The sequence below is a fragment of the Geodermatophilus saharensis genome, assembly GCF_900188205.1.
Taxonomy (GTDB): domain Bacteria; phylum Actinomycetota; class Actinomycetes; order Mycobacteriales; family Geodermatophilaceae; genus Geodermatophilus; species Geodermatophilus saharensis.
In genome coordinates, this window is the sequence record NZ_FZOH01000001.1 from 261,509 (window position 1) to 492,194 (window position 230,686).

The following is a 230,686-nucleotide window of genomic DNA, read 5'->3' on the forward strand; positions in this document are numbered from 1 at the left end:
CGCCGGGCAGGACGAGGCGCTGCTCGACATCTACCGCAAGCTGCGGCCGGGCGAGCCGCCGACGCGGGAGAGCGCCCAGGCGCTGCTGGAGAACCTCTTCTTCAACCCCAAGCGCTACGACCTGGCCAAGGTCGGCCGCTACAAGGTCAACAAGAAGCTGGGCGTCGAGGTGCCGCAGGCCACCCTGACGCTGACCGAGGACGACATCGTCGCCACCATCGAGTACGTCGTGCGGCTGCACGCCGGCGAGCCCGACCACGGCGTCGACGACATCGACCACTTCGGCAACCGCCGGCTGCGCACCGTCGGTGAGCTGATCCAGAACCAGATCCGGGTCGGCCTCTCCCGCATGGAGCGCGTCGTCCGCGAGCGGATGACCACCCAGGACGTCGAGGCGATCACGCCGCAGACCCTGATCAACATCCGGCCGGTCGTCGCCTCCATCAAGGAGTTCTTCGGCACCAGCCAGCTGTCGCAGTTCATGGACCAGACCAACCCGCTCGCGGGCCTGACCCACAAGCGCCGCCTGTCGGCGCTGGGCCCGGGTGGTCTGTCCCGTGAGCGGGCCGGCATGGAGGTCCGCGACGTGCACCCGAGCCACTACGGCCGGATGTGCCCGATCGAGACCCCCGAGGGTCCGAACATCGGCCTGATCGGCTCGCTGTCGGCCTACGGCCGCGTCAACGCCTTCGGCTTCATCGAGACCCCCTACCGGCGGGTCGAGAACGGCGTCGTCACCGACCAGATCGAGTACCTGACCGCCGACGAGGAGGACCGCTTCGTCGTCGCCCAGGCCAACTCGCCGCTGGACGCGCAGGGCCGCTTCGCCGAGGACCGCGTCCTGGTGCGCACCAAGGGCGGTGAGGTCGACTACCTGGCCCCCGAGAGCGTCGACTACATGGACGTCTCGCCGCGGCAGATGACCTCGGTCGCGACGGCGATGATCCCGTTCCTCGAGCACGACGACGCCAACCGCGCGCTCATGGGCGCGAACATGCAGCGTCAGGCCGTCCCGCTGCTGCGCAGCGAGGCGCCGCTGGTCGGTACCGGCATGGAGCTGCGTGCCGCCGTCGACGCCGGCGACGTCGTGGTCGCGGAGAAGGCCGGTGTGGTCGAGGACTCCACCGCCGACTACGTCACCGTCATGGCCGACGACGGGACCCGGCAGACCTACCGGCTGCTGAAGTTCCGCCGCTCCAACCAGGGCACCTCGATCAACCAGACCCCCGTCGTCGACGAGGGGCAGCGGGTCGAGGTCGGCCAGGTCATCGCCGACGGGCCGTGCACCGACCAGGGTGAGATGGCGCTGGGCAAGAACCTGCTCGTCGCCTTCATGCCGTGGGAGGGCCACAACTACGAGGACGCGATCATCCTGTCGCAGCGCCTCGTGCAGGACGACGTCCTGTCCTCGATCCACATCGAGGAGTTCGAGGTCGACGCCCGCGACACCAAGCTCGGTGCCGAGGAGATCACCCGGGACATCCCGAACGTCTCCGAGGAGGTCCTCGCCGACCTCGACGAGCGCGGCATCATCCGCATCGGTGCCGAGGTCGTCCCCGGCGACATCCTCGTCGGCAAGGTGACGCCGAAGGGCGAGACCGAGCTGACCCCCGAGGAGCGGCTGCTGCGCGCGATCTTCGGCGAGAAGGCGCGCGAGGTCCGCGACACGTCGCTGAAGGTCAAGCACGGTGAGTCCGGCAAGGTCATCGGCGTCCGCGTGTTCTCGCGCGAGGACGGCGACGAGCTGCCCGCCGGCGTCAACGAGCTGATCCGGGTCTACGTCGCCCAGATGCGCAAGATCTCCGACGGCGACAAGCTCGCCGGCCGCCACGGCAACAAGGGCGTCATCGCGAAGATCCTGCCGCAGGAGGACATGCCCTTCCTCGAGGACGGCACCCCGGTCGACATCGTGCTCAACCCGCTGGGCGTGCCCGGCCGGATGAACGTCGGCCAGGTGCTGGAGACCCACCTCGGGTGGATCGCCAAGCAGGGCTGGAACGTCGAGGGCACCCCGGAGTGGGCCGCCAACCTGCCGGAGGCCGCCAAGTCGGCCGCCCCGGGGACGCGGACCGCGACGCCGGTGTTCGACGGCGCCCGCGAGGAGGAGATCATCGGGCTGCTCGGCTCGACGACCCCGAACCGCGACGGCGACCGGATGGTCCAGGAGACCGGCAAGGCGCGGCTGTTCGACGGCCGCTCCGGTGAGCCGTTCCCCGAGCCGATCTCGGTGGGCTACGTCTACATCCTGAAGCTGCTGCACCTGGTCGACGACAAGATCCACGCCCGGTCGACCGGCCCCTACTCGATGATCACCCAGCAGCCGCTGGGTGGTAAGGCGCAGTTCGGCGGCCAGCGCTTCGGTGAGATGGAGTGCTGGGCGATGCAGGCCTACGGCGCGGCCTACGCCCTGCAGGAGCTGCTGACCATCAAGTCCGACGACATCCTCGGCCGCGTCAAGGTCTACGAGGCCATCGTCAAGGGCGAGAACATCCCCGAGCCGGGCATCCCCGAGTCGTTCAAGGTGTTGCTCAAGGAGCTGCAGTCGCTGTGCCTCAACGTGGAGGTGCTGTCCGGCGACGGGCAGGCGATCGAGCTGCGCGACACCGACGACGAGGTGTTCCGGGCCGCGGAGGAGTTGGGCATCGACCTCTCCCGCCGCGAGCCCTCGTCCGTCGAGGACGTCTGATCCGCTGCCGGCCGGCCCTGACCACCGGGGCCGGCCGGCCCCCCACTTCGCCAGAAGAAGAGAACTAGCCCCGGGAAAGGGGTCCACTCAGTGCTCGACGTCAACTTCTTCGACGAGCTCCGCATCGGTCTGGCCACCGGCGACGACATCCGCCAGTGGTCGCACGGTGAGGTGAAGAAGCCCGAGACCATCAACTACCGGACCCTGCGTCCGGAGAAGGACGGTCTCTTCTGCGAGAAGATCTTCGGTCCCACCCGGGACTGGGAGTGCTACTGCGGCAAGTACAAGCGCGTCCGCTTCAAGGGCATCATCTGCGAGCGCTGCGGCGTCGAGGTGACCCGCGCCAAGGTGCGGCGTGAGCGGATGGGCCACATCGAGCTGGCCGCGCCGGTCACCCACATCTGGTTCTTCAAGGGCGTCCCCTCGCGCCTGGGCTACCTGCTCGACCTGGCGCCCAAGGACCTCGAGAAGATCATCTACTTCGCCGCCTACCTGATCACCTCGGTCGACGACGAGGCGCGCCACCGCGACCTCCCGACCATCGAGGCCGAGATCAGCGCGGAGAAGCACAACCTCGAGAGCCGGCGCGACGCCGACGTCGAGGCACGCCAGCAGAAGCTCGAGGCCGACCTGGCCGAGCTCGAGGCGGAGGGCGCCAAGTCCGACGTCCGCCGCAAGGTGCGCGAGGGCGGCGAGCGCGAGATGCGCCAGCTGCGCGACCGCGCCCAGCGGGAGATCGACCGCCTCGAGGAGGTGCTCGACACCTTCCGCAAGCTCGAGGTCAAGCAGCTCATCGCCGACGAGGGCCTCTACCGCGAGCTGCGCGACCGCTTCGGTGAGTACTTCGAGGGCGGCATGGGTGCCGCGGCCCTGCAGAAGCTGCTGGCCGACTTCGACCTCGACGCCGAGGCCGCCTCGTTGCGCGACACCATCCGCAACGGCAAGGGCCAGCGCAAGCTGCGTGCCCTCAAGCGGCTCAAGGTCGTCGCGGCGTTCCAGCAGACGCGCAACTCGCCGATGGGCATGGTGCTCGACTGCGTACCGGTCATCCCGCCGGACCTGCGCCCGATGGTGCAGCTCGACGGTGGCCGCTTCGCCACCAGCGACATGAACGACCTGTACCGCCGGGTCATCAACCGCAACAACCGGCTCAAGCGGCTGCTCGACCTCGGCGCGCCCGAGATCATCGTGAACAACGAGAAGCGGATGCTGCAGGAGTCCGTGGACGCGCTGTTCGACAACGGCCGCCGCGGCCGGCCGGTCACCGGCCCGGGCAACCGTCCCCTGAAGTCCCTGAGTGACCTGCTCAAGGGCAAGCAGGGCCGGTTCCGGCAGAACCTGCTCGGCAAGCGCGTCGACTACTCCGGCCGCTCGGTCATCGTCGTCGGCCCGCAGCTGAAGCTGCACCAGTGCGGCCTGCCCAAGCAGATGGCGCTGGAGCTGTTCAAGCCCTTCGTCATGAAGCGGCTGGTCGACCTCAACCACGCGCAGAACATCAAGTCCGCCAAGCGCATGGTCGAGCGCGCCCGTCCCGTCGTCTGGGACGTGCTCGAGGAGGTCATCACCGAGCACCCGGTCCTGCTGAACCGGGCGCCGACGCTGCACCGCCTGGGCATCCAGGCCTTCGAGCCGCAGCTGGTCGAGGGCAAGGCCATCCAGATCCACCCGCTGGTCTGCACGGCCTTCAACGCCGACTTCGACGGTGACCAGATGGCGGTGCACCTGCCGCTGTCGGCCGAGGCGCAGGCCGAGGCCCGCATCCTCATGCTGTCGAGCAACAACATCCTGAGCCCGGCCGACGGTCGCCCGATCACCGCGCCGACCCAGGACATGGTGCTGGGCCTGTACCACCTGACCACCCTGGTGCCGAGCCGGTACGAGGCCGACGGTGGGCGTCCGGCGGCCTTCGGGTCGACGGCCGAGGCGATCATGGCGTTCGACAAGGGCGCCCTGGGCCTGCAGGAGCGGGCGCTCATCCGCCTCGACGAGGTGTTCGGCGTCGACAACGGCAAGGTCAACCCCGCGTGGGAGCAGCCGGCCGACTGGGCGCCGGGTGCGCCGGCGCTGGTCGAGACCAGCCTGGGTCGCGTGCTGTTCAACGAGGCCCTGCCCGAGGACTACCGCTTCGTCAACTACCAGGTGCCGAAGAAGGAGCTCGGGGCGATCGTCAACGACCTCGCCGAGCGCTACCCCAAGGTGCAGGTCGCGGCGACGCTGGACGCCCTCAAGTCGGCCGGTTTCCGCTGGGCCACCCGCTCGGGCGTCACGATCGCCATCGACGACGTCGTCACGCCGCCGGCCAAGCAGGAGATCCTCGACCGGCACGAGAACGAGGCCCGGCAGATCGAGCGGCAGTACGAGCGCGGTGTCATCACCGACGCCGAGCGCCGCGGCGAGCTGATCGAGATCTGGACCCGCGCGCGGGCCGAGGTCAGCCAGGCCATGGTGGACAACTTCCCGACCACCAACCCGGTCTGGGTCATGGTCAACTCGGGCGCCCGGGGCAACATGATGCAGATCAGCCAGATCGCCGGCATGCGCGGTCTGGTGGCCAACCCGAAGGGCGAGATCATCCCGCGGCCGATCAAGGCCAACTTCCGGGAGGGTCTGTCGGTGCTGGAGTACTTCATCTCCACGCACGGTGCGCGCAAGGGTCTGGCCGACACCGCCCTGCGGACCGCGGACTCCGGGTACCTCACCCGGCGGCTGGTCGACGTCTCCCAGGACGTCATCATCCGCGAGGAGGACTGCGGCACCGAGCGCGGCGTCATCATGCCGATCGCCACGGTGGTCGGCGGGGTCCTCACCCGGGACGCGCACGTCGAGACCAGCGTCTACGCCCGCTCCCTGGCCGCCGACGTGGTCGCCGAGGACGGCACGCTGGTCGCGCAGGCCGGTCAGGACCTGGGCGACGTGCTCATCGGTGCGCTGGTCGACGCCGGTGTCGCCGAGGTCAAGGTCCGCTGCGTGCTGACCTGCGAGTCCCTGCTGGGCACCTGCGCGACCTGCTACGGCCGGTCGCTGGCCACCGGCAAGCTCGTCGACGTCGGCGAGGCGGTCGGCATCATCGCCGCCCAGTCGATCGGTGAGCCCGGCACCCAGCTGACGATGCGCACCTTCCACACCGGTGGTGTCGCGGGTGAGGACATCACCCACGGTCTGCCGCGTGTGGTGGAGCTCTTCGAGGCCCGCGTCCCCAAGGGCAAGGCCCCGATCGCCGAGCTGGCCGGCTCCGTCCGGATCGAGGACGGCGAGCAGTTCCGCAAGCTGACCATCACCCCGGACGACGGCTCCGACGAGGTCGTCTACGACAAGCTGTCGCGCCGGTCGCGGCTGCGGGTCGAGGACGGCGCCCACGTCGAGGTCGGCGAGCAGCTCACCGAGGGTGCGGTGGACCCGCACGAGGTGCTGCGGATCATGGGCCCGCGCGAGGTGCAGCTGCACCTGGTCCGCGAGGTCCAGGAGGTCTACCGCAGCCAGGGCGTGTCGATCCACGACAAGCACATCGAGGTGATCATCCGCCAGATGCTCAAGCGGGTGACCATCATCGACTCGGGCGCGACGGAGTTCCTCCCCGGTGCGCTGGTCGAGCGGACGCTGTTCGAGACCGAGAACCGCCGCGTCGTCGCCGAGGGCGGCGAGCCGGCCTCGGCCCGTCCGGTGCTCATGGGCATCACCAAGGCCTCGCTCGCGACCGAGTCGTGGCTGTCGGCCGCCTCCTTCCAGGAGACGACCAAGGTGCTCACCGATGCCGCGATCCAGGGCAAGAGCGACAGCCTGCTCGGGCTCAAGGAGAACGTGATCATCGGCAAGCTGATCCCGGCGGGTACGGGCATCAGCCGCTACCGGAACATCACGGTCGAGCCGACCGAGGAGGCCCGCGCCGCCGTCTACACGATGGCCGGGTACGACGACGGGCAGTACTACAGCCCCGACGTCTTCGGTGCCGGCTCCGGTGAGGCCGTGCGCCTCGAGGAGTACGACTGGCGGGGCTGATCCCCGGTAGCACGTGAGGAGGGCCCCCAGGTCGACGACCTGGGGGCCCTTCCGCGTCCGGTGGGGGGGCGGCACGACCGGGTGACCCGATCGTGCCGCGTCCTGGCTCACCGTGGGAGGTGGGCCAGGACGCGCTCAGGTGAGCCCGGACGACGACGGCGTCACGTGACGCAGTGTGCGCCTCACCGGTCGGCCAGCCGCCGCATGGTCTCCACGGTGCGCAGCCGGCCCTCACGGCTGTCGTCGAGCGGCTGGAGCGCGATGGTGGTGACTCCGGCCTCGGCGTAGGCGGCGACCCGCTCGGCCACGTAGGACTCCGGCCCGATGAGCGACACGTTCCGGACGAACTCCTCCGGCAGTGCGGCCGCGGCCTCGTCCTTGCGCCCGGACAGGTAGAGGTCCTGCACCGTCTCCGCGGCGTCGTCGTACCCGTAGCGCCGGGCCAGGTCGTTGTAGAAGTTCTTGCCCTTGGCCCCCATGCCGCCGACGTAGAGCGCCAGGTGGGGGCGCACCGCGTCGTGCAGGTGGTCGACGTCCTCGCCGATCGCGACCGGGACGCCGCAGATGACCTGCAGTTCACCGAGCTCGGGGTCGCGCTTGGCCTTCCCGGCCCGCAGGGCGTCGCCCCAGACGTCGTCGGCACGCTCGGGCATGAACCAGATCGGCTCCCACACCTCGGCGATCTCGGCGGCGAGTTCGACGTTCCTGGGCCCCAGCGCGGCCAGCATGACCGGGATCCGCTCGCGGACCGGGGTGTTGATCAGCTTGAGCGGCTTGCCCAGGCCGGTGCCCTGGTCGGCCGGCAGAGGGACGGTGTACTTCGGGCCCTCGTGCACCAGCCGGTCGCGCCGCCACACCTGGCGGCAGATCTCCACGACCTCCCGGGTGCGCTGCAGCGGGGCGTCGTAGGGGACGCCGTGCCACCCCTCGATCACCTGCGGGCCCGAGGCGCCCAGACCGAGGGTGAAGCGGCCCCCGGAGACGAAGTCCAGGCCGGCCGCGGTCATCGCCGTCAGCGCCGGCGTGCGGCTGTAGATCGGCAGGATCGCGCTCATCAGCTCGACGCGCTCGGTGACGGCGGCCAGGTACCCGAGCTGGCTCACGGCGTCGAAGGTGTAGACCTCCGCGCACATCGCGAGGTCGAGCCCGGCGGCCTCCAGGTCGACGATCTCCGCCGCCGTCTCCTGGAACCCCCCGGCGTAACTGGCCTGGATGCCGATGCGCACCTGCACTCCTCTGGTCGGCGGCGCCCGCGTCGGCGCCACCGGCGACCGTAGCGGGTGCCCCCGGCCGGTTCCCCGGGCTCGGGGCGGCTCAGGCGGTGCGGCTGCGCAGCGGGCGGATGGCGCCCACGACCTCGGTCACCACCCGGACGCCGTCGACGTCGCGGGGCACCCGGCCGGCCGCGTCCGCGTCGGCGACGTCGACCTTGACGACGTACCCGCTGTCGCGCCGGGCCAGGCCGATGCCGACGACGCCGGGCTGGGCGGACAACTGGGTGGCCAGGGCGCTCTTGGCGGCGCGGGCGGCGGCACGGTCGGTCACGAGGACTCCTCGCTGACGCCCGCCGGCCGGGAGCCAGGGGCGAGGAAGGCCCCGGGCGGACGGGCGGGCTCGGTCACCTCCCCATGGTGCCTCGTCCCCGTCCGGAGCGACATCCCCCTGACCTGGGGACTTCGCTCAGGAGGCGACCCACTCCGCCCCGAGCGCCGCCAGCACGGTCGACAGCGGGTTGGCGAAGGTCAGCCCGGCGCCGGTGCTCCCGCCCCGGGTGCTCCCCGCGAACAGCAGGGCCAGGGGCGCGCGGTCGCTGCTGCGCCAGATCACCGACCCGCTGTCGCCGCCGGCGGAGAACGCCCCCGACAGTCCCTCGATCTCGATCTGGTCGTCGAAGAGGTGCACGCCGTCGTCGTACTGGACGGCGACCCCGTCGACCTCCACCGCCGTGATCCGCCCGCGCGTGTGCCCGGTGGTGCGGCCGACCTTCTCCACCTCCTCGTCGGGCTCGAGGTCGACCCCGTCGGGCACCGTGGCGCCGAGCGGGCCGCCCGGGACGTCGCCCGGGTCGGCATCGACCCCGTCGTCGACCGTGGCCGCCGCGGCGTCGACCCGGTTGGCGCGGTCGGTCAGGCGCACCGCAGCAGCCAGCGTGGCCACCCGGTCGGCGGGCGTGCCGCCGTCGGCGGGGCCCGGCTGCAGCACCGCGTCGCCGACCGTGCCGGCGCCGCCGGCGGCCAGCACGTGGTTGTTCGACAGCACGGCGAGCCGGCCGCCGAGCCGGACGAAGCCGCCCAGCGTTCCGGCGCTGACCGCCGGGTGCGCCACCGACAGCCCGGGGACCAGCGGCCTGGTGCGCCGCTGCAGCTGCGCGGGGGAGCGGGCCGGCTGCGGCAGTATCGGCCCGGTCACCCGGACGTCGACCTCGGCGCGGACGGCGTCCTCGAGGCCGGAGAGCAGCACCCGCGCGTCGGCCTCCGCCGCCACCCGGATGGCCAGGCGGGCCCGGCCGGGGGAGACCGGGGCCAGCCCGATCGCCGGCCGGGTCCACAGCCGGCCGCCGAGGTCGCTCGCGGTGACCAGGGGGAAGCCCTCGGCCAGCCGCGCGGTGAGGCGCGCCTTGAGCTCGCGCGCCGAGTCGATGAGCACGGAGACCTCCGTTGCGGTGAGTGGCTCTGCTGCGACCGACCGTAGGGGGCACCACTGACAGTCGCGTGTCCCCGCGGCCCGCGGCGAGCCCGTCGAGCCCCCTGCCGCCGGCGTCGCGGCCCTGGCGGAGCGCCCTCGCCGCGGTACAGTGCTCGCCACCCCGGGCCGGCGGACCAGCCGGGCGCGGCCGCCGGAAATACCCGGGGAGCCCGCGCCGCTGTACCCGTCGAGTCGGTCCGGACGTGAGGTTGGCCTCGCCCGCTGGGCGCCCGGGACCCGGCTTTGACCGCCTCCCGGACCGCGGGTATCGTGGTCAGCCGTGCCCAGGGTGCCCTGGGCCTGCTCCCGTTCGCGGTGCGCCTGGGTGTCCGGAGGTCCGTCCTCCTGGCCGCGGGTCCGCCCCGGAGGGCCGCCCCGCGGGGCGGCGCCCGGAGGTGGCGGCGCCGAGTCGCGGGGGGCGACCCGTCCGGTTCGACCACCGGCCGGTCCTGGGGTCGGCGACACGCCCGACCGCGGGGACCGGTGAGTGGCCCACGACCAGGGTGGACACCCCAGCAGGACCGGCACCGGAGACACGACAGCAGCACCGTCCACAGCACGACCCAGCGCAGGTAGGAGATCCAGGCCACCCATGCCCACGATCAACCAGCTGGTCCGCAAGGGCCGCGAGGACAAGGTCGAGAAGACCAAGACCCCGGCGTTGAAGGGCTCCCCTCAGCGTCGTGGCGTGTGCACCCGCGTGTACACGACGACGCCGAAGAAGCCGAACTCGGCGCTGCGCAAGGTCGCTCGCGTCCGCCTCACCAGTGGCATCGAGGTGACCGCGTACATCCCGGGCGTCGGCCACAACCTGCAGGAGCACTCGATGGTGCTCGTGCGCGGCGGCCGCGTGAAGGACCTCCCGGGTGTGCGCTACAAGATCATCCGCGGCTCGCTGGACACCCAGGGCGTCCGCAACCGCAAGCAGGCTCGCAGCCGGTACGGCGCGAAGAAGGAGAAGAGCTGACATGCCGCGCAAGGGCCCCGCGCCGCGCCGTCCGCTGGCCGCCGACCCGGTCTACCAGTCGCCGCTGGTCACCCAGCTGGTGAACAAGGTCCTGGTCGACGGCAAGCGCTCGGTCGCCGAGTCGATCGTCTACGGCGCCCTCGAGGGCTGCCGCGCCAAGACCGACACCGACCCGGTGGTCACGCTCAAGCGGGCGCTGGACAACGTCAAGCCGGCCCTCGAGGTCCGCAGCCGCCGCGTCGGTGGTGCGACCTACCAGGTCCCGGTCGAGGTCCGCGCCTCCCGCAGCACCACCCTGGGCCTGCGCTGGCTGATCCAGTACAGCCGCGCGCGCCGCGAGAAGACGATGACCGAGCGCCTCATGAACGAGCTGCTCGACGCCAGCAACGGCCTCGGTGCCGCGGTCAAGCGCCGCGAGGACACCCACAAGATGGCCGAGTCGAACAAGGCCTTCGCGCACTACCGCTGGTAGTCGCACCCCTGCTGGTGACACACCCCGTCCACCAGCACCCGCCGGCGGGAGCGCCGGGCCACCCCCGGACGACCCGCACGCGGACCAGAGACAAAGAGGAGTGAGGAATGGCCGACAACAAGGCCCAGCTCGCCAAGACCCGCAACATCGGGATCATGGCGCACATCGACGCGGGCAAGACCACGACGACCGAGCGCATCCTCTTCTACACCGGCATCAACTACAAGATCGGTGAGGTCCACGACGGCGCGGCCACGATGGACTGGATGGAGCAGGAGCAGGAGCGCGGCATCACCATCACGTCGGCCGCGACGAAGTGCACCTGGAACGGCCACGACATCAACATCATCGACACCCCGGGGCACGTCGACTTCACCGTCGAGGTGGAGCGGTCCCTGCGCGTGCTCGACGGTGCGGTGGCCGTGTACGACGGTGTCGCCGGCGTGGAGCCGCAGACCGAGCAGGTCTGGCGGCAGGCCGAGAAGTACGGCGTCCCGCGGATGTGCTTCGTCAACAAGCTCGACCGCACCGGTGCCAACTTCTTCCGCTGCGTCGACATGATGGTCGAGCGGCTCGGTGCCAACCCCGCCGTGCTGCAGCTGCCCATCGGTGCCGAGGCCGACTTCATCGGCGTCGTCGACCTGGTCGAGATGCGCGCGCTCACCTGGCGCGGTGAGACCAAGATGGGCGAGGACTACGCCGTCGAGGAGATCCCCGCCGAGCTCGCCGACCAGGCCGCCGAGTACCGCGAGAAGCTCCTCGAGGCCGTCGCCGAGACCGACGACGCGCTCATGGAGTCCTACCTCGGCGGCGAGGAGATCACCGTCGAGCAGCTGAAGGCCTCCATCCGCAAGGCGACCATCAACGCCCAGATCAACCCGGTGCTCACCGGCACGGCGTTCAAGAACAAGGGCGTGCAGCCCCTGCTCGACGCCGTCGTCGACTACCTGCCCAGCCCGCTGGACATCGAGTCGATCGTCGGCACCGCCCTCGACGGCGAGACCGAGGTCCTGCGGCACGCCGACGAGGACGAGCCGTTCTCGGCGCTGGCCTTCAAGATCCAGACCGACCAGCACCTCGGCAAGCTCACCTACATCCGGGTCTACTCCGGTCGGCTCAACTCCGGCTCCCCGGTGCTCAACAGCACCAAGGACCGCAAGGAGCGGATCGGCAAGATCTACCAGATGCACGCCAACAAGCGCGAGGAGCGCGAGGGCGTGGGTGCCGGCCAGATCGTCGCCGTCGTCGGCCTCAAGCAGACGACCACCGGGGACACCCTCAGCGACCCGCAGAACCCGGTGATCCTGGAGTCGATGACCTTCCCGGCGCCGGTCATCTCGGTGGCCATCGAGCCGAAGACCAAGGGGGACCAGGAGAAGCTGGGCACGGCCATCCAGAAGCTGGCCGAGGAGGACCCGACCTTCCAGGTCAAGCTCGACGAGGAGACCGGCCAGACGGTCATCTCCGGCATGGGCGAGCTGCACCTGGAGATCCTGGTCGACCGCATGCGGCGCGAGTTCCGCGTCGAGGCCAACGTCGGCAAGCCGCAGGTGGCCTACCGCGAGACCATCCGCAAGGCGGTCGAGAAGGTCGACTACACCCACAAGAAGCAGACGGGTGGTTCCGGCCAGTTCGCGAAGGTGCAGGTCACCCTGGAGCCGCTCGAGGTCTCCGGCGACGGCCCGACCTACGAGTTCGTCAACGCCGTCACCGGTGGTCGCATCCCGCGGGAGTACATCCCGTCGGTCGACCAGGGCATGCAGGACGCCATGCAGTACGGCATCCTCGCCGGCTACCCGGTCGTGGGCGTCAAGGCGACCCTGATCGACGGCCAGTACCACGAGGTCGACTCCTCGGAGATGGCCTTCAAGATCGCCGGCTCGATGGTCTTCAAGGAGGCCGCGCGCAAGGCCAGCCCGGCCCTGCTCGAGCCGATGATGGCCGTCGAGGTCGTCACGCCCGAGGACTACATGGGTGACGTCATCGGCGACCTGAACTCCCGGCGCGGGATGATCCAGGCGATGGAGGAGCGCTCCGGCGCCCGCGTCGTCCGGGCCCTGGTCCCGCTCTCGGAGATGTTCGGCTACGTGGGCGACCTGCGCAGCCGCACCCAGGGGCGGGCGAGCTACACCATGGTGTTCGACTCGTACGCCGAGGTCCCGCAGAACGTGGCCAAGGAGATCATCGCCAAGGCCACCGGCGAGTGACCGCCGGGCGGGGTGCGCCCCCGCCCGGCCCCCCTGCAAGCCCACCCCAGCGTCAGCACGACTGCGACACCACGAGGAGAGGAACCCAGTGGCCAAGGCCAAGTTCGAGCGGACCAAGCCGCACGTCAACATCGGCACCATCGGGCACATCGACCACGGCAAGACCACGCTGACCGCGGCGATCACCAAGGTCCTGCACGACAAGTACCCGGACCTCAACGAGGCGTCGGCCTTCGACCAGATCGACAAGGCGCCCGAGGAGAAGGCCCGCGGCATCACGATCTCGATCGCCCACGTCGAGTACCAGACCGAGAACCGGCACTACGCCCACGTCGACTGCCCCGGGCACGCCGACTACATCAAGAACATGATCACCGGTGCGGCGCAGATGGACGGCGCCATCCTGGTGGTCGCGGCCACCGACGGCCCGATGCCGCAGACCAAGGAGCACGTCCTCCTGGCCCGCCAGGTCGGCGTCCCCTACATCGTCGTGGCGCTCAACAAGGCCGACATGGTCGACGACGAGGAGATCCTCGAGCTCGTCGAGCTGGAGGTCCGCGAGCTCCTCAGCGAGTACGAGTTCCCGGGCGACGACGTCCCCGTGGTCCGCGTCTCGGCGCTCAAGGCCCTCGAGGGCGACGCCGAGTGGGGCGACAAGCTCATGGAGCTCATGAACGCCGTCGACACGGCGATCCCCGAGCCGCAGCGTGAGATCGACAAGCCGTTCCTCATGCCGGTCGAGGACGTCTTCACCATCACCGGCCGCGGCACCGTCGTGACCGGTCGCGTGGAGCGCGGCATCGTCAAGGTGTCGGAGGAGGTCGAGATCGTCGGCATCCGCCCGAACTCGACCAAGACCACCGTCACCGGCGTCGAGATGTTCCGCAAGCTGCTCGACCAGGGCCAGGCCGGCGACAACGTCGGTCTGCTCCTGCGCGGCATCAAGCGCGAGGACGTGGAGCGCGGCCAGGTCGTCGTGAAGCCCGGCTCGATCACCCCGCACACCAACTTCGAGGGCTCGGTCTACATCCTCTCGAAGGACGAGGGTGGCCGTCACACGCCGTTCTTCAACAACTACCGTCCGCAGTTCTACTTCCGGACGACCGACGTCACCGGCGTCGTGACCCTGCCGGCCGGCACCGAGATGGTCATGCCGGGCGACAACACCGAGATGACGGTCGAGCTGATCCAGCCGATCGCCATGGAGGAGGGCCTGCGGTTCGCCATCCGTGAGGGTGGCCGCACCGTCGGCGCCGGTCGCGTCACGAAGATCATCAAGTAGCACCCCGACGGGCGGCGGCCGGTTGCCGGCCGCCGCCCGTCCTCGGGTGGTCGCTCGTGCACCTGTGTGCACCACCACCCCTCCCGCTGGGGCCAGACCGGATGACGTCCGGACGCACCCGGCGTTCCCCAGCCAGCAGAACAGCGATCGGCAGGAGCGAGAGACAGCGATGGCGGGACAGAAGATCCGCATCAGGCTGAAGGCCTACGACCACGAGGCGATCGACGCCTCGGCGCGGCGCATCGTGGACACGGTCACGAAGACCGGAGCGCGCGTCGTCGGCCCGGTGCCGCTGCCGACCGAGAAGAACGTGTACTGCGTCATCCGGTCGCCGCACAAGTACAAGGACTCGCGCGAGCACTTCGAGATGCGCACGCACAAGCGGCTCATCGACATCCTCGACCCGACGCCGAAGACGGTCGACGCGCTCATGCGCATCGACCTGCCGGCCTCGGTCGACGTCAACATCCAGTAAGGGACCGAGACCAGTCATGGCGAGTACGTTCCGCGGGCTCCTCGGCGAGAAGCTGGGGATGACCCAGGTCTTCGACGAGAACAACCGCATCGTGCCGGTGACCGTCGTCAAGGCGGGCCCCAACGTAGTGACGCAGGTGCGCACCCCCGAGGTCGACGGCTACTCGGCCGTCCAGCTCGGCTTCGGCGAGATCGACCCCCGCAAGGTGAACAAGCCCGAGGGCGGCCACTTCGCGAAGGCCGGCGTCACGCCGCGCCGCCACCTCGTGGAGCTGCGCACGGAGGACGCCGCGCAGTACACGGTCGGCCAGGAGCTGACCGCCGAGGTGTTCGAGGGCGTCGCCAAGGTCGACGTCATCGGCACCAGCAAGGGCAAGGGCACCGCCGGTGTCATGAAGCGTCACGGCTTCCGGGGCCTGGGTGCCGCGCACGGCACGCAGCGCAAGCACCGGTCGCCGGGCTCCATCGGTGGCGCCTCGACCCCCGGCCGCGTCTTCAAGGGCCTGCGCATGGCCGGCCGCATGGGCGCGGTCAAGACCACCACGCTCTCGCTCGTCGTCCACAAGGTCGACGCCGAGCGCGGCCTGATCCTGATCAAGGGTGCCGTCCCCGGCCCGAAGGGTGGGCTCGTGCTCGTCCGCTCGGCCGTCAAGGGCGGTCCCGTGGGGAGTGACAACCAGTGACCCGCTCGACCGTGACCGAGGGCGCGCGCGCCGACCGCCAGGTCGACGTCCGCACGCCGGCGGGGGAGACCGCCGGCAGCGTGACGCTGCCCGGCGACCTCTTCGACGCGTCGGCCAACGTCTCGCTGCTGCACCAGGTGGTGGTGGCCCAGCTCGCCGCCGCCCGCCAGGGCACGCACGCGACCAAGACGCGTGGCGACGTCAGCGGCGGTGGCGTCAAGCCCTACCGCCAGAAGGGCACCGGCCGCGCCCGTCAGGGCTCGATCCGTGCCCCGCAGTTCGCCGGCGGTGGCACCGTCCACGGCCCGCAGCCCCGCGACTACTCGCAGCGCACGCCCAAGAAGATGAAGGCCGCCGCCCTGCGCGGTGCCCTCTCCGACCGGGCGCGCGAGGGCCGCGTGCACGTCGTCACCACCTTCGTCGACGGGGACGCCCCCAAGACCAAGGCCGCGCTCGCGACGCTCGACGCCGTGAGCACCGCCAAGCGGGTGCTGGTCGTCCTCGACCGCGACGACGCCCTCAACTGGGTGAGCCTGCGCAACGAGCCGCGCGTGCACCTGATCGAGGCCGGCCAGCTCAACACCTACGACGTGCTGGTCAGCGACGAGGTCGTCTTCACCGAGACCGCGCTCGCCGAGTTCGTGGCCGGCCCGCACGGCGGTGACCGCGTCTCCCTGGCCAAGCCGGACCTGACGACGCCGGACATCCCCGGCGCCATCCCGTCCGTGCAGCCGGCCCCCGGTCAGGGCACCACCGACCTGGACATCGCCGCCGACGCCGCTGACGACGCCGACGTCGTGACCGACACCGAGGAGACCAAGTGAGCGTCCGCGACCCCCGGGACGTCCTGCTGTCGCCGGTCATCTCGGAGAAGAGCTACGGGCTGCTGGACGACAACCAGTACACGTTCGTGGTCCTCCCCGAGGCGAACAAGACGCAGATCAAGATCGCCGTCGAGCAGGTCTTCAACGTGAAGGTCCTGTCCGTCAACACGATCAACCGCCAGGGCAAGCGCAAGCGCAGCCGCGGGGCACGCATGGGCAAGCGCAAGGACACCAAGCGCGCCATCGTCTCCGTCGCCCCCGGCGACCGCATCGAGATCTTCGGTGGTCCCGGCGCCTAGGCGCCCGGGCCGTACGGACCAGAGACAGAGGAACTGAGTCAGCAATGGCTATCCGCAAGTACAAGCCGACGACGCCGGGCCGCCGCGGCTCCAGCGTCGCCGACTTCGCCGAGGTCACCCGCGACCATCCCGAGAAGTCGCTGGTCCGGCCGCTGCACGGCCGCGGTGGGCGCAACGTCCACGGGAAGGTGACCGCTCGCCACCAGGGCGGCGGCCACAAGCGCGCCTACCGCCTGATCGACTTCCGCCGGGCGGACAAGGACGGCGTGCCGGCCAAGGTCGCGCACATCGAGTACGACCCGAACCGCACCTCGCGGATCGCGCTCCTGCACTTCGCCGACGGCGAGAAGCGCTACATCATCGCGCCGGCGCGGCTCAAGCAGGGCGACACGGTGGAGTGCGGCCCCTCGGCCGACATCAAGCCCGGCAACAACCTGCCGCTGCGCAACATCCCGGTCGGCACGGTGGTGCACGCCATCGAGCTGCGTCCCGGTGGCGGCGCCAAGATCGCCCGCTCGGCCGGCACCAGCGTCCAGCTGGTCGCCCGTGAGGGCCGCTTCGCCCAGCTGCGCATGCCGTCGGGCGAGATCCGCAACGTCGACGTGCGCTGCCGGGCCACCGTCGGCGAGGTCGGCAACGCCGAGCAGTCGAACATCAACTGGGGCAAGGCCGGCCGCATGCGGTGGAAGGGCAAGCGCCCGACCGTCCGCGGTGTCGCCATGAACCCCGTGGACCACCCGCACGGTGGTGGTGAGGGCAAGACCTCCGGTGGTCGCCACCCGGTGAACCCGAAGGGCAAGCCCGAGGGCCGCACGCGCAAGCGCAAGGCCAGCGACGCCCTGATCGTGCGCCGTCGCCGCACCAACAAGAAGCGCTGAGCGGGTAGAGGAGTCCGACAGACATGCCACGCAGCCTGAAGAAGGGCCCGTTCGTCGACGACCACCTGCTCAAGAAGGTGGACGCACAGAACGAGAAGGGCACCAAGACGGTCATCCGGACCTGGTCGCGGCGCTCGACGATCATCCCGGACATGCTCGGCCACACCATCGCCGTGCACGACGGGCGCAAGCACGTGCCGGTGTTCGTGACCGAGGCGATGGTCGGGCACAAGCTCGGCGAGTTCGCCCCCACCCGGACCTTCCGGGGCCACGTGAAGGACGACCGCCGGTCCCGGCGGGGCTGAGCACGGTCCCGGGAGAGAGAGACACGAGATGACTTCCCAGCTGGGAGAGGAGACGCAGGTCGCGCGGGCCACCGCCCGCTTCGTCCGCGTCACCCCGATGAAGGCACGCCGGGTGGTGGACCTCATCCGCTACCTGCCCACCGACGAGGCCCTGGCGCTGCTGCGGTTCGCCCCGCAGTCCGCCAGCGAGCCGGTGGCCAAGGTCGTCGCCAGCGCCGTCGCCAACGCCGAGCACAACCTGCGGCTGGACCCGGCCGCGCTCGTCGTCAGCGCCGCGTTCGTCGACGAGGGCCCCACGCTCAAGCGGATCCGTCCGCGGGCGCAGGGCCGGGCCTACCGCATCAACAAGCGGACCAGCCACATCACCGTCGAGGTGAGCGAGGTCGGCTCCAGCGCCGAGCTCGCCGGCAAGTCCCGCACCGCCCGCCGCCGCACCGGCCAGTCCGGCCCCGCCGTGCAGCAGACCGGCCAGCAGCAGGGCACGCAGCAGCGCGCCAACACGAGGGGAGGGACCCGCTAGTGGGTCAGAAGGTCAACCCGCACGGGTTCCGCCTGGGCATCACCACCGACTACAAGTCCCGGTGGTACGCCGACAAGCTCTACAAGGACTACGTCAAGGAAGACGTGGCCATCCGCAAGCTCATGACCAAGGGCATGGAGCGCGCCGGCATCTCCAAGGTGGAGATCGAGCGCACCCGTGACCGGGTCCGCGTCGACATCCACACCGCCCGGCCGGGCATCGTCATCGGCCGCCGCGGCGCAGAGGCCGACCGCATCCGCGGCGAGCTGGAGAAGCTGACCGGCAAGCAGGTGCAGCTCAACATCCTCGAGGTCAAGAACCCCGAGGCCGACGCCCAGCTGGTGGCGCAGGCCGTGGCCGAGCAGCTGTCGAGCCGGGTGAGCTTCCGCCGCGCGATGCGCAAGGCCATGCAGTCGGCCCAGCGCAGCCCGCAGGTCAAGGGCATCCGGGTGCAGTGCTCCGGCCGCCTCGGCGGCACCGAGATGAGCCGGTCGGAGTTCTACCGCGAGGGGCGCGTGCCGCTGCACACCCTGCGCGCGAACATCGACTACGGCCTGTACGAGGCCCGCACCACCTTCGGCCGCATCGGCGTCAAGGTGTGGATCTACAAGGGCGACGTCAGCGGCTCGCGTGCCGAGCGGGAGGCCCTCGAGGCCCTGGCCGCGCGGCAGCAGCGCCGGGAGCGCCCGCAGCGCCCCCGCCGGTCGGGCTCCAGCGGCACGACCGCCGGTGGCACCGAGGCCGGCCGTGCCGCGGCCGAGTCCTCCGGGGCGCCGGCGACCGGCCCGGACACCGCCGACAGCACCGTGGCCGCGACCTCCGGTGAGGTCGCGCCCGAGACGACCGTCGCCGAGGTCGCGGGTCCCGAGGGCACCGCGGCGGCCGAGGCGACCGCCACCGACACCCAGACGGAGGGCTGACACGTGCTGATCCCCCGGCGCGTCAAGCACCGCAAGCAGCACCACCCCGACCGTTCCGGCCGGGCCAAGGGCGGCACGCAGATCAACTTCGGCGAGTACGCCATCCAGGCCCTCGAGCCGGCGTACGTCACCAACCGGCAGATCGAGTCGGCCCGTATCGCCATGACGCGGCACATCCGCCGTGGCGGCAAGGTGTGGATCTCGATCTACCCGGACCGTCCGCTCACCAAGAAGCCGGCCGAGACCCGCATGGGTTCCGGCAAGGGCTCGCCCGAGTGGTGGGTCGCCAACGTCAAGCCCGGCCGGGTGCTCTTCGAGCTCTCCGGCGTGGCCGAGCCGGTGGCCCGCGAGGCCATGCGCCGCGCCATCCACAAGCTGCCCATGAAGTGCCGCTTCATCACGCGTGAAGGAGAGGTGTGATGGCCGCCGGTCTGACCGCTCCGGAGCTGCGCGAGCTCTCGGCCGACGAGCTCGCCACGCGGCTGCGTGAGCACAAGGAAGAGCTGTTCAACCTGAGGTTCCAGGTGGCCACCGGCCAGCTGGACAACAACCGGCGGCTGCAGACCGTCCGCCGCGACATCGCCCGGATCTACACGATCATGCGCGAGCGCGAGCTGGGTCTCTCGGCCGCCCCGAACGAGGGTGTGGCATGAGCGAGCCCGACAACACCGCCGTCGCCAGCGGCCCCGGCCTGGCCGGCCGCGGGTACCGCAAGGTCCGCGAGGGCCTCGTGGTCAGCGACAAGATGGACAAGACCATCGTCGTCGAGGTCGAGGACCGCGTGAAGCACGGCCTCTACGGCAAGGTCATCCGCCGGACCAGCAAGCTGAAGGCCCACGACGAGCAGGGGGTCGCCGGCATCGGCGACCGCGTGCAGATCATGGAGACCCGGCCGCTGTCGGCCACCAAGCGGTGGCGGCTGGTCGAGGTCGTCGAGAAGGCCAAGTAGGAGGTCCGGGCGTCCCCGTCCTGTGACGGACGGCCCCTCGTGGGACGTCCGGGGACCGGGTACCCTGGACGACTGGCGCCCCTCCGGGTGAGCGCCACATCCCGGTACCCGTGTCGGACGCACCGGCAGCCATCCGCTGCCGGTGCGTCCGCACGTGGGAACCGGACAGCCGGTTCACCGTTCCGGCCCGGCTGTCACCACCGAGATTGGGAGTAGCACGTGATCCAGCAGGAGTCGCGGCTGCGAGTCGCCGACAACACGGGTGCGAAGGAGATCCTCTGCATCCGGGTGCTCGGCGGCTCCGGGCGACGCTACGCGGGCATCGGTGACGTCATCGTGGCGACGGTCAAGGACGCGCTGCCGGGTGCCGGCGTCAAGCGCGGCGACGTCGTCAAGGCCGTCGTGGTCCGCACCGCCAAGGAGCGTCGGCGTCCCGACGGCTCCTACATCCGCTTCGACGAGAACGCCGCGGTGATCATCCGCGACAGCGGCGACCCGCGCGGCACCCGCATCTTCGGCCCCGTGGGCCGCGAGCTGCGCGACAAGCGCTTCATGCGGATCATCTCGCTGGCCCCGGAGGTGCTCTGACCATGGCCGCCACCAAGAAGACCGACACCAAGAAGAAGGCCCCGTCCATGAAGGTCAAGAAGGGCGACACGGTCGTCGTCCTGGCCGGCAAGGACAAGGGCGCGCGGGGCCGGGTGATCGCCGCCTACCCCCAGCTGCAGAAGGTCCTCGTCGAGGGCGTCGGCCGCATCAAGAAGCACACCCGCATCAGCTCCAACCAGCGGGGCGCCCAGCAGGGCGGGATCGTGACCCAGGAGGCTCCCATCCACGTGAGCAACGTGATGGTGATCGACTCCGAGGGGACGCCGACCCGGGTCGGCCACCGCAAGGACGAGGACGGCCGCACCATCCGGGTGTCGCGGCGGACCGGTAAGGACCTCTGACGATGACTGCACCCACCCGCGAGCTCCCGCGCCTGCTGGCGCACTACCGCGAGTCGATCGTGCCGGCCCTCCAGCAGGAGTTCGGCTACGGCAACGTCATGCAGATCCCGCGGCTGACGAAGATCGTCGTCAACATGGGCGTCGGCGAGGCCACCCGCGACGCCAAGCTCATGGACGGCGCGGTGCGCGACCTGACCGCCATCACCGGCCAGCGGCCGGCCGTGGTCCGCGCCCGCAAGTCGATCGCCCAGTTCAAGCTGCGCGAGGGCATGCCCATCGGCGCCAAGGTCACCCTCCGCGGCGACCGCATGTGGGAGTTCCTCGACCGGCTCCTGGCGCTGGCCCTGCCCCGCATCCGCGACTTCCGTGGCCTGAACGCCAAGCAGTTCGACGGGCACGGCAACTACACCTTCGGTCTGACCGAGCAGTCGATGTTCCGCGAGATCGACGTCGACAAGATCGACCGTCCGCGCGGCATGGACATCACGCTGGTCACCACCGCGACCAACGACGAGGAGGGTCGCGAGCTGCTGCGCCTCCTGGGCTTCCCGTTCGCCGGCCAGCCCGTCGTCACCACCATCCGCTGAGCCGGGCCGAGGAGACAGACAGATGGCCAAGAAGGCGCTGATCAACAAGGCGGCCCGCAAGCCCAAGTTCGCGGTCCGCGGTTACACCCGCTGCCAGCGGTGCGGTCGTCCGCACTCGGTCTTCCGCAAGTTCGGCCTGTGCCGGATCTGCCTGCGGGAGATGGCCCACGCCGGCGAGCTGCCGGGTGTGAGCAAGTCCAGCTGGTGAAGTCGAAGGACCCCGTCCAGAGGCTCACCCCTCGCGAGCTCGGGGTGAGCCTCTGGACGGGGCCGACGATGGCCTGACAGCGGGCCGTTCCAGCACCGCACCACCCACTGATCGCCGAGAGGCCCACGCGAGGGACGCGTGCGGAACCGCGGCGAGAGAGGCACGACACCCATGACGATGACCGACCCGATCGCGGACATGCTCACGCGGCTGCGCAACGCGAACACGGCCTACCACGACTCGGCGCGCATGCCGTCGTCGAAGCTCAAGACGCACATCGCCGAGATCCTCCAGCAGGAGGGCTACATCGCCGGCTGGCGCGTCGACGAGGTCGAGCAGGACGGCGCCACCCGCAAGGAGCTGGTGGTCGACCTGAAGTACGGCCCCAACCGCGAGCGCAGCATCGCCGGCGTGCGCCGGGTGTCCAAGCCGGGCCTGCGGGTCTACGCGAAGTCGAACGCCCTGCCGAAGGTGCTCGGCGGCCTCGGGGTGGCCATCATCTCCACCTCCACCGGGCTGCTGACCGACCGGCAGGCGACCAAGAAGGGCGTGGGCGGGGAAGTCCTCGCCTACGTCTGGTAAGAGGAGCGAGCGAGATGTCACGGATCGGACGACTGCCGATTCCGGTGCCGAGCGGCGTGGACGTCGCCATCGACGGGCAGACGGTCAACGTCACGGGCCCCAAGGGCACCCTGTCCCACACCGTCGCCGCGCCGATCACCGTCGCCCGCGGCGAGGACGGCGTCCTGGCCGTCACGCGCCCCGACGACCAGCGCGAGAGCAAGGCCCTGCACGGCCTGTCCCGCACCCTGATCGCCAACATGATCACCGGCGTCACCGAGGGCTACACCAAGACCCTCGAGATCGTCGGCGTGGGCTACCGCGTGCAGGCCCGGGGGGCCGACCTCGAGTTCGCCCTCGGCTACAGCCACCCGGTCCCCGTGCGGGCGCCGGAGGGCATCAGCTTCACGGTCGAGTCGCCCACGCGCCTGCGCGTCACCGGCATCGACAAGCAGCAGGTCGGCCAGGTGGCCGCCAACATCCGCAAGCTGCGCCGGCCTGACCCGTACAAGGGCAAGGGCGTCCGCTACCAGGGCGAGGTCGTCAAGCGCAAGGTCGGGAAGACGGGTAAGTGATGGCACAGACCAGTTCACAGAGCGGGGCGAAGGTGGCCCGGGTGCACGCGCCCGTCGGCACCGACATCAGCACGCGCCGCCGCGTCTCGCGGCTGCGCCGCCACAACCGGCTGCGCAAGCGGGTCGGCGGCACCGCCGAGCGTCCGCGCATGGTGGTCAACCGCAGCTCGCGGCACATCCACGTGCAGGTCGTCGACGACACCGTCGGCCGTACCCTGGTGAGTGCCTCGACGCTGGACGCCAGCCTGCGCAGCGCCGAGGGCGACAAGTCCGCCCTGGCCCGCCGGGTCGGCGCCCTGGTCGCCGAGCGCGCCCAGGCCGCGGGCATCACCAAGGTCGTCTTCGACCGCGGCGGCAACCGCTACCAGGGCCGCATCGCCGCGCTCGCCGACGGTGCACGTGAGGGCGGGCTGGACTTCTGATGAGCAGCCTGACCCGGAAGGCGGCCGGTGACCCGGCCGACGAGCAGATCGAGAGGGACGTCTGATGCCAGGACCACAGCGACGCGGCGGCGGCGCCGGCGGCGGCAACGACCGCCGCGACCGTCGTGACGGCGGGCGGGGGCCCGGCGGCGCACCCGCCGAGAAGAGCAACTACATCGAGCGCGTGGTGGCCATCAACCGCGTCTCGAAGGTCGTCAAGGGCGGCCGGCGCTTCAGCTTCACCGCGCTGGTGATCGTCGGAGACGGCGACGGCACCGTGGGTGTCGGCTACGGCAAGGCCAAGGAGGTGCCCGCGGCGATCGCCAAGGGCGTCGAGGAGGCCAAGAAGCACTTCTACAAGGTGCCGCGGATCGCCAGCACCATCCCGCACCCCGTGCAGGGTGAGGCGGCGGCCGGCGTCGTGCTGCTCAAGCCGGCCAGCCCCGGTACCGGCGTCATCGCCGGTGGCCCGGTGCGCGCCGTCCTGGAGTGCGCCGGCATCCACGACGTGCTCTCCAAGAGCCTCGGCTCGTCGAACCCGATCAACATCGTGCACGCCACCATGCAGGCGCTGAAGGACCTCGTCCGCCCCGAGGAGATCGCCGCCCGTCGCGGGCTGCCCCTCGAGGACGTCGCCCCGGCCGCCATGCTGCGGGCGCGTGCGGGCCAGGGGGTCTGACATGGCGCAGCTGAAGGTCACCCAGGTCCGGTCGGCGATCGGCACGAAGCCCAACCAGCGGCAGACGCTGCGCTCCCTGGGCCTCAAGCGGATCAACGACACGGTCGTGCAGGAGGACCGTCCCGAGATCCGCGGGATGGTCGCCGCGGTGACGCACCTCGTCGCCGTCGAAGAGATCTGAGCAGGGACCCCTCATGACCATCAAGATCCACCACCTGCGTCCGGCCCCGGGCGCCCACACCCCCAAGACGCGCGTCGGCCGTGGTGAGGGCTCCAAGGGCAAGACCGCCGGTCGCGGCACCAAGGGCACCGGCGCGCGCGGCAACACCTCCGCGCGCTTCGAGGGCGGCCAGACGCCGCTGCACATGCGGCTGCCCAAGATGTCCGGCTTCAAGAACCCGAACAAGGTCGTGTTCCAGGTCGTCAACCTCGACCGGATCGCCGCCCTGTTCCCCCAGGGCGGGCACGTCGACCCCGACACGCTCGCCGACGCCGGCGCGGTCCGCCGCGGCCAGCCGGTGAAGGTCCTCGGCACCGGTGACCTGGGCGGCGTCCAGGTCACCGTGCACGCGCACGGCTTCTCCGCCTCCGCCGCGGAGAAGATCGCCGCCGCCGGGGGCAGCACCACCCGCATCTGAACGACGGACGACCCCCGGGGCCGCACCACCAGCCCCGGGGGTCGTCTGCTGTTCCCCGCCCGTCCCCCCGACGGGCCGGCCGCCGCCTCGCTGCAGCGCCCCCGCCGCGGACTCCCGCGTGGTGGGGCGCAGGGCGGTCCTCCGTCGTTGCTAACCTCGTCCGACCGATAAGGGGAGGGCACGTGCTGCAGGCGTTCGCCGCGGCGTTCCGGACGCCAGACCTCCGGCGAAAGTTGCTGTTCTCCCTGGCGATCATCGCCGTGTACCGGCTCGGTGCCGCCGTCCCGGGACCCGGGGTCTCGGTGGAGGCGATCAACAGCTGTCTCGAGCAGGCGCAGGCCGGCAGTCAGCGCGACGTCTACTCGCTGGTGAACCTGTTCTCCGGTGGGGCGCTGCTGCGGCTGTCGATCTTCGCGCTCGGGATCATGCCGTACATCACCGCCAGCATCATCGTGCAGCTGCTGGTGGTGGTCATCCCGCGGTTCGAGCAGCTGAAGAAGGAAGGGCAGTCGGGACAGCAGAAGCTGACCCAGTACACCCGCTACCTCACGATCGCCCTGGCGGTGCTGCAGAGCACCGGCATCATCGCGCTGGCCCGCAGCGGCCAGCTGTTCCCGGGCTGCCAGCAGGAGATCATCCCGTCGGAGAGCATCTGGACGACGGTCGTCCTGGTGATCGCGCTGACCGCCGGCACCGCCGTCATCATGTGGCTCGGCGAGCTGCTGACCGAGAAGGGGATCGGCAACGGCATGTCCGTGCTGATCTTCACGTCGATCGCGGCGCGCATCCCGGCCGAGGGCGGCTCGATCCTGCAGACCCGCGGCGGCGTCGTCTTCGCCGTCGTCTGCGCGTTCGCCCTGCTGATCATCGGCGCGGTCGTCTACGTCGAACAGGCGCAACGGCGCATCCCGGTCCAGTACGCCAAGCGCATGGTCGGCCGCCGGATGTACGGCGGGACGTCGACCTACCTGCCGCTGAAGGTCAACCAGGCCGGCGTCATCCCGGTCATCTTCGCCTCGTCGCTGCTCTACCTGCCGCAGCTGATCACCCAGCTGCAGGGTGACGAGACCGGCCCGGTGCGCCAGTTCTTCGAGAACTACGTCATCGACCAGAGCAACGCGGTGCACGTGGCCCTGTACTTCGGCCTGATCGTGTTCTTCACGTACTTCTACGTGTCGATCACCTTCAACCCCGAGGAGCGGGCCGACGACATGAAGCGCTACGGCGGCTTCATCCCCGGCATCCGCCCCGGCCGGCCCACGGCCGAGTACCTGCAGTACGTGCTGTCCCGGATCACCCTGCCCGGGTCGATCTACCTCGGTATCGTCGCGGTGCTGCCCAACTTCTTCCTGTCGATCACCCAGCAGGGGGCCAACCAGAACTTCCCGTTCGGCGGGACGGCAGTGCTGATCATGGTGGGAGTGGGCTTGGAGACGGTCAAGCAGATCGAGACGCAGCTCAACCAGCGCAACTACGAAGGGTTCCTGAAGTAGTGCGCATCGTGCTGCTCGGCCCCCCGGGAGCCGGCAAGGGGACCCAGGCGCAGATCATCGCCGGCGAGCTCGGCGTGCCGGCGATCTCCACCGGGGACATCTTCCGCGCCAACGTCAGCGGCCAGACCGAGCTGGGGCTCGAGGCCAAGGTCTACATGGACGCCGGCGACCTCGTCCCCGACGAGATCACCGTCGCGATGGTCAAGGACCGGCTGGCCGAGCCCGACGCCAAGGCCGGGTTCCTGCTCGACGGCTTCCCCCGCACCATCGCCCAGGCCGAGCAGCTCCGCGGTTCGCTCGACGAGCTCGGCCACCACCTCGACCGCGTCGTCGAGCTCGTCGTCGAGGAGGAGGAGCTGGTCCGCCGGCTCTCCGGGCGGCGGATGCTGGTCGGCGGGGAGTGGGTGCAGCGCGACGACGACCGGCCCGAGACCGTCCGGCACCGGCTGGAGGTCTACCGGGAACAGACCGCACCGCTGTCGGGGTTCTACGACGGCGAGGGGCTGCTGTCGCGCATCGACGCGATCGGCACCGTCGAGGAGGTCACCGCGCGCGTGCTGACCGCCCTCGGGCAGCCCGGACGGTCTGACCACAGCTGAGGGGCGGCGCCGCGCATGTCGGCCGGGATCCTGACCCGCCTCCCGCTGCTGGCGAAGTGGAGTGGACGCATGATCCAGATCAAGACGCCGCAGGAGATCGAGCTGATGCGCGGCGCCGGCCTCGTCGTCGCGAGGGCGATCGGCGCCGTGCGCGCCGCCGTCCGGCCGGGCGTGACCACCGGTGAGCTCGACGCCATCGCCGAGGACGCCATCCGGTCGGCCGGGGCGGTCCCGTCGTTCCTGGGCTACCACGGGTTCACCGGCAGCATCTGCGCCTCGATCAACGACGAGGTCGTGCACGGCATCCCCGACCCGCAGCGGGTCCTCGCCGAGGGCGACAACATCTCCATCGACTGCGGCGCCATCCTCGACGGCTGGCACGGCGACTCCGCCGTCACCGTGACGGTCGGCCCGCCGTCGGCCGAGGACGCCGCGCTCATCGCCGTCACCGAGCGGAGCATGTGGGCGGGCCTGGCCCGGGCGGTCGCCGGCGGCCGGCTCACCGACATCAGCGCCGCCGTCGAGCAGGCGATCACCGCGGAGTCGCACCCCTACGGCATCGTCGACCACTACGGCGGCCACGGGATCGGCACCGAGATGCACCAGGACCCGCACGTCCTCAACTACGGCCGGCCCGGCCGCGGCCCCCGGCTGGTGCCCGGGCTCGCGCTGGCCATCGAGCCGATGGTGACCGTGGGCGACCCCGCGACCGTCGAGCTCGACGACGGCTGGACCGTGGTGACCAAGGACGGGTCGCGGGCCGCGCACTTCGAGCACACCGTCGCCATCACTCCCGAGGGACCCTGGGTCCTGACGGCGGAGGACGGCGGCGTCGCCGGGCTGTCCCCCTTCGGGATCACCCCCCGCACGTGACGGGGACGGGCCCTGGCCCGGGTCCGTCGTGTGACGAGGGCCGGGTTGGAGCGGTCCGTCGCAGCGGGGTACAGTGAACGACGGCGTTCGCGCCGCTCTGTCGTCGTGCTGTGGCCGCACGGCGCGGGGCGCCCTCGCGAGAGCGCCTGCACCACCTGGTCTGCAACCACCGCGCGCGACCTGCCGGCCCCGGCGTGGTCGCACGCGACTCCAGCACCACACCACCAGCACCACCGAGTCAGGGAGGCCGTGTCGGGCATGGCGAAGAAGGACGGGGCCATCGAGGTCGAGGGTCGCGTCGTCGAGCCGCTGCCCAACGCGATGTTCCGGGTCGAGCTGCAGAACGGGCACCGGGTGCTCGCCCACATCAGCGGCAAGATGCGCCAGCACTACATCCGCATCCTGCCGGAGGACCGCGTCGTCGTGGAGCTCTCGCCCTACGACCTGACACGCGGTCGCATCGTCTACCGCTACAAGTGACCGCCGCCGACGCGGGGCACCTCCCGGTGCCGTGCGGGCGGCCATCGATCGACAGGAATGAGGGGCGGCACAGGTGAAGGTCCAGCCGTCGGTGAAGAAGATCTGCGACAAGTGCAAGGTGATCCGCCGGCACGGCCGGGTCATGGTCATCTGCGACAACGCCCGCCACAAGCAGCGGCAGGGCTGAGGGAGTACCTGAGACATGGCACGACTGGCCGGCGTCGACCTGCCCCGCGAGAAGCGGATGGAGATCGCGCTCACCTACATCTACGGGATCGGCAAGGCGCACGCCAAGGAGACCCTGGCGGCGACCGGCGTCAGCCCGGACCTGCGCGTCAAGGACCTCGGCGACGAGGACCTGCTGAAGCTGCGCGACTACATCGACGAGCACTTCCGCGTCGAGGGTGACCTCCGCCGCGAGGTGGCCGCGGACATCCGCCGCAAGATCGAGATCGGCGCCTACCAGGGTCTGCGGCACCGCCGCGGCCTGCCGGTGCACGGTCAGCGCACCCGCACCAACGCGCGCTCGAGCAAGGGCCCGCGCAAGACCATCGCCGGCAAGAAGAAGGCCGGCAAGAAGTAAGGCCGTCAGCGCGCCGTCGCAGCGACCCGTGAGGGCGGGAGCGACGGCGCGCGACGTGCTGCACCTGGCCACTGATCAGAAGGAAACCGGAGAGAGATGCCTCCCAGGGCTCGTGCCGCGGCCGGCGCCAAGAAGGTCCGCCGCAAGGAGAAGAAGAACGTCGCCCACGGCGCCGCGCACATCAAGAGCACGTTCAACAACACGATCGTGTCGATCACCGACCCGACCGGCAACGTGATCAGCTGGGCCTCCGCCGGCCACGTCGGCTTCAAGGGCTCGCGCAAGTCGACGCCCTTCGCCGCCCAGATGGCCGCAGAGAACGCCGCGCGCAAGGCCCAGGAGCACGGCATGCGCAAGGTCGACGTCTTCGTGAAGGGCCCCGGCTCCGGCCGTGAGACGGCGATCCGCTCGCTGCAGGCCACCGGCCTCGAGGTCGGCCAGATCCAGGACGTGACCCCGCAGCCGCACAACGGCTGCCGCCCCAAGAAGCGCCGCCGGGTCTGACCGGCCACTGACGAGACGAACGAGGAGTACCTGACGTGGCCCGTTACGCCGGAGCCGACTGCCGGATGTGCCGGCGCGAGAAGATGAAGCTGTTCCTCAAGGGCAGCAAGTGCGAGTCCCCGAAGTGCCCGATCGAGATCCGGCCCTACCCGCCGGGCGAGCACGGCCGGGGCCGCAGCAAGGACAGCGAGTACCTCCTGCAGCTGCGCGAGAAGCAGAAGGCCCGCCGCATCTACGGCGTCCTCGAGAAGCAGTTCCGCGGCTACTACGAGGAGGCCAACCGCAAGACGGGCAAGACCGGTGAGGTCCTGCTGCAGATCCTCGAGTCCCGCCTGGACAACGTCGTGTACCGGGCCGGCTGGGGCGAGAGCCGCGACATGGCCCGCCAGCTGGTCAAGCACGGCCACATCCGGGTCAACGGCCGCAAGGTCGACATCCCGTCCTACCGGGTCAGCGCGAACGACATCATCGAGGTCGCCGAGAAGTCGCGGCGGATGGTGCCCTTCGAGATCGCCCAGGCCCGTGCCGGCGAGCGGCCCGTGCCGCCGTGGCTAGAGGTCATCAGCGGGCAGCTGCGCGCCGTCGTCCACAGCGTCCCGGCCCGCCAGGTGATCGACACCCCGGTCCAGGAGCAGCTGATCGTCGAGCTCTACTCCAAGTAGGGGCTCGCAGCACCACAGCACCACCCGCACGACAGCACCACCCCGGCCCCGGCGGGCGGACCGATGTCCGCCGGGGCCTGCACCACCCCCCTCACGGCGTCATATGGCGGGCGCCGGAGGACCCGGAGGAGAACACCACCATGCTCATCGCACAGCGCCCCACGCTGACCGAGGAGACCCTCACCGAGCAGCGCTCGCGGTTCGTCATCGAGCCGCTGGAGCCCGGCTTCGGCTACACCCTCGGCAACTCCCTGCGCCGCACCCTCCTGTCGTCGATCCCCGGTGCTGCCGTGACCAGCATCCGGATCGAGGGCACCCTGCACGAGTTCACGACCGTGCCCGGGGTCAAGGAGGACGTCACCGAGATCATCCTCAACCTCAAGGGCCTGGTCGTCAGCTCCGACTCCGACGAGCCGGTCACCATGTACCTGCGCAAGCAGGGCCCCGGTGAGGTCACCGCCGCCGACATCGCGCCCCCGGCCGGTGTCGAGGTGCACAACCCCGAGCTGCACATCGCCACCCTCAACGGCAAGGGCCGGCTGGAGATCGAGCTGGTCGTCGAGCGCGGCCGCGGCTACGTGCCCGCCCCGCAGAACAAGCAGCCCGGCCAGGAGATCGGCCGCATCCCGGTCGACTCCATCTACTCGCCGGTCCTCAAGGTCACCTACGCCGTCGAGGCCACCCGCGTCGAGCAGCGCACCGACTTCGACCGGCTCGTCGTCGACGTCGAGACCAAGCCGTCGATCGCCCCGCGCGACGCCATCGCCTCCGCCGGCTCCACGCTGGTCGAGCTGTTCGGCCTGCTGCGCGAGCTGAACGTCGACGCCGAGGGCATCGAGGTCGGCCCGAGCCCGGCCGAGGCCGCCGACATCGCCAACTTCTCGATGCCGATCGAGGACATGGACCTCACCGTCCGGTCCTACAACTGCCTCAAGCGCGAGGGCGTGCACACCGTCGGCGAGCTGGTCACCCGCTCCGAGGCCGACCTGCTCGACATCCGCAACTTCGGGGCCAAGTCGATCGACGAGGTCAAGATGAAGCTGGCGGCCATGGGCCTCGCGCTCAAGGACAGCCCGCCCGGGTTCATCCCGACCTCCGTCGAGAGCTACGACGAGGGCTACGAGACCGACGCCTACCACGGCACCGGCGAGTACGGCACCGAGTACGGGCAGGTCCAGTACGACGACGGCTCCTACCAGGAGACCGAGCAGCTCTGACGCTGCACCGGCCGGGCGGTGGGGTACTCCACCGCCCGGCCGTGGGCTCCCCGGTCACCACACCGGACCCCGCCACACCGAGCACGAACGCACAGCACCACCTGGACGCAGCCGGCAGCGCCCGCCCGGCCGCCTGAGGAAGGACCGACATGCCCACCCCCACCAAGGGCCCCCGTCTCGGCGGGTCCCCCTCGCACGAGCGGCTGATGCTGGCCAACCTGGCCACCTCGCTGTTCGAGCACGGGCGGATCACCACCACCGAGGCCAAGGCCAAGCGGCTGCGTCCGTTCGCCGAGAAGCTGGTGACCTTCGCCAAGCGCGGTGACCTGCACGCGCGCCGTCAGGTCATGACGGTCATCCGGGACAAGGACGTCGTCCACCACCTGTTCGCCGAGATCGGCCCCCGCTTCGAGAACCGGCCGGGTGGCTACACCCGCATCACCAAGGTCGGCCCGCGCAAGGGCGACAACGCGCCCATGGCCGTCATCGAGCTGGTCGAGGCCCTGACCGTGGCGCAGCAGGCCGTCGGCGAGGCCGAGCGCGCCCGCGGCACCCGCTTCGCCTCCGGTGCCGGCGCGGCCGCCGCCTCCGGTGAGGTCACCGCCGACGCCATCGAGGCCGCCGACACCGACGCCACCGACGCCGCCCCCGCGGATGACCTCGCCGTCGCCGACGAGGTCGCGGCGACCGAGGCCGCCGAGGCCGACGCCACGACCGTCGAGGTCGACGCCACCGACGCCGACGCCACCGACGCCGACGCCACCGACGCCGACGCCACCGACGCCGACGCCACCGAGGCCGTGGCTGCCGACGCCGAGACCCCGGGCGACACCGAGACCCCGGGTGGCAGCGCGGCCCCCGGCGGCACCCGGTGACCAGCGCGGAGCGCCCCGGCGAGGGCGGCAACGCCGGCGCCGTCGGCGTCCCCGCCAGCGGCGGTGACCAGGGCGCGACGTTCACCGGCGAGACCACCGGCCCCGGCGGCGACACCTCGCCGGCCGTGACCGCCGGCGACGTCGACCCCGAGGCCCAGCAGGTCGTCACCGACGTGTTCAGCCCCGACGGCGACCGCCAGGACGACAGCGACGTCCGGCCCGAGCCGCAGCGGGAGAACGCCGCGGTCGTCGACGACCCCACGCTGTCGCCCGACGTCGCCCGCGCGGCCGCCGCGGAGATCGAGGCCGCCGAGCTGGGCGACGCGGCCACCTCCGGCACGCTCGCCCCGGGCGGCGAGTCCGCGCCCGACCCCCGGTGAGCGCTCGCTGAGCAGCCAGCACCTCCCGGACGAGCCCGCCACCGACACCGGTGGCGGGCTCGTCCGTCTCCGCCTCGACCTCGCCTACGACGGCACCGGCTTCTCCGGCTGGGCCCGCCAGCCCGGGCGGCGCACCGTGCAGGCCGAGCTCGAGGGCGGCCTGACGACCGTGCTGCGGACGCCGGTGCACCTGACCGTCGCCGGCCGCACCGACACCGGCGTGCACGCGACCGGGCAGGTGGCCCACGCCGACGTGCCGCAGGACGCGTGGGCCGCGCAGGGCGGACGGCTGGTCCGCCGGTTGCGGGGCGTCCTGCCGCCCGACGTCGCCGTCCGCGCCGTCACCGAGGCGCCGCCGGGCTTCGACGCCCGCTTCGCCGCGCTGGCCCGGCACTACGCCTACCGCCTCACCGACGCCGACGGCGGCCCGTCGCCGCTGCGCCGGGCCGACACGGTGGGCTGGCCGCGCCGGCTCGACGCCGGCGCCATGGACGCGGCCGCCGCGCTGCTGCTCGGCCGGCACGACTTCGCCGCCTTCTGCCGCCGTCGCGAGGGCGCGACCACCATCCGCACGCTGCTGGCGCTGGGCGTGGCCCGCGACGGCGACGTGGTGACCGTCGAGGCCTCCGCCGACGCGTTCTGCCACTCGATGGTGCGCAGCCTCGTGGGAGCGCTGCTGGCCGTCGGTGAGGGCCGCCGCGAGCCCGGCTGGCCGGCCGCCCTGCTGACCCGCGCCAGGCGCGCCGACGAGGTCGCCGTCGCCCCGCCCGGCGGGCTGACGCTGCTGCGCGTCGACTACCCGGCCGACGCCGACCTCGCGGCCCGCGTGCAGGTCACCCGCGCGCTGCGCAGCTGAGTCCCGGGCCGCCGGGTTCCGCGCAGCCGGGTCACGGCAGGGCCGCGACGGCCTCCTCGATCGGCGTCGAGCCACCGACGAGCTCGACGACCTCGTCGGTCTTCCCGGCGTCGAGCAGCGCCACCAGGACGGCGGCGACGTCGTCGCGCGGGACGTCACCGGGCTCGACGCCGTGGTCGAGGGTGACCCGCCCGGTGCCGGGGTCGTCGGTGAGCCGGCCCGGCCGCAGGATCACCGTGTCCAGCGCGGTGCGCGGCAGGATCACGTCCTCGGCGCGCAGCTTGGCCTGCAGGTAGGTGGCGAAGACGGGGTCCATGCCCCTCGGGGTCCCCTGCCGGGCCTGCTCGACGCCCATCGAGGACACCAGCAGGTAGCGGCGGACGCCGGCGCGCTCGGCGGCGTCGGCGAGGAGCACCGCGGCGGCGTGGTCGACGGTGTGCTTGCGCGCCGCGCCACTGCCCGGGCCGGCGCCCGCGGCGAAGACGACGGCGTCGGCTCCCCGGACCGCCTCGGCGACCTCGTCGACCGAGGCGGACTCCAGGTCGATGACGGCCGGGGTCACGCCGTCGGACTCCAGGTCGGCGGCGTGCTCGGGGTTGCGGACGATCCCGACCACGGTGTCCCCGCGGCCGCTCAGCAGCCGGCCGAGGCGGCGGGCGACCTGTCCGTGGGCACCGGCGATGGCGACGCGCATGGCGCCGTCCTATCACCCTCCGGCGGGCGCGGTCACCCCCAGCCCAGTTCGCCGGCGGCCGCGCGGGCGCGGGCGAGGTCGGCGGGGGTGTCGCAGTCGGTCCACGGCGGCGGCGTGCCGGGCCGCCGGCCGGGCCGGTGGCGGGTGACCGACAGGGCGGCCACCACCCGGCGCACCGGCACGGGACCCCGCGCGCCGGCCAGGGCGCGCCGCAGCGCCGCCGTCCGCCAGACGCCCAGCAGGTACTGGTCGCGGCCGGCGTCGTCGGCGACGAGGACGCCGTCGCCGGCGAGCAGCCCGCGCAGCTCCCGGACCAGCTCGGGGGTGACGAAGGGCAGGTCGCCGGCGAGGACCGCGACCACGTCGGTGTCGACGGCGGCCACGCCGGTGCGCATCGCGGCGACCGGGCCCCCGCCGGGCGGCTGCTCGCGCACCACGACGACCCCGTCGGGCACCGGCTGCGGCGGGCCGACGACGACGCGCGGGCCGGCGTCGGCGACGGCGTCGAGGACCGCGGCCAGCATCGTGCGGCCGCCGACCTGCAGCTGCGGCTTGGCCCGCCCGCCGAGCCGGGCCGCGCGGCCGCCGGCGAGCACCACCGCCGCGTAGGGCGGGAGCGGGTCCGGCGCGGTCACGGACCGACCGTAGGGGCCGGGCGTGGGTACCGTCGCTGTTCGTGGGACGAGTCACCAGCCGCACTCCCGTGTTGCGCATCCGGGGCCCCGTGCGCACCACCCGGCCCGACACGGTGGCCGCGGAGGAGCCGCTGGAGATCCGGCTGGACGGCGCGCCGCTGGCGGTCACCATGCGCACGCCCGGCGCCGACTTCGACCTGGTGCACGGTTTCCTCGCCACCGAGGGGGTCATCGGCGGGGTCGAGGACGTCGCCGGGCTGCGCTACTGCAACTCCGTCGACGACGAGGGCCGCAACACCTACAACGTCGTCGACGTCGACCTGGCCGCCGGCGTGCAGCCCCCGGTCACCGCGCTGGACCGCAACTTCCTCACCTCGAGCTCGTGCGGCGTCTGCGGCAAGGCGAGCATCGACGCGATCCGCACCCGCACCCGCCACGACGTCGCCGCCGACGCCACCCGGCTGGAGCTGGCGACCCTGCTGGCGATGCCCGACCGGCTGCGCGCGGCCCAGGAGGTCTTCAGCAGGACCGGCGGGCTGCACGCCGCCGGGCTGTTCACCGCCGACGGCGAGCTGGTGGCGCTGCGCGAGGACGTCGGGCGGCACAACGCGGTGGACAAGGTGGTCGGTGACGCGGTGCGCGCGGGCCGGCTGCCGCTGTCCGGTCACGTGCTGATGGTCAGCGGGCGGGCGAGCTTCGAGCTGACCCAGAAGGCGGCGATAGCCGGGATCCCGGTGCTGGCCGCGGTGTCGGCGCCGTCGTCGCTGGCGGTGGAGCTGGCCGCCGACGTCGGCATCACGCTGGTCGGCTTCCTGCGCGGCGACGGCTGCAACGTCTACACCCGCCCGGAGCGCCTCCTCCTGCCCGACGGGGCATAGGAAGCTCTCCGCACGTCTCCGAGCCCAGGACGTGGGGAGAGCTTCCTAGGCCTGGTGGTCGCCGCCGCGCAGCTGGGACACCACGTGGGGGAGGAGCGGCCCCAGCACCGCCAGCCCGTCGCGCACGCCGCCGGTCGAGCCGGGCAGGTTCACGACCAGCGTCCGCCCCGCGGTGCCGGCGACGCCGCGGGAGAGCACCGACGTCGGCACCTTCCCCTCCCCGTACCGGCGGACCGCCTCGGCCAGCCCCGGCGCGTCCCGCTCGAGCACCGCGCGGGTCGCCTCGGGCGTGACGTCGGTGGGGGACAGCCCGGTGCCGCCGGTGGTGAGGACGACGTCGGCCCCGGACGCGACCGCCTCGCGCAGGACGCCGACGAGCGCGTCGACGTCGTCGGGGCGCACGTGCGGCCCCTCGACGGTGAAGCCGAGCGCGCGCAGCCCCTCGGCCAGCACCTGCCCGCTGCGGTCGTCGTACACGCCGGCCGAGGCCCGGTTGGACGCGGTGACGACGACGGCCCGCGCGCCGTCGGGGAGGGTCACCGCCGCCACTCCCCGCTCTTGCCGCCGGACTTGGCCAGCAGCCGCACGTCGGTGATCGCCGCCCGCGGGTCCACGGCCTTGACCATGTCGATCACCGTGAGCCCGGCGACGGCGACCGAGGTCAGCGCCTCCATCTCCACGCCGGTGCGGTCGGCGGTGCGCGCGGTCGCGGTGATCTCGACGGCGTCGTCGGCGACGGTGACGTCCACCGTGACGCCGTGCAGCGCGATGGGGTGGCACAGCGGGACGAGGTCCGGCGTCCGCTTGGCCCCGGCGATGCCGGCGATCCGCGCGACGGCCACGGCGTCGCCCTTGGGCACGCCCTCCCCGCGCAGCAGCGCCACCACCTCGGGGCTGACCAGCACCCGCCCGGCGGCGGTCGCCTCGCGGGCGGTGACGGGCTTGGCGGAGACGTCGACCATGCGGGCGGCACCGGTCTCGTCGACGTGCGTCAGCCGGTCGCTCACTGCAGCGCTCCTTCGATCAGGACGACGTCGACCGGAGCGCCCGCGGGCAGCTCGGTGACGTCCTCGGGGACGACGACCAGGCAGTTGGCCCGGGCGAGGTGGGCGACCAGGTGCGAGCCGGGCCCGCCCACCTGGGAGACGCGGCCGGCGTCGTAGCGGCCCCGCAGGAACTGCCGCCGCCCGGCGGGGGAGCGCAGCGGCGCGGTGAGCTCCGCGGGCGCCCGCAGCCGGCCGGGGGCGGCGTGGCCGAGCGCCCGGCGGAGGGCCGGGCGGACGAAGACCTCGAAGGACACGAACGAGCTCACCGGGTTGCCCGGCAGCGTCACCACCGGGACGCCGTCGACGGTGCCCGCGCCCTGCGGGCCCCCGGGCTGCATGGCCACCTTGACGAACTCGACGGTGCCCAGCGTGCGGAAGGCGTCCTTGACCACCTCGTAGGCGCCGGCGCTCACCCCGCCGCTGGTGACCAGCAGGTCGGCGTCGGCCAGCTCGGCGCGCACGGTGGCGAGGAACTGGTCGACGTCGTCGGGGACGAAGTGCAGTCGCCGCGCGGTGCCGCCGGCGTCCTCGACCGCGGCGCACAACAGCAGCGAGTTGGACTCGTAGACCTGCCCGGGCAGCAGGGGCTCGCCCGGCTCCACCAGCTCGCTGCCGGTGGACAGCACCAGCACCCGCGGGCGGCGGCGCACCCACAGCGTCCGCGCCCCGACGGCGGCGGCCAGGCCGAGCTGCGCGGCCCCGAGCGGGCTCCCGGCCTCCAGCGCCACGGTGCCGGCGGTGATGTCCTCCCCGGCCCGGCGCAGGTGGGTGCCGGCAGTGGGCGCGTCGCGGATCTCGACGACGTCGGTGGCGGCGTCGGTCAGCTCGACGGGCACCACGACGTCGGCGCCCGGCGGCAGCAGTCCGCCGGTCATGATCCGCTGCACGGTGCCCGGGGCGAGCGGGAGCACACCGGTGCGGCCGGCCGGGATGTCGTCGGCGACGGGCAGCCGCACGGGGAGGGCCGCGACATCCGCGGACCGGGCGGCGTAGCCGTCCATCGCCGAGTTGTCGAACCCGGGCAGCGGGACGGCGGCGGGCACGTCGCGGGCGAGCACGCGCCGGTGCGCCGCGGCCACCGGCACCTCTTCCTCGCCGAGGGGCGCGAGCAGGGCGGCCACCACCGCCTGGTGTTCCTCGACCGTGCGCACCCGGTCATCCTGGCCGATGGCCGCGGACCCGGCTGGCGGGCCCGTCGGCCCGGGCCGCGTGTGCCCGCCGGTGGCGGGCATAGGAAGCTCTCCCCGGGTCCGCGCGCCGGAAGACGCGCGGAGAGCTTCCTGTGCCTGCACGAGAGGGGTGCCGACGTGGCCGAGTACGAGCGGATGCTGGCCGCCAACGAGGAGTGGGCGCAGCGCTTCCCGGGCGAGCTGCCCGTGGCGCCGGCGCGGAAGGTCGCCGTCGTCGCCTGCATGGACTCGCGGATGCCGCTGTTCCCCCTGCTGGGGCTCGCCGTGGGCGACGCGCACGTCATCCGCAACGCCGGCGGCGTCGTCACCGACGACACCATCCGGTCGCTGACGATCTCCCAGCACCTGCTGGGGACCCGGGAGATCGTCCTGGTCCACCACACCGACTGCGGCCTGCAGAAGACCGACGACGCCGCCTTCGCCGACCTGGTCGAGCAGGCCACCGGCGCCCGCCCGCCGTGGCCGGCCCGCACCTTCACCGACCCCGACGACGACGTCCGCGAGTCGATCCGGCTGCTGCGGGAGAGCCCGTTCCTGCTGTCGAAGGACGTCTGCGGCACCGTCTACGACGTCGCCACCGGGCAGCTCCGCCGGGTCGACTGAGCCCGGCTGGTATCGTCGTCGGCTGGTGCGCGGCCGCCGGCTGGTGCGCGCGTGCCGCTCCGTCTCCCGTGCTCGGTGAGGCGATCCCACCAGCCGCCCCGACGACGACGGAGGACACGAGCGCCGTGCGCACGTACTCACCCAAGCCCGGCGAGGTCGACCGGGTCTGGCACGTCATCGACGCCACCGACGTGGTGCTCGGTCGACTCGCCAGCCAGATCGCGACCCTGCTGCGCGGCAAGCACAAGCCCCAGTTCGCACCGCACGTGGACGTCGGCGACTTCGTCGTGGTCGTGAACGCCGGCAAGGTCGCCCTGACCGGCTCCAAGCGGGACCAGAAGACCGCCTACCGGCACTCCGGCTACCCGGGCGGCCTGCGGGCGATCAACGTCGGCGACCAGATCCGCACGCACCCCGACCGGGTCGTCGAGCGCGCCGTCAAGGGCATGCTGCCGCACAACAGCCTCGGCCGGCAGATGATCAAGAAGCTGAAGGTGTACGCGGGCCCCGAGCACCCGCACGCCGCCCAGCAGCCGAAGACCTTCGAGATCAAGCAGGTGGCCCAGTGACCACGCCCATGACGACCGTGACCGACGCCGAGGGGCGTCCCGTCCAGACCGTCGGCCGGCGCAAGGAGGCCGTCGTCCGCGTGCGGCTCGTGCCCGGCACCGGCCAGTTCCAGCTCAACGGCCGCACCCTCGAGCAGTACTTCCCGAACAAGGTCCACCAGCAGCTCGTCCGCGAGCCGCTGGTGACCCTCGAGAAGGCCGAGCAGTACGACGTCGTCGGCCTGCTCAAGGGCGGCGGCGTCACCGGCCAGGCCGGCGCGCTGCGCCTGGCCATCGCCCGCGCCCTCATCGAGGTCGAGGCCGACGACCGTCCCGCCCTGAAGAAGGCCGGCTTCCTCACCCGTGACGCGCGGGTCAAGGAGCGCAAGAAGTACGGCCTGAAGAAGGCCCGCAAGGCGCCTCAGTACTCGAAGCGCTGACCGGCACCGCCGTGGGTCGCCTCTTCGGGACCGACGGCGTCCGGGGTCGGGCCAACGCCGACCTCACGCCGGAGCTCGCCCTCTCGGTGGCCCGTGCGGCCGCCGGTGTGCTCGCCGACCGCGACGGGACCTCGCGTCCCGTCGCGGTCGTCGGCCGTGACCCCCGCGCCAGCGGGGAGATGCTCGAGGCCGCCGTGGTCGCGGGCCTGGCCAGCGCGGGCGCCGAGGTGCTCCGCGTGGGCGTGCTCCCGACCCCGGCCGTCGCCTTCCTCACCGCCGGGACCGGCGCCGACCTCGGCGTGATGATCTCGGCGAGTCACAACCCGATGCCCGACAACGGCATCAAGCTGTTCAGCCGCGGCGGCCACAAGCTGCCCGACGCGGTCGAGGCGGCGATCGAGTCGACGGTGCTCGCCGGCGACGCGGCCGGCCACCGGCCCGTCGGGGCCGAGATCGGGCGGGTCCGCGACCTGCCCGGCGGCGCCGCCGACTACGCCGCCCACCTGCTGGCCACGCTGCCCGCGCCCGTCTCGGGGCTGCGGCTGGTCGTCGACTGCGCGCACGGCTCGGCGGCGACCTGCGCACCGGACGTCTACCGCCGCGCCGGCGCCGACGTCACCGTCATCGGCGGCGAGCCCGACGGCCGCAACATCAACGACGGCGTCGGCTCGACCCACCTGGGCCCGCTGACGCAGGCCGTGCGGGAGACCGGCGCCGACCTCGGCATCGCCCACGACGGCGACGCCGACCGCTGCCTGGCCGTCACCGCCGCCGGCGAGGTCGTCGACGGCGACGCGATCCTCGCCGTCTGCGCGCTCGGCCTCAAGGAGCGCGGCGCGCTGGCGCAGGACACCGTCGTCGCCACCGTCATGAGCAACCTCGGCTTCCACCACGCCATGCGCGACGCCGGCATCGGGGTGCACACCACCGCCGTCGGCGACCGCTACGTGCTCGAGGCGCTGCGCGCCCGCGGGCTGTCCCTGGGCGGGGAGCAGAGCGGCCACCTGGTCTTCCTCGACCACGCCACCACCGGCGACGGCCTGCTCACCGGGCTGGCGCTGCTCTCGCGCATGTCGGTCACCGGGGCGCCGCTGGCCGAGCTCGCCGCGGTGGTGCAGCGGCTGCCGCAGACGCTGGTCAACGTGCCGGTCCGCGACCGCATCGCCGTCGTGGAGAGCGACACCGTCGCCGCCGCGGTCAACGCCGCCGAGGAGGAGCTCGGCGACGACGGCCGGGTGCTGCTGCGTCCCTCGGGCACCGAGCAGCTGGTGCGGGTGATGGTCGAGGCGCCCACCCAGGAGCACGCCGACGCCGTCGCCCGGCGCCTCGCCGAGGTCGTCGCCGCCGTCGGCTGACCCGTGGCGGCCGCCCCGGGTCGCCGCCGGTGCCCGGTGGGGTGGCTGGGGCGGCCGGTGCGTCTCACACCTCGGAGGGACGGATCGGTCCACCTCCGCCGGTACCCTCGGTGCACATGTGCGGCATCGTCGGCTACGTCGGCCCCAAGAACGCCCTGGACGTCGTCCTCGAGGGTCTGCGGCGGCTGGAGTACCGGGGGTACGACTCCGCGGGCGTGGCCGTCCGCGTGGGCGGCCCGGACTCCGGGGAGCTGGCCGCGGCCAAGAAGGCCGGCAAGCTCGCCAACCTCGAGAAGGTGCTGGCCGACGCGCCGCTGCCCGAGTCGACGATCGGCATCGGGCACACCCGGTGGGCCACGCACGGCGGCCCCACCGACCGCAACGCCCACCCGCACCTGTCCGCCGACGGCCGGGTGGCCGTGATCCACAACGGGATCATCGAGAACTTCGCCGCGCTGCGGGCCGAGTGCGAGGCGGCCGGCGTGGAGATGCGCTCGGAGACCGACACCGAGGTCGTGTCCCACCTGCTCGCCGCCGCCTACGATCGGCAGCCCGAGGGCCCCGGCCGGCTGGCCGAGGCGATGCGCGCGGTCAGCCGCCGGCTGGAGGGCGCCTTCACCCTGGTCGCCGCGCACGCCGACGAGCCCGACACGCTGGTCGCCTCCCGCCGCAACAGCCCGCTGGTCGTCGGCGTGGGCGACGGCGAGTACTTCCTCGGCTCCGACGTCGCCGCGTTCATCGCGCACACCCGCGAGGCCCGCGAGCTCGGCCAGGACCAGGTCGTCGAGATCGACCGCACCCGCGGGCTGACCGTCACCGACTTCGACGGCGCGCCCGCCGAGCCCACCGCCTACACCGTCGACTGGGACGCCGCGGCCGCCGAGAAGGGCGGTCACGACTGGTTCATGCTCAAGGAGATCGCCGAGCAGCCGCACGCCATCGCCGACACCCTCCTCGGCCGCCTCGGCGACGAGGGCGAGCTGGTCCTCGACGAGGTGCGGCTGTCCGACCAGGACCTGCGCGACGTCGACAAGGTCTTCGTCGTCTCCTGCGGCACCAGCTACCACGCCGGGCTGATCGCCAAGTACGCCATCGAGCACTGGACCCGCATCCCGGTCGAGGTCGAGGTGGCCAGCGAGTTCCGCTACCGCGACCCGGTGCTGGACCGCTCGACGCTGGTCGTCGTCATCAGCCAGTCCGGCGAGACGATGGACACCCTCATGGCGCTGCGCCACGCCAAGGACCAGAAGGCCCGGGTGCTGGCCATCTGCAACGTCAACGGCTCGACGATCCCGCGCGAGTCCGACGCCGTGCTGTACACGCACGCCGGCCCGGAGATCGCCGTCGCCTCGACCAAGAGCTTCCTGGCGCAGATCGTCGCCTGCTACCTCGTCGGGCTGTTCCTCGCCCAGGTGCGCGGCATCAAGTACGCCGACGAGGTCGCCGCGATCGTCCACGAGTTGCAGAAGCTGCCCGAGGCCGTCGAGCGGGTGCTCACCCAGATGGAGCCGGTCCGCGAGCTCGGCCGTTCGCTGGCCGACGCCGACACCATCCTGTTCCTCGGCCGGCACGTGGGCTTCCCGGTGGCCCTGGAGGGCGCGCTCAAGCTCAAGGAGCTCGCCTACATCCACGCCGAGGGCTTCGCCGCCGGGGAGCTCAAGCACGGGCCGATCGCGGTGATCGACGAGGGCACCCCCGTCGTGGTCATCGCGCCGTCGCCGCGGGGCCGCAGCCTGCTGCACGGCAAGGTGGTCTCCAACATCCAGGAGGTCCGGGCCCGCGGTGCCCGCACGATCGTGATCGCCGAGGAGGGCGACGAGGACGTCGTCCCCTACGCCGATCACCTCATCCGCGTGCCCCGGACGCCGACCCTGCTGGCCCCCGTGGTGACCACGGTGCCGCTGCAGATCCTCGCCTGCGAGATCGCCGACACCCGCGGCTTCGACGTCGACCAGCCGCGCAACCTGGCGAAGAGCGTCACCGTCGAGTGACGGGCCACCCTTCCTCCCACGCCTCGCAGGCTCGGCGCGGGACCCTGGAGGGTGGCCGTTCCGGCAGCACCCGTGGCGGCACGGCAGACTGACCGCGTGATCGTCGGGGTCGGGATCGACGTGGTCCCCGTGACCCGCTTCGCCGAGTCGCTGGTCCGCACCCCCGGGCTGCGCGACCGGCTGTTCACCGAGGCCGAGCAGACCACCCCGCGCGGGACCGAGCGCAGCGCCGAGTCGCTGGCCGCGCGGTTCGCCGCGAAGGAGGCGGTGGCCAAGACGCTCGGCGCGCCGGGCGCGCTGCGGTGGCACGACGTCGAGGTGACCGTCGGCGACCACGGCCGACCGCACCTGGAGGTCCGGGGCACGGTCGCCGCCCGGGCCGCGGAGCTGGGCATCACCCGCTGGCACCTGTCCCTCAGCCACGACGGCGGGATCGCCTCGGCGGTGGTCGTCGGCGAGGGGACCCCGTGATCGGCCTGTCCACCGTCGCCGAGGTGCGCGCCGCGGAGGACGTGCTGCTGGCCGCCACCCGCGAGGGCGCCCTCATGCAGCGCGCGGCCACCGGGCTGGCCACCGTCTGCCTGCGGCTGCTCGGCCGGGCCCACGGCACCCGGGCCACGCTGCTCGTCGGCGGCGGCAACAACGGCGGCGACGCGCTGTTCGCCGGCGCGCACCTGGCCGCCCGCGGCGCCCGCGTCACCGCCGTCCTCCTCGACCCCGCCCGCGCCCACCCCGCGGGCCTGGCCGCGCTGCGCCGCGCCGGCGGGCGGGTGGCCGGCCCGGACGGCGACGACGGGCTCGACCGCGCCGACCTGGTCCTCGACGGGATCGTGGGCATCGGCGGGCGCGGCGGGCTGCGTCCCGAGGCGGCGCGGCTGGCGCAGCGGGCCGCCACCGGACCGGGGCTGACGGTCGCCGTCGACGTCCCCAGCGGCGTCGACGCCGACACCGGCGCGGTCGGGGGCGCGGCGTTCCCCGCGCTGCACACGGTCACCTTCGGCGCGGTCAAGCCGGGGCTGGTCGTGGGGGAGGGGCGCGGGTACGCCGGCACCGTGCACCTGGTCGACATCGGCCTGGGCCCCCACCTGGCGCCCGCCCGCGCCCACCAGCTCACCGACGCCGACGTCGCCGTCCACCTGGAACCGCCCGGGCCGGGCGACGACAAGTACTCGCGCGGCGTGGTCGGCGTCGTCGCCGGCTCGGCGGCCTACCCCGGCGCCGGTGTGCTGTGCACCGGGGCGGCGCTGCGGACCCGCCCGGGCCTGGTCCGCCACGCCGGCCCCGCGGGCGACGCCGTGCGCACGGCCTGGCCGGAGGTGATCGTCACCGACGGCGGCCCCGGCGAGGCCGGCCGGGTGCAGGCGTGGGTGGTCGGCCCCGGCGCGGGCACCGACGACGCCGCCCGCCGCGTCCTCGCCGAGGTCCTCGCCACCGACCTGCCCGTGGTGGTCGACGCCGACGCGCTGACGCTGGCCGCCCGCGAGCCGGCGCTGGTCCGGGGCCGGGGTGCGCCCACCGTGCTCACCCCGCACGACCGCGAGTTCGCCCGCTTCGGCGAGCCGCCGGGCGCCGACCGGATCGGCAGCGCCCGGCGGCTGGCCGCCGACCTCGGCGCCGTCGTCCTGCTCAAGGGCGACGCCACCGTCGTCGCCGGCCCGGACGGGACCGCGTTCGTCAACGCCACCGGCACGTCGGACCTGGCCACCGCCGGCAGCGGCGACGTCCTGTCCGGGATCCTCGGCTCGCTGCTGGCCACCGGCGCGCCCGCCGCCGAGGCCGCCGCGGCCGCCGCCCACCTGCACGGCCGCGCCGGTCAGGTCGCGGCCGCCGCCGGGCCGATCGTGGCCGGTGACCTGGTGCGCCGACTCCCCGAGACGGTGGGCCGGGTGCGTGGCACCGGCCTGCCAGACTCGGAGGCGTGAACACACCCCGGGCCGAGGTGGTCGTCGACCTCGACGCGATCGCGGCGAACGCCGCCGCGCTGCGCGAGCGGGTCGGCCGGCCGCTCATGGCCGTGGTCAAGGCCGACGGCTACGGGCACGGCCTGGTCCCCGCCGCGCGCGCGGTGCTGGCGGGCGGCGCCGACCAGCTCGGCGTCGCGGTGCTCGAGGAGGCGCTGGCGCTGCGCGCGGCCGGGGTCAGCGCCCCGCTGCTGGCCTGGCTGCACACCCCCGGCACCGACTTCGCCCCGGCGCTGGCCGCCGACGTCGAGGTGTCGGTCAACGCCGAGTGGGGGCTGGCCGAGGTGGTCGACGCCGCCCGCGCCACCGGCCGCACCGCCCGGCTGCACCTGTTCGTCGACACCGGCCTGTCCCGCGAGGGCGCCACCGTGGCCGACTGGCCCGGCCTGGTCGCCGCGGCCGCCCGCGCGCAGGACGCCGGCGAGGTGGAGGTCGTGGGGCTGTGGAGCCACATGGCCTACGCCGACGCCCCCACCCACCCCACGATCGGCGCGCAGGTGCGGCTGTTCGACGAGGCGGTCGGCCTCGCCCGCGCCGCCGGGCTCGACGGCCGCCGGCACCTGGCCAACTCCGCGGCCACGGTGGCGCTGCCGGACACCTGGTACGACATGGTCCGCCCGGGGATCGCCCTCTACGGGCTCGACCCGCTCGGCGGCGACCCCGCCGTCCACGGCCTGCGGCCGGCGATGACGGTGCGGGCCCGCGTCGCGCTGACCAAGCGGGTGGCGGCCGGCGCCGGCGTCTCCTACGGCCACACCTACGCACCGGCCACCGACACCACCCTGGCGCTGGTGCCGGTCGGCTACGCCGACGGCGTCCCGCGGGCCGCCGGCAACCGCGCGCCGGTGCTCGCCGGCGGCGCCCAGCGCGTCATCGCCGGGCGGGTGTGCATGGACCAGTTCGTCCTCGACGTCGACGACGCCGCGGTGGCGCCGGGCGACGAGGTCGTCCTGTGGGGCCCCGGCGACGGCGGCGAGCCCACCGCGCAGCAGTGGGCCGACGCGCTCGACACCATCCACTACGAGCTGGTCACCCGGGTCGGCGGGCGCTTCACCCGCCGGTACGTCGGGTCGGCGGGAGCGGTCTGATGGCACGCGGCACCGGCGCGGCACGACCCGGGTTGGCCGGCGCACTGGAACGGCACCCGGCCGTGGGGGTCGCCGGCGCCGTCGTCGGTCTGGCGGCGGCCACCACCGCCGTCGGCGTCGCCGTGGCCCGCATCGCCACCCGCCGGGTGCGGGCGGAGCGGCTCGCGCCGGGCGGCGCGCTCCCCGAGGGCGCCAGCGACGCGCAGCTGCGCGAGGACGACCCGCTCGGCCCGGCCTCGCGGCAGGCCGACCGCACCGCGCTGGTCCAGGCCGACGACGGCGTGCTGCTCGCGGTGGAGGAGGTCGGCCCGCTCGACGCGCCGCTGACCGTCGTCTTCGTGCACGGCTACACGCTGTCGATGGCGTCGTGGACCTTCCAGCGGCGGGCGCTGGGCGCCGAGCTGGCCACCGCCAACGGCCACCGGCCCGCGGCCCGGCTGGTCTTCTACGACCACCGCGGCCACGGCGCCTCCTCGCGCGGGCCGGCGGAGAACTCCACCATCGAGCAGCTCGCGCGCGACCTGGCCACGGTGCTGGAGACGCGGGTGCCCACCGGGCCGGTCGTGCTCGTCGGCCACTCGATGGGCGGGATGACCGTCATGGGCCTGGCCGACCTCCACCCCGAGCTGTTCGGCACGAAGGTGGCCGGGGTGGCGCTGGTGTCGACGTCGAGCGGCAACCTCGCCGACCTCGACTTCGGCCTGCCCGAGTTCCTCACCCGGGTGCGGGCCGCGGTGCTCCCGGTGGCGGCCTGGACGATGCGCCGCCGGCCGGCCTTCGCCGAGCGCACCCGCCGGCTGGCAGCCGACGTCGTCTCGGCGGCCACCTGGTCGCTGTCGTTCGCCTCCACCGACGTCGACCCGCGGCTGGGCCGCTACGTCGACGCGATGATCGCCGGCACCCCGGTCGACGTGATCGCGGAGTTCTACCCGGCGCTGGCCGGCCTCGACGAGACCGGCGCCCTCGAGCCGCTGCGCCGGGTGCCCACGCTCGTGCTGACCGGCGACGCGGACTCGATGATCCCGCGGGCGCACAGCGACACCCTCGTCGAGCTGCTCGGCGGGGAGGGGTCGACGGTCGAGTACGTCGTCGTCCCCGATGCCGGGCACCTGGTGCCGCTGGAGAAGCCCGAGGAGGTCACCCGCGCGCTGGGCCGGCTGGTGCGCCGGGTGGCGGCCGAGACCGCGGGCCGCGTCTAGGGACGGCCGTCGGCGCCGCGGGCGAGCAGCCGGTCGCGGGTCCGCTGGGCGACGTCGCAGCCGTCGGCGTAGGAGAGCACCCACGGCGAGACCCCGCTGCCGGGCAGCACCGGCCGGCGCGGCGGCTCGAGCACCGCCGCGCGCAGCCCCGGGTCGGTCAGCCGCTCCCGGCCGTCGAGCGCGACGTGCAGCACCGGCCCGACGTCGGCCGCGCGGGCCCGCTCGAGCACCTGGCGTCCCGCCGCGGTCAGCCGGCCGAAGCGACCGAGCAGCCGCCGGCCGCGCAGCCACCCGGTGATGCCGGTGACCCGCTCGTCGGCCAGCGCCCGCCACCGCACCGTCTCCACCGAGCGGCGGCCCCGGCCGCCGACGGCGTCGAGGACGGCGGCCTCGACCGGGTGGCGCCGCCGCGGGTCGACCACCTGCAGCTCCCCGGGGGCGACGGCGCGGACCCGGCCGGTGACGACCAGCGACACCAGGGCCGTGTCGACCACCCGGTGCGGGCCGCCGGCGAGACAGGCGACGTCGTAGACGTCCGGCTGCTGCGTCATGGCGGCTCCTCCCGGCGCGGGGGCTCGCGCCAACGGTGACAGGACGCGGGCGGCCGCGGAAGCCCCCGGGCTCCGCCCACCGGCCCGCCGTAGGGTCGGGCCGTGGCCGCCCCCCGTCCGCCCCGGTCCGACGCCACCGCCGAGGAGGTCGCCCGCACCGCCGCCGCGGCCGCCGACTGGGCGGCGCTGGCCGCGGCCGCCACACCCTGCGTCGCCTGCCTCGAGCTGGCCGCCACCCGGCAGCACGTCGTGGTCGGCGACCCGCCGGCGCGCGGGCGGGCACGCTTCGCGCTGGTCGGCGAGGCACCCGGCGCGACCGAGGACACCACCGGCCGGCCCTTCGTCGGGAAGTCCGGGCAGCTGCTGGACGTGCTGCTGGCCGAGGCCGGGCTGGACCGCGCGGAGGCCGCCGTCCTCAACGTCGTGAAGTGCCGCCCGCCGGGCAACCGCACGCCGAAGACGCCGGAGGTCGCCCGCTGCAGCGGCTGGCTGCGCCGGCAGCTGGAGCTCCTCGACCCGCCGGTCGTGGTGGCCCTCGGGCTGTCGTCGGCGAAGTGGTTCCTCGGGCCGAGGACCGTGCTCGGCGAGGCCCGCGGCCGCCCCCACGACGTCGACGGCCGCGCCGTCTGGGCCACCTACCACCCGTCGGCGGCCATCCGCTTCGGCCCGAACGGGGCGCCGCGCGCCGGGCTGCTGGCCGACCTGACCTCGGTCGCGGCGAGCCTGCGGTGAGGCGCGAGCACGTCCTGCCCACGGTCGAGGACACCCGGGCGCTGGGCGCCGCGCTGGCCGCCGTCGTCCGGCCCGGTGACCTGGTGGTGCTCACCGGCCCGCTGGGCGCCGGCAAGACCGCGCTCACCCAGGGGCTGGGCGCCGCGCTGGGGGTCCCCGAGCCGGTCACCTCGCCCACGTTCGTCATCGCCCGGGTGCACCGGGGCGGGCGGCTGCCGCTGGTGCACGTCGACGCCTACCGCCTCGGCGGGGTCGCCGACGTCGACGACCTCGACCTCGACGCCTCGACCGAGGAGTCGGTGACCGTCGTCGAGTGGGGCGCCGGGCTGGTCGAGCAGCTCGCCGACGAGCACCTGGAGGTCCGTCTGGACCGCCGCGACGACGACGTCCGCACCGCCGTCCTCGTCCCGCGCGGGCCCCGCTGGGAGGCCCGGCTCGACGGCGACCGGTGAGCGCTGTCGACCGGCGGGAGACCGTCGTCTTCGACCTCGACGGCACGCTCGTCGCCGGGGACTCCTTCGGCGCCTTCCTCCGCTCCCTGCTGGTGGGCCACCCCCTGCGGCTGACGGCGGCGCTGCTGACCGCGCCGGTGTGGCTGCCGGCGCTCGGACTCCGTCCGGTGCGCCTGTCCGCGGAGCGCTGGCTCGTGTGGCTGGCCGCCGTGGGCCTCGACGCCGAGGCCTTCGCCGCGGCCGCCCGTTCCTTCGCCGGGGAGCACGCCGGCACGGCAGGTGGTCGCGCCGCCCTGGCCGGGGTCGCCCGGCTCCGCGAGCACCTCGACCGTGGCGACCGGGTCGTCGTGGCCACCGCCTGTCCCGTGCCGCTGGCGGTGGAGGTGTGCCGGGTCGTCGGGCTGGGCGACGTCCAGGTGGTCGCCTCCGACCTGCGCCGCACGCGCTGGGGCCTGCCGGCCCGCACGGTCCCCGCGCGAGGCGAGGGCAAGCTGCAGGCGCTGCGGGCCGCCGGGGTCCCGCTGCCGGTGGACCACGCCTATTCCGACAGCGCCTCGGACCTGCCGCTGCTGCGTGCCGCCCGCGTCCCGCACGTGGTGGACCCGACGCCGCGGGACCTGGCCCGACTGCGGCGAGAGCTCGGCGCGGACGTCGACCTGCTGCGGTGGGCCCACCCGCGGGCGTGAGGGCACGGCCGACGGTCGCCCCACCCGCCGGTCCCGAGGCCTGCGCCGGGGCGGCGCCCGACCGGCAGGACTAGCCTCGCGGCCGTGCTCCGGGTCGAGGTGCTGGCCCTGTCCGGTCCGGCGTTCAGCGCCCTGGCCGACGGCGACCTGGCGGCGGCGGACGCGGCGAGCCCGGTGCCGCTGCCGCCGGTCTTCGCCGACCCCGACTGGGCGCCGGTGTGGCGCTTGCGAGCCGCGCAGGCGGCCGCGGACCCGGCGGTGGCCGAGTGGGTGACCGGCGTCGTCTGGGACCCCGACCGGCGGCTGGCCGTCGGCCGCGCCGGGTTCCACGGCCCGCCCGACGAGCGCGGCACCGTCGAGATCGGCTACGCCGTGCTGCCGGAGCACCGGCGCCGCGGGTACGCGCGGGCCGCGCTCGCGGCGATGCTCGACCGCGCCCGCGCGGACCCGGCCGTGCGGGTGGTCCGGCTCTCGATCGCCCCGGACAACGTGGCGTCGCTCGCCGTGGCGCGGCCGTTCGGCTTCGTCGAGGTGGGCCAGGAGGTCGATCCCGACGACGGCCTCGAGATCGTCTACGAGCTGCCGGTCTAACCTCGACGGTCGTGCTCGTCCTCGCCCTCGACACCGCGACCCCCACGCTGGTCGCCGGGGTCGCCCGCCGCTCCGCCGCAGGGGACGCCGAGGTCCTCGCCGAGCGCGCCGTCCCCTCGGGCAACCGGCACGCCGAGCTGCTGGTCCCCACCGTGCGCGAGGTGCTCGCGGCGGCCGGCCTCGCCCTCGCCGACGTCGACGTCGTCGTCGCCGGCCTGGGACCCGGGCCGTTCACCGGGCTGCGGGTCGGGGTGGTCACCGCCGCGGCGCTCGCCGACGCGCGCGGCGTCCCGGCGGTCGGCGTCTGCTCGCTGGACGCCGTCGGCTCGGGAGCGCGCACGGTGGTCACCGACGCCCGGCGCCGGGAGGTGTACTGGGCCGCCTACGACGCCGAGGGCGCGCGGGTGGACGGGCCCGGCGTCGTCCGTCCCGAGGAGGCAGGCCTCACCGGTCCGCTGGTCGGCGACCCGCGGTTCGCCGAGCGCCTCGGCGCCCCGGTGGAACCGGCCGAGGTGACCACGGCCGGCCTGCTGCACGCCGCGGCCGGGCCGCTGGCCGACCCCTCCTCCGCCGGGCCGCTCGTGCCGCTCTACCTGCGCCGCCCCGACGCCGTCCCGCCCACGTCGTTCAAGCCGGTGACCACCGCGTGAGCGTGCGGCTGCGACCCATGCGGCTGGCCGACCTCGACGCCGTCCTGGCGCTGGAGGAGCAGCTCTTCGCGCCCGACACCTGGACCCGCGCGATGTACCGCGACGAGCTCGCCCGCACCGACACCCGCCACTACCTCGTCGCGGAGGACGACGGCGTCGTCGTCGGCTACGCGGGGCTGATCGCCTACGACGACGAGGCGCACGTCGCGACCATCGGCGTCGCCCGCGACCGGCAGGGGGAGGGCATCGGGGCGCTGCTGCTCGACGCCCTGCTCGCCGAGGCCGACCGCCGCAGTCCGCTCGTGCTGCTCGAGGTCCGCGCCGACAACGAGGTGGCGCAGGGGCTCTACCGGCGGCGCGGGTTCACCGAGATCGGCCGGCGCCCGCGCTACTACCAGCCGAGCAACACCGACGCCGTCGTGATGAAGAGGGAACTGCTGTGACCGAGCCGCTGGTGATCGGCTTCGAGACCTCCTGCGACGAGACCGGCGTGGGCGTCGTCCGGGGGCACACCCTGCTCGCCGACGCGCTGGCCACCTCCGTCGCCGAGCACGAGCGCTTCGGCGGCGTCGTGCCGGAGATCGCCTCCCGGGCGCACCTGGAGGCGATGGTCCCGACCGTGCACCGCGCGCTGGCCGAGGCCGGGGTGGCGCCGTCCGACGTCGACGCCGTCGCCGTCACCGCCGGGCCCGGGCTGACCGGCGCGCTGCTGGTCGGGCTGGCCGCGGCCAAGGCGTACGCGCTGGCGCTGGACAAGCCGCTCTACGGGGTGAACCACCTCGCCGCGCACGTCGCCGTCGACGAGCTGCAGCACGGCCGGCTCGCCGAGCCGTCGCTGGCGCTGCTGGTCTCCGGTGGGCACAGCTCGCTGCTCCTGGTGCCCGACCTCGCCCGCGAGGTCACCCCGCTGGGCCGCACGATCGACGACGCCGCCGGCGAGGCCTTCGACAAGGTCGCCCGGGTGCTCGGCATGCCCTTCCCCGGCGGCCCGCCGATCGACCGCGCGGCCCGCGAGGGCGACCCGGCCGCCATCGACTTCCCGCGCGGCCTCACCGGCCCCCGCGACGCGCCCTACGACGTCAGCTTCTCGGGGCTCAAGACCGCCGTCGCGCGCTGGGTCGAGGCCCGCCGCCGGGCCGGGGAGCCGGTGCCGGTGGCCGACGTGGCGGCGTCGTTCCAGGAGGCGGTGGCCGACGTGCTCACCGCCAAGGCGGTGCGCGCCTGCCGCGACCACGGCGTGGACCACCTCGTGCTCGGCGGGGGAGTGGCGGCCAACTCGCGGCTGCGGGCGCTGGCCGAGGAGCGCTGCGCCGCGGCCGGGATCGTGCTGCGGGTGCCCAGTCCGAGGCTGTGCACCGACAACGGGGCGATGGTCGCCGCGCTCGGCTCGCGGCTGGTCGCCGCCGGCGTCGCGCCGTCGGCGCCCGACCTGGGCGCCGACAGCAGCCTGCCGGTCGAGACGGTGAGCCGCTGACCGACGAACAGGAGCGGCCCCGTCCAGAGGCTCGCCCCGAGCGTGCGAGGGGTGAGGAGGACGGGGTCCTTCCTCACCCGCTGACGTCGCACACCAGTGCGGTGGGGGCACCGGCCACCCGGGTGACGACGACGGTGGCCGTCCCGGCACCCGGGCCGCGCAGCTGCCGGGCGAGGGTCTCCGGCTCGATCGCCGACCCGCGCTTCTTCACCACGACCCGGCCCACCCCGCGCGCCCGCAGCAGTGCGCGGAGCTTCTTGAGGTTGAACAGCAGCACCTCCCCGACCCGGTGGGAGGTGACCCAGGGGGAGTCGGCGGGCGCGCCGGAGGTCAGGTAGGCGATCGTCGGGTCGACCAGCGTCGCGCCGAGGTCGGCGGCCACCAGGGACACCAGGCCAGAGCGGATGACGGCGGGGTCGGGCTCGTGCAGCCAGCCGCCGACCGGTCCGGTGGCGGCCGGTCCCGGGTCGGCGTCCGCGGTCAGCTCGTGCACCGCGCCGTCGCGCACGACGGTCGCCCGCCGCCACACCGCCGAGACGCCGCGGCCCCACAGCAGCGCCTCGACGATCGAACCCCGCACCGACACCCACTCGGCCTCGATCCCCTCGGGCACCCGCCCGTGGTCGAGCCCGGGCGCCACCTTGACCACCGACCGCGGCACCCGCTCGAGCAGCGTCGCCACCGTCGACCACGGCGGCGACCAGCGGTCGGGGTCGAGCTGCCGGCGCCCGCCGGCCCGCCGGGCGGGGTCGAGGACGGCGGCGCCGCAGCCGGCCACCTCGCCGCCCCGGGCGGCGTCCACCAGCTCGACGACGTCGCCGGCCACCACCCACACGTCGTCGGCCACGCCGAGCGCCGCCGCGTTGGCGGCGGTCAGCTCCCGGGCCACCGGATCGCGGTCGACGGCCAGCACCCGCGCCCCGGCCCGGGCCAGCGCGACGGTGTCGGTGCCGGCCGCGCAGCCGAGGTCGGCCGCGGCGTCGGTGCCGTCGGCGAGCAACCGCGCGGCCCGGCGGGCGGCGAGCTCGGGCCGGCCGGCCTGCTCCAGGGTGTCGGCGGTGAGGAACAGCCGGTCGGCGTCGGTGCCGAACACCGGCCGGGCCCGCGCCCGCAGCCGGGCCAGCTCCCACGCCGGCCCGGCCAGCTCGGGGCCGACCTCGGCGCGCAGCCGGGCCACGCCGGCGAGGACGTCGACCCCCTCGGCCAGCAGCGCGGCGGCCCTGGCCGTGGCCGCCGCGCCCTCCGGCGTGCGGAGGCGGGCGAGGGCGTCGTCGGGCACCCGGCCAGCCTGCCCCAGGGCCGGGTCGCCCGGGCGGCGGACCCGGTTGAGTGGCTGGCACTCTCGTGGGTAGAGTGCCAATCGACACGGGCAGGCGCCTGACCCCCGCGACGGCAGGCCCGGCCCCCGTGCCACAGCATGTGAGACCACCAGCCGTCCGATCCCGAAGGGGGCGTCACCCCGTGACGACCGCTACCAAGGTCACCATCAAGCCGCTCGAGGACCGCGTCGTCGTCCAGGCCAACGAGGCCGAGACCACGACCGCCTCCGGCCTGGTCATCCCGGACACCGCCAAGGAGAAGCCGCAGGAGGGCACGGTCATCGCCGTGGGCCCCGGCCGCATCGACGACAACGGCAACCGCGTCCCGCTCGACGTCAACGTCGGCGACGTCGTCATCTACTCGAAGTACGGCGGCACCGAGGTCAAGTACGCCGGCGAGGAGTACCTGGTGCTCTCCGCCCGCGACCTGCTCGCCGTCGTCGAGAAGTAGTCGAAGGACCCCGTCGCCCCCACCGCTCGCGAGCCCGCGGCGGGGCCCTGCGACGGGGCCGTTCCAGCACGGCACCCGACCGCCCCGGCGACCCGAACACCGGGTCCCGGGGCGGTCGCCGTCTCACCCCGTAGCGATCTGATCGGAAGGGCCCCATGGCCAAGATCATCAAGTTCAACGAGGACGCCCGCCGCGCGCTCGAGCGCGGTGTCGACAAGCTCGCCGACGCCGTCAAGGTGACCCTCGGCCCGCGCGGGCGCAACGTCGTCCTCGACAAGAAGTTCGGCGCCCCGACCATCACCAACGACGGCGTCACCATCGCCCGCGAGGTCGAGCTCGAGGACCCCTACGAGAACCTCGGCGCGCAGCTGGCCAAGAACGTCGCCACCAAGACCAACGACGTCGCCGGCGACGGCACCACCACCGCCACGGTGCTGGCCCAGGCGCTGGTCAAGGAGGGCATGCGCAACGTCGCCGCCGGCGCCAACCCGATGGCGCTCGGCCGCGGCATGCGCGCCGCCGTCGACGCGGTCTCGGCCGCCCTCGACGAGGTCGCCATCCCGGTCGAGGAGCAGGACGCCATCGCCGGCGTCGCCACCGTCTCCGCCCAGGACGCCGAGGTCGGCGCGCTGATCGGCGAGGCGATGCAGAAGGTGGGCAAGGACGGTGTGATCACCGTCGAGGAGAGCACCACCATGTCGACCGACCTCGACGTCACCGAGGGCGTGCAGTTCGACAAGGGCTACCTCTCGCCCTACTTCATCACCGACCAGGAGGCGATGGAGGCCGTCCTCGAGGACGCGCTCGTCCTGCTCGTCCAGGGCAAGATCGGCGCGCTGGCCGACCTGCTGCCGCTGCTGGAGCAGGTGCTCGGCAACGGCGCCCGCCCGCTGCTGATCGTCGCCGAGGACGTCGAGGGCGAGGCGCTGTCCACCCTCGTCGTCAACTCCATCCGCAAGACGATCCGCGTGGTCGCGGTCAAGTCGCCCTACTTCGGTGACCGCCGCAAGGCCTTCATGACCGACCTCGCCATCGTCACCGGCGGCCAGGTGGTCAGCGAGGACGTCGGCCTCAAGCTCGACCAGGTCGGCCTCGAGGTGCTCGGCACCGCCCGGCGCGTGACCGTCACCAAGGACACCACCACGATCGTCGACGGCGGCGGCACGGCCGGCGCGATCGGCGACCGGGTCGCCCAGATCCGCCGCGAGATCGAGTCCACCGACTCCGACTGGGACCGCGAGAAGCTGCAGGAGCGGCTGGCCAAGCTGGCCGGCGGCATCGGCGTCATCCGCGTCGGCGCGGCCACCGAGGTCGAGCTCAAGGAGCGCAAGCACCGCATCGAGGACGCCATCGCCGCCACCCGCGCCGCGGTGGAGGAGGGCGTCGTCCCCGGCGGTGGCTCCGCGCTCGTGCACGCCGCCGCCGCGGTCGACGCGCTCGACCTCTCCGGCGACGAGCTGACCGGCGCCCGCTCGGTGCAGCGCGCGCTCGAGGCCCCGCTGGCCCGCATCGCCGACAACGCCGGCTTCGAGGGCCGCGTCGTCGTCAGCAAGGTCCGCGACCTCGGCGTGGGCCAGGGCTTCAACGCCGCCACCGGCGAGTACGGCGACCTGGCCGCCCAGGGTGTCATCGACCCGGTCAAGGTCACCAAGGCCGCGCTGGGCAACGCCGCGTCGATCGCGGCGATGGTGCTCACCACCGACTCCGCCGTCGTCGAGGCGCCGGAGGAGGAGCACGAGCACGCGGGGGCCGGGCACCACACCCACGGCCACTCGCACGGTCACGGTCACAGCCACTGATCCAGGCCCCCTGCCCCGCACCGCTCGCACGCTCGCGGCGGGTCCCTGCAGGGGGGCCACCGGAGCCGTCCCTGTCCCCCCGCTCGTGGGAGGACAGGGGCGGCACACGACGAGAGGGCCGGTCCAGCAGCTGCTGGACCGGCCCTCTCGTCGTCTGCCGGGGGTGGCTACACCCCGGCGGCGACGGCGGCGGGCTCCGCGGCGATCAGCCGGGCCCGCTCCTCCTCGCTCATGCCGCCCCACACGCCGTAGGGCTCGCGGACGGCGAGGGCGTGCTTGAGGCAGGCCTCGACGACGGGGCACTTGCCGCAGACGGCCTTCGCGGCGGCCTGCCGACGGGCCCGCGCGGGACCGCGCTCGCCGTCCGGGTGGAAGAACAGGGCCGTGCTCTCTCCACGGCAGGCACCGTGGAGCTGCCAGTCCCAGACCTCGGCCACGGGCGTCGGCAGTCGGCGGATGTCGGCCATCTGGTCCTCCTCGGCTCAGTGCGAGCCGGAGGGGGCGGTCCGGCTGCACGTGGGCCGGTGCCCGAGGGTCGGTGGCGTCAAACACGACCGGGATCGGCATTTTCCCGGCTGTCCTCTCCCTCCGCAGGGTGAGCACGGCTGTCCTGCGTCCCCACCGCCGGTCAAGGTGATCACCGGCCCCGCCGTTACGCGGGTCGAGTGACCCGGGCGACCGCCCGGCCGGGGGAGACGAGGAGCAACGCGTGATCGACGACAGGATGCGTGGGCCCGGGCACGGTGCCACGACCGTGTGGGTGTACGACGAGCGCCGCCGGGTCCGCGACGACGTCGCGGCCCGCCTGGTGGCCCTGCCGTTCGTGGGCCGGGTCGAGGTCGTCGGGGACGCCGTCGCGCTCGTGCAGCGGCTGGCCACCCGGCAGCCCGACGTGCTCCTGGTGGGCACGCAGCGCGCCGTCGACACCGGCCTGACCGTGGCCACCCAGGTGATCCGGACCCACCCGTCGGTCCCGGTCCTCGTGCTCGGCGCGCCCGACGACGCCGAGACCGTGCGGGCCGCGGTCGCGGTCGGCGCCCGGGGCTACCTGCGCTGGGACGCCGGCGCCCTGGAGATGGGCCTGGGCCTGTCCCGGGTGGGCCTGCGCGCCGACGGCCGCCCGCCGCACCCGGTGAGCGCGCCGGTGCCGCTGGCCTCGGTCGGCGCCCCCGCGCCGGCGTGGGCGACGCCCCTCAACGGCGCCGGGCCGCGCGCCGTGAGCTCGACGGTCCGCGAGACCGCGCCCCCGGTGGCGCTGTCGATGCGGGAGATGCAGGTCCTCACCGGCATGAGCCAGGGCAAGAGCAACGCCCAGATCGGCCGCGAGCTCTACCTCTCCGAGGACACCATCAAGACCCACGCCCGCCGGCTGTTCCGCAAGCTCGGCGCCAAGGACCGCGCCGAGGCGGTCGCGACGGGCTTCCGCCGCGGCATGATGAGCTGACCGGGACGAGAACGCAGCGAGGGGCCCCTCCGCACACCGGAGGGGCCCCTCGCTGCGTCCCGGCAGGTTCAGCCGCCGGGCTCCTCGCGCTCGGCCACCGCGGCCACCCCGTCGGCGTAGCCGCTGGCGTAGTCCCAGCTGACGTAGTCGTCGGGGTCGGGGTCGAAGGGCGGCTCGTGCCGGCCGGTCTGCCCCTCCTCGAGCAGCTGGCGCAGGTTGGCCTGCATGAGCGCCCAGTCGACGTGGTGTTCCTCGTCGCAGTCGGGGCAGTCGACGACGATGCCCTTGATGCCGGTGGGCTCGAGCAGCGTCCGGAAGACCTCGAGCTCGGCCAGGTCGTCGAGGACGCCGGCCCGTTCCTCCATGGTCAGCGGCGGCGGGTCCGACGGCGTGCGGCCGGAGTCCGGGGAGTCGTCGAAGGGACTCACGGTGCCTCCTCCCTCGTGCTGGCGGCGCTTCGCTTCCGCACGGGCGCGCGGGGCCCGCACGTCCGCAGGACACGGTAGCCGCCCCCGCCCCCGGTTCCCACGTCCAGCACCTCCCGGCGGCGTCCCGGCCCCGCGACGGCCCGGCCTACGATCGAGGACGGTTCCCGCGCACCCGGCGGGGGGCTGATCCGACCGAGAGGGTGGCGGCGACCATGCAGCCCGACGACCACGCACCTGACGGGCACCGCCCCGAGCTGCCGGCGGAGTTCGCCCCGCTCGGCCTGACCTACGACGACGTCCTGCTCATCCCCGGTGAGTCCGACGTCGTCCCCGCCGAGGTCGACACCAGCAGCCGGCTGACCCGCGGCATCCGGATCGCCGTCCCGCTGGTCTCCAGCGCGATGGACACCGTGACCGAGGCCCGGATGGCGATCGCCATGGCCCGCGTCGGCGGCGTCGGCGTGCTGCACCGCAACCTCGCCGCCGAGGAGCAGGCCGGCCAGGTCGACCTGGTGAAGCGCTCCGAGGCCGGCATGGTCACCAACCCGGTCACCTGCTCGCCGGACAACACCCTGGCCGAGGTCGACGCGCTGTCGGCCCGCTACCGCATCTCCGGCGCCCCGGTGGTCGACGACGACGGCGTGCTGGTCGGCATCGTCACCAACCGCGACATGCGCTTCGAGACCGACCACCACCGGCTGGTGCGCGACGTCATGACGCGGATGCCGCTGGTCACCGCCCCGGTGGGCGTCGACGCCGACACCGCGCTGCGGCTGCTGTCCCAGCACAAGATCGAGAAGCTGCCGATCGTCGACGACAGCGGCCGGCTGCGCGGCCTGATCACGGTCAAGGACTTCGTCAAGCGCGACCAGTACCCGAACGCCACCAAGGACGCCGACGGCCGGCTCGTCGTCGGCGCCGCGCTGGGCGTGGGCGAGGACGCCTTCAAGCGGGCCGGGCTGCTGGTCGACGCCGGGGTCGACGTGCTCGTCGTCGACACCGCCCACGGCCACCAGCGGGCGGTGCTCGACATGGTCGCCCGGGTGCGCGAGCAGTTCGGCGGCGACGGCGGCGTGCAGGTGGTCGGCGGCAACGTCGCCACCCGCGCCGGGGCGCAGGCGCTGGTCGACGCCGGGGTCGACGCGGTGAAGGTCGGCGTCGGACCGGGGTCGATCTGCACCACCCGTGTGGTCGCCGGCGTCGGCGTCCCCCAGCTCACCGCCGTCCACGAGGCGGCCCGGGCGTGCAAGCCGGCCGGCGTGCCGGTCATCGCCGACGGCGGCCTGCAGTACTCCGGCGACATCGCCAAGGCCCTGGTCGCCGGCGCCGACACGGTGATGATCGGCGGGCTGTTCGCCGGGGTCGAGGAGGCCCCGGGCGAGCTGGTGTTCATGAACGGCAAGCAGTTCAAGACCTACCGCGGGATGGGCTCGCTCGGCGCGATGCAGAAGCGCGGCAACCAGTCCTTCAGCCGCGACCGGTACTTCGCCGACGACGTCCTCTCCGACGACAAGCTCGTCCCCGAGGGCATCGAGGGCCAGGTCCCCTACCGCGGGGCGCTGGCCACCGTGGCCCACCAGCTCGTCGGCGGGCTGCGCGCGTCGATGGGCTACGCCGGTGCCGCCACGGTGGCCGACCTGCAGGAGCGCGGCCGGCTCATCCGGATCACCGCCGCCGGGCTGACCGAGAGCCACCCGCACGACATCCAGATGACCGTCGAGGCGCCGAACTACCGGGGGCGCTGACCATGCCCGCCCGCGACACCGTCGAGATCGGCATGAACCGGTTCGCCCGCCGGGGCTACGACCTCGACGAGATCTCGATCGTGCCCTCCCGCCGCACCCGCGACGTCGACGACGTCTCCACGGCCTGGCAGATCGACGCCTTCCGCTTCGAGATCCCGCTGGTCACCAGCCCGAGCGACGCCGTCGTCAGCCCGGCGACGGCGATCGCCGTCGGCCAGGCCGGCGGCCTCGGCGTGCTCAACGCCGAGGGGCTGTGGACCCGCTACGACGACCCGCTGCCGGTGTACCGGCAGCTGCGCGACGCCGCCGCCGAGGCGCCGCCGCCGGTGTCGCTGCTGCAGCAGGTCTACGCCGAGCCGGTCAAGCCCGACCTGGTCAGCGCCCGGGTCAAGGAGATGCGCGACGCCGGGGTGACCACCGCGGTGCGGGTCTCGCCGCAGCACACCGAGCAGCTGGCCCCCACCGTGCTCGCCGCCGGGGTCGACCTGCTGGTCATCCAGGGCACCATCGTCTCGGCCGAGCACGTGACCACCCAGGGCGCGGCGCTCAACCTCAAGTCGTTCATCGCCGACCTCGACGTCCCGGTGATCGTGGGTGGGGCGGCGAACTACACGACGGCGCTGCACCTCATGCGCACCGGCGCGGCCGGCGTGATCGTCGGCGTGGGCGCCGACAGCTTCTCCACCGGCGACGCCGTCATGGGCATCCGGGTGCCGCTGGCCAGCGCCATCGCCGACGCCGCGGCCGCCCGCCGCGACTACCTCGACGAGACCGGCGGCCGGTACGTGCACGTCATCGCCAACGGCCGGATCGAGACCAGCGGCGCGATCGCTCGGGCGCTGGCCTGCGGCGCCGACGCCGTGCAGCTCGGCGAGCCGCTGCGCGCGGCCCGTGAGGCCCCGGCCGCCGGCGTGTGGTGGGACTCCGTCGCCGCCCACCCGCGGCTGCCCCGCGGCGGCACCTCGGCGCCGGTGCCGGCCCGCGGGTCGCTGGAGCAGCTGCTGCTGGGGCCGGCCGAGACCGCCGACGGCCGCACCAACCTGTTCGGCGCGCTGCGCCGCACGATGGCCAAGACCGGCTACCGCGACCTGAAGGAGTTCCAGCGCGTGGACCTCGTCATCGGGGGTCGTGCCGACTGATGGACTTCCCGACCGTCCTCGTCGTCGACTTCGGCGCCCAGTACGCCCAGCTCATCGCCCGGCGCATCCGCGAGGCCGGCGTCTACTCCGAGATCGTCCCGTCGTCGGTACCCGTCGAGGAGATCCTGGAGCGGGGGCCTGCGGCGATCGTGCTCTCCGGCGGGCCCTCCAGCGTGTACGCCGACGGGGCGCCGCAGGTCGACCCCGCGCTGTTCGAGGGCGGCGTGCCGGCCTTCGGCATCTGCTACGGGTTCCAGGCGATGGCGCAGTCCCTCGGCGGCACCGTCGCGCACACCGGCGACCGCGAGTACGGCGGCACCCCGCTGACCGTCACCACCGGCGGCCGGCTCTTCGGCGACCTGCCGGTCGAGCAGTCGGTGTGGATGAGCCACGGCGACGCCGTCAGCCTCCCGCCGCCCGGGTTCACCGTCACCGCGACCTCCACCGGCGCGCCGGTGGCCGCGTTCGAGGACGTCGACCGCCGGCTGGCCGGGGTGCAGTTCCACCCGGAGGTGCGGCACACCGCGCACGGGCAGACGGTGCTCGAGCACTTCCTCTTCGACATCGCCGGCCTTGAGCCCACGTGGACGGCGGCCAACGTCGTCGAGGAGCAGGTCGAGCGGATCCGTGCACAGGTGGGCGACGGGCGGGCGCTGTGCGCGCTGTCGGGCGGCGTCGACTCCGCCGTCGCCGCGGCGCTGGTGCAGCGCGCGATCGGGAACCGGCTGACCTGCGTCTACGTCGACCACGGCCTCATGCGCCAGGGCGAGACCGAGCAGATCGAGCGGGACTTCGTCGCCGCCACCGGGGTGGACCTGCGGGTCGTCGACGCGCGGGAGCGGTTCCTCACCGCGCTGGCCGGGATCTCCGACCCGGAGGAGAAGCGCAAGACCATCGGCCGGGAGTTCATCCGGGTCTTCGAGCAGGCCGCCCTCGACGTCGTCGGCGACGCGCACGAGCACGGCGAGGGCGTCGACTTCCTCGTGCAGGGCACGCTCTACCCCGACGTCGTCGAGTCCGGCGGCGGCACCGGCACGGCCAACATCAAGAGCCACCACAACGTCGGCGGGCTGCCCGAGGACCTGCAGTTCACCCTCGTCGAGCCGCTGCGCACGCTGTTCAAGGACGAGGTGCGCGCGGTCGGCCTGGAACTCGGGCTGCCCGAGGCGATGGTGTGGCGCCAGCCGTTCCCCGGCCCGGGGCTGGGCATCCGCATCGTGGGCGAGGTGACCCAGGAGCGGCTCGACGTCCTGCGGCGGGCCGACGCGATCGTCCGCGCCGAGCTCACCGCGGCGAAGCTGGACCGGGAGATCTGGCAGTGCCCGGTCGTCCTGCTGGCCGACGTCCGGTCGGTCGGCGTCCAGGGTGACGGGCGCACCTACGGGCACCCGGTCGTGCTGCGGCCGGTGTCGAGCGAGGACGCGATGACCGCCGACTGGACCCGGCTGCCCTACGACGTCCTGGCCCGGATCTCGACGCGGATCACCAACGAGGTGGCCGAGGTCAACCGGGTCGTCCTCGACGTCACGAGCAAGCCCCCGGGCACCATCGAGTGGGAGTAGCGGCCCCGGGCCGCTGCCCTCCTCGCGTCGCCCGCCGGACACGACGCGTCACGCCACGCCCTGTGGTGCACGTCACATCGCGGACGGCGTGTCGCCGACCCCCACAGCCGTCGCACCTCCCGACCTAGCGTCCCGGCACCCGGGCCCACGAGCGGGCCCGGAGGGACACGGGGGTCGCCATGGACGGCTGGGCTGCACGCGCGCGGCGGACGGGACGCGGAGCGGGGGTCCTGGCCGCGGCCCTGCTCCTCGTGCTCTCCGCGTGTCTGGCAGTGGTCCTGCCGTCGGCGACGCCGGCGGCAGCGGCACCGCAACCGGGGTTCAGCGACACCACCGCGTTCAGCGGTCTGGTCAACCCGACCGCGGTCCGCTTCGCCCCCGACGGCCGGGTCTTCGTCGCCGAGAAGCGCGGCACCATCCAGATGTTCGACGGGGTGGGTGACACCAGCGCCACCCAGGTCGCCGACCTGCGCACCGAGGTCCACAACTTCTGGGACCGCGGGCTGCTCGGGCTGGCGATCGACCCGGGGTTCCCGACCCGGCCCTACCTCTACGCGCTCTACACCTTCGACGGGCCGATCGGCGGGACGGCACCGCGCTGGGGGACGGCGGGGGCCGACAGCGACCCCTGCCCGAGCCCGCCCGGCGCCACCAGCGACGGCTGCGTGGTGAGCGGCAAGCTGGTGAAGCTGACGCTCACCGGCACGACGACCACCAAGCAGGACCTGGTGCACGACTGGTGCCAGCAGTACCCCAGCCACAGCACCGGCGACCTCGTCTTCGGCCGCGACGGGGCGCTCTACGCCTCCGGCGGGGACGGCGCCAGCTTCGACTTCGCCGACTACGGCCAGGACGGCAGCCCGGTCAACCCCTGCGGCGACCCGCCGGGTGGCGTCGGCGGGGCCATGACGCCGCCGACCGCGGAGGGCGGCGCGCTGCGGTCCCAGGACCTGCGGACCCCGGCGGACCCGGTCTCGCTCGACGGCACGGTGATCCGCGTGTCCCCGGACACCGGCGCGGCCCTGCCGGACAACCCCAACGCGTCGGCGGCCGACCCCAACGCACGCCGGATCGTCGCCCACGGCCTGCGCAACCCCTTCCGCATGACCCAGCGCCCCGGCACCGACGAGCTGTGGATCGGCGACGTCGGGTGGGGGACCTTCGAGGAGATCGACCGCCTCGCGGCCCCGACCTCCGGGGTCAGCAACTTCGGCTGGCCCTGCTACGAGGGCAACGACCGCCAGCCCGCCTACGACGGGCTCGACCTCAAGGTGTGCGAGGACCTCTACGCCCAGGGGACGTCGGCCGTCACCGCGCCCTACTACCCGTACCGGCACGGTCAGCCGCTCAACGCCAACGACAACTGCAACGTGACCCGCGGCTCGTCGACCTCCGGCGTCTCGTTCCAGTTCTACGCGGGCGGCCCCTACCCGGCCGAGTACGACGGCGCGCTGTTCTTCTCCGACTACTCGCGCAACTGCATCTGGGTGATGACCAAGGGCACCGACGGCCTGCCCGACCGCCTGAAGGCGCGTCCGTTCATCACCGGCGCCGCCGGCCCCGTCGACCTCGAGCTCTCGCCGCAGGGTGAGCTCTTCTACGCCGACCTCAACGGCGGGACCATCCGGCGGGTGGTCTACGGCGGGACCACCCCGGGGCCGACGACCTGCCCGGCCGGGCAGTACCTGGCCGAGTACTTCGCGAACAAGACGCTCACGGGCACGCCGGCGGTCACCGCCTGCGAGGCCGCGCCGCTGGACCACGACTGGGGCACCGGTGCCCCGGCCGGCGTCGGCCCGGACAACTTCTCGGCCCGCTGGACCGGCACGTTCGACTTCGCGGCCGGCGACACCACCTTCACCGCCGTGAGCGACGACGGCATCCGGGTCGCGGTCGACGGCACCACGGTGATCGACCAGTGGCAGGACCAGCCGGCGACGACGTTCACCGGCGTCCGGCCGCTGACCGCCGGCGCCCACCAGGTGCGGGTCGAGTGGTTCGAGACCGGCGGCGCCGCGGTCGCCAAGCTGAACTGGTCCACGGCACCGGCGACCGGGAACCCGGTCCCGCAGATCAGCACCCCGGCGGCGGGGACGACCTGGCAGGTCGGCGAGACGATCACCTTCGCCGGATCGGCGACCGACGCCGCCGGCCAGCCGCTCCCGGCGAGCGCGCTGCGGTGGGAGATGGTGCTCAAGCACTGCCCCGCGGACTGCCACGACCACCCGCTGCAGACCTGGACGGGGGTGTCCGGCGCCTCCATCGCGGCACCGGACCACGAGTACCCCGCGTACCTGCAGCTGCGGCTCACCGCGACCGACGCGGCGGGGCGGACGGCCACGGTCACGCGGGACCTGCAGCCGCGCACCACCCAGGTCACCGTGGCCACGCAGCCCGCCGGCCTGCAGGCCACCCTCGGGACCAGGACGGCGGCCACCCCGTTCACCGCCACGCTCATCGTCGGCGCGACCACCAGCCTGTCCGCCCCGTCACCGCAGACGTCGGCGGGGGTGCTGCAGGAGTTCGCCTCCTGGTCCGACGGCGGGGCGCAGACCCACCAGGTCACCGTCGGGGCGACCGCGGTCACCTACACGGCGGCGTACCGGGCCACGTGCGCGCCCGGCCAGTACCGGGCGCAGTACTTCTCCAACCGCACCCTGTCGGGCACCCCGGTGTCGACCGGTTGCGAGGCGGCGCCGCTGGACCGCAACTGGGGGACCGGCGGGCCGCCGGGGGCCGGGCAGAACAACTTCTCGTCGCGCTGGACCGGCGTCTTCTCCTTCACCGCCGGTCCGCACACCTTCACCGCGACCGGTGACGAGGGGATCCGCGTGTACGTCGACGGGCAGCTGCGGATCGACCGCTGGGCGACCGGCGGCACCGGCTCGGCGACGCTCACCCTGACCGAGGGGACGCACGAGGTCCGGGTCGAGCACTACGAGAGGACGGGGCAGGCGTCGGCCCGGGTGACGTGGACCTGACCCGCCGCTGACGGACGAGGGCCCGGGGAGCCGTCGCTCCCCGGGCCCTCGTCCCGTCCCTCCCCGTCCGGGTCAGCGCCTGCGGCGCGCCTTGCGCAGCTCGCTCACCAGCAGGCCCACGCCGGCGCCCACCAGCAGCAGCCACAGCAGGCCGCCGTCGGCGAGGAAGCCCAGCGGGAGGGTCACCCCGGCGAGGAAGACCAGCGCCAGGACCGTGAAGACGGCGCCGGGGACCAGGGCCACCAGGTCGGGACGACGGCGGCGGGGCGGCTCCGGCACCTCCAGGGCGCTCGGGTGCTGCCAGGCGTCGGCGAGCGCGCGCTCCTGCCAGGCGGTGGGGGTGGTGGGGAACTCGCTGTAGTCAGGCACGGGACACCTCCAGGTCACCGGCTCCGTGGTGGATCGTCAGGACCAGCTCGGGCCGGCCGTCGCCGTCCTCCGCGCGGAAGTAGCCACCCTCACCGGTGGTCTCCCCGAACAGCTCCGCCTCACCGACGCCCTGCTCGAGGACGACCCGGACGTCGGCGTCCTCGGGCACCGTGATCTCCAGGTCGCCCAGGCCGTGGTCGACGCGGACCTCCTGACCGTCGAGGTCGTCGGCGTCGATCCCACCCAGGTCGATCTCCATGTTCCCGGCCCCCAGGTCGTAGACGGCGCGCATCTCCTCGACCGAGTCGGGGTGGTACTCGCGATCGCCGACCCCGCCGTGGCCGTCGGTCCAGGCCGACACCGACGAGGTGAACAGCAGCGCCAGGGTGAGCACCGAGCCGAGCGCGATCAGCCCGCCGCGCGGTGCCCGGCCCCGGCTGAAGGCCGAGGCGACCAGACCGAGCCCGACCACCAGCAGCGCCCCGGCGAGGAAGCCGCGCGGACCGAGGTCGAGGCCGGTGTAGCGGGTGACGAGCACCATCAGGCCGACGACGATCAGCAGCCCGGCGACGGTGATCCCGGCGACGGGGGAGCGCGGCCCCGGCGGCGCGGCGGGCGCGCCTGCCGCGGCGGGGTGGCGCGGGCCGGCCGGCATGAGCAGCCACAGCAGCAGGTAGACGGCGATGCCGGTGCCGCCGGCGAGGGTCAGGGCGACGAAGCCGACCCGCCACAGCAGCGGGTCGACGCCGCTGTACTCGGCCAGGCCGCCGGCGACACCGCCGACGACCTTGTCGGTGCGGCTGCGCCGCAGGGTCGGACGGGCGGCCGGTCCGGGCGGGGGTGGGCCGCCGACGAGCGGGGCCTCGGGAGGGAAGGGAGCGGTCATGGCACAGAGCGTGCCGACGCCGCGGCCCGCGGGACATCGGGGAAGGCCCCCATCCGACCCTGGTCCTGCCCGTCCGGGGTCCTCCCGGTACCGGGGAGGGTCCGCGTGGTGCGACGATCGTCATCGTGACCAGGACCGTGTCCACCCCCGTGGGGGAGCCGTCCGGTGCGACCGCCCCGGCCGCTCCGGCCACCCCGCCCGCCCCGCCCGCGCCGGTGCCGGCCGCGGCCCCCGCCGTCGCCGCCCCGTCCGGGCGGCCGCCGCTGGTGCGCCCCCGCTCGGGCCGGATGCTGGCCGGCGTCGCGGCGGGGACGGCGGCGCACCTGGGCGCCGACCCCCTCCTCGTGCGGGCGCTGTTCCTCGCGCTCGCCGTGACCGGCGTCGGTCTCGTCGTCTATCCGGTGCTGTGGTTCTTCATGCCGCTGGGCGAGACCGGCCAGGACGTGGCACCCCAGCCCAGCCGCCGGCAGACCGCCGCCATGGTGCTGCTCGGGCTCGGCGCGCTGGTGCTGGTCACCAACCTGGCCACCTGGGGCAGCAGCGAGCTCATCGGCCCGCTGCTGCTGGTCGCCGGCGGGCTGGCCGTCATCTGGCGGCAGCTCGACACCGACCGCACCCTCGCCCGGCCCGGCGTCCGCTGGGTGCTGGCCGGCGGGGCGCTGCTGGCCGCCATCGGCGTGGTGCTGCTGCTGGCCACCACCGGCCAGCTGGCCGCCGCCCGCAACGGCTTCGTCGCCACCGTGGTCATCCTCGTCGGCGTGGTGCTGGCCACCGCGCCGTTCTGGCGGCGCCTGCTCGACTCCCGCGAGGTGGAGCGCACCGCGCGCATCCGCTCGGAGGAGCGGGCCGCCGTCGCCGCCCACCTGCACGACTCGGTGCTGCAGACCCTCGCGCTCATCCAGCGGCACGCCGGCGACCAGCAGGCCGTGGCCCGGCTGGCCCGCAGCCAGGAGCGCGAGCTGCGCACCTGGCTCTACGAGCCGCGGACCGCGGCCGGCGGCACCTGGGCGGGCCTGGTGTCGGACATGGTCGCCGAGGTGGAGGGCGACCACGCGCTCACCGTCGACCCGGTCGTCGTCGGCGACGCCCCGGTCGACGACGCCCTCGCCGCGCTGGGCGCCGCCACCCGCGAGGCGCTGGTCAACGCGGCCAAGCACGCCGGCGTCTCCTCCGCCGACCTCTACACCGAGGTGACCCCGGCGCAGGTGTCGGTGTTCGTCCGCGACCGCGGCGCCGGGTTCGACCCCGCCACGGTGCCGGCCGACCGGCGCGGGCTGCGCGACTCGGTGACCTCCCGGGTGATCCGGCTCGGCGGGACGGCGACGGTCCGGTCCGCGCCGGGCGAGGGCACCGAGGTCGAGCTCGTGCTGCCGCGCGAGGACGCCGCGTGAGCGCACCGCAGCGCCCGTCGGTCTTCCTGGTCGACGACCACGCGATGGTCCGGGCGGGCGTGCGCCACGAGCTCGGCGACGCGGTGACCGTCGTCGGGGAGGCCGCCGACGCCGACTCGGCGATCGCCGGCATCCGCGCCGCCGTCCCCGACGTGGTCCTGCTCGACGTCCACCTGCCCGGCGGTGGGGGCCGCGCGGTGCTCGAGGCGCTGCGCGGCGAGCTGCCGGGGGTGCGGTGGCTGGCGCTGTCGGTGTCCGACGCCGCCGAGGACGTCATCGCGGTCATCCGCGCCGGCGCCCGCGGCTACGTCACCAAGACCATCTCCGGCCCCGAGCTGGTCGCCGCGGTGCAGCGGGTGGCCGAGGGCGACGTCGTCTTCAGCCCCCGGCTGGCCGGCTTCGTGCTCGACGCGTTCGCCGCGACCTCCCCGTCGGCGCAGCCGGAGGACCCGGCCACCGACCCCGGGCTGGACCTGCTCAGCGCCCGCGAGCGCGAGGTCATGCAGCTGCTGGCGCGCGGGTACACCTACCGGGAGATCGGGTCGCGCCTGTTCATCTCGGTGAAGACCGTCGAGTCGCACGCGTCGAACGTGCTGCGGAAGCTGCAGCTGTCCAACCGCAACGAGCTCACCCGCTGGGCGGCCACCAACCGGCTCCTCTGAGCCGCGGGAGGGTCAGCTGACCGTCCTCTCGCGGTGACCGACCGTGAGACCGGCGGGCGAGGCGTGTCCCGCGTCACACTCCGTCATCTGCGCTGGCGGGGAGGGCTCCCAGCGGTCTCCCAGGGACCTCCCAGACCGCCACCACCTCCGGCACCCGTCGGTGACGGCCCCTGTACCGCCCGTCCCGCCCGGGCCATCCTCACCCGCGTCCGAAACCGGAACGCGTCCGTCGGTCACTGGTGCCCGGCGGGCCGGACGAGAGGAAACGGCATGGGAGATCGGCGGACGGGGTCGGCGCGGACCGGCACGAGGGTCCTCGCCGCGGGAGCGGGCGGGCTGCTGGTGGCGCTCGCGCTGCCCGCGACCGCTGCGGTCGCGGCACCCGGCGGGGGCGGGCCCCACGGCGGCGGTGGGTGCGAGCACCGCAGCAACAACACCTACGACAAGCTCCTGGAGTGCATGACCCTGGAGGGGGTCATGGAGCACCTCCAGGCTCTCCAGGACATCGCCACGAAGAGCGACGACCCGGTGTACCCGGGGACCCGAGCCGCCGGGACCGAGGGATATGCGGCCAGTGTCGAGTACGTGTCGAGCCTGCTCGAGGACGCCGGGTACGAGGTGACGCTCGACCCGGTCGAGATCACCTTCAACTTCCCCGCCGAGCTCCGCCAGCTCACCCCCGTCGAGGCCGACTACGAGACCGGCGTGTTCACCGGCAGCGGCTCCGGCGAGGTGGAGGGCCAGGTCTACGCGATCGACATCAACCTGGAGACCGGCGAGGACGCGGTGTCGACCAGCGGCTGCGAGCCGGAGGACTTCGCCGGCTTCGACTGGAGCGGGACAGCCGACATCGCCCTCGTGCAGCGCGGCACCTGCTTCTTCGGGACGAAGGCCTACTACGCCGAGCAGGCCGGTGCCGAGGCCGTGGTCATCTTCAACCAGGGCAACACCCCGGAGCGCGAAGAGCTGATCGTCGCCGACGCCACGAGCGTCGACGAGCCGATCCCCGGGGCGCCCGGACCGGTCACCCACGGCATCCCGGTGGTCGGTGCGAGCTACGCCGACGGCGTCGCGCTGGCCGAGGAGGGCTCGACGGCGTACGTGAACGTCCTGCCCGCCGAGACGCGCACCGACTACAACGTGATCGCCGAGCTGCCGGGCAAGAACCCCGACAACGTCGTGATGGCCGGCGCGCACCTCGACAGCGTCACCGAGGGGCCGGGCATCAACGACGACGGCTCCGGCACCGCCGCGCTGCTCGAGACGGCGCTGCTCATGGCCAACTCGCACCCGCAGAACACGCTGCGGTTCGGCTTCTGGGCCGCCGAGGAGCAGGGGCTGGTCGGCTCGACGGACTACGTCGAGGGGCTGTCCCAGGCGGAGCAGGACCGCATCGCCCTCTACATGAACTACGACATGATCGGCTCGCCCAACTACATCTTCATGGTGTACGACGCCGACGAGTCGACGTTCCCGGCACCGGAGGGCGTCACCATCCCCGAGGGCTCCGAGGCCATCGAGGACGTGTACGAGTCGTACTACACGCTCGTGGGCGAGCCGTACGACGACACCGCGTTCGACGCCCGGAGCGACTACCAGGCCTTCATCGAGGCCGGCATCCCCGCGGGCGGCCTGTTCACCGGTGCCGAGGTGCTGAAGACCGAGGCGCAGGTGGCGATCTGGGGCGGCACGGCCGGGGAGCAGTTCGACCCGTGCTACCACGAGGCCTGCGACGACATCACCAACCTCGACGAGCACGCGCTGGAGGTCAACAGCGACCTGGTCGCCTTCGCGATGCTGACGTTCGCGTACTCCACGGAGAGCGTGAACGGCGTGCCGGGCAAGCGGGTCCCCGGCCGGCCCTTCGAGCTGCCGGCGCCCGCCGGCCCCGAGGGCACGTTCGCCGAGGAGGGCGGTGGGCTGGGCCACCAGCACGCCGCCTGACAGCCGAGGTGCGGGGCCGGTCCTCCGGGGCCGGCCCCGTTCCGCGTCCGGAGCCGGTCAGGCGGTGTGGACGACGTGGAACGCCTCGGCCAGGCGCCCCTCGGGCAGGCCGAAGCGGCGGGCGGTCTGCGCCATCCAGCCGGTGAGCCACCCCTCGAGGTCCTCGACGTGGGCGACCTGCGACACGTGGCTCTTCAGCGCGGCGAACTTCAGCTCCACGACGTCGGTGACGTCGACGGCGTGGTCGGCCCGCGGGCTCGCGCCCAGCCACACCTCCGCCACCGTCCACGCCTCCAGCCCCTCGTCGGCGAGCAGCTCCGGGAACGCGAAGGGGTTGCGGGCGTCGGGGTAGACCGCGCGCAGCGTCGACTCGCCCACGGTCATGTGGTCGGGGTGGCTGGCCCCGATCCGCTCGTAGAACCGCTCCGGCGAGCTGGTGAGCACCCGCTGCGGCCGCACCTGCCGGATCACCCGGGAGATGTCGCGGCGCAGGTCGAGGGTCAGCTCCAGCCGGCCGTCGGGGTAGCCGAGGAACCGGACGTCGGTGACGCCGACGGCGGCCGCGGCGGCGCGCTGCTCCTCCCGCCGCAGCGGGCCCATCCGGTCGCGGGGGGTGTCGTCGAACCCGCCGGCGTCGCCGTCGGTGACGATGCAGTAGGTGACCTCGGTGCCCGCGGCCGTCCAGGTGGCGACGGTCCCGGCGCTGCCGAAGTCGACGTCGTCGGGGTGGGCGAGGACGCACAGGGCGCGCTCGACGTGCTCGGCGGGCTTCCGGGGCGGGGGCGCGGTCACCCGGCGGAGCCTACTGAGCGGCCTCGGCCGCGCCTCACCTCCGCAGGCCGGCCAGTTTCTCGGGGTTGAGCACCACGAGGACCTGCTCGACCAGCCCGCCGGTGACCACCAGCGACACCGCCACGTAGGGCCCGGCGTCGGTCTCCGCGACCACGCCCGGGCGGCCGTTGACCTCCGCCAGGCCCATCCGCAGCCCCGGCAGCGACGCCCCCTCCCGGACGACCGCCGCGAGGAAGCGGGCGACCTTGTCCGCGCCGGTGATCGGCCGCAGCGCCGCCCGCGCCCGGCCGCCGCCGTCGGTCACCAGCACCGCGCCGGGGGCGAGGGCGGCCAGCAGTGCGTCGACGTCGCCACCGAGGCAGGCGGCCAGGAACCGCTCGGTCACCTCGCGGTGGGCCCGCGGATCGGCGTCGAAGCGCGGCCGGCGGGCCGCCACGTGCTCCCGGGCGCGGTGCCCGATCTGCCGGACCGCGGCCTCGGAGCGGCCGAGGGTGGCGGCGACCTCCGCGGCCGGCACGCCGAACACCTCGCGCAGCACGAAGACGGCGCGCTCGGCAGGGGACAGGCTCTCCAGGACGACGAGCAGCGCCAGCGACACCTCGTCGCCGAGCACGGCGTCGTCGGCCGGGTCGCCGCCGCGGCCGGTCAGCAGCGGCTCGGGCAGCCAGGGGCCGACGTAGGTCTCCCGCCGCGCGCGGGCGGAGCCGAGCCGGTCCAGGGCCAGCCGGGTGGTGACCTGCACCAGGTAGGCGCGGGGGTCGGCGACGTCGCCGCGGTCGGCAGCCGACCAGCGCAGCCAGGCGTCCTGCACGACGTCCTCGGCGTCGGCGACGCTGCCCAGCATCTGGTAGGCGACGGCGAACAGCAGCCGCCGGTGGGCGTCGAACGCCGGCAGCGGGTCGCTCACGCGCGGGCCGGGATCTCGCAGCGGTCGCTGAAGCCCTGGCTGTGCAGCCCCAGGGCGCTGTTGGCGCGCGACCGGCTGTTCTCCACGGCGACCATCGTCGTCAGCTCGACCAGGGCGGCGTCGTCGAGGTCGCGGCGCAGCGCGGCGACCATCTCGTCGGTGACGCCCATCGGCGTGGTGCTCATCGCCTCGGCGTACTCCACCACCCGGCGCTCGAGGTCGGTGAGCACGTCGCTGTCGCGCCAGGTGGGCACGGCGCGGAGCTTGGCGGGGTCGATGCCCTCCTGGACGGTGACCCAGTACCCGAAGTCCACGCACCAGGAGCAGCCGACCGTCACCGCCGCCGACATGACCGCGAGCGTCTTGAGGGTGGGGTCCAGCCGGTTCCACCGCGCCAGCGCCTGCTCGTGGCGCATCTGGGTGAGCAGCAGCCGCGGGTGGTGCCCCATGGCGGCCGCGGGGGTGAGCGTCGCGCCGAACCGGCGGCGGGAGTACGCGTCCACCGCGCGGGTGAGGAGGGTGCGCGGCGGGTCGAGCGGGATGCGGGCGGTGCGGGTCTCGGTCATGGCGGTGTCCTCTCCGTGGGGGTGTCCATGGAGACGACGCAGCCGCCCGCGACGTGACACCGGCGGCGGCGGGGCCACGGAGCTCCTCAGAGGCGGCCGCGGCCCTGGCGCAGCAGCAGCATCCCGAGCGCGGCGCCGTCGGGGCCCAGCGCGTCCTGGAAGCGGGCGAGCACCTGCTGCTCGCGCGACAGCGACAGCCGGGTGCCGCCGGTGGCGCGGCGCAGCTCGCCGATCTCCTGCGACACGGCCAGCCGGCGCTGCACGAGCCGGATCAGCTCGGCGTCACAGGCGTCGATCTCGTCCCGCAGCTCGGCGATGCGGTCGTCGGCGGGGGTGAGGGTGGCGCTCATCTCGGTCTCCTGGTGCGGCGGCGGGAGGCCGTGGGACCCCGAGAACGACAAACGCCCCGGGCTCCTCGGGCCCGGGGCGTTCGTTGCGGCGGCTGCTCAGCCGGCGGCGACGGACACCGGAACCCGGTGCCCGTAGGAAAAGCTGACGGTGGTGAGCAGCACGTCGGGGAGTGTGCCACAGCGCCGCCGGGACCCGCCACGGCGGACGGGATCGTCGCCCGCCCGAACTACAGTGGTGTGTCTATGAGCAGCGTGCAGCAGGCCCTCCCCGGAACCGCCGCGCTCCAGCGTTCCGCCCCCGGCTCGGCCGGCCGGGAACTGGACCGCATGCTGGCCGGGCTCAACGGCCCCCAGCGTCAGGCCGTCGTCCACGAGGGCGGTCCGCTGCTCATCGTCGCCGGCGCCGGGTCGGGCAAGACGCGGGTGCTCGCCCACCGCATCGCCTACCTGCTGGGCGCCCGGGGGGTGCAGCCCGGCGAGGTCCTGGCGATCACGTTCACCAACAAGGCCGCCGGCGAGATGAAGGAGCGGGTGGCCCAGCTGGTCGGCCCGCGCGCCCGCGCCATGTGGGTGTCGACGTTCCACTCCATGTGCGTGCGCATCCTGCGCGCCGAGGCGGCCAAGCTCGGCCTGAAGTCGTCGTTCACCATCTACGACCAGGGCGACTCCGTGCGGCTGATGACGATGGTCGCCCGCGACCTCGACCTCGACGCGAAGCGCTACCCCGGCCGCAGTCTCGCCGCGCAGGTGTCGAACCTGAAGAACGAGCTCGTCGACGAGGAGTCCTTCAGCCCGGAGACGGCGCCGGAGAAGGTGCTCAAGGAGGCCTACACGCTCTACCAGCGGCGGCTGCGGGAGGCGCACGCGCTGGACTTCGACGACCTGATCATGACCACGGTCAACCTGCTGCAGGCCTTCCCCGACGTCGCCGAGCACTACCGCCGCCGGTTCCGCCACGTGCTGGTCGACGAGTACCAGGACACCAACCACGCGCAGTACGTGCTCGTCCGGGAGCTGGTGGGCACGGGGGAGGGCCCCGTCCCGCCGGCGGAGCTGTGCGTCGTCGGTGACGCCGACCAGTCGATCTACGCCTTCCGCGGCGCCACGATCCGCAACATCGACGAGTTCGAGCGCGACTACCCGCAGGCCACGACGATCCTGCTCGAGCAGAACTACCGCTCCACGCAGCGGATCCTCAAGGCGGCCAACACCGTCATCGCCAAGAACACCGGCCGCCGCGCGAAGAACCTGTGGACCGACGCCGGTGACGGCGAGCTCATCGAGGGCTACGTCGCCGAGAACGAGCACGACGAGGCCGCGTGGGTCGCCGAGCAGATCGACGCGCTGGTCGACGCGGGGAAGGCCCGGCCCGCCGACATCGCCGTCTTCTACCGGACCAACAACGCCTCCCGGGTGTTCGAGGAGGTGTTCATCCGCGTCGGCATGCCCTACAAGGTCGTCGGCGGGGTGCGCTTCTACGAGCGCAAGGAGGTCCGCGACGCGCTGGCCTACCTGCGGGTGGTCGCCAACCCGGCCGACGTCGTCAGCCTGCGCCGGGTGATCAACACCCCCAAGCGCGGCATCGGCGACAAGGCGGAGTCCTGCATCGAACAGTTCGCCGACCGGGAGCGGATCGCGTTCGCCACCGCGCTGCGCCGGTGCCCGGAGATCACCACGCTGGCGCCGCGCTCGCTGAAGGCGCTGCAGGACTTCGTCGCGCTGCTGGAGGAGTTCGAGCGGCTGGTCGAGACCGGCTCGGGACCGGCCGCGCTGCTGGAGAGCATCCTCGACCGCACCGGCTACCTCGCCGAGCTGGAGGCGAGCAGCGACCCGCAGGACGAGGGGCGCGTCGACAACCTCAACGAGCTCATCTCGGTGGCCGCGGAGTTCGAGGCCACCAACCCCGGCGGCACGGTCACCGACTTCCTCGAGCAGGTGTCGCTGGTAGCCGACGCCGACCAGATCCCCGTCACCGGTGACGAGGCCGGCGTCGTCACGCTGATGACGCTGCACACGGCCAAGGGCCTGGAGTTCCCGGTCGTGTTCCTCACCGGCCTCGAGGACGGCGTCTTCCCCCACCTGCGGGCGCTCGGCGACCCGCGCGAGCTGGAGGAGGAGCGCCGGCTGGCCTACGTCGGCATCACCCGGGCCGAGCAGCGGCTGTTCCTCTCCCGCGCCACCGTGCGCACCAGCTGGGGGCAGCCGGCCTACAACCCGCCGTCGCGGTTCCTCGACGAGCTGCCCTCCGACGCGGTGCACTGGGCCCGCACCGACCCGACGCCGTCGCCGAGCACCGGCTCGTCGGCGCAGCAGCGGGTGGCGGCCACCGGGCTGTCCACGGGCGGGCTCCGCGGCGGCCGGGGCAACCGGGCGGTCATCGCCGTCGAGGTCGGCGACCGCGTCAGCCACGACGCGTTCGGGCTGGGCACGGTCGTCGAGGTCAACGGCGCCGGCGACAAGGCGCAGGCCACGGTCGACTTCGGCTCCGGCGGCACCAAGCGGCTCGTGCTGCGCTACGCCCCCCTCGTCAAGCTGTAGCGCGGGCTCTGCGGGCGTTCCTCGCGCTCTGCCGGTGCAGCAGCACCGGCAGAGCGGGAGGAACGCCCGCGATCCGACGGATCAGACCGTGACGCCGCGCTCGGCGAGGAACTCCTCGGGGTCGATCGGCCGGCCGGTCATGCCCCCGCGGTGGATCTCGTAGTGCAGGTGCGGGCCGGTGGACTGGCCCTCGTTGCCGACCTTCGCGATCTGGTCGCCGGCGTGCACGATGTCGCCGGCCGCGACGTCGTAGTAGCGCATGTGCCCGTAGACGTGCACGTTGCCGTCGGCGTCCTGGATGTAGACGGCGTTGCCGTAGCCGGAGGCACGGCCGGCCCGCAGCACGACCCCGTCGGTGGCCGCGAAGATCGGCGTGCCGAGCGGGGCGGCGAGGTCGATGCCGTAGTGCATCGAGCCCCAGCGCATGCAGAAGCAGGTGGTCATCCGGCCCGACGTCGGCAGCACCGTCTCCGGCTCGCGGGCGGCGCGGGAGGCGGCGAGCTCGGACAGCCGGACGGCGGCCTCGGCCTGGGTGATGCCCTGCCGGACGCCGGCGTCGTCCATGTCGCCGGTGAACCCGAGGTCGGCGGCGCCCAGCCCGTAGTCGGCGGCGCTGGCGGTGACGGGGCCGGCGGTGCTGCCGGTGAAGCCGGGGACGGCGGCCACGACCGCGCCGACGACCAGGGCCGCCAGCCACAGCGCGCCGCGGCGACCGGGCGGCCGCCGCACGGAGCGGCGTGCGGCGGCCCGGGAGGCGCCGGACCCGGGGGCTTCGGACCCGGGGGCTTCGGACCCGGGGGCTTCGGCCTCGGAGGTGGCCTCCGCAGCGGCGGGGGCGTCGGTCCCGGAGGCGGCCGGGGCGCGGCGGGTGGTCCGCGCCGGCAGGACGGCGGCCGGAGGCACCGGCGCCACCGGCCGCAGGCCGGGGATCCGGCCGGTCGCCTCGGGCTCGGCCGGCGCGCGGCCGGCCGCGGGCTCCACGAGCGCGGTCACCGAGATCCCCTTCGTCCACGCTCCCGGGGCCGCCGGGTGCAGCGGTCCGTCGGGGGAGCGACGGCGGTGGAGGCGCCCGGGAGGCGCCCGCCGGTGGGTACCGGCTCCGTGATCGGACCGTAACGTTGCGTCAGGTCGCGGCGGGGGAACCCGCCGCGCGTGTCGCCGAGTCGACCGACCGCGCGAGCAGGGCGGTCAGGCGACCGCCGCGGGCACCGGCGTCGGCGCGGCGGCCGGCCGCAGCCCGGCCAGGGTGGCCGCCACCTCGTCGACGACGCCGCGGTGGTGGGGCAGCGACATGTGCCCGATGCCCCGGGCGAGCACGTTGCGCGCCCGCAGGTCGGGGTGGTCGCACCGGCCGTTGCGGGTGGGCAGGACCAGCTGGTCGAGGTCGCTGTAGACGGCGGTCATGCGGGTGTCCCAGTCCGGCGCCGGCGCGGCGAGCTCCTGCAGCACCGGCGAGCCCGGCCGCAGCTGGCGGACCATCGGCGTCGGCAGCAGGTGCGCCAGCACCGACCCGCCGTGCGGGGTGCCCAGGGTGACCAGCGACTCCACGCGGCGGCCGCCGCCCTGCAGCTGGACGTAGTGCCGGGCGATGAGGCCGCCGAGGCTGTGGCCGACGACGTGCACGCGGTCGTGCCCGGTCCGGGCGCAGATCCGCTCGACGTGCTCGCCGAGGTCGCGGGCGCCCTGGGCGACGTCGCCCAGCAGCGGGCTGTAGTTCCAGGTGCAGACCTGCGCGAAGCCCCGGCGGCGCAGGCCGCGGCGCATGAGCGTGAACACCGAGCGGTTGTCGACCAGGCCGTGGACGAGCAGGACCGGGATGCGGGCGGCCAGCGGGTCGGCGGCGAACAGGGCACGCACGCCGGGCGGTTGCTCGCCGGGGCGGCAGCGCTCGTCGGGCCGCAGCACCTCGGTCCACGTGCCCAGCGGGTACATGAGCACGTGCGCGCCCACCCACGCCAGCTCGGTCAGCCCGCCGGTCACCGTCGCCGGCGTCGCGAGGGCTCGCAGCACGCCCCGTGACGTCCCCGGAGAGGGCGCCGCCGTGTGCGACTCTGGACAGGACCCCGGGCCGGCGGTCGTGTGCATGGACGTGCCCTCCCCGTTCGTCGGCCCGGAACGGGTGGGGTCCCGTCGGCGGCCGGAGCACTCCGCCGTGCTCCGTTCACAGGACGGTAATGCCCCCGTGTGGCGGCGGTCACACGGCGGGATGCCGCGTCTCGACGAGATCGACGCCGTTCTGTGACACATCTCGACGAAGTGGCGCTCCACACTGCTCGACGACGAAGGGGGACCCGTGGCCGGCCCGGACCGCACCACCCGGAACGACCGGTCCCGCGGCGCGACCGCGCGGCGCGCCACGGCCGGCGGTGACCGGCGACCCGCCGCCGCGGCCCGGCCCGACCGGCGCGGCGCGGGCGGCGTCGCCGCCGACGGCCGGGTCCCGTCCGCCCGGGGCCGGTCCGCCGGGCAGCCGGTCCCCGCCGACGGCCTCGTCGTCGGTGACGTCCCCCGCACCGCCCGGGTCGCCGGCGTCCTCCTCGTGCTCGCCGGCCTCGCCGGCCTGGCCGCGCTGTTCCCTCCCTACCTGGTCGTCGGCGACCGCGAGCTGACGCTCGGCGGGGGGCTCGGCGGGGTCCTCGTGGGCCTGGTCGTGCCGGTCACCTCGGTCGCCGTCGGAGCCGGTCTGGCCGCCGGCCGGGTACCGCGGTTCGGGCTGGCCTACGCCGGCGTCGGCGGCCCGCTGGCGCTGGGCGCGCTGCTCATCGAGGTGTACCGGGGCAGCTCCTCCACGGTGCGGCCCGGCGTCGAGGTGCTCGCCGGGGAGCGGGTGCTGACCAGCTCGGTGGAGACCGGCCCCGGCTGGTGGCTGGCGGTCGCCGCGCTCGGGCTGGCCGTGCTCGCCGGCACCTGCGCCGCCGCCGTGTGGAGCCGCACCGTCATGGAGGACCGCGGCGCCCTCGACCCCGTCCGGTCGGGGTTGGCCGGCGCGGCGGTGCTGCTCGGCGTCCTCACCGTGCTCTGCCTGGCGCTGCCCGCCGCCGACGTCCCCGACCGCCTCGTCGACGACCCGGCCACCGGCCTGGAGGTCGTCGTCGAGCAGCAGGGCCCGCAGGCGCTGCTCGAGCGGCCCGGGCTGGCGCTGCTCGGCGGGCTGCTGCTCGCCGGTGCGGTCGTCCTCGGGTCGGTGCTGTCCCCGTCGCTGCGGCCGCGGCTGGCCGCCGTCGGGGGGTTCCTCGCCGTCGCCGTGACCGTGCTCGCCGCGGGCCTGTCCGGCCTGCGCGACGCCGTCGCCTCCGACGAGCTGGAGTGGACCGTCCCCGGCGCCGGGCTGCTGGTCGCGGGCTCCGCCTACGCGCTGCTCACCGTGCTCGCCTGGCGGCTGCGCCGGACCGGCACTGGGTGACCGGGGCCGAGCGGCTGCGGGTGGTGGTCGCGGGGCCCGACGGGCCGGGCGACCCGCGCGCGGTCGCGCTGGCCCGGGCGCTGCGCGACGCCGGCGCCGAGGTGGTGCTGACCGGCGTCCCGGCCTCCGCCGGCCCGCTGGCCGCGACCGTCGTCCAGGAGGACGCCGACGCCGTCGGCCTGGCCGCGGCGCCTCCGGACCTGCTCGCCGACCTGCTCGACCGGCTGCGCGCCGCCGGCGCCGACGACGTCACCGCCTTCGTCCTCGGGGACCCCGGCGGCCTGCCCGCCGGTGTGCTGGGGTTCCCCGACGGCACCCCGCCCGACGACGTCGTCGCCGCGCTGCGGGGTGCCGGGACCGCCTGACCAGCGGCGTCGCCGCGGCGGCCGTGACCCGTCGCACCCCCTCCACCGCCGGTGCGGCAGGCCGGTCGGGCGGGGGCTACGGTGCCTGTCCGTGGATCTCTTCGAGTACCAGGCGCGTGACCTGCTGGCCTCGCACGGCGTACCCGTGCTGCCCGGCGGCGTGGCCGAGACACCCGACCAGGCCGAGGCGATCGCGCGGGAGATCGGCACCCGCGTCGTCGTCAAGGCGCAGGTGAAGACCGGCGGCCGCGGCAAGGCGGGCGGCGTCAAGCTCGCCGACGACGCCGACGAGGCCCGGGCCCGCGCCCAGGACATCCTCGGGCTGGACATCAAGGGGCACGTCACCCACCGCGTGATGGTCGCGCAGGCCAGCGACATCGCCGAGGAGTACTACTTCTCCTACCTCCTCGACCGCGCCAACCGGACCTTCCTGGCGATGGCCAGCGTCGAGGGCGGCATGGAGATCGAGCAGCTCGCCGTCGAGCGCCCCGAGGCACTGGCCCGCATCCCGGTCGACGCCACGGTCGGCGTGGACGCCGCGAAGGCCGCCGAGATCGTCGACGCCGCCGGCTTCGCCCCCGAGGTGCGCGACCAGGTCATCGCCATCGCCGTGCAGCTGTGGGAGGTGTTCAGCCAGGAGGACGCCACGCTCGTCGAGGTCAACCCGCTGGCCAAGGCGCCCGACGGCACGGTCCTCGCCCTCGACGCGAAGGTGACCCTCGACGAGAACGCCCGCTTCCGGCACCCGGGGCACGAGGCCCTCGAGGACACCGCCGCGGCCGACCCGCTCGAGGCCGCGGCCAAGGAGAAGGACCTCAACTACGTCAAGCTCGAGGGCGAGGTCGGCATCATCGGCAACGGCGCCGGCCTGGTGATGAGCACCCTCGACGTCGTCGCCTACGCCGGTGAGGAGTTCGGCGGGGTCAAGCCGGCCAACTTCCTCGACATCGGCGGCGGCGCCTCGGCCGAGGTGATGGCCAACGGGCTGCACATCATCCTGTCCGACCCGGCCGTGAAGAGCGTCTTCGTCAACGTCTTCGGCGGCATCACCGCGTGCGACGCGGTGGCCAACGGGATCGTGCACGCGCTGCAGCTGCTCGGCGACGAGGCGACCAAGCCGCTGGTCGTCCGGCTCGACGGCAACAACGTCGAGGAGGGCCGGCGGATCCTCGCCGACGCCGCCCACCCGCTGGTCACCCTGGTGGACACGATGGACGGCGCCGCGCGCCGGGCCGCCGAGCTCGCCGCCTAGTCCGTCCTCCTCCGAACAGGGACTCACGAGATGTCGATCTTCCTCAACGAGAACAGCAAGGTCATCGTCCAGGGCATGACCGGCTCGGAGGGGCGCAAGCACACCCAGCGCATGCTCGCCTCCGGCACCGCCATCGTCGGCGGCGTCAACCCGAAGAAGGCCGGCCAGAGCGTCGACTTCGACGGCGCCAGCGTGCCGGTGTTCGGCGGGGTCGCCGAGGCGATGAAGGAGACCGGCGCCGACGTCAGCGTCATCTTCGTGCCGCCGGCCGGCGCGAAGGCCGCCGTCATCGAGGCCGTCGACGCCCAGATCGGGCTCGCGGTGGTCATCACCGAGGGCATCCCGGTGCACGACTCGACCTCGTTCTGGGCGCACGCCCAGGGCGGGGCCACCCGCATCATCGGCCCGAACTGCCCCGGCCTGATCAGCCCCGGGCGCTCCAACGCCGGCATCATCCCGGCCAACATCACCAAGCAGGGCCGCATCGGCCTGGTCAGCAAGTCGGGCACGCTGACCTACCAGATGATGTACGAGCTGCGCGACATCGGGTTCTCCACCTGCGTCGGCATCGGCGGCGACCCGGTCATCGGCACCACGCACATCGACTGCCTGCAGGCCTTCCAGGACGACCCGGAGACCGAGGCGATCGTCATGATCGGCGAGATCGGCGGCGACGCCGAGGAGCGCGCGGCCGACTTCGTCGCGGCCAACGTCACCAAGCCCGTCGTCGGCTACGTCGCCGGGTTCACCGCCCCCGAGGGCAAGACGATGGGCCACGCCGGCGCGATCGTCTCCGGCTCGGCCGGCACCGCCCAGGCCAAGAAGGAGGCCCTCGAGGCCGCCGGGGTCAGGGTCGGCAAGACGCCGTCGGAGACCGCCCGCCTGATGCGGGAGATCGTCGGCGCCTGAGTCCGGCACGACCCGCCCGGGGGCGCCCGCCCGGTCCGCACGCCGGACCGCGCAGGCGCCCCCGACGCGTGGGGGCCCTGGTGCCGGTCGCGGCGGGGTCACGATCCGGCTCCCCGCGACCGGGCGGGGCGTGGCGAGGTTGCCGGGGGACGATGGCGGGGGAGAGCATCCGCGACGCCCTACCGACGTGCCGAGGAGAGTCCACCGATGACGTCCAGTCAGCCGCCCCAGCAGCCCGGGGACCCCGGGCAGCCGGGTCCGGGCGGTTCCCCGGGGTACGGGCAGCAGCCCCCGCCTCCCGGCGCGCCCCACGGGCAGCCGCCGTACGACCCGGCTGCGTACGGGCAGCAGCCGCACGGGCAGCCGGCGTACGGCCAGCCCCCGTACGGCCAGCCCCCGTACGGCCAGCCGTCGTACGTCCCCCCGTCCCCGTACGGCCAGCAGGCTCCCTACGGCCAGCAGGCTCCCTACGGTCAGCAGGCCCCCTACGGTCAGCAGGCCCCCTACGGTCAGCAGCCCTACGGCCAGCCGGCACCGGGGCCCTACGGCCAGGGTCCGGCGTACGGCTCCCCACCGCCGTTCGGTCAGGCACCCGGTCAGGGGCCACGTCCGACCGGGGCCGGGTTCGACCCCAAGCGCCTCAAGGTCGCCGACCTCGCCGTGGCGGCCGGGGCGCTGGCCTACCTCGTCCTCGCGCTCCTGCCGTGGATCGACCTCGGCGGCTACTACTTCTCCGACGAGTACGACGTGAACGGCTTCTCGTTCAGCGGGCTGGTCACCCTCGCCTTCGTCCTCCTCCTCGCCGCCGCCGCGTGGGCGCTGCTGCCGGCGGTCACCGACCTGCGGCTCGGTTTCCCGCGCAGCTGGATCACCGTCGGGCTCACCGGTCTGGCGCTCCTGCTCACGCTGATCGCCTGGATCCAGACGCTGTCCTGGGAGTTCAGCCTCGTCGGCCTGCTCGCCCTCCTCGTGGCCGCGGCCGTGGCCGCCTTCGCCGTCCTGCGGCTGCTGCCCGAGCTGCGGAACCGGCCGGCGCTGTCCGGCGGCCTGGCCGGCGCGGCGCAGTGGGCCAACCAGCAGGCGCCCGACCCCGGCCGGTCGGCGGGCTCCCCGGGCCGGTCGGCCGACCCCGGCCCGTACGGGCAGTACGGCCAGCCGGCGCAGCCGTGGGGTCAGCCGCAGCCGGGTCAGCCGCAGCCGGGTCAGTCCGGTCCCTACGGGCAGCCCGCCCCGCAGCACGGGCAGCCGCCCACCCCGCCGCCGGGCACCGACCCCGGCCGTCCCGGCGGTGCCACCGCCTCCGGTCACGGCGGGGGCTGACCCGGGCGCACCCGTTCCACCGAGGGCCGGCGGCAGCCGCCGCCGGCCCTCGGCGTCCTCCGGGTGTCGGTCCGGCGCGTGCGGCGGACAGACGGCGGCCGGGCTTGCGACAGTGGGGACGTGGTCTCCCTGCTGACACGCCTGCCCCTGCCCGGGCAGCGGGGGCCCGGTGCCCGCGCAGCCGGGTACCCGGTGGCCCTCGCCGCCGCGGCCACGGCCGCGGTGACCCTGCTCGGGCTGGCCGGGCTGGGCCTGGCGCTGATCGTCGTCCAGGCGCTCGACCCCACCGGGGGCCTGCCCGTCGGCGGCTCGGTGCGGGTGGCCGGTCAGCTGTGGCTGCTGGCCAACGGCGGCGGCCTGGAGCTGACCTCCGGCCCGCTGGTCCTCGCCCCGCTGCTGCTGACCCTCGCCGTCTCCGTCGGGCTGGCCCGCGCCGGCCGCGGCGTGGCCCGGGCGGTCGAGCCGCCGGGCGCAGGCGCCGCGGGGGTGGTCGTCGCCGCCGCGACCGCCGCCCACGTGCTGCTGGCCGTCCTGGTCGCGCTCGCCGTCGACGGGCCGGGGGCGCGCACCGACCTGCTGCGCTGCGCGGCCGGTGCCGCGGTCCTCGCCGGCCTCGCCGTCGGCTGGGGCGTGCTGCGCGAGAGCGGCCTGCTCGACGTCGTCCTCGACCGGCTGCCCGGGCCGGTGCGGCCGGCGCTGCCGGCCGTGCTGGCCGGGTTGCTCACCGCGGTCGGGCTGTGCTGCGCGGTCGTCGCCGTCGCCCTGGCCGCCGACACCACCGGGTACGCCGCCGTCGCCGGCGCCCTCGGCGGCTCGGGGGCCGGGATCCTGGGCCTGCTCGCCCTCGGCGCGCTGCTGCTGCCCAACGCGGCCGCCGCCGCGCTCGGGATGGCGGCCGGCCCCGGCTTCGCCATCGGCTCGGCGACCGTGGTCTCGGTGCACGGCGTCAGCCTCGGCCCGGTCCCCGCGCTGCCGCTGCTGGCCGCGCTGCCCGACACCCAGGCGGTGCCGCTCGTGGCCTTCGCCTCGCAGGCCGTCCCCGCCGTGGCGGGGCTGGTCACCGGGACCGTGCTCGGCCGCCGGATGACCGACGACGACGGCGGCTCGGTGTCGGCCGGCCTGTGGGGCGTGCTCGCCGGGGTGCTGCTCGGCGTCGCGTCCGGTCTCGTCGTCGCCGTCGCCGGCGGCTCGCTGGGCGACGGCGCGCTCGCCGACGTCGGCGCCCCGCCGGTGGCCACCGCGCTCGCCGTCGCCGCCCAGGCCGGCATCGCCGCCGCCGTCGCCGCGGCCGTCGCCCGCTGGCGCGCCTTCGAGTGAGGGCGGGCCCGGGCACTTCCGCGGAAGTGCACGCGTCCTCGCCGGGGGCGGCTCCTAGGATCGGCGACGTGCCGGCCGTCGTCCCTGCCGCGAGGGCGAGGCTCGTGGTGCTGCTGTCGGGCACCGGGTCGCTGTGCGCGTCGCTGCTGGACGCCGCCGACGACCCCGGCTACCCGGCCGAGGTGGTCGCCGTCGGCAGCGACCGCGACGCCGCCGGTCTGGCGCACGCCCGCCGGCGCGGCCTGCCGACGTTCACCGTGCGGCTGCGCGACTTCCCCGACCGGGGCGCGTGGGACGCCGCCCTCGCCGACGCCCTCGCCGCCCACCGCCCCGACTGGGTGGTCTCCGCGGGGTTCATGAGGATCGTCGGCCCCGCCGTCCTGGCCCGGTACGAGGGGCGGCTGCTCAACACCCACCCCGCGCTGCTGCCGGCCTTCCCCGGCGCGCACGCCGTCCGCGACGCGCTGGCGGCCGGCGTGGCGGTCACCGGCAGCACCGTGCACCTGGTCGACGCCGGCGTGGACACCGGCCCGGTGCTGGCCCAGCGGGAGGTCGCGGTGCTGCCCGGCGACGACGAGGGCCGCCTGCACGAACGGATCAAGGCCGTGGAGCGCACGCTCCTGGTGGAGACGGTGGCGCGACTCGTCACCGGGACGGAGGAGCCCCAGTGAGCGAGACCGACGACCGCGTCCCCGTCCGGCGCGCGCTGCTCGGCGTCTACGACAAGACCGGCGTCGAGGAGCTCGCCCGCGGCCTGGCCGACGCCGGGGTGGAGCTGGTCAGCACCGGCGCCACCGCGCGGCGCATCGCGGCGGCCGGCGTCCCGGTGACCCCGGTCGAGGAGGTCACCGGGTTCCCCGAGTGCCTCGACGGGCGGGTGAAGACGCTGCACCCGGCGGTGCACGCCGGCATCCTGGCCGACCGGCGCCGGCCCGAGCACGTGCGGCAGCTCGCCGAGCTGGGCATCGCGCCGTTCGACCTCGTCGTGGTCAACCTCTACCCGTTTCCGGAGACGGTGGCCTCGGGTGCGACGCCCGACGAGTGCGTCGAGCAGATCGACATCGGCGGCCCGGCGATGGTGCGCGCGGCGGCGAAGAACCACCCGTCGGTCGCCGTCGTCGTCGACCCGGCCCGCTACGGCGACGTGCTCGAGGCGGTGGCGGGCGGCGGTTTCTCCCTCGACCAGCGGCAGCGGCTGGCCGCCGCCGCGTTCCGGCACACCGCCGGCTACGACATCGCCGTCGCCTCGTGGATGGGCAACGTGCTCGCCCCGGACGACGACGGCAGCGGTTTCCCCGGCTGGCTGGCCGCGTCGTGGGAGCGGGCCGACGTGCTGCGCTACGGCGAGAACCCGCACCAGCGGGCGGCGCTCTACCGCGGCGGGCAGCCCGGGCTGGCGCACGCCGAGCAGCTGCACGGCAAGCAGATGTCCTACAACAACTACGTCGACACCGACGCCGCCTGGCGGGCCGCGCACGACCACAACGACCCGTGCGTCGCGATCGTCAAGCACGCCAACCCGTGCGGGATCGCCGTCGGCACCGACGTCGCCGCCGCCCACCGCAAGGCGCACGCCTGCGACCCGGTCTCGGCGTTCGGCGGGGTGATCGCGGCCAACCGCGAGGTCGACCTGGCGATGGCCGAGCAGGTCGCCGGCGTGTTCACCGAGGTCGTCGTCGCGCCGTCGTTCACCGCCGACGCCGTCGAGGTGCTGACGGCGAAGAAGAACATCCGGCTGCTGCGGCTGCCCGAGGCGGCGCAGCCGCAGGTCGAGATGCGGCCGGTCACCGGCGGGCTGCTCCTGCAGACCACCGACCGCATCGGCGGCGCCGGGGACGACCCCACCACCTGGACCCTCGCCGCCGGCGAGCCGCTGGACCCCGCGGGCCTCGACGACCTGGTGTTCGCCTGGCGCAGCGTCCGCGCGGTGAAGAGCAACGCGATCCTGCTGGCCCACGACAAGGCCACGGTGGGCGTCGGCATGGGGCAGGTGAACCGGGTGGACTCCGCCCGGCTGGCCGTCGCGCGGGCGGGGGAGCGGGCCGCCGGCTCGGTGGCCGCCTCCGACGCGTTCTTCCCCTTCGCCGACGGCCTGCAGGTGCTGCTCGACGCCGGGGTGCGCGCGGTGGTCCAGCCGGGCGGGTCGGTGCGCGACGAGGAGGTCGTGGCGGCGGCGCGCGCGGCCGGCGTCCCGCTGTACCTCACCGGCACCCGCCACTTCGCCCACTGATGGCGGGCACCCGCCCGCACGTCCGTCCCCCGGAGGCCGGCGCCGAGGTCGTCGACGCCGACCTCGCCCGGGTCGACTGGTGGGGGGCCGAGCTCGACGGCGTCACCTTCACCCACTGCCGGTTCGACGACGCCGACCTCACCGAGCTGGTCACCCGCCGCTGCGTGTTCGACTCCTGCGTGCTGACCGGGGTGCGGATGAGCGGTTCCCGGCACCGCGGCAGCGCGTTCCTGTCCTGCCGGTTCGACCGCGCCCGGCTCATCGACGTCGTCTGGGACGGCTGCAAGCTCACCGGCTCGCAGTTCCCGGGCGCCACGCTGCGGCCGCTGACCAGCGCCGACTCCGACTGGAGCTGGACGTCGCTGCGCGGGGTGGACCTCTCCGGCAGCGACCTGTCCGGTCAGCGGTTCCGCGAGGCCGACCTCACCGACGCCGACCTGCGCGAGTGCGACCTGACCGGCGCCGACCTCGACCGCGCCCGCGTGCAGGGCACGAGGCTGCGCGGCACCGACCTGCGGGGCGCGACCACCGAGGCCTGGCCGTGGCGGGCGGTCGACCTGACCGGCGTCCGGCTCGATCTGGTGCAGGCGGTGCAGGTAGCCGTCGCCCACGGGGCCCTCGTCGACGGCTGACCCCCTGCGCACGTCCGCGGAAGCGCCCGCCGGGTCCGGGCACGCCCGCGGAGGTGCACGGACCGGTCAGCGGTACTTCGGGCCGGTGAGCATCGCCTTCAGGGCGCCGAGCAGGCCGAGGACGCCGACGGCGCAGGCGAACCAGAACCCGAGCCGGAACGCCGACACGTCCCACTCCTCCGACGCCAGGGGCACCAGCACCGCGGCGATCGCCAGCCCGCTGACGGCCAGGGCCAGCACGCCGAGGAAGCGGTGCGTGCGGGCCGGCAGCCACATCAGGATGCCGAGCACGAACAGCACCCCGCCGCCGAGCACCACCGCCAGCGGCTGCCAGAAGCCGGTGTCGACCAGCGTGCCGAACCCGCTGCCGAGGTCGTCGAAGCCGCGGCGCACCAGGTCCCAGCCGATGTCGTTGTCCTCGGTGAGCCAGCGCAGCGCCAGGCTGACGGCGGCCGCGATACCGGCGAGGATGAGCAGCAGCCCGGCCAGCGAGGCGGGTCCGCGCACCGCCACCGGCTTGGTGGAGTAGCCCGGCTGCGTCGGCGGGGCCTGCCCCCAGCCCGGCTGGCCGTACCCGCCCGGCGCGGCCGCCGAGGCGCCCCCCACCGCGGGGATCCCCGGCGTCGTCTGCTCGCGCCAGTCGTCCGGCCGCCCCGCGGGCACCGCGCGGGTGGACGGGTCGCGCTCGGTCATCTGCACTCCAGACGGGTCGGCCGTGGGGGGCTCCTCGGCCGCAGCGTAGGGCCGGCGGGGCCCCTCCGGCGACGCCTCCGGCGACGCCTCCGGCGACGCCTCCGGCGACGCCTCCGGCACACTGTCGAGGTGCCCGCGACCATCCTCGACGGCAAGGCCACGGCAGCCACGATCCGCCAGGAGCTCACCGCCCGGGTCGCGGCCCTGACGGCGGCCGGGCACCGGCCGGGTCTGGGCACGCTGCTGGTCGGTGACGACCCGGGCAGCCGCTGGTACGTCAACGCCAAGCACTCCGACTGCGCGCAGGTCGGCATCGCCAGCATCCAGCGGGAGCTGCCGGCCACCGCCACGCTCGCCGACGTGCTCGCCGTCGTCGAGGAGCTCAACGCCGACCCCGCCTGCACCGGCTACATCGTCCAGCTGCCGCTGCCGCGCCAGGTCGACGAGTACACCGTCCTCGAGGCGATCGACCCCGCCAAGGACGCCGACGGCCTGCACCCGGTCAACCTCGGCCGGCTGGTCCTCAACGTGCCCGGGGCGCTGCCGTGCACGCCGGTCGGCATCGTCGAGCTGCTGCGCCGCTACGACGTCCCGATCGCCGGCGCCGAGGTCGTCGTCGTCGGCCGGGGGATCACCGTCGGCCGCCCGCTGGGGCTGCTGCTCACCCGCCGCACCGAGAACGCCACGGTGACCCTGTGCCACACCGGCACCCGCGACCTCGCCGGGCACCTGCGCCGCGCCGACGTCGTCGTCGCCGCGGCCGGCGTGCCGGGACTGGTCACCGCCGCCGTGGTCCGGCCCGGCGCCGCGGTGCTCGACGTCGGGGTCAGCCGGGTCGACGGGAAGATCGCCGGCGACGTCGCGAAGGACGTGGTCGAGGTCGCGGGGCACGTCGCCCCCAACCCGGGCGGGGTCGGGCCGATGACCCGGGCGATGCTGCTGCAGAACGTGGTCCTGGCCGCCGAGCGGGCCGCCGCGGCCGAGGCGCTCCGCGCCTGATGAGCCGCCCGCCGCTGTACACCCGCCGGCCGTTCCTGGCCGGCCTGCTGCGCCAGCTGCCGCTGTTCGCGGTGCTGGTGGTGGTCGCGGTGGGCCTCGGGATGGTGGCGCTGGAGCACTGGCGGCGGGGGCTGCTGGTCGTCGGGCTGGCCCTCGTCGCGGGCGGCGTGCTGCGGCTGGTCCTGCCCGTCCGCCGGGTGGGCTTCCTCGCGGTGCGCAGCCGGCCGGTCGACGTCGTCCTCATGGCCGGTGCCGGGGCCGCGGTGGCGGTGCTGAGCATCGTGGTGCCCGACAGCTGAGCTCCCGGCCCGCGGGCGCGGGGACCGGGGCGCCGGTCTAGGTTGACGGCCATGGCAGAGCAGCCCAGGAACGGCAAGGTCACCGTCGTCGGTGCCGGCTTCTACGGCTCCACCACCGCCCTGCGACTGGCGGAGTACGACGTCTTCGAGACCGTCGTGCTCACCGACATCGTGGAGGGCAAGCCCGAGGGTCTGGCCCTCGACATCAACCAGTCACGTCCCATCGAGGGCTTCGAGACGCGGGTGGTCGGCGTCGGCGGGGGGTCCTACGAGGGCACCGAGGGCTCCGACGTCGTGGTGATCACGGCCGGCCTGCCCCGCAAGCCGGGCATGAGCCGCATGGACCTCATCGAGACCAACGCGAAGATCGTCCGGCAGGTGGCCGAGAACGTCGCGCAGAGCTCACCGGACGCCGTCGTCATCGTGGTGTCCAACCCGCTCGACGAGATGACCGCCCTCGCGCAGCTCGCCACCGGCTTCCCGAAGGAGCGGGTGATGGGCCAGGCCGGGATGCTCGACACCGCCCGGTTCAGCAACAACGTCGCCGAGGAGCTCGGCGTCCCCGTCTCCTCGGTGCGGACGCTGACCCTCGGCTCGCACGGCGACACGATGGTGCCGGTGCCCTCGCGCTGCACCGTCGACGGCAAGCCGCTGGCCGACGTGCTGGCCGCCGACCGGATCGAGCACCTGGTGCAGCGCACCCGCAACGGCGGGGCCGAGGTCGTGGCCCTGCTCAAGACCGGCTCGGCCTACTACGCCCCGTCGGCGGCCGCGGCGCGCATGGCCCGCGCCGTCATGGAGGACTCCGGCGCGGTCATGCCGGTGTGCGCCTGGGTCGACGGCGAGTACGGGATCGCCGGTGTCTACCTCGGCGTGGAGGCCGAGATCGGGCGCCAGGGTGTGCGCCGCGTCGTCGAGGGGGACCTGACCGAGAGCGAGCTGGCCGGCCTGCGCGAGGCGGCCGAGGCCGTGCGCGCCAAGCAGGCCGACGTCGCCGAGCTGTGAGCGGCGCCGGCCGTCCGACTTCCGGCCCGACGGGCCGGAGCTGCAAGAGAGGGAATGTCTGACGTGAGCAAGATCAAGGTCGAGGGCACCGTCGTCGAGCTCGACGGCGACGAGATGACCCGGATCATCTGGCAGTTCATCAAGGACCAGCTGATCCTGCCGTACCTCGACGTCAACCTGGAGTACTACGACCTGGGCATCGAGCACCGCGACGCCACCGACGACCAGGTCACCGTCGACTCCGCCAACGCGATCAAGAAGCACGGCGTGGGCGTCAAGTGCGCCACCATCACCCCGGACGAGGCGCGGGTCGAGGAGTTCGGCCTGAAGAAGATGTGGCGGTCCCCGAACGGGACGATCCGCAACATCCTCGGCGGCGTCATCTTCCGCGAGCCGATCATCATGCAGAACGTGCCGCGGCTGGTGCCGGGCTGGACCAAGCCGATCATCGTCGGCCGTCACGCCTTCGGTGACCAGTACCGCGCCACCGACTTCCGCTTCCCCGGCGAGGGCACCCTGACGGTGACCTTCACGCCGAAGGACGGCTCCGCGCCGATCGAGCACGAGGTCTTCCAGGCGCCCGGCGCGGGCGTCGCGCTGGCGATGTACAACCTCGACGAGTCGATCCGCGACTTCGCCCGCGCCTCGATGAACTACGGCCTGCAGCGCGGTTACCCGGTGTACCTGTCGACGAAGAACACGATCCTCAAGGCCTACGACGGCCGCTTCAAGGACATCTTCGCCGAGGTCTTCGAGGCCGAGTTCAAGGACCGGTTCGAGCAGGCCGGGATCACCTACGAGCACCGGCTCATCGACGACATGGTCGCCGCGTCCCTCAAGTGGGAGGGCGGCTACGTCTGGGCGTGCAAGAACTACGACGGCGACGTCCAGTCCGACACCGTCGCCCAGGGTTTCGGCTCGCTCGGCCTCATGACGTCGGTGCTGATGACCCCCGACGGCCGCACCGTCGAGGCCGAGGCCGCCCACGGCACGGTGACCCGGCACTACCGCCAGCACCAGCAGGGCAAGGAGACCTCGACCAACCCCATCGCGTCGATCTTCGCCTGGACCCGGGGCCTGGCCCACCGCGGCAAGCTCGACGAGACCCCCGAGGTCACCCGGTTCGCCGAGACCCTCGAGAAGGTCTGCATCGACACCGTCGAAGGCGGTCAGATGACCAAGGACCTCGCGCTGCTGATCAGCAAGGACCAGCCGTGGCTGACCACCCAGGACTTCCTGGCGGCCATCGACACCAACCTGCAGAAGGCGATGGCCTGACGACGGCCTGACGCTCGCTGCGCCCGGCGGCCCCCTCACCTCCGCGGTGAGGGGGCCGCCGTGCGTCCGGGGGTGGTCGCCCTGCTGCGCGTCCGTGGTGATCACCTCGGGTGCAGCGGGGCCTCCCGGCCGTCGTCGGCCTGCCCGAGCCGAGGTGATCATGCCTGTGGACAGCCGGCGCAGCAGGCCGCCAGGGAGGGCAGGCTCCACCGGTGGCTGTCGCGCCCCGTCGTCCCCCGGTGCTCCACGGGCGGGTCTTCCGCGGCACGTGGGCGGTGGGGGCAGGGGTCCTCACGAAGGACGAGCTGCGCAGCACCGCCTGGCGCCGGCTGCGCCGCGACGTCTACGCCGACGCGACGCTGCCGGTCGATCACCTGGTCCTCGCGCGTGGGGTCGCCCTGGTGATGCCACGCTCGGCTGCGCTGGGCGGGCTCACCGCGGCGGTGCTCTGGGGTGCCGGCGGACTCGCGACGGCGGAGGACCCGGTCGAGGTGGTGGTGCCGCCCGGAACGCGGTGGAGCCCCGGTCCCGGTGTCGCCGTGCGCAGCGCCGATCTGGACGGGGCAGTCGTCCGGCGTGGGCCGTGGCTGCGGTGGACCGACCGCGTGCGGACGGCGGTCGACCTCGTCCGGCGTGACGGGACCGACGAGGCCGTCGTCCTGCTCGACCAGCTCGTCTGCGCGCGGGTCGTGGGCCTCGATGACGTGCGAGCCGCGGTGGAGGCGCTGCCCCGGTGCCGCGGCAGCGCACGTGCTCGCCGGGCCGCCGGGCTGGCCGACGGGCTCGCCGAGTCACCACCGGAGACCCGGCTGAGGCTGCTCCTGCACAGGTCGGGTCTGCCCCTCCCGGTGGCGCAGTTCGACGTCCGGTCCGGCGGGCGCTTCGTCGCACGGGTGGACTTCGCCTGGCCGGAGCGCCGGCTCGCGCTGGAGTACGACGGGGCCTGGCACGGTGCTCCCGACCAGCTGCCCAGGGACCGGCGTCGGCTCAACGGCCTCATGGCCGCCGACTGGCGGGTCCAGTTCGTGACCAGGGGCGACCTCCGCCGACCCGACGTCCTGCTCGCGGACCTGGCTCGCGCACTGGTCCGGTGAGGGTCACCTCGTCCTGGACGGGGTCACCGGGTCAGCGAGGCGCCCCGGGACCCGGGGTGATCACGGAGACGGGCGGTCAGGCGCCGAAGAGCTGGGTCCACCACGGGCCGCCGGGCCCGTCCGCGACGCCCACCCCGAGCGTGGACAGCGAGCAGTTCAGGATGTTCGCCCGGTGCCCGGCGCTGTTCATCCAGGCGTCCATGACGGCGGCGGGGTCGGGCTGGCCGTAGGCGATGTTCTCCGCCCGCGCGTGGGTGATCCCGGCGGCCTCGGCCCGGTCGAAGGGGGAGAGTCCCTCGGGCGTGGTGTGCGAGAAGTACCCGCGATCGCGCATGTCGGCGCTGTGGGCCCGGGCCACCGCGGCCAGCGCCGCGTCGGCCCGCACGGCTCCGCAGCCGGCCGCCGCACGGGCCTGGTTCACCAGCTCCAGCACCGCGGCCTCCGTCCCCGACGAGGCGGGGGCGGACGTCTGCGGCGCGGGGGCCGACCGGGCAGAGGCCGGCGCCTGGGTGGTGGTCCGCGCGGCCGACGGCGACCCCGCGGCCGACGAGCCCGCGGAGGACGACCCGGCCGACGACGCGGCGGACGACGACCCGCCCGACGACGACCCGGCCGACGACGACCCGGCCGACGGTGCCCCGGCGGACGAGGGCCCACCGGACGGGGCCTCCGCGGACGACGACCCGGCGGGCGACGACCCCGCGGACGACGACCCGGCGGAGGACGGGCTGCCCGCCGTGGACGACTCCTGCGTGGGGGAGTCGCCCCCGCTGGACGGGCCCGCTGCTGACGAGCCCTCGGTCGTGGCGTCCTCCGTCGGGGCGCCGGCGGCCGCGGACCCCTCCGGCGACCGCGCACCCGGCGCCGTCCCGTCGGCCGTGCCCTGCGGTGACGCACCGGTCGAGGGCCCGCTCCCGGTGGTCTCCGCAGCACCGGGCACCCCCGGCGCGACCGGCTCGCCGTCGACGCCCATCGTCACCACGCCGGTGCGCGGGCCTGGCTCGCCCGCCGCCGACGTCACCCCGGACTCGGCCGTCGACAGCGCACCCCGGCCGGCCGCCATCAGCGGGACGGCGAGGACGATGCCCCCGACCACCACGGCGACCAGCAGGACCGGCAGCACCCGGCGGCCGAGCAGGACCCGCAGCACGGGTGGCAGCGCCCGTCGCCGGGTGGCGGGACGGGCGGGCGGCGGCGGGGAAGACCGGCGATGGCGCACGGGGGAGTTACCTCACGAAGTCGACATATCGCTATCTGTGACTTCGGCGAGAGTAGCCGTAGCCGTGCGCCACCCGACAGGGTGACGTGGCGGAGGTCACACCCGCCCCTCCCGTGTCACCCGGCGACGGCTCCGGACCCGCCGCCGGGGAGCATGGGCACGCCCGCCCACCCGAGACGCGAGGAGCCCCGCGGTGAGCGACGTCTGGTTCAACGTCGTCATGGTCGTCGTCTTCGTCCTGGTCGGCGGCTTCTTCGCCGGTGCCGAGATCGCCCTGGTCTCCCTGCGGGAGTCGCAGGTCCGCGCACTGGCCGAGGCCGGCCGCCGCGGCCGGGCGGTGCAGCGGCTGCTCAGCGACCCCAACCGGTTCCTCTCCGCCGTCCAGGTCGGCGTCACGCTCGCGGGCTTCTTCTCCGCGGCCTTCGGCGCCAGCACGCTGTCCCAGCCGCTCGCCGAGTGGCTGACGGGGCTGGGTCTGCGGGCCGGGCTGGCCGACCCGCTGGCCTTCGTGGTGGTCACGATCCTGATCAGCTACCTGTCGCTGGTGGTGGGGGAGCTGACCCCCAAGCGGCTGGCGCTGCAGCGCGCCGAGGGCTTCGCGCTGCTGGTGGCCCGGCCGCTGAACACCATCGCGCGGCTCTCCCGCCCGGTCATCTGGCTGCTGTCGGCGTCGACCAACGTGCTCGTGCGGCTGCTCGGCGGCGACCCGAAGGCCAGCGGCGAGGCGATCAGCCAGGAGGAGCTGCGCGACCTCGTCGCCGCCCACGAGTCGCTGACCAGCGACGAGCGCAAGCTCATCGACGAGGTGTTCCGTGCCGGTGACCGGGAGGTGCGCGAGGTGATGACCCCGCGCACCGAGGTCGAGTTCCTCGACGCCTCGACCACGGTCAGCCGCGCCGCTCGGCAGGTCGCCGAGTCCGGCTGGTCGCGCTACCCGGTCACCGGCCGGGACCAGGACGACGTCGTCGGGTTCGTGCACGTGCGGGACCTGCTGCTGCCCACCCACCCCGCCGGGCGGGCGGCCACCGTGGGCGACCTGGCCCGCGAGGTCAAGCGGCTGCCGGGGACCGCGGGCGTGCTCACCGCCCTGTCGGAGATGCGCCGGGAGAACCAGCACCTGGCGATCGTGGTCGACGAGTACGGCGGCACCGACGGCATCGTGAGCCTCGAGGACCTCATCGAGGAGGTCATCGGCGAGATCTACGACGAGTACGACGACGAGGTCGCGCCCGAGGGCGAGGAACGGCCCGACGGCCCGCACGAGGTCGACGGGCTGCTCAACCTCGAGGACTTCGCCGAGGCCACGGGACTGCGGCTGCCCGAGGGGCCCTACGAGACGGTCGCCGGGTTCGTGCTCGCCGAGCTCGGCCGGATCCCCGAGGTCGGCGCGACCGTGGAGGCCGAGGGCCGCACGCTGACCGTCACCGAGCTCGACGGACGGCGGATCGCGCGCCTGTCGGTCAGCCGCGCCCCCGACCCCGCACCGGCCGCGGAGGACACCTCGGCCGGCTGACGGCCCTGCTGCAGGGCCCGCCGCGAGCTCGCGAGCGGTGAGGGGGGCAGCAGGGTCCTTCGGCTATGCCTCGTTGCGGGCCTGGGCGACCTCCCAGGCGTCGCGCACGATGCCGGTCAGGTCGGGGTGGCGCGGCGTCCAGCCCAGGTCGGCGCGGATGCGGTCGCTGGAGGCCACCAGCTGCGCCGGGTCGCCGGCCCGCCGCGCCCCGACCTCCACCGGCACCGGGTGCCCGGTGACCTCGCGGACGGCGTCGACCACCTGCTGAACCGAGAAGCCGGTGCCGTTGCCCAGGTTGTAGACCCGGTGCTCGCCCGGCTCCGGCGCGGTCAGCGCCAGCAGGTGCGCGTCGGCGAGGTCGGAGACGTGGATGTAGTCGCGGATGCAGGTGCCGTCGGGCGTCGGGTAGTCCTCGCCGTAGATCGTCATCGACTCGCGCCGACCGGCGGCCACCTGCAGCGCGATCGGGATGAGGTGGGTCTCGGTGGTGTGCCGCTCGCCCAGGCCGTGCGCGGCGCCGGCCACGTTGAAGTACCGCAGGCTGACCGCGGCGAAGTCGTACGCGGTGGCGTAGGAGGTGAGCATCGCGTCGACGGCGAGCTTCGTGGCGCCGTAGGTGTTGGTCGGCCTCGTGGGCGCGTCCTCGGGGATCGGCACCTGGTCGGGCTCGCCGTAGGTGGCCGCGGTGGAGGAGAACACGATCCGCCGGCAGTCGGCCGCCCGCATCGCCTCCAGCAGCGCCAGCGACCCGCCGACGTTGTGCTCCCAGTAGAGCTCCGGCCGCACCTGCGACTCGCCGACCAGGCTCTTCGCCGCGAAGTGCAGCACCGCCTCGGGGCGCACCTCGGCCAGCACCGGGGCGGACTCCTGCAGGCTCGCCTGCACGAACCGGGCGCCCTCCGGGACGGCGTCGGCGTGCCCGGTGGACAGGTCGTCGAGCACCGTGACCTCGTGGCCGCCCTCCAGGAGAGCGGCGGTGACTACGCTGCCGATGTAGCCGGCCCCACCGGCGACGAGAACGCGCATGGGGCCACCCTAGGAGCCCGCGCCCGGGAGCACCGGGCGCGCCGGAGGACTGACCCGTGGTGAGTGCACGTCCGGCCGTCCAGGCACTGCCGGCCTACAAGCCGGGACGCAACCCCGCCGACCTGGCGCGGGAGCTCGGTGTCGACCGTGCCGTCAAGCTGGCCAGCAACGAGGTCCCGTTCCCGCCGCTGCCCGCCGTCGTCCAGGCGCTGGCGACGACGGCGGCCGAGACCCACCGCTATCCCGACAACGGCGCCGCGGTCCTCACCGCGGAACTGTCGGCCCACTACGGCGTCGACCCCGCCCAGGTCGTCCCCGGCTGCGGGGCGGTGATGCTGTGCCAGCAGCTGGCCCAGTCGTTCAACGACCCCGGGACGGCGATCGCCTTCGCCTGGCGCTCGTTCGAGATGTACCCGCTGCTCGCCCAGGTGGCCGGGGCGCGCAGCACCCAGGTGCCGCTGGTGCCGTCGGTGCCCGGTGGCTCCGCCGACACCCACGACCTCGACGGCCTGGCCGCCGCGGTCGACGAGGACACCCGGCTGCTGTTCGTGTGCAACCCGAACAACCCCACCGGGACGGCGGTGCGCCGCGCGGCGCTCGAGCGCTTCCTCGACCGGGTGCCGGACACGGTGCTGGTCGTCCTCGACGAGGCCTACCGCGAGTTCGTCACCGACCCCGACGTCCCCGACGGGCTGGAGCTGATGCGCGGCCGGCCCAACGTGGCCGTGCTGCGGACCTTCTCCAAGGCGTGGGGTCTGGCCGGCCTGCGGGTCGGCTACCTCGTCGCCGAGGACCCCGCCGTCGCCGACGCCGTCCGCCGCACCCACGTGCCCTTCAGCGTCTCCACGATGGCGCAGGCGGCCGCCGTCGCTGCGCTGCGGAGCAGCGACGAGGTCGTCCGGCGGGTGGCCGCCGTCGTCGCCGAGCGCGACCGGCTCACCGCCGCGCTGCGCGACCGGGGGCTGGAGGTCCCCGACAGCCAGGCCAACTTCGTGTGGCTGCCGCTGGGCGAGCCGACCGCCGAGGTGGCCCGGGCGCTGGAGGGCCGCGGGGTCATCACCCGGCCCTTCGCCGGCGAGGGCCTGCGGGTCACCGTCGGCACGCCCGAGGAGGACGACGTGTTCCTGGCCGCGCTCGACGACGTCCTGCCCGGCGTGTCCGCTCCGGCGGCCGACGACGTGCGCAGCGGCGCGCCGGTCGGCTGAGCCGCGGCTGGTTTGATGGCCGTCGTGCCGCAGCACCCGACGTCACCGCCCCGTGTCCTCTCCGGCATCCAGCCGACAGCGGGCTCCTTCCACCTCGGCAACTACCTCGGCGCGCTGCGGCAGTGGGTCGCGCTGCAGGACACCGCCGAGGCGTTCTACTGCGTCGTCGACCTGCACGCGATCACCATGGACTGGGACCCCGAGGAGCTGCGGCGCAACAGCCTGGTCTCGGCCGCCCAGCTGCTGGCCCTCGGCGTCGACCCGCAGCGCAGCACGCTGTTCGTGCAGAGCCACGTCCCCGAGCACGTGCAGCTGTCGTGGGTGCTCGAGTGCGTGGCCCGCTTCGGCGAGGCCAGCCGGATGACGCAGTTCAAGGACAAGAGCCAGCGCGAGGGCACCGCCGGCTCCTCGGTCGGGCTGTTCACCTACCCGGTCCTGCAGGCCGCCGACATCCTCGTCTACCAGGCCGACGAGGTCCCGGTGGGCGAGGACCAGCGCCAGCACCTCGAGCTCACCCGCGACCTCGCCACCCGCTTCAACGGCCGCTTCGGCCGGACGTTCACCGTGCCCGCCGCGCGCATCCCGCAGGGTGCGGCGAAGATCCTCGACCTGCAGTCGCCGGAGAAGAAGATGAGCAAGAGCCTGCCGCCGGCCGGCTGCGTCTTCCTGCTCGACGACCCGAAGGTGACGGCGAAGAAGATCCGCTCGGCGGTCACCGACACCGGCCGCGAGGTGGTCGCCGACCCGGTGGCCAAGCCCGGGGTCACCAACCTGCTGGCCATCCACAGCGCGCTGTCGGGCACCCCGGTCGCCGAGCTGGAGGAGCACTTCGCCGGCCGCGGCTACGGCGACCTGAAGAAGGAGCTCGCCGAGGTCGTCACCGACTTCGTCGTCCCGGTGCGCGCCCGCACCCAGGAGCTCCTCGACGACCGCGCCGAGCTCGAGCGGTTGCTCGCCGCCGGCGCGGCCCGCGCCCGGGAGGTCGCCGGGCAGACGGTGCGCACCGTCTACGGGAAGGTCGGCTTCCTGCCACCCGCGGGAGCGGTGTCGTGAACGACGACACCTTCGTCCCGCGCAGCCGGACGGTGCCGCCGCGGTCGGCCGTCGTCGGCGTGCTGGTGCCGGTCCCCGAGCCGTGGGGGCAGCTGCTCGTCGACTGGCGGACGAAGGTCGGCGACGCGCAGGCCACGATGGTCCCGCCGCACGTGACGCTGCTGCCGCCCACCGAGGTGTCCTGGACCGACCGCCCGGCGATCAGCGAGCACCTGGCTCGGGTGGCCGCCGCCCACCCGCCGTTCGAGATGCACCTGTCGGGCACCGGCACGTTCACGCCGGTCAGCGACGTCGTCTTCGTCGCCGTCGCCAAGGGCATCGGCAACTGCGAGCTGCTGGCCTCCGACGTGCGCAGCGGGCCGCTGGCCCGGACCCTGTCCTTCCCCTACCACCCGCACGTCACCGTGGCCCACGACGTCCCGCAGGACATGCTCGACCTCGCCTACTCCGGCCTGGCCGACCTCTCCGCGGAGTTCCGCGTCGGCTCGTTCACCGAGTTCGAGCAGACGGAGGCCGGCACCTGGACCGTCGCCCGCGAGTACCCCCTCACCGGCCGGCCCTACCGCTCCTGACCTGCGGCCGGCGGGGCCCCGGCGCAGACTGGGCCCGGTGGGTGCAGCCAGGGACGACCGGTCGGGGCCGGGCGCACCCGCGCGCGTCGCCGGGACCGCCCGCGGGGTGTGGGGCCAGGTCGCCCGCCTCGGTCCCGGGGCCACCGCCCGGGTGGACCGGCTGCGCCGGCGGGCACCCTGGTTCGACCACCTGGCCCGGGCCGGCGGCCGCTACACCCGCACCCAGGGCGACCTCATGGCCGCGGGCGTCACCTACTTCGTCTTCCTCGGCCTGTTCCCGGTGCTGCTGCTGGTCGCCTCGGGCATCGCGCTGGTCCTGTCCGGCGACGCCCTGCTGCAGCAGGAGCTCTACGGCGCGATCCGCGAGGCGTTCCCCGGCTCGACCGGCGAGCAGATCGTCGGGGAGCTGCGCTCGGCGGTGGACGCGGCCGGCCTCACCGGCCTGATCGGCGCCGTGGGCGTGGTGTACGCCGGGCTGCGCGCCATGGACAAGCTCCGCATCGGCATGGAGCTCATCTGGAAGGGCCGCGCCGACGAGCCCGAGTTCTGGCGCGACAACCTGCAGGACCTCGTGGCCCTGGTGCTGCTCGGGGTGGTGGGGCTGGTCAGCCTCACGCTCACCGGCGTCGGCACGCGCGCCACGGCCTGGTTCCTGGACCTGCTGGGCCTGGAGGGTGTCCCCGGCCTCGGGGTGCTCACCAGCGTGCTGGGTCTGGCGCTGGCCCTCCTCACCGACGTGCTGGTCTTCCTCTGGCTGCTCCGGGTGGTCCCCTCGACCTCCTCCCCGCTGCGGCGGCTGCTGCCCGGCGCGCTCTTCGGGGCCGCCGGCCTCGAGGTGCTCAAGCTCGCCGGCACCCTCTACCTGTCGCTGATCGGCGGCAGCGTCACCGCCTCGGCGTTCGGCGGCGCGGTCGGCATCCTCGTGTGGATCAACCTGGTCGCCCGCTTCGCGTTCTTCACCGCGGCCTGGACGGCGAGCCTGCCGTCCCTCACCTCGGCGGCCTCCGCCGCCCCGGCCGGGCCGGTCCCCGTGCCGGCGGGGTCGGGCGCACGGCCCGCCGCACGCCGATGACCGTGGCGGCGACGACCGCGACGGCGGCCGCGCCCAGCGCCACGGCGCCGAGGGCCGGCGGGCCCTCGTCGGCCCTCGGGGCCGGTGCGGGAGGCCCGGCGGCCACCGCGCCCGGCGCGGTCGGCGTCGGGTCCGCCGTCGGCTCGGGGGCCGGGACGTCGGCCGCGGAGTCCACCAGCCGGCCGACGCCGCCCAGCGACGGCGGGACGGCGAAGCCCCAGTCGAGCAGCCGCGCGGCCTGGTCGGCCGCCCGCAGCGGCCGGCTCTCGGTGCCCACGACGCTGACCACCAGCCGCCGGCCGTCGCGCTCGGCGGCGGTGACGAAGGTGTGCCGGGCGGCGTCGGTGAAGCCGGTCTTGCCGCCCAGCCCGCCCGGGTAGTCCGCCAGCGGGTTCTCGTTCTGGATCTGGAACCCGGTCGAGCGGCCCTCCACGCCGGGCATCTCCGCGACCGGGGTCGTGAGGACCGCCGCGGTCGCCGGGTCGGCGACGAGCGCGCGGAAGAACAGCGCGAGGTCGTAGGGCGAGGAGGACTGCCCGGCGACGTCGAGCCCGGAGAGGGTCCCCACGACCGTGTCGAAGGCCCCCATCTCCAGCGCGCGGGCGTTCATCGCCGCCACGGTCGCCTCCGCGCCCCCGGCCGCGCGGGCCAGCGCGTTCGCCGCGTCGTTGCCCGACTGCATCACCAGCGCCTGGAACAGCAGCCAGACCGGGTAGCGGCCACCGGCCACCATGCCGACCCGGCTGCCCTCCACCGCCTCGTCCTCGACGGTCCCCTCGACGACCTGCGCCGGGTCCAGCCGGTGGAAGAGCGTCAGCACCGTCAGCGTCTTGAGGGTGCTCGCCGGGTAGTAGCGGCCGTGCGGGTCGCGGGCGGCCAGCACGTCGCCGGTGCCGGCGTCGGCCACCAGCCAGCCCGCGGCGGCCAGCCCGTCGGGCAGTGGCGGGGCCCCGTCGACGACGACCGTGCCGCGGGTGTCGAGACCCTCGCCGCCCACGGTGACGCCACCGGGCCCGTACCCCTGCGGGGGGCCGCCGGGCAGCGGCGCGGTGGGCGTCGGGGCGGCCGGGTCGACCGTGGGGCGCGGCGCGTCCGAGGCGGGCGCGGCCGCCGCCGGCGCCGTCCCGGCGCCCAGCCCGGTGCCCAGCCCGACGGCCAGCACCACCGCGCCCAGCAGCGCCCGCACCGGGCGCCGCGCACCCCCCAGCCGCCGCACGGCACGACGCTAGCCGCGGCGGCGGGCGCTGCCGAGGCCCGGGCGCGCCGGGCGGTGGCGCGGGGTCCGTCCGCCCGCCGCTTCGCAACGATCCCATTTCGGTCCGCCGCCGGGAGGGCGGTGTCGGCAGGGAGCGCGGTTAGCGTGCCCAGTCGACGCGTCCGGCGTCCCCGGCCGGGCCGGGGCTCCCGGGCGTGACCGACCAGGACCCACGGGAGCTCCCCTCCGTCCCTGCGGAGCTCCCCCCAGGAAGGAGTGCCCCTTGCGCCGAGCGCGGAAGACGAAGGTGGCGGCGCTGCTGCTCGCCGGCAGCATGGCCCTGGCCGCCTGTGCCAGCGACGAGTCCAGCAGCGGCGGCGGCAGCGGGAGCGGCGGCGGGGGCGGTGGCGGCAGCGACGAGCTGCGCATCGGCCTGGCGTTCGACACCGGTGGCCGCGGTGACCGGTCGTTCAACGACGCGGCGGTCGCCGGTGTCGAGGCCGCCATCGAGGAGCACGGCGGCGAGTTCCAGGACCTCAGCCCGAACGCCGACGCCTCCAACCGCGCCGACCTGCTGACCCAGCTGGCCGACGAGGGCTACAACCCGATCATCGCCGTCGGCTTCGCCTACGGCGAGGTCATCGGCGACGTCGTCGAGCAGTACCCGGACACGACGTTCGCCATCGTCGACTCCTCCGCCGAGGAGGTCGGTGCCGACAACCTCACCGGCCTGCTGTTCAGCGAGGAGCAGGGCTCCTTCCTGGCCGGCGTCGCCGCCGCGACCAAGTCCGAGACCGGCCACATCGGCTTCGTCGGCGGCGTCGAGACCCCGCTGATCCAGAAGTTCGAGGCCGGCTACGTGGCCGGTGCGCAGGCGGTCAACCCGCAGATCATCATCGACCGGCAGTACATCTCGCCGGCCGGTGACTTCTCCGGCTTCAACGCCCCCGACCGCGGCCTGCTCGTCGCCCAGGGCATGTACGAGGCCGGCGCCGACATCGTCTACCACGCGGCGGGCGGCTCGGGTCTGGGCGTCTTCCAGGCGGCCGCGGCGGCCGGCAAGCGCGCCATCGGCGTCGACTCCGACCAGTACAACACCGTCGACGACCCGGCCCTGCAGGCGGTCATCCTGACCTCGATGCTCAAGCGGGTCGACAACGCCGTCTCGGCCTTCATCGACTCCTACGTCGACGGCAGCGTCGAGGGCGGCAGCGACATCGTCTACGACCTCGCTGCCGAGGGTGTCGGCCTGTCCACCTCGGGCGGCTTCATCGACGACATCCAGGACACGATCGACGACTACCGGCAGCAGATCATCGACGGCGAGATCGAGGTCCCGACGACCCCGTGACGCCGGCCGGCCTCCGGGCCGGCTGACCGGAACGCACGACGGCGGGCCCGGGGGAGCACAGGCGCCCCCGGGCCCGCCGCCGTCCCGCCACCCGCTCCCCGACCGGCTCCGCGACCGGCCCCGAGCGGGACGAGGGGCACCCCTGCCCGGCGCCGGTACCGGGGAGGATGCTGTGCGGACGTCCGCCGGGGCCCGCGCCCCGGCGGACCGACGTCAGCAGTCGCCGGGGGACGCGGTCGATCCCGCGCCGCCGGTGCAGCAGAGTGGACGCGAGCCCGCGCACCCGCGGGCCGCAGCGACGCAGGAAGGGCCCACCATGGCCACAGCAGGCACCCCGGCGGGCACGCCGGCCGGCCTGAGCAAGGGCGCCCCCGGCGGCGGCGGCGACGGGACGGCCGTGCCGCTGGCCGTCGAGCTGCGCGGCATCACCAAGCGCTTCCCCGGCGTGGTCGCCAACAAGGACATCGAGCTGCGCGTCCGGCGCGGCGAGGTGCACGCCATCGTGGGCGAGAACGGCGCCGGCAAGTCGACGCTGATGAAGACCCTCTACGGCATGCACCGCCCCGACGAGGGCCAGATCCTGCTGCACGGGCGCGAGGTGCACTTCCGCAGCCCGGCAGACGCGATCGCCGCCGGGATCGGCATGGTCCACCAGCACTTCATGCTGGCCGACTACTTCACCGTCCTGGAGAACGTCGTCCTGGGCAGCGAGCCGACCAGGGGCGGCCGGCTCGACCGCGCCGAGGCCCGCCGCCGCATCCGGGAGATCTCCGACGCCTACGCCCTGGGCCTCGACCCCGACGTCCTGGTGGAGGACCTCGGCGTCGGCGACCGGCAGCGCGTCGAGATCGCCAAGGTCCTCTACCGCGGCGCCACCACGCTGATCCTCGACGAGCCGACCGCGGTGCTGGTGCCGCAGGAGGTCGACGAGCTGTTCGGCAACCTCGCCGAGCTCAAGCGCGAGGGCCTGACGGTCATCTTCATCTCGCACAAGCTCGACGAGGTGCGCAAGGTGGCCGACTCCATCACCGTCATCCGCCGCGGCACCACCGTCGGCACCGCCGACCCGAAGACGACGACGGCCCGCCAGCTCGCCGAGATGATGGTCGGCACCGAGCTGCCCTCGCCGGAGACCCGCACGTCCACGGTCCGCGAGACCCCGGTGCTGCAGCTGCGCGACGTCACCGTCGCCGCGCCCACCGGCCGCCCGCCGGTCGACGACGTCACCCTGACCGTCCGCGAGGGCGAGGTCGTGGGCATCGCCGGCGTCGAGGGCAACGGCCAGGCCGAGCTCGTCGACGCCGTCATGGGCCTGCGCTCCCTGGCCGCCGGGACCGTGCTGCTCGGCGGTGACGACATCACCGCCTGGAGCACCCGGGCCCGCCGCGAGGCCGGCCTCGGCTTCATCCCCGAGGACCGCCACCGGCAGGGCATGCTGCTCGACGCGCCGCTCTGGGAGAACCGGATCCTGGGCCACCAGACCCGCCCCCCGGCGGTGAAGGGCCCGTTCATCGACCGGCGCGGCGCGCGCAGCGACACCGCCCGGATCATGCAGGACTACGACGTCCGCGCGCCCGGCCCCGACACGCTGGCCGTGGCGCTGTCCGGCGGCAACCAGCAGAAGCTCATCGTCGGCCGCGAGATGAGCGCCCGGCCGCGGCTGCTGCTGGCCGCCCACCCGACCCGCGGCGTCGACGTCGGCGCGCAGGGTGCGATCTGGCGCCTGCTCGAGGAGGCGCGTGCGGAGGGGATGGGGATCCTGCTGATCTCGGCCGACCTCGACGAGCTCATCGGCCTGTCGGACACGCTGCACGTGATGCTGCGCGGGCGGCTGGTCGCCACCCTGGACCCGCGGTCGGTGACCCCTGAGGAGCTCGGCGGGTACATGACCGGGGCCCGGACGACGGCGGGTGCGGCGTGAACGTCCTCCGGAGGATCGGGCTGGCGCTGTTCGCCCCCGTCCTGGCCATCGTCGTCGCGGTCGTCATCTCCTCGGCCGTCATGGCCGCGCTGCAGGTCAACCCGTTCCGGGTGTTCGAGGTGATGTTCGACTTCGGCGAGACGCCCGCCCAGCAGACCACCGCGATCGTGGTGATCCTCAACCGCGCGGTGCCGCTGTTCCTCGCCGGCCTCGCCGTCTCCATCGCCTTCCGCATGGGGCTGTTCAACATCGGCGTCGAGGGCCAGTACCGGCTGGCCACCGTGCTCGCCGCCGGGGTGGGGGCTGCGGTCGCGCTGCCCGGGCCGCTGCACGTGCTGCTCATCGTGCTCGTGGCGATGGCCGTGGCCGCGCTCTGGGCCGGGCTCGTCGCGGTGCTCAAGGTGACCCGCGGCGTCAGCGAGGTCATCAGCTCGATCATGCTCAACGTCATCGCGCTGGGCATCGCGTCCTACCTGCTCACCGGCCCGCTGCGGGGGAGCCCCGAGGGCGCCTCGATCATCTCCACCGCCGAGATCCCCGAGTCGGGGTGGATGCCCAGCCTCAACGGCGTCTTCGGCGCCCTGGGCCTGGCCACCCCGCCGCGGCAGCTCTACGGCTTCCTGCTGGTGGCGGTCGTCGTCGGCGTGGTGATCGCGGTGCTGCTCAACCGCACCCGCTTCGGGTTCGACCTGCGGGCGGCCGGCCTGTCGCCGTCGGCGGCCAGCGCCAGCGGCGTCGACTCCCGGGGCATGGTCGTGAAGACCATGCTGCTGTCGGGCGCGGTGGCCGGGCTCATCGGCATGCCCGACCTGCTCGGCTCCACCCACGCCTACACCACCGACTTCACCTCCGGGCTGGGCTTCCTCGGCATCGCCGTGGCGCTGCTCGGCCGCAACAAGCCGGTCGGGATCGCGCTCGGTGCGCTGCTGTTCGCCTTCCTCGACCGGTCCCTGGTCCCGCTGCAGATCCAGGACTTCCCGGCGTCGGTGGTCACGATCATCCAGGGCACGATCGTGCTCGCCGTGGTGATCGCCAACGAGATCGCCCGGCGGGTGGCCCTCCGCGCCGCCGAGCGCGGGTCGGCCGTCCCCGCGATCGTCGCCGGCGACGGGAGCACCGGCCCGGGCCAGAGCGCCTCGGGTGCGGCCTCCACCGGCGGCGCCGCCGACGGCGGGGAGGGCACCGGCGCCGGCGTCAGCCGGACGGCCGGAGCCGGGCAGCGTTCCGACGAGCGGCAGGAGACCGGGGCATGAACGCACCCCACGAGAGCGCTCCGCCGGCGCTCCGCGCTTCCGCGGGGACCCCGGCATGAGCACCGTCGCGACCCCCTCCGGGACCCGGCCCAGCCGCGGCCGGCTGACCGACCTGTTCACCGGCGGCGGGCGGTCCCGCCGCGTGCTGTGGCTGCTGCTCGGCGTCGTGCTGCTGGTCTCGATCGTGCGCGTCATCAGCGGCGAGCAGCAGCTGACCAGCTCCTCGACGATGGCCGCGGCGCTGTTGCTGGCCGTGCCGATCGGGCTGGCGGCGCTCGGCGGCCTGTTCTCCGAGCGCGCCGGCGTGGTCAACATCGGCCTCGACGGGATGATGACCCTGGGCACCTGGGGTGCCGGGTTCGCCGGCTACCAGTGGGGCTGGGGCGCCGCCGTCGTCGGCGGGCTGCTCTTCGGCGCCCTCGGCGGGCTGCTGCACGCGGTGGCCACGGTGACCTTCGGCGTCGACCACGTCGTCTCCGGCGTGGCGATCAACATCCTCGCCGCCGGGTTCGTGCGATTCCTCTCCGAGGCGCTCTACAGCGACAACCCGGCCGGCGGTGGCGTCACCCAGTCGCCCCCGGTCGACGGCACACCGCCGACGTTCTCGGTCCCGGTGCTCTCCTCCGGCCCGGACCTGCTCGGGTCGCTGGAGCGGCAGGGCTGGTTCCTGGTCAGCGACGTCGCCGGCATCCTGCGCGGGCTGACCAGCGGCATCGGCCTGCTCACGCTCATCGCGGTGCTGCTGGTCCCGGCGAGCTACCTGCTGCTGTGGCGCACCGCCTTCGGGCTGCGGCTGCGCTCCTGCGGCGAGAACCCGGCCGCCGCCGACTCCCTCGGCGTCCCGGTCTACCGGCTCAAGTACGTCGCGGTGGTCATCTCCGGCGCGCTGGCCGGCCTGGGCGGGGTGTTCCTCGTCTTCATCGCCGGCATCTACCGGGAGGGCCAGGTCAACGGGCGCGGGTTCATCGGCCTCGCGGCGCTGATCTTCGGCAACTGGCGGCCCGGCGGGCTGGCCGCGGGCGCCGGGCTGTTCGGGTTCACCGACGCGCTCCAGCTGCGCAGCCGGGCGGCCGTCGTCGCGCTGTTCCTGCTGGTCGCGATCCTGCTCGCGGTGCTCGCCCTGGTGCAGGCGCGGCGCGGGAACCTGCTCACGGCGGGCATCGCGGCCGTCGTCGCCGTGGCCGCGCTGGTCGCCTTCCTCACGGTCGAGGAGCTGCCGCCGGGCCTGGTCTCGTTCACGCCGCACCTGACCACGCTGCTGGTCCTGTCGCTGGCGTCCCAACGGCTGCGGATGCCCAAGGCCGACGGACTGGTCTACCGGAGAGGGGAGCACTAGATGGGGGAGAGGACGGTGGGGGTGGACGGCTCGGTCGACTGGGACGCGCTGCGCGGCGCGGCCCGGGAGGCCATGACGCACGCCTACGCGCCCTACTCGCGGTTCCCCGTGGGCGTGGCCGGGCTGGTCGACGACGGCCGGATGGTCACCGGCTGCAACGTCGAGAACGCCAGCTACGGGCTGGGCCTGTGCGCCGAGTGCGGCATGGTCAGCGACCTCGCCCGCACCGGCGGCGGCCGGCTGGTCGCGGTGGCCTGCGTCGGCGGGGACGGGCAGCCGCTGATGCCCTGCGGGCGCTGCCGGCAGCTGCTGTGGGAGCACGGGGGAGCCGACATGCTCATCGAGACCGTGTCGCTGGGCATCGTGCCCATGAGCGAGGTGCTGCCCGACGCCTTCGGCCCCGAGGACCTGGTCGCCGCGGCCGAGCGGGGACAGGGCTGATGGCGGTCTTCGACGCGATCGACGTACTGCGGGTCAAGCGCGACGGCGACCGGCTCACGCCCGAGCAGATCCGCTGGGTGATCGGCGCCTACACCGACGGGACGATCCCCGACGAGCAGATGAGCGCGCTGCTCATGGCGGTGTTCTTCCGCGGCATGGACGGCGACGAGCTCGCCGTCTGGACGCAGGCGATGATCGACTCCGGCGAGCGCAAGGACCTGTCCTCCCTGGGCCGGCCCACCGCCGACAAGCACTCCACCGGCGGGGTCGGCGACAAGATCACCCTGCCGCTGGCGCCGCTGGTCGCCGCGTGCGGCGTGGCGGTGCCGCAGCTGTCCGGCCGCGGGCTGGGGCACACCGGCGGCACGCTGGACAAGCTCGAGTCGATCCCCGGCTGGCGCGCCGACGTGCACGAGGAGGCCTACCTCCGCCAGCTGGCCGAGGTGGGCGCGGTCATCTGCGCGGCCGGGCACGACCTCGCGCCGGCCGACAAGAAGCTCTACGCGCTGCGCGACGTCACCGCGACGGTCGAGTCCATCCCGCTGATCGCCAGCTCGATCATGAGCAAGAAGATCGCCGAGGGCGCCGACGCGCTGGTGCTCGACGTCAAGACCGGGTCGGGCGCGTTCATGAAGGACCCGGAGTCCTCCCGCGAGCTGGCCCGCACGATGGTCGGGCTGGGGGAGGCGGCGGGGGTCACCACGGTGGCCCTGGTGACGGCGATGGACCGGCCGCTGGGCCGCACCGCCGGCAACGCCGTCGAGGTGGCCGAGTCGGTGGAGGTGCTCGCCGGCGGCGGGCCGGCCGACGTCGTCGAGCTGACCCTCGCGCTGGCCCGGGAGATGCTCACCGGCGCCGGGCGCCCCGACGTCGACCCCGCCGACGCGCTGCGCGACGGCCGGGCGATGGACGTGTGGCGGCGGATGGTCACCGCGCAGGGCGGCGACCCCGACGCCCCGCTGCCGCAGCCGCTCGAGAAGCACGTGGTGACCGCCCCGGCCACGGGCACGCTGACCCGGCTCGACGCCTACGCCCTCGGCGTCGCCGCCTGGCGGCTGGGTGCCGGCCGCGCACGCAAGGAGGACCCGGTGTCGGCCGCGGCCGGCGTCACCTGGACGGCGGCGGTGGGGGAGCAGGTGACCGCGGGCCAGCCGCTGCTGGAGCTGCACACCGACGACCCCGCCCGCATCCCGCGGGCGCTGGCGGCGCTCGAGGGCGCCGTCGGCGTCGACACCGACGACGAGCCGCTCCCGCTGCTGCTCGACCGCATCTCGGCGTAGCGGCCCCTGTGTGCACTTCCGCGGAAGTGCACACAGGGGCGGTCGGCGCCGTCTCGCCACGGAGGAGGAGACTGGACCCCCGTGACGAGCACGTCCGCGCACGTCGTGGCCGACGACCGGCCGCACCCCGGTGACCCGCTCGACCCGGACGCCGCGATCTCCGTCCGCGGGCTGGTGAAGCGCTACGGCGACCGGGCCGCCGTCGACGGGCTGGACCTCGACATCCGGCGCGGGGAGATCTTCGCGCTGCTGGGTCCCAACGGCGCCGGCAAGACCACGACCGTCGAGATCCTCGAGGGCCACCGCTCGCGCGACGCCGGTGACGTGCGGGTGCTCGGCGTCGACCCGGCGCGCGGCGGTCGGCGGTGGCGGGCCGACCTCGGCATCGTGCTGCAGTCCGGCGGCGGGGACAGCCAGCTGTCGGTGCGCGAGCAGCTGCAGGCCCGCGCGTCCTACTACGCCGACCCGCGCGACCCCGCCGAGGTGCTCGAGCTCGTGGGGCTCACCGCGCAGGCCGACGCCCGCGGCCGCGCCCTCTCCGGCGGTCAGCGGCGCCGCTTCGACGTCGCGCTGGGCATCGTCGGCCGCCCGCGGCTGCTCTTCCTCGACGAGCCGACCACCGGCTTCGACCCGGAGGCGCGGCGGCAGTTCTGGGCGATGGTGCGCTCGCTGCGCGACCTGGGCACCACGATGCTGCTCACCACCCACTACCTCGACGAGGCCGAGACGCTCGCCGACCGGGTCGGGGTGCTCGCCCACGGCCGGCTGGCGGAGGTCGCCGTCCCCGCCGCCCTGGGCGGCCGCGGCACCGCGCCGGCCGTGGTCAGCTGGACCGAGGACGGCGTCCGGCGCACCGCCGAGACCACCACGCCCACCGCCTTCGTGCAGGACCTCGCCGCCCGCTTCCCCGGCGAGGTGCCCGACCTCGCGGTCGGCCGGCCGACCCTGGAGGACGTGTACCTGAAGATGATCGGGGACCGCGCATGACGACGGCCGCGCCGGAGCGCCCCGCGCTGCCCTCGCCGGGCCGGGTGTACCGCACCCGCGCCGGGGTGGAGCTCAAGGAGTTCTTCCGGCAGCGGGAGTCGGTGGTCTTCACCCTCGTCTTCCCCGTCGTGCTGCTGCTCGCCCTCGGCGCGGTGCTCGACTACGACCTCGGCTCGGGCGTGGACTTCCCGCAGTACTTCATGGCCGGGGTGATCACCGCCGGGGTGGTGGGCTCGAGCCTGCAGAACATGGCGATCCACATCGCCGGGGAGCGCTCCGACGGGACGCTGAAGAGCCTCGCCGGCACGCCGATGCCCAAGAGCGCCTACTTCTTGGGCAAGGTCGTGCAGGTCCTCGCGGTCACCGCGGCGACGGTCGCCCTGCTGCTGCTGGTGGGCGTCGCCGTGTACGGCATCGACCTGCCCTCGGGCGTGGACTGGCTCACCTTCGCGTGGGTGACGGTGCTGGGCGCGGCCGCCTGCACGCTGCTGGGCATCGCCGTCTCCTCACTGGCCCGCAACGGCCGGTCGGCGTCGGCCACGGTCACCCCGATCGCGCTCGTCCTGGAGTTCGTGTCCGGGGTGTTCCTGCCCTTCGAGCAGGTGCCCGGCTGGCTGCAGGACCTCGCGTCGGTGTTCCCGGTCAAGTGGCTGGCCCAGGGGCTGCGCTCGGTGTTCCTGCCCGACGCCCTCGCCGCCTCCGAGCCCGCAGGGTCCTGGGAGCTCGGCCGCGTGGCGCTGGTCCTCGCCGCCTGGTGCGTGGCCGGGCTGGTGCTGTGCGTCCTGACCTTCCGCTGGCAGGACCGCGGCACGAGATAGCGTCTGCCGGTGCCCGCACCGCTCGACGTCGACGCCGTCCGCCGCGCCCCCAAGGTCCTCCTCCACGACCACCTCGACGGCGGGCTGCGGCCGCAGACGGTGCTCGAGCTCGCCGAGGAGAGCGGCTACCGCGACCTGCCCGCGGGCGACGCCGAGGCACTGGGCACCTGGTTCCGCCAGGCCGCCGACTCCGGCTCGCTGGTCCGCTACCTGGAGACCTTCGCGCACACCGTCGGTGTGATGCAGCGGCCCGAGGCGGTGCGCCGGGTGGCCCGCGAGTGCGCCCTCGACCTCGCCGCCGACGGCGTCGTGCACGCCGAGGTCCGCATGGCGCCGGAGCTGCTCACCGCGGGCGGCACCCCGATCGAGGAGGCGGTCGAGGCGATCCTCGACGGCTTCGCCCAGGGCAGCGCCGAGGCCGCCGCGGCCGGCACCCCGATCTCGGTCGGCGCGCTGCTGTGCGCCATGCGGCAGGCCGACCGGTGGGAGGAGGTCGCCGGCCTGGTGGTCCGGTACCGCGACGCCGGCGTCGTCGGCTTCGACCTGGCCGGCCCGGAGATCGGCTTCCCGCCCGACCGGATCCCGGCGGCCATCGCGCTGCTGGACCGCGCCGGGGCGCACCGCACCGTCCACGCCGGGGAGGCGGCCGGGATCGACAGCATCCGCGCCGCGCTCGACGGCGCCCACGCCGAGCGCCTGGGCCACGGTGTCCGCATCGCCGACGAGGTGCCGGGGGAGGGGCCGCTGGGTCCGCTGGCGCGGCGGGTGCTCGACGAGCAGGTGCCGTTGGAGGTGGCGCCGTCGTCGAACGTGCAGACCGGCGCCTACCCGTCGATCGCCGCGCACCCGGTCGGCCGGCTGCACCGGCTCGGGTTCGCCGTCACGGTCAACACCGACAACCGGCTGATGAGCGGGGTGTCGGTCACCGGCGAGCTGGCCGACGTCGCCGCCGCGCACGGCTGGGGCTGGGACGACGTGCAGACCGTCACCGAGCGCGCCCTGGCCGCGGCCTTCCTCGACGACGCCGAGCGCGCCCGGCTGCTCGACGACGTCGTCCGTCCGGGGTTCGCCGCGCTGCGCGGGTGAGCACGGCCACCACCGGCTCGCGGAACGGCCGGGGGACCTGCGCTGTTACCGTGGGTGTGCCGGCACTCGCCGGACATCCTCCCGGACGGTCCGTCCGGGCATGAGCGCATCCGTGCAGATCCGCCGCGTCGACGACGCCCGCGATCGCCAGTGAGGACGCCGACGCCGGCGCCCGCGCACGCCACGGGACGCGCCCGAGCAGTATCGGAGTCCCACACCCGCATGTCCTCGTTCGACCTCGTCGACGCCGTCGACACCCAGAACGACTCCCCGAACCACCCCCAGAACACCTCCGAGCCGGCCGCCCCGGCCTCCGCTCCGCAGGGCCCCGGCTTCGCGGAGCTCGGCCTGCCCCAGCAGCTGGTGACGGCGCTGGAGCGGCGCGGCATCCACGCGCCGTTCGCCATCCAGGCCACCGTCCTGCCCGACGCCCTCGCCGGCCGCGACGTGCTCGGCAAGGCCGCCACCGGGTCGGGCAAGACCCTCGCCTTCGGCCTGCCGCTGCTCGCCCGCCTGGGCATCACCGCCCGCCGCGGCCCGCGCGCGCCGCGGGCGCTGGTCCTGGTGCCCACCCGCGAGCTCGCCCAGCAGGTCTCCGACGCGCTGGCGCCGCTCGGCCAGGCGGTCGGCGTCCAGTTCGCCACCGTCTACGGCGGCGCCTCGATGGGCCGTCAGATCTCGCAGCTGCGCCGCGGCGTCGACGTCGTCGTCGCCACCCCCGGCCGGCTGCAGGACCTCATCGCCCAGGGCGAGGCCACCCTCGCCGACGTCGAGGTCAGCGTCATCGACGAGGCCGACTTCATGTCCGACCTCGGCTTCCTGCCGGTCGTGCAGGAGCTGCTCGACCAGACCCGCCCCGACGCCCAGCGGCTGCTGTTCTCGGCGACCCTGGACGGCGAGGTCGACGCGCTGGTCCGCCGCTACCTGACCGACCCGGCGCGGCACGAGGTCAAGCGCCCCGGCGACGACGCCCCGCCCGCCGAGCACCTGGCCTACAGCGTCGCCTTCCGCGACAAGGTGCCGGTGACCCAGGAGCTGGCCGCGCGACCCGGCCGCACGATCGTCTTCGCCCGCACGCAGCTCGGCGTCGACCGGCTCACCGAGAACCTGCGGGCCGCAGGCGTCAAGGCCGAGGCCATCCACGGCGGCCTGCCGCAGTCGGCCCGTCGCCGGGCGCTGGAGGAGTTCACCGACGCCCGCAGCCCCGTCCTGGTGGCCACCGACGTCGCCGCCCGCGGCATCCACGTCGACGACGTCTCGCTGGTGCTGCACTACGACCCGCCGGCCGACCACAAGACCTACCTGCACCGCTCGGGCCGCACCGCCCGCGCCGGTGCCGCCGGTGTGGTGGTGTCCCTGCTGCTGCCCGACCAGGTGGGCCAGGCCAAGCGGCGGTTCCGCCAGGCGAAGGTCGACCCGCAGGTCAGCCGCGTCCGGCCGGGCGACGCCCCGATCGCCGAGCTCGTCGCCAGCGGCGTGCCGGTCGAGCCGGTGGAGCGGCCCGCCCGCGAGTCGCGGCGCCCGCACGGCGGCCCCGGTGGCCGACGTCCGCGCCGGGACGGCGACCGCCCGCGCCGGCCCTACGGCGAGGGGAGCCGGCGCGAGGGCGACCGCGGCCGGCGCGAGGGTGACCGCCCGCGCCGTCCCGCCGGTGACCGCGACCGTTTCCGCGGCCCCGGCGAGCGCGGCGGCCGCGCCGACCGTCCGGCCCCCGCGCGCGACTGAGCAAGGACCTCCTGGCCCCCCACCCCTCGCTCCGCTCGGGCCGGGACCCTGCCAGGAGGCCGTTCCAGTAGCTCACCAGCGGCCGGTCCCGGTTCCCGGGGCCGGCCGCTGGGCTGTGCTGCGCACGGTCGTGCTCTGCACACGGGTGTGTGCAGAGCACGACCGTGCCCAGCGGAGGTGGGTCCTGCGGACGCTCGTGCTCTGCCCCCACGAGCGGGGCAGGGCACGACCGAGCGGCGGAGGCGGTGGCTCCCCGGCGGTGCGCCGAGCCTGGCACGGGCTCGGCGCGCGACCGTCAGTCCCGGAACACCAGGGCGCCGCTGACCTGCGCGACGACCTCGTCCCACGCGGCCCGCAGCGGGCCGGCGTCCTCCGCGCGCAGCGGCGTGCCCGGCTCCCGCTCGCCGATCGCGACGGCGCGGCCCAGCGGCGCGGACGGCGCGAGCAGCTCCTCGACCCGGGACAGGCCGGCGTACTCGGCGACGTCGCGGACGCCCTCCACCGGCTGGGCGAGGACGCCGTGGTCGACCAGTCCCGCCGCGCCGCCGGAGACCTCGGCGAGGAGCTCCCCGAGCTCGGTGAGGTCGTAGCGGTCCTGCTCGGCCGGCAGGGGCAGGGTGTCGGTGTCGGCGACCTCGGGCCACGACGCGATCTCGGTGAGGTCGTGCTCCTCGTCGCCGGCGAGGAACCGGGCGAGGTCGGCGGGTGTGTCGAACAGCCACACCTCGCCGTCGCGGCCGAGGAAGCGGGCGACGTCCTCGACGTAGCAGCGCAGTGTCACCCCGGCGCCGTCGGGGACCACCAGCTCCACCGGGAGGATCCCGACGGCCTCCCAGAACTCCGCCGCGGCGGCCACCGCCGCCGGCGTCGCGGTGATCCGGCTCCCGCCGCGGATGGTGCTCACCCCCGCGGTCGCCGCCTCCGCCGGCGCGGCCGCCGTGGACCCGGCGGCGGGCCGGTCGCCCGAGCCGTCGGAGCCCGGCGCCACGGTCTCCTGCGAGCCGACCGTGCCGACCGCGGTGGCCCCCGCCGGCGCGCCGTCCCTGGTGTCGTCCGCGGTGTCGTCCTCGTCGTCGAGGTCCTCGTCGTCGGCGACCGAGGGGTAGGCGTCGAGCGTGGTGGTGCCGGCGCCGGTCCAGTCCAGGTGACCCGACAGCTCCTCGAGGACGTCCTCCCACAGGTCGTCGAGCGCCCCGCCGACGCCGCCCCAGGCGTCCTCGCCCGAGCGGCCGACGAACGCCTCGACGCCCAGGCCCAGCGAGCCGATCTCCGGGCGGGCGACCAGCTCGGCCAGCGCGGGGAACTCGGTCTCGTCGTCGTCGAGGTCGGCGGCGTCGGTGTCCGCGTCGTCGGTGTCGGTGTCGGGCTCGACGACCCGCGAGCCCACCGTCGGGGCGTCGTCGACGCCGCCGGTGTCGAGGCACTCGGCCAGGCGGGAGACGATGTCGACCGTGGCGGCCAGCTCCTCGACCGCCCACCGGTCGGGGTTCTCGGCGGCGATGTCGTAGACGCCGTCGAGGTCGTAGCGGTGGTCGTCGTCGGGCGTGAGGTCCGCCGCGCCCAGCCCCGCCACCACCGGCCAGACCGGGTGGTCGGCGAGGTCGTGGTCGGTGGCCGTGCGGCAGAACGCGGCGAGCGCGGCCGGGGTGGGGAACAGGTGCACCGTGGCGGTGTCCCCCTCGGAGGTGCCGAGGAAGGCCTGCCACTCCTCGCCGTCCTCCTCCCACGGCGGCGCCCACAGGGTGTAGCCGGTGCGGTCGTCGAGGATGAGCGCGATGGGGACGATGCTGGGCCTGGCCACGGAGCCCATCCTGCCCGGCGCGGGCCGGCACCGCGTCCGTGGGTCAGACGCCCTTCGGGTGCCACACCGTCTTGGTCTCGAGGAACCGCGTCATCCGCGACGTACCCGGGTCGGCGGTCCAGTCCGGCTCCTCGGCCGGCGGGCGCAGCACCCGTTTGATGCTGCCGGCGGCCAGCCGCTCGAGCTCCAGCGCCCGGTCGGCCGGCGCGCCGGTGAGGTCGACGGCGTCGACGTCGTCGTGCTCGGCCAGCCACGGGCCGATCTCGCCGGCGTCGCCGGTGAGCAGGTTGACCACGCCCCCGGGGACGTCGCTGGTGGCCAGCACCTCGCCGAGCGTCACCGCCGGCAGCGGGCGCCGGTGGGACGTCACGACGACGGCGGTGTTGCCGCCGGCGAGGACCGGCGCCAGCACGCTCACCAGGCCCAGCAGGGAGGACCGCTGCGGGGCCAGCACCGCGACGACGCCGGTGGGCTCGGGCAGCGAGAAGTCGAAGAACGGCCCGGCGACCGGGTTGGCGCTGCCGAGGACCGCGGCGAGCTTGTCGGTCCACCCGGCGTACCAGACCCAGCGGTCGATGGCGGCGTCGACGACGGCCCGCGCCCGCCCGGAGGACAGCCCCTCCCCGGCGGCGACCTCCTCGCAGAACTGCGCGTGCCGGCCCTCCATCACCTCGGCCACCCGGTAGAGCACCTGGCCGCGGTTGTAGGCGGTGGCCCGCGACCACCTCCCGAACGCGGCCCGCGCGGCGACGACGGCGTCGCGGGCGTCCTTGCGGGAGGCCCACGCGGCGTTGGCGAGGAACGCCCCCCGGGCGTCGGCGACCTCGTAGGTGCGGCCGGACTCCGAGCGGGGGAAGGCCCCGTTCACGTACAGCTTGTAGGTCTTGCGGACCGCCAGACGGTCGCTCACCGGGCGCTCTCCTTCAGGTACGCGGCCAGCCCGTGGCGGCCGCCCTCGCGGCCGTAGCCGGACTGCTTGTAGCCGCCGAAGGGCGACGTCGGGTCGAACTGGTTGAACGTGTTCGCCCACACCACGCCGGCGCGCAGCCGGTCGGCGATCGCGAGGATCCGCGAGCCCTTCTCCGTCCAGATGCCGGCCGACAGCCCGTAGGTGGTGTTGTTGGCCTTGGCCACCGCCTCGTCCGGGGTGCGGAAGGTGAGCACCGACAGGACGGGGCCGAACACCTCGTCGCGGGCGATCCGGTGGGCGGGGGAGACGTCGGTGAACACCGTCGGCGGGAACCAGAAGCCGCGGTCGGGCAGCTCGCAGGCCGGCTGCCAGCGGTGCGCGCCCTCGGCCTCGCCGATCTCGGACAGCTCCCGGATGCGGGCGAGCTGCTCGGCGGAGTTGATCGCCCCGATGTCGGTGTTCTTGTCCAGCGGGTCGCCCACCCGCAGCGTGCCGATCCGCCGCTGCAGCGAGGCGATGACCTCGTCGTGGACGGACTCCTGCACCAGCAGCCGGGAGCCGGCGCAGCAGACGTGACCCTGGTTGAAGAAGATGCCGCGCACGATGCCCTCGACGGCCTGGTCGATCGGGGCGTCGTCGAAGACGATGTTGGCCGCCTTGCCGCCGAGCTCGAGGGTCAGCGCCTTGCGGGTGCCGGCCACGGCGCGGGCGATCGAGCGGCCCACCTCGGTGGAGCCGGTGAAGGCGACCTTGTCGACGTCGTCGTGCTCGACGACGGCCCGGCCGGTCTCGCCGGCGCCGGTGACGACGTTGACCACGCCGGGCGGCAGGTCGGCCTGCCGGCACACCTCGGCGAACAGCAGCGCGCTCAGCGGGGTGGTCTCGGCCGGCTTGAGGACGACGGTGTTGCCGGTGGCCAGCGCGGGGGCGACCTTCCACGCCAGCATCAGCAGCGGGAAGTTCCACGGGATGACCTGGCCGGCCACGCCGTGCGGGCGCGGGTCGGGACCCAGCCCCGCGTAGGAGAGCTTGTCGGCCCAGCCCGCGTGGTAGAAGAAGTGCGCCGCGGCCAGGGGGACGTCGACGTCGCGGGACTCCCGGATCGGCTTGCCGTTGTCCAGCGACTCCAGCACGGCGAACTCGCGTGCCCGCTCCTGCAGGATGCGGGCGATCCGGAACAGGTACTTGCCGCGGTCGGCCGGGCGCATCGGCCCCCACACGCGGGTGTGGGCGCGGCGGGCGGCCTTCACGGCCCGGTCGACGTCGGCCTCGGTGCCCACCGCGATCTCGCTGAGCACCTCCTCGGTGGCCGGGTTGACCGTCTTCATCGGCTCGCCGGAGCCGTCGACGAACTCGCCGTCGACGAACAGGCCGTAGGACGGCGCGATGTCGACGATCGACCGGGACTCGGGAGCGGGGGCGTACTCGAAGAGGCTGGTCATCAGTCCACCGATACGTGGTCGGGGCCGGAGTAGTGGCCGGTGCGCAGCTTCTGCCGCTGCTGGAGCAGGTCGTTGAGGAGGCTGGAGGCGCCGAGGCGGAACCAGTCGGGGGACAGCCAGTCGGCGCCGACGGTCTCGTTGACCAGCACCAGGTGCTTGACGGCGTCCTTGGTGGTGCGGATCCCGCCGGCGGGCTTGACGCCGACCTGGGTGCCGGTGGCGGCGCGGAAGTCGCGGACCGCCTCGAGCATCACCAGGCAGACCGGCAGCGTGGCCGCGGGGGAGATCTTGCCGGTGGAGGTCTTGATGAAGTCCGCCCCGGCGAGCATCGCCAGCCACGAGGCGCGGCGGGCGTTGTCGTAGGTGACCAGCTCGCCGGTCTCGAGGATGACCTTCAGGTGGGCGTCCCCGCAGGCCTCCTTCACCGCGACGATCTCCTCGAAGACCTCGAGGTAGCGGCCGGACAGGAACGCGCCCCGGTCGATGACCATGTCGATCTCGTCGGCACCGTTGCCCACGGCGTCGCGGACGTCGGCGAGCTTGACCGCCCGGCTGGCCCGGCCGCTGGGGAAGGCGGTGGCGACGGCGGCGACGTGGATGCCGGTGCCGGCCAGGGCCTCCCGCGCGACGCCGGCGAGGTCGCCGTAGACGCAGACGGCGGCGACCGCCGGGCAGGAGGGGTCGTCGGGGTCGGGACGGCGGGCCTTGGCGGCCAGCGAGCGGACCCTGCCGGGGGTGTCGGCGCCCTCGAGCGTGGTCAGGTCGACCATCGCGATCGCGGTGTCGATCGCCCACGCCTTGGCGGTGGTCTTGATCGAGCGCGTGCCGAGCGTGGCGGCGCGCTGCTCGGCCCCCACCTGGTCGACACCGGGCAGGCCGTGCAGGAAGGCGCGGAGGGCGGCGTCCGAGCGGGTCACGTCGTCGAACGGCGCCGCGGGCCCCGGGCCGGGCCGGGTCCCGGCCGCCAGCGTCCCGGGGTCGAGCACGTGGGTCATGCCGCCATTCTCCCTGTCCCGCCGGCCGGCCCGGGAGCGCGGTCGCCCCGAGGGGGTGGCCGCTTCCCGGCCGGGGCGCGGGAGCCGACCGATACGGTGGCGCCCGTGCAGCTGACCGTCGTCGACCACCCGCTCGCCCGCGCCCGACTGTCGCGGATGCGCGACGAGCGGACCGACAACGCCGCCTTCCGTGCGGCGCTGCGCGAGCTGACGCAGATGCTGGTCTACGAGGCCACCCGCGACCTGCAGCTGGCCGAGGAGGAGATCACCACCCCCGTCACCACCACGACGGGCTACCGGCTGGCCGCGCCGCCGCTGATCGTGCCGGTGCTGCGGGCGGGCCTGGGCATGGCCGACACCGCGCACGGGATGCTGCCGGAGTCGCAGATGGGCTTCGTCGGCCTGGCGCGCAACGAGGTGACCTTCCGGCCCGAGGCCTACATGGCCTCGCTGCCGGAGTCGCTGGTCGGCCGGCACGTGTTCGTCCTCGACCCGATGCTGGCCACCGGCGGGTCGCTGGTCGCCTGCTGCACGCTGCTCACCGACCGCGGCGCCACGGAGATCACGGTGCTGTGCGCGCTGGCCGCCCCTGCCGGGCTGCAGCGGCTGGAGGACAGCGGGCTGCCGCTGCGGGTGTACACCGCCAGCGTCGACGAGGGGCTCAACGACAAGGCCTACATCGTCCCCGGCCTCGGCGACGCCGGCGACCGCCAGTTCGGCGCCGTCTGACCGTGCGTTTCGGGGTCCTGGGCACCGGTCACTGGGCCCGCACCGTGCACGCCGCGGCGATCGCCGCCCACCCGACCGCCGAGCTCGTCGGCGTCTGGGGGCGCGACGCGGGGAAGGCCGCCGCGGTCGGCGCGGAGTTCGACGTCCCGGGCACCGACGACCTCGCCGCGCTGCTGGCGCGGGTCGACGCGGTCGCCGTCGCCGTGCCGCCGGACGTGCAGGTGTCCCTCGCCGAGCAGGCCGCGGCCGCCGGTCGGCACCTGCTGCTGGAGAAGCCGATCGGCCTGTCGACCGCCGACGCCGACCGGGTGGTGACCGCGGTGGCGGCCGCCGGGGTGGCCTCGGTGGTGTTCTTCACCTTCCGCTTCCAGGCCGCGACGACGACGTGGCTGGCGCAGGCCGCCCGCACCCGGCTGGCCGGCGGCGCGGCGTCGTGGCTGTCGGCGCTGGCCGGGAGCCCGTTCGACTCCGCCTGGCGCCGGCAGCACGGGGCGCTGTGGGACATCGGGCCGCACGCGCTGTCGCTGCTGGTGCCGGCGCTGGGGCCGGTCGTGTCGGTGCAGGCCGGGGCGGGCGCCGGGGACACCGTGCACCTGGTCCTGCAGCACGCCACCCCCGGCGTGGCCTCGACGGTCACCCTGTCGCACACCGTGGCGCCGCTGGCGACGGGCATCGAGTTCTCGGTGCACGGCGACGCCGGCCGGCTGGTGCTGCTGCCCGACACCGAGAGCGCGGTGGAGTCGCTGTCGGCGGCGGTCGACGAGCTGACTGCGGCGGCCCTCACCGGCGGCACCCACCCGTGCGACGTCGGGTTCGGCCGTGAGGTGGTCCGCGTCCTCGAGACGGCCTCGCGCGCCCTGGCCTCCGGCTGCCGGGAGTCCGTGCCGGCCTGACGTCGCAGGTCGGCCTGCAGTCGCCCGCAAGGGCGGGGCAAGTGCCGGCCGCCAGAGTCGCTCCCGACGACACCCAGCGCCCCGGGACCGGGGCCGGACAGGGAGCAACGGACATGAGCGAGTACTCGTACCCCGGCCGCGGCGGCACCCGGACGCCGGATGCCGGCAGCTGGTACGTCCGCCGCGGGCGGATCGACCGGCGCACCTACTGGCTGCACTACGCGCTGCCGCTGTGGGCCGCGAGCGTCGCGGCCGTCTGGGCCGACATCGCCCTCGGGACCGCCTGGTACAGCGGGTCCTACGGCTACGACGGCTACTACTCCTACAGCGCCGAGGCCAGCTTCTCCGGCGGCCCGATCACGCTGCTGGTCTCGCTGCTGCTCTTCGCGCCCTCGATCAGCGCGGCGGTGACCCGGCTGCACGACACCGGGCGCTCGGGGTGGTTCCTGCTCTGGGGTCTGGTGCCCATCGCCGGCCCGATCGTGCTGTTCGTCGTCGTGGGCTGCCTCGCCGGCGACCCCGGCCGCAACCAGTACGACGGCGCCGTCCGGCCGGCCCGGCGGGAGCCGCAGCTCGCGACCTGGTGAACCCGGTTGACCCGGGCGCCGCGTCGAGAGCGCAGTCGTGGTCGCAGACCCGCGCGGACACGCCGCGGTGAGCGACCACGACCGCACACTCGGCGGGGCTCAGCAGCCGAGGGCGGCGGCCAGCTCCTCCAGCGAGCCGACCGACAGGTCGGCGTGCGGGTCGGTGGCCGGCGGCACGGGGTCCCCGCCGAACTCGGCGGGCCGGTGCACGTAGGCCGTCGCCAGCCCCCGGGCCCGCGCGGCGGCGAGGTCGTCGGTGTGCGCGGCGACCAGGCACACCCGCGACGGCGGCAGCGCGAGCAGCCGCGGCGCGGAGTCGTAGACCTGCGGGTCGGGCTTGTAGTGGCCGGCGACCTCGGCACCGAGCACCAGGTCCCACGGCAGCCCGCCCCGCCGCGCCAGGTCGACCAGCAGCCGCACGCCGCCGTTGGACAGCGGCGCGAGGACGAACCGCCGCCGCAGCCGGGTCAGCCCGGGCACCGCGTCGGGCCACGGGTCGAGCCGGTGCCAGGCCAGCACCAGCTCGCCGGCGACGTCGTCGGGCACGGGGCCCGCGCCGACCTCGGCCAGCGCCTCCGGCAGCGACTCGCGGTGCAGCGCGTCGAGGGGGACGAACGGCCGCTCGCCGCCGCGCACCCGCTGCATCGACGGCTCGTACCGCGCCCGCCAGGCGTCGGCGAAGGCGGCCGCGTCGACGCCGGGTCCCAGCAGCCGGGCCGCCTCGCGGGCCACGCCGGCGCGCCAGTCGACGACGGTGCCGAAGACGTCGAAGACCAGCGCGCCGACGTCCACCGCTACAGCCCCAGCGCGTGCGCCATCTCGCCGCGCAGCTGGTCGAGCTCGTCCTCGCCGCGGCCGCGGGCGGCGATCACGCCGGCGTCGTCGTGCACCGGGACGACGGTCTCCAGGTACGCCTTGAGCTTCGGCTCGGTGCCGCTGGGCCGCACGACGACCCGGACGCCGTCGCCGAGCAGCCGGACGGCGTCGACCGGCGGGTCCTCGTGCAGCAGGTCGGCGGCGGTGACCTCGCGCCCGAGCAGCCGCCGCGGCGGGTCGGCCCGCAGCCGGGCCATGGCGTCGCTGATCAGCGAGAGGTCCTCGACCCGCGCCGAGAGCTGGCCGGTGGCGAACAGCCCGTGCTCGATCGCGAGCTCGTCGAGCCGGTCGACGAGCGTGCGCCCGGTGGCCTTGAGCTCGGCGGTGAGCAGCGCGACGGCCAGGGCGGCGGAGATGCCGTCCTTGTCGCGGGCGACGTCGGGGGTGACCGCGTAGCCCAGGGCCTCCTCGTAGCCGAAGACCAGCGGCTCGGCGTCGGTGCCCGCGCGGATGATCCACTTGAACCCGGTCGGGGTCTCGGCGAACCGCACGCCGTGGGCCTGGGTCAGCGCGTGCAGCAGCGAGCCGCTGACCAGCGAGGCCGCGTACGTGCCGCGCACGCCGCGGCGCAGCAGCCAGTCACCGAGCAGCGCGCCGACCTCGTCGCCGGTGAGCTGCCGGCCGTCGCAGACCACCGAGCAGCGGTCGGCGTCGGGGTCCTGGGCGATCGCGACGGTGGCCCCGACGCGGGAGGACAGGTCCTGCAGCAGGTCGACCGCGCCGGGCTCCTCCGGGTTGGGGAAGGCCACCGTCGGGAACCCCGGGTCGGGGGCGTCCTGATCGGGCACGCTCACCAGGGGCGCGAACCCGGCGGCGGCGAACACCGCCCGCGTCGTGGCCGCGCCGACGCCGTGCATCGCGGTGTAGGCCACCGTGACCCCCTGCCGCACGATGGCCGGCACCTGCGCGGGGTCCAGCGCCCGCACCACCGCCGCCACGTAGTCGGCCTCCACGTCGTCGCCGAGGGTGACCCACTCGTCGGACGTCGGCACCTCCCGGGCCGGGCCGACCGCGGCGATGGCGGCCTCGATCTCCCGGTCGGCCGGCGGCACCAGCTGGGCGCCGTCGGCGAGGTAGACCTTGTAGCCGTTGTCCTCCGGCGGGTTGTGGCTGGCGGTGACCATGACGCCGGCCACGCAGCCTCGCGACCGGACCGCCGAGGACAGCACCGGCGTGGGCAGCGGCCGCGGCAGCACCTGCACGGCGAAACCGGCGGCGGCCAGCACCGCGGCGGTGACGCGCGCGAACTCGTCGGAGCGGCGCCGGGCGTCGAAGCCGACGACGACGCCGCCGCGGCCGAAGCCGGCGTCGGTGAGCCACGCGCCGAGCCCGGCGGCGGCCCGGGTGACGACGGCGGCGTTCATGCCGGCCGGCCCGGCGCGCAGCGGGCCGCGCAGGCCGGCGGTGCCGAAGGCCAGCGGCCCGGCGAAGCGGCGCTCGAGCTCGGCGGTGTCGCCGGCCGCGACGAGCGCCTCGATCTCGGCGCGGTCGCCGGGGTGGGGGTCGGCGGCGGCCCAGGCACGGGCCCGGTCGAGCAGCGCGTCGGCGGCGCTCACGACCGCGCCCCGGCGATCTCGGCGTCGAAGCGGGGGAGGGTGAACTCGCCGCCCACCCGCCGGTGCACGGGATCGGCCGGGTCCGGCTCGCCGTGCGCCGCCACCAGCGCCGCGGCGAACCCCTCGGCGTCGTCGGCCGGCTCGTAGCCCAGCGCGCGGGCGGCGGTCAGGTCCCACCAGCCGCGGGTGTTGGCCGACACGCCCCACACGACGCGGAAGCCGGGGGAGGGCGCGCTGAGCGCGGCGTGGACGAGGGAGACGGCGTCGCGCGGGGAGAGCCAGGTGGCCAGCGCCCGCAGGCTCGGGGGCTCGGGGGCCTGGGTGCCGATCCGCAGGCAGACGACATCGAGGCCGTACCGGTCGGCGTAGAGCGCGCCCAGCGCCTCCCCGGCCACCTTCGAGACGCCGTAGTAGGTGTCGGGCCGTGGCGGGGTGGCGTCCTCGCGCAGCGGACCCGACGCCGGCCGCTCGGTGAACCCGGTGGCGTGGTTGCTGCTGGCCAGCACCACCCGGCCCACGCCCGCGCGGCGCGCGGACTCCAGCACGCAGTAGGTGCCCTCGACGTTGGCGTGCGAGACCGCGGCCCAGGTGGACTCGGTGGAGACGCCGGCCAGGTGGACGACGGCGGCGGCCCCCCGCGCGGCGGCGGTCGTGGCGTCGAGGTCGGTGACGTCCGCGACGACGGTCTCCTCGCCCGCCCGCGGCGCGGCCACCTCGGCCGTGTCGAGGCTGCGCACCGCCCAGCCCCGCTCGGGCAACCCCGCGCGCAGCACCGTCCCGATCTGCCCCGCGGCGCCGGTCAGCAGGACCGGACCGGTCACGGCAGCCGCCCGGTCAGCTCCACCAGGTACTCGCCCAGCCGGCTGGCCGCGGCCTTGCCGGCGGCGAGCACCTCCTGGTGGTCGAGCTCCTCCCCGGTGACGCCGGCCGCCGCGTTGGTGACCAGGGACAGGCCCACCACGTCCATGCCCGCGGCGCGGGCGGCGATGGCCTCCAGAGCCGTGGACATGCCGACGAGGTCGGCGCCCAGGGTGCGCAGCATCCGGATCTCCGCCGGCGTCTCGTAGTGCGGGCCGGGCAGCGCCGCGTACACGCCCTCGGTCAGCTGCGGGTCCACGGAGCGGGCCAGCTCGCGCAGGCGCGCGGAGTACAGGTCGGTGAGGTCGACGAAGGTCGCGCCCACCAGCGGCGAGCGGGCGGTGAGGTTGAGGTGGTCGCTGATCAGCACCGCCTGGCCGACGCGGTGGTCGGGGGACAGGCCGCCGGCGGCGTTGGTGAGGACGACGGTGCGCACGCCGGCCGCAGCCGCGGTGCGCACCCCGTGCACGACCGGGTCGACGCCGCGGCCCTCGTAGAGGTGCGTGCGGCCGAGGAAGAGCAGTACCCGGCGGGAGCCGACGCGCACCGAGCGCACCTCGCCGCCGTGACCGACCGCGGTGGGGGCGGCGAACCCGGGCAGCTGGGCCATCTCGACGGACCCGACCGGGGTGCCGAAGGCCTCCGCCGCCGGAGCCCACCCCGATCCCATGACGACGGCGACGTCGTGCAGGCCACCGAGCGCGGACTGCAGGTCGTCGGCCGCGATGCGGGCGAGGAACGAGGGGTCGGGACCGGGAGCGCGATCGTTCACCCGGCGACGCTAACCCAGGACCCCGGCCCGTCCCGCGCCCGCGGCGGCGGTGGCCGCCCTGACCCGCCGACCCACCCGTCCCAGCCGTCCCCGGCCGCGTGTCGGCCCCGGACGGCGGGGCGGCGGCCCCCGACCATGGGCCGGTGCAGCGAGCGGTCATCGACGGCGTCCCGGTGTTCACCGCCGGCGGGCGGGAGCGGACCACGGCGGCGCTGGTCTTCGGCGTGGGCCTGCGCGACGAGACGTTCGCGACCATCGAGGTCACCCACCTCGTCGAGCACCTGGCGATGGCCGCGCTGCCCCGCACGCACCTGCGCTGCAACGCCGTCACCGACGTCGACAGCACCGCCTTCTTCGCCACCGGCCGGCCCCAGGCGGTCGGCGCCTTCCTGGAGGGCGTCTGCCGGGCGCTGGCCGACCTGCCCACCGACCGGCTGGCCGCGGAGGCCGGCGTCCTGCAGGCCGAGGGCTGCGGGTCGACGTCGTCCACCGTCAGCGCGCTGTGGGCCGCTCGCTACGGGCTCACCGGCCCGGGGCTGACGGTGTCGGCCGGGCCGGGGCCGCACCACCTGACCGAGGACGCCGTCCGTGCCCACGCCGCCCGCTGGTTCGTCCGCGGCAACGCCGCCCTGTGGTGCCACGGGCCGCTGCCGGCGGGGCTGCGGCTGCCGCTGCCGGCCGGACCGCGCCCGCCGCGCCGGCTGCCGGTGCCGCGCCCGCAGGACGGGCCGGTGTGGACCCGCACCGACGCCCCCGGCGTCGGCCTGCTGCTGGCCACCGACACCCCCGCCGACGCCGCCCTCGCCGTCGGCGTGCAGGTCGTCGGGGAGCGGCTGCGCGACCGTGCCCGCCACGGCCGCGGGCTCTCCTACCGCGTCGACTCGCTGACCCTCGACCTGGCCGCCGACCGGCGCGAGGTGGCGCTCGTCGTCGACGCCCGCGCCGGCCACGACGCCGAGGTCGCCGACCTGGTGTGGCGCACCTTCGCCGAGCTGTGCGCCGACGGCCCGACGCCGGAGGAGGTCGGCCACGCCGTCGCCGGGCTGGAGGCCGAGCTCGACGAGGAGGACGCCGCCGGCGCCGAGCTCGCCGACGCCGCCTACTGCGCGGCGACCGGGCTGCCGTTCCGCCCCGCCGCCGCGACGCTGGCCGCCTGGCGCGCGGTGACCCCCGCCGACGCCACGGCCGCGCTGCGCCGGGCGGAGCCGACCGCCGTCCTCGCCGTGCCCGACACCGCCTCCTGGGACGGCCCGGCCGGCGTGGCCCGCCGGCCGCTGTGCGGCACGCTGCCGGAGCTGCCCGAGGGCACGCTGTTCCGCCCGCCGCTGCACCGGCGGCTGCTCGACCCCGCCGCCCGGGTGGCGCTGGTCGTCTCCCGTGAGGGCCTGGCCCACCGCGACGCCGACGGCGACGTGCACGGCGTCCCGTGGTCGCGGGTCGAGGCGCTGGTGCCCACCGACGAGGGCCGGGGCCTCACCGTGGTCAGCCGCGACCTGTGCTGCGTGCACGTGCACCCCGACCGCTACGGCCCCCGGGCGGTCGCCGCGGTGCTGGAGCGGGCCCCGGCCGGCACCCTGCTCGGCCGGCCCGCGAGCGAGGCGCCGGAGTACGCCGCGGTGTGACAGGCCGCCCCACCGCCGCCGCCCGGGACGGTGGGGCGGCAGCTCGGGGACGGGGTCCGGCCCCGCCGTCACGGGGACGGCGGAGCCGGGTCCGGCCGGGCGGCCCGTGCTCAGGCCGACGGGGTGGCGCACGCCGGCTGGGACAGCAGGTACCGCTCGTAGGAGTCGGGGAACAGCTGCACACCGTCGGGGCCGGTGCCCGGCCAGTCGTCGACCTGGCCGAGCAGGGCGGAGCAGGTCGGGGTGCGGTCGTCCAGCGCGGCCGGGTCGGCCAGCGCCGTCGAGGCGGTCAGGGCGGTGACGGCGGCGACGGCGGCGACGGCGGTGGTGACGGTGGTGGTGACCACGGCGGTGCGGACGCGGGTGCGGGTCGGGCGGCGGGTGTTCACGGCGGTACCTCCGGGTGCGGCGCCGGGCGGGTCCCGGCGACGGGACCAGGGCAGCGGGAGGCGGTTGCGGGAGCGGCCGCGAGCGGTTGCGGTCCGGTTGCGGTGGACCGGCCGACCGGCGTGATCCTCCCTACACTCACCGGCGTGCAGATCCCGTTCGCCTCCTCGGCGCGCTCCAGCCTCGGCGTGGAGTGGGAGCTGCAGCTCGTCGACCGGCAGAGCCGGGAGCTCAGCGCGGGCGCGATCGAGGTCCTCGAGGAGATCCGGCCCGACGGCGAGGACGAGCACCCGAAGGCCAAGCACGAGCTGCTCCAGTCGACCGTGGAGGTCATCACCGGGGTCTGCACCACGGTCGGGGAGGCGAAGGCCGACCTCGCCGCCACGGTGGCCGAGGTCGCCGCCGCGGCCGACCGGCGCGGGCTGGGCCTGCTGTGCGCCGGCACCCACCCGTTCACCGACTGGCAGACCCAGTTGATCTCGCCCAAGGAGCGCTACCTGCAGCTGGTCGAGCGGATGCAGTGGCTGGCGCGGCGGCTGCAGATCTTCGGCGTCCACGTGCACGTCGGCGTCCGCTCGCCGGACAAGGCGATGCCGATCGTCACCGCGCTCACCCAGTACGTGCCGCACTTCCTGGCGCTGTCGGCGTCCTCGCCGTTCTGGGTCGGCTGCGACACCGGCCTGGCCTCCGCGCGCAGCAAGGTCTTCGAGGGCATGCCGACGGCGGGGCTGCCCATGCAGCTGCCCGACTGGCCCGGCTTCGAGCACTACATGGAGACGCTGATCACCACCGGCGCCATCGAGAGCGTCCGCGAGGTCTGGTGGGACATCCGCCCGCACCCGGGCTTCGGCACGGTGGAGCTGCGCATCTGCGACGGGCTGCCGACCCTCGAGGAGGTCGGCGTGGTCGCCGCGCTGTCGCAGTGCCTGGTCGAGCAGTTCGACGGCCAGCTCGACCGCGGCTACACCCTTCCCACCCCGCCGGAGTGGGTGCTGCGGGAGAACAAGTGGCGCGCCGCCCGCTACGGCCTGGACGCCGACGTCATCGTCGACGAGAAGGGCACGGTGCGGCCGGTGCGGCAGGCGCTGCTCGACCTCGCCGAGGACCTCGCGCCCACCGCGCGGCGGCTGGGCTGTGAGGGCGAGCTGGCCGGCGTCGAGCGGGTGCTCGCCGTCGGCGCCTCCTACCAGCGGCAGCGGGCGGCGGCGCTGGCGTCCGACGGCGACCTGCGCGCCGTCGTCGACGGGCTGCTCGCCGAGCTCCGCGACGGCCTGCCCGCCGCCGGCCCCGCCTCCGGTCCGGAGGGTCCCGTGCCCGGCCCGTCGGCGTGCGCCGGCGGGCACGCCGCATGACCCGCGACCCCGAGGAGCTGGCCGCAGGACTCGACGCCTGGGTGGCCGAGCGCCTGGACTCCCTCGTCGGCGTGCGCCGGCACCTGCACGCCCACCCGGAGCTGGCCTTCGCCGAGGTCGAGACGACGGCCTACCTGGAGCAGCGGCTGGTCGAGGCGGGACTGCTGCCGCGCCGGCTGCCCAGCGGCACGGGCTTGGTGGTCGAGGTCGGCTCGGGCGACCCGGCGGTGGTGCTGCGCGCCGACATCGACGCGCTGCCGCTGGCCGACCTCAAGGACGTCCCCTACGCCTCCACCCGCGAGGGCGCGTGCCACGCCTGCGGCCACGACGTGCACACCACCGTGCTGCTCGGTGCGGCGCTGGCGCTGAACGCGCTCGACGAGCTGCCCGGGACGGTCCGCTGCGTGTTCCAGCCCGCCGAGGAGACCGTGCCCGGTGGCGCCACCCACGTGGTGGCCGCCGGTGTCCTCGACGGCGCGTCGCGGGCCTTCGCGCTGCACTGCGACCCGGCGATCCCGGCCGGCACGGTGGGCCTGCGCACCGGCTCGATCACCGCCGCCTGCGACCGGGTCGACGTCACGCTCACCGGACCCGGCGGGCACACCGCGCGGCCGCAGCTGACCGTCGACCTCGTCGACGCCCTCGGCCGGCTGATCACCGACCTGCCCGGGCTGCTGTCGCGCCAGGTCGACCCGCGAGCCGGCTTCTCGCTGGTGTGGGGCGCGGTCAACGCCGGCGTCGCGCCCAACGCCATCCCGCAGCGCGGCACGCTGCGCGGCACCGTCCGGGTGCTCGACCGCGAGCAGTGGAAGAGCGCCGAGCCGCTGCTGCGCCGGCTCGTCGAGCAGGTCGTCGCCCCCACCGGCGCGCGGGTCGACGTCGAGTACGTGCCCGGGGTGCCGCCGGTGGTCAACGACCCGCGGACCGTGGCGCTGCTGCGCGCGGCGGCGCTGCAGACCGTCGGCGCGGACAACGTCCGCCTGTCGCCGCAGAGCATGGGCGGGGAGGACTTCGGCTGGTTCGCCGACGTCCTGCCGATCGCCCTGGCGCGGCTGGGGACGAACGGCGGCGGCGACCCGCTCGACCTGCACCGCGGCACCTTCGACGTCGACGAGCGCGCCATCGGCGTGGGTGTGCGGCTGCTGGTGCGCACCGCGCTGCACGCCCTGACCGCCGCGGCCGGCACGTCCGGGCACGCCGCCGGTGCACCCACCGCCGCCCACCCCGCGCGCCCGCGGCGTGGCGAGCGCCGGTAGAACGGTCCCCGACGAGGAGCCGACGCCGGGGGTCCGACGATGAACAGCCAGCAGACCGCGACACCCGGCGAGGACGAGGTCCCCGCCGAGCACGCCGTCCCCGACGAGCTGTCCCTGGCCGGCGGCTTCCCGCCCGCCGACCGCGACCGGTGGCGGGAGCTCGTCGCCGGGGTGCTGCGCAAGGGCGGCCGCGAGGACCTGCCCGACCCGGTCGAGGACGCCCTGCGGCGCACCGTGGCCACCGGGGTCACCGTCGCGCCCCTCTACGACGCCGACGACGCCGGTGACCTGCCGGCCGCCGTCGGCGTCCCGGGGCTGCCGCCCTTCGTCCGCGGCGCCCGCGCCGGCGCCGATCCCGACCGCGGCACGCCGGCCGGCTGGGACGTGCGGCAGCGGCACGCCCACCCCGACGTCGCCGTCACGCGGGAGGCGATCGCGGCCGACCTGGAGAACGGCGTCACCTCGCTGTGGCTGGTCCTCGGCGAGGGCGCCGTGCCGCCGGAGGCGCTGGGCGAGGTGCTCGCCGGCGTCTACCTCGACCTCGCGCCGGTCGCCGTCTCCGGCGTCGGGCCGGACGGGGGGCTGCGGGCCGCCGAGGCGCTGCTGGCGCTGACCGGCGACCGCACCGACCTCGCGCCGGGCGGCTCGCTGGGGCTCGACCCGCTCGGCGTGCACGCCGCCTCCGGCGAGGAGCAGGACCTCTCCGGGCTGGCCGGCCTGGCCCGGCGGACGCCGGCGGGCTGGCGCACCGTCGTCGTCGACGGCACGGTCTTCTCCGACGCCGGGGCCACCGCCGTCGAGGAGCTCGGCTGCGTGCTGGCCGCCGGGGTGGCCTACCTGCGGGCGCTGACCGACGGCGGGCTCGGCGTCGACGAGGCGTTCGGCCGGCTGGAGTTCCGCCTCACCGCGTCGGCCGACCAGTTCACGACGATCGCCGCGCTGCGCGCGGCCCGCCGGCTGTGGGACCGGGTCGGCGAGGTCAGCGGCGCCGCGCCCGCGGCCCGCGCCCAGCGCCAGCACGCGGTGACGTCGTCGGTGATGACGACGCGGCGCGACCCCTGGGTGAACATGCTGCGGACCACGGTGGCCTGCTTCGCCGCGGGCGTGGGCGGGGCCGACGCGGTCACCGTGCAGCCCTTCGACGCCGCGCTCGGCCTGCCCGACGCCTTCTCCCGCCGGATCGCCCGCAACACCCAGAGCCTGCTCGTCGAGGAGGGCCACCTCGCCCGCGTCCTCGACCCGGCCGGCGGCTCCTGGTACGTCGAGTCGCTCACCGAGGACCTCGCGCAGGCCGCGTGGGCCTGGTTCACCGAGGTCGAGCGGGCCGGCGGGCTGGTCGCGGCGCTGTCGTCGGGGCTGGTCCGCGACCGGCTGGCCGCGGCCTGGGACGCCCGCGCGCAGCGGCTGGCGACGCGCGCCGACGCGATCACCGGCGTCAGCGAGTTCCCCAACCTGGCCGAGAGGCTGCCCCAGCGGCAGCCGGCGGCCGACCTGCACCCCACCGGCGGGCTGCCCCGGGTGCGCGCCGCGCAGGAGTACGAGGAGCTGCGCGACCGCGCCGACGCCGCGCCCGACCGGCCGCGGGTGTACCTGGCCACCCTCGGCCCGGTCGCCCGGCACACCGCGCGGGCCGGGTTCGCCGGCAACCTGTTCCAGGCCGGCGGGGTCGAGACCCCGGCCGGCGACGGCGCCTCCGGTCTCGCCGACGCCGGCACGGCGGTGGCGTGCATCTGCGGCACCGACGGCGACTACGCCGAGTCGGCCGCCGCGCTGGCCGCCGAGCTGCGGGCCGCGGGAGCCGCGCACGTGTGGCTGGCCGGGAAGCCGTCCCCGGAGGTGGACGGCGTCGACGGGTACGTGTACGCCGGGTGCGACGCGCTCGACGTGCTGCGCACCGTCCACGCCCACCTGGGCCTCACCGACGGCCTTCATCGCGGTAATGGCACTGAGGAGGACGCATGAGTGCGATCCCCGACTTCGGTTCCGTCGAGCTGGGCCGCCCTGCGGCGGGCGCCGGCGACTGGGCGGAGGCGTTCCGGGCGACCACCGGTCGCGGCGTGGACGAGGCGACCTGGGAGACCCCCGAGGGCATCGCCGTCCCGCCGCTGGCCACCCCGGCCGACCTCGCCGGGCTGGACTTCCTGCGGACCTACCCCGGTCTGCCGCCGTTCCTGCGCGGGCCCTACCCGACGATGTACACCACGCAGCCGTGGACGATCCGCCAGTACGCGGGCTTCTCCACCGCCGCGGAGTCCAACGCGTTCTACCGGCGCAACCTGGCCGCCGGCCAGAAGGGCCTCTCCATCGCGTTCGACCTGGCCACCCACCGCGGCTACGACTCCGACCACCCGCGCGTGGTCGGCGACGTCGGCATGGCCGGGGTGGCGGTCGACTCGATCCTCGACGTGCGGCAGCTGTTCGACGGCATCCCGCTGGACCGGATGACCGTGTCGATGACCATGAACGGCGCGGTGCTGCCGGTGCTGGCGCTCTACGTGCTCGCCGCCGAGGAACAGGGCGTCGCCCCGAAGCAGCTGGCCGGGACCATCCAGAACGACATCCTCAAGGAGTTCATGGTCCGCAACACCTACATCTACCCGCCGAAGCCCTCGATGCAGATCGTCAGCGACATCTTCGCGTTCACCTCGCAGGAGATGCCGCGGTTCAACTCGATCTCGATCTCCGGCTACCACATGCAGGAGGCCGGGGCGACGGCCGACCTGGAGCTGGCGTACACGCTGGCCGACGGGGTGGAGTACGTGAAGGCCGGCCGGGACGCCGGCCTCGAGGTCGACGCGTTCGCGCCGCGGCTGAGCTTCTTCTGGGCGATCGGCATGAACTTCTTCATGGAGGTCGCGAAGCTGCGTGCCGCCCGGCTGCTGTGGGCGCGGCTGATGCGGGAGGCCGGCGCCCAGCAGGACAAGTCGCTGTCGCTGCGCACCCACTCGCAGACCTCGGGCTGGTCGCTGACCGCGCAGGACGTCTACAACAACGTCGTCCGCACCTGCCTGGAGGCCATGGCCGCCACCCAGGGGCACACCCAGTCGCTGCACACCAACGCCCTCGACGAGGCGCTCGCGCTGCCCAGCGACTTCTCCGCGCGGATCGCCCGCAACACCCAGCTGCTGCTGCAGCAGGAGTCGGGGACGACGCGGGTGGTCGACCCCTGGGGCGGGTCGGCGTACGTGGAGAAGCTGACCTACGACCTGGCCCGCCGCGCCTGGGCGCACATCGAGGAGGTCGCCGAGCACGGCGGGATGGCGCAGGCCATCGACGACGGCATCCCGAAGCTGCGCATCGAGGAGGCCGCGGCCCGCACCCAGGCCCGCATCGACTCCGGCCGCCAGCCGGTGATCGGCGTGAACAGGTACCGGGTCGAGGCCGACGAGGCCATCGAGGTGCTGCGCGTGGACAACGCGCAGGTGCTGGCCGAGCAGAAGGCGAAGCTGGAGCGGCTGCGCGCCGAGCGCGACCCGCGGGCGGTCGAGGAGGCGCTGCACCGGCTCACCGACGCCGCCCGCGCCGCCGCCGAGGGTCGCCGCGGGCGGGAGCTCGACGCCAACCTGCTCAAGCTCGCCGTCGACGCGGCGCGGGCGCAGGCCACCGTCGGGGAGATCTCCGACGCGCTGGAGCGGGTCTACGGGCGGCACGCCGGCCAGGTGCGCACCATCTCCGGCGTGTACCGCGACGAGGCAGGGGCGTCGGGCCCGGTGGAGGAGACCCGCCGCGCGGCGCAGGCGTTCGAGGAGGCCGAGGGGCGCCGGCCCCGGATCCTGGTCGCCAAGATGGGCCAGGACGGCCACGACCGCGGGCAGAAGGTCATCGCCACCGCGTTCGCCGACCTCGGCTTCGACGTCGACGTCGGCCCGCTGTTCCAGACGCCGGAGGAGGTCGCCCGGCAGGCGGTGGAGGCCGACGTGCACGTCGTCGGCGTCTCCTCGCTGGCCGCCGGCCACCTCACGCTGGTGCCGGCGCTCAAGCAGGCCCTCGCCGACCTCGGGGCCGACGACGTGCTGGTCGTGGTCGGCGGGGTCATCCCGCCCGACGACGTCCCGCGGCTGCGGGAGATGGGCGCCGCCGCGGTGTTCCCGCCCGGCACGGTCATCGCCGAGGCGGCGCAGGAGCTGCTGCGGACGCTGTCGCAGCGACTCGGCCACTGATGCCGGCACCGGACGTCCCGGCGCTGGTCGAGGGGGTGCTCGGCGGGGACCGCCGGTCGCTGGCGCGTGCGATCACGCTGGTCGAGTCCCGTCGCGCCGACCACCGCGAGCGCGCGCAGGAGCTGCTGGTCGAGCTGCTGCCGCACGCCGGGGGAGCGCGCCGCGTCGGCATCTCCGGCGTCCCCGGGGTGGGGAAGTCGACGTTCATCGACCAACTCGGCGTCGACCTGACCGCCCAGGGCCACCGGGTCGCGGTGCTCGCCGTCGACCCGTCGTCGGCGCGCTCGGGCGGGTCGATCCTCGGCGACAAGACCCGCATGTCGCGCCTGGCCGTCGACCCGCGCGCGTTCATCCGGCCGGCCCCGACCGCGGGCACGCTCGGCGGGGTCGCGCAGGCGACGCGGGAGTCGATGGTCGTCGTCGAGGCGGCCGGCCACGACGTGGTGCTGGTGGAGACCGTCGGCGTCGGGCAGTCGGAGGTCACCGTCGCCGAGATGGTCGACTCCTTCCTGTTCCTCACCCTCGCCCGCACCGGCGACCAGCTGCAGGGGATCAAGCGCGGCATCCTCGAGATCGCCGACGTCATCGCCGTCAACAAGGCCGACGGGCCGGCCGCCGCCGACGCCCGCAAGGCCGCCCGCGAGCTGGCCGGGGCGATCCGGATGCTGCGCGGGCACGACGAGGACTGGACCGTCCCCGTGCTCACCTGCGCCGGGCTGACCGGCGAGGGCCTGGCGCAGGTGTGGGCGAGGCTGGTCGAGCACCAGGACCGGGCGCGGGCGTCGGGCGCGTTCGACGAGCGGCGCCGCGCCCAGCAGGTGCGCTGGACCTGGCAGCTGGTGCGCGACGGCCTCGAGCACCGGCTGCGGTCGCACCCCGCCGTCCGGTCGCAGGCGCCGGAGCTGGAGGCGGCGGTGCTGGCCGGCGAGCTCACCCCGGCGCTGGCCGCCCAGCGGCTGCTGCAGGCCTTCCTCGCCGGGGAGACGCCGGCCTCCTGAGCGGGCGGTCTCAGGCGCCGGCGCGCTCGAACTCGGCGATCCACCCCCGGACGACGTCCTCGGGGTAGCCGCGGTGGAAGTGCCGCCGCCACGGGTAGGCCGGGCCCGAGCCGTCGCCCAGCGGGATCCGCTCGACCGCACCGCGGACCCTGCCCGGGACGCCGGCGCAGACCGCCGCGGCGGGGACGTCCTCGCGGACGAGGGCGTGCGCGGCGACCAGCGACCCCTCGCCGACCCGCACGCCGGGCAGCACCACCGCGGAGGTGGCGACGACGGCGAAGCGCTCGAGCGTCGCGCCGGCGTGGAACCCGTCGCTGGGCGGGTGCGGGTCGTTGGTGAGGACGACGTAGGGGAACACCCAGACGAACTCCTCCAGCGTCGACCCGCGGCCGAGGTGGACGTTGGAGTGCAGGCGCACGTGCCGCCCCAGGCGGGTGTCGCCCTGCAGGTCGCACAGCGTGCCGATCCGCAGGTCCTCGGCGGCCTCGACGCCCTCGCGGACGGTCACCCGGTGCCCGGTCTGCAGGCCCGGCCCGAACGTGGAGCCGGCGTAGACGACGCTGTGCGACCGGACCAGCGAGCCCGCGCCGATCCGCAGCGGCCCGGCGTCGCCGCCGGCGGCGGGGTGGCCGAGCTCGCAGTGCGAGCCGACCACGGTGCCCGCGCCGAGCTCGACGCCGGCGTGGACGATCGTGAACGGGCCGACCTGCACGCCGTCGCCGAGGCGGGCCTGCGGGTCGACCAGGGCGGTCGGGTGGATCACGCGGTGCTCCTCGTCGGTCCGTGCGGGGCGGGGGTCAGCGGGTCAGAGCAGCCGCAGGGCGTCGCAGACCCGGTCGACCTCGGCGTCGGTCAGCTCGGCGAAGCAGGGCAGGGTCAGCACCTGCCCGGCCGCCCGCTCGGTGACCGGCAGGGACACCCCGCCGGTCGTGCCCGCCAGCACCGGCTGGCGGTGGTCGGGCACCGGGTAGTGCACGTCGGTGCGGATCCCGGCCGCGGCCAGGGCGGCACGGTCGGCGTCCCGGTGCGGCGTCGTCATCACCGCCAGGTGGCCGACGTGGGCGGGGGAGGCGGCGTCGCGGCCGTGCACCATCCGCCGGGGGCCCTCGCCGAGCACCTCGGCGTAGCGGGCCACCACCTCGCGCCGCCGGGCGTTCCACCCGGCCAGGTGGGGGAGCCGGACCCGCAGCACGGCCGCCTGCAGCTCGTCGAGCCGGCTGTTGCGCCCGTGCGGCAGCGTGGCGGTGTACTTCGCGCTCCAGCCGTACTGGCGCAGGCTGCGCAGCCGCGCGGCCAGGTCCGCGTCGCCGGTGGTCACCGCGCCGCCGTCGCCGAGCGCGCCGAGGTTCTTGGTGGGGAAGAAGCTGAAGGCCGCGGCGTCGGCCAGCGACCCGGCCGGGCCGTCGGTACCGACCGCGCCCGCGGCCTGCGCGCAGTCCTCCACCAGCGCGACGCCCGCCGACCGGCACAGCTCCCGCAGCGGGCCGACGTCGGCGAGCCGGCCGTAGAGGTGGGTGACGGCGACGGCGCGGGTGCTGGGGGTGAGCACCGGCTCGACCGTGGCGGCCGTCAGCAGCAGCGTGGCGGGGTCGACGTCGGCGAAGCGGGGCACCAGCCCGGCCTTCAGCGCCGCCGTCGTGGTGTACATGCCGGCGTTGGCGGCGGTGACCACCTCGTCGCCGGGCCGGCAGCCCACGCCGATCAGGGCGAGCTCGAGCGCGTCGGTGCCGTTGCCGACGCCGACGCAGTGCCCGGCGCCCACGGCCGCGGCGAACTCGCGCTCGAACGCGTCGTGCTGCGGGCCCAGGACGTACCACCCGCTGGTCAGGACGTCGTCGATGGCCGACCGCAGAGCGGGCGCCAGGGCCGCGACGCCGCGGCCGAGGTCGTTGAGCGGCACCTCACCCATGTGCGTCCTCCTCCTGTCCGCCGGCCGGTCGGGGCGCCGACGTTAGGTGGTCGCCGGCCGCCGGCGGCGTGACGGACGCGGAGTGCCGGGGCGGCTGTGCGGGGTGTGTCGCACGAGCCGGGCGGGAGGGGCGCGTCCCCCGGGGCCGCGCTCCCGCCGTGCCTAGTGTCCGGGCGGTCGCGGTCCGTGGTCGGACCGGTCACATCCCCGACGTCCTGGAGACCCGATGTCCTTCACCGTCCACCCCGCCGGTCTGTGCGAGAGCGCGCACGTCGGTGCGGGGACCCGGGTGGCGGCCTTCGCGCACGTCCACGCCGGTGCCGTCGTCGGCGACCGGGTGACCCTGGGCAGCGGCGTGCGGGTGGGCGACGGCGTCCGCCTGGCCGACGACGTGTCCGTGGGCGCCAACGCCGTGCTCGCCGGGGAGGAGCCCGGCGCCGCGGAGACCGTGGTCGGTCCCGGCGCCTCCGTCGGCGCCGGGTCGACGGTGGTCCCCGGCGTCCGGATCGGCCGGCGTGCCCGCGTCGCCCCCGGCACCGTGGTGACCCGCGACGTCCCGCCCAACGCCGTCGTGGAGGGCAACCCCGCCCGCATCGTCGGGTACGTCGACGCCGGTCCCGACGTCGCGGACGCCGGGGAGGTGCGCATCGGCGCGCTGCCGGCCAGCCGGGTGCCGGGGGTCAACGTCCTGCGGATCACCCGCGCCGACGACCTGCGGGGCAGCCTCGTCGCGGCCGACTTCGACCAGGACCTCCCGTTCGTGCCGCGCCGCTTCTTCACCGTCTTCGGCGTCCCGTCCTCCGACGTCCGGGGAGCGCACGCGCACCGCCGCTGCCACCAGCTGCTGGTCTGCGTGCAGGGCAGCATCAACGCGGTCGTGGACAACGGCGTGCAGCGGCAGGAGTTCGTGCTCGACCGGCCCGACGTCGGCCTGCACATGGAGCCGATGACCTGGGGCACGCAGTACCGCTACTCCGCCGACGCGGTCCTGCTGGTCCTCGCCTCGGACCCCTACGACCCCGACGACTACATCCGCGACCACGACGAGTTCCTCGCCGAGGTCGGGCAGCCGGCGCCGGCCTGACCGGACGTCAGGGACCGGTGGAGCGGCAGTCGCGGGCGCGCAGCTCGGCGAGGTAGTCGGCCGGGGCGCCGGCGGCCTCGGCGGCGTCGGCGATCGCGCCCAGGTGCCGCGCCGAGGGCAGCCCGCCCTCGAACGCGTCGAGGGCGTAGACGTAGGCGACGACGTCACCGCCGAGGGTGTGCACCCGCAGGTTGAGCTTGCGGTAGAGGCCGCGGTCGGCGCCCTCCCAGGCGTCGAGCTCCCGCTCGTCGGCCGGGGTGAGGTCGTACAGCGCGACGAAGACGCCCGGCGCGTCGGCGTCGTCGGCCGGGACGAGGGTGGCCAGGGCGCCGTCCCAGCCGTACTCCTCGGCGCCGAAGGTGAGCCGCCAGCCGCGGATCCAGCCGGTGCCCACGTGCGGGGACGACGGGCAGCGGCGCAGCATCTGCTCGGGGTCCATGTTGGACCCGTACGCGGCGTAGAGACCCATCGCCGCCCGAGCCTACGGCCGGTGTGTCCCGCGCGACCCGTGAGCCTGCCGACGCGTGCCGCGCGGGCTGGGACGATGGGTGCGCACCCGTCCCCGACGCAGGAGACCCCATGACCCGCATCGTCATCATCGGCGGCGGCCCGGCCGGCTACGAGGCCGCGCTGGTGGCCGCCTCGCTCGGCGCGCAGGTCACCGTCGTCGAACGCGACGGCCTCGGCGGGGCCAGCGTGCTCTCCGACTGCGTGCCGTCGAAGACCCTCATCGCCGCCGCCGGCACGGTGACCTCGGTCCGCGACTCCACGGTCCTCGGCCTGCGCGGCGCCGACCTCGCCACCGTCGGCCTCGACCTCGCCACCGTCAACGCGCGGGTCAAGGGGCTGGCCGTCGCGCAGTCGGCCGACATCCACGCCCGACTGGTGTCCGAGGGCGTCCGCGTGCTGGCCGGGCAGGCCCGGCTCGCCGACGCCGCCCGCGGCCTGGTCGAGCACCGGGTCGAGGTCTGCGGGCGCGACGGCACGGTCGCCGAGACCCTCGAGTGCGACGTCGTGCTCATCGCCACCGGCGCCGACCCTCGCGTGCTGCCCGGCAGCGAGCCCGACGGGGAGCGGATCCTCGACTGGCGCCAGCTCTACGACCTCGCCGAGATGCCCGAGCACCTGGTGGTCGTCGGCTCCGGCGTCACCGGCGCGGAGTTCGCCTCCGGCTACCTGGAGGCCGGCGTCCCGGTCACGCTGGTCTCCTCCCGCGACCAGGTGCTGCCCGGCGAGGACGCCGACGCCGCCGACGTCATCGCCGAGGTCTTCCAGGCCCGCGGCGGGCGGATCGCGGAGCGCGGCCGGGCCGCGAGCGTCACCCGCACCGAGAAGGGCGTGCTCGTCGAGCTCACCGACGGGCGCACCGTGGAGGGCTCGCACGCGCTGATGACCGTGGGCACCGTGCCCAACACCGCCGGGCTGAACCTTGCGGCGACCGGCGTCGAGCTGCGCGAGTCCGGCCACGTCGTCGTCGACCGGGTCTCGCGCACCAACGTGCCGGGCATCTACGCCGCCGGCGACGTCACCGGCGTCTTCCAGCTGGCCAGCGTCGCGGCGATGCAGGGCCGCATCGCGATGTGGCACGCCCTCGGCGAGGCCGTGCACCCGATCCGGCTCAAGACCGTGTCGGCCAACGTGTTCACCCACCCCGAGATCGCCACGGTCGGCGTGCAGGAGAAGACCCTGCCCGAGGGGCACGACCTCGACGTCGTCTCGCTGCCCCTGGCCACCAACGCGCGGGCGAAGATGAGCGACCTGCACGCCGGCTTCGTCAAGCTCTTCGCCCGCAAGGCCACCGGCGTCGTCGTCGGCGGGGTCGTCGTGGCGCCGGGCGCCAGCGAGCTGATCCTGCCGATCACCCTCGCGGTGACCAAGGGCCTGACCGTGAGCGACCTGGCGCAGACCTTCGCCATCTACCCCTCGCTGTCGGGCTCGATCACCGAGGCCGGCCGGAGGCTGATGGGGGCCGACGCGCTGGCGTGACACCCGGGGCCCGTGGGGCGCCCGGGACGGGACGCGTGTGACGGCTGGCGCGGGCGGGACCGCGATGGTGCGCACGGGACACCGGCCCGCCGATGCCGGGAGGGATGCGCCCTCCCCGAGTCCTGTCGCGGTCCCTGGCCCTGGCCGGTGCCGTCCTCGCCCTGTGCGCCGGCCCGGGTGCCGTGGCACGGGCCGACGACGGTGGCGCGACGACCGTCGTCGGGGAGCTGGTGCGGGCCTGGCCGGAGACCTCGGCCGAGGGCCGGCACGCGGGGGAGGCCCACGACCAGCCGCTGACCTTCGTCGAGGGCAGCGACGGGTCCTCGGTGCGCGTCCCGGCCGGTGCCGTCACGGGCATCGACGACGGCGCGACCGTCGAGGTCACCGTCGGCGGCACCACCGACGACGAGGCCGGCGAGGACGGCTACGAGCCGGCCCACGAGGTCCTCGGCACGGAGGTGCTCGAGCCGGCGCGGCCGGTCCCCACCGTGCCGGCCGGCTCGGTCACCAACCAGGTCACCGTGGTGATGGTCGCCCCGGCCGGCGGCACCCCCGACGGCACCGCGCTGGCCGACGTCGTCGACACGGTCAACGGCGAGGTCGCCGACTTCTGGTCGGAGGAGACCGGCGGTGCGGTCACCGTCGGCGTCACCGCCGCGCACGACTGGATCACCACCGCGGCCGGCTGCACCGACCCCACGGCCCTGTGGGACGAGGCCGCGGCCAGCGCCGGGTTCCAGCCCGGGCCGGGCCGGCACCTGCTGCTCTACGTCACCAGCCGGCCGGAGGACCTGCCCGGCTGCTCGTACGCCCTCGGGCAGGTCGGCACCGGGACGGCGTCGGGCGGGCGGCTCTACGTCCGCGACGACCTCGCCTCGGTCATCGCCCACGAGCTCGGCCACAACTTCGGGCTGGGCCACTCCAGCGGCCTGCAGTGCGACACCGCCGTCGAGGCCGCCGCCGGCAGCTGCCGCACCGCCGCCTACCGCGACTTCTACGACGTCATGGGCGTCTCCTGGGACCGCATCGGCACCCTCACCGCCGCCCAGGCCGCCCGACTCGGCGTGCTGCCGGCCGCGGCCACGCAGACCGCCGGAGCCGGCACGACGACGGCGACCCTCGCCCCGCTCGGCGGGGGCACCGGCACCCGCGTGCTCCGGCTGACCGACGGCGCCGGCACCGACTACTGGCTCGAGTACCGCACCGCCGTCGGCCGCGACGACTGGCTGGCCCGCGACAACCGCTACCGGCTCGACAGCGGCGTCCTGCTGCACCGCTCCGGGGGGTTCCCCGACACCTCCCTGCTGCTCGACGGCAGCCCCTCGGCGGCCGACCGCTGGGACGACGACCTGCAGAGCGCGCTCGTGCCGGGCGTGCCGGTGGTCGTCGCCGGCGGGCAGTTCACCGTCACCGTCGACGCGCTCACCCCGGCCGGCGCCGCCGTCACCGTGGTGCGCGCGGCCGAGGCGACCCCCCCGGCGCCCGCCGCCGCGACCGCACCGGCGCCGGCGGAGCTGCCCGCCGGCGGGACGCCGTCCCCGGCCTCCTCGCCGCGCCCGGCGGCCACCGGGCCGTCGCCGGCCGGCGCGGCCGCTCCCACGCCCGCCCCGCCCCCGGCCGCCGTCCCCCCGGCTCCGGTCGAGGTCCACGCAGCGGCTCCCGCCGTGCCCGCCGCCGCGCCGGTCGAGGCCGCCGCGGCCCAGCCGGCCGGCAGCGCCTGGGCCACCCCGGCGCTGGCCGCCGGCGGCGTCCTCGGCGCGGGCGGCGCGGTGCTCGCCGGCCGCCGGCTGCGGGCGCGGCGGGGCTGAGCACTCCCTCCCGGGAGGGGTCCAGTTCCAGGCCGCACGCGCCGATGCAGAGGCGAGCGCCGCTCCCCGACGCCCCTGACCTGGAGTTCCCCGTGCCCCTCGCCCCCCGCCCGCTCGCGGCCGCGGTCCTCGTCGCCGTCACCGCACCGCTGCTGCTGGCCGCCCCGGCCGCGGCCGAGGAGCCGGCTCCGGGGGACACCGTCGTCGGCGAGCTCGTGCAGGCCTTCGCCGACCCCGAGCACGCGGGCCACACGCCCGACGCCCAGGCCGAGGACGCCGAGGACACGCTGCTGAGCTGGATCGACACCGGGGACGACGGCTCGGTCCGCGTCCCCACCGAGGACGTCGCCGACATCGAGGTGGGCGCGACCGTCGAGGTCACGGTGGGCCGCGAGGTCCGCGACGAGGCGACCGTCGAGCACGGGGTGGAACCCGCCCGCGACGTCGTCGCCGCCGAGGTCGTCGCCCCGGCCTCGCCTGCCGCGGCCACGGCTCCGCACACCAACGCGGTGACGGTGGTGATGGTGCAGCCGGGCGGAGCGCCGCGCGACGGCACCACGCTGGCCGAGGTCGTCGCTGCGGTCGACGGGCCGGTGCGGGACTTCTGGAGCGAGCAGAGCAACGGCGCGGTCACCGTCTCGGTGACGGGCGGCCGGGACTGGATCAGCACGACCGCGGACTGCCGCAGCCCCCTGGCCCTGTGGGAGGAGGTGGCCGGTGCCGTGAGCTGGGCCGGTGACCCGGGTAAGCACCTGCTGCTCTACGTCCCCGCGGACACCCCCTCCTGCGCCTACGGCCTGGGGACCATCGGCTCGGGCATCGGCGACGGCGGGCTGCTCTACGTGCAGGACACGTCCACCTCGGTGATCGCCCACGAGCTGGGCCACAACTTCGGTCTCGGCCACGCGTCGGCGGTGCAGTGCGACGCCTCCGCCGAGTCCGCTCCGTGCCGGACGGTGGAGTACTGGGACTGGTACGACGTCATGGGCATCTCCTGGGGGCCGGTCGGCTCCCTGAACGCCCCGCACGCCGCGCGGCTGGGGCTGCTGCCGTCCTCCGCACGGGTGTCCGTCGCGTCCACCGGGGCCGGCGGCACGTACACCCTGGCCCCGATGGGGAGCCGCAGCGGCACCCGCGCGCTCGCGCTGACGTCGGGGTCCACCCGCTACTGGGTCGAGTACCGCGCGCCCGTGGGCCGGGACGGCTGGCTGGGCGACCCGCAGGTCAGCTACGGCCTCGAACCCGGGGTGCTCGTGCACGTCGACGGGCCGGGACCGGACGGGAACACCTCGCTGCTGCTCGACGGCACCCCGTCGGGTCAGGCGGCCTGGGACGTCGACGACCAGACCGTGCTGCCGGCCGGCTCCCGGCTGACCCTCGGCGGGGGACTCACGGTCGGCGTCACGTCCACCTCCGGTTCGAGCGCGACGGTCCGGGTGCAGACGGCGGCCGGCGACCCCGTGTCCCCGATCCAGGATCGGTACCGCCAGCTGGGCGGGGCGGACGGGCCCCTGGGCGCACCCGTCTCCGACGAGCGGTGCGACCTCCCCGGCGGCGGCTGCACCCAGCGCTTCGTGGGGGGCGCGCTCTACTGGTCGTCGGCCACCGGCGTCCGCCGGCTGCGCGGCGCCATCCTCGACCGCTACGAGGCGCTCGGGGGTCCGGCGTCGCTGGGGTACCCGACCAGCGACGACACCCCCGACCGCGTGCCCGGCGTCTGGTACTCCAACTTCCAGCAGGGCGACGTCGTCTGGTCGCAGGCCACGGGGGCCCACGACGTGCGCGGCGCGATCCTGCAGCGGTGGCTGGCCACGGGCGCCTCCGGCGGCGGTCTCGGGCTGCCGGTGAGCGGGGACACCCGGATCCCGGGCGGGTACGTGGTGCACTTCCAGCGCGGGTCGATCTGGTGGTCGTCCCCGACCGGCGCCCACGACGTGCGCGGGGCGATCAACGAGAGGTACCGGGCCACCGGCGGGCCGTCCTACATGGGCTTCCCGGTGCGCGACGACAGCCCCGACCGGGTCCCCGGTGTCTGGTACTCCAACTTCCAGCAGGGCGACATCGTGTGGTCGGCCGGCACCGGTGCCCAGGTGGTGCGCGGCGCGATCCTGCAGCGCTGGATCGCCACGGGCGCCTCCGGCGGCGGGCTGGGCCTGCCGGTCACCAGCGACGCCGCGATCCCGGGCGGGTACGTGGTGCACTTCCAGCGCGGGTCAATCTGGTGGTCGTCCCCGACCGGCGCCCACGACGTGCGCGGGGCGATCAACGAGAGGTACCGGGCCACCGGCGGGCCGTCCTACATGGGCTTCCCGGTGCGCGACGACAGCCCCGACCGGGTCCCCGGTGTCTGGTACTCCAACTTCCAGCAGGGCGACATCGTGTGGTCGGCCGGCACCGGTGCCCAGGTGGTGCGCGGGGCCATCCTGCAGAACTGGGTGGCCTTCGGCGCCTCGGGTGGCCGGCTGGGGCTCCCGGTCACCAGTGACGCCGTCGCGCCCGGTGGTGCCGGGTACCTCGTGGCCTTCCAGCGCGGGACGGTCTACTGGTCACCGGCCACCGGCGCCCAGCGGGTGCTCGGCGCCCACGACACCGCCTACCGCGCCGAGGGCGGCACCACCTCGTGGCTGGGCTATCCGATCCTCGACACGGTCCCGGTCCTGCCGTCGGGAGGTGAGCGGACGACCTTCCAGTACGGCGTCGTCCAGACCCGCTCCGACGGCCGGCTCACGGTGAGCCGCACGACCTGAGAGAAGCCCCTAGTCCGCGTCGGCGATGGTGCAGAGGACGGCGCCGCTGGTCACGGTGGCGCCGACCTCGGCCGACAGCCCGCTGACCGTGCCGGCCTTGTGGGCGTTGATCGGCTGCTCCATCTTCATCGCCTCGAGGACGACGACGAGGTCGCCCTCGGCGACGGTGTCGCCGTCGGCGACCGCGACCTTGACGATCGTGCCCTGCATCGGCGAGGTGAGGGAGTCACCGGAGGCCGCCGCCCCGCCGTGACCCGAGCCCCGCTTCCGCGGCCGGGCCCCGCCGGTGGCGGCGCCCGGGGCCGGTCCGCCGCCGGCCGCCAGGCCCGCGGGCAGCGACACCTCCAGACGCCGCCCGCCGACCTCGACGACGACGGTCTGCCGCGGCTCGTCCTCGCCGCCCTCGGCCGGTGCGGCGGAGTACGGCGGGACCTGGTTGTCCCACTCGGTCTCGATCCAGCGGGTGTGCACCCGGAACGGCTCGCTGGTGAACGCCTCGTCGCGGACCACCGCCCGGTGGAACGGGACCACCGTGGGCATGCCCTCGACGACGAGCTCGTCCAGGGCGCGGCGGGCCCGCTGCAGCGCCTCGGTGCGGCTGGCGCCGGTGACGACCAGCTTGGCCAGCATCGAGTCGAACGCGCCGGCCACCTCGCCGCCGGTCTCGACGCCGGAGTCCCACCGCACACCGGGGCCCTGCGGGATCTCCAGCCGGGTGACCGGGCCGGGCGCGGGCATGAAGTTGCGGCCGGCGTCCTCGGCGTTGATCCGGAACTCGATGCTGTGCCCGCGCGGGGTGGGGTCCTCGGTGATCTCCAGCGGCAGGCCGTCGGCGATGCGGAACTGCTGGCGGACCAGGTCGATGCCGCTGGTCTCCTCGCTGACCGGGTGCTCGACCTGCAGGCGGGTGTTGACCTCGAGGAAGGAGATCGAGCCGTCGGCGCCCACGAGGTACTCGACGGTGCCGGCGCCGTGGTAGCCGGCCTCCCGGCAGATCGCCTTGGCCGAGGAGTGGATGCGGGCGCGCTGCTCGTCGGTGAGGAACGGCGCGGGGGCCTCCTCCACCAGCTTCTGGTTGCGGCGCTGCAGCGAGCAGTCACGGGTGCCGACCACGACGACGTTCCCGTGGGTGTCGGCCAGCACCTGCGCCTCGACGTGCCGCGGCTTGTCGAGGAACCGCTCGACGAAGCACTCGCCGCGCCCGAAGGCCGACACTGCCTCGCGGACGGCGGAGTCGAACAGGTGCGGGATCTCGTCGAGGGTGCGGGCCACCTTGAGCCCGCGCCCGCCGCCGCCGAACGCCGCCTTGATGGCGACCGGCAGCCCGTGCTCCTCGGCGAAGACCACGACCTCGTCGGCGTCCTGGACCGGGTCGGTGGTGCCCGGTACGAGGGGCGCACCCACCTTGGTCGCGATGTGGCGGGCCTGCACCTTGTCGCCGAGGGCGGTGATCGCCTCGGGGGAGGGGCCGATCCAGGTCAGCCCGGCGTCGATGACGGCCTGCGCGAAGTCGGCGTTCTCCGACAGGAACCCGTAGCCCGGGTGCACCGCGTCGGCGCCGGACCTCCTGGCGACGTCGATGATCTTGCCGATGACGAGGTACGAGTCGCCCGGCGTGGTGCCGCCCAGGGCGAAGGCCTCGTCGGCGGCGCGCACGTGCAGGGCGTCCCGGTCGGTGTCGGCGTACACCGCGACGCTGGTCAGCCCGGCGTCCCGGCAGGCGCGGGCCACGCGGACGGCGATCTCGCCGCGGTTGGCGATCAGGACCTTCTGCACCGGGCTCTCCCTCGTTGGTGGACCGGTCGGGACTGTAGTCAGGACGCCCGGGGCCGCTCCCGGGCGGGAGGAGCGGCTCAGCGCCGCCAGAGGGCGGTGATGGTCAGCCCCCGGCGGGAGAGCTGCTCGCGCAGCGCGGCCAGCGACAGCCCGACCACCGACGCCGGGTCGCCCTCCACGCGCCGCACGAACGGCGCGCCCAGCCCGTCGAGGGTGAAGGCGCCGGCGACCGCGAGCGGCTCGCCGGAGTCGAGGTAGGCGTCGATCTCCTCGGCGGTGGGGGAGGCGAAGTGCACGACGGTGGAGGTGACGACGACGTCGCGGCCCTCCACGCGGCCGCTCCGCACGTCGAGCAGCGCCTGCCCGGTGTGCAGCACGCCGGAGCGCCCGGCCATGCGCCGCCACCGGTCGCGGGCCTCGTGCGCGTCGGCGGGCTTGCCCATGGCCTCGCCGCGGAACTCCAGCAGGGAGTCGGCGCCGATGACCAGCGCGTCCTCGACCCGGCCGGCGACCACGGCGGCCTTGGCCGCGGCCAGCAGCGCCACCTGCTCGCCGACGCGCGGGGCGGTGATCGTGGACTCGTCCAGGTCGCTGACCACCACCTCGGGCGCGAGCCCCGCCTGGCGCAGCAGCCCCAGCCGGGCCGGCGAGGCGGAGGCCAGCACCAGCCTGCGGCTCATCCCGGCCGTCCCGCGGCGCGCCAGCCACCGGGGCCGGGCCGCAGGACCGGCCGGTGCAGGCCGGCGGGGGAGGCCCACGCCCCGACCGGGACCGGCCGCCGGCGCGGCGGCTCCCGCCGGGACAGCGCGGCGACGACGACGGTCAGCGCGGCGAGCTCCTCGTCGGTCGGCTCGCCCCGGACGACGCGCAACAACGGCTGCTCGCTCACAGCGGGATGTTCCCGTGCTTCTTCGGCGGCAGCGTCTCGCGCTTGTTGGCCAGCAGCCGCAGCGCCTTGGTCACCTGCACCCGGGTGTGCGACGGCAGGATCACCTGGTCGACGAAGCCGCGGTCGGCCGCGACGTAGGGCGACAGCAGTGCGTCCTCGTACTCGGTGATCAGCTCCGCGCGGCGGGCGTCGGGGTCGTCGGCGTCGGCGAGCTCGCGCCGGTAGAGGATGTTGACCGCGCCCTGCGCACCCATGACCGCCACCTGCGCCGTCGGCCAGGCCAGGTTGAGGTCGGCGCCGAGGTGCTTGGAGCCCATGACGTCGTAGGCGCCGCCGTAGGCCTTGCGGGTGATGACCGTGACCTTGGGGACGGTGGCCTCGGCGTAGGCGTAGATGAGCTTGGCGCCGCGGCGGATGATCCCCTCCCACTCCTGCGACGTCCCGGGGAGGAAGCCCGGGACGTCGACGAAGGTGAGCACCGGGACGTTGAACGCGTCGCAGGTGCGCACGAACCGCGCGGCCTTCTCGCTGGCGTCGATGTCCAGCGTGCCGGCGAACTGGGTGGGCTGGTTGGCCACCACGCCGACCGGTCGCCCCTCGACCCGGCCGAAGCCGACCAGGATGTTGGGCGCGAACAGCGCCTGCACCTCGAGGAACTCGCCGTCGTCGAGGACGTGCTCGATGACGGTGTGCATGTCGTAGGGCGTGTTCGGCGAGTCGGGGACGAACGTGTCGAGCTCGAGGTCGGCGTCGGTCACCGCGTCGGGCAGCGTGACGTCGACCGGGGCGACGTCGACGGCCGGCAGCGGGTCGAGGTTGTTGCTCGGCAGGTAGGACAGCAGCGCCTTGACGTAGTCGAGGGCGTCGGCCTCGTCCTCGGCCAGGTAGTGCGCCACCCCGGACTTGGTGTTGTGGGTGCGGGCGCCGCCGAGCTCCTCGAGCGTGACGTCCTCGCCGGTCACCGTCTTCACGACGTCGGGGCCGGTGATGAACATCTGGCTGGTCTGGTCGACCATCACGACGAAGTCGGTGAGCGCCGGGGAGTAGACGTGCCCGCCGGCCGCGGCGCCCATCACCAGGGAGATCTGCGGGACGACGCCGGAGGCGTGCACGTTGCGCCGGAAGATCTCGCCGTAGAGGCCGAGGGAGACCACGCCCTCCTGGATGCGCGCGCCGCCGCCCTCGTTGATGCCGATGACCGGGCAGCCGTTGCGGACGGCCAGGTCGAGGACCTTGACGATCTTCTCGCCGTAGACCTCGCCGAGGCTGCCGCCGAAGACGGTCACGTCCTGCGAGAAGACGCAGACCGGCCGGCCGTCGACCGTGCCGAACCCGGTGACGACGCCGTCGCCGAAGGGCCGCTTGGCGTCCATGCCGAAGGCGCTGGAGCGGTGCCGGGCGAACTCGTCGAGCTCGGTGAACGACCCCGGGTCCAGCAGCGCCTCGATGCGCTCGCGGGCGGTCATCTTCCCGGCCGCGTGCTGCTTCTCCACGGCGCGCTGCGAGCCCGCGTGGGTGGCCTCCTCGACCCGCCGCCCGAAGTCGGCCAGCTTCCCGGCGGTCGTGTGGACGTCGACGCCGCCGGGGACGGACTCCCCGGCGCTCTCCAGCTCAGCCGCAGTCACGGGGCCGTAGCGTAGGGGAGTGCCCGACGCGCCCTCTGCCCGCTGGTCGGAGCTGGACCGCCCGCCACTGGACCCGGTGGCGCTGCAGGCCGCCCTCGTCCGCGACAGCCGGCTGTGGCGCTCGCTGGAGGTGGCCGAGGAGGTCGGCTCGACCAACGCCGTCCTCGCCGCGCGCGCGACCGACGACGCACCCGAGGGCGCCGTCCTCGTCGCCGAGCACCAGTCCGCCGGCCGCGGCCGGCTCGACCGCACCTGGGTGTCCCCGCCGCGCGCCGGGATGACCGTCTCGGTGCTGCTGCGCCCCGACGTCCCGGCCGCCCGCCGCGCCTGGCTGCCGTTGCTCACCGGCGTCGCCCTGGCCGAGGCCGTCGGCGAGGTCTCCGGTGTCCGCACGTCGCTGAAGTGGCCCAACGACCTGCTCGCCGCCGACGGCCTCAAGCTCGCCGGCATCCTCGCCGAGGCCACCGGCGACGCCGTCGTCGTGGGGACCGGGCTCAACGTCACCACCCGCCGCGAGGAGCTGCCGCCCACCGGCACGTCGCTGGCGGTCGTCCTCGGCGCACCGGTCGACCGCGGCACGCTGCTGCTGGCCTACCTGCGCGGGCTGGAACGGCGCTACCTCGCCTGGACCGCCGCCCTCGGCGACCCCGTCGCCAGCGGCCTGGCCGGCGACTACCTCGCCTGGTCCTCCACGGTCGGCGCCGACGTCACCGTCACGCTGCCCGACGGGGCGGACCTGGCCGGTACCGCCACCGCCGTCGACTGGGACGGCCGGCTGGTGCTGCAGACCGCCGCCGGCACCGTGGAGCTGGCCAGCGGCGACGTGCAGCACGTGCGGACACGCCCGCCGGGAGCCTGACGCCCCGCCTCCGCTCGGTCATCCTGGCGGCGTGCCCTACCCCGACAAGCTGCTCGCCGACGACGAGGAGGTCGTCGCCCACCTGCACCCGCACTGGACGACGCTGTTCTGGCCGGTCGTCCGCTTCCTGCTGGTCGTCGGCGCCGCCTCCTACCTCGCCGCGCTGGTCCCCGCGGGCCGGCAGCAGGGCGTGCTGCGGATGGTGCTGCTCGCCGTCGCGCTGGTCGTGCTCGCCGTCGCCGTCGTCCGGCCGGTGCTGCGCTGGCGCACCACCCACGTCGTGCTGACCACCCACCGGGTGCTGGTCCGGGAGGGCGTGCTGACCCGGCGCGGCCGCGACGTCGCGCTCTCCCGGGTCACCGACGTCTCCTGCCGCCGGACGCTGTGGGAGCGGGTCGTGCGCTCGGGCACGGTCACCGTGGAGTCCGCCGGCGACGGGCCGCCGCTGGTGCTGCGCCGGCTGCCCGACAGCGACGGGGTGCAGGCGCTGCTCGCCCAGCTCGTCGACGACGCGGACCCGTTCGGCGCGGTCGCGTCCGAGCAGCACGCACCCGACGGGGGCGGGGACCCGTGGGGCGACGTCCCGTCCGACGACGGCGGCGCGGACGCGAGCCGGGCGGGCGGCCGGTCCCGGCGGTCGTCGCGGCGGGCCGCCCGGTACGACGTCTCGCGGTACTGACCCGTCTGCTTGTCGACACCTGCCGGACCGGCGCCGGTTCTTCGTCGTGTCGTCGACTCAACGTGACTGCCTCCTCCACCTACCGTGATCGGGCCGTGACATCGGACCGGTCCCTCCCAGGGACAGGACGGGGGAGCTCCCATGCACTCGACGCAGCGACCGACCCGGCGTGCGGAGATCCGCGCGCTCACCGGTCTGCGGCTCGTGGCCGCCCTCTGGGTCGTCGCCTACCACCTGGGCACGGGACTGCAGTCCTCGGTCGGTCCGGCCGTCGAGCCGCTGATGCCGGTCGTGCGGGCCGGCTGGCTGGGCGTGGACCTGTTCTTCGTGCTCAGCGGTTTCGTCATGGCGCTGACCTACCTCGACACGATGGGGCCGCGCTTCGGCTGGCGGCGGTCGGGGGTCTTCCTCTGGGCGCGCCTGGCCCGGGTGTGGCCGCTGTGGGTGCTGCTGACCCTGCTGTTCAGCGGGTGGCTGCTGATCAGCGACCGCGGCCTGGCCGGCCCGCCCGGACACCAGCGGGTGGTCGAGCCGCTGGCGCTGCTCGAGCAGCTGTTCATGGTGCAGATGTGGCACCGCGACGAGGTCTGGGGCTCCACCTTCGTGCTCGCCGGCTGGTCGCTGTCGGTGGAGATGCTCGCCTACGTCTGCTTCCCGCTCCTGGTGCTGGTGCTCTGGCGGCTGCGGCGGCTGCCCGTGACGCTGCTGGCCGCGGGCTCGGTCGCGGCCATGGTCCCGCTCGCGTACCTCGCCTACCGGACCGGCGCCGAGCCCGAGGCGCTGCCGTGGACGCTGCGGATCGCCGGTGCCTTCGTCAGCGGGGGTCTGGTGTGCCTGGCCGTGCGCCGGCTGGAGGGCTCGTCGGCCGCGCTGCGCTGGAGCCCGCTGGTCGCCGCCCTCGCCGTCGCCCACGTCGTGTTCGTGTGCCTGTGGGCCGCCACCCGTGCCCAGCACCAGCCCGGGCACTACGCCGGCGTCGCCACGATGCTGTTCCCCGTCCTCGTCGGCGCGCTGGCGCTGGCCCCGCGCGGGCTGGCCACCCTGCTGTCCGGCGACACCGCGGTGCTCGGCGGGCGCATCTCCTTCGCCCTCTACCTCGTGCACGGCTGCGTCTTCGAGATCGCCGACGACGTCGCCCACTGGGTCCGGCCGCTCAACCCCGGCACGCCGCTGTGGGCGCTGGTGCAGCCCGGCCTCGTGCTCGCCTCGCTGCTGCTGGCCTGGGTGCTGTTCCGGTTCGTCGAGGAGCCGGCCCGCGGCTGGATGCGCCGGATCGGACCCTCCTCCGGTGCCCGCCGCGGCGACCGGCCGGTCGCCGCGGCGGGCACCGGAGGAGGCACCGTGGCCCTGCCGCTGCAGCGCCCCGTGGCCCGGCCGGTGGCGGCACCGCCGCACCCGCACCGGCGTCCGGCGACCGCGCCGCGGGCGGCCGCCGTCCGCGCCGCGGCGGTCGCCGCCCGCGACCTGCGCCCGCCGCTGGCCGACCGCCGGTCGGCCGTGGGCGGCTGACCGCCCGCGGCCGGGTGTGACCGACCGGTCACGGCGAGCCTGGCCGGTTCTGTCGGTCCCCCGACCTACCTTGCGCACCCATGCGGCTGCTGCACACCTCCGACTGGCACATCGGGCGGTCGCTGCACGGCGCCGACCTGCTCGCCGAGCAGGAGGCGGTGCTCTCCGGCCTGGCCCGCGTCGTGGCCGCCGAGGGGGTCGACGCGGTCGTGGTCGCCGGTGACGTGTACGACCGCGCGGTGCCCTCGGCCGACGCCACCGCGGTGCTCGACCGCGTGCTCACCCGGCTGCGGGCGGCCGGGGCCACGGTGGTCCTCACCCCGGGCAACCACGACTCCGCGCGCCGGCTGAACTTCGCCGCCGGCCTGCTCGCGGCCTCGGGCGTGCACGTGCGCGCCACCGTGGCCGGCCTCGACGAGCCGGTGCTGCTCACCGACGCGCACAGCGACGTCGCCGTCTACGGGCTGCCGTACCTGGAGCCGGAGATCGCCCGGCACGAGATGGGGGTGCGGGACGCGCGCAGCCACGAGGGCGTCCTGCGGGCGGCGATGGACCGGGTGCGCGCCGACCTGTTCCTCCGCCCGGGCACCCGCTCGGTGGTGCTGGCGCACGCCTTCGTCGGCGGCGGCGTGGCCAGCGACAGCGAGCGCGACATCTGCGTCGGCGGCGTCGACCTGGTGCCGGCGTCGGTGTTCGACGGCGTCGACTACGTGGCGCTGGGCCACCTGCACCGGCCGCAGTCGCTGTCGGAGCGGCTGCGCTACAGCGGCTCGCCGCTGCCCTACTCCTTCGGTGAGGCCGGGCAGGACAAGCAGGCCTGGCTGGTCGACCTCGACGCCGGCGGGCTGGCCGGCGTCCGGGCGGTCCCGCTGCCGCTGCCCCGGGCGCTGACGGTGCTCACCGGCACCCTCGAGGAGCTGCTGGCCGACCCGGCGCACGCCGCGGCCGAGGAGGCCTTCGTCTCCGCGCGGCTCACCGACGCCGTCCGCCCGGCCGACCCGATGCGCCGGCTGCGCACCCGCTTCGCCCACTGCGTGCACCTGGAGTGGTCCGGCGGCGGGCCCACCGACGGGCGCAGCTACCAGGAGCGGCTGCGCGGCCGCGGCGACCTCGACGTCGCCGGGGAGTTCGTCGGCCACGTCCGCGGCGGGGTGGGCGCCACCGCCGCCGAGCGCGCCCTGCTGGCCCGCGCGCTGGGCGCCGCGGCCCGCGAGGAGCTCGCCCGGTGAGGCTGCACGCCCTCACCCTCACCGCCTTCGGGCCCTTCGCCGGCACCGAGACCGTCGACGTCGACGACGTCGCCCGCGACGGGCTGTTCCTGCTGTGGGGCCCGACCGGGGCGGGCAAGACCACCCTCCTCGACGCCGTCGTCTTCGCCCTCTACGGCGTCGTGCCCGGCGCCCGCGGGGAGGCCCGCCGGCTGCGCAGCGACCACGCCGACCCCGCCACCCGCACCGAGGTCAGCTGCGAGCTCACCCTGGCCGGTGAGCGGCTGCTGGTGCAGCGCCGCCCCGAGCAGACCCGGCCGAAGAAGCGCGGGGCCGGCGAGACCACCGAGCAGGCGCGGCTGTTCGTGCAGCGCTGGACCGGCGAGGCGTGGGAGCCGGTCAGCACCCGCATCGACGAGGGCTCGGAGTACCTGCGGGTGCGCCTGGGCCTGTCGGCCGAGCAGTTCTGCCAGGTCGTGCTGCTGCCCCAGGGCGACTTCGCCCGGTTCCTGCGGGCCGAGCCCGAGGAACGGGCCAAGCTGCTGCGCACGCTGTTCGACGTCGACCGCTTCGCCCGCGCCGAGGAGTGGCTGGCCGGGGAGCGCCGGGCCGCCGAGGAGGCGCTGCGCGCCGACCGGCACCGGGTCAGCACGCTGCTGCACCGGGTGGCCCAGATCGCCGACACCGAGGTGCCCGAGGACCTCGCCCCCGAGCTGGTCGGCGCCCGCCCGGGCGCCTCGGTCGGCGCCTGGGTGCAGCAGGTCCGCACCCGGGCGGCGGAGCGGCTGACGGCCGCGCGGGCCGCCGCGGGCGACGCCGCCGCGCGGAGCGCCCGGGCCGACGCCGAGCTCGCCGCCGCCCGCACGCTCGCCGACCGGCACACCCGGCGCGGCCGGGCCCGTGCCGCCCTCGAGGAGCTCACCGCCCGCGAGGGGCAGCTGGCGCCGCTGCGGGCCCGCGCCGACGCCGGCCGCCGCGCCGAGGTGCTCCGCGACGTGCTGGAGGCCGCCGACCACACCGCCGGCGCCGCCGCGGAGGCGGCCGCGGCCCGCGCGGCCGCCGAGGCCGCCTGGGCCGCCGCCGGCTCCGGCCGCGAGGCCACGGCGGAGACGGCGCGGGAGCTGCGCGACACCGCCGCGCACGCCCGTGCAGTGCTGCCCGAGGCCGGGCGCGCCCGCGAGCTCGCCGCCGACGCCGTCGCGCTGGCCCGGGAGGTGCAGCGGCTGACCGCCGCCTGCGCCGACGGGGGGCGCGCGGCCGAGGAGGAGCCGGCGCGGGTGACCGCGGCCCAGGCCCGCCTCGACGCCGCGCAGGCCGCCGCCGCGCGCCTGCCCGGCCTGGCCGCCGCGGAGGAGGCCGCCCGCACCGCGCTGGACGCCGCCACCCGCGCCGCCGCGCTCGCCGGCCGGCTCGACCGCGCGCGCACCGACGCCGACACCGCCCGGCTGGCCTGGCTGCAGAGCCGGGAGCGGCTGGTCGAGGTGCGCACCGCGCGGCTCGACGGCATGGCCGCCGAGCTCGCCGCCGGGCTGCGCGAGGGCGCCGACTGCCCGGTGTGCGGTTCGACCGAGCACCCGCGCCCCGCCGTCCCGGCCGGTGCGGCGGTCACCGCCGACGACGAGGAGCGGGCCCGCGCCGCCGTCGACGCCGCCGACGAGCGCCGCACCGCGGCCGCCGCCGTCGTGGAGCGCCAGGAGCGCGAGCTCGCCGTGCTGCGCGCCCGGGCCGGCGACGAGCCGGCCGAGGAGCTCGCCGCCCGCGCCGCGGCCACCCGGGCCGAGCTGCAGGAGGTGTCGGCGCTGGCCGGGGGCGTCGAGGCCGCCCGCCGCGCGCTGGCCGCGGCCGAGCAGCGCCGCGACGCGACGCTCGCGGCCCTGGCCGCCGACCGGGAGGCGCTGCAGCGGCGCACCGCCGAGCAGGCCGCCGCCGACCGGGCCGCCGCCGAGGCCACCGCCCGCGTCGACGCCGCCCGGGGGGAGGACGCCGACCTGCCCGCCCGCATCGCCCGGCTGACCGCGGCGGCGCAGCGCTGCGAGGCCGTCGTCGCCGCGGGAGCCGAGGAGGCCCGCGCCCTGGACGCGGCCGTCGCCGCACGCACCGCGGCCGGGGAGCGCGCCACGGCGGCCGGGTTCGCCGGCGCGGCCGCCGCCCGCGCCGCACTGCTGCCTCCCGGCGAGCTGGCCGCGCTCGACCGGCGGCTGCACGAGCACGACGCCGCCCGCTCGGTGCTGGCCGCCACGCTCGCCGACCCCGACCTGGCCGACCTCGGCGAGCGGCCCGACGTCGCGGGGCTGGAGGAGCGCTGCGCCGCGGTCACCGTCCGCCGCGAGGAGGCGGTGACCGCGCTGGACCAGGCCCGCCGCTGCGCCGCCGCGCTCGACGGGCTGGCCGGTGACGTCCTCGCCGCGGAGGAGGAGCTCGCCGAGCGCCGGGCCCGCGCCGACCAGGTCGGCGGGCTGGCCGACCTGGTGGGGGGCCGCGGCGCCAACGCGCTGCGGATGCGGCTGCAGTCGTTCGTGCTGGCCGCCCGGCTCGAGCAGGTGGCCGAGGTGGCCAGCCGCCGGCTGCAGGAGATGTCGCGAGGGCGCTACACCTTCCTGCACAGCGACGCCCTGGGCCGGCACGGCGCCCGCGGCGGCCTGGGCCTCGACGTGCTCGACGAGTACACCGGCACCCGCCGGCCCACCAAGACCCTCTCCGGCGGGGAGAGCTTCATGGCCTCCCTCGCGCTGGCGCTGGGGCTCGCCGACGTCGTCACGGCCGAGGCCGGCGGCGTGCAGATGGACACGCTCTTCGTCGACGAGGGCTTCGGCACCCTCGACGCCCAGGCGCTCGACGCGGTGATGACCGTGCTCGACGAGCTGCGCCGCGGCGGCCGCACGGTGGGCGTGATCAGCCACCTCGAGGAACTGCGCACCCGCATCCCCACGCGGCTGGAGGTGGTGGCCGGGCGGTCCGGCTCCCGCCTGGCCTCCTGACCGCCCGAGTGGGTCCCCCCGTGCCGGGGAGGGGCCGCGTGGGACACCGGTGACGCGCGGGGGACGTGGGACCACCCGTCCGGAGAGTCGAGACGTAGGTACCGGTAGTACCCGACCGGCCACCTAGCGTCACTGCCATGTCCCTCCCCGGAGCCGAGCCGGACCGCCCGGCCGGCGTCCGGGCGGACGCCTCGGGTCTGGCCCTGACCCCGGACGGGTCCGGGTGCCTGCCGGCCGTCGTCGAGGTCCTGCTCGAGGGCTACCGGACGGTGTCCTTCCGCACCGACGCCGGGACCTCCCGCGAGGACGGCAGCGTGGAGTTCGCCTGGCCCCCGGCGCTCGCCGAGCGTCTCTCGGGGCGGGCCACGGTCGTGGTCCGGGACGCCGCACGCGCGGACGTCCTCGCCTCCGGGGAGGCCCGCTTCGGCGCCGACCCCGCCCGGCTGGACCTGCGCGACGGACAGCGGCGCTGGCTGTCGGTCAACAAGTGGGGGCGCCTCGCCCCCGGCTTCGACGGGATCGACCCGGTGGCTCGCCGGGCTCTGCAGGACCGCCTGCTCGACCGCCTCGACGCCGTGCGTGGCGTGCTGGAGGAGGCCGGGCTGCGGCCGTTCGTCTGCTACGGGACGCTGCTCGGCGCCGTGCGCGACGGGGACCTCATCCCGCACGACGACGACGCCGACCTGGCCTACGTGTCCCGCCACGACCACCCCGCCGACGTCGTCCGGGAGAACCTCGCGCTCGAGCGGCTGCTGCGCGACCGCGGCTACCCGGTGGTCCGCCACAGCGGGGGCCACCTGCAGCTGGTCTTCGAGGACGGGGACGGCGGCCAGGACCACTACCTCGACGTCTTCACCGCCTTCGAGGTCGGGGACCGGACCTACCTCTGCTTCCAGGTCGGCGCCGACGGCCTGGACCTCCGCACGCTGTCGGAGGTCACCCTCCGCGGGCGGCGCCAGCCCGCCCCGGCGGCCGCCGAGCAGCTGCTGGCCGAGACCTACGGGCCGGGCTGGCGCACGCCGGACCCGTCGTTCACCTTCACCACTCCGCACGCCGTGCGGTCGCGACTACGGACATGGATCGGGGAGTTCAACATGGCCCGCGAGTACTGGCAGGACTTCTACTCCAGCACCGACGTCGGCCGGGTCCCGGCCGCGGAGTCGGACTTCGCCCGCTGGGTCGACGAGCGGCTGCCCGCCGGCGCCGCCGTCCTGGACGTGGGCACCGGCACGGCCCGCGACGCCCGCTTCTTCGCCCGGTCCGGGCGCACCGTGCACGCGGTCGACTACTCCGCGGCCGCGGTCGAGCGGGGTCGGGCCATGGCCGCCGCCGAGGGCTGGGACGCGGGCTTCGAGGTCGTCAACCTCGCCGACCTGCACCAGGTCGGCGGCCTGGCCGCGGGCCTGGACCCCTCCGCCGGCTGGCACCTCTACGCCCGCTTCCTCGTCCACGCCATCGACGACGAGGCGCGGGCCAACCTGTGGGTCCTCGCCTCGGCCGTCGCCCGCCGCGGCGGCGAGTGCTGGTTCGAGTTCCGCACGAACCGCGACGAGCAGGCCGAGCACGTGTTCGGCGAGCACTTCCGGCGCTACCTCGACCCCGCGCAGGTGGTCATCGAGGCCAAGGAGCGCGACCTGCAGGTGCTCGACGCGGTCGAGGGCCGGGGCCTGGCCGTCTACGGCGACGAGGACCCGTGGGTCGCCCGGCTGCGCCTGGGAGCGGTGTGATGCCGGCCCGCAGGCTGGCCGGCGCGGTGCTGCGCCGGGTCGCTCCCCGGACGGTGCGCGCCCTGGAGACGGTGCCCGTCCTCGAGCGGCGCCTCGGCGAGACCGAGGCCGCGCTCGCCGAGCTCCGCGAGCAGCTCGCGGTGCGCTCCCGGCAGGTCGAGGACCTGCAGCGGTGGCGGCACGAGGCCGAGGCGGGTCTGGACGAGTCGCGCCGGCTGTCGCTGCGCGTGGCCCAGATGACCGACCTGGTGTTCGACCGGCTGCTGACCTCCTCGGGCGGCGCCGCCGGGCGGTGAGCCCCGCCGGGGAGGTCAGCTCCCCGGGTCCTCGGGGCGCAGACCCGGTGCGAGCTCGTCGATGCGCTGCAGCAGGCGGTCGAGCCGGTCGCCGCACAGCGCGGTGATCCGGTCGATCGTCCGCGTCAGGTCGGCGACGTCGAGCGGGTGCTCGGCCACCCCGGCGTTCGACCAGACCGGGCGCATGCCGCCGGGCCCGTCGACGGCGTCCTCCCAGACGGTGTGCACCACGGCGGTGCGCACCGCGTACAGCTTGCGCACCTGGTGGGTCCACTCCAGGACGTCGTCGTCGAGCCGACGTCGTCGTTGAGCCGCCGGTCGCGCACCCGCAGCGGCATGAGGTTGCGGATGAGGCGCACGAGCGCGTCCAGCTCCAGCGGCAGCAGGTAGGGCGCGCTGACCCGGTCGGTGCCCGACAGGGCCGGGGCGAGCCGGGAGACCGCCCGCTCGGCCGTCGCCGCGGCCGCGACCAGCCGGCCGACCGTGGCGTCCCACGGCGGTGCCCGCACCGCCGTCACGCCGCGGCTCCCGCCGTCCGCGGGGGCCGCCGGTGCCGGGGGAGCGGTGCGCGCACGCGGTCGGTCTGCCGGGCCCGGGTGCCGCTGCCGGTCAGCGGGTGAGCACGCCGACGGCCGCGTCGGGGGCCACCGGCGCCGGTGCCGCCGGGAAGACCCACGCGCGGTAGGCGACGAAGCGGATCACCGTGCCGACCACGATCGAGAACACGTTGGTGGCCAGGAGCACCACCGAGCTCTCCTGGCCGAGGCCGTGGTGCACCAGCGCGACGATCCCCAGGCCGATCAGGAGGGTCACCGCGTTGACCGCCGCGAAGGCCAGGTACTCGCGGCGCAGTCCCGTCCGGGCCCGCGTGGAGAACGACCACCACCGGTGACCGGCGAACGCCGTCGACGTGGACACCACGGTCGAGACCAGCTTGGCGACCACCGCGTCGGCGCCGACGCCGGCGTACACCGCCTGGAACACCGCGAGGTCGACCACGAAGGAGGCGGCGCCGACGACGCCGAACGCCGACAGCTCCCGCACCAGGACCCGCCAGGAGCCGCGCACCCGGTCGGCGAGCGCTCCCCGCCCAGGTCCTCCCCCCGCCGTCGGCACGGCGACGATCGTACGGGCCCGGGCGTGCTGGCCCGGCGATCGGCGCGGTGGACGGGATACTCGGTCGCCGTGCGCACCAGCCCGCGGTCGACGCCCGTCCCCCGCCGCGGAGCGCGGTGGGCCGCCTGCCTGGCCGCGGTGGTCCTCGCCGGCGTGGTCGGCTGCGGCGACGGCGGCGCACCCGCGCCGGCCGGTCCTCCGGAGCCGGTCGGCTTCGCCGTCGTCGGGGACTCGATCACCGCCGGCCTGGACGCGCCGGTCGAGGGCACGCGGGTGCGCGGGACCGGCTCGTGGGTGCCGGCCGCCGAGGTGGCGCCGCTGGAGTTCCGCGGCGGCTGGGCCGTGCCCGGCGCCCGCACCGCCGACATGCGCGCGGGCGTGCGGCCGGTCGAGGCCGACGTGCTGGTCGTGCTCGCCGGGACCAACGACGTCCTGGGCGGGGTCCCCTGGGAGCGGACCCGGGAGGACCTGCTGGCGGCGGTGGGGGCCGCCGGGGTGGCGCAGGTGGTCCTGCTCGCCGTCCCGCCGCTCGACGTCGCCCCGCAGGCCCGCGAGGACCTCAACGCCCACCTGGCCGCGCTCGCCCGGGAGCGGGGCTGGACGTCGGTCGACCCGTGGACCGACGTCGCCACCGACCGCGGCACCTTCACCGCCGGCGCCTCGGCCGACGGCGTGCACCCGACCCAGCCGGTCGCCGACCTCGTCGGGACGCGGGTCCGGACGGCGCTGCTGGACCTGGCCGGGGACTGACCCCCGGGCCCTGTCCGGGCTAGCCTCCCCCTGCCATGGCCGACACCCCGCAGCCGACCGCTCCCGCCACCACCGACCCCCGCACCGGGCTGCCGGTCGTGGCGATGGTCGGCGGGGGTCAGCTGGCCCGGATGACCCACCAGGCCGCCATCGCCCTCGGCCAGTCGCTGCGGGTGCTGGCCACCGGCCCCGACGAGTCCGCGGCGCTGGTCGCCGCCGACGTCCGGCTGGGCGACCACCGCGACCTCGGCGCGCTGCGCGCCCTGGCCGACGGCGCCACCGTGGTCACCTTCGACCACGAGCACGTGCCGACCGAGCACCTGCGCGCCCTGGCCGCCGACGGCGTCCGCGTCGCCCCCGGCCCCGACGCGCTGGTGCACGCCCAGGACAAGCTGGTGCTGCGCCGGGCGCTGGACGCGGCGGGGGAGCCGCAGCCGCCGTGGGCCGAGGCGCACACGGTGCACGCGGTCGCCGCCTTCGCCGAGGAGGTCGGCTGGCCGGTGGTCCTCAAGACCCCGCGCGGGGGGTACGACGGCCGCGGCGTGTTCGTCGTCCACGGGCCCGACCAGGTGGCCGAGCTGCTCGAGCGGCACGGGACCCTGCTGGTCGAGGAGCGGGTGCCGCTGGTGCGCGAGCTCGCCGTGCTGGTGGCCCGCTCCCCGTTCGGGCAGGTCGCCGTCTGGCCGGTCGTGGAGACCGTCCAGCGCGACGGCGTCTGCGTCGAGGTGCTCGCCCCCGCCCCCGGCCTCGACGAGGCGACCGCACTGGCCGCGCAGGAACTCGCCGTGCGCGTCGCCGACCGGGTGGGCGTCGTCGGCGTCATGGCCGTCGAGCTGTTCCGGACCGCCGACGGCGTACTGGTCAACGAGCTGGCCATGCGCCCGCACAACTCCGGGCACTGGACGATCGAGGGAGCCCGCACCAGCCAGTTCGAGCAGCACCTGCGGGCCGTCCTCGACTACCCGCTGGGCTCGACGGCGATGGTCGCGCCGGCCGTGGTCATGGCCAACGTGCTCGGCGGGGCGGCCTCGGCGCCCGACTGGGACGGCCCCGGCCTCGACGAGCGGGTGCACCACCTGATGGCGCACTGGCCCGACGTCAAGCTGCACTGGTACGGCAAGGGTCAGCGCCCCGGCCGCAAGCTCGGCCACGTCACCGCGACCGGGCCCGACCTCGCCGCGGTCCGCGCCCGCGCCGTCGCCGCCGCCCGCTACCTCGCCGACGGCGTCGTCGACCCCGCCTTCGCCTTCCCCGAGGAGCACTGAGTGGGCGAGCCCGTCGCCCCCGCGCCCCGGGTGGGCGTCGTCATGGGCAGCGACTCCGACTGGCCGACCATGGAGCCGGCCGCGCAGGCCCTCGCCGAGTTCGGCGTCCCCTACGAGGTGCACGTGCTGTCCGCGCACCGCACGCCGCAGCGGATGCTCGACTACGCCACCAGCGCCGTCGGCCGCGGCCTGCGGGTCCTCGTCGCCGGGGCCGGGGGAGCGGCCCACCTGCCCGGCATGCTCGCCGCCGCCACCCCGCTGCCGGTCATCGGCGTGCCCCGCCCGCTGGACCGCCTCGACGGCCTCGACAGCCTGCTGTCGATCGTGCAGATGCCGGCGGGGGTGCCGGTCGCCACGGTGTCGATCGGCGGCGGCCGCAACGCCGGCCTGCTCGCCGTGCGGATCCTCGCCGCCGCCGACCCCCAGCTGCGGGCCGCGGTCCAGCGGTTCCAGGCCGACCTCGCCGAGACCGTGGTGGCCCGCGACGCCGCGCTGCGGGCCCGCCTCACCGGGCCGGGTGAGACGAGCCGGGGGACTGCTGGGACGTCCTAGCATCTACCCGTGAGCACGAGCGGGCTGTACCAGCTGACCGAGGAGCACGACGCGATCCGGGCCGCCGTCCGGGACATCGCCGAGCGGGAGATCGCGCCGTACGCGGCGGAGGTGGATGCGGAGTCGCGCTACCCGATCGAGGCGCAGAAGGCGCTGACGGCGGCCGGCTTCCACGCCACCCACATCCCGGAGCAGTACGGCGGCGAGGGCGCCGACGCGATCGCCACCTGCATCGTCATCGAGGAGGTCGCGCGGGTCGACGTCTCGGCCTCGCTCATCCCCGCGGTCAACAAGCTCGGCTCGATGCCGGTCGTCCTCTCGGCGTCGGAGGACCTCAAGCAGAGGGTGCTGGCCCCGATCGCCGCCGGCGACGCGATGATCAGCTACGGGCTGTCCGAGCGGGAGGCCGGCTCCGACGCCGCCTCGATGAAGACCCGCGCCCGCCGAGACGGCGACACCTGGGTGCTCAACGGCACCAAGGCCTGGATCACCAACGCCGGCGTCTCCGAGTGGTACACGGTCATGGCCGTCACCGACCCGGAGAAGCGGGCCAACGGCATCTCCGCCTTCGCCGTCCACCGCGACGACCCGGGCTTCGCCGTGGGCCCCAAGGAGCGGAAGATGGGCATCAAGGGCTCGCCCACCTGCGAGCTCTACTTCACCGACTGCACCATCCCGGCCGACCGGGTCATCGGCGAGCCCGGCACCGGCTTCAAGACCGCGCTGCGGACGCTGGACTTCACCCGCCCGACCATCGGCGCGCAGGCCGTCGGCATCGCCCAGGGCGCGCTCGACGCCGCCGTCGAGTACACCCGCGAGCGCAAGCAGTTCGGCCGGGCGGTCAGCGACTTCCAGGGCGTGCAGTTCATGCTCGCCGACATGGCCATGCAGATCGAGGCCGCCCGCCACCTGGTCTACGTCGCCGCCGCCCGCGGCGAGGCCGCCCACGACGGCGGCAAGGCCGACCCCGACCTCGGCCGGCTGTGCGCCGCGGCCAAGGCGTTCGCCTCCGACGTCGCCATGAAGGTCACCACCGACGCCGTCCAGCTCTTCGGCGGCGCCGGCTACACGCAGGACTTCCCGGTCGAGCGCATGATGCGCGACGCCAAGATCACCCAGATCTACGAGGGCACCAACCAGATCCAGCGCATGGTGATCGCGCGGAGTCTCCTGAGGTAGGACGTCGACCGGCGTCCTCGCAGGTCATGGCCATGCCAGGCCGCTGCGAGGGCGCCGGTCGCCGGTGCGGGAGTGGCGAGTCCCGTCGGATCGGCCTCGATCGTGCGGATCGGTGTCCATCAGAGGCTGGATCCGCAGCTTCCCCTCGGCCGGCAGTCGCTGCACCGCGTCCACGTGGGCCGCTGTGTCCGGTGCGGTCGTGTCGGCGGTCATGACAGGCCTCCTCCTCCCGGGCGGCGGCCCGGGGGACGTCGGCGCGTCGGGTCGACCTGGCCCGGCGCGGCGGCCGTGACGGAAGGTCGCTGGGCGGCCGCATCCGCAGCATGTGCACGACCGCTGTCGCGGTGCTGTCCGTTCCCTTGCTGGGTGGTGCTGTCAGCGCTGAGCCGCGACTCCGTCCAGTTCACCGGCGACGGCATCGGGCCGGGACGCGCCGGCGGTGGACTCCACGTCGAACTCCTGGTCACCGAGCTGCGCGCGAGCGCGGCGCTCGGCCCGTTCGGCGTCGGCCCGTTCCAGTCGCGATGCGGGGCGATGCCGCCTCTGCCGCCAGGCGGCCGCGGCGCCCACCAGGCCCTCCAGCGCGGCGGCGTGCCCGGGAGTGGTCTGCCACGCCCGGCGGTGGGAGATCCCGGCGCTGGTCAGGTCACCGTCGGCCTCGGCGAGGTGGCCCAGGCCGACCACAGCGGCGGCGGTCCACTCCGGCTCGGGCGCCCCCGGCCAGCAGCTGCTGCGCGAAGGTCAGCCGCTCCCGGGCGGTTGCGGCGGCACCGCGCTCGCGGGCCAGCAGCCCTTCGCCGACCGCGGCCCGCGGGTCGCCCTCGGCGCCGAGCCGGCGGGCGACCGCGTGGGACCCGGCGAACAGCTGCCCCGCCCGGTCGGCGTCGCCGAGCAGCAGGGTGACGTGCCCGGCGCCGGCGAGGGCGTACTGGACGGTGTTGGCCGGGCCGACGCCGCGGACGCTGGCGAGTGCCCCGTCGTACATCTCCAGGGCCTGCTCGAGGCGGCCGGCGCGGTGCAGGGCCATGCCGAGGAAGCCGCTCACCTGGTCGCCGTCGTCGGCGTCCCCGTGAGGGCCTGGGCAGCACCAGCGCCATCCGAGGCGAGATGCGCACCGGCGCACGCACGCGCGGGCTCGGCGGACCTGGTCAGCCCGGCCGGACGAATCCGTCTGCTGCTTGCGGAATGTACCCCGAGGGGGTATCACTTGTACCGGATACCGCTAGGGGGTACCCAGACGCGAGAGGAGAGGTGTCGTGACGAGCACCGAGTACACCGTCCGAGGGATGACCTGTGGGCACTGCGCCGGCGCGGTGACCGAGGAGGTCACCAGGATCCCGGGCGTCACCGACGTCGACGTCGACGTGGCCGGCGGTCGCGTCACCGTCCGCAGCAGCGGTCCCCTGCCCGACGACGCGGTGGCTGCCGCCGTCGACGAGGCGGGCTACGAGGTCGTCACCGGCTGACCGGCATCCCCGGCGGGGCGCCGGCTGCCCGGTGCCCCGCCTCCCGCTCCGTCCCACCTCACGAGGAGACCGACAGACATGGCCGGCTACAGCCACGACAAGGACGAGCACCTCAAGCGGCTGCGCCGCATCGAGGGCCAGATCCGCGGCCTGCAGCGCATGGTCGAGGACGACAAGTACTGCATCGACATCCTGACCCAGGTGTCGGCGGCGACCCGCGCCCTGCAGTCGTTCTCCCTCGGCCTGCTCGACGAGCACCTGGCCGGCTGCGTGGTCGACGCCGCGCAGAAGGGCGGCCCGGAGGCCGACGCGAAGGTCCGCGAGGCCTCCGAGGCGATCGCCCGCCTCGTCCGCTCCTGACCCGGAGGACCTGCGATGAACACCCCCGCCAAGCTCGGCGCCTACACGCTCGCGCTGGTCGCCGTCTTCGGCGCGGCCGCCGGCCTCGGTTCGGTGGTCGGCCCCGTCGGCGCGGCCGCCGACGACACCGCCGGCCACGACACCGCTCCCCACGGCGAGACGCCCGCGGAGTCCCCGATGGACACCAGCGCACAGGCATCCGCCGCCGGCACCCACCTGCCCGGTGGCCTGCAGGTCTCCGAGAACGGCTACACCCTCGACGCCGCCGGCTCCCTGCCGGCCGGCGCGGCCACCCCGGTGTCCTTCCGGGTCCTCGGCCCCGACGGGCAGCCGGTGACCGCCTACGACGCCGCCCACGACGAGGACCTGCACCTGATCGCCGTGCGCCGGGACCTCACCGGCTACCAGCACGTCCACCCCGGGCTGGCCCCCGACGGCACCTGGTCGATCCCGCTGGAGCTGACCGCCGGTGAGTGGCGGCTGTTCGCCGACTTCGACCCCGCCGGCCCCGACGAGCCGCTCGTCCTGGGCGCCGACGTCGCCGTCGCCGGTGACCACACCCCGCGGCCGCTGCCCGAGCCCTCGCCCACGGCCGAGGTCGACGGGTACACCGTCACCCTCGACGGCGAGCTGGTCCCGGGGCAGGAGTCGGAGCTGACCCTGTCGGTCAGCCGGGACGGGCAGCCGGTCACCGACCTGCAGCCCTACCTGGCCGCCTACGGGCACCTGGTCGCCCTGCGCGACGGCGACCTGGCCTACCTGCACGTGCACCCGGCCGGTGAGCCCGGTGACGGCACCACAGCGCCCGGCCCGGACGTCGCCTTCTCCGCCACCGCCCCCTCGGTCGGGGACTACCGGCTGTTCCTGGACTTCCGGCACGGCGACGTCGTGCGCACCGCCGAGTTCACCGTCCGCGCCGGCGACACCGTCGCGCCCGCCACCGGCACCGGCAGCACGGTGACCTCGGGCCCGGCCGACGGCGGCCACGTCGACGACGGGCACGGCCACGGCTGAGGCGACGCACGTCCGATCCCATCCCCAGCACCCCCGAAGGAAGAAGACGATGAGCTCCGCGACTGAGCGCACGACCCCACCGGCCGCGGCCGGCGGCGGCCAGGTCGAGCTGGTGATCGGCGGGATGACCTGCGCCTCCTGTGCGGCGCGCATCGAGAAGAAGCTCAACCGGCTCGAGGGCGTCACCGCCACGGTCAACTACGCCACCGAGAAGGCGAAGGTCGCTCTCACCGGCGACGTCACGCCCGCCGACCTCATCGCGACGGTGGAGAAGACCGGCTACACCGCGCAGCTGCCCGAACCACCGAAGGCCCAGACCGACGGCGAGCAGCCGGACGCCCCGGAGCGCGACGACCACGTCCGCAGCCTGCGGCAGCGGTTGCTGGTCTCCGCGGTCCTGACCGTCCCGGTCGTGGCGATGGCGATGGTCCCCGCGCTGCAGTTCACCTCCTGGCAGTGGGCCTCGCTCACGCTGGCTGCGCCGGTGGTGGTGTGGGGGGCCTGGCCGTTCCACCAGGCGGCCTGGACCAACCTGCGCCACGGCACGGCCACGATGGACACCCTCGTCTCGATGGGCACCCTCGCGGCGCTGGCCTGGTCGCTGTACGCGCTCTTCTGGGGCACCGCGGGCGAACCGGGCATGACCCACCCCTTCGAGCTGACCGTCGCCCGCACCGACGGGTCGGGGAACATCTACCTCGAGGCCGCCGCCGGGGTGACCACCTTCATCCTCGCGGGGCGCTACGTCGAGGCCCGCTCCAAGCGCCGCGCCGGAGCCGCCCTGCGCGCGCTGCTCGAGCTGGGCGCCAAGGAGGTCTCGGTGCTGCGCGGCGGCCGCGAACAGCGGATCCCCGTCGACGAGCTCGCCGTCGACGACTCCTTCGTCGTCCGCCCCGGCGAGAAGATCGCCACCGACGGGGTGGTCACCGAGGGCTCCTCGGCGGTGGACGCCGCGATGCTCACCGGCGAGTCCGTGCCGGTCGAGGTCGGCCCCGGCGACGCCGTCGTCGGCGCCACCGTCAACGCCGGCGGCCGGCTGGTCGTCCGCGCCACCCGCATCGGCACCGACACCCAGCTGGCGCAGATGGCCCGCCTGGTCGAGGACGCCCAGAACGGCAAGGCCGAGGTCCAGCGCCTGGCCGACCGCGTCTCGGGCGTCTTCGTCCCGATCGTCATCGCCCTGGCCGTCGGCACCCTCGGCTTCTGGCTGGGCACCGGCGGCGGGGCCGGCGCGGCGTTCACCGCCGCGGTCGCCGTCCTGATCATCGCATGCCCCTGCGCGCTCGGGTTGGCCACGCCGACCGCGCTGATGGCCGGCACCGGCCGCGGCGCGCAGCTGGGCATCCTGATCAAGGGCCCGGAGGTGCTGGAGAACACCCGCCGGGTCGACACCGTCGTGCTCGACAAGACCGGCACCGTCACCACCGGCCGGATGGCCCTGCTCGACGTCGTCGCCGCTCCCGGCGAGGACCGCGAGCAGGTGCTGCGGCTGGCCGGCGCCCTGGAGGACGCCTCCGAGCACCCGATCGCCCGGGCCATCGCGACCGGCGCCGCCGAGCAGGTCGGCACCCTGCCGCGCGTCGAGGACTTCACCAACGTGGAGGGCCTCGGCGTGCAGGGCGTCGTCGACGGGCACGCGGTGCTGGTCGGGCGCACCCGGCTGCTGGCCGAGTGGTCCCAGCCCCTCGGCGCCGACCTGGAGCGGGCGCAGGCCGCCGCCGAGGCCGAGGGCAGGACCGCCGTCGCCGTCGGCTGGGACGGCGCCGCCCGCGGCGTGCTCGTCGTCGCCGACGCCGTCAAGGACACCTCCGCCGAGGCCGTCGCGCAGCTCCGCGGCCTGGGCCTGACCCCGGTCCTGCTGACCGGCGACAACGCCACCGTCGCCCGCTCGGTCGCCACCACCGTCGGCATCGACGAGGTGATCGCGGAGGTCCTGCCCGCCGACAAGGTCGACGTCGTCAAGCGGCTGCAGGGAGAGGGCAGGGTCGTGGCGATGGTCGGCGACGGCGTCAACGACGCCGCCGCCCTCGCCCAGGCCGACCTCGGCCTGGCGATGGGCACCGGCACCGACGTCGCGATCGAGGCCAGTGACCTGACCCTGGTCCGCGGCGACCTGCGGGCCGCCGCCGACGCCATCCGGCTGTCGCGCAGGACGCTGGGCACCATCAAGGGCAACCTGTTCTGGGCGTTCGCCTACAACGTCGCCGCGCTGCCGCTGGCCGCCGCCGGGCTGCTCAACCCGATGCTGGCCGGCGCGGCGATGGCGTTCTCCTCGGTGTTCGTCGTCTCCAACAGCCTGCGACTGCGCCGCTTCCGCACCACCAACGGTGCGACAGCCGCCGGCGGGCGCCCGGACCCAGCCGCCGACGCCCTCGACGACGCACCCCGGCAGGCCACCGCGGCCGGCTGAGCGGCCGCGCCGACAGCCCACTCACCGCTGGATATCCGCCGGGCCTCGCAGGCCACAGCGGATGGGAGGAGAGGTCATGGCAGCGAACCAGACGACAGCCGTGCTGGAGGTCGCCGGCGTGCACTGGGCGTCGGAGAAGGCGACCGTCGAGCGCGTGCTCGGCCGCCGCTCCGGCGTCCTGCAGGTCGAGGCCAACCCGGTGAGCCAGACCGCGACGGTCACCTACGACCCGACACGGACGTCGGTGGCCGACCTCACCGCGTGGATCCGCGACTGCGGCTACCACTGCGCCGGGCAGTCGGTTCCGCAGCACGTCTGCGATCCAGCGGTCGAACCGCGGCTGCGCGGCACCCCCGGGCACCACGACGGCCACCGGCCGGAAGCCGACGCCGGGGGAGCGCCGCACGGGCACCACGGCGGCGAGGGAGAGGGACACGGCGGTTCCGCCGGGAGGACCTCCCACGAGGCGATGGGCCACGGCGGGCACCACGCCGGCACGTCCATGGACGACATGGCCCGCGACATGCGCAACCGCTTCCTGGTGGCTTCGTTGCTGTCGATCCCGATCCTGCTGTGGTCACCGATCGGCCGGGAGGTGCTCGGCTTCACCGCACCGGCGCCGTTCGGGCTCCGGGACGACGTCTTCTCGCTGGTCCTCTCGCTGCCGGTGGTCCTCTACAGCGCCTGGATCTTCTTCGACGGCGCCTGGCGGGCCCTGCGGGTCCGCACGCTGGACATGATGGTGCTGGTCGCCGTCGCGGTCGGGGCGGGCTGGCTCTACAGCCTGGCCATCACGCTGACCGGCGGCGGCGAGGTCTTCTACGAGGCCGCCACCGTGCTCACCGCCTTCGTGCTGCTCGGCCACTGGTTCGAGATGCGCGCCCGCGGCGGCGCCAACGACGCCATCCGCACCCTGCTCGAGCTCGCACCCCCGCGCGCGCTGGTGCTCCGGAACGGGCAGCCGGTCGAGGTCCCCACGGGCGAGGTCGTCGTCGGGGACCTGCTCCTGGTCCGCCCGGGCGGGAAGATCCCCGTCGACGGGAGGGTGGAGGACGGCGACTCCGAGGTCGACGAGTCGATGGTCACCGGCGAGAGCCTGCCGGTGCACAAGGCGCCCGGTGACGAGGTCATCGGCGCCTCGGTGAACACCACCGGCACGCTGCGGGTCCGGGCGACGAAGGTCGGCAGTGACACCGCCCTGGCGCAGATCGTCGCGCTGGTGCAGGAGGCGCAGAACTCGAAGGCGCCCGGCCAGCGCCTGGCCGACCGGGCCGCCTTCTGGCTGGTGCTCGTCGCACTCCTCGGCGGCGGCCTCACCCTGGCGGTGTGGCTGCTGGCCGGGGCGACGCTCGCCATGGCCATGCTGTTCGCGATCACCGTCGTCGTGATCACCTGCCCGGACGCCCTGGGGCTGGCCACGCCCACGGCGATCATGGTCGGCACCGGTCTCGGGGCCCGCCGCGGCGTGCTGTTCAAGAACGCCACCGCACTGGAGACCGCCGCGCGGATCGACACCGTGGTGATGGACAAGACCGGAACCCTGACGAAGGGGGAGCCGGAGGTCACCGACGTCGTCGTCGACGGCATGACCGCCGAGGACGTCCTGGCGCTGGCCGCCGCCGTCGAGCGGGAGTCCGAGCACCCGCTGGCCGCCGCCGTCACCCGGCACGCCGACGACCTCGGCGTGCCGGCGCTGACCGCCACCGGCTTCCGCAACGTCCCCGGTCACGGCGCCTCCGCGGAGGTCGCCGGACGCCGTGTGCTGGTCGGCAACGCCGCGCTGATGGCCGACGAGGGCGTCGACCTCGGCGCGCTGGGCGTGCGCCGCGAGGAGCTGGCCGGCAGCGGCCGGACCGCCGTCCTGGTCGCCGTCGACGGCCGCGCCACCGGCGTGATCGCGCTGGCCGACGCCCCGCGGGCGACCTCGGCGGCCGCCGTGGCCGCGCTGCAGCGGGCCGGCGTGGAGGTGGTCGTGCTCAGCGGCGACAACGAGGCCACCGCCCGGCGCATCGCCAGCCAACTGGGCATCGACACCGTCTTCGCCGACGTCCTGCCCGGTGACAAGGCCGCGGTGATCTCCGAGCTGCAGCGCGCCGGCAGGCGGGTCGCGATGGTCGGCGACGGCGTGAACGACGCACCCGCACTCGCAACCGCCGACCTGGGCATCGCCATCGGTGCCGGCACGGACGTGGCCATCGAGACCGCCGACGTCGTGCTCGTGCGATCCGACCCGCTGGACGTGCCCACCGCGCTGGCCATCGGCCGCGGCACGCTGCGCAAGATGCGGCAGAACCTCGGCTGGGCGATCGGCTACAACGCCGTCGCGCTGCCGATCGCCGCCGGTGTGTTCGAGCCGGCGTTCGGGCTGGTCCTGCGGCCGGAGATCGCCGCCCTCACGATGTCGGGCTCGTCAGTCCTCGTCGCGGTGAACGCGCTGCTGCTCGAGCGGCTGCGGCTGCCCGCCGCTCCGGCCGAGCCCGCGGCGACCCCCGTGCGGGAGCCGGTGACCCACTAGCCCGGTGCGACCACGACGGCGGGCTGTCCGGTGGGTCGCCGGGCAGCCCGCCCGGCCTCGAGCGTGACGAGGAGGAGCGGCGCGGCCGCGGCTCCTCCCGACGGGTCGAGATCGCCGTCGTCACCGACACCGGACCGGTCCGGTCGCTCGGCGGCCGGGCGACGTCCACCCCGCGGCCCTCCTGAACCTCGGACAGGCAGGCGTCGGCGGAGGCGGTGCACGCCTGGGCGCACTCCACGCACGCCTCGATGCCCGTGCGCAGCTCCACCCTGTCCACCCGCCCAGGTCCTCCGGGTAGGTGTCCAGCACCTGGGCGACGACCGTCATCGCGACCTCGTCTCGTCCGGCTGCCGGCTGCCCGGATGCCGCCTGCGACACGTCCCGGCTCCCGTGGGCCGCCCGGGATCCCCGCCGACCGCACCGAGTCGTCCACGCGCCGGCCGGCCGGCACCCGGACACCCGCCGGGGCGTGCCCGGCCGCAGGCCGGTCTGCGGCCGGGACGGTCGCACCGCCCCGCGTGCTCCCGGGGGCGGCAGCGCGGCGTCGGTAGCGGGCAGTGGTCAGGCCGACCTGCTGTTGCGCCACGCGGCGGTGCTCCGGGTCGCCCAGCCCATCCGGGTCGCGGCCTGCCCGGCGAGGCTCCGGACCGCGGACGTGGCCGGGTTCCCACCGACCTGGACGCCGATGCCGTGGGCGCCGTGCACCCCGTGGGGGTAGGGCGTCGAGGTCGTCTCGTCCTGCCACCGGCCGTCCGTGGTGCGGCAGCGAACCGTCAGCCGGTGGCGTCCCCGCGTGGCCTCCCAGGGCGCGGACCAGGGGCGCCAGGCATCCGGGCCGAGATCGACGCCCAGGGCGGCATCGGTCCAGGGACCGTCGTCGACCCGGAGCTGCACGCGGTCCACGCCCACGGTCGGCGCCCACGCGTAGCCGCGGACGGTGGTCCTGCCGGCCTCGACGCGGGAGTGGTCGGCTGGTGCGTCGATGCGGGAGGCCGGGTGCACCGGGTAGGTGCCGTCACGCCACCCGCGCCGTCCCCAGTACGACGGCGGCGGCTGCGCGGTGACGGTGATCCGCCGGAGCCACTTGAGGTTGCCGTCCTGACCGTGGCGGCCGGGGACGAGCAACCGGGCGGGGCTGCCGTGCTCCCGGGGCAGCGGCCGTCCGGCCATCCCGACGGCCAGGAACGCCCGCCGGGCCACGTCGAGGGGCAGCACGTTGGTGTAGCCGTCGACCGCCTCGGCGACGACCCAGCCGTCCTCGCCGGTGTGGCCGGCGCGGTCGAGCAGCTCTCCGACGCCGAGGCCGGTCCAGCGCGCGCAGCCCATCCGGCGGCCGCCGACCGGGTTGTGCACGCACACCATCAGCAGGTCGCGCTCGTCCAGGGGCAGCGCCAGCAGCTCGTGCAGGGAGAGGGCCAGGACCTCCGCCACCTCGCCGTCCACGACCAGTCGCCAGGCGTCCACGTCGACCCTCGGTTCGGGCACGGTCACGTCGATGACGGGCAGCTCGCCGGGCTCGGCGAGCAGCGGTGCCAGCCCCGGCTGCCGGGCGGCAGCGTCGGCGGGCGGGCGCGGCAGCGGCCGGGCAGGCGGGGGCAGCGTGATCCGGTCGCGCAGGCCCGCGGCGCGGCGGCGGGCGCGCCGGTCGGCGGCGACCACCGCGCCCGCCGCGACCGCCGCGGCGACCGGCACCACCGACGGGCGGACCCGCAGCGGCGCGACCGCGGTCGCGGCGACCAGGAGTCCGGCCGCGGCCGCGGCGGCGGTGTCCCGGGTCGACGCGTCGCCGCGGCGCAGGGCGAGGGAGCCGCCGAGGACGTGCGGGGCCGCGGCGGTGGCGGCGCCCAGCAGTGGCCGGCGACCGGCCAGCGCGCCACCGGCGGCCGCCGCGAGCCCGCCGGCACCGGCCGCCAGCACGGCCAGGCCCGGCTTGTCGGCCCGGCCGACGAGGGCGACCCCGCCGTCGACCAGCGCCGCGGGGGAGGCGTCGACCAGGCCGCGGGCCAGCCCCGACGACGGCGAGCGGCCGCGGCGCGTGGCCGAGGCGGTGATCTCGCCAGCAGCGGCCGCCAGCAGCCCGGCGAGCAGGCCGATTCGCGGGCGGGAGGTGCGCTGTGCGGTCATCGAGGGCTCCTCGGTCGGGGTGATCGGTGCCTCCTCGGGCGGGCCGGGGCCGACGCTAGGGACACGGAGGACGCGTCACGCCGGCGAAACCGCCGGGATCACCGACTCGCGACGGCCGGGTCCGGCCCGGCCCGCGCCCACCGGCGAGGTGTGACGGAGGGGTCCGGTCCCGCTCGGCAGCTCGTGCCCGCCGCGACACGCCGGGCGCGTGGCCGGTGTGACGTCCGGTGCGCGGTGCCGCCGCCTCCGGTTCCCCCCTGGCGCGCAGCGTGTTGACTGGGAGCCGTGGGTGCACCGAGCGCAGTGGCCGAGCGGACCGGACGGGGAGATCGTCCCGGGGGCCGGCCGTCGGGTGGCCGGGGACGGCTCCCGCGGCTGGAGCTCGGGCTGCTGGCCACGGCGCTGGTCGCGCTGATCTGCGCGGCGCTGATGCCGCTGGCGCCGGTGTCGGTCAGCACCCCGACGGTCTCCTGGCCGCAGGACCCGGCCGCCCCGGTCTCCACCGAGCTGCAGCTCACCGCCCAGCGGCCGGCCGCCCTCGACGTCCGCTTCAGCTGCGCGGCGCTGACCGCCGCCCGCGGCGCCGGTGACGGTGTCCTGCTGAGCACCGTGGTCCCCGGCCGGCTCGCCGAGGCCGAGGGCCTGCAGGTCCGCCTCGCCGCCGACGACACGCTGTCGGTCGTCAGCAACGGCACGGAGGTGTACCGCGGCGCCGTCGCGGGCGGGGACTGCGCCTACCGCCTGCGGATGGACCCCGGCGCGACCCGGCTGTCGGTCGACGGGCAGGCGCTGGCCGAGACCGGCGGCGCGCTGCCCGACGTCGACCTGCTGGCCACCTCCGTCACCGCGCTGCCCGGCGGCACCGCCGACGACCTCGGGGTGACCGTCGACGTCGACGACCAGTTCTCCACCAGCCCGACCCCGCTCAAGTGGGCGGTCGCCGCCGTCCTGCTGCTCGCCTCGCTGGCCTGCCTGGCGCTGCTCGCCGTGCGCGAGCGCCGGCGGCGCACCGGCGCGCGGGCGGCGGCCGGCCGTCGGTGGTGGCGGGCGGTGTCGGTGGTCGACCTCGCCGTGGCCGCCCTGCTGCTGCTGTGGCTGTTCATCGCCCCGCACACCGACGACGACGGCTACTACTCCGCGATGGCGCGCAACGCCGTCGAGAACGGGTACGTCGGCAACTACTTCCAGCTGCTCAACCAGGGCTATCCGCCCTTCAGCTGGTTCTACCAGCTGCTCGGCTACTGGGACCTGCTCGGCTCCTCGCCGGTGGTGCTGCGGATCCCCTCACTGGTGGCGGGGCTGGTCACCTACGGCGCCGCGCGCGCGATCGTGGAGTCGGTCGGCATCCCGCCGGCGCGGACCGCGGTGGGCCGGCTGGTCCGCCACGGCGTCGTCGCCCTGGTGTTCCTCACCGCCTGGCTGCCCTACAGCATGGGTGTGCGGCCGGAGTCGATCTCGGCGGTGTTCGCCGTCCTGACGCTCGGCGCGGTCGTGGTGGCCCGGCGGCGGGGGAGCCTGGCCTGGTACGCCGCCGCGCTGCTCGTCGCCGGGATCGGGGTGACCTGCCACCCGACCGGCATCGTCGCGCTGGCCCCGTGGCTGCTGAGCATCCCGGCGATGTGGCCGCTGGTCCGCTCCACGAGCCCCTGGCGGACGCTGGCCGTCGCCGCGGGCGTGGTGGCCCCGGCCGCCCTCGCGGCGGTGCCCGGCTTCCTCGACGGCTCGCTGCGCGACTTCACCTACTCCCAGGAGATCTACGCGCGGCTGTGGCCCCAGGAGAGCTGGTACCGCGAGTGGCTGCGCTGGTCGTTCCTCCTGGGCGACGGGCCGATGGGCTCCTACGCGAAGCGGGCCACCGTCCTCGTCGCGATGGTCGCCTTCCTCTGGTTCGCCGTGCTCCAGCTCTCCGCCGGCGGCCGTGCCCGGCGCGCGTTCCCGCCGCTGGTCGCGCTCACCGGCTGGTCGTTCGGCCTCTCGCTGCTGCTGTTGTGGCTGACCCCGAGCAAGTGGACCCACCACTTCGGCGCGCTGGCCGGGATGACCACCGTGTTCGTGGCCTGCGCGCTCCTCCAGGGCGCGCGCACGGTCGTGGCCGCGCAGCGTGGCCGGCGCAGCCTCGCGCCGGCCACCGTGCTGGCCGGGATCTCGCTGGTGCTCGTGTTCGCGCTGGCCATGCACGGGCCCAACAGCTGGGCGTACTCGTGGCTGCTGGGCATGCCGCACCGGCTGGTGCCGCCCTTCGCCGGGCCGGTGGCCTTCGACAGCCCGGCCGTCTGGCTCGTGGTCGTCGCCGTCGTCGGCGGCCTCGTGTGGTGGCGGCTGCCGCGCCGGCGGCGCAGCTGGGGCCGGGTGACGGCGCTGGCCTTCCCCGCGGCCGTGATGGTCTTCCTCGCCGTCACCCTGGCCTACCTGGTCGGCAGCTTCTCGCTGGCGACCGTGCGGACGTGGGACACCTACTCGCCGCAGGCCGACGCGCTGCAGGACCCGCTGGCCCGCGAGGGCGGCGCGCAGCACGCCATCCGCGCCGCCGACCCGCGGACGGCGACCGTGCTGCCGCTGCAGGAGGGGTCCGCGGCCACCGTGGCCGGGTTCACCGAGCAGGGCGGGTACCTGCCGTCGGCGCCGCCCACCGACACCGCCGACGACGGGCCGACGGTGTGGGGGAGCTACCCGGGGCCGGGGGCGGAGGCGAACACCGGGGAGCTGACCACCGGCTGGTACGCCCTGCCCGACGCCGCGCCCGACCTGCGGCTGCTGGTGGAGGCCTCCGGCCGGCCGGGCGGGGGCAACTCGCTCGCCGCCGAGTACGGGGAGCTCACCGGCGACGGCGGTGTCGCCGCGCTGGGCTCGCAGGTCCTCGACGACGGCGCCGACTCCCCGTTCTGGCGGCAGCTGACCCTGGTGCCCAGCCCCGGCGCCGACGTCGTCCGGCTGGTCGCGGTCGACCGCACCGACGGCCCCGGCGGCTGGCTGGCGCTCACCGCGCCGGTGCAGGCGCAGATGCGGCCGCTGACCGAGGTGGTCGGCGACGGCGACGTCACCGCGGTGGCCTGGCAGATGGCCTTCCAGTTCCCCGCCGCCGACCTCCCGGTCACCGTGTACGGGATCACCGAGCCCGTCGACTGGGTGTTCGCCTGGGGCGAGGGCCCGCTCGGCGGCCTCGACGACGCCGCCTTCGCCCGGCAGCGGGCCGGGCTGTGGCACCCCACGGTCCGCTCGTCGACGCTCACCCAGCTGGCCACCGACGTCCCCGGCCAGCCGGACCTGCGGACCTTCACCGCCTACCAGGTGCGCAACCCCTACGCCGACGCCGCCTACGACCTCGAGCGCGGCCGCACCGCGGTGTGGGGCTGGCAGGCGCCCTGACCGCGCGGGCGGGCGTCAGTCGAGCAGGCGGGTGACCGCCGCGAGCCGGGAGTCGCCGGCCATCGACGCCAGCCACGCCGACCAGCCCGGCCGCTCGCGCACCGCCGTCAGCGCCGCGCGGGCGGCGGCCCGGTCGCCGCGGCGGGAGGCGGCGAGCGCGGCGTAGAGGTCTCGCGCGCCCTCGGGGGCGAACAGCGCGAGGGTCTCGTAGTCGCGCTCGTCGTAGGCGCGCTGCAGGTTGCGCAGCATCCGCAGCTGCGCCACCGGGTCGCCGGAGTCGTCGACCCGCAGGTCCATCCGCACGCCGTCGTCCTCCTCCGACGCCGGCTGCCCGCTGACCACCAGCAGCGCCGCCGACTGCCGGCCGCGCAGGTCCCCGCCGGCGTCCTGGCCGGCGGTCAGCGCGGCGAGCAGCCGGTCGGCCAGCCCGCCGCCGCCGGCCCGGTAGGCCTCGGCCATCGCCGGCAGCACGTCCGGCGAGGTGAGCATGTTGCCCTGCACGCTCCACCCCTCGCCGAGCAGGTGACCGCTGACCGGGAACGAGCCGGGCCCGGTGTCGGCGGCGACGGCGCCGTCGGGCGCGAGGACGGCGATCTGCCGGTCGACGTCCTCGGCGGCGTGCGCGGCCCGGCGCACCAGGACCTCCGGCGCCGTTCCCTCCGCCAGCCCGCCCAGCAGCACCGACCCCAGCCCGCGCGGGCTGCGGGCCTGCACCGCGACGACCCCGACGCCGGGCCGGGCGCTGGGCACCGCCCGGCCGACGGCGAGGATGCAGGAGGAGACCGCGATGCCCATCTCCCCGGTGTCCGGGTCGCGGGCGACGACCGAGAACGTCACCGGGGGCCAGGGCTCAGACGGTCGCCGGCAGGGTCATGGTCGGGACGTCGCCGGGGACGGTCAGCGGGGCGCCGGTCTTCGCGACCACCTCGTCGGGGGTGACGCCGGGGGCGACCTCGCGCAGCACGAACCCGTCCACGGTGACGTCGACGACGGCGAGGTCGGTGACCACCCGGTCGACGCAGGCCTTGCCGGTCAGCGGCAGCGAGCACTCCTCGACCAGCTTCGGCGACCCGTCGCGGGCCACGTGCTCCATCATGATCACCACGCGCCGGGCGCCGTGGACGAGGTCCATCGCGCCGCCCATGCCGTTGACCATCTTCCCGGGGATGAGCCAGTTGGCGAGGTCGCCGCGGGGGTTGACCTGCATGGCGCCGAGGATGGCCAGGTCCAGGTGCTTGCCGCGGATCATGGCGAAGCTGGTGGCGGAGTCGAAGAAGCTCGCGCCGGGCAGGATCGTCACGGTCTCCTTGCCGGCGTTGATGAGGTCGGGGTCCTCCTCGCCCTCCACCGGGTAGGGGCCGACGCCGAGGACACCGTTCTCCGAGTGCAGCACCACGTGCACGCCGTCGGGGACGAAGTTCGGCACCAGCGTGGGCATACCGATGCCGAGGTTGACGTAGGCGCCGTCCTCGAGCTCCTGGGCGACGCGGGCGGCGAGCTGGTCGCGGGTCAGGGTCATCGGTTCTCCTCCGTCGCCTCTTCGCCACCGGCCGCCAGCGGGGCGGCGGACTGCTCGGCAGTGGTCGGGCGTGGGCGGGTGGTGCGCCGCTCGATCCTCTTGCCCTCCGGGCCGACGAGGACGACCCGGTCGACGAAGACGCCGGGCAGGTGGACGTGCTCGGGGCGGATCTCCCCGGGCTCGACGAGCTCCTCGACCTCGGCGATCGTGATCCGCCCGGCCGTGCCGGCCAGCGGGTTGAAGTTCATCGCCGACTCGTGGAAGACCAGGTTGCCGTGCCGGTCGCCGACGGCGGCCCGGACCAGGGCGAAGTCGGCGGTCAGCGCGGTCTCCAGCACGTACTCGACGCCGTCGAAGACCCGCGTCTCCTTCGGCGCGCTGGTCTCCACCACGGTGCCCTCGGCGTCGTAGCGCACCGGGATGCCGCCGTCGGCGACCATCGTGCCGACGCCGGTGGGGGTGTAGAAGGCGGGGATGCCGGCGCCCCCGGCGCGCAGCCGCTCGGCCAGCGTGCCCTGCGGGGTCAGCTCGACCTCCAGCTCACCGGAGAGGTACAGCCGCGCGAGCTCCTTGTTGCCGCCGACGAACGAGCTGATCGTGCGGCGGATGCGGCCGGCGTAGAGCAGCACGCCGAGCGCCTGGTCGTCGACGCCGCAGTTGTTGGAGATCGTCGTCAGGTCGCGGGTGCCCTGCTCCAGCAGCGCGTCGATCAGCCGGATCGGCACGCCGCACAGGCCGAACCCCCCGACGGCGAGGACGGCGCCGTCGGGGATGTCGGCCACCGCCTCGCGTGTGCTCGCGACGACCTTGTCCATCAGGCGACCCCACCCATCAGCTGACCACCGTCTCCTCCGGCGCGGCCGGCCGGCTCCCTCAGGCGGGCCGGCCCAGCTCGCGGATGCCCTCGATCCGGACGCCGAGCGTAGCGGTGACCCGCTCGGCCTCCGCCCGCGCGCGCAGGGCCGTCGGGTCGGTGTGTCGGCACAGCACGAGGGAGGCGCCGGCGGCCAGCGGCGCCAGCAGCCAGACGACCGGTCCGGCCTCCGCGGCGGTCGGCTCGTCGACCAGCAGCCGGTCCCCGGCGGCGACGCCCAGCCGCCCGGCGAGCTCGCCGGCGGCGTCGACCAGCCCGCCGAGGGTCAGCTCCAGGCCACCGGCGGTGAGGCCGGGGGAGGCCGGGTCCGGCGGCACGTACGGGGTGAAGACGTCGCTGCGCGCCCGCACCTCGACGGCGAAGTCGCGGGCCGGCCCGGCGTAGCCGGTCATGCCCAGGCCGAGCGGGTGCAGCGAGAGGCCGAGCAGCTCGGGCAGGTCCTGCTCCTCCAGCGGCGCGAGCCGGTCCTGGGCGGCCAGGACGACGTCGGCGGCGTCGAGGCGGCCGTCGTCCTCGGCGGCGGTGTCGAGCACCGCGGCGCCGCAGCTCCAGACGCCGAGCAGCACCGCGGCGGTCTGCCAGTGCACCGGCAGCACGACCGCGACCGTGCTGCCCGGGCCGACGTCGAACTCGTCCTGCAGCAGGTCGGCGGTCTTGGCCACCCAGTTGGCCAGCGTCGTGGCCGACAGCTCGACCCGCTCGCCGGTCGCGTCGTCGTAGGAGGTGACCAGGGGAGCGGAGGCGTCGCGCCGCAGGGCGAGGTCCAGGAGGTCCGACGGGGTGGAGGGTCGCGTGGTGGGCACGGGACGAGAGTGGCACTGTGACGAGACAGTCCGCCCCGCGCGTCGTGGGGCGGGGTGCTGCCCGCCGCCTACAGTCGGATCCCGATGACCGCGATCCCCATCGACAGCCTCGCCCGGCTGGACGCCTGGCTGCTGCGCGCGACCCGACGGCGGCTCGGCCACACCCCGGCCGTGCCCGTCGCCCAGACCCTGTCCCACTTCGGTGAGCACGCCCTCGGCTGGCTCGCCATCGGCGGGCTCGGCTGGCTCTCCGGCCGGCGCCGCGACGAGTGGGCCGCCGGCGCCGCCGGCGTCCTCGCCGCGCACGCGGCCGGCGTCGTCGTCAAGCGCGTCGTGCGGCGGGAGCGGCCGGCGTTCGCCGACATCCCCGCCTTGGTCGGCACGCCGAGCACGCTGTCGTTCCCGTCGGCGCACAGCTGCTCGACCGCCGCGGCGGCCGTCGGGTACGCGCCGCTGGTCGGCCGTCCGGTCATGGGCGCGCTGCTCGGCAGCATGCTCGTCTCGCGCGTCCTCCTGGGCGTGCACTACCCGAGCGACGTCACCGCGGGCGCCCTCCTCGGGGGCCTCGCGGCTCGGGTCACCCGGACCCTGGTACGCCGCCTGACAGAGGAGACACGGGCGTGAGCACACCCTCCAGCACCGACTCGGTCCGCGCCGAGCAGAAGGTCCCCGGGCCTCCCGCGGCGTCCCCGCAGGCCGGGCGGGAGGAGACCGTCGAGCTGGCGCCACGGCTGCCCGGCTTCCGCGGCGGCCTCCCGTGGGGCATGGTGCGCGCGCTGCGCCCGCGCCAGTGGGTCAAGAACGGGCTCGTGCTCGCCTCGCCCCTGGCGGCCGGCCGCATCTTCGAGCCCGAGGTCCTCGGCCCCACGGTCATCGCCTTCGTGGTGTTCTGCCTGGCCTCGTCGGGCATCTACATCATCAACGACCTCCGGGACATCGAGGAGGACCGCCGCCACCCGCGCAAGCGGTTCCGGCCGATCCCCGCCGGCGTCGTGCCCATCCCGCTGGCGATCGTCATGGCCGCGGTGCTGCTGGTCGTCGCGCTCGGCGGCGCGGTGCTGCTGACCCGCTGGCAGCTCGCCGGCGTCGTGGGCAGCTACGTGGTCATCTCGATCTGCTACTCGTTCTTCCTCAAGAACCAGCCGGTCATCGACCTCGCCGTCGTCGCGTCGGGCTTCCTGCTGCGCGGCGTGGCCGGCGGTGTGGCCGCGGGCATCGAGCTGTCGCAGTGGTTCCTGCTGGTGGCGGCCTTCGGGTCGCTGTTCATGGTCGCGGGCAAGCGGTACTCGGAGCTGGTGGTCATGGGCGACGCCGCGGCCACCCGCCGCACGCTCAAGGCCTACTCCGCCAGCTACCTGCGCTTCGTCTGGAGCCTCTCGGCCGGCGTGGCCTGCACCGCCTACAGCCTCTGGGCCTTCGAGATGGGCGAGACCCAGGAGGGCATCCCCTGGTCCACGGTCTCGATCGCGCCGTTCGTCCTCGGGATCCTGCGGTACGCCGTCGACGTCGACAAGGGTGCCGCCGGCGCCCCCGAGGAGATCGTCCTCGGCGACAAGGTGCTGCTCGTCCTCGGGCTGTTCTGGGCCGTCCTCGTCGGCGTGGGGGTCTTCACCCGCTGACCCGCCCGGGTCCCTCGCCGCGTGCCCCGTCCGGATCCCCGGGCGGGGCACGCGGTGTCTCGGGCCGCGGTCGCCATAAACCTGCTCGGGAGCGCGTCCGGGACAGGCGGAGTGGGCCGGCGCCGGCCGCGCCGCTCGGCGGGTGGGCACGACGCACGCCTCGGTGAACGGCCTCGCCACGCTGGTGTCCGCCGCCTCGTGGGCCGCCCGGCTCCCGGGGTCGTCACCGGCTCGGCGTCGCGCTCGCCCGTCTGGGCAGCGTGCCGCTGCTCGCGGGAGCCCTCCTGGGCGCTCACGTGCGCCGGCTCCGCCGACCCCGGCGGTCAGGCGCCGTCGACGGCTGATCGGAGGCTCGCCCGGAAGGCCCGGATCGCCGGGTGTCCGGCGGCGCCGCGGCGCACCCCGGTGAACAGGCGTCTGGTGGGTCGCCCGGGCAGGGGGACCAGTCTCAGGTCGGCCTCACGGTCGGTCCACAGCAGGTCCGGGAGCACCGCGAGCGCGTGACCGGTCTCGACCAGGTGGACGTGGAGCAGGTAGTCCGGGCTGTCGAACCGGACGTCGGGTTCGAAACCGGCGCCGCGGCACAGCGTGCGCGCCCACCGGCCCGGTGGCGAGTCGGCCGGGTCGAGGACCCACGGTGCGCCGGCCAGGTCTGCGAGTGCGGTGCCCGCGTCGCTCCACCTGCCGCTCCGGGGGAGGGCCAGCCGGATCTCGTCGAGCAGCAGGTCCTCCTCGTCGACGCCGGGCACCGCCACGCCGGGCTCTCCCGCGTACTCCTCGCCGAGGACGACGTCGAAGTCGTGGGTCAGCAGTCCGGCGAAGGCCTGCTCGGGCTCTCGCTGGGTCATCTCGACCCGCAGCCCGGGGTGCTGCTCGGCGAGACGGGTCAGCGCGGCCGGGATCAGGGTGAGCAGCACGCTCTGGAAGGAGGCGACGCGGAGGGTGCCCCCCACCTCGGTGAGCGACGCGGTCAGCTCCGCCTCGGCCCGTTCGAGCCGCTCGAGGACGGCATCGGTGTGCCGGACGAGGATGCGGGCCTGCTCGGTCAGCCGCACGCCGCGACCGACCCGCTCGAGCAGCTGCACGCCGGTCTCGGTCTCCAGCCGGGACAGCTGCTGGGAGATCGCCGAGGGGCTGTAGGACAGCGCCCGGGCGACCTCGGCCAGGGTGCCGCGCCGCTGCAGCTCCCGGAGCAGGCGCAGCCGGTGAACGTCGAGCACGCCGTCGCCCTTCAACCAGTAAGCACTGCTGATCAGTGTAGTGCTGAATCATCCGCTGGACCACGGAAGACGTGTCGTCGACGCTGGCGGGGTGCCCGACGTCGTCCCCGCCCCGTCCTCGTGAGCCCCCGCCGCACCGGCAGCGGTCCGGCCGTCCTGATGGTGCTGGGTTCCTGCGTCTCCCTGCAGGTGGGCGCCGCGAGTGCCGCGCAGCTGTTCCCCGCGATGGGCAGCGCGGGGGTCACCCTGCTGCGGCTGCTCGTGGCCGCGGCACTGCTGCTGGTCGTGACCCGCCCGCACCTCCACCGGTGGACCGGGCGGCAGTGGGCGGCGGTGACCGCGTTCGGGTTGTGCCTGGCCGGGATGAACGCCTCCTTCTACGCCGCCATCGCCCGCATCCCCCTGGGCACCGCCGTCACCATCGAGTTCCTCGGCCCGCTGGTGCTCGCCGCCGTGCTCTCCCGCCGGGTGCGCGACACGGCGTGGGTGCTGCTCGCCGCGGCCGGCGTCGTCCTGCTCGGACTGGCCGCGCACGCCGGTGCAGGTTCCGGGCTGGACCGGGTCGGAGTCGCCTTCGCGCTGCTGGCCGGGGTGTTCTGGGCCGGGTACATCCTGACCAGCGCCCGGGTGGGCGCCGCGGTACCCGGACAGGGCGGTCTCGCGGTCGCCCTCGCCGTGGGCTCCCTCGCCCTCGTCCCGGTCGGAGCCGCCGGTGCGGCGGCCGCGATCGGCCGGCCCGACCTGCTCCTGCTGGCGGCCGTCACCGGCCTGCTCGCCTCGGTGGTGCCCTACACGCTGGAGTTGTCCGCCCTGCGGCGGCTGACGCCCAGCGTCTTCGGCGTCCTGCTCAGCCTCGAGCCGGCCGTCGCCGCGCTGGCCGGCTGGGTGCTCCTGGCCCAGCCACTCGGAGCGCGCGAGGCCGCGGCCGTGGCACTGGTCGTGCTGGCCAGCATCGGGTCCACGATCTTCGCGCACCGGCCGGTCGGCGAGCCACCGGCGCCGCCTGCCGACCCCGGCCAGGCTCCCGCGGCGGTGGAGAGGCGGGCGCCGCAGCTGTCCTGAGCCGACGTCCCCGGGGCCGCCTCGCGGACGGGTGCCGGAGCCCGCCACACCCGGCCCGCTGCCCCCGGACGCCGACGGGCCCCTCCCCGCAGCAGTGGGGAGGGGCCCGTCGGCGTTCCGGGGGATCAGTTGATGCAGCTGGTGTCGGCCGCCGTCCGGGGCGCCTCGGCGGTGGCCTGGCCGGCCGGCGCCGGGGGCGTGGTCGGCCGGCCGACGCCGTTGAAGTCGCTGCCCAGGACCAGCTGCACGGTGCCGCTGTCGGCGTCCTCGCTGACCTCGACGTCGGCTCCGGGGACCTGCGCGGCGAGGGCGGCGGCCAGCGCCTCGTCCCCGGCGGCGTGCCGGATCACGGTCTGCGCGTAGTCGCTGCTGTCGGCGTTGCCGGTGCTGGTGACGACGAAGCCGGCGGCCTCGAGCTCGGTGCTGGCGTCGGCGGCCAGGCCGGGGGTGCCCGAGCCGTTGTAGACCTGCACCGAGACCTCCGACGGCGCCGCGGTCGCGGGGGTCTCGGGTGCGGGCGCCGCGGGGGCGTCCGGCTCGGCCGAGAGCTCGGCGAAGAACTCGTGCAGCGTGTCCTCGTCGGCCAGCCTCAGGATCGCGCGGTCCTGCTCGTCGCGGTCGTCGCCGACGACCGGCACGGTCTGGAAGTCGATGTCGCCGGGGGTCACCGACTGCATCTGCTGGGCCAGGTCGAGCAGCACCAGGTCGCGGTCGATGGTGAGCGACTCCGAGGCCGCCTGCACCAGCTCCCGCTGCGTGCCCAGGTCGAGCAGCACGTCCTCCGACAGCATCTTGCGCAGCACGCCGCCGATGAACACCTGCTGGCGCACGATGCGGTCGAGGTCGCCGCGGGGGAGACCGTGCCGCTGGCGGACGAAGGCCAGCGCCTCGGCCCCGGAGATCGTCTGCTCCCCGGCCGGGAACACCGCGCCGGAGAAGTCCGAGTCGTCGACGGCCTCGCACAGGTTCACCGTGACGCCCCCGACGACGCTGGTCAGGTCGAAGAAGCCGAGCAGGTCGACCTCGGCGTAGTGGTCGATCTGCAGGCCGGTGAGCTGGCTGATCGTCTGCACGAGCAGCTGCGCCCCGGCGGCCTGCTTGTCGGCCTCGGGGGCGGAGTCGTCGACCTCGGAGTAGCCGTAGGCGTAGGCGGCGTTGAGCTTGTCCATCCCGTAGCCCGGGATCTCCACGTAGGAGTCGCGCGGGAAGGAGACGAACGAGGCGCGCGACCCGTCGGCCGGCACGTGCACCAGGATCATCGTGTCGGTGTTGATCCCGGAGTCCGCGCCGGCGGTCAGTTCGGCCAGCTGCTCGGGGGTCAGGGCGGCGCGGCTGTCGTTGCCGACCAGCAGCAGGTTCATCGCCTCCGGGGCGTCCCCGGCGTCGGAGTTGCCGGCACTGGGGATCGCGTTGGTCCGGTTGACCGTGGCCTCGGCGACCCGGCCGAGGTACCAGCCCCAGCCGCTGCCGGCCAGCAGCAGCACCGACAGCACGGCGACCACCGCACGGACGACGACGGCGGCACGACCGCCGCGTCGCCCCGCTCCGCCGGCCGGGGCCGGGTCCCGGGGAGTGCGGTGCCCGGCGTCGGCCGGACTCTCCGGGGCCCGGGGGCGCGACGGGCGGCCGGCGCGCGGGTCCAGTCGGGCCGGGAGCTGCCGGCCTCCCGGGCCGCCGTGCTCGGTGCGGTCTCGGCTCACGCGACGAGGTTAGGTGCGCCGCGGACGCCCCCCGGTCCCGCGACACGGCGGAACGCTCCGTCCCACCCCGTCCCGCCCGTCTGGTCCCGGGTGCCCACCTGGCCACGCCCGCCCCTCCCCGTCACAGGCGTCACACCGGCGCGGCGGTGCGCCCGGGACGGGCCGGGCTCAAGCCGGGCGCCGGTCGTGACGATGTCGCAGGCGGGGGACCCGCCGTGGGCAGCCCCGTCGCCGTCCGCCACCCGGAGGTCTCGTTCCCGTGCGCCGTCTCGTCGTCGGGCTCCTCGCCTTCCTGGGCCTCACCGCCCTCGTCCTCGTGCTCCCCGTCTCCGCCGCGCCCGGGCCGGAGGCCGAGCCGGTGGCCACCTCCACCGCCGAGGTGCCGATGGGCTCGGTGGCCGAGCCGGCACCGCAGGCCGAGGTGCAGACCGGCACCACCGACCCCGTGGCGGGGGTCCCGGCGACGGCGCCCACGCTGACCGTCAGCCAGGTCGGCACCAAGTCGTTCTCGCTGGTCGGCGTCACCTGGCGGCTGGACCCCGCGGTCACCGACACCGTCGTGCAGGTCCGCGTCCAGGACGCCGGCGGCGCGTGGGGGGCGTGGACCGAGGTCACGGTGGAGGACGCCGAGCAGAACCGGGGGACGGCCACCGGCGACGAGGTCCGCGGCGGGACCGCGCCGCTGTGGACCGGCCCGAGCAGCGCCGTCGAGGCCGAGTTGGTGACCCGGTCCGGCGCGCAGCCCGGCGACGTCCGCCTCGAGCTGGTCGACCCGGGCACCAGTCCCGCCGACGGCGCGCTGCAGGCCGCCGACCTGGGCGACACCGCGCACGCCGCCACCGCGATGCCGCCGGTGTACTCCCGCGCGCAGTGGGGAGCCGACGAGTCGATCATGGGGTGGACGCCGCAGTACGCCCCCGCGATCAAGGCCGCGACGCTGCACCACACCGACACCAGCAACGGCTACACCGCCGACGACGTCCCGGGGATCATCCGGTCGATCTACGCCTACCACGCGCAGAGCCGCGGCTGGGGCGACATCGGCTACAACGTGCTGGTCGACCGGTTCGGCCGGCTGTGGGAGGGCCGGGCCGGCGGCCTGTCCCGCCCGGTGGTCGCGGCGCACGCCGGCGGCTTCAACAGCGGCACCCTCGGCGTCTCCATGATCGGCAACCACGCCACGACCGCGCCGACCCAGGCCGAGCTGGACTCCCTGGCCGCGATGATCGCCTGGAAGTTCTCCCTGCACGGCGTCGACCCGAGGGGAACGACCGTGCTGACCTCCGGCGGCGGCGGGACCGCCAAGTACGCGGCCGGGGTGAAGGTCACGCTGCCGACGGTCTTCGGGCACCGCGACGTCGGGAACACGACCTGCCCGGGCGAGGCCGGCTACGCCCGGCTGGGCGAGCTGCGCGACCTCGTCGCGGGCCGGCTGACCACGACGACGCAGTCGCCGATCGCCACCCGCTACTCCAGCGACGCCGGACTGCGGGCCTCCCTGGGCGGCCCGGTCGGCGCGGAGCAGTCGGCGGGCGGGGTCTCCTGGCAGGTCTACGAGCGCGGCCGGGTCTACGACTCGGCCGCCGGCGGGGTGCGCGTCGTCCGCGGGCCCCTCCTCGACACCTACCTGGCCTGGGGCGGCCCGGCGGTGCTGGGCGCCCCGCTGACCGACGACACGCCGACCGCCGACGGCCGCGGCTGGTACGTCGACGTCCAGGGCGGCTCGATCGTCTGGTCCGCCGGGACCGGCGCGCAGGTGGTGCGGGGCGACATCCTCCGGGAGTACCAGCGGGTGGGCGGCAGCGCCGGCCCGCTGGGCTTCCCGACCACCAGCGACGCGCGCACCCCGGACGGGCGCGGCTACGTCGTCCACTTCGAGGGCGGCGACGTCTGGTGGTCGCCGTCGACCGGCGCGCGCACCGTGGCCGGCCAGATCCTCGAGACCTGGCTGGCGCTGGGCGGCACGTCGGGGACGCTCGGCTTCCCCACGACCAGCGACGCCGCGACGCCGGAGGGGCGCGGGTACGTCGTGCGGTTCCAGGGCGGGGACGTGTGGTGGTCGGGCGCCACGGGCGCGCAGGTCGTGGCCGGCGACATCCTCGCCGAGTACCGGCGCACCGGCGGCAGCGCCGGGCCGCTGGGCTTCCCGACCACGAGCGACGCGCGCACGCCCGACGGGCGCGGGTTCGTCGTGCACTTCCAGGGCGGGGACGTGTGGTGGTCCCCGGCCACCGGGGCCCGCACCGTGGCGGGGCAGATCCTGCAGGCCTGGCTGGCCGCGGGGGGCAGCTCCGGGCCGCTCGGTTTCCCGACCAGCAGCGACGCGCGCACGACGGACGGGCGCGGGTACACGGTGTCCTTCCAGGGCGGGGCCGTGTGGTGGTCGGGTGCGACCGGCGCCCACGTGGTGGCCGGCGACATCCTCGCCGAGTACCGGCGCACCGGCGGCAGCGGCGGACCCCTCGGCTTCCCCACGACCAGCGACGCGCGCACGCCCGACGGGCGCGGCTACGTCGTGCACTTCCAGGGCGGGGACGTGTGGTGGTCCCCGGCCACCGGGGCGCACACCGTGGCCGGCGACATCCTGGCCCGCTGGCTCGGCACCGGCGGCACCTCCGGGCCGCTGGGCTTCCCCACGACCAGCGACGCGCGGACCGCCGACGGGCGCGGGTACGTCGTCCTCTTCCAGGGCGGAGGTGTCTGGTGGTCGCCGGCCACGGGCGCGCACGCGGTCGCCGGGGACATCCTGCGCACCTGGCAGGCCACCGGCGGCACCTCCGGGCCGCTGGGCTTCCCGACCACCAGCGACGCGCGCACGCCCGACGGGCGCGGCTACGTGGTCCGGTTCCAGGACGGCGACGTGTGGTGGTCGCCGGGCACCGGCGCCCAGGTCGTGCGCGGCGCCATCCTCGCCACCTACCGGGCCGCCGGGGGGTCCTCGGGGCCGCTGGGCTTCCCGACCACCAGCGACGCCCGCTCGCCCGAGGGGCGCGGCTACGTCGTGCACTTCCAGGGCGGGGACGTCTGGTGGTCCCCGGCCACCGGCGCGCAGGTCGTCGCCGGCCGGATCCTGGCGACCTGGCTGGCGACCGGCGGCCCGTCGGGGCCGCTGGGCTTCCCGACCACCAGCGACGCGCGCACCCCGGACGGGCGCGGCTACGTCGTCCTCTTCCAGGGCGGAGGTGTGTGGTGGTCGCCGGCCACGGGCGCGCGCGCGGTCACCGGGGCCCTCGCCACCGAGTACGCCGCCCGCGGCGGCAGCACGAGCGGCCTCGGCTTCCCGACCAGCTCCACCTACGCCGTCGCCGGGGGCCTGCGCAACGACTTCCAGGGCGGCGTGCTGACGCTGACGACCGCCACGGGGGCGGTGACCGTCGGGCCGCGGTGACCCGCGTCGGTCCCACGCTCGGGCCGTGACAGGCCGTAGTCTCCCGGTCACGAAGGCCGTGGACGCGCCGCCCGCCGGGCGCCGGGCGGCCGTCCTGACGCCGACGACCGGCTCTCCGCTCCGGTCCAGCAGGGAGACCCACCGTGTCCCGTACCCGATCCCGCCGACCGCTCCGGGTCGCCCTCGCACTGCTGGGGGTCGCCGCCGTCGCGCTCGCCGTGCTGTGGTGGCGGGCCGGTGGTGGCGCGGTCGCCGCGGACGACGCCCCGGCCGCCCCCCCGACGCCGACCTCGTCCTCCGCGCCGTCGTCTCCCTCGTCGTCTCCCTCGTCGTCGTCCGCGTCGTCCTCGTCACCGGCTGCGTCGTCCGCGCCGTCGTCGGCGGGTGGGTCCGGCACCCCCGCGGGCGGCACCGGCACGGCGCCCGCGACCGGGTCCACGACCGCGCCGGCCCCCGGCCAGGGCGGACCGGCCCCCGTCGGGGTCGCCGTCACCTGGTCCCAGTGGGACGACGCGAGCCGGTCGGTGCTCGCCGGCGGCATCGTCGGTGACGTCGTCGAGGCCGGCGGGCGCTGCACGCTCACCCTGAGCCGCGGCGGTGTCGTCCTGACCGGGGAGTCCGAGGCCGAGCCCGACGCCGCCTCGACCAGCTGCGGCGAGGTGGCCGTGTCGGGCGCGGCACTGACCGCGGGCCCGTGGGACGCCGTGCTGAGCTACGCCTCCGACCGCTCGGCCGGGGAGTCCGCGCCGTTCACGGTGGTGGTCCCGTGACCCGGCTGCTGCGGCCCCGGCTGACCGTCGTCGCGCTGCTGGTCCTCGGGCTGGCCGCCGCGCTGTCGCTCGTGGGGTCCTCCGCCCCGCCGGCGCTGCGCGAGTCGGCCGACCTGGGCAGGTTCGACCCGGGCAACATCATCGACGACACCGTCTTCTACGACTCGACGACCATGAACGCCGACCAGGTCCAGGCGTTCCTGGCCGCGAACGGCTCCGGGCTGGCCGGCCTGCGGTTCGACACGTGGACCCGCACCGGCGACGACTACTGCGGCGCGTACGCCGGCGCCGCCCAGGAGACCGCGGCGGCGGTGATCGCCAAGGTCGCCCGCGCCTGCGGCATCAACCCGCAGGTCCTCCTGGTGACGCTGCAGAAGGAGCAGGGGCTGGTCAAGGACGCCAGCATCTCCGCCGACCAGCTGCGCAAGGCCATGGGCTACGCCTGCCCGGACACCCCGGCCGGCTGCGACGCCACCTACAACGGCTTCTACAACCAGGTCTACATGGCCTCGCGGCAGTTCAAGCGCTACCAGGCGCTCCCCAACCGGTACGGGTACGTGGCCGGCCGGGTGAACACCATCCCGTACTTCCCGAACGACCCGACCTGCGGCTCGGCGCAGGTCTACATCGAGAACCAGGCGACCGCGGGGCTGTACAACTACACCCCCTACGTCCCGAACGCGGCCTCGCTGGCCGCGGGGTACAAGGCGTCGACCGACCGCTGCGCCTCCTACGGCAACCGGAACTTCTACAACTACTTCACCGACTGGTTCGGGTCGACGCAGACCTCCGGCGCAGCGGCGGTCACCGACAAGGCCCGCGCGCTGGCGGCGACCGGGCGCGGTCTCGGCGCCGCTCTCGGGGACGTCGCCTGCGACCTGCCCGGCGGCGGCTGCCGGCAGCGCTACGAGCTGGGCGACGTCTTCTGGTCGGCGATGACCGGCGCCCACGACGTCCGCGGCGAGATCCTGGCCAAGTACCTCGCCACCGGCGGCCCCACGTACATGGGCTACCCGGTCGGCGACGACCAGCGGGACACCCGGGTCGTGTCGACCGCGGTCTGGTACTCCAACTTCCAGTACGGCGACATCGTGTGGTCGCAGGCGACCAAGGCCCAGGTGGTCCGCGGCCCGATCCGCGACCACTGGCTCGCACTGGGCGCGTCCGCCGGTTCCCTGGGCCTGCCGACCAGCAGCGACGCGCCGGCCGGGGGCGGCGGCTTCGTCGTCGACTTCCAGGGCGGCTCGGTCTACTGGTCGGCGGCCACCGGCGCGCACGACGTCCGCGGCGCGATCCTGACGAAGTACCGCCAGGCCGGCGGCCCGGCCGCCCTGGGCTACCCCACGAGCAACGACAGCCGGGACCGGGCGGTCGCGTCCACGCCCGTCTACTACGTCAACTTCCAGGGCGGTGACGTCGTCTGGTCGGCCGCCACCGGCGCGCAGGTGGTGCGGGGGCCGATCCTGCAGCGCTGGATCGCCCTCGGCGCCTCCGCCGGACCGCTCGGCCTGCCCGTCACCAGTGACGCCGTCGCGCCCGGCGGCAAGGGCTACGTGGTCGACTTCCAGGGCGGCTCGGTGTACTGGTCGCCGGCCACCGGCGCGCACGACGTCCGCGGCGCGATCCTGGCCAGGTACCGGTCCTTCGGCGGGCCGCCCGTCCTGGGCTACCCGACCGGCGACGACAGCCCCGACCGCAACGCCCCCGGCGTCTGGTTCACGAACTTCCAGGGCGGCGACGTCGTGTGGTCGCAGGCCACCGGGGCGCAGGTCGTGCGCGGCGCGATCCGCGAGCACTGGCTCCGGCTCGGCGCCTCCGCCGGCACCCTCGGCCTGCCGGTCACCAGCGACGCGGTGGCCCCCGGCAACGGCGGCTACGTCGTGCACTTCCAGCGCGGGGCGGTCTACTGGTCCCCGGCCACCGGGGCGCACGCCGTCCAGGGGCCGATCGCGGTGAAGTACGCCGAGGTCGGCGGCCCGCTGTTCGTCGGCTACCCGGTCGGCGAGCAGGGCACCGACCGCGCCGCGCCCGGGGTGACCTACTCCAACTTCCAGGGCGGCGACATCGTCCACTCGCAGGCCACCGGCGCCCAGGTCGTGCGCGGCGCGATCCTCGCGCACTGGCTGTCGCTGGGGGCGTCGGCCGGGCCCCTCGGCCTGCCGGTCACCACCGACGCGCTGGCCCCGGGCAACGGCGGCTACGTCGTCGACTTCCAGCGGGGCTCGATCTACTGGTCGCCCGCGACCGGCGCCCACGACGTCCGGGGCGCCATCCTCGCGGCCTACCGCACGGCCGGTGGCCCGCCCTACCTGGGCTACCCGACCGGCGACGACAGCCGGGACCCGCGGGTGACCGCCACGCCGGTCTACTACAGCAACTTCCAGGGCGGCGACGTCGTCTGGTCGGCCGGGACCGGCGCGCAGGTCGTGCGCGGGGACATCCTGCGCAAGTGGCTGGAGCTCGGCGCCTCCTCGGGGCGGCTCGGGCTGCCGGTCACCAGCGAGGCCCTCATCCCCGGGGGGCAGGGGTTCGTGGTCGACTTCCAGCGCGGCTCGGTGTACTGGTCGGCGTCGACCGGTGCCCGGTGGGTCGCCTCGGCGATCAACGAGGAGTACGCGGCCCGCGGCGGCCCGGCCGGTGAGCTGGGGTACCCGAAGACCGACACCACGACGCTGCCCACCGGGCAGCAGCAGGTCGTCTTCCAGAACGGGACGCTGACGAGGTGAGGGCGGCGGGGCGGGCGGGAACCGTGTGACGAACGGGTCCCGGCCACGTCGCGCGCCCGCCGGTGGCCCCGCTGCGGCGCAGGTAGCGTGGATCCCCGTGGCACTCGCACAACCGGCCGGACGCACGCTCGCCGCCGCCGTCGCCGACCTGCGGCGCGGCTGGGAGCAGCGGTCCCTGTGGGGACACCTGGGCTGGCAGGACATCCGGCAGCGCTACCGGCGCTCGGTCCTCGGGCCGGTCTGGATCACCATCAGCATGGCGGTCACCGCCGTCGCCCTGGGTGTCCTCTACTCGGGCCTGTTCGACATCGACCTGGCGCTGTTCCTGCCGCACGTGCTCGTCGGCTTCATCGTCTGGGCCTTCATCAGCGGCTGCATCGCCGAGGGCTCGGAGGTGTTCATCGCCAACGAGGGCCTCATCAAGCACCTGCCCTCACCGCTGTCGGTGCACGTGTACCGGCTGGTGTGGCGGCAGACGCTGTTCTTCCTGCACAACCTGATCGTCTACCTGGTCATGCTGTTCATCTACCCGCAGGACCTGAAGTGGACGGCCATCGCGGTGGTCCCGGCCTTCGCCCTGCTGGCGCTCAACGGTGCGTGGGTGGCGCTGACCGTCGGCGTCATCACCACGCGGTTCCGCGACATCCTGCCGATCACCCAGAGCGTCGTGCAGTTGATGTTCTTCCTGACGCCGATCGTGTGGGTCTACGACGAGCTGGTGAACAGCCCCAACCCCGACGTCGCCGCGCGGGCCCGGCTGGCGGAGTTCAACCCCTTCCTGCACTTCGTCGAGATCGTCCGCCGTCCGCTGCTGGGCCAGGACCAGCTGTGGCGGCACTGGGCGGTCGTCCTCGTCATCACGGCGGTCGGCTGGGCGCTGACGATGCTCGTCCTGCGCCGCTACCGGTCCCGCGTCTCCTACTGGGTGTGAACGTGAGCAACGACAACCCGGCGAGCACCAGCGGTCCGGTCAGCATCGCGACCAAGGACGCCTGCGTCGACTTCCCCATCTTCGACGCCAAGAGCCGCTCGCTGAAGAAGACCGTCATGGGGCTGGTCGGCGGCAACATCGACAGCGGCAGCAAGGTGCCGGTGATCGAGGCGCTGCGCGACGTCACCGTCAACCTCGAGCACGGTGCGCGGGTGGGCCTGGTCGGCCACAACGGCGCCGGCAAGTCGACCCTGCTGCGGCTGCTGTCGGGCATCTACGAGCCCACCCGCGGCATCGCGGAGATCCGCGGCCGGGTGGCGCCGGTGTTCGACCTCGGCGTCGGCATGGACCCGGAGATCTCCGGGCTCGAGAACATCATGATCCGGGGCCTGTTCCTCGGCATGACCCGCAAGCAGATGCAGGAGCGGGTCGACGACATCGCCGACTTCACCGAGCTCGGCGACTTCCTGCACATGCCGCTGCGCACCTACTCCACGGGCATGCGGGTGCGGCTGGCGCTCGGCGTGGTCACCAGCATCGACCCCGAGATCCTGCTGCTCGACGAGGGGATCGGCGCGGTCGACGCCGCCTTCCTCGAGAAGTCCAAGCAGCGGCTGGTGCAGCTCGTGGAGCGCTCGGGGCTGCTCGTGTTCGCCTCGCACTCCGACGAGTTCCTCCGCGAGCTGTGCGACACGGCGATCTGGATGGAGCACGGCCGGATCCGGCAGCAGGGCGAGCTCGACGAGGTGCTGCGGGCCTACAAGGGCCTGCCGGCGTGACGGCGGCGGCTCCGGCGCCCGTCGGGACGGACGTGCCCGCGGCGGGGGAGCGGGTCGTGGCCGTCGTGGTCACCCGGCACCGGCGCGAGCTGCTGGCGCAGAGCCTGGCCGCGCTCGCGTCGCAGACGCGGCCGCTGGACCACGTCGTCGTCGTCGACAACGGCCCCGACCAGTCCGCCGCCGACGTCGTCGCGGCCAGCGGGCTGCCGGCCACCCACCTGCCCAGCGCGCGCAACCTCGGCGGCGCCGGCGGCTTCGCCTACGGCATGCTGCACGCCCTCGCCCTCGGCGCGGACTGGGTGTGGTGCGCCGACGACGACGGCCGCCCGGCCGACGCCGGCGTGCTGGCCACCCTGCTCGACGCCGCCCGGCGGCACGGGCTGGCCGAGGTCAGCCCGCTGGTCACCGACATGGCCGACCCCGACCGGCTGGCGTTCCCGCTGCGCCGCGGGCTGCGCTGGCGGCGACGCCGCAGCGACTTCGCCGGCGTGGACCTGCTGCCGCGGTACGCGTCGCTGTTCAACGGCGCGCTGTTCCGCGCCGGCACGCTCGACGTCGTCGGCGTCCCGGACTACCGGCTGTTCTTCCGCGGCGACGAGACCGAGATCCACCGGCGCATGCTGCGCGCGGGGCTCGCCTTCGGCACCTGCACCCGGGCGGCCTACCTGCACCCGGAGGGGACGACGGAGTTCGCGCCGATCCTCGGCGGGCGGCTGTCGGCCCAGTACCCGGCCGACGACGCCAAGCGGTACTACACCTACCGCAACCGCGGGTACCTGATGTCGCAGCCGGGCATGCGCTGGCTGCGCCCGCTGGAGACCGTCCGCTTCGGCTGGTTCTTCCTGGTGTCCCGCCGCGACCCCGTCGGCTGGCGGGAGTGGCGGCGGCTGACCCGCGCCGGGCGGCAGGAGCGGCTCACCCGCCGCTGAGTCCTGGCAGCCTGAGTCCTGGCAGCCTGGGTCCTGGCAGCCTGGGTCCTGGCAGCCCACCGACGACGAGAGGGCCCCGACCGGATCTCCGGTCGGGGCCCTCTCGTCACGTGCCCGGGGCTCACACGCGCTGGTAGCCCCACTCCTCGAAGGCCTGCGACCAGCTCTCCATCGACGTCAGCTCACCGGCCGCGGCCTGGTAGCGGCGCTGCAAGTCGGGGAACTCCGCCGCCATCCGGCGCAGCAGCTGCGCCGACGTCGCCGCCAGCCGGCGGAAGGTCGCCGGGTCGCGGCGCCGGAAGGTGACCCCGCGACCGTCGGCGGTCCCGACGGTGGCGCTGTCGAGCCGGGACAGCAGGAACCAGCGCGCGTCCTGGAAGGCCAGGTTCAGCTGGGGGGTCTCCAGGTTCTCCGGGTCGACCGGGCGGGCGTTGTGCACCAGCGCGCTGACCAGCGTCTTGCCGATCTGCAGCGGCTTGACCGGGATGCGGCGGAAGCGCATGGCCTTGGCCGTGGGCATCGACGGCAGCGGCAGGTCGGCCGAGGAGGACAGCACCTGGCCGTCGGCGTGCGTGGCGCGCACCCGACGGGCCTGGACCACCGACTCCGGCATGCCGCGGAAGAGCGCCTCCGGGCCGGCCAGGAAGTCGCGGTAGGCGAGGTGGTGCAGCTCGACGGTCGAGTACTGCAGGTTGATGAGGAACCGCAGGTCGGCCTTGAGCATCTCGCGGAACAGCTTGCCGCCGTGGCGGTGCGGCGAGTGCAGCGCCGCGGCGATGAGCCGGTTGCGGATGTGGAAGTAGGCCTGCCAGTCGCTGGCGTCGTCCTTGTCGCCCCAGGACAGGTGCCAGATGGCGGTGCCCGGCAGCGACGCGGTCGGGAAGCCGGCGGCGAAGGCGCGCAGGCCGTACTCGGCGTCGTCCCACTTGATGAACACCGGCAGCGGCATGCCGATCTCGTCGACGACGGTGCGGGGGATCAGGCACATCCACCAGCCGTTGTAGTCGACGTCGATGCGGCGGTGCAGGTCCGCCGACTCGCGCAGCGTCCGCTTGCCGAAGTCGTGGTGGTAGTAGGTGTGCGGCGCGTTCGTCCAGAAGAACGTCTCGCGGTCGACGATCTCACCCATGCTGTGCAGCACCGAGCGGTTCTGCAGGGCCAGCATCTGCCCGCCGACCAGCATCGGGCTCTTCGCGTAGGCGGCGAAGGCGCGCGCCCGCAGCAGGCTGTCGGGCTCGATCATGATGTCGTCGTCGAGCAGCACCACGTGCGTGGCGTCGCTGCGGGTGAACGCCTCGTGCATGGTGCGCGCGAAGCCGCCGCTGCCGCCGAGGTTGGGCTGCTCGACCACGTGCAGCCGCTCGCCCAGAGCGGCCTTGACCTCGTCGTAGCCCGCGGCGTCCTTGACGTGGTTGTTGCCCTGGTCGGCGATGGTGACCAGGGACAGCCGCTCGAGCACCGCGGGGTCCTCGACCAGCGCCCGGGCGGCGGCCAGCGCGTCGACGGGACGGTTGTAGGTGCAGATGCCGACGGCCAGCCGCGGCTCCTCGACCGGTGCCTGCGGGGCGTACCAGCCGGCCTCGCGGATCTGCGTCTCGCTCTCGGCGGTGACGTCGAACCAGTACCAGCCGCCGTCGATGAACGGCGCCAGGTCCAGCTCGAACTCGACGGTCCGCTCGTCGTCGCCCACGTGGGAGACGCCGGTGACGTGCATCGACTCGCCGTCGGCCTTGGAGCGGTGGACGTCGATGCGGCAGGTGCCGGACACGGTGACCCGCAGGACGATCGAGCCGAGCACGCTCCACCGGCGCCAGTAGCTGGCGGGGAAGGCGTTGAAGTACGTGGCGAAGGAGACCTCGGAGCCGGCCGCGATGAGGCCGGAGTGCCGGCCCTCCTGGACCACGCGGGTGCCCGCGTTCTCCTCGTCGAGGTAGAGGCTGCGGACCTTGAGCTGGTCGGCCGGCCGCGGCATGAGCACCCGCTGGACGAGGGTGACGGCCTTGTCCGGGGTGAGGTCGCTCTCCGCCGGCTCGCTGACGGCGTCCGGCTTGACCGGGGCGTCGGCGACCTGCGGCGTGGTCGTCGTCATGGGGAGTCAGTCCTCGCTGTCAGTCCTCGAGGCGGCCGTCGAGCGAGCCGCCCTCGTCGAAGAAGGGCCGGATGCGGTTGTCGAACATGCTCAGCGCCGACCCGATCGCCATGTGCATGTCCAGGTACTTGTAGGTGCCCAGCCGGCCGCCGAAGAGCACGCGCTTCTCCGCGGCCTCCTTCTTGGCCAGCTCCCGGTAGCGCTCGAGCTTGGCGCGGTCCTCGGGGGTGTTGATCGGGTAGTACGGCTCGTCACCGGTCTGGGCGAAGCGCGAGTACTCGCGGACGACGACGGTCTTGTCCGCCGGGTAGTCCCGCTCGGGGTGGAAGTGCCGGAACTCGTGGATCCGGGTGAAGGGCACGTCCTCGTCGGCGTAGTTCATGACCGAGGTGCCCTGGAAGTCCCCGATCGGCAGGACCTCGGTCTCGAAGTCCAGCGTGCGCCAGCCGAGCTCGCCGGCCTCGTAGTCGAAGTACTTGTCGATCGGCCCGGTGAACACTGTCGGCACGTCGGCGGGCAGCTCGTCGCGGACGTCGAACCAGTCCGTGGACAGCCGCACCTCGATGTTCGGGTGGTCGGCCATCTTCTCCAGCCACGCGGTGTAGCCGCCGACCGGCAGGCCCTCGTAGGTGTCGTTGAAGTACCGGTTGTCGAACGTGTAGCGCACCGGCAGGCGGGCGATGACCGCGGCGGGCAGCTCGGTGGGGTCGGTCTGCCACTGCTTCTTCGTGTACCCGCGGATGAACGCCTCGTAGAGCGGGCGGCCGATCAGGGAGATCGCCTTCTCCTCGAGGTTCTGCGCCTCGGCGGTGTCGATCTCGCCGGCCTGCTCGGCGACGAGCTCGCGCGCCTCGCCGGGGGAGAAGCTGCGCTCGAAGTACTGGCAGATCGTGGCCAGGTTGATCGGCAGGGAGTAGGTCTTGCCCTGGTAGATCGAGTAGACCTTGTGCTGGTACTTCGTGAAGTCGGTGAACTGGTTGACGTACTGCCAGACCCGCTCGTTGGACGTGTGGAACAGGTGGGCGCCGTAGCGGTGGATCTCGATGCCGGTCTCCGGCTCGGGCTCGGAGTAGGCGTTGCCCCCGATGTGGTCGCGTCGGTCGAGGACGAGCACGCGCTTGTCCAGCTGGCTGGCCACCCGCTCGGCGACGGTCAGCCCGAAGAAGCCGGAGCCGACGACGACGAGGTCAGGTCTCGCTGAGGTCACGCCTGGCGACTGTACCGGCGCGACCGGTGCCCCTCGGGCGCTCGCAGGGGTGTCCGGGAACTTCGTGACGGGACCGTCCCCCACGTCCCACCGGTCACACCGGGCCCCTGCCTCACCCGGCCCCGGCCGGGGGTGCCGGGCGGCCCGGCCCGCGCCTCTACAGTTCCCGGGTGTCCGGGAACAGCTCACCCGAGTCCCTGCGCGTGGTGGCGGTGACGTACTCACCCGGCGAGGCGCTGGAGGGGTTCGTCACCTCGCTGGCGAAGGCCACCACCCGCCCGGTCGAGGTCGTGCTGGCCGACAACGGCTCCACCGACGGCGTCCCCGAGCGGGTCGCGGCGGAGCACCCCCACGTCCGGCTGCTGCGCACGGGGGGCAACGTCGGCTACGGCGCCGCGGTGAACGCGGGCCTGGCCGGGGCGCCCGGCCGGCACGCGCTGGTGGCCAACCCCGACGTCCGCTTCGAGCCCGGCTCGGTCGACGAGCTGCTGGCCGTGGCCGCCCGCTGGCCCCGGGCGGCCACCGTGGGCCCGGCGATCCGCACCCCGGAGGGCGAGCTCTACCCCTCCGCCCGCGACCTGCCCCGGCTGTCCACCGGCGCGGGGCACGCGCTGCTGGGCTGGGCGTGGCCGGCCAACCCCTGGACGGCGCGCTACCGCCGCGAGCGGGAGGCCCCGCGCGAGCGCACCGCCGGGTGGCTGTCGGGCTCGTGCTTCCTCGTCGACCTCGAGGCGTTCCGCGCCGTCGGCGGCTTCGACCCGGGCTACTTCATGTACTTCGAGGACGTCGACCTCGCCGAGCGTCTCGGCCGCGCGGGCTGGCTGCACGTCTACGCGCCCACCGCCGTCGTCGTGCACGAGGGCGGGCACGCCACCCGCCGCGAGCCGCACCGCATGCAGCGGGTGCACCACACCAGCGCGCTGCGCTACCTGTCCGGGCAGTACCCCGGCCGCCGGTACGCCCCCCTGCGGGCGGCGCTGCGCGCCGGGCTGGGCGGCCGGATGCTGGTGTCCTACGTGAGCGGCCGGGTGGCGGCCGGGGCGCGGTTCCAGCGCCGGGCCGACGACGTCGGCCGGGTCGCGCGCGCCCGCGCACGACGGGGGGTGGGCGCGTGAGGCACGCCGTCGTCATGGCCGGCGGGTCCGGTACCCGGCTGTGGCCGCTGTCGCGGGCCGCCCGGCCCAAGCAGCTGCTCGACGTCGTCCAGGACGGGGACGGCTCCGGGGACGGGCGTGCGCACAGCCTGCTGGCCGAGGCCTTCGCCCGGCTGGAGACGCTGCTGCCGGCCGAGCGGATCTGGGTGTGCACCGCCGCGCGCTACGGCGGGCAGGTGCGCGCCGCGCTGCCGCGGCTGCGCCCCGACCGGCTGGTGCTCGAGCCGGTCGCCCGCGACACCGCCAACGCCGTCGGGCTGGCCGCCGCGCTGGTGGCCGAGGCCGACCCGGACGCCGAGCTCGCCGTCGTCAGCGCCGACCACGTGATCCGGCCGGTCGAGCGGTTCGCCGCCGCGCTGGGCACCGCCTACGACGCCCTCTCCGCGCGGCCGCGCGCGCTGGTCACCCTGGGCATCCGGCCCACCGCGCCGGCCACCGGCTTCGGCTACGTGCGCCGCGGCGCCGCCACCGAGGTACCCGGCGTCGCGGAGGCCGCCGCGTTCAAGGAGAAGCCCGACCGGGCGACCGCCGAGGGCTACCTCGCGTCGGGTGAGTACCTGTGGAACTCCGGCATGTTCGTGTGGCGGGCGCGCACGGTCCTCGACGCGCTCGCCGAGCACCTGCCGGCCTCCGCCGAGGGGCTTGCCCGGGTGGTGGCCGCGCCCGCCGGCTCGGCGCGCGACGCCGTGCTCGCGGAGGTGTTCCCGACGCTGCCGAAGACCAGCGTCGACTACGCCGTCCTCGAGCCCGCGGCCACCGAGCCCGGGCGGGTGCTGGTCGCCGACCTCGAGGCCGAGTGGCTCGACGTCGGCTCCTGGCCGGCGCTGGCGCAGACGCTGGCCACCGTCGAGGGCAACGCCGTCGGCGGCCTGGCGGTGACCCTCGACAGCGCGGGCAACATCGTCTTCAGCGACGACCCCGAGCACCTGGTCGCGCTGGTCGGGGTCCGCGACAGCGTCGTCGTCGCCACCGCCGACGTCACGATGGTCTGCCCGGTCTCCGACGCCGAGCGGGTCAAGCAGCTGCTCGCCGCCGTCGAGGAGCGATTCGGCCGCCGCTTCAGCTGACGCCGGCCCGGAGCGTGTGCGCCCACGCCGCAGGAACCGGCCGGGGGCGCGGCGCCGGCGCACACGCTCGGGGTCGGCACGGGCACCCGGCGCGGTGATCGTCGCCGGGCGTGGTGGGATGCGGGTCATGCAGAGCTTCGACGTCGCAGCTGTCGTGTCCGGCGGGGCCTCCGGCCTCGGGGAGGCCACCACCCGTGCGCTGGCCGCGCGCGGTGCCGCGGTGACCGTCCTCGACCTCAACGAGGAGCGCGGGAAGGCGCTGGCCGCCGAGCTGGGCGGGCACACGACGTTCGTCCGCACCGACGTCACCGACGAGTCGCAGGTGGCCGCCGCGGTCGAGGACGCCACCGGCAAGGACCGGCCGCTGCGGATCGCGGTCAACTGCGCGGGCATCGGCTGGGCGCAGCGGACCGTCGGCAAGGGCAACGTCGCCCACGACCTCGACCCGTTCGTCCGCACCGTCATGGTCAACCTGGTCGGCACCTTCAACGTGCTCCGCCTGGCGGCCGCGGCGATGGCCGCCACCGAGCCGGAGGAGGACGGCGAGCGCGGCGTCGTCGTCAACACCGCCTCGATCGCGGCCTTCGACGGGCAGATCGGCCAGGTCGCCTACAGCGCCTCCAAGGGCGGCATCGTCGGCATGACTCTGCCCGCCGCCCGCGACCTGTCCAGCGTCGGCGTGCGGGTGTGCACCATCGCGCCCGGCCTGGTCGACACCCCGCTGCTCGGCGGCCTGCCCGAGGAGGCGCGCACCGCGCTGGCCAACGGCATCCCGTTCCCCAAGCGGCTGGGCCGCCCGGAGGACTTCGCTCAGCTGGCGCTCGACATCGTCGAGCACGGCTACCTCAACGGCGAGGTCATCCGGATGGACGGCGCGCTGCGCATGGCCCCGCGCTGACCCCCGGCGCCCGCCGACCCGACCCGCACGGCTCCCTCTTCCCCGGAGACCCGCGTGACCACAGCCCTGCCGGCCCCGACCCCGCCGGCACCGCGCCCCGCGCCCGACGTCGTCGGCACCGAGGGTGCCGAGGGCGCCGACTTCGCCGACCGCTGGCGGCCGGACTGGCCGCTCGACCTGCGGGCGGTGCTGTACCCCCACCAGCGCAGCGCCGGCGACCCGGCGATGCAGTGGGACGGCGACGCCGTCTGGCGGACGACGACCACCCCGTGCGGGCCGGCGACGGTGCGGATCACCCACCGGGCCGGTGAGGTGCAGGTGCTGGCGTGGGGGCCGGGAGCGGAGGGGGCCGGCACGGCGGTGCCCGGCTGGCTCGGCGCCGACGACGACCCGGCGGGCTTCGACCCCGGCGGCCACCCGCTGCTGCGCGAGATCGCCCGCCGCACGCCCGACCTGCGGCTGAGCCGCACCGGCCGCACCTGGGACGCGCTGGTCCCCGCCGTCCTCGAGCAGAAGGTCACCGTGGTCGAGGCGCACCGCGTCTGGCGGGCGCTGCTGCGGCTGGCCGGCGACCCCGCGCCCGGGCCCGCCCCCGAGGGCATGCGGGTGCTGCCCTCACCCCGTCGGCTGCGCGAGGTCACCGACTGGGAGTGGCACCGCTGTGGCCTCGACGGCGCCCGCCGGCGGGCGCTGCTGCACGTCGCGTCGGTCGCCCACGCCCTCGAGCCCGACGCGGACTGCGACTCCCCGACCCTGCAGCGGAGGCTGCGCACCGTCCCGGGGATCGGGGTGTGGACGGCGGCGGAGGTCGTCCAGCGCACCCACGGCTGCCCCGACACCGTCAGCTACGGCGACTACCACCTCAAGAACCTGGTGGGCTGGTCGCTGGCCCGCCGGAAGACCGACGACGACGGGATGATGGTGCTGCTCGAGCCGTGGCGCGGGCACCGGCAGCGGGTGGTCCGGCTGCTGCGGGTCGGCGGGAGCATGCCGCCCCGGCGCGGCCCGCGGACGGCTCCGACCAACCACCGCCGCATCTGACGGAGGACCCCCTGCCTCCGGCCGCCCGCACGCTGGCGGCGGGTCCCTGCAGGGGGCCGACAGATCACCGGGGGAGTTGCGGTCTCCCTCGGGCGCCGTCCTCCCCGCGCAGCAGGCTCAGCGGCCGTCCTCCAGCAGGGCGAGCAGGTAGTCGCCGTAGCCGCTCTTGCCCAGCGGCTCCGCGGCGCGGCGCAGGCCGTCGTCGTCCAGCCAGCCCTGCCGCCAGGCGACCTCCTCGATGCAGCCGACCTTGAGGCCCTGCCGCTCCTCGACCACCGACACGAACTCCGTCGCCTGACGCAACGAGGCGAAGGTGCCGGTGTCGAGCCAGGCGGTGCCGCGGTCGAGGACGGTGACGGTCAGCCGCCCCTCGCGCAGGTAGTGCTCGTTGACGGCGGTGATCTCCAGCTCGCCGCGGGCGCTGGGCCGGATCGAGCGGGCCACGTCGACCACGCCGGCCTCGTAGAAGTACAGCCCCGGGACGGCGTAGGAGCTCTTCGGCCGGGCCGGCTTCTCCTCGATGGACAGCACCCGGCCGCCGCGGTCGAACTCGACGACGCCGTAGTCGGCCGGGTTGGCCACGTGGTAGGCGAAGACGTGCCCGCCGTCGGGGGCGGGCAGCCGGCCCAGCGCCGTCCCGAGCCCCGCGCCGTAGAAGATGTTGTCGCCCAGCACCAGGGCCACCGACTGGTCACCCAGGAAGTCCGCGCCGATGAGGAACGCCTGCGCCAGCCCCTCGGGCCGCTCCTGCACGGCGTACTCCAGGCGCATGCCCAGCCGGCTGCCGTCACCGAGCAGCGCGCGGAACGCCGCCTGGTCGCCCGGGGTGGTGATGACCAGCACCTCGCGGACCCCGGCCATCATCAGCGTGGACAGCGGGTAGTAGACCATCGGCTTGTCGTAGACCGGCATGAGCTGCTTGCTGACCGCCTGCGTGATCGGGAAGAGGCGGCTGCCGGTGCCCCCGGCCAGGATGATCCCCCGCATGGCCGCCGAACCTACCGACGGCGGGACGCTCAGACCCGGGGAGAACCCAGCCACAACCTCCCGACGAGGGAGGAGCCGCCGGGCGTGCCCACCGGCTCCCAGCGGGTCGTCCAGCCCTCGGCGTGCAGCTGGACGACGACCGCGCCGAGCAGCGCCCCGAGGTTGAGCGCGGCGGTGGTGGTGGCCCGCTCGGGCAGGTGCACGTCGACGACGCCGTCGCCCTCGCCGCCGTGCCGCAGCACCACCGGGAACTCCGGCAGCGCCGCGCTGGCCACCCGGAACGCCGCGGCCACCGCCTCGCGGTCGCCGTCGCGGGGCACCAGGTCGGCCGCCGGCCGGCGGCTGCCGACCAGGTCGCGGCTGCCGTAGGGGAACAGGTCGCCGGGCCCCAGCCGCACCAGCGCCCGCGCGCCGGGGTCGGCTCCGGGGGCGTCGTCGGGCGGCTCGAAGGCCAGCCCGCGGACGACCGCGACCGGGACGCCGTCGAGCTTGCCCTTGACCAGGTCGGCGGCCGAGGCCAGCTCGTCGACGACGGCGACCTGCGTGGTCTCCAGCCGGTTGCCGTGCGCGTCGACCGCGCCGCGGTGGTCGATCAGCGGGGGGAGGCCGGCCGACCCGACGGCGACGTCGGTCAGCCCCTCCCGCCAGGTGCGGCCGAAGGTGTCACTGACGACCACCGCCACGTCGACGCCGAGCAACTCCCGCAGCCGGCCGCGCAGCCGGCGCGCCGAGGCGTCGGCGTCCTCGGGCAGCAGCACCAGCGCGTCGCCGGGCACGTTGGAGGCGTCGATGCCGGCCGCGGCCACCACCCAGCCGTGCCGGGTCTCCACGATGCGCAGCGGCCCGCGGCGGGCGACCACGCGCACCGACTCGGCGTCGATGGCCCGCTGGCGGACGGCCTCGCGGTCGGCGCCCGGCGGCACCGGGACCACCCGGCCCTCGACCTTGGACACGACCTTGGAGGTGACGACGACGACGTCGCCGTCGGCCAGCCACGGGGCCGCCCCGGCCACCGCCCCGGCCAGGTCGTCGCCGGTGGTGAACTCGGGCAACCCGCGGACGGGGAGCACCCGCAGTCCGTCGACCGGCCCTCCTGCAGGGTCCCGCCGCGAACTCGCGAGCGGCGGGGGGCAGGAGGGTCCTTCCTCAGACACCCGCGGCGTCCAGCGCGGCGCGGGCCATCGCCGCGGTGGCCTCCGGGGAGCTCATCAGCAGCGGCACCGCCCGGACGTCGACGCCGGGCACCTGCGCGGGGTCGCCGGTGTGCACCAGCCAGGCGTCGAGCAGCCCGCCGTCGGACCGGGCCCCGTAGTGGCGGCCCACGCCCTCGGCGCTGACCTCCACGCCGAGCACCGGCAGGCAGCGGTCGGCCATCCCGCGCACCACGCCGCCGTCGACGACGGGGGAGACCCCCACGACGCGGCCGGGGGTGGCGCGCAGCGCGTCGCGCAGGCCCGGCACGCCGAGGATCGTGCCGATCGACACCACCGGGTTGGACGGCGCCAGCACGACGGCGTCGGCGCGGGCGAGCGCCTCGACCACCCCGGGCGCCGGGCGCGCCTGCTCGGCGCCGACCTGCACGAAGGCGTGCGGCTGCGGCTCGGCGCGGTGGCGCACCCACCACTCCTGGAAGTGGATCGCGCTGCGCCGACCGCTGCCGGGTTCGTCGACGACCACGTGGGTCTCCACCCGCTGGTCGCTCATCGGCAGCACGGTGACCCCCGGCTGCCAGCGAGCGGCCAGGGCGGCGGTGACGTCGGAGAGCGGGTAGCCGGCGTCGAGCATCCGCGTGCGGACCAGGTGGGTCGCGAGGTCGCGGTCGCCCAGCCCGAACCACGTGGGCTCGGCGCCGTAGGCGGCCAGCTCCTCCTTGACCGTCCAGGACTCCCCGGCCCGGCCCCAGCCGCGCTCGGGGTCGATGCCCCCGCCGAGGGTGTAGACGACGGTGTCGAGGTCCGGGCAGATCCGCAGGCCGTGCATCGTGACGTCGTCGCCGGTGTTGACCACCGCGGTGACCGACGCCGGCGGTGCCACCTCCCGGAGACCGGTGAGGAAACGGGCCCCGCCGACCCCTCCGGCGAGCACGACGATCTCCACGAAAGTCATCGTGCCCCATAGGCAGTTGTCCACTGTTCGACGGGCGTGTCGAGTACGTGCACGAGAACTGACGAACGACCCGTGACGGGTGTGGCTCCTGTGGTCAAGCGCTTACACCGGGCGCAGTTGACGCTCGGGCAACGACACGCGTGTAATTCCGGCGGTGTGAGGCGCGGGGGAGCGCCGGGACGGTCCCGGCGCCCGGCGCCCGGACGACAGCGAGAGGGGACGCATCGTCATGGCAGAGGTCTCGTGGCTGAGTGACTACATCGGCGCATCGGAACGGGCCGGCCGCAGCGCCGGCCCGGCCGACGAGGGGCTGATGGGCATGCTCGGCATGGGCCTGACCGACGACGTCGCCTCCTGGCAGGAGCGGGCGCTGTGCGCCGAGACCGACCCCGAGGCGTTCTTCCCGGAGAAGGGCGGCTCGACCCGCGAGGCGAAGAAGATCTGCACCGGCTGCGAGGTCAAGGCCGAGTGCCTGGAGTACGCCCTCGCCAACGACGAGCGGTTCGGCATCTGGGGCGGGCTCTCCGAGCGGGAGCGCCGCCGCCTGCGCCGCCGCGCGATCTGAGCCCGGCCCCGGCAGGGGCCGAACGGGACCGTCCGACACACCGCCGTGCGACACCCCCCGTCCACCACCGCAGCCCCCGACGGCACCGCCGTCGGGGGCTGCGGCGTCCCCGGGCCGGGGGATCCGGACGGCACGTGATCGGATGGAGGGGTGGGCCCCGGTCGCGGTGAGACGTCGGGGCGCGGCACCCGCGTCGTCCTGGGCCGGGCGCCGGTCGCGCGCGAGGTCCGGGCCGCGGTGCCGCTGGCCCGCGCCGTCCGGGCCCCGCTGACCGCGTCGGCACCCTGGCTGACCACCGTGCTGTCGGTGCAGTCGGCGCACCGCCGGCCGCGGCTGCTGCCCGCCGCAGTGGTGGTCGAGCCGCACCGGCCGGGCCCGCCCGACGCCCTCGCCCTGCTCGCCCTGGCCACCGCCGGGCCCGTGGTCACCGCCACCGTGCTCGGCGACGGCCTGCCCGTCCCCGGTGGCCGGCCCGCCGCCCGGCTGCCCGCCCGCGACGACGACGCCGCCGCGCTGCTCGCCGCCGGCCTGCTCGGGCTGCTCACCTCGCTGCGCCGGCCCTGGCGGCTGCGGCTGGCCGGGTTGCCGCTGGGCGACCCGACCGTGCGCGCACTGGGCCGGATGCGGCCCGACGCGGTGGTGGCCACCGCCCGCAGCCGGCGCCTCGTCGACGACCTCGGCACGCTGCCCGGCCGGCTGGTCCGCAGCCGGGACGCCCGGGCGGTCGACGCCGCGCTGCCGGCCCTGCTGGCCGGCGAGCGCGACCCCCGCGCCCGCGACCTGGTGCGCGCCGCCGCGCGGCTGCACGCCGCCGTCGGCCGCCTCGAGGTGGCCACGGTCACCGACGGCGGCCGGCTGCGCGCGGGCCTGCTCACCCTCCTCGACGGCGACCCCGCCGGCGGGGAGCGGCTGCCCTGGTGGGGGTGGGCCCCGTCCGGGGGGCTGCGGGAGGAGGCCGGCGCCCCGCTGGTCGGCGTCGCGGTGGCCGGCCGGGGCCGGGTGGTGCGCGCGGTGGCCGACCGCGTCGTGCCGCTGCTGCCGGTCAGCCCGCGACGCGCACGCGGCTGAGCAGCGGGTCGGGCAGCGACTCCGCCCGCTCCGTGCCGAGGAACATCGTCCCCTCCGCGGGCGCCTCGCCGTCCTCCAGCGGCGCGGCCGGGGCCACGGTCACGCTGAGGTCGTAGACGCGGCCGGTGTAGGCCGGCGGCGTGCCGGCCGGTCGGGTGTAGGTGGGGAACCGCCCGGCCACCCGCAGCGCGTCGCCGTTCCGGGTGACGCCCAGCGCCGGGGTCGGCAGGTCGGCGTGCTCGGTGCCGGTGGGCGTGCACCCGGCGCCGGCCGGGTCGTCGGGCGCCGTGGTGCCCAGGCAGTTCCAGGTGGGCAGCCGCACGTGCGCCAGGGCGGTGCCGTCCTCGCCGACGGTGACGCTCACCGCCGGGTAGGCGACGGTGACCCCGACCGCGCGGTGCTCCAGCACCAGCCCGCCGAAGGCCAGCCGGGCGCTCGTGCCGTCGTCGCCCAGCGGGACCGAGCGCGCCGCGAGCAGCCCGGCGCCCCGCTCGCCGGACAGCGGGTCGGCGGGCACCGGGGGCAGGTCGGGTGTGCGGGGCGCCGGCGCGGGCGCCGACGAGGGCGGGGGAGCGGCGGCCGGGGCGGCCGCGGGCGGGGATCCCCCCGCGCGGCCGGTGACCAGCGCGACGCCGGAGAGGACGGCGACCAGCGCCAGCGCCGCCGCGGCCAGCCCCGCGACCGCGCGGGTGACGGGCTCCTCCTCCGGCGCGGCGAGGGGCTCCGCCCGTGCCGGGGCCGGCCGGGCGGGCGTGCCCGGCGGCGCCTCGAGGAACCCGGGGAGGTCGTCGTGCGCCCAGCGCCGCGCGGCGGCGGGAGGCGGGACGTCGGGCGGGGAGGAGGGTGCCGCGCCCACCCGCGGCGGCGTGCGCGCCAGCAGCACCGCCACCGCGACCAGCGCCGGCAGCGCTGCGCCGAGCACCACCCAGGCGGCGATCGGCGCGGCGGGGTCCATCCCCCAGAGCATCGCAGGGCGCCTGCGTGCGGCACGGCCGGCGCCCTGACACGATCCTCGGGTGGCCGAGAGCGAGACGACGTCGTCCGGGATCCGCGACCGCGTGACCTCGCTGCTCACCGAGCTCGGCGTCACCCAGCCGGTGCTGTCGGTCGCCGACCTCACCGCGCGCCTCGGCGTGGTGCAGGGCGTGCTGGCCGACCGGGTCCTCGACCTCGCCGTCACCGAGAGCGGCCGCCGCCGGCTGCGCGCGGAACTGCGCGGCCGGCGCTGGGCCGAGGAGCGGAAGGTCGGCGTCCCGGAGGTGCTCGCCGCCGCCGAGGACGGCCGCTGGCTGCTGTCGCGCCGGGTCCACCCCGGGCCCTCCGGCGGGCAGCGGTGGACGGCGGCGGCGGTGGAGACGGCGGTGCGCATCGCGCCGCTGCCGGTCCCGCCGGGCCAGCCCTGGTCACCGCCCGCGGGTCCCGCGCTGCGCCGGGCGCGGTCGACGGTCGGCGACACCGGCCGGCTGCTGCGCGGCGGCCTGCGGCTGGGCGAGCTGCGCGCCGTCCGCGCCGCCGCGGCCCAACTGCCGCTGTCGGAGGTCGGTCACGGCGACTACCGCGCGGCCAACCTCGTCCTCGACGGCGACGCGCCCGAGGGCGAGCCGCGCCTGGTCGTCCTCGAGTGGTCCGGGGTGCGCGCCGCGCCCCGCCACCGCGACCTGCTGACGCTGTGGGCCACCACCCCCGGCGCGCAGGACCGGGCGCAGGTCGGCGAGGTCGTGCTCTCCCGCACCGCCGGCTGGGAGGAGCCCGACGTGGGCCTGCTGTGGCACGCGGTGGCCCTCGAGCAGCTGGTGGCCCGGCTGACCCGCGCCGACCGCGGCGACGGGCTCGACGTCGCCTTCGCCCGCGCCCGCCTCGACGAGGCGCGCCGGATGGCCGAGGAACTCGGCAGCCCGGTCGCGCGGTGATGGAACGGCCTCCTCGCAGGGGCCCGCGCCGAGCCTGCGAGCCGTGGGGGGCGAGGTGGTCCTTCCTTCAGGCGGTGGGGTCGATCTCCTCCGGGTCGCGGCCCAGCAGCACGGCCACCTGGTCGACGACGACGTCGCGCACCAGGTCGGCGAGGTCGTCGCGGTCGTGCGCCCGGATCTCCAGCGGCCGCCGGTAGACGACGATCCGCGCCGGCACGTCCCGGCCGTCCTCGCGGTGGGCGGGCAGCACCCGCGCCAGCGGCACCGTGGCGTCGTCGAGGACGTCGGGGTCGAGGACGACCTCGTCGGGGCTGGTGTGGTCGACCCACGGCACGTCCTCGACGGCGAACTCCACGCCGGCCAGCTCGCGCTCCCAGCGCCGCTCGATGTCCTCGACCGCGTCCAGGACGAGGTCGTCGAACTGCTCGGCGCGGCTGCGCGACAGCGGCACCTCGTCGGGGACCAGGCGTCCGCGCAGCCCCCGGCCGTGCCGGTCGCGGCGGGAGCGGGGCGGGCCGGCGGAGGGGCGCGGGGCGGGTCGGCTCATGGCGGGGCGAGCGTACGGCGCGCCGGACCGGACGGGCAGCGCGCGCGGCGGGCGGTCGGCGGCGCCCCCGGTCCCGCCTGCGGCGACCCGGTGGCGGGGCGCGCGGGGACGTCGGGTTGGATGGGAGAGGAGGGGCTGGCGAGCGGTGCGCCTGCTCGCCGCGGTCCCCGCACGCGGCTACTGTGCCTCGCGTGAGGAACCGGTGGTGAGGCAGTCACGTCGCTGCTCGCGCAGCGGCTGCGCGCAACCGGCGGCGGCGACCCTGACCTACGTCTACGCCGAGTCGACCGCCGTCGTCGGCCCGTTGGCCACGTTCTCCGAACCGCACAGCTACGACCTCTGCGAGTTCCACGCCGAGCGGCTCACCGTGCCGCGGGGCTGGGAGGTCGTCCGGCACGAGATCGACGTCGAGGACTCCGGCCCGACCGGGGACGACCTGCTCGCGCTGGCCGACGCCGTCCGGGAGGCGGCCCGCCCCGAGCCCCCGCGCGCCCCGGCCGACGACGGCCGCGGCACCCGCCGCGGCCACCTGCGGGTCCTGCCCGACCTGGACTGAGGAAGGACCCCGCTGCCCCCCACCGCTCGCACGCTCGCGGCGGGCCCCTGCAGCGGGCCGATAAGGTCCTCCGGGACCGGGGGCAGCACCCGGCCAGTCCAGGCGAGGGTGGGCAGTGGCAGGTCTGTCGTCGATCATCAAGGCCTACGACGTCCGGGGCGTGGTCCCCGACGAGTGGGACGAGGACGTCGCACGGCGCATCGGCGCCGCGTTCGCCGAGTTCGTGGTGACCGAGAGCGGCGCGACCGGCGTCGTCACCGCCCACGACATGCGCCCCTCCTCGGTCCCGCTCTCGCGGGCCTTCGCCGAGGGCGTCCTCTCCCGCGGCGTCGACGTCGTCGAGGCGGGGCTGGGCTCCACCGACCTGCTGTACTTCGCCGCCGGGTCCCTCGACGTGCCGGGCGCGATGTTCACCGCCAGCCACAACCCCGCGCAGTACAACGGCATCAAGCTCTGCCGCGCCGGCGCCGCCCCGATCGGGCAGGACTCGGGGCTGGCCGCCATCCGCGAGTGGGCCGAGCGGGACCGCTACGAGCGGGTGCCCGACCGCACCGCGACGACGACCCGGCGCGACCTGCTGCCCGCCTACGCCGCGCACCTGCGCTCGCTGGTCGACCTGTCGCACAGCCGGCCGCTGCGGGTCGTCGTCGACGCCGGCAACGGCATGGGCGGGCACACCGTGCCGGTGGTCCTCGACGGGCTGCCCCTCGACGTCGTCCCGCTGTACTTCGAGCTCGACGGCACCTTCCCCAACCACGAGGCCAACCCGCTGGACCCGGCCAACCTCGTCGACCTGCAGGACGCCGTCCGCCGCGAGGGTGCCGACATCGGCCTGGCCTTCGACGGCGACGCCGACCGCGTGTTCGTCGTCGACGAGCGCGGCGAGCCGGTCAGCCCCTCGGCGGTCACCGCGCTGGTCGCCGTCCGGGAGCTGGCCAAGGGCCGCGGGACCACGGTGATCCACAACCTGATCACCTCCCGCGCGGTGCCCGAGATCGTCCGCGAGCACGGCGGGCAGCCGGTGCGCACCCGCGTGGGGCACTCGTTCATCAAGGCCGAGATGGCCCGCACCGACGCCGTGTTCGGCGGCGAGCACTCCGCGCACTACTACTTCCGCGACTTCTGGCGCGCCGACACCGGGATGCTCGCCGCCATGCACGTGCTCGCCGCGCTCGGGGAGCAGGGCCGGCCGCTGTCGGAGCTGACCGCCGCCTACAGCCGCTACGCCGCCTCGGGGGAGATCAACTCCACCGTCGACGACGCCGCCGGGCGCACCGCCGCCGTCCGCGAGGCGTTCGAGGCCGACGGCGCGCGGTTCGACGAGCTCGACGGGCTGACCGTCGACCTCCCCGACGGCTCCTGGTTCAACCTGCGGGCGAGCAACACCGAGCCGCTGCTGCGGCTCAACGTCGAGGCGCCCGACCGGGCGCGGATGGAACGGCTGCGGGACCGAGTGCTGGAGATGGTGCGCGCATGACCGCTGCAGGCCCGCTCGGGCTGGACCCGGTGCTGCTGGGGATCCTCGCCTGCCCCGACACCCACCACAGCCCGCTCACCGTCGACGAGACGGCCGGCGAGCTGGTGTGCGCCACGTGCGGCCGCGCCTACCCGGTGCGCGACGGCATCCCGGTGCTGCTGCTCGACGAGGCGCGGCACCGGCCGGTGGGCGCCGAACGGCACCCCGACGGCGGACCGGCGACGCCGTGACCTCGCCCGAGCTGGCCGAGGAGGTCCTCGACGACCCCGAGGTGCTGCGCGCCCGCGACCCGCGCGGCCTGCTGCCGGCCGTCGCCGGTGCCGGCGCGCAGGTCCGCGAGACCTCGCGGCTGCTCGACGAGGCCGGGCTGGAGACGGTCACCGGGGGAGGCCGCCCGCGCGGGCTGGTGATCGTCGCCCGCCGCGAGGGGGCCGTGGCCGCGTCGGTGCTGCGCGCGCTGCTGGGCCCGTCGAGCCCGGTCACCGTCGACGTCGTCCCCGGGCCCGACCTGCCGGTGTGGACCGGCCCGACCGACGTCGCCGTCGTCGCCACCCGCACCGGCGCCGGCCGGTACGCGGTCACCCCCGCCTACGAGGCCGCCCGGCGCGGCGTGACCCTGCTCGGCATCGGCGCCGAGGACGCCCCGCTGCGGGCGGCCTGCTCGACGGCGCGGATGCCCTACGTGCCGCTGCCGCGCTCGCGGGTCCGGCACACCACCTTGTGGTCGCTGCTGACGCCGCTGCTGCGGCTGGCCACCGACCTCGGGCTGCTGCGGCCGGAGGTGGCCGACCCGGCGGCGATCGCCGAGGCCCTCGACGAGATCGCCGTCGAGTGCGGGCCGACGCAGGAGTCCTTCGTCAACCCGGCCAAGACCCTCGCCCTCGAGCTGCTCGACGCCTTCCCGGTGATCGCCGCCGAGGGGCCGCTGGCCGACACCGTCGCCGACCGCTTCGCCGACCAGCTCGCCACCCTCGCCGGCCTGCCCAGCAGCGGGTTCCGGCTGCCCGACCAGCGGGTGGCCGCCTGCGCCGTCCTGTCCGGGCCGCTGGCCGCCGGCGACCCCGACGACTTCTTCCGCGACCGCGCCGAGGACACCGGCCGGCGGCTGCGGCTGCTCACCGTCCGCGACACCGACGCCGCCCACCACGACGGCGCGGGGGAGCGCGAACCGCGCTCGGCGCAGGAGGCGATGGCGGAGGTGCTGCGCACCGCGGCCAGCGGCAACGTCCCGGTCAGCGGCCTGGCCGAGCACGGCGACCCCGACCGCCACGGCCGGCTGCCCCGCCTGGCGCGGCAGCTGGCGGTCGCCGACTTCAGCGCCGTCTACCTGGCCCTCGCCCTCGACCAGGAGCGGGCACTGCGCCGCTGAGCGCACCGGCGACCCCCGTCGCCGGGAGGTCCTCCGGACGTGCGCGTTCCGACCCGGCGCCTCCGGGTACTGGCACCCGGACCGCTCACCGACTGGAAGGACCTCCCGTGGCCGGTGGACTCGTGGCCCTGTTCGACGACGTGGCGCTCATCGCCCGCGCCGCCGCTGCCTCCATCGACGACGTCGGCGCCGCCGCCGGGCGGGCCGGCGTGAAGGCCGCCGGCGTCGTCGTCGACGACACCGCCGTCACACCGCAGTACGTGCGCGGGCTGTCCGCGGAGCGCGAGATCCCGATCATCCGGCGCATCGCCGTCGGGTCGCTGCGCAACAAGCTGCTGATCATCCTCCCGGCGATCCTGCTGCTCAGCGAGTTCCTGCCGTGGCTGCTCACCCCGATCCTCATGGTCGGTGGCGCCTACCTGTGCTACGAGGGCGCCGAGAAGATCTGGCACCGGCTCCGGGGCGGCCACGACCACGCCACCGTCGAGGAGGCGGCGCCGGACGAGGAGAGCCTCGTCCGCGGGGCGGTGCGGACCGACCTCATCCTGTCGGCGGAGATCATGGTGATCTCGCTCAACGAGGTGGCGAGCGAGGGGTTCTGGTCCCGCGCGGCCATCCTCGCGGTGGTCGGCGTGCTCATCACCGTCCTCGTCTACGGCGTCGTCGCGCTCATCGTGAAGATGGACGACGCGGGACTGCGCCTGTCGCGGTCGCAGCGCAAGGGCGTGGCCGGGCTGGGCCGCGGGCTGGTCAAGGCCATGCCCAGGCTGCTCACCGCCCTCACGGTGATCGGCACCGTCGCGATGCTGTGGGTCGGTGGCCACATCCTGCTCGTCGGCAGCGACGAACTCGGCCTGCACGCCGTGTACGGCTTCGTGCACCACCTCGAGGAACTGGCGCACGAGGCCACCGGGGCCCTCGGCGGGGTCGTGGGCTGGCTGGTCAACACGGCGGCCAGTGCGGTCGTGGGGCTCGTCGTCGGCGCGCTCGTCGTGCTCGTCCTGAGCCTGACGCTGCACCGGCGCAAGGACCCCGCCGCCCCCGGGACGACGACGCACTGACCGGCGGTCCGCCTCCTTCGAGGGGGAGGCGCGAGCGGACCGTCCGCGCCGACCCCGCGCGCCAGTAGCCTCCACGCCGATGTGGCAGCTCAGCAGCGCGGTCAGGCACTACCCGTGGGGTAGCCGCACCGTCATCCCCGAACTGCTCGGCCGGCCCAGCCCGGCCGAGGAGCCCTACGCCGAGCTCTGGATGGGGGCGCACCCCGACCAGCCGAGCGTGCTGGCCGACGGCCGCCCCCTCGACGCGGCGATCAGCGCCGACCCCGACCGGCTGCTCGGGCCGGCGGTCGTCGAGCGCTTCGGTCCGCGGCTGCCGTTCCTCATGAAGGTGCTCGCCGCCGACCGGCCGCTGTCGCTGCAGGCCCACCCCACCATGGCGCAGGCGCGTGCCGGGTACGCCGCCGAGGAGGCGGCCGGCGTCCCGAAGGACGACCCGGCGCGCACGTTCAAGGACCCGTGGCACAAGCCGGAGCTGCTGCTCGCGCTGACCACCTTCGAGGCCCTCTGCGGCTTCCGGCCGGTCGAGGAGTCGCTCCACTGCCTGGCCAAGCTGCAGCTGCCCGAGCTCAAGCCGACGATCGCGGCGCTGGCGCGCGGGGGCCTGCAGGCGGCCATCCCGCAGCTGCTGGCGCTGTCGGGCAAGCGGCGCACGCACCTGGTCGAGGTCGTCGCCCACCGGGCGGCCGGCTTCGTCGCCGCCCACGACCCGGAGTTCATCAACACCTACCGCTGGGCCACGACGCTGGCCGAGGCCTACCCGGGCGACCCGGGCGTGGTCATCTCCCTGATGTGCAACCACCTCAAACTGGCCCCCGGTGAGGCGGTGTTCCTGCCGGCGGGCAACCTGCACGCCTACCTGTCCGGCGCCGGCGTCGAGGTCATGGCCAGCTCCGACAACGTGCTGCGCGGCGGGCTGACCAGCAAGCACGTCGACCTCGCCGCGCTCATCGAGGTCCTGGACTTCTCCGACGGCAAGATCCCGGTCCTGCACCCGGTGCTGGGGCCCGGGGGGCTGCGCTACCCCGTGCCGGTCGACGACTTCGACCTCACCCGCGTCCAGCTCGACGAGCAGGCCGGCCCGCTGGGCACCCGGGGCCCGCAGGTGGTGCTCTGCACCGAGGGCCGCGCGGTGCTCGCCGGCGCCGACGGCGAGGTGGTGGTCGAGCGCGGCCAGTCGGCGTTCGTGCCGGCCGGCGTCCCGGTCACCGCCCACGGCCCGGCGGTGCTCTACCGGGCCACCACCAACCTGCGGTGACCCGGGGTCCCGGACCGACCCGGGACCCCGTCCCGGCCGTGCCCGTGACGGTGGTCGTGGTCACACCGGTGTACGCGGGGAACGGCACAGGACAGGATCTCGGGACGTGAGCGCCTGTCGTCCCCCGTCCCGCCGGCTCAGCGGCCCCGCGCCCGTCGACCCCGAGCGCACCGGCCGCACCCCTGCCGCGCACCGGGGGAGCCGGTGACCGCGTCGACGTACGACGACGAGGCCCGCGCGACGGTCGTCGAGCCGGAGGACCGCCCGGCGCCGTCGGTCCCCCCGCGGGTGGGGTCCGCCCGCCGCCGCCGGGTGCCGGAGTGGCTGGTCGCGCTGGCCGTGGGCGCCGTGACGTGGCTGCTGGGCTGGATCCCGTACCTGCTCGGCGAGTTCGTCTACTACGCCGGGGACCAGTACGACCAGAACATGCCGATGTGGCACCGCTTCGGCGAGGACCTGCTGGCCGGGCGGTGGCCGGTGCCCATGGACCCGGCCGGGTGGATGGGTGGCAACAACGCCGGGGAGGCCCTGACCGGGATCTGGAACCCGGTCAACCTGGCCAACTTCGTCCTGGTCTCGTCCTTCGACGACCTCGTGCTGGCCGCCGCCGTCGTCTCGATCGAGTTCCTCGGGCTGCTCGCGATGGGGACCTTCCTGCTCGCCCGCAGCCACGGCGCGCACCGCTGGCCGGCGGCGGCGGTGGGCGTCGCCGTCCCCTTCTCCGGCTTCGCCCTGTTCTACGAGGCCGGGGGCTGGCCCTACCACCTGATGGCCTTCACCTGGGTCACCTGGTTCTGGTGGGCGGCGCACCGCCACACCCGGGGACGGCTCACCCCGCTCGTGGCCATCGCCTTCGGCGCCCTCGCCATGACGACCGGCAGCCCGTACGGCGCCTGCGGGGTCGTCGTCGTGCTCGTCGGCCTGGGGGTGGACCTGCTGGTCCGGCGCCGGTTCGGCCGGCTGGCCCACCTCGCGGTGGTGGGCCTGTGCGTCGGCGCGGTGGCGCTGCCGGTCTACCTGCCGCTGCTGGCCACCAGCGAGGTCTCCTGGCGCTCCGGGCTGGCGGCCCTGGCCAACGACACCTTCCTCGTCCCCGACCTCGGCGACCTCGTCGCCGGCAGCTCACCGAGCTACCTGCCCTCGATGACGTACTGGGAGGGCGTCCTCGAGACCCGGCCGTCGGTCTACCTCGCGTGGTTCGTCCTGCCGCTGCTGCCGTGGCTGCGGTGGGACCGGCTGCGCCGTCGCCTGCGTCCTCTGGTGGGGACGGTGGTGACCGGGGCCGTCTTCCTGGTGCTCACGCTGGGCCCGTCCAACCTCTGGCTGTTCCGCTGGCCGATCCGCTTCGTCGACTACCTCTACCTGTCGGTGGCGGTCCTGTTCGCCGTCGCGCTGTCGGCGGGGCTGGCCACCGACGCCTGGCGCCGGCGGGCCGTCGCCAGCACCGCGATCGTCGGTGGCGGGACGTACCTGGCGTGGGCGGTGCAGCCGTCGGGGCTGGGCGGGACCCACCTCACCGCGCTGGCGCTCGTCGCCGCCGGCACCGCCCTGGCCGTCCTCGCCCACCACCGGCGTGGCCTGCCGGCGCTGGGGGCCGTCCTGGTCGTCGGGACCGCGGCCGTCCTCGCCCTGCAGGGCGCCACGTTCCCCTACCGGGAGGACGGCGTGCTGTGGCGGGCGCCCTCCGACGTGAGCGCCATGCAGCAGGGCGCCGCCCCCTACCAGGGGACGGTGCTGCAGGTGGCCACGATGAACGGCGTCACGACCGGGCAGATGCGCCGCGGCGAGCTGCTGTTCGGCAACATGCAGCAGCTGGTCGGGCACGAGACGATCGGCAGCTACACCGGGATCGGGTTCGCCGAGTTCGGCACCGAGCTGTGCATGGGCTACCGCGGCGAGCCCTGTGCCGACGCGTGGGACCGGCTGTGGCAGCCCACCGGGGAGGGCGTCCCCGTGCCGCTGGTCGACGCGCTGCGGGTGTCCACCCTCGTCGTGCAGCGCGTCCTGGTGCCCGACATCGCCGACACCCCGCCGCCGCCCGGCTGGGCCGTCGCCGAGGTCAGCGACGTGCGCGTGGTCTGGGTGCGCGAGCAGCCGCTGACCGGCGAGGGGCGGGTGTCGTGGGCGGCACCGGGCGTCACCGTGGTCGAGGACACCGCCCGGGCCGACCGCGAGGTCGTCGGCTACCGGGCCGACGCGGCCGGGGAGGTGCTGTTCGCCCGGCTGGCCTGGCCGGGGTACGGGGCCACCGTCGACGGCCGGCCCGTCGAGGTGACCGACGGGCCGGCCGGCCTGGTCAGCGTCGAGGTCCCGGCCGGGGAGCACGAGCTCGTCCTCCGGTACGAGACCCCGGGGCTGCGGACCGGCGCCCTCGCGGCGCTCGCCGCGGGCGTCGTCGCCTCGGTGCAGGCCGTCGTCTGGTGGGCAACGGGGCGCCGGCGCCGCGGACGCCGCTGACGGTCCGCCCCGGGCGTGGCGCCCACGCCGGCGGCCGGGTCCGGCCTAGCGTCGGGACTCCCCGCTTCCCGGGAGTCCCGTGCACCCGCGTTCCCGTCCCGTCCCGCGCCGCCTCCTGGTCACGGCGCTCGCCGTGGTCGTCGGCAGCGGGCTCGCCGGCTGCGACGTCGCCGACGAGCCGGCGGCGGCCCCGCCCGGCACGGAGTCCAGCGCCCTGCAGGCGCTGGACTCCGTGCCGGTGCGCGGCCGGGCGCCGCGCACCGGCTACGACCGCGACGAGTTCGGCGAGGCCTGGGCCGACACCGACCGCAACGGCTGCGACACCCGCAACGACGTCCTCGCCCGCGACCTCACCGCGGTGCAGTTCCGGCCGGGCAGCGACTGCGTCGTCGTCTCGGGCACCCTGGCCGACCCGTACTCCGGCCGCACCATCGAGTTCCGCCGCGGCGAGGGCACCAGCGAGGCGGTGCAGATCGACCACGTCGTCGCGCTGTCGGACGCCTGGCAGAAGGGCGCGCAGCAGTGGGACGACGCCCGCCGGACCGAGTTCGCCAACGACCCGCTCAACCTGCTCGCCGTCGACGGGCCGCTCAACCAGGCCAAGGGCGACTCCGACGCCGCCACCTGGCTGCCCCCGTCCCGCTCCTACCGCTGCGCCTACGTCGCCCGGCAGGTCGCGGTCAAGCTCGAGTACGGGCTGTGGATGACCGCCGCGGAGCGTGACGCGGCCGCCTCGGTGCTGGGCACCTGCCCCGACGAGCCGCTGCCCGGCGGCGCCCCGCTGCCGGCCCAGCAGACGCCGCCGCCGGCGCAGCAGCCCTATCCCGACTGCGCCGCGGTCCGCGCCGCGGGTGCCGCGCCGATCCGCGAGGGCGACCCCGGGTGGAACCCGGCCCTCGACGGCGACGGCGACGGGGTCGGCTGCGAGTCCTGAGCCGCCGTCGCGCCGGCGGTATGGTGGACGACGGCACGAGCCCCGCCGAAGCCTCGGCATGCTCGCTCTCCCCGCCGTGCGCGGGGATCGCAGCGAACACGCATCCGACAGCACCCGGCCTCGCGACCGGGCCGATCCCTGGAGCGACATGACCAGCACCCTGACCGACGGCGACTTCAAGGTCGCCGACCTCACCCTGGCCGGCTTCGGCCGCAAGGAGATCTCCCTCGCCGAGCACGAGATGCCCGGCCTGATGGCGCTGCGCACGGAGTACGGCGACGCCCAGCCGCTGGCCGGCGCCCGGATCGCCGGCTCGCTGCACATGACCGTGCAGACCGCCGTCCTCATCGAGACCCTCGTCGCGCTCGGCGCCGACGTCCGCTGGGTCTCCTGCAACATCTTCTCCACCCAGGACCACGCCGCCGCCGCGATCGTCGTCGGCGAGGGCACCCCCGAGCAGCCCACCGGCGTGCCGGTGTTCGCCTGGAAGGGCGAGACGCTGGAGGAGTACTGGTGGTGCACCCAGCGGCTGTTCGAGTTCCGCGACGAGGACGGCACCGTCGTCGGCCCGAACATGCTGCTCGACGACGGCGGTGACGCCACGCTGCTGGTGCACCTGGGCACCCGCTTCGAGGCCGAGGGCGCCGTCCCGGAGACCACCGGGTCGGACTCCGAGGAGTACGGCGTCATCCTCGCCGCGCTGCGGGAGAGCCTGGCCGGCGACGCCGGCTACTGGACCCGCATCGGCCAGGGCATCCGCGGCGTCACCGAGGAGACCACCACCGGCGTCATGCGGCTCTACGAGCTGGCCCGCGACGGCCGGCTGCTGTTCCCGGCGATCAACGTCAACGACTCGGTCACCAAGAGCAAGTTCGACAACCTCTACGGCTGCCGGCACTCGCTCATCGACGGCATCAACCGCGCCACCGACGTCATGATCGGCGGCAAGGTGGCCGTGGTCTGCGGCTACGGCGACGTCGGCAAGGGCTGCGCGGAGTCGCTGCGCGGCCAGGGCGCCCGGGTGATCGTCACCGAGATCGACCCCATCAACGCGCTGCAGGCGGCGATGCACGGCTACGAGGTGGCCACGCTCGACGAGGTCATCGGCAAGGCCGACTTCATCATCACCGCCACCGGCAACCGCGACGTCATCACCGCCGAGCAGCTCGGCCGGACCAAGCACCAGGCGATCGTGGGCAACATCGGCCACTTCGACAACGAGATCGACATCGCCGGGCTGGCCCGCACCCCGGGCATCGAGCGGACCACCATCAAGCCGCAGGTCGACGAGTGGCGGTTCGCCGACGGCCACACGATCATCGTGCTCTCCGAGGGCCGGCTGCTGAACCTGGGCAACGCCACCGGGCACCCCAGCTTCGTCATGAGCGCCTCGTTCTCCAACCAGGTGCTCGCCCAGATCGAGCTGTGGGGCAACCGCGCCGCCTACGAGGGCCGGGAGCCGTCGGTCACCGTGCTGCCGAAGAAGCTCGACGAGCACGTGGCGCGGCTGCACCTCGGCGCGCTCGGCGTGCGGCTCACCGAGCTGACCAAGGTGCAGGCCGACTACATCGGGGTGCCGGTCGAGGGTCCCTACAAGAGCGACCACTACCGCTACTGAGGAACGGCCCCGCTGCCCCCCACCGCTCGCAGGCTCGCGGCGGGGCACTGCAGCGGGGCCGTTCCAGGACGTCACCGAGGGGCGCCGGACCGGCACGCCGGTCCGGCGCCGCCGTGATCGGCCCGTGACGTCGCAGAATGGTCACGTGCCTCCGACCGCAGCGAACAACGGGCCCAGTCGCGGCCGCGTCCTGGTCGTCGACGACGACGCCGCCCTCGCCGAGATGCTCGGCATCGTGCTGCGGCGGGAGGGCTACGACCCCGCCTTCGTCTCCGACGGCAACCGGGCGCTGTCGGTGTTCCAGCAGACCCGGCCCGACATCGTCCTGCTCGACCTCATGCTGCCCGGCCGCAACGGGCTGCAGATCGCCCAGGACATCCGTGCCCAGTCCACCGTCCCGATCGTCATGCTCACCGCCAAGGGCGACACCATCGACGTCGTCCAGGGCCTCGAGGCCGGCGCCGACGACTACGTGACCAAGCCGTTCAAGCCGGTCGAGCTGGTGGCCCGGGTGCGCGCGCAGCTGCGCCGCGGCGAGACCGGGCAGGCCGAGACGCTGGCCATCGGCGACGTGCAGATCGACGTCCCGGCCCACCAGGTGACCCGCGACGGCCAGGCGATCGCGCTCACCCCGCTGGAGTTCGACCTGCTGGTGGCGCTGGCCCGCAAGCCCCGCCAGGTGTTCACCCGCGAGCTGCTGCTCGAGCAGGTGTGGGGCTACCGCCACGCCGCCGACACCCGGCTGGTCAACGTCCACGTGCAGCGGCTGCGCGCCAAGATCGAGCGCGACCCCGAGAAGCCCGAGATCGTGCTGACCGTCCGCGGGGTGGGCTACAAGGCCGGCCCACCGTGAGCCGCGCCCCGCGGGTGCGCCGGTGAGCACCACCGAGCGGGCCGCCTCCGCCGCGGAGGACACCGGGGACACCGGTGTCCCCGCGCCGGCCGCACCGCGCCCGGCCCGGCGGCTGCCGCGCGACCTGCCCACGCTGCGGCGCGGCGTGCGCCGGCGGGCCGGGCGGGCCCGGCGGGCCGGGCGCGCGCTGCTGGCCGCCGCGGTCTCGGCCTGGCGGTCCTCGCTGCACGTGCGCATCGGCGCGATCACGATGGTGGTGGCCGGCACGGTCGTCGTCATCGTGAGCCTGGTGCTGTTCAGCCAGATCCGCACGCAGCTGCTCACCGTCAAGGAGCAGGCGGCCATCGACCAGGTGCAGTCGGGCGTCTTCTACGCCCAGACCGAGGTGGTCGGCATCGCCGCCGGGGACGCGGCGAGCGTGCGGACGACGCTGGACCGCACCGTCAAGCAGCTGCTTACCCGGGGCGGGTCGGCCGGCAGCTTCGACGTCGTCATGGTCTACCGCACCGGCGACACCGAGCGGCCGCCGGCGTCCAGCCGGCCCGGGATCTACCCGGCGCTGCCCGACGGGCTGCGCGCCGACGTCCGGGACGGCGGTCAGTCCTACCAGTACTGGCCGGTCCCCAACCGGTCCGGCCAGCCCCGGCCGACGCTGCTGGTCGGGTCGCAGGTCCCCGGCGGGGCGTCGTCGGCGGGCCAGATCGAGCTGTACTACGCCTTCCCCCTCGACCAGGAGGAGGAGACGCTCTCGCTGATCCGCAGCACCGTGGCGATCAGCGGCATCGCGCTGACCCTCTTCGTCGCGGGCATCGGGGTGCTGGTCACCCGGCTGGTGGTCGACCCCGTGCGCCGCGCGGCCGGCACCGCCCAGCGGCTGGCCGAGGGGCAGCTCGAGGAACGGATGGCCGTCCGCGGCGAGGACGACCTGGCCCGGCTGGCCACCAGCTTCAACGCCATGGCCGACAGCCTGCAGCGCCAGATCACCCAGCTGGAGGGCCTGTCGCAACTGCAGCAGCGCTTCACCAGCGACGTCAGCCACGAGCTGCGCACCCCGCTGACCACGGTGCAGATGGCCGCCGACGTGCTGCACGAGTCGCGCGGGGACTTCCCGCCGCACGTCGCCCGGTCGGCGGAGCTGCTGCACGAGGAGCTCGACCGGTTCGAGCGGCTGCTGTCGGACCTGCTGGAGATCAGCCGCTACGACGCCGGGGCCGCCGTCCTCGACTGGGCGCCCACCGACCTCGGGGTCCTCGTCGGGCGGGTGACCGACGGGATGTCGGCGCTGGCCGAGCGGCACGGCTGCGAGCTGCAGGTGACCTGCCCGCCCGACCCGGTGATCGCCGAGGTCGACGCCCGCCGGGTGGAGCGCATCCTGCGCAACCTGGTGGGCAACGCCATCGAGCACGGCAGCGGCAAGCCGGTCGAGGTGACGCTGGCGGCCAACCGGACGGCGGCCGCGGTGACCGTCCGCGACCACGGCGTCGGGCTGTCCTCGGCGGAGGCGCAGCACGTCTTCGACCGGTTCTGGCGGGCCGACCCCTCCCGCGTGCGCACCGTCGGCGGCAGCGGCCTGGGCCTGTCGATCAGCCTCGAGGACGCCCGGCTGCACGGCGGCTGGCTGCAGGTGTGGGGCCAGCCCGGGCTCGGCGCGCAGTTCCGGCTCACCGTCCCGCTCAGCGCCGGCGCCGACCTGACCAGCTCCCCGCTGCCCCTGCGCCCGACGATCGTGCGGCGGCCGGCGGTGCGGCGGTGAGACGGGGCCCGGCCGTCGTCGCCGCGCTCGTGCTGGGACTCCTCCCGGCCTGCTCCACCGTGCCCTCATCCTCGTCACCGGTGGCGATCACCGAGGCGCCGGCCCGGCCGGCCGGTGAGGTGGGCATCGAGCCGATCGGCCCGGCTCCCGACGCCCCGCCGGAGGAGATCGTGCGGGGCTTCGTCGACGCCGCGGCCAGCACCGTGCAGCGGCACCCGGTCGCCCGCGACCACCTGACCCCCGACGCCGCGGCCACCTGGTCCGACGAGACCGGTATCACCCTCGTCGGCGCCGACTACGCCACGGTCACCACCGACGCGGGCACCGTCGCCATGACCGGTGACCTGGTGGGCACCATCGACCCCCGCGGGGTGTTCACCGCGGCCTCCGGCACCGGGGTGTTCACCCACGAGTTCGCCCTCGCCGAGGTCGGCGGGCAGTGGCGGATCAGCAACCCGCCCGAGGGCCTGGTCATGCTCGTGCCCGACTTCGAGCGGCTCTACGACGACCTCGCCGCCTACTTCGTCGACCCGACCGGGCAGCGGGTGGTGCCCGACCCGCGCTACCTGCTCGGCGGCGAGGCCCAGCCGACGACGCTGGTGCAGCGGCTGATCGACGGCCCGTCGCCGGCCCTCGCCGCCGGCGTCGACAACGCCCTCAGCGGCGTCACGCTGACGAGGGCGGTGACCGTCTCGGGGTCCACCGTCACCGTCGACCTCGCCGGCCTCGGCGACACCCTGCCCGCGCAGCTGTCGCAGCTGTGCGCCCAGCTGGTGTGGACCCTCGACCAGCTCGACGGCGTCAGCTCCGTGGAGATCACCACCAACGGCGACCCGCTGCCGCTGGAGGGCCCGCCGGCCGTGCAGCGCACCGACGACTGGGCCGCCTTCAGCCCCGAGTCGGTCCCCGCCGACGCCGACGGGCACTACCTCGACGCCGGCCGGCTGATGACCGTCGACGCCCAGCCCGCGCCCGGTCCGGCCGGCAGCGGCGCCTACGCCCTCACCGCCGCCGCCGTGTCGGCCGACCCGCGCACCAGCGCGCTGACCGACATGGTCGGCGTCTCGGTCGGCGGCGGGACGGCGTCCCTGCTGGCCGGCCGCTACGGCCAGGACCTCGCGCCGGTGCTGTCCGCGGGCCGGCTGTCGACGCCCACCGTCGCCGCGACCCGGTCGGAGTTCTGGGTGGTCCGCGACGAGACGACCGTGGTCCGGGTGCCCGCCGGCGGCTCGCCGCAGCCGGTCAACGCCCCCACCCTCGCCGAGCGCGGCCGGGCGACGGCGCTGCAGCTCTCGCCCGACGGGGTCCGCGCCGCCGTCGTCGTCCGCAACGGCGAGACCTCGGACCTGTACGTGGGCATCGTGGTGCGCTCCGACGACGGGTCGGTCGTCCTGCGCGACCTGCGCGAGGTCGTGCCGTCGCTGGGCGCGGTGTCCGACGTCGCCTGGCGGACGGCCGGCCGGCTCATGGTGCTCGCGGCCGACGGCGGGGAGGAGGGCGTGCGGCCCTTCCTCGTCGGCGTCGACGGCTGGGGGCTGGAGGAGGTGCCCACCGCCGGCCTGCCCAGCCCGCCCACGGCCCTGGCCGCCGCGCCGGGGCAGGACCCGCTGGTGAGCGCCGGCGGCTCGGTGTGGGAGCTGTCGGGCGGCACCTGGGTGACCCTCATCCGCGGCCAGCAGCCGGTGCCCGGCACCGAGCCGTTCTACCCCGTGTGAGGCCGGCGGCCGGCCCGTCCACAGATCGGCCGGTGCCCGCCCGCTCGGCGCCCGCCCGCCGCAGGGTGGGGCGGTGCGCGCGCTCGCGGCAGCCCTCGCCGACCTCGTCCTGCCGCGCACCTGCGCCGGCTGCGGCGTGCCCGGGCCGGTGCTGTGCCGGCGCTGCGGCGGCCTGCTGACCCGGCCGCGGGAGGCCACACCCCGGCGGGTGCCGTGGGGGATGCCCCCGACCGTGGCCGCCGGTGCCTACGCCGGGCCGGTGCGCCCGGCGGTGGTCGCCTTCAAGGAGCGCGGCCGGGCGGAGCTGGCCGGGCCGCTCGGCGCCGCGCTGGCACTCGCCGCCGGGGTGCACGCCGCGCTGCTGCCCGGCCGGCCGCTGCTGCTGGTCCCGGTGCCGCCGAGCCGGGCCGCGCTGCGGGCGCGCGGCCGCGACCACGTGCGCGAGCTCGCCGTCGCCGCGGTGGCCGAGCTGCGGGCGGCCGGCGTCGACGCCCGGCAGGCGCGCGTGCTGGCGCGCACCGGCCGGGTGCGCGACTCGGCCGGGCTCGGCGCCGCCGAGCGGCGGGCCAACCTCGCCGGGACCTTCACCGCACGGGCGGCCGCGGTGCCGCCCGGAGCGGTGCTGGTGGTCGTCGACGACGTCGTCACCAGCGGTGCGACGCTCACCCAGGCGGCCGCCGCGCTGGCCGCAGGGCGCCGCGGCGGCGACGTACCGCTGCTGGCCGCCGTGGTCGCCGCCACGCCCCGCCCGAGCCCCACGACCGGTGTCGTTCCGGCACCGACGGGGCCGTCGAGGAGGCCACAGCGAGACCCTCTCGATCGACTGTCCGCCCCTCCGGACTGCGACTAGCGTGGCATCGGTCACACCCGACGACCGGGAGGTCCTATGGAGATCGTGGTCCGTGGCCGCAACGTCGAGGTGCCGGAGCACTACCGGCAGCACGTGGAGGACAAGGTCGGCCAGCTCGAGCGGTTCGACGGCAAGCTGTCCCGCATCGACGTCGAGTTGTTCCACGAGAAGAACCCCCGACAATCCGCCAACTGCCAGCGCGTGGAGATCACCCTGCGCGGCAAGGGGCCGGTGGTCCGCGCCGAGGCCAGCGCGCCGGACTTCTACGCCGCCCTGGACCTGAGCTGCGCCAAGCTCGACAACCGCCTGCGCCGCGCCAACGACCGCCGGCGCGTGCACCACGGCCGGCGCACGCCGCCCAGCGTCCGTGTCTCCGCCGCCGACGCCGCCCCGCTGCAGACCCCGGCGGTGGGCGTCCCCGACCTCGACGAGCAGCTCGGCCAGCAGGTCGACGGCGAACCGCTGGTCACCGACCTCGACGAGCACCTGCCGGGGCGGATCGTGCGGGAGAAGCACCACCCCGCCACCCCGATGACCGTCGACCAGGCCCTGCTCGAGATGGAGCTCGTGGGGCACGACTTCTACCTCTTCCACTGCGCCGACACCGGCCGGCCGACCGTCGTCTACCGGCGGCACGCCTTCGACTACGGCCTCATCCGGCTGGTCGACCCGCCGATCGGCGAGGCCGGCGCCGCCGCGTCCGCCACCGCCCAGCCGGCCGCCGCCCCGCCGACCTCGACCGAGCCCACGGTCGTCCCGCGCTGACACCTCGCGGGGACCCGGCCGCGTCGCCGGGTCCCCGCGCTCAGTCGCCGGCCACCCGGCCGAAGAGCACCGCGTCGCCGTGCGTGCCGTCGGGGTAGTCGAGGCACCGGCGCACCACGCCCTCCTCGGTGAAGCCCGCGCGCCGCGCCACCGCCTGCGACGGGGTGTTGGCCACGTCGGTGAACAGGTGCACCCGCGGCGCCCCGCGGGCCAGCGCCCAGCCGGCCAGCCCCGCGGCGGCCTCCGCGGCGTAGCCGCGGAGGCGGGCCCACGGGGCGATCCAGTAGCCGATCTCCGGCCCCAGGCGGCCGCCGGTCAGGTGGTGCAGCCCGCAGGCGCCGACGAAGACGCCGTCGGCCTCGATCGCGCACCCGAGGTCGGTGCCGGCGGCGCGGCCGCCCGGGGCGACCCGCAGCACGAAGTCGGCCGCGGAGTCCCGGGTGTAGGGGGAGGGCAGCGCGGTCAGCCAGCGCCGGGTCGTCGGGTCCTGGCAGGCGCGGAAGACGGGGTCGACGTCGTCCTCGCGCATCGGGCGCAGCAGCAGGCGGGCGGTGGGCACGACCTCGGTGGTGAGGTCGACGCCGGTCAGGTCCAGGGCCGCGGGGGACACCGGCCCATCCTCAGGCGTTGCCCAGCACCCGGTCGACCGAGATCTCCAGGACCACCCGCTGCGGGTTCTCGCGGGGGGCGCGGTAGCGCTGCGCGTAGCGCGCCTCGGCGTCGGCCACCGACGCGGCGTCGTCGCGGACCACGGCCGTTCCCTCCAGGGTCAGCCACCGCCGGCCGTCGACCTGGCAGACGGCCACCCGCGCCTGCCCGTCGCGCACGTGCCGCGCCTTGGCCGACCCGCGCGAGGTGATCACCCGGGCGGTGGCGGTGGCGGGGTCGAAGGTGACGCCGACCGGGACGACGTGCGGGCTGCCGTCGGCGCGCAGCGTGGTCAGCGTGGCCAGGTGGCGCTCGGTGAGGAAGGCGAGCAGTTCCGGCGCGAGATCGTGCGGGTCGTGGGCCACGCGGAGAGGTTAGGTGGCCGCGACGGCGGGCACCGGCCGCGCGTGGAGCTGGCGGGGGCGCGGGTGCTGGTGGCCGGTGCGACGGGGGCGCTGGGCGGGGACCTGGCGCGGGCGCTGGCCGGGGCCGGCGCGCGGGTGGCGCTGAGCGGGCGCGACGACGGCCGGCTGCAGGCGCTGGCCGCCGAGCTCGGTGGGGCGCCGGCGCGGGCCGCGGACGCCGTCGACGTCGAGGCGGTCCGGGTCGCGGTCGGGCACGCCGCGGCGGCCCTCGGTGGCCTCGACGCCGTCGTCGTCGCGTGGGGGGTGGTCGCCTTCGGGCCGGCCGCCGAGGCCGACGACGCGGTCACCGAGGAGCTGTTCGCCGTCAACACGCTGGCGCCGATGAGCCTGGTGCGCGCCGCGCTGCCCCACCTGGCCGACGGCGGCGCCGTCGTCCTGCTGTCGGCGATCGTGGCCGACGCCCCCACGCTGGGCATGGCCGAGTACTCGGCGAGCAAGGCGGCGCTGTCGGCGTGGGCCGCGGTGCTGCGGCGGGAGCTGCGCGGCCGGTCGATCGCGGTCCTCGACGTGCGGCCCCCGCACGTCGACACCGGCCTGGTCGACCGGGCGCTCGCCGGCACCCCGCCCCGGCTGCCCGCCGGGCACGACCGCGGCGAGGTGGTGGGCGCGGTGCTCGACGGCCTCCGCGAGGGGGCCAGGGAGGTCGTCCTCGACCCGCGGGAGAAGCGCCTGGTCCGGCGCTGAACCGCCGCGGGCCGCGTGCGGCCTCCCCGGCATGCCCGGCGGGCCGCCTACGCTGGACCCGTGGTGTTCTCGAGGATCCTCCGTGCCGGAGAGGGCAAGCTCGTCCGTCGACTGGAGCGGATCGCCGACGCGATCGACCTGCTCTCCGACGACGTCGCCGACCTGACCGACGCCGAGCTGCGCGCCAAGACCGACGAGTTCAAGCAGCGTCTGGACGACGGCGAGACCCTCGACCAGCTGCTGCCGGAGGCCTTCGCCGTCGTGCGGGAGGCCGCCACCCGGACGCTGGGCCAGCGGCACTTCCGGGTGCAGCTCATGGGCGGTGCCGCGCTGCACCTGGGCAACATCGCCGAGATGCGCACCGGTGAGGGCAAGACCCTGACCGGCGTGCTGCCTGCCTACCTCAACGCGCTCACCGGTGAGGGCGTGCACGTGGTCACGGTCAACGACTACCTGGCCAAGCGCGACGCCGAGTGGATGGGCCGGGTGCACCGCTTCCTCGGCCTCAGCGTCGGCACCATCCTGTCCGGGGAGAAGCCCGCTCACCGCCGCGAGCAGTACGCCTGCGACATCACCTACGGCACGAACAACGAGTTCGGCTTCGACTACCTGCGCGACAACATGGCCTGGTCCAAGGCCGACCTGGTGCAGCGCGGCCACCACTACGCGATCGTCGACGAGGTCGACTCGATCCTCATCGACGAGGCCCGCACCCCGCTGATCATCAGCGGCCCGGCCGAGTCGGCCGGCAAGTGGTACGTCGAGTTCGCCCGCATCGTGCCGCTGATGAAGCGCGACCAGCACTACGAGGTGGAGGAGGCCAAGCGCACGGTCGCCGTCACCGAGGAGGGCGTGGAGTTCGTCGAGGACCAGCTCGGCATCGACAACCTCTACGAGGCGGTCAACACCCCGCTGATCGGCTACCTGAACAACGCGCTGAAGGCCAAGGAGCTCTTCCACCGCGACCAGCAGTACATCGTCAGCAACGGCGAGGTGCTCATCGTCGACGAGTTCACCGGCCGCGTGCTGGCCGGCCGGCGCTACAACGAGGGCATGCACCAGGCGATCGAGGCCAAGGAGAAGGTGCAGATCAAGGACGAGAACCAGACGCTCGCCACGATCACCCTGCAGAACTACTTCCGGCTCTACGAGAAGCTCTCCGGGATGACCGGTACCGCCCAGACCGAGGCGGCCGAGCTCTCCCAGACCTACAAGCTGGGCGTCGTCCCGATCCCGACGAACCGGCCGATGGTCCGCGAGGACCGCTCCGACGTCATCTACAAGACGGAGAAGGCGAAGTTCGACGCCGTCATCGACGACATCGCCGAGCGGCACGAGGCCGGCCAGCCGGTGCTCGTCGGCACCGCCAGCGTCGAGAAGTCCGAGATCCTCGACAAGCTGCTGCTGCGCCGGGGCATCCCGCACGAGGTGCTCAACGCGAAGAACCACGCGCGGGAGGCGGCGATCGTCGCGCAGGCCGGCCGGCTCGGCGCGGTCACCGTGGCCACCAACATGGCCGGCCGCGGCACCGACATCCAGCTCGGCGGCAACCCCGAGTTCATCGCCGACGAGGCGCTGCGGGCCCGCGGGCTGTCGCCGTCGGAGACCCCCGACGAGTACGAGGCCGCCTGGGACGAGGCGCTGGCCGCGGCCAAGGACCAGGTCAAGGCCGAGCACGAGGAGGTCACCGAGGCCGGTGGTCTGTACGTGCTGGGCACCGAGCGGCACGAGAGCCGCCGCATCGACAACCAGCTGCGCGGCCGGTCGGGCCGGCAGGGCGACCCGGGGGAGTCGCGGTTCTACCTCTCCCTCGGCGACGACCTGATGCGCCGGTTCAACGGCCCGATGCTCGAGTCGATGATGACCACGCTGCGGGTCCCCGACGACCAGCCGATCGAGTCGAAGATGGTCACCCGGGCCATCCGCTCGGCGCAGACGCAGGTCGAGCAGCAGAACTTCGAGGTCCGCAAGGACGTCCTCAAGTACGACGAGGTCCTCAACCGGCAGCGCACCGTCATCTACGACGAGCGCCGCAAGGTCCTCGACGGCGAGGACCTGCACGAGCAGGTGCAGCACGTGCTCGACGACGTCGTCGGCGCCTACGTCGACGGCGCGACCGAGACCGGCTACGCCGAGGACTGGGACCTCGAGAAGCTGTGGACGGGGCTGAAGTCGCTGTACCCGGTGGGCCTGGACCTGACGGAGCTGCTCGACCGCGTCGCCGACGGCGAGCAGGCCGCGCTGACCGCCGAGGTGCTCAAGCAGGAGCTGCTCGACGACGTCCACCGCGCCTACGACGAGCGGGAGGCGGCGCTGGGCTCGGAGGTCATGCGCGAGCTCGAGCGGCGGGTGCTGCTCAGCGTGCTCGACCGCAAGTGGCGCGAGCACCTCTACGAGATGGACTACCTGCGCGCCGGCATCCACCTGCGCGCGATGGCCAACCGCGACCCGGTCGTGGAGTACCAGCGCGAGGGCTTCGACATGTTCTCCGCGATGCTCGACGGCATCAAGGAGGAGTCGGTCGGCTTCCTGTTCAACCTCGAGGTCAAGACCAAGGAGCAGCAGGAGGCCGAGGCCCGCGCCCAGCAGGCCGAGGCCGAGGCCAGGGCGCTGGCCGCCGCGCAGGAGGGCACCGCCCGCGTGCTCGCCCGCCAGCGCGCCGCGCAGGAGGCCGCCGCGGCCGCTGCCGCCCAGGCTCCCGCTCCGGCGGCTGGGGCCCCGGTCGAGGGGGACGGCGCCGCGCCGGCGCCCGCCGCCGCCCCGGTGTCGGTGGCCAAGCCGGCGGCCAAGCCCGCCGCCCGTCGCTCGACGGGCGCCCCGGCCGGCCGCCCGGGCGTGCGCAGCGGTGGCCGGCACGCGGCCCCGGCCGACGACGCGCCGTCGCCGTCGGCCTCGTCGCCGTCGGGCACCGGCCCGCAGCTGGCGGTCAAGGGCCTCGACGAGCCGCGCCGGCAGGAGAACCTGAGCTACTCCGCGCCGTCGCTGGACCCGTCGGCGAAGGAGAGCGGCCGGGCGAAGGCGGCCAAGACCGCCACCGTCACCGGTACCAAGGAGCCGGCCCGCAACGCGCCGTGCCCCTGCGGGTCGGGCAAGAAGTACAAGGCCTGCCACGGAGCCGCCGGCCGCTGACACCGGCACCTGCGACACCCCCGGCGCCCCGCAGACCCGTCGAGGTCGGCGGGGCGCCGTCGTCGTGGCGGTGGGGGGGGCGGGGGTGCTCAGCGGGTGACCGCGTCGACGACGGCGGTCATCAGCGCGTGGTGGTCGTAGGCGCGGGTGGTGTTGGCCATGACGACGACCCCCAGGCCCAGGTCCGGGTAGAGCCGCATGGCGTTCCAGAAGCCGCCGCCGGTGCCCCAGTGCTCGACGAAGCCCGGGGTGGCGTGGCGGTCGGCGGGGCGGCGGAACCAGCCCAGGCCCAGGTCGAACGGCCGCCCCGGCGTGGCGATGGTGCGCATCGCGCGTGCGGACCCCGCCGTCAGGACCCGGGTGCCGTCGATGGTGCCCTCGGCCAGGTGCAGCCGCAGCAGCCGGGCGGCGTCGGTGGCGGTGCCGACGAGACCGCCGTAGCCGGCGCCGGCCACCCGGAACGGGCGCAGCGCCACCTGCTCGCCGTGCCGGTCGCCGACGATCCCGCTCGGCAGCACCGCCCGGAGGACCGGGGTCAGCGGCCGGGGCAGCCGCACGTACCCGGTCGCGTACTCGGCGCCGGGCCGGTGCGCGTAGCCGGTGGCGGTCATG

218 protein-coding genes and 2 pseudogenes (2 of these 220 cut by a window edge) are annotated in these 230,686 nt (G+C 75.2%); 158 read left to right on the forward strand and 62 right to left on the reverse strand.

Going from position 1 to position 230,686, the window contains the following annotated elements; genetic code table 11:
• Both rpoB and CHC04_RS01275 read left to right on the forward strand, forming a co-directional pair.
• Positions 1-2,686, forward strand: the 3' portion of a protein-coding gene (gene rpoB / locus CHC04_RS01270) for a DNA-directed RNA polymerase subunit beta (protein ID WP_089402098.1). Its footprint begins 824 nt before the window's first position; 2,686 of the gene's 3,510 nt are visible here — the last part of the coding sequence; its start codon lies off the left edge, out of view; the stop codon is at positions 2,684-2,686.
• Positions 2,687-2,776: 90 nt separating this feature from the next.
• Positions 2,777-6,682, forward strand: coding sequence for a DNA-directed RNA polymerase subunit beta' (locus CHC04_RS01275; protein WP_089402099.1), 3,906 nt, complete (start codon positions 2,777-2,779; stop codon positions 6,680-6,682).
• A gap of 182 nt (positions 6,683-6,864) precedes the next feature.
• On the opposite strand, the gene CHC04_RS01280 is transcribed toward CHC04_RS01275, so the two are convergent.
• From CHC04_RS01280 to CHC04_RS01290, 3 genes are all read right to left on the reverse strand, one after another.
• On the reverse strand, positions 6,865-7,908 hold the full coding sequence (locus tag CHC04_RS01280; RefSeq protein ID WP_089402100.1) for an LLM class F420-dependent oxidoreductase: 1,044 nt from the start codon (positions 7,906-7,908) through the stop codon (positions 6,865-6,867).
• Between the two features lie 88 nt (positions 7,909-7,996).
• Complete coding sequence (locus CHC04_RS01285) at positions 7,997-8,227, reverse strand: hypothetical protein (protein ID WP_089402101.1); 231 nt, start codon at positions 8,225-8,227, stop codon at positions 7,997-7,999.
• Between the two features lie 135 nt (positions 8,228-8,362).
• Positions 8,363-9,328, reverse strand: a complete 966-nt coding sequence (locus CHC04_RS01290; RefSeq protein ID WP_089402102.1) for a chymotrypsin family serine protease — start codon at positions 9,326-9,328, stop codon at positions 8,363-8,365.
• A 631-nt stretch (positions 9,329-9,959) separates the two neighbouring features.
• On the opposite strand from CHC04_RS01290, the gene rpsL reads away from it, so the two are divergent.
• From rpsL to truA, 37 genes are all read left to right on the forward strand, one after another.
• Positions 9,960-10,334, forward strand: a complete 375-nt coding sequence (gene rpsL, locus CHC04_RS01295) for a 30S ribosomal protein S12 (RefSeq protein WP_012950487.1) — start codon at positions 9,960-9,962, stop codon at positions 10,332-10,334.
• Position 10,335: 1 nt separating this feature from the next.
• Positions 10,336-10,806: a 30S ribosomal protein S7 gene (gene rpsG, locus CHC04_RS01300; protein WP_089402103.1), complete on the forward strand. Its 471-nt coding sequence runs from the start codon at positions 10,336-10,338 to the stop codon at positions 10,804-10,806.
• 107 nt (positions 10,807-10,913) lie between these two features.
• The gene (gene fusA, locus CHC04_RS01305; protein ID WP_089402104.1) at positions 10,914-13,013 is read left to right on the forward strand and encodes an elongation factor G; all 2,100 of its coding nucleotides are present in this window, start codon (positions 10,914-10,916) and stop codon (positions 13,011-13,013) included.
• A gap of 88 nt (positions 13,014-13,101) precedes the next feature.
• A complete protein-coding gene (gene tuf, locus CHC04_RS01310; protein ID WP_089402105.1) occupies positions 13,102-14,295 on the forward strand; it encodes an elongation factor Tu in 1,194 nt (397 codons plus the stop codon).
• Positions 14,296-14,464: 169 nt separating this feature from the next.
• On the forward strand, positions 14,465-14,770 hold the full coding sequence (rpsJ, locus tag CHC04_RS01315; protein WP_014742859.1) for a 30S ribosomal protein S10: 306 nt from the start codon (positions 14,465-14,467) through the stop codon (positions 14,768-14,770).
• 16 nt (positions 14,771-14,786) lie between these two features.
• On the forward strand, positions 14,787-15,452 hold the full coding sequence (gene rplC, locus CHC04_RS01320; protein ID WP_089402106.1) for a 50S ribosomal protein L3: 666 nt from the start codon (positions 14,787-14,789) through the stop codon (positions 15,450-15,452).
• Positions 15,449-16,276: a 50S ribosomal protein L4 gene (rplD, locus tag CHC04_RS01325; protein WP_176449789.1), complete on the forward strand. Its 828-nt coding sequence runs from the start codon at positions 15,449-15,451 to the stop codon at positions 16,274-16,276. Before rplC ends, rplD begins: the two co-directional genes overlap by 4 nt.
• Positions 16,273-16,575 carry a 50S ribosomal protein L23 gene (gene rplW, locus CHC04_RS01330; protein ID WP_089402107.1) on the forward strand — a complete coding sequence of 101 codons (303 nt, stop codon included), beginning with the start codon at positions 16,273-16,275 and terminating at the stop codon, positions 16,573-16,575. The genes rplD and rplW overlap by 4 nt, the downstream gene beginning before the upstream one ends.
• Positions 16,576-16,619: 44 nt before the next feature.
• Positions 16,620-17,453, forward strand: coding sequence for a 50S ribosomal protein L2 (gene rplB, locus CHC04_RS01335; RefSeq protein ID WP_089402108.1), 834 nt, complete (start codon positions 16,620-16,622; stop codon positions 17,451-17,453).
• Positions 17,454-17,476: 23 nt separating this feature from the next.
• Positions 17,477-17,758, forward strand: a complete 282-nt coding sequence (gene rpsS, locus CHC04_RS01340) for a 30S ribosomal protein S19 (protein ID WP_089402109.1) — start codon at positions 17,477-17,479, stop codon at positions 17,756-17,758.
• A gap of 28 nt (positions 17,759-17,786) precedes the next feature.
• A complete protein-coding gene (rplV, locus tag CHC04_RS01345) occupies positions 17,787-18,278 on the forward strand; it encodes a 50S ribosomal protein L22 (RefSeq protein WP_089402110.1) in 492 nt (163 codons plus the stop codon).
• On the forward strand, positions 18,278-19,198 hold the full coding sequence (rpsC, locus tag CHC04_RS01350; protein WP_089402111.1) for a 30S ribosomal protein S3: 921 nt from the start codon (positions 18,278-18,280) through the stop codon (positions 19,196-19,198). The genes rplV and rpsC overlap by 1 nt, the downstream gene beginning before the upstream one ends.
• A 3-nt stretch (positions 19,199-19,201) precedes the next feature.
• Entirely contained in the window at positions 19,202-19,618 is a 417-nt protein-coding gene (gene rplP, locus CHC04_RS01355) for a 50S ribosomal protein L16 (protein WP_089402112.1), read from the forward strand.
• Positions 19,618-19,851: a 50S ribosomal protein L29 gene (rpmC, locus tag CHC04_RS01360; protein WP_073421354.1), complete on the forward strand. Its 234-nt coding sequence runs from the start codon at positions 19,618-19,620 to the stop codon at positions 19,849-19,851. Before rplP ends, rpmC begins: the two co-directional genes overlap by 1 nt.
• Positions 19,848-20,147: a 30S ribosomal protein S17 gene (gene rpsQ, locus CHC04_RS01365; RefSeq protein ID WP_089402113.1), complete on the forward strand. Its 300-nt coding sequence runs from the start codon at positions 19,848-19,850 to the stop codon at positions 20,145-20,147. Before rpmC ends, rpsQ begins: the two co-directional genes overlap by 4 nt.
• Positions 20,148-20,366: 219 nt before the next feature.
• Positions 20,367-20,735 carry a 50S ribosomal protein L14 gene (gene rplN / locus CHC04_RS01370; protein WP_072919076.1) on the forward strand — a complete coding sequence of 123 codons (369 nt, stop codon included), beginning with the start codon at positions 20,367-20,369 and terminating at the stop codon, positions 20,733-20,735.
• A gap of 2 nt (positions 20,736-20,737) precedes the next feature.
• Complete coding sequence (gene rplX, locus CHC04_RS01375; protein ID WP_425432444.1) at positions 20,738-21,097, forward strand: 50S ribosomal protein L24; 360 nt, start codon at positions 20,738-20,740, stop codon at positions 21,095-21,097.
• A gap of 2 nt (positions 21,098-21,099) precedes the next feature.
• Positions 21,100-21,684, forward strand: a complete 585-nt coding sequence (gene rplE, locus CHC04_RS01380; RefSeq protein WP_176449790.1) for a 50S ribosomal protein L5 — start codon at positions 21,100-21,102, stop codon at positions 21,682-21,684.
• Positions 21,685-21,706: 22 nt separating this feature from the next.
• Entirely contained in the window at positions 21,707-21,892 is a 186-nt protein-coding gene (locus CHC04_RS01385) for a type Z 30S ribosomal protein S14 (protein ID WP_012950469.1), read from the forward strand.
• 177 nt (positions 21,893-22,069) lie between these two features.
• Entirely contained in the window at positions 22,070-22,474 is a 405-nt protein-coding gene (gene rpsH / locus CHC04_RS01390) for a 30S ribosomal protein S8 (protein WP_425432445.1), read from the forward strand.
• A gap of 14 nt (positions 22,475-22,488) precedes the next feature.
• Positions 22,489-23,028 carry a 50S ribosomal protein L6 gene (gene rplF / locus CHC04_RS01395; protein WP_089402116.1) on the forward strand — a complete coding sequence of 180 codons (540 nt, stop codon included), beginning with the start codon at positions 22,489-22,491 and terminating at the stop codon, positions 23,026-23,028.
• 41 nt (positions 23,029-23,069) lie between these two features.
• Positions 23,070-23,450 carry a 50S ribosomal protein L18 gene (gene rplR, locus CHC04_RS01400; protein WP_217897122.1) on the forward strand — a complete coding sequence of 127 codons (381 nt, stop codon included), beginning with the start codon at positions 23,070-23,072 and terminating at the stop codon, positions 23,448-23,450.
• Positions 23,451-23,514: 64 nt separating this feature from the next.
• Complete coding sequence (gene rpsE, locus CHC04_RS01405; protein WP_026857030.1) at positions 23,515-24,129, forward strand: 30S ribosomal protein S5; 615 nt, start codon at positions 23,515-23,517, stop codon at positions 24,127-24,129.
• A gap of 1 nt (position 24,130) precedes the next feature.
• Positions 24,131-24,310, forward strand: a complete 180-nt coding sequence (gene rpmD / locus CHC04_RS01410; RefSeq protein ID WP_089402117.1) for a 50S ribosomal protein L30 — start codon at positions 24,131-24,133, stop codon at positions 24,308-24,310.
• A gap of 13 nt (positions 24,311-24,323) precedes the next feature.
• Entirely contained in the window at positions 24,324-24,767 is a 444-nt protein-coding gene (gene rplO, locus CHC04_RS01415) for a 50S ribosomal protein L15 (RefSeq protein WP_089402118.1), read from the forward strand.
• Between the two features lie 182 nt (positions 24,768-24,949).
• Positions 24,950-26,260: a preprotein translocase subunit SecY gene (secY, locus tag CHC04_RS01420; RefSeq protein ID WP_089402119.1), complete on the forward strand. Its 1,311-nt coding sequence runs from the start codon at positions 24,950-24,952 to the stop codon at positions 26,258-26,260.
• Positions 26,260-26,859 (forward strand): adenylate kinase, encoded by a 600-nt coding sequence (locus tag CHC04_RS01425; RefSeq protein WP_089402120.1) that lies wholly within the window; start codon positions 26,260-26,262, stop codon positions 26,857-26,859. Before secY ends, CHC04_RS01425 begins: the two co-directional genes overlap by 1 nt.
• A gap of 69 nt (positions 26,860-26,928) precedes the next feature.
• Complete coding sequence (gene map / locus CHC04_RS01430) at positions 26,929-27,732, forward strand: type I methionyl aminopeptidase (protein ID WP_089402603.1); 804 nt, start codon at positions 26,929-26,931, stop codon at positions 27,730-27,732.
• Between the two features lie 258 nt (positions 27,733-27,990).
• Complete coding sequence (gene infA, locus CHC04_RS01435) at positions 27,991-28,212, forward strand: translation initiation factor IF-1 (protein WP_012950459.1); 222 nt, start codon at positions 27,991-27,993, stop codon at positions 28,210-28,212.
• 73 nt (positions 28,213-28,285) lie between these two features.
• On the forward strand, positions 28,286-28,399 hold the full coding sequence (gene rpmJ / locus CHC04_RS01440; RefSeq protein WP_012950458.1) for a 50S ribosomal protein L36: 114 nt from the start codon (positions 28,286-28,288) through the stop codon (positions 28,397-28,399).
• Positions 28,400-28,414: 15 nt separating this feature from the next.
• On the forward strand, positions 28,415-28,795 hold the full coding sequence (rpsM, locus tag CHC04_RS01445) for a 30S ribosomal protein S13 (protein WP_089402121.1): 381 nt from the start codon (positions 28,415-28,417) through the stop codon (positions 28,793-28,795).
• Positions 28,796-28,891: 96 nt separating this feature from the next.
• Complete coding sequence (gene rpsK, locus CHC04_RS01450) at positions 28,892-29,299, forward strand: 30S ribosomal protein S11 (protein WP_012950456.1); 408 nt, start codon at positions 28,892-28,894, stop codon at positions 29,297-29,299.
• A 35-nt stretch (positions 29,300-29,334) separates the two neighbouring features.
• Entirely contained in the window at positions 29,335-29,961 is a 627-nt protein-coding gene (rpsD, locus tag CHC04_RS01455) for a 30S ribosomal protein S4 (RefSeq protein WP_089402122.1), read from the forward strand.
• Between the two features lie 140 nt (positions 29,962-30,101).
• Positions 30,102-31,178 carry a DNA-directed RNA polymerase subunit alpha gene (locus tag CHC04_RS01460; RefSeq protein WP_089402123.1) on the forward strand — a complete coding sequence of 359 codons (1,077 nt, stop codon included), beginning with the start codon at positions 30,102-30,104 and terminating at the stop codon, positions 31,176-31,178.
• Positions 31,179-31,327: 149 nt separating this feature from the next.
• Positions 31,328-32,053 (forward strand): 50S ribosomal protein L17, encoded by a 726-nt coding sequence (gene rplQ / locus CHC04_RS25410; protein ID WP_089402124.1) that lies wholly within the window; start codon positions 31,328-31,330, stop codon positions 32,051-32,053.
• Positions 32,050-32,433 carry a hypothetical protein gene (locus tag CHC04_RS01470; RefSeq protein ID WP_089402125.1) on the forward strand — a complete coding sequence of 128 codons (384 nt, stop codon included), beginning with the start codon at positions 32,050-32,052 and terminating at the stop codon, positions 32,431-32,433. The genes rplQ and CHC04_RS01470 overlap by 4 nt, the downstream gene beginning before the upstream one ends.
• A gap of 7 nt (positions 32,434-32,440) precedes the next feature.
• A complete protein-coding gene (gene truA, locus CHC04_RS01475) occupies positions 32,441-33,289 on the forward strand; it encodes a tRNA pseudouridine(38-40) synthase TruA (RefSeq protein WP_089402126.1) in 849 nt (282 codons plus the stop codon).
• A gap of 31 nt (positions 33,290-33,320) precedes the next feature.
• Here truA and CHC04_RS01480 read toward each other — a convergent pair whose 3' ends face one another.
• Positions 33,321-33,983, reverse strand: a complete 663-nt coding sequence (locus CHC04_RS01480) for an SDR family oxidoreductase (protein ID WP_089402127.1) — start codon at positions 33,981-33,983, stop codon at positions 33,321-33,323.
• A gap of 32 nt (positions 33,984-34,015) precedes the next feature.
• Entirely contained in the window at positions 34,016-34,618 is a 603-nt protein-coding gene (gene mobA, locus CHC04_RS01485; protein WP_089402128.1) for a molybdenum cofactor guanylyltransferase, read from the reverse strand.
• 41 nt (positions 34,619-34,659) lie between these two features.
• On the opposite strand from mobA, the gene fdhD reads away from it, so the two are divergent.
• Positions 34,660-35,496: a formate dehydrogenase accessory sulfurtransferase FdhD gene (fdhD, locus tag CHC04_RS01490; protein ID WP_089402129.1), complete on the forward strand. Its 837-nt coding sequence runs from the start codon at positions 34,660-34,662 to the stop codon at positions 35,494-35,496.
• Between the two features lie 45 nt (positions 35,497-35,541).
• Here fdhD and CHC04_RS01495 read toward each other — a convergent pair whose 3' ends face one another.
• Genes CHC04_RS01495 through moeA form a run of 3 tightly spaced genes read right to left on the reverse strand, consistent with a single transcriptional unit; the run spans position 35,542 to position 37,693 of the window.
• A complete protein-coding gene (locus tag CHC04_RS01495) occupies positions 35,542-36,036 on the reverse strand; it encodes a MogA/MoaB family molybdenum cofactor biosynthesis protein (protein ID WP_217897123.1) in 495 nt (164 codons plus the stop codon).
• Positions 36,033-36,503: a cyclic pyranopterin monophosphate synthase MoaC gene (gene moaC / locus CHC04_RS01500; protein ID WP_089402131.1), complete on the reverse strand. Its 471-nt coding sequence runs from the start codon at positions 36,501-36,503 to the stop codon at positions 36,033-36,035. Before moaC ends, CHC04_RS01495 begins: the two co-directional genes overlap by 4 nt.
• The gene (moeA, locus tag CHC04_RS01505; RefSeq protein WP_089402132.1) at positions 36,500-37,693 is read right to left on the reverse strand and encodes a molybdopterin molybdotransferase MoeA; all 1,194 of its coding nucleotides are present in this window, start codon (positions 37,691-37,693) and stop codon (positions 36,500-36,502) included. The genes moaC and moeA overlap by 4 nt, the downstream gene beginning before the upstream one ends.
• 156 nt (positions 37,694-37,849) lie before the next feature.
• On the opposite strand from moeA, the gene CHC04_RS01510 reads away from it, so the two are divergent.
• From CHC04_RS01510 to CHC04_RS01550, 9 genes are all read left to right on the forward strand, one after another.
• Positions 37,850-38,335, forward strand: coding sequence for a beta-class carbonic anhydrase (locus CHC04_RS01510; protein ID WP_281252177.1), 486 nt, complete (start codon positions 37,850-37,852; stop codon positions 38,333-38,335).
• Positions 38,336-38,460: 125 nt separating this feature from the next.
• Positions 38,461-38,904, forward strand: coding sequence for a 50S ribosomal protein L13 (rplM, locus tag CHC04_RS01515; protein ID WP_089402133.1), 444 nt, complete (start codon positions 38,461-38,463; stop codon positions 38,902-38,904).
• A complete protein-coding gene (gene rpsI / locus CHC04_RS01520; protein ID WP_425432446.1) occupies positions 38,901-39,323 on the forward strand; it encodes a 30S ribosomal protein S9 in 423 nt (140 codons plus the stop codon). The genes rplM and rpsI overlap by 4 nt, the downstream gene beginning before the upstream one ends.
• 11 nt (positions 39,324-39,334) lie before the next feature.
• Entirely contained in the window at positions 39,335-40,678 is a 1,344-nt protein-coding gene (gene glmM, locus CHC04_RS01525) for a phosphoglucosamine mutase (protein WP_089402134.1), read from the forward strand.
• Positions 40,679-40,794: 116 nt separating this feature from the next.
• A complete protein-coding gene (gene glmS, locus CHC04_RS01530) occupies positions 40,795-42,669 on the forward strand; it encodes a glutamine--fructose-6-phosphate transaminase (isomerizing) (RefSeq protein WP_089402135.1) in 1,875 nt (624 codons plus the stop codon).
• A gap of 96 nt (positions 42,670-42,765) precedes the next feature.
• Positions 42,766-43,140 carry a holo-ACP synthase gene (locus CHC04_RS01535; RefSeq protein ID WP_089402136.1) on the forward strand — a complete coding sequence of 125 codons (375 nt, stop codon included), beginning with the start codon at positions 42,766-42,768 and terminating at the stop codon, positions 43,138-43,140.
• A complete protein-coding gene (locus CHC04_RS01540; protein ID WP_217897124.1) occupies positions 43,137-44,591 on the forward strand; it encodes an NAD(P)H-hydrate dehydratase in 1,455 nt (484 codons plus the stop codon). Before CHC04_RS01535 ends, CHC04_RS01540 begins: the two co-directional genes overlap by 4 nt.
• Positions 44,588-45,718, forward strand: coding sequence for an alanine racemase (gene alr, locus CHC04_RS01545; protein ID WP_089402137.1), 1,131 nt, complete (start codon positions 44,588-44,590; stop codon positions 45,716-45,718). Before CHC04_RS01540 ends, alr begins: the two co-directional genes overlap by 4 nt.
• Complete coding sequence (locus CHC04_RS01550; protein ID WP_089402138.1) at positions 45,718-46,917, forward strand: alpha/beta fold hydrolase; 1,200 nt, start codon at positions 45,718-45,720, stop codon at positions 46,915-46,917. Before alr ends, CHC04_RS01550 begins: the two co-directional genes overlap by 1 nt.
• Here the strand turns inward: CHC04_RS01550 and CHC04_RS01555 are convergent.
• Positions 46,914-47,519 (reverse strand): annotated as a pseudogene (locus tag CHC04_RS01555) (TIGR04222 domain-containing membrane protein); the annotation flags it as partial. The gene CHC04_RS01550 and the pseudogene CHC04_RS01555 overlap by 4 nt on opposite strands.
• Positions 47,520-47,570: 51 nt before the next feature.
• Between CHC04_RS01555 and CHC04_RS01560 the strand changes: the two are divergent.
• The 7 genes from CHC04_RS01560 to tsaD all read left to right on the forward strand — a co-directional run bounded on the left by CHC04_RS01560 (position 47,571) and on the right by tsaD (position 52,053).
• Entirely contained in the window at positions 47,571-48,200 is a 630-nt protein-coding gene (locus CHC04_RS01560) for a uracil-DNA glycosylase (RefSeq protein WP_089402139.1), read from the forward strand.
• Positions 48,197-48,652 carry a tRNA (adenosine(37)-N6)-threonylcarbamoyltransferase complex ATPase subunit type 1 TsaE gene (gene tsaE / locus CHC04_RS01565; protein ID WP_089402140.1) on the forward strand — a complete coding sequence of 152 codons (456 nt, stop codon included), beginning with the start codon at positions 48,197-48,199 and terminating at the stop codon, positions 48,650-48,652. Before CHC04_RS01560 ends, tsaE begins: the two co-directional genes overlap by 4 nt.
• A complete protein-coding gene (locus tag CHC04_RS01570; protein ID WP_089402141.1) occupies positions 48,649-49,338 on the forward strand; it encodes a haloacid dehalogenase-like hydrolase in 690 nt (229 codons plus the stop codon). Before tsaE ends, CHC04_RS01570 begins: the two co-directional genes overlap by 4 nt.
• 84 nt (positions 49,339-49,422) lie before the next feature.
• Positions 49,423-49,929 carry a GNAT family N-acetyltransferase gene (locus tag CHC04_RS01575; RefSeq protein WP_217897125.1) on the forward strand — a complete coding sequence of 169 codons (507 nt, stop codon included), beginning with the start codon at positions 49,423-49,425 and terminating at the stop codon, positions 49,927-49,929.
• An 11-nt stretch (positions 49,930-49,940) separates the two neighbouring features.
• Positions 49,941-50,579 carry a tRNA (adenosine(37)-N6)-threonylcarbamoyltransferase complex dimerization subunit type 1 TsaB gene (gene tsaB / locus CHC04_RS01580; RefSeq protein WP_089402142.1) on the forward strand — a complete coding sequence of 213 codons (639 nt, stop codon included), beginning with the start codon at positions 49,941-49,943 and terminating at the stop codon, positions 50,577-50,579.
• Between the two features lie 2 nt (positions 50,580-50,581).
• Entirely contained in the window at positions 50,582-51,022 is a 441-nt protein-coding gene (gene rimI / locus CHC04_RS01585) for a ribosomal protein S18-alanine N-acetyltransferase (protein ID WP_245816904.1), read from the forward strand.
• Entirely contained in the window at positions 51,019-52,053 is a 1,035-nt protein-coding gene (gene tsaD / locus CHC04_RS01590) for a tRNA (adenosine(37)-N6)-threonylcarbamoyltransferase complex transferase subunit TsaD (protein WP_089402143.1), read from the forward strand. The genes rimI and tsaD overlap by 4 nt, the downstream gene beginning before the upstream one ends.
• Positions 52,054-52,126: 73 nt before the next feature.
• Here the strand turns inward: tsaD and CHC04_RS01595 are convergent, their stop codons facing one another.
• Entirely contained in the window at positions 52,127-53,332 is a 1,206-nt protein-coding gene (locus CHC04_RS01595; RefSeq protein WP_089402144.1) for a class I SAM-dependent methyltransferase, read from the reverse strand.
• 182 nt (positions 53,333-53,514) lie between these two features.
• On the opposite strand from CHC04_RS01595, the gene groES reads away from it, so the two are divergent.
• A complete protein-coding gene (gene groES, locus CHC04_RS01600; protein WP_089402145.1) occupies positions 53,515-53,823 on the forward strand; it encodes a co-chaperone GroES in 309 nt (102 codons plus the stop codon).
• 155 nt (positions 53,824-53,978) lie between these two features.
• A complete protein-coding gene (gene groL / locus CHC04_RS01605) occupies positions 53,979-55,622 on the forward strand; it encodes a chaperonin GroEL (RefSeq protein WP_089402146.1) in 1,644 nt (547 codons plus the stop codon).
• Between the two features lie 167 nt (positions 55,623-55,789).
• On the opposite strand, the gene CHC04_RS01610 is transcribed toward groL, so the two are convergent.
• A complete protein-coding gene (locus tag CHC04_RS01610; protein ID WP_089402147.1) occupies positions 55,790-56,089 on the reverse strand; it encodes a WhiB family transcriptional regulator in 300 nt (99 codons plus the stop codon).
• 242 nt (positions 56,090-56,331) lie between these two features.
• Here CHC04_RS01610 and CHC04_RS01615 point away from each other — a divergent pair, with 242 nt between their 5' ends.
• Positions 56,332-57,066: a response regulator transcription factor gene (locus CHC04_RS01615; protein WP_089402148.1), complete on the forward strand. Its 735-nt coding sequence runs from the start codon at positions 56,332-56,334 to the stop codon at positions 57,064-57,066.
• Between the two features lie 68 nt (positions 57,067-57,134).
• Here the strand turns inward: CHC04_RS01615 and CHC04_RS01620 are convergent, their stop codons facing one another.
• Complete coding sequence (locus CHC04_RS01620) at positions 57,135-57,494, reverse strand: DUF5319 family protein (protein WP_089402149.1); 360 nt, start codon at positions 57,492-57,494, stop codon at positions 57,135-57,137.
• Positions 57,495-57,706: 212 nt separating this feature from the next.
• On the opposite strand from CHC04_RS01620, the gene guaB reads away from it, so the two are divergent.
• The 4 genes from guaB to CHC04_RS01640 all read left to right on the forward strand — a co-directional run bounded on the left by guaB (position 57,707) and on the right by CHC04_RS01640 (position 64,921).
• The gene (gene guaB, locus CHC04_RS01625) at positions 57,707-59,239 is read left to right on the forward strand and encodes an IMP dehydrogenase (RefSeq protein WP_089402610.1); all 1,533 of its coding nucleotides are present in this window, start codon (positions 57,707-57,709) and stop codon (positions 59,237-59,239) included.
• Positions 59,240-59,241: 2 nt separating this feature from the next.
• The gene (locus tag CHC04_RS01630; protein ID WP_089402150.1) at positions 59,242-60,378 is read left to right on the forward strand and encodes a GuaB3 family IMP dehydrogenase-related protein; all 1,137 of its coding nucleotides are present in this window, start codon (positions 59,242-59,244) and stop codon (positions 60,376-60,378) included.
• Complete coding sequence (gene guaA, locus CHC04_RS01635; RefSeq protein WP_089402151.1) at positions 60,378-61,940, forward strand: glutamine-hydrolyzing GMP synthase; 1,563 nt, start codon at positions 60,378-60,380, stop codon at positions 61,938-61,940. The genes CHC04_RS01630 and guaA overlap by 1 nt, the downstream gene beginning before the upstream one ends.
• Before the next feature lie 251 nt (positions 61,941-62,191).
• Positions 62,192-64,921, forward strand: a complete 2,730-nt coding sequence (locus CHC04_RS01640) for a PA14 domain-containing protein (RefSeq protein WP_217897126.1) — start codon at positions 62,192-62,194, stop codon at positions 64,919-64,921.
• Between the two features lie 72 nt (positions 64,922-64,993).
• Here the strand turns inward: CHC04_RS01640 and CHC04_RS01645 are convergent, their stop codons facing one another.
• Positions 64,994-65,290 (reverse strand): hypothetical protein, encoded by a 297-nt coding sequence (locus CHC04_RS01645; protein WP_089402152.1) that lies wholly within the window; start codon positions 65,288-65,290, stop codon positions 64,994-64,996.
• Positions 65,283-66,176: a PspC domain-containing protein gene (locus CHC04_RS01650; protein ID WP_089402153.1), complete on the reverse strand. Its 894-nt coding sequence runs from the start codon at positions 66,174-66,176 to the stop codon at positions 65,283-65,285. Before CHC04_RS01650 ends, CHC04_RS01645 begins: the two co-directional genes overlap by 8 nt.
• 125 nt (positions 66,177-66,301) lie before the next feature.
• Between CHC04_RS01650 and CHC04_RS01655 the strand changes: the two genes are divergently transcribed.
• From CHC04_RS01655 to CHC04_RS01665, 3 genes are all read left to right on the forward strand, one after another.
• On the forward strand, positions 66,302-67,567 hold the full coding sequence (locus tag CHC04_RS01655; protein ID WP_245816905.1) for an ATP-binding protein: 1,266 nt from the start codon (positions 66,302-66,304) through the stop codon (positions 67,565-67,567).
• Complete coding sequence (locus CHC04_RS01660; protein WP_176449793.1) at positions 67,564-68,229, forward strand: response regulator; 666 nt, start codon at positions 67,564-67,566, stop codon at positions 68,227-68,229. Before CHC04_RS01655 ends, CHC04_RS01660 begins: the two co-directional genes overlap by 4 nt.
• A 270-nt stretch (positions 68,230-68,499) precedes the next feature.
• Positions 68,500-70,173, forward strand: a complete 1,674-nt coding sequence (locus tag CHC04_RS01665) for a M28 family metallopeptidase (RefSeq protein ID WP_089402154.1) — start codon at positions 68,500-68,502, stop codon at positions 70,171-70,173.
• 57 nt (positions 70,174-70,230) lie between these two features.
• Here the strand turns inward: CHC04_RS01665 and CHC04_RS01670 are convergent, their stop codons facing one another.
• The 4 genes from CHC04_RS01670 to CHC04_RS01685 form a co-directional block, all read right to left on the reverse strand.
• The gene (locus CHC04_RS01670; RefSeq protein WP_089402155.1) at positions 70,231-70,965 is read right to left on the reverse strand and encodes a PIG-L deacetylase family protein; all 735 of its coding nucleotides are present in this window, start codon (positions 70,963-70,965) and stop codon (positions 70,231-70,233) included.
• Positions 70,966-70,999: 34 nt separating this feature from the next.
• Entirely contained in the window at positions 71,000-71,872 is an 873-nt protein-coding gene (locus CHC04_RS01675; RefSeq protein WP_245816906.1) for an RNA polymerase sigma-70 factor, read from the reverse strand.
• Positions 71,869-72,438 (reverse strand): carboxymuconolactone decarboxylase family protein, encoded by a 570-nt coding sequence (locus tag CHC04_RS24435; RefSeq protein ID WP_089402156.1) that lies wholly within the window; start codon positions 72,436-72,438, stop codon positions 71,869-71,871. Before CHC04_RS24435 ends, CHC04_RS01675 begins: the two co-directional genes overlap by 4 nt.
• Positions 72,439-72,524: 86 nt before the next feature.
• Positions 72,525-72,788, reverse strand: a complete 264-nt coding sequence (locus tag CHC04_RS01685; protein ID WP_089402614.1) for a chorismate mutase — start codon at positions 72,786-72,788, stop codon at positions 72,525-72,527.
• Positions 72,789-73,031: 243 nt separating this feature from the next.
• Here CHC04_RS01685 and pcrA point away from each other — a divergent pair, with 243 nt between their 5' ends.
• Complete coding sequence (gene pcrA, locus CHC04_RS01690) at positions 73,032-75,326, forward strand: DNA helicase PcrA (protein WP_089402157.1); 2,295 nt, start codon at positions 73,032-73,034, stop codon at positions 75,324-75,326.
• An 81-nt stretch (positions 75,327-75,407) separates the two neighbouring features.
• Here the strand turns inward: pcrA and CHC04_RS01695 are convergent, their stop codons facing one another.
• Positions 75,408-76,319: a M23 family metallopeptidase gene (locus CHC04_RS01695; protein WP_245816907.1), complete on the reverse strand. Its 912-nt coding sequence runs from the start codon at positions 76,317-76,319 to the stop codon at positions 75,408-75,410.
• A gap of 195 nt (positions 76,320-76,514) precedes the next feature.
• Positions 76,515-77,336 (reverse strand): lipase family alpha/beta hydrolase, encoded by an 822-nt coding sequence (locus CHC04_RS01700; protein WP_245816908.1) that lies wholly within the window; start codon positions 77,334-77,336, stop codon positions 76,515-76,517.
• 283 nt (positions 77,337-77,619) lie between these two features.
• Here CHC04_RS01700 and CHC04_RS01705 point away from each other — a divergent pair, with 283 nt between their 5' ends.
• The 9 genes from CHC04_RS01705 to CHC04_RS01745 all read left to right on the forward strand — a co-directional run bounded on the left by CHC04_RS01705 (position 77,620) and on the right by CHC04_RS01745 (position 86,754).
• Positions 77,620-78,729, forward strand: a complete 1,110-nt coding sequence (locus CHC04_RS01705) for a hypothetical protein (RefSeq protein WP_281252178.1) — start codon at positions 77,620-77,622, stop codon at positions 78,727-78,729.
• Positions 78,726-79,094 carry a hypothetical protein gene (locus CHC04_RS01710; RefSeq protein ID WP_089402159.1) on the forward strand — a complete coding sequence of 123 codons (369 nt, stop codon included), beginning with the start codon at positions 78,726-78,728 and terminating at the stop codon, positions 79,092-79,094. Before CHC04_RS01705 ends, CHC04_RS01710 begins: the two co-directional genes overlap by 4 nt.
• A gap of 91 nt (positions 79,095-79,185) precedes the next feature.
• Complete coding sequence (sucC, locus tag CHC04_RS01715) at positions 79,186-80,346, forward strand: ADP-forming succinate--CoA ligase subunit beta (protein WP_089402160.1); 1,161 nt, start codon at positions 79,186-79,188, stop codon at positions 80,344-80,346.
• 30 nt (positions 80,347-80,376) lie between these two features.
• The gene (gene sucD, locus CHC04_RS01720; RefSeq protein ID WP_089402161.1) at positions 80,377-81,255 is read left to right on the forward strand and encodes a succinate--CoA ligase subunit alpha; all 879 of its coding nucleotides are present in this window, start codon (positions 80,377-80,379) and stop codon (positions 81,253-81,255) included.
• 207 nt (positions 81,256-81,462) lie between these two features.
• Complete coding sequence (locus CHC04_RS01725; protein ID WP_089402162.1) at positions 81,463-82,575, forward strand: hypothetical protein; 1,113 nt, start codon at positions 81,463-81,465, stop codon at positions 82,573-82,575.
• A 120-nt stretch (positions 82,576-82,695) separates the two neighbouring features.
• Positions 82,696-83,892: a cell division protein PerM gene (locus CHC04_RS01730; RefSeq protein ID WP_089402163.1), complete on the forward strand. Its 1,197-nt coding sequence runs from the start codon at positions 82,696-82,698 to the stop codon at positions 83,890-83,892.
• A 68-nt stretch (positions 83,893-83,960) separates the two neighbouring features.
• Positions 83,961-84,563 carry a phosphoribosylglycinamide formyltransferase gene (purN, locus tag CHC04_RS01735; RefSeq protein WP_089402164.1) on the forward strand — a complete coding sequence of 201 codons (603 nt, stop codon included), beginning with the start codon at positions 83,961-83,963 and terminating at the stop codon, positions 84,561-84,563.
• Positions 84,560-86,122, forward strand: coding sequence for a bifunctional phosphoribosylaminoimidazolecarboxamide formyltransferase/IMP cyclohydrolase (purH, locus tag CHC04_RS01740; protein WP_089402165.1), 1,563 nt, complete (start codon positions 84,560-84,562; stop codon positions 86,120-86,122). The genes purN and purH overlap by 4 nt, the downstream gene beginning before the upstream one ends.
• Positions 86,122-86,754 carry a pentapeptide repeat-containing protein gene (locus tag CHC04_RS01745; protein ID WP_089402166.1) on the forward strand — a complete coding sequence of 211 codons (633 nt, stop codon included), beginning with the start codon at positions 86,122-86,124 and terminating at the stop codon, positions 86,752-86,754. The genes purH and CHC04_RS01745 overlap by 1 nt, the downstream gene beginning before the upstream one ends.
• 66 nt (positions 86,755-86,820) lie before the next feature.
• Here CHC04_RS01745 and CHC04_RS01750 read toward each other — a convergent pair whose 3' ends face one another.
• Complete coding sequence (locus CHC04_RS01750) at positions 86,821-87,447, reverse strand: hypothetical protein (protein ID WP_089402617.1); 627 nt, start codon at positions 87,445-87,447, stop codon at positions 86,821-86,823.
• Positions 87,448-87,576: 129 nt separating this feature from the next.
• Here CHC04_RS01750 and CHC04_RS01755 point away from each other — a divergent pair, with 129 nt between their 5' ends.
• The 5 genes from CHC04_RS01755 (at position 87,577) to CHC04_RS01775 (ending at position 92,122) form a co-directional block, all read left to right on the forward strand.
• Complete coding sequence (locus CHC04_RS01755) at positions 87,577-88,446, forward strand: bifunctional methylenetetrahydrofolate dehydrogenase/methenyltetrahydrofolate cyclohydrolase (RefSeq protein ID WP_089402167.1); 870 nt, start codon at positions 87,577-87,579, stop codon at positions 88,444-88,446.
• Complete coding sequence (locus tag CHC04_RS01760; RefSeq protein ID WP_089402168.1) at positions 88,446-88,745, forward strand: DUF3017 domain-containing protein; 300 nt, start codon at positions 88,446-88,448, stop codon at positions 88,743-88,745. The genes CHC04_RS01755 and CHC04_RS01760 overlap by 1 nt, the downstream gene beginning before the upstream one ends.
• Before the next feature lie 51 nt (positions 88,746-88,796).
• Positions 88,797-89,750 (forward strand): malate dehydrogenase, encoded by a 954-nt coding sequence (gene mdh, locus CHC04_RS01765; protein WP_089402169.1) that lies wholly within the window; start codon positions 88,797-88,799, stop codon positions 89,748-89,750.
• A 54-nt stretch (positions 89,751-89,804) separates the two neighbouring features.
• The gene (locus tag CHC04_RS01770; RefSeq protein WP_245816909.1) at positions 89,805-91,028 is read left to right on the forward strand and encodes an NADP-dependent isocitrate dehydrogenase; all 1,224 of its coding nucleotides are present in this window, start codon (positions 89,805-89,807) and stop codon (positions 91,026-91,028) included.
• Between the two features lie 212 nt (positions 91,029-91,240).
• The gene (locus CHC04_RS01775; protein ID WP_089402171.1) at positions 91,241-92,122 is read left to right on the forward strand and encodes an endonuclease domain-containing protein; all 882 of its coding nucleotides are present in this window, start codon (positions 91,241-91,243) and stop codon (positions 92,120-92,122) included.
• A 76-nt stretch (positions 92,123-92,198) separates the two neighbouring features.
• Here the strand turns inward: CHC04_RS01775 and CHC04_RS24710 are convergent, their stop codons facing one another.
• Positions 92,199-93,272, reverse strand: a complete 1,074-nt coding sequence (locus CHC04_RS24710) for a CAP domain-containing protein (RefSeq protein WP_245816910.1) — start codon at positions 93,270-93,272, stop codon at positions 92,199-92,201.
• Positions 93,273-93,534: 262 nt separating this feature from the next.
• On the opposite strand from CHC04_RS24710, the gene CHC04_RS01785 reads away from it, so the two are divergent.
• Positions 93,535-94,854 (forward strand): hemolysin family protein, encoded by a 1,320-nt coding sequence (locus CHC04_RS01785; RefSeq protein WP_089402172.1) that lies wholly within the window; start codon positions 93,535-93,537, stop codon positions 94,852-94,854.
• Positions 94,855-94,917: 63 nt separating this feature from the next.
• Here the strand turns inward: CHC04_RS01785 and galE are convergent, their stop codons facing one another.
• A complete protein-coding gene (gene galE / locus CHC04_RS01790) occupies positions 94,918-95,880 on the reverse strand; it encodes a UDP-glucose 4-epimerase GalE (protein WP_089402173.1) in 963 nt (320 codons plus the stop codon).
• Between the two features lie 59 nt (positions 95,881-95,939).
• Here galE and hisC point away from each other — a divergent pair, with 59 nt between their 5' ends.
• From hisC to CHC04_RS01810, 4 genes are read left to right on the forward strand one after another with little or no spacing between them, the layout of a single operon-like run.
• Entirely contained in the window at positions 95,940-97,085 is a 1,146-nt protein-coding gene (gene hisC, locus CHC04_RS01795) for a histidinol-phosphate transaminase (RefSeq protein ID WP_245816911.1), read from the forward strand.
• Positions 97,086-97,100: 15 nt separating this feature from the next.
• Complete coding sequence (gene trpS, locus CHC04_RS01800; RefSeq protein WP_089402175.1) at positions 97,101-98,138, forward strand: tryptophan--tRNA ligase; 1,038 nt, start codon at positions 97,101-97,103, stop codon at positions 98,136-98,138.
• Complete coding sequence (locus tag CHC04_RS01805; protein ID WP_089402176.1) at positions 98,135-98,710, forward strand: 2'-5' RNA ligase family protein; 576 nt, start codon at positions 98,135-98,137, stop codon at positions 98,708-98,710. The genes trpS and CHC04_RS01805 overlap by 4 nt, the downstream gene beginning before the upstream one ends.
• Positions 98,711-98,747: 37 nt before the next feature.
• The gene (locus CHC04_RS01810) at positions 98,748-99,782 is read left to right on the forward strand and encodes a YihY/virulence factor BrkB family protein (RefSeq protein WP_245816912.1); all 1,035 of its coding nucleotides are present in this window, start codon (positions 98,748-98,750) and stop codon (positions 99,780-99,782) included.
• On the opposite strand, the gene CHC04_RS01815 is transcribed toward CHC04_RS01810, so the two are convergent.
• Positions 99,700-100,998: a D-alanyl-D-alanine carboxypeptidase family protein gene (locus CHC04_RS01815; RefSeq protein ID WP_245816913.1), complete on the reverse strand. Its 1,299-nt coding sequence runs from the start codon at positions 100,996-100,998 to the stop codon at positions 99,700-99,702. The two genes, CHC04_RS01810 and CHC04_RS01815, sit on opposite strands and share 83 nt — an antisense overlap.
• Before the next feature lie 262 nt (positions 100,999-101,260).
• Between CHC04_RS01815 and CHC04_RS01820 the strand changes: the two genes are divergently transcribed.
• From CHC04_RS01820 to CHC04_RS01865, 10 genes are all read left to right on the forward strand, one after another.
• A complete protein-coding gene (locus CHC04_RS01820; protein ID WP_245816914.1) occupies positions 101,261-102,328 on the forward strand; it encodes a BMP family lipoprotein in 1,068 nt (355 codons plus the stop codon).
• 316 nt (positions 102,329-102,644) lie between these two features.
• A complete protein-coding gene (locus tag CHC04_RS01825; protein ID WP_089402177.1) occupies positions 102,645-104,249 on the forward strand; it encodes an ABC transporter ATP-binding protein in 1,605 nt (534 codons plus the stop codon).
• Positions 104,246-105,502 (forward strand): ABC transporter permease, encoded by a 1,257-nt coding sequence (locus CHC04_RS01830; RefSeq protein ID WP_141233668.1) that lies wholly within the window; start codon positions 104,246-104,248, stop codon positions 105,500-105,502. Before CHC04_RS01825 ends, CHC04_RS01830 begins: the two co-directional genes overlap by 4 nt.
• A gap of 55 nt (positions 105,503-105,557) precedes the next feature.
• Positions 105,558-106,838, forward strand: coding sequence for an ABC transporter permease (locus tag CHC04_RS01835; protein ID WP_089402178.1), 1,281 nt, complete (start codon positions 105,558-105,560; stop codon positions 106,836-106,838).
• Between the two features lie 21 nt (positions 106,839-106,859).
• Positions 106,860-107,279, forward strand: coding sequence for a cytidine deaminase (locus CHC04_RS01840; protein ID WP_281252179.1), 420 nt, complete (start codon positions 106,860-106,862; stop codon positions 107,277-107,279).
• Positions 107,279-108,559, forward strand: a complete 1,281-nt coding sequence (locus CHC04_RS01845; protein ID WP_089402180.1) for a thymidine phosphorylase — start codon at positions 107,279-107,281, stop codon at positions 108,557-108,559. Before CHC04_RS01840 ends, CHC04_RS01845 begins: the two co-directional genes overlap by 1 nt.
• Positions 108,560-108,640: 81 nt before the next feature.
• On the forward strand, positions 108,641-109,546 hold the full coding sequence (locus tag CHC04_RS01850) for an ABC transporter ATP-binding protein (protein WP_089402181.1): 906 nt from the start codon (positions 108,641-108,643) through the stop codon (positions 109,544-109,546).
• Positions 109,543-110,364 (forward strand): ABC transporter permease, encoded by an 822-nt coding sequence (locus CHC04_RS01855; RefSeq protein WP_089402182.1) that lies wholly within the window; start codon positions 109,543-109,545, stop codon positions 110,362-110,364. The genes CHC04_RS01850 and CHC04_RS01855 overlap by 4 nt, the downstream gene beginning before the upstream one ends.
• A gap of 9 nt (positions 110,365-110,373) precedes the next feature.
• The gene (locus CHC04_RS01860) at positions 110,374-111,450 is read left to right on the forward strand and encodes an adenosine deaminase (RefSeq protein ID WP_089402183.1); all 1,077 of its coding nucleotides are present in this window, start codon (positions 110,374-110,376) and stop codon (positions 111,448-111,450) included.
• A 222-nt stretch (positions 111,451-111,672) separates the two neighbouring features.
• On the forward strand, positions 111,673-113,175 hold the full coding sequence (locus tag CHC04_RS01865) for a DEAD/DEAH box helicase (RefSeq protein ID WP_089402184.1): 1,503 nt from the start codon (positions 111,673-111,675) through the stop codon (positions 113,173-113,175).
• 295 nt (positions 113,176-113,470) lie between these two features.
• Here the strand turns inward: CHC04_RS01865 and CHC04_RS01870 are convergent, their stop codons facing one another.
• The 4 genes from CHC04_RS01870 to deoC are packed head-to-tail and all read right to left on the reverse strand — an operon-like array spanning position 113,471 to position 118,323.
• Complete coding sequence (locus CHC04_RS01870; protein ID WP_089402185.1) at positions 113,471-114,976, reverse strand: hypothetical protein; 1,506 nt, start codon at positions 114,974-114,976, stop codon at positions 113,471-113,473.
• Positions 114,977-115,019: 43 nt separating this feature from the next.
• On the reverse strand, positions 115,020-115,886 hold the full coding sequence (locus CHC04_RS01875) for an aldehyde dehydrogenase family protein (protein WP_089402186.1): 867 nt from the start codon (positions 115,884-115,886) through the stop codon (positions 115,020-115,022).
• Positions 115,883-117,328, reverse strand: a complete 1,446-nt coding sequence (locus CHC04_RS01880; protein ID WP_089402187.1) for an aldehyde dehydrogenase family protein — start codon at positions 117,326-117,328, stop codon at positions 115,883-115,885. Before CHC04_RS01880 ends, CHC04_RS01875 begins: the two co-directional genes overlap by 4 nt.
• On the reverse strand, positions 117,328-118,323 hold the full coding sequence (deoC, locus tag CHC04_RS01885) for a deoxyribose-phosphate aldolase (protein WP_089402188.1): 996 nt from the start codon (positions 118,321-118,323) through the stop codon (positions 117,328-117,330). The genes CHC04_RS01880 and deoC overlap by 1 nt, the downstream gene beginning before the upstream one ends.
• Before the next feature lie 105 nt (positions 118,324-118,428).
• On the opposite strand from deoC, the gene upp reads away from it, so the two are divergent.
• From upp to CHC04_RS01900, 3 genes are all read left to right on the forward strand, one after another.
• Complete coding sequence (gene upp / locus CHC04_RS01890) at positions 118,429-119,052, forward strand: uracil phosphoribosyltransferase (RefSeq protein WP_089402622.1); 624 nt, start codon at positions 118,429-118,431, stop codon at positions 119,050-119,052.
• Positions 119,053-119,054: 2 nt separating this feature from the next.
• Entirely contained in the window at positions 119,055-119,945 is an 891-nt protein-coding gene (locus CHC04_RS01895; protein WP_089402189.1) for a Gfo/Idh/MocA family protein, read from the forward strand.
• A gap of 113 nt (positions 119,946-120,058) precedes the next feature.
• Positions 120,059-120,532 carry a DUF805 domain-containing protein gene (locus tag CHC04_RS01900; protein WP_089402190.1) on the forward strand — a complete coding sequence of 158 codons (474 nt, stop codon included), beginning with the start codon at positions 120,059-120,061 and terminating at the stop codon, positions 120,530-120,532.
• 99 nt (positions 120,533-120,631) lie between these two features.
• Here the strand turns inward: CHC04_RS01900 and CHC04_RS01905 are convergent, their stop codons facing one another.
• From CHC04_RS01905 to CHC04_RS01920, 4 genes are read right to left on the reverse strand one after another with little or no spacing between them, the layout of a single operon-like run.
• Positions 120,632-121,324: a haloacid dehalogenase type II gene (locus CHC04_RS01905; RefSeq protein ID WP_089402191.1), complete on the reverse strand. Its 693-nt coding sequence runs from the start codon at positions 121,322-121,324 to the stop codon at positions 120,632-120,634.
• Positions 121,325-121,326: 2 nt separating this feature from the next.
• Positions 121,327-122,964 carry a phospho-sugar mutase gene (locus CHC04_RS01910; RefSeq protein ID WP_245816915.1) on the reverse strand — a complete coding sequence of 546 codons (1,638 nt, stop codon included), beginning with the start codon at positions 122,962-122,964 and terminating at the stop codon, positions 121,327-121,329.
• Positions 122,961-123,785, reverse strand: a complete 825-nt coding sequence (locus tag CHC04_RS01915; RefSeq protein ID WP_089402192.1) for an NAD-dependent epimerase/dehydratase family protein — start codon at positions 123,783-123,785, stop codon at positions 122,961-122,963. Before CHC04_RS01915 ends, CHC04_RS01910 begins: the two co-directional genes overlap by 4 nt.
• A complete protein-coding gene (locus tag CHC04_RS01920) occupies positions 123,782-124,594 on the reverse strand; it encodes a purine-nucleoside phosphorylase (protein WP_176449794.1) in 813 nt (270 codons plus the stop codon). The genes CHC04_RS01915 and CHC04_RS01920 overlap by 4 nt, the downstream gene beginning before the upstream one ends.
• 143 nt (positions 124,595-124,737) lie before the next feature.
• Between CHC04_RS01920 and CHC04_RS01925 the strand changes: the two genes are divergently transcribed.
• Positions 124,738-126,216, forward strand: a complete 1,479-nt coding sequence (locus tag CHC04_RS01925) for a peptidase M16 family protein (RefSeq protein WP_089402193.1) — start codon at positions 124,738-124,740, stop codon at positions 126,214-126,216.
• Positions 126,217-126,326: 110 nt separating this feature from the next.
• On the opposite strand, the gene CHC04_RS01930 is transcribed toward CHC04_RS01925, so the two are convergent.
• The gene (locus CHC04_RS01930; protein ID WP_089402194.1) at positions 126,327-126,605 is read right to left on the reverse strand and encodes a hypothetical protein; all 279 of its coding nucleotides are present in this window, start codon (positions 126,603-126,605) and stop codon (positions 126,327-126,329) included.
• A gap of 144 nt (positions 126,606-126,749) precedes the next feature.
• On the opposite strand from CHC04_RS01930, the gene CHC04_RS01935 reads away from it, so the two are divergent.
• Genes CHC04_RS01935 through meaB form a run of 5 tightly spaced genes read left to right on the forward strand, consistent with a single transcriptional unit; the run spans position 126,750 to position 134,369 of the window.
• Positions 126,750-127,955: a glutamate--cysteine ligase gene (locus CHC04_RS01935; RefSeq protein WP_089402625.1), complete on the forward strand. Its 1,206-nt coding sequence runs from the start codon at positions 126,750-126,752 to the stop codon at positions 127,953-127,955.
• The gene (locus CHC04_RS01940) at positions 127,952-129,211 is read left to right on the forward strand and encodes an amidohydrolase (RefSeq protein ID WP_089402626.1); all 1,260 of its coding nucleotides are present in this window, start codon (positions 127,952-127,954) and stop codon (positions 129,209-129,211) included. The genes CHC04_RS01935 and CHC04_RS01940 overlap by 4 nt, the downstream gene beginning before the upstream one ends.
• Positions 129,212-129,250: 39 nt before the next feature.
• A complete protein-coding gene (locus CHC04_RS01945) occupies positions 129,251-131,173 on the forward strand; it encodes a methylmalonyl-CoA mutase subunit beta (protein WP_089402195.1) in 1,923 nt (640 codons plus the stop codon).
• On the forward strand, positions 131,170-133,371 hold the full coding sequence (gene scpA, locus CHC04_RS01950; protein WP_089402196.1) for a methylmalonyl-CoA mutase: 2,202 nt from the start codon (positions 131,170-131,172) through the stop codon (positions 133,369-133,371). Before CHC04_RS01945 ends, scpA begins: the two co-directional genes overlap by 4 nt.
• Positions 133,371-134,369 (forward strand): methylmalonyl Co-A mutase-associated GTPase MeaB, encoded by a 999-nt coding sequence (gene meaB, locus CHC04_RS01955; protein ID WP_089402197.1) that lies wholly within the window; start codon positions 133,371-133,373, stop codon positions 134,367-134,369. The genes scpA and meaB overlap by 1 nt, the downstream gene beginning before the upstream one ends.
• 10 nt (positions 134,370-134,379) lie before the next feature.
• Here meaB and CHC04_RS01960 read toward each other — a convergent pair whose 3' ends face one another.
• Together CHC04_RS01960 and CHC04_RS01965 are read right to left on the reverse strand one after the other, a co-directional pair.
• Complete coding sequence (locus CHC04_RS01960) at positions 134,380-135,132, reverse strand: acyltransferase (protein WP_089402198.1); 753 nt, start codon at positions 135,130-135,132, stop codon at positions 134,380-134,382.
• Between the two features lie 42 nt (positions 135,133-135,174).
• Positions 135,175-136,278 carry a DegT/DnrJ/EryC1/StrS family aminotransferase gene (locus CHC04_RS01965; protein ID WP_089402199.1) on the reverse strand — a complete coding sequence of 368 codons (1,104 nt, stop codon included), beginning with the start codon at positions 136,276-136,278 and terminating at the stop codon, positions 135,175-135,177.
• A gap of 226 nt (positions 136,279-136,504) precedes the next feature.
• Here CHC04_RS01965 and CHC04_RS01970 point away from each other — a divergent pair, with 226 nt between their 5' ends.
• Positions 136,505-137,362 carry a WxcM-like domain-containing protein gene (locus tag CHC04_RS01970; protein ID WP_089402200.1) on the forward strand — a complete coding sequence of 286 codons (858 nt, stop codon included), beginning with the start codon at positions 136,505-136,507 and terminating at the stop codon, positions 137,360-137,362.
• A 7-nt stretch (positions 137,363-137,369) separates the two neighbouring features.
• On the opposite strand, the gene CHC04_RS01975 is transcribed toward CHC04_RS01970, so the two are convergent.
• Positions 137,370-137,831, reverse strand: a complete 462-nt coding sequence (locus CHC04_RS01975; protein WP_089402201.1) for a gamma-glutamylcyclotransferase family protein — start codon at positions 137,829-137,831, stop codon at positions 137,370-137,372.
• 110 nt (positions 137,832-137,941) lie between these two features.
• Here CHC04_RS01975 and CHC04_RS01980 point away from each other — a divergent pair, with 110 nt between their 5' ends.
• From CHC04_RS01980 to CHC04_RS01990, 3 genes are all read left to right on the forward strand, one after another.
• Positions 137,942-139,348: an NAD(P)H-quinone dehydrogenase gene (locus tag CHC04_RS01980; RefSeq protein ID WP_089402202.1), complete on the forward strand. Its 1,407-nt coding sequence runs from the start codon at positions 137,942-137,944 to the stop codon at positions 139,346-139,348.
• 104 nt (positions 139,349-139,452) lie between these two features.
• Positions 139,453-141,156, forward strand: a complete 1,704-nt coding sequence (locus CHC04_RS01985) for a zinc metalloprotease (protein ID WP_089402203.1) — start codon at positions 139,453-139,455, stop codon at positions 141,154-141,156.
• A gap of 92 nt (positions 141,157-141,248) precedes the next feature.
• On the forward strand, positions 141,249-143,903 hold the full coding sequence (locus CHC04_RS01990) for a M66 family metalloprotease (protein ID WP_089402204.1): 2,655 nt from the start codon (positions 141,249-141,251) through the stop codon (positions 143,901-143,903).
• 9 nt (positions 143,904-143,912) lie between these two features.
• Here CHC04_RS01990 and CHC04_RS01995 read toward each other — a convergent pair whose 3' ends face one another.
• The 4 genes from CHC04_RS01995 to CHC04_RS02010 form a co-directional block, all read right to left on the reverse strand.
• The gene (locus tag CHC04_RS01995; protein ID WP_089402205.1) at positions 143,913-145,679 is read right to left on the reverse strand and encodes an acetyl/propionyl/methylcrotonyl-CoA carboxylase subunit alpha; all 1,767 of its coding nucleotides are present in this window, start codon (positions 145,677-145,679) and stop codon (positions 143,913-143,915) included.
• A 77-nt stretch (positions 145,680-145,756) separates the two neighbouring features.
• Positions 145,757-146,359: a Maf family protein gene (locus CHC04_RS02000; protein ID WP_089402206.1), complete on the reverse strand. Its 603-nt coding sequence runs from the start codon at positions 146,357-146,359 to the stop codon at positions 145,757-145,759.
• Positions 146,356-146,568: an acyl-CoA carboxylase subunit epsilon gene (locus tag CHC04_RS02005; protein WP_089402207.1), complete on the reverse strand. Its 213-nt coding sequence runs from the start codon at positions 146,566-146,568 to the stop codon at positions 146,356-146,358. The genes CHC04_RS02000 and CHC04_RS02005 overlap by 4 nt, the downstream gene beginning before the upstream one ends.
• Positions 146,565-148,193, reverse strand: a complete 1,629-nt coding sequence (locus tag CHC04_RS02010; RefSeq protein ID WP_089402208.1) for an acyl-CoA carboxylase subunit beta — start codon at positions 148,191-148,193, stop codon at positions 146,565-146,567. Before CHC04_RS02010 ends, CHC04_RS02005 begins: the two co-directional genes overlap by 4 nt.
• Before the next feature lie 19 nt (positions 148,194-148,212).
• On the opposite strand from CHC04_RS02010, the gene CHC04_RS02015 reads away from it, so the two are divergent.
• The 7 genes from CHC04_RS02015 (at position 148,213) to CHC04_RS02045 (ending at position 157,449) form a co-directional block, all read left to right on the forward strand.
• On the forward strand, positions 148,213-149,052 hold the full coding sequence (locus tag CHC04_RS02015) for a biotin--[acetyl-CoA-carboxylase] ligase (RefSeq protein ID WP_089402209.1): 840 nt from the start codon (positions 148,213-148,215) through the stop codon (positions 149,050-149,052).
• Between the two features lie 31 nt (positions 149,053-149,083).
• The gene (locus CHC04_RS02020) at positions 149,084-149,731 is read left to right on the forward strand and encodes a PH domain-containing protein (RefSeq protein ID WP_089402210.1); all 648 of its coding nucleotides are present in this window, start codon (positions 149,084-149,086) and stop codon (positions 149,729-149,731) included.
• Between the two features lie 141 nt (positions 149,732-149,872).
• Positions 149,873-151,240: an acyltransferase family protein gene (locus CHC04_RS02025; protein ID WP_089402211.1), complete on the forward strand. Its 1,368-nt coding sequence runs from the start codon at positions 149,873-149,875 to the stop codon at positions 151,238-151,240.
• A gap of 80 nt (positions 151,241-151,320) precedes the next feature.
• On the forward strand, positions 151,321-152,469 hold the full coding sequence (locus CHC04_RS02030; protein ID WP_089402212.1) for an exonuclease SbcCD subunit D: 1,149 nt from the start codon (positions 151,321-151,323) through the stop codon (positions 152,467-152,469).
• On the forward strand, positions 152,466-155,426 hold the full coding sequence (locus tag CHC04_RS02035) for an AAA family ATPase (RefSeq protein WP_089402213.1): 2,961 nt from the start codon (positions 152,466-152,468) through the stop codon (positions 155,424-155,426). Before CHC04_RS02030 ends, CHC04_RS02035 begins: the two co-directional genes overlap by 4 nt.
• A 137-nt stretch (positions 155,427-155,563) precedes the next feature.
• Positions 155,564-157,153, forward strand: coding sequence for a class I SAM-dependent methyltransferase (locus CHC04_RS02040; protein WP_089402214.1), 1,590 nt, complete (start codon positions 155,564-155,566; stop codon positions 157,151-157,153).
• A complete protein-coding gene (locus CHC04_RS02045) occupies positions 157,153-157,449 on the forward strand; it encodes a hypothetical protein (protein WP_141233669.1) in 297 nt (98 codons plus the stop codon). The genes CHC04_RS02040 and CHC04_RS02045 overlap by 1 nt, the downstream gene beginning before the upstream one ends.
• Positions 157,450-157,464: 15 nt before the next feature.
• Here the strand turns inward: CHC04_RS02045 and CHC04_RS02050 are convergent, their stop codons facing one another.
• Entirely contained in the window at positions 157,465-157,710 is a 246-nt protein-coding gene (locus CHC04_RS02050; RefSeq protein ID WP_089402216.1) for a hypothetical protein, read from the reverse strand.
• Between the two features lie 348 nt (positions 157,711-158,058).
• Complete coding sequence (locus CHC04_RS02055; RefSeq protein WP_245816916.1) at positions 158,059-158,565, reverse strand: GtrA family protein; 507 nt, start codon at positions 158,563-158,565, stop codon at positions 158,059-158,061.
• Between the two features lie 69 nt (positions 158,566-158,634).
• Between CHC04_RS02055 and CHC04_RS02060 the strand changes: the two genes are divergently transcribed.
• Genes CHC04_RS02060 through CHC04_RS02075 form a run of 4 tightly spaced genes read left to right on the forward strand, consistent with a single transcriptional unit; the run spans position 158,635 to position 162,311 of the window.
• Entirely contained in the window at positions 158,635-159,315 is a 681-nt protein-coding gene (locus CHC04_RS02060) for an SGNH/GDSL hydrolase family protein (RefSeq protein ID WP_176449795.1), read from the forward strand.
• Between the two features lie 35 nt (positions 159,316-159,350).
• Positions 159,351-160,580 carry a 5-(carboxyamino)imidazole ribonucleotide synthase gene (locus CHC04_RS02065; protein ID WP_089402219.1) on the forward strand — a complete coding sequence of 410 codons (1,230 nt, stop codon included), beginning with the start codon at positions 159,351-159,353 and terminating at the stop codon, positions 160,578-160,580.
• Positions 160,581-161,132, forward strand: a complete 552-nt coding sequence (gene purE / locus CHC04_RS02070) for a 5-(carboxyamino)imidazole ribonucleotide mutase (RefSeq protein ID WP_245816917.1) — start codon at positions 160,581-160,583, stop codon at positions 161,130-161,132.
• 9 nt (positions 161,133-161,141) lie between these two features.
• Positions 161,142-162,311, forward strand: coding sequence for an acyl-CoA dehydrogenase family protein (locus tag CHC04_RS02075; protein ID WP_089402220.1), 1,170 nt, complete (start codon positions 161,142-161,144; stop codon positions 162,309-162,311).
• A 375-nt stretch (positions 162,312-162,686) separates the two neighbouring features.
• Here the strand turns inward: CHC04_RS02075 and CHC04_RS02080 are convergent, their stop codons facing one another.
• Together CHC04_RS02080 and CHC04_RS02085 are read right to left on the reverse strand one after the other, a co-directional pair.
• The gene (locus CHC04_RS02080) at positions 162,687-162,995 is read right to left on the reverse strand and encodes a hypothetical protein (RefSeq protein ID WP_089402221.1); all 309 of its coding nucleotides are present in this window, start codon (positions 162,993-162,995) and stop codon (positions 162,687-162,689) included.
• A complete protein-coding gene (locus CHC04_RS02085; RefSeq protein ID WP_089402222.1) occupies positions 162,958-163,356 on the reverse strand; it encodes a hypothetical protein in 399 nt (132 codons plus the stop codon). Before CHC04_RS02085 ends, CHC04_RS02080 begins: the two co-directional genes overlap by 38 nt.
• Before the next feature lie 211 nt (positions 163,357-163,567).
• On the opposite strand from CHC04_RS02085, the gene CHC04_RS02090 reads away from it, so the two are divergent.
• The 5 genes from CHC04_RS02090 to CHC04_RS02110 all read left to right on the forward strand — a co-directional run bounded on the left by CHC04_RS02090 (position 163,568) and on the right by CHC04_RS02110 (position 170,076).
• Positions 163,568-163,777 carry a heavy-metal-associated domain-containing protein gene (locus CHC04_RS02090; RefSeq protein ID WP_217897127.1) on the forward strand — a complete coding sequence of 70 codons (210 nt, stop codon included), beginning with the start codon at positions 163,568-163,570 and terminating at the stop codon, positions 163,775-163,777.
• Between the two features lie 78 nt (positions 163,778-163,855).
• Positions 163,856-164,137: a metal-sensitive transcriptional regulator gene (locus CHC04_RS02095; protein WP_089402223.1), complete on the forward strand. Its 282-nt coding sequence runs from the start codon at positions 163,856-163,858 to the stop codon at positions 164,135-164,137.
• Positions 164,138-164,152: 15 nt separating this feature from the next.
• Positions 164,153-165,151, forward strand: coding sequence for a hypothetical protein (locus CHC04_RS02100; protein WP_089402224.1), 999 nt, complete (start codon positions 164,153-164,155; stop codon positions 165,149-165,151).
• A gap of 49 nt (positions 165,152-165,200) precedes the next feature.
• Positions 165,201-167,561, forward strand: coding sequence for a heavy metal translocating P-type ATPase (locus tag CHC04_RS02105; RefSeq protein ID WP_089402225.1), 2,361 nt, complete (start codon positions 165,201-165,203; stop codon positions 167,559-167,561).
• A 76-nt stretch (positions 167,562-167,637) separates the two neighbouring features.
• Positions 167,638-170,076 carry a heavy metal translocating P-type ATPase gene (locus tag CHC04_RS02110; RefSeq protein WP_089402226.1) on the forward strand — a complete coding sequence of 813 codons (2,439 nt, stop codon included), beginning with the start codon at positions 167,638-167,640 and terminating at the stop codon, positions 170,074-170,076.
• 217 nt (positions 170,077-170,293) lie between these two features.
• On the opposite strand, the pseudogene CHC04_RS25625 reads toward CHC04_RS02110, so the two are convergent.
• Positions 170,294-170,662 (reverse strand): annotated as a pseudogene (locus CHC04_RS25625) (hypothetical protein); the annotation flags it as partial.
• Complete coding sequence (locus tag CHC04_RS02115; protein WP_089402227.1) at positions 170,638-172,200, reverse strand: molybdopterin-dependent oxidoreductase; 1,563 nt, start codon at positions 172,198-172,200, stop codon at positions 170,638-170,640. The gene CHC04_RS02115 and the pseudogene CHC04_RS25625, both read right to left, overlap by 25 nt.
• Positions 172,201-172,485: 285 nt before the next feature.
• Here CHC04_RS02115 and CHC04_RS02120 point away from each other — a divergent pair, with 285 nt between their 5' ends.
• Positions 172,486-175,566 (forward strand): arabinosyltransferase domain-containing protein, encoded by a 3,081-nt coding sequence (locus CHC04_RS02120; RefSeq protein WP_141233670.1) that lies wholly within the window; start codon positions 172,486-172,488, stop codon positions 175,564-175,566.
• 15 nt (positions 175,567-175,581) lie between these two features.
• On the opposite strand, the gene CHC04_RS02125 is transcribed toward CHC04_RS02120, so the two are convergent.
• Genes CHC04_RS02125 through CHC04_RS02140 form a run of 4 tightly spaced genes read right to left on the reverse strand, consistent with a single transcriptional unit; the run spans position 175,582 to position 178,762 of the window.
• Complete coding sequence (locus CHC04_RS02125) at positions 175,582-176,403, reverse strand: DUF1028 domain-containing protein (RefSeq protein WP_089402229.1); 822 nt, start codon at positions 176,401-176,403, stop codon at positions 175,582-175,584.
• 13 nt (positions 176,404-176,416) lie between these two features.
• On the reverse strand, positions 176,417-177,085 hold the full coding sequence (locus CHC04_RS02130) for a CoA transferase subunit B (protein WP_089402230.1): 669 nt from the start codon (positions 177,083-177,085) through the stop codon (positions 176,417-176,419).
• Positions 177,082-177,900 (reverse strand): CoA transferase subunit A, encoded by an 819-nt coding sequence (locus tag CHC04_RS02135; RefSeq protein WP_089402231.1) that lies wholly within the window; start codon positions 177,898-177,900, stop codon positions 177,082-177,084. The genes CHC04_RS02130 and CHC04_RS02135 overlap by 4 nt, the downstream gene beginning before the upstream one ends.
• Positions 177,901-177,958: 58 nt before the next feature.
• Positions 177,959-178,762, reverse strand: coding sequence for a TIGR03089 family protein (locus CHC04_RS02140; protein WP_089402232.1), 804 nt, complete (start codon positions 178,760-178,762; stop codon positions 177,959-177,961).
• An 84-nt stretch (positions 178,763-178,846) separates the two neighbouring features.
• Here CHC04_RS02140 and CHC04_RS02145 point away from each other — a divergent pair, with 84 nt between their 5' ends.
• Together CHC04_RS02145 and CHC04_RS02150 are read left to right on the forward strand one after the other, a co-directional pair.
• On the forward strand, positions 178,847-179,386 hold the full coding sequence (locus CHC04_RS02145; RefSeq protein WP_089402629.1) for a phosphatase PAP2 family protein: 540 nt from the start codon (positions 178,847-178,849) through the stop codon (positions 179,384-179,386).
• Complete coding sequence (locus CHC04_RS02150; RefSeq protein ID WP_245816918.1) at positions 179,383-180,381, forward strand: decaprenyl-phosphate phosphoribosyltransferase; 999 nt, start codon at positions 179,383-179,385, stop codon at positions 180,379-180,381. Before CHC04_RS02145 ends, CHC04_RS02150 begins: the two co-directional genes overlap by 4 nt.
• A gap of 323 nt (positions 180,382-180,704) precedes the next feature.
• Here the strand turns inward: CHC04_RS02150 and CHC04_RS02155 are convergent, their stop codons facing one another.
• Positions 180,705-181,601: a LysR family transcriptional regulator gene (locus CHC04_RS02155; RefSeq protein WP_089402631.1), complete on the reverse strand. Its 897-nt coding sequence runs from the start codon at positions 181,599-181,601 to the stop codon at positions 180,705-180,707.
• A gap of 120 nt (positions 181,602-181,721) precedes the next feature.
• Here CHC04_RS02155 and CHC04_RS02160 point away from each other — a divergent pair, with 120 nt between their 5' ends.
• Complete coding sequence (locus tag CHC04_RS02160; RefSeq protein ID WP_245816919.1) at positions 181,722-182,663, forward strand: EamA family transporter; 942 nt, start codon at positions 181,722-181,724, stop codon at positions 182,661-182,663.
• Between the two features lie 125 nt (positions 182,664-182,788).
• Here the strand turns inward: CHC04_RS02160 and CHC04_RS02165 are convergent, their stop codons facing one another.
• Positions 182,789-184,165: an LCP family protein gene (locus CHC04_RS02165; protein WP_245816920.1), complete on the reverse strand. Its 1,377-nt coding sequence runs from the start codon at positions 184,163-184,165 to the stop codon at positions 182,789-182,791.
• Positions 184,166-184,622: 457 nt separating this feature from the next.
• On the opposite strand from CHC04_RS02165, the gene CHC04_RS02175 reads away from it, so the two are divergent.
• The 6 genes from CHC04_RS02175 to glfT1 all read left to right on the forward strand — a co-directional run bounded on the left by CHC04_RS02175 (position 184,623) and on the right by glfT1 (position 193,886).
• Positions 184,623-187,751, forward strand: coding sequence for an N-acetylmuramoyl-L-alanine amidase (locus tag CHC04_RS02175; protein WP_141233671.1), 3,129 nt, complete (start codon positions 184,623-184,625; stop codon positions 187,749-187,751).
• A gap of 143 nt (positions 187,752-187,894) precedes the next feature.
• Positions 187,895-188,521, forward strand: coding sequence for a hypothetical protein (locus tag CHC04_RS23850; protein WP_089402234.1), 627 nt, complete (start codon positions 187,895-187,897; stop codon positions 188,519-188,521).
• Positions 188,518-191,247, forward strand: coding sequence for an LGFP repeat-containing protein (locus CHC04_RS02185; RefSeq protein WP_089402235.1), 2,730 nt, complete (start codon positions 188,518-188,520; stop codon positions 191,245-191,247). Before CHC04_RS23850 ends, CHC04_RS02185 begins: the two co-directional genes overlap by 4 nt.
• Before the next feature lie 97 nt (positions 191,248-191,344).
• Positions 191,345-192,178 (forward strand): galactan export ABC transporter permease subunit Wzm/RfbD, encoded by an 834-nt coding sequence (gene wzm, locus CHC04_RS02190; RefSeq protein ID WP_245816921.1) that lies wholly within the window; start codon positions 191,345-191,347, stop codon positions 192,176-192,178.
• A 2-nt stretch (positions 192,179-192,180) separates the two neighbouring features.
• On the forward strand, positions 192,181-192,957 hold the full coding sequence (gene wzt / locus CHC04_RS02195; protein WP_089402236.1) for a galactan export ABC transporter ATP-binding subunit Wzt/RfbE: 777 nt from the start codon (positions 192,181-192,183) through the stop codon (positions 192,955-192,957).
• Between the two features lie 56 nt (positions 192,958-193,013).
• Positions 193,014-193,886, forward strand: a complete 873-nt coding sequence (glfT1, locus tag CHC04_RS02200; protein ID WP_281252180.1) for a galactofuranosyltransferase GlfT1 — start codon at positions 193,014-193,016, stop codon at positions 193,884-193,886.
• 121 nt (positions 193,887-194,007) lie between these two features.
• Here the strand turns inward: glfT1 and CHC04_RS02205 are convergent, their stop codons facing one another.
• Both CHC04_RS02205 and glf read right to left on the reverse strand, forming a co-directional pair.
• Entirely contained in the window at positions 194,008-195,975 is a 1,968-nt protein-coding gene (locus CHC04_RS02205; protein WP_089402237.1) for a glycosyltransferase, read from the reverse strand.
• Between the two features lie 19 nt (positions 195,976-195,994).
• Positions 195,995-197,182, reverse strand: coding sequence for a UDP-galactopyranose mutase (glf, locus tag CHC04_RS02210; protein WP_089402238.1), 1,188 nt, complete (start codon positions 197,180-197,182; stop codon positions 195,995-195,997).
• A gap of 170 nt (positions 197,183-197,352) precedes the next feature.
• Between glf and CHC04_RS02215 the strand changes: the two genes are divergently transcribed.
• From CHC04_RS02215 to CHC04_RS02230, 4 genes are all read left to right on the forward strand, one after another.
• Positions 197,353-198,297, forward strand: a complete 945-nt coding sequence (locus CHC04_RS02215; RefSeq protein WP_089402239.1) for a glycosyltransferase family 2 protein — start codon at positions 197,353-197,355, stop codon at positions 198,295-198,297.
• On the forward strand, positions 198,294-199,403 hold the full coding sequence (locus CHC04_RS02220) for a mannose-1-phosphate guanylyltransferase (RefSeq protein WP_089402240.1): 1,110 nt from the start codon (positions 198,294-198,296) through the stop codon (positions 199,401-199,403). The genes CHC04_RS02215 and CHC04_RS02220 overlap by 4 nt, the downstream gene beginning before the upstream one ends.
• 127 nt (positions 199,404-199,530) lie before the next feature.
• On the forward strand, positions 199,531-200,301 hold the full coding sequence (locus tag CHC04_RS02225; RefSeq protein ID WP_089402636.1) for an SDR family NAD(P)-dependent oxidoreductase: 771 nt from the start codon (positions 199,531-199,533) through the stop codon (positions 200,299-200,301).
• A gap of 54 nt (positions 200,302-200,355) precedes the next feature.
• A complete protein-coding gene (locus CHC04_RS02230; RefSeq protein WP_245816922.1) occupies positions 200,356-201,342 on the forward strand; it encodes a DNA-3-methyladenine glycosylase family protein in 987 nt (328 codons plus the stop codon).
• Positions 201,343-201,459: 117 nt separating this feature from the next.
• On the opposite strand, the gene rfbA is transcribed toward CHC04_RS02230, so the two are convergent.
• From rfbA to cofD, 3 genes are all read right to left on the reverse strand, one after another.
• The gene (gene rfbA, locus CHC04_RS02235) at positions 201,460-202,329 is read right to left on the reverse strand and encodes a glucose-1-phosphate thymidylyltransferase RfbA (protein WP_089402241.1); all 870 of its coding nucleotides are present in this window, start codon (positions 202,327-202,329) and stop codon (positions 201,460-201,462) included.
• A 29-nt stretch (positions 202,330-202,358) separates the two neighbouring features.
• Positions 202,359-203,399, reverse strand: coding sequence for a coenzyme F420-0:L-glutamate ligase (locus CHC04_RS02240; protein WP_245816923.1), 1,041 nt, complete (start codon positions 203,397-203,399; stop codon positions 202,359-202,361).
• Positions 203,400-203,475: 76 nt separating this feature from the next.
• Positions 203,476-204,426: a 2-phospho-L-lactate transferase gene (gene cofD / locus CHC04_RS02245; protein WP_089402243.1), complete on the reverse strand. Its 951-nt coding sequence runs from the start codon at positions 204,424-204,426 to the stop codon at positions 203,476-203,478.
• Between the two features lie 322 nt (positions 204,427-204,748).
• On the opposite strand from cofD, the gene CHC04_RS02250 reads away from it, so the two are divergent.
• On the forward strand, positions 204,749-205,000 hold the full coding sequence (locus tag CHC04_RS02250; protein ID WP_176449815.1) for a WhiB family transcriptional regulator: 252 nt from the start codon (positions 204,749-204,751) through the stop codon (positions 204,998-205,000).
• A gap of 150 nt (positions 205,001-205,150) precedes the next feature.
• The gene (locus tag CHC04_RS02255) at positions 205,151-206,068 is read left to right on the forward strand and encodes a hypothetical protein (protein ID WP_089402245.1); all 918 of its coding nucleotides are present in this window, start codon (positions 205,151-205,153) and stop codon (positions 206,066-206,068) included.
• Here CHC04_RS02255 and CHC04_RS02260 read toward each other — a convergent pair.
• Positions 206,043-207,023, reverse strand: coding sequence for a hypothetical protein (locus CHC04_RS02260; protein ID WP_089402246.1), 981 nt, complete (start codon positions 207,021-207,023; stop codon positions 206,043-206,045). The two genes, CHC04_RS02255 and CHC04_RS02260, sit on opposite strands and share 26 nt — an antisense overlap.
• Before the next feature lie 61 nt (positions 207,024-207,084).
• Between CHC04_RS02260 and CHC04_RS02265 the strand changes: the two genes are divergently transcribed.
• Positions 207,085-207,978, forward strand: a complete 894-nt coding sequence (locus tag CHC04_RS02265) for a hypothetical protein (protein WP_089402247.1) — start codon at positions 207,085-207,087, stop codon at positions 207,976-207,978.
• Between the two features lie 67 nt (positions 207,979-208,045).
• Here the strand turns inward: CHC04_RS02265 and CHC04_RS02270 are convergent, their stop codons facing one another.
• On the reverse strand, positions 208,046-208,525 hold the full coding sequence (locus CHC04_RS02270; RefSeq protein WP_089402248.1) for a metallopeptidase family protein: 480 nt from the start codon (positions 208,523-208,525) through the stop codon (positions 208,046-208,048).
• 205 nt (positions 208,526-208,730) lie between these two features.
• Here CHC04_RS02270 and CHC04_RS02275 point away from each other — a divergent pair, with 205 nt between their 5' ends.
• From CHC04_RS02275 to hpf, 14 genes are all read left to right on the forward strand, one after another.
• A complete protein-coding gene (locus CHC04_RS02275) occupies positions 208,731-209,081 on the forward strand; it encodes a DUF3499 domain-containing protein (RefSeq protein WP_089402638.1) in 351 nt (116 codons plus the stop codon).
• Between the two features lie 115 nt (positions 209,082-209,196).
• Positions 209,197-210,558 carry a phosphomannomutase/phosphoglucomutase gene (locus tag CHC04_RS02280; RefSeq protein WP_089402249.1) on the forward strand — a complete coding sequence of 454 codons (1,362 nt, stop codon included), beginning with the start codon at positions 209,197-209,199 and terminating at the stop codon, positions 210,556-210,558.
• Entirely contained in the window at positions 210,555-210,788 is a 234-nt protein-coding gene (locus CHC04_RS02285) for a Trm112 family protein (protein ID WP_089402250.1), read from the forward strand. Before CHC04_RS02280 ends, CHC04_RS02285 begins: the two co-directional genes overlap by 4 nt.
• Positions 210,785-211,927, forward strand: a complete 1,143-nt coding sequence (locus tag CHC04_RS02290) for an SIS domain-containing protein (RefSeq protein ID WP_089402251.1) — start codon at positions 210,785-210,787, stop codon at positions 211,925-211,927. The genes CHC04_RS02285 and CHC04_RS02290 overlap by 4 nt, the downstream gene beginning before the upstream one ends.
• A 107-nt stretch (positions 211,928-212,034) precedes the next feature.
• Positions 212,035-212,988, forward strand: coding sequence for a DUF808 domain-containing protein (locus CHC04_RS02295; protein ID WP_089402252.1), 954 nt, complete (start codon positions 212,035-212,037; stop codon positions 212,986-212,988).
• A 79-nt stretch (positions 212,989-213,067) separates the two neighbouring features.
• Positions 213,068-214,243: a mannose-6-phosphate isomerase, class I gene (manA, locus tag CHC04_RS02300; protein ID WP_089402253.1), complete on the forward strand. Its 1,176-nt coding sequence runs from the start codon at positions 213,068-213,070 to the stop codon at positions 214,241-214,243.
• A 204-nt stretch (positions 214,244-214,447) separates the two neighbouring features.
• The gene (locus CHC04_RS02305; protein WP_217897129.1) at positions 214,448-216,700 is read left to right on the forward strand and encodes a YfhO family protein; all 2,253 of its coding nucleotides are present in this window, start codon (positions 214,448-214,450) and stop codon (positions 216,698-216,700) included.
• A 79-nt stretch (positions 216,701-216,779) separates the two neighbouring features.
• Positions 216,780-217,634 carry a GmrSD restriction endonuclease domain-containing protein gene (locus tag CHC04_RS02310; RefSeq protein WP_089402254.1) on the forward strand — a complete coding sequence of 285 codons (855 nt, stop codon included), beginning with the start codon at positions 216,780-216,782 and terminating at the stop codon, positions 217,632-217,634.
• Between the two features lie 148 nt (positions 217,635-217,782).
• A complete protein-coding gene (gene ahcY, locus CHC04_RS02315) occupies positions 217,783-219,252 on the forward strand; it encodes an adenosylhomocysteinase (protein ID WP_089402255.1) in 1,470 nt (489 codons plus the stop codon).
• A 145-nt stretch (positions 219,253-219,397) separates the two neighbouring features.
• Positions 219,398-220,105, forward strand: a complete 708-nt coding sequence (gene mtrA, locus CHC04_RS02320; protein ID WP_089402256.1) for an MtrAB system response regulator MtrA — start codon at positions 219,398-219,400, stop codon at positions 220,103-220,105.
• 22 nt (positions 220,106-220,127) lie between these two features.
• Positions 220,128-221,858 carry an MtrAB system histidine kinase MtrB gene (mtrB, locus tag CHC04_RS02325; protein ID WP_089402257.1) on the forward strand — a complete coding sequence of 577 codons (1,731 nt, stop codon included), beginning with the start codon at positions 220,128-220,130 and terminating at the stop codon, positions 221,856-221,858.
• A gap of 80 nt (positions 221,859-221,938) precedes the next feature.
• Complete coding sequence (locus CHC04_RS02330) at positions 221,939-223,573, forward strand: LpqB family beta-propeller domain-containing protein (RefSeq protein WP_245816924.1); 1,635 nt, start codon at positions 221,939-221,941, stop codon at positions 223,571-223,573.
• A 73-nt stretch (positions 223,574-223,646) separates the two neighbouring features.
• A complete protein-coding gene (locus CHC04_RS02335; RefSeq protein ID WP_245816925.1) occupies positions 223,647-224,423 on the forward strand; it encodes a ComF family protein in 777 nt (258 codons plus the stop codon).
• Positions 224,424-224,459: 36 nt separating this feature from the next.
• The gene (gene hpf / locus CHC04_RS02340; RefSeq protein ID WP_089402259.1) at positions 224,460-225,188 is read left to right on the forward strand and encodes a ribosome hibernation-promoting factor, HPF/YfiA family; all 729 of its coding nucleotides are present in this window, start codon (positions 224,460-224,462) and stop codon (positions 225,186-225,188) included.
• Positions 225,189-225,228: 40 nt separating this feature from the next.
• Here hpf and CHC04_RS02345 read toward each other — a convergent pair whose 3' ends face one another.
• The gene (locus CHC04_RS02345; RefSeq protein WP_089402260.1) at positions 225,229-225,798 is read right to left on the reverse strand and encodes a GNAT family N-acetyltransferase; all 570 of its coding nucleotides are present in this window, start codon (positions 225,796-225,798) and stop codon (positions 225,229-225,231) included.
• Positions 225,799-225,808: 10 nt separating this feature from the next.
• Positions 225,809-226,201 (reverse strand): pyridoxamine 5'-phosphate oxidase family protein, encoded by a 393-nt coding sequence (locus CHC04_RS02350; RefSeq protein ID WP_089402261.1) that lies wholly within the window; start codon positions 226,199-226,201, stop codon positions 225,809-225,811.
• Here CHC04_RS02350 and CHC04_RS02355 point away from each other — a divergent pair.
• Both CHC04_RS02355 and secA read left to right on the forward strand, forming a co-directional pair.
• Positions 226,193-226,945: an SDR family NAD(P)-dependent oxidoreductase gene (locus CHC04_RS02355; protein ID WP_245816926.1), complete on the forward strand. Its 753-nt coding sequence runs from the start codon at positions 226,193-226,195 to the stop codon at positions 226,943-226,945. The genes CHC04_RS02350 and CHC04_RS02355 overlap by 9 nt on opposite strands.
• A 60-nt stretch (positions 226,946-227,005) precedes the next feature.
• The gene (gene secA / locus CHC04_RS02360; protein WP_089402263.1) at positions 227,006-230,074 is read left to right on the forward strand and encodes a preprotein translocase subunit SecA; all 3,069 of its coding nucleotides are present in this window, start codon (positions 227,006-227,008) and stop codon (positions 230,072-230,074) included.
• Between the two features lie 89 nt (positions 230,075-230,163).
• Here the strand turns inward: secA and CHC04_RS02365 are convergent, their stop codons facing one another.
• Positions 230,164-230,686, reverse strand: partial view of a serine hydrolase domain-containing protein gene (locus tag CHC04_RS02365; protein ID WP_089402264.1) — the 3' end only. The gene runs 596 nt beyond the window's last position; the window shows 523 of its 1,119 coding nt (coding positions 597-1,119); the start codon falls outside the window, past its right edge — the gene reads right to left on this strand; it ends in the stop codon at positions 230,164-230,166.

Excerpts from the sequence above, each read along its gene's own strand:
- rpsL (WP_012950487.1), top strand. The coding sequence starts at position 9,960 with ATGCCCACGATCAACCAGCTGGTCCGCAAGGGCCGCGAGGACAAGGTC.
- rpsG (WP_089402103.1), top strand. The coding sequence starts at position 10,336 with ATGCCGCGCAAGGGCCCCGCGCCGCGCCGTCCGCTGGCCGCCGACCCG.
- fusA (WP_089402104.1), top strand. The coding sequence starts at position 10,914 with ATGGCCGACAACAAGGCCCAGCTCGCCAAGACCCGCAACATCGGGATC.
- rpsJ (WP_014742859.1), top strand. The coding sequence starts at position 14,465 with ATGGCGGGACAGAAGATCCGCATCAGGCTGAAGGCCTACGACCACGAG.
- rplC (WP_089402106.1), top strand. The coding sequence starts at position 14,787 with ATGGCGAGTACGTTCCGCGGGCTCCTCGGCGAGAAGCTGGGGATGACC.
- rplB (WP_089402108.1), top strand. The coding sequence starts at position 16,620 with ATGGCTATCCGCAAGTACAAGCCGACGACGCCGGGCCGCCGCGGCTCC.
- rpsS (WP_089402109.1), top strand. The coding sequence starts at position 17,477 with ATGCCACGCAGCCTGAAGAAGGGCCCGTTCGTCGACGACCACCTGCTC.
- rplV (WP_089402110.1), top strand. The coding sequence starts at position 17,787 with ATGACTTCCCAGCTGGGAGAGGAGACGCAGGTCGCGCGGGCCACCGCC.
- rpmC (WP_073421354.1), top strand. The coding sequence starts at position 19,618 with ATGGCCGCCGGTCTGACCGCTCCGGAGCTGCGCGAGCTCTCGGCCGAC.
- rpsQ (WP_089402113.1), top strand. The coding sequence starts at position 19,848 with ATGAGCGAGCCCGACAACACCGCCGTCGCCAGCGGCCCCGGCCTGGCC.
- rplX (WP_425432444.1), top strand. The coding sequence starts at position 20,738 with ATGGCCGCCACCAAGAAGACCGACACCAAGAAGAAGGCCCCGTCCATG.
- rplE (WP_176449790.1), top strand. The coding sequence starts at position 21,100 with ATGACTGCACCCACCCGCGAGCTCCCGCGCCTGCTGGCGCACTACCGC.
- CHC04_RS01385 (WP_012950469.1), top strand. The coding sequence starts at position 21,707 with ATGGCCAAGAAGGCGCTGATCAACAAGGCGGCCCGCAAGCCCAAGTTC.
- rpsH (WP_425432445.1), top strand. The coding sequence starts at position 22,070 with ATGACCGACCCGATCGCGGACATGCTCACGCGGCTGCGCAACGCGAAC.
- rplF (WP_089402116.1), top strand. The coding sequence starts at position 22,489 with ATGTCACGGATCGGACGACTGCCGATTCCGGTGCCGAGCGGCGTGGAC.
- rpsE (WP_026857030.1), top strand. The coding sequence starts at position 23,515 with ATGCCAGGACCACAGCGACGCGGCGGCGGCGCCGGCGGCGGCAACGAC.
- rpmD (WP_089402117.1), top strand. The coding sequence starts at position 24,131 with ATGGCGCAGCTGAAGGTCACCCAGGTCCGGTCGGCGATCGGCACGAAG.
- rplO (WP_089402118.1), top strand. The coding sequence starts at position 24,324 with ATGACCATCAAGATCCACCACCTGCGTCCGGCCCCGGGCGCCCACACC.
- map (WP_089402603.1), top strand. The coding sequence starts at position 26,929 with ATGATCCAGATCAAGACGCCGCAGGAGATCGAGCTGATGCGCGGCGCC.
- infA (WP_012950459.1), top strand. The coding sequence starts at position 27,991 with ATGGCGAAGAAGGACGGGGCCATCGAGGTCGAGGGTCGCGTCGTCGAG.
- rpsM (WP_089402121.1), top strand. The coding sequence starts at position 28,415 with ATGGCACGACTGGCCGGCGTCGACCTGCCCCGCGAGAAGCGGATGGAG.
- rpsK (WP_012950456.1), top strand. The coding sequence starts at position 28,892 with ATGCCTCCCAGGGCTCGTGCCGCGGCCGGCGCCAAGAAGGTCCGCCGC.
- CHC04_RS01460 (WP_089402123.1), top strand. The coding sequence starts at position 30,102 with ATGCTCATCGCACAGCGCCCCACGCTGACCGAGGAGACCCTCACCGAG.
- rplQ (WP_089402124.1), top strand. The coding sequence starts at position 31,328 with ATGCCCACCCCCACCAAGGGCCCCCGTCTCGGCGGGTCCCCCTCGCAC.
- CHC04_RS01480 (WP_089402127.1), bottom strand. The coding sequence starts at position 33,983 with ATGCGCGTCGCCATCGCCGGTGCCCACGGACAGGTCGCCCGCCGCCTC.
- glmS (WP_089402135.1), top strand. The coding sequence starts at position 40,795 with ATGTGCGGCATCGTCGGCTACGTCGGCCCCAAGAACGCCCTGGACGTC.
- CHC04_RS01550 (WP_089402138.1), top strand. The coding sequence starts at position 45,718 with ATGGCACGCGGCACCGGCGCGGCACGACCCGGGTTGGCCGGCGCACTG.
- groL (WP_089402146.1), top strand. The coding sequence starts at position 53,979 with ATGGCCAAGATCATCAAGTTCAACGAGGACGCCCGCCGCGCGCTCGAG.
- CHC04_RS01610 (WP_089402147.1), bottom strand. The coding sequence starts at position 56,089 with ATGGCCGACATCCGCCGACTGCCGACGCCCGTGGCCGAGGTCTGGGAC.
- guaB (WP_089402610.1), top strand. The coding sequence starts at position 57,707 with ATGCAGCCCGACGACCACGCACCTGACGGGCACCGCCCCGAGCTGCCG.
- CHC04_RS01630 (WP_089402150.1), top strand. The coding sequence starts at position 59,242 with ATGCCCGCCCGCGACACCGTCGAGATCGGCATGAACCGGTTCGCCCGC.
- guaA (WP_089402151.1), top strand. The coding sequence starts at position 60,378 with ATGGACTTCCCGACCGTCCTCGTCGTCGACTTCGGCGCCCAGTACGCC.
- CHC04_RS01650 (WP_089402153.1), bottom strand. The coding sequence starts at position 66,176 with ATGACCGCTCCCTTCCCTCCCGAGGCCCCGCTCGTCGGCGGCCCACCC.
- CHC04_RS01665 (WP_089402154.1), top strand. The coding sequence starts at position 68,500 with ATGGGAGATCGGCGGACGGGGTCGGCGCGGACCGGCACGAGGGTCCTC.
- CHC04_RS24435 (WP_089402156.1), bottom strand. The coding sequence starts at position 72,438 with ATGACCGAGACCCGCACCGCCCGCATCCCGCTCGACCCGCCGCGCACC.
- CHC04_RS01685 (WP_089402614.1), bottom strand. The coding sequence starts at position 72,788 with ATGAGCGCCACCCTCACCCCCGCCGACGACCGCATCGCCGAGCTGCGG.
- pcrA (WP_089402157.1), top strand. The coding sequence starts at position 73,032 with ATGAGCAGCGTGCAGCAGGCCCTCCCCGGAACCGCCGCGCTCCAGCGT.
- sucD (WP_089402161.1), top strand. The coding sequence starts at position 80,377 with ATGTCGATCTTCCTCAACGAGAACAGCAAGGTCATCGTCCAGGGCATG.
- CHC04_RS01725 (WP_089402162.1), top strand. The coding sequence starts at position 81,463 with ATGACGTCCAGTCAGCCGCCCCAGCAGCCCGGGGACCCCGGGCAGCCG.
- CHC04_RS01745 (WP_089402166.1), top strand. The coding sequence starts at position 86,122 with ATGGCGGGCACCCGCCCGCACGTCCGTCCCCCGGAGGCCGGCGCCGAG.
- CHC04_RS01750 (WP_089402617.1), bottom strand. The coding sequence starts at position 87,447 with ATGACCGAGCGCGACCCGTCCACCCGCGCGGTGCCCGCGGGGCGGCCG.
- CHC04_RS01760 (WP_089402168.1), top strand. The coding sequence starts at position 88,446 with ATGAGCCGCCCGCCGCTGTACACCCGCCGGCCGTTCCTGGCCGGCCTG.
- mdh (WP_089402169.1), top strand. The coding sequence starts at position 88,797 with ATGGCAGAGCAGCCCAGGAACGGCAAGGTCACCGTCGTCGGTGCCGGC.
- CHC04_RS01770 (WP_245816909.1), top strand. The coding sequence starts at position 89,805 with ATGTCTGACGTGAGCAAGATCAAGGTCGAGGGCACCGTCGTCGAGCTC.
- galE (WP_089402173.1), bottom strand. The coding sequence starts at position 95,880 with ATGCGCGTTCTCGTCGCCGGTGGGGCCGGCTACATCGGCAGCGTAGTC.
- trpS (WP_089402175.1), top strand. The coding sequence starts at position 97,101 with ATGGCCGTCGTGCCGCAGCACCCGACGTCACCGCCCCGTGTCCTCTCC.
- CHC04_RS01825 (WP_089402177.1), top strand. The coding sequence starts at position 102,645 with ATGGCCACAGCAGGCACCCCGGCGGGCACGCCGGCCGGCCTGAGCAAG.
- CHC04_RS01835 (WP_089402178.1), top strand. The coding sequence starts at position 105,558 with ATGAGCACCGTCGCGACCCCCTCCGGGACCCGGCCCAGCCGCGGCCGG.
- CHC04_RS01845 (WP_089402180.1), top strand. The coding sequence starts at position 107,279 with ATGGCGGTCTTCGACGCGATCGACGTACTGCGGGTCAAGCGCGACGGC.
- CHC04_RS01855 (WP_089402182.1), top strand. The coding sequence starts at position 109,543 with ATGACGACGGCCGCGCCGGAGCGCCCCGCGCTGCCCTCGCCGGGCCGG.
- CHC04_RS01865 (WP_089402184.1), top strand. The coding sequence starts at position 111,673 with ATGTCCTCGTTCGACCTCGTCGACGCCGTCGACACCCAGAACGACTCC.
- CHC04_RS01880 (WP_089402187.1), bottom strand. The coding sequence starts at position 117,328 with ATGACCAGCCTCTTCGAGTACGCCCCCGCTCCCGAGTCCCGGTCGATC.
- deoC (WP_089402188.1), bottom strand. The coding sequence starts at position 118,323 with ATGACCCACGTGCTCGACCCCGGGACGCTGGCGGCCGGGACCCGGCCC.
- CHC04_RS01900 (WP_089402190.1), top strand. The coding sequence starts at position 120,059 with ATGAGCGAGTACTCGTACCCCGGCCGCGGCGGCACCCGGACGCCGGAT.
- CHC04_RS01940 (WP_089402626.1), top strand. The coding sequence starts at position 127,952 with ATGACCCGCGACCCCGAGGAGCTGGCCGCAGGACTCGACGCCTGGGTG.
- CHC04_RS01945 (WP_089402195.1), top strand. The coding sequence starts at position 129,251 with ATGAACAGCCAGCAGACCGCGACACCCGGCGAGGACGAGGTCCCCGCC.
- scpA (WP_089402196.1), top strand. The coding sequence starts at position 131,170 with ATGAGTGCGATCCCCGACTTCGGTTCCGTCGAGCTGGGCCGCCCTGCG.
- meaB (WP_089402197.1), top strand. The coding sequence starts at position 133,371 with ATGCCGGCACCGGACGTCCCGGCGCTGGTCGAGGGGGTGCTCGGCGGG.
- CHC04_RS01965 (WP_089402199.1), bottom strand. The coding sequence starts at position 136,278 with ATGGGTGAGGTGCCGCTCAACGACCTCGGCCGCGGCGTCGCGGCCCTG.
- CHC04_RS01970 (WP_089402200.1), top strand. The coding sequence starts at position 136,505 with ATGTCCTTCACCGTCCACCCCGCCGGTCTGTGCGAGAGCGCGCACGTC.
- CHC04_RS01975 (WP_089402201.1), bottom strand. The coding sequence starts at position 137,831 with ATGGGTCTCTACGCCGCGTACGGGTCCAACATGGACCCCGAGCAGATG.
- CHC04_RS01980 (WP_089402202.1), top strand. The coding sequence starts at position 137,942 with ATGACCCGCATCGTCATCATCGGCGGCGGCCCGGCCGGCTACGAGGCC.
- CHC04_RS01985 (WP_089402203.1), top strand. The coding sequence starts at position 139,453 with ATGCGCCCTCCCCGAGTCCTGTCGCGGTCCCTGGCCCTGGCCGGTGCC.
- CHC04_RS02000 (WP_089402206.1), bottom strand. The coding sequence starts at position 146,359 with ATGAGCCGCAGGCTGGTGCTGGCCTCCGCCTCGCCGGCCCGGCTGGGG.
- CHC04_RS02025 (WP_089402211.1), top strand. The coding sequence starts at position 149,873 with ATGCACTCGACGCAGCGACCGACCCGGCGTGCGGAGATCCGCGCGCTC.
- CHC04_RS02030 (WP_089402212.1), top strand. The coding sequence starts at position 151,321 with ATGCGGCTGCTGCACACCTCCGACTGGCACATCGGGCGGTCGCTGCAC.
- CHC04_RS02040 (WP_089402214.1), top strand. The coding sequence starts at position 155,564 with ATGTCCCTCCCCGGAGCCGAGCCGGACCGCCCGGCCGGCGTCCGGGCG.
- CHC04_RS02045 (WP_141233669.1), top strand. The coding sequence starts at position 157,153 with ATGCCGGCCCGCAGGCTGGCCGGCGCGGTGCTGCGCCGGGTCGCTCCC.
- CHC04_RS02065 (WP_089402219.1), top strand. The coding sequence starts at position 159,351 with ATGGCCGACACCCCGCAGCCGACCGCTCCCGCCACCACCGACCCCCGC.
- CHC04_RS02095 (WP_089402223.1), top strand. The coding sequence starts at position 163,856 with ATGGCCGGCTACAGCCACGACAAGGACGAGCACCTCAAGCGGCTGCGC.
- CHC04_RS02100 (WP_089402224.1), top strand. The coding sequence starts at position 164,153 with ATGAACACCCCCGCCAAGCTCGGCGCCTACACGCTCGCGCTGGTCGCC.
- CHC04_RS02105 (WP_089402225.1), top strand. The coding sequence starts at position 165,201 with ATGAGCTCCGCGACTGAGCGCACGACCCCACCGGCCGCGGCCGGCGGC.
- CHC04_RS02110 (WP_089402226.1), top strand. The coding sequence starts at position 167,638 with ATGGCAGCGAACCAGACGACAGCCGTGCTGGAGGTCGCCGGCGTGCAC.
- CHC04_RS02115 (WP_089402227.1), bottom strand. The coding sequence starts at position 172,200 with ATGACCGCACAGCGCACCTCCCGCCCGCGAATCGGCCTGCTCGCCGGG.
- CHC04_RS02130 (WP_089402230.1), bottom strand. The coding sequence starts at position 177,085 with ATGACCCTGACCCGCGACCAGCTCGCCGCCCGCGTCGCCCAGGAGCTC.
- CHC04_RS02135 (WP_089402231.1), bottom strand. The coding sequence starts at position 177,900 with ATGGACAAGGTCGTCGCGAGCACACGCGAGGCGGTGGCCGACATCCCC.
- CHC04_RS02145 (WP_089402629.1), top strand. The coding sequence starts at position 178,847 with ATGACCGCGATCCCCATCGACAGCCTCGCCCGGCTGGACGCCTGGCTG.
- CHC04_RS02205 (WP_089402237.1), bottom strand. The coding sequence starts at position 195,975 with ATGACGACGACCACGCCGCAGGTCGCCGACGCCCCGGTCAAGCCGGAC.
- CHC04_RS02225 (WP_089402636.1), top strand. The coding sequence starts at position 199,531 with ATGCAGAGCTTCGACGTCGCAGCTGTCGTGTCCGGCGGGGCCTCCGGC.
- rfbA (WP_089402241.1), bottom strand. The coding sequence starts at position 202,329 with ATGCGGGGGATCATCCTGGCCGGGGGCACCGGCAGCCGCCTCTTCCCG.
- CHC04_RS02250 (WP_176449815.1), top strand. The coding sequence starts at position 204,749 with ATGGGCATGCTCGGCATGGGCCTGACCGACGACGTCGCCTCCTGGCAG.
- CHC04_RS02260 (WP_089402246.1), bottom strand. The coding sequence starts at position 207,023 with ATGGACCCCGCCGCGCCGATCGCCGCCTGGGTGGTGCTCGGCGCAGCG.
- CHC04_RS02270 (WP_089402248.1), bottom strand. The coding sequence starts at position 208,525 with ATGAGCCGACCCGCCCCGCGCCCCTCCGCCGGCCCGCCCCGCTCCCGC.
- CHC04_RS02285 (WP_089402250.1), top strand. The coding sequence starts at position 210,555 with ATGACCGCTGCAGGCCCGCTCGGGCTGGACCCGGTGCTGCTGGGGATC.
- manA (WP_089402253.1), top strand. The coding sequence starts at position 213,068 with ATGTGGCAGCTCAGCAGCGCGGTCAGGCACTACCCGTGGGGTAGCCGC.
- ahcY (WP_089402255.1), top strand. The coding sequence starts at position 217,783 with ATGACCAGCACCCTGACCGACGGCGACTTCAAGGTCGCCGACCTCACC.
- hpf (WP_089402259.1), top strand. The coding sequence starts at position 224,460 with ATGGAGATCGTGGTCCGTGGCCGCAACGTCGAGGTGCCGGAGCACTAC.